181 protein-coding genes, 1 tRNA gene and 1 pseudogene are annotated in these 211,150 nt (G+C 68.3%); 81 read left to right on the top strand and 102 right to left on the bottom strand.

Features of this window, described 5'->3' with window-relative positions; genetic code table 11:
* Positions 1-44: 44 nt before the first annotated feature.
* Positions 45-1,265 carry a tyrosine--tRNA ligase gene (gene tyrS / locus ACW7G2_RS07985; protein ID WP_456974503.1) on the bottom strand — a complete coding sequence of 407 codons (1,221 nt, stop codon included), beginning with the start codon at positions 1,263-1,265 and terminating at the stop codon, positions 45-47.
* A gap of 171 nt (positions 1,266-1,436) precedes the next feature.
* Between tyrS and ACW7G2_RS07980 the strand changes: the two genes are divergently transcribed.
* Positions 1,437-2,906 carry a peptidoglycan DD-metalloendopeptidase family protein gene (locus tag ACW7G2_RS07980; protein ID WP_456974501.1) on the top strand — a complete coding sequence of 490 codons (1,470 nt, stop codon included), beginning with the start codon at positions 1,437-1,439 and terminating at the stop codon, positions 2,904-2,906.
* Between the two features lie 115 nt (positions 2,907-3,021).
* Positions 3,022-4,176 carry an anhydro-N-acetylmuramic acid kinase gene (locus tag ACW7G2_RS07975; protein ID WP_456974523.1) on the top strand — a complete coding sequence of 385 codons (1,155 nt, stop codon included), beginning with the start codon at positions 3,022-3,024 and terminating at the stop codon, positions 4,174-4,176.
* Between the two features lie 48 nt (positions 4,177-4,224).
* Here the strand turns inward: ACW7G2_RS07975 and ACW7G2_RS07970 are convergent, their stop codons facing one another.
* From ACW7G2_RS07970 to ACW7G2_RS07955, 4 genes are all read right to left on the bottom strand, one after another.
* Complete coding sequence (locus tag ACW7G2_RS07970; protein WP_456974499.1) at positions 4,225-4,479, bottom strand: hypothetical protein; 255 nt, start codon at positions 4,477-4,479, stop codon at positions 4,225-4,227.
* A 79-nt stretch (positions 4,480-4,558) separates the two neighbouring features.
* Positions 4,559-5,974: an AmpG family muropeptide MFS transporter gene (locus tag ACW7G2_RS07965; RefSeq protein ID WP_456974497.1), complete on the bottom strand. Its 1,416-nt coding sequence runs from the start codon at positions 5,972-5,974 to the stop codon at positions 4,559-4,561.
* Positions 5,971-6,771 (bottom strand): exodeoxyribonuclease III, encoded by an 801-nt coding sequence (locus tag ACW7G2_RS07960; RefSeq protein WP_456974495.1) that lies wholly within the window; start codon positions 6,769-6,771, stop codon positions 5,971-5,973. The genes ACW7G2_RS07965 and ACW7G2_RS07960 overlap by 4 nt, the downstream gene beginning before the upstream one ends.
* Positions 6,772-6,849: 78 nt before the next feature.
* Positions 6,850-8,055: a cytochrome-c peroxidase gene (locus tag ACW7G2_RS07955; RefSeq protein ID WP_456974493.1), complete on the bottom strand. Its 1,206-nt coding sequence runs from the start codon at positions 8,053-8,055 to the stop codon at positions 6,850-6,852.
* A gap of 181 nt (positions 8,056-8,236) precedes the next feature.
* Here ACW7G2_RS07955 and pyrE point away from each other — a divergent pair, with 181 nt between their 5' ends.
* The 3 genes from pyrE (at position 8,237) to ACW7G2_RS07940 (ending at position 11,464) form a co-directional block, all read left to right on the top strand.
* On the top strand, positions 8,237-8,893 hold the full coding sequence (pyrE, locus tag ACW7G2_RS07950) for an orotate phosphoribosyltransferase (RefSeq protein WP_456974491.1): 657 nt from the start codon (positions 8,237-8,239) through the stop codon (positions 8,891-8,893).
* Positions 8,894-8,925: 32 nt separating this feature from the next.
* Entirely contained in the window at positions 8,926-9,594 is a 669-nt protein-coding gene (locus ACW7G2_RS07945; RefSeq protein WP_456974489.1) for a hypothetical protein, read from the top strand.
* A gap of 244 nt (positions 9,595-9,838) precedes the next feature.
* A complete protein-coding gene (locus ACW7G2_RS07940; protein WP_456974487.1) occupies positions 9,839-11,464 on the top strand; it encodes a mechanosensitive ion channel in 1,626 nt (541 codons plus the stop codon).
* A 323-nt stretch (positions 11,465-11,787) separates the two neighbouring features.
* On the opposite strand, the gene ACW7G2_RS07935 is transcribed toward ACW7G2_RS07940, so the two are convergent.
* The 5 genes and pseudogenes from ACW7G2_RS07935 to coaBC all read right to left on the bottom strand — a co-directional run bounded on the left by ACW7G2_RS07935 (position 11,788) and on the right by coaBC (position 17,199).
* On the bottom strand, positions 11,788-12,138 hold the full coding sequence (locus ACW7G2_RS07935; RefSeq protein WP_456974485.1) for a zinc ribbon domain-containing protein YjdM: 351 nt from the start codon (positions 12,136-12,138) through the stop codon (positions 11,788-11,790).
* A gap of 87 nt (positions 12,139-12,225) precedes the next feature.
* Entirely contained in the window at positions 12,226-13,074 is an 849-nt protein-coding gene (locus ACW7G2_RS07930) for a DNA ligase (RefSeq protein ID WP_456974483.1), read from the bottom strand.
* 103 nt (positions 13,075-13,177) lie between these two features.
* The gene (locus ACW7G2_RS07925) at positions 13,178-15,496 is read right to left on the bottom strand and encodes a phosphomannomutase/phosphoglucomutase (protein WP_456974481.1); all 2,319 of its coding nucleotides are present in this window, start codon (positions 15,494-15,496) and stop codon (positions 13,178-13,180) included.
* Positions 15,497-15,511: 15 nt separating this feature from the next.
* Positions 15,512-15,970 carry a dUTP diphosphatase gene (gene dut / locus ACW7G2_RS07920; RefSeq protein WP_456974479.1) on the bottom strand — a complete coding sequence of 153 codons (459 nt, stop codon included), beginning with the start codon at positions 15,968-15,970 and terminating at the stop codon, positions 15,512-15,514.
* An 18-nt stretch (positions 15,971-15,988) separates the two neighbouring features.
* Positions 15,989-17,199, bottom strand: a pseudogene (coaBC, locus tag ACW7G2_RS07915) (bifunctional phosphopantothenoylcysteine decarboxylase/phosphopantothenate--cysteine ligase CoaBC).
* Between the two features lie 209 nt (positions 17,200-17,408).
* Between coaBC and radC the strand changes: the two are divergent.
* A complete protein-coding gene (gene radC, locus ACW7G2_RS07910) occupies positions 17,409-18,083 on the top strand; it encodes a RadC family protein (protein WP_456974477.1) in 675 nt (224 codons plus the stop codon).
* 9 nt (positions 18,084-18,092) lie between these two features.
* Here radC and ACW7G2_RS07905 read toward each other — a convergent pair whose 3' ends face one another.
* The 4 genes from ACW7G2_RS07905 to ACW7G2_RS07890 are packed head-to-tail and all read right to left on the bottom strand — an operon-like array spanning position 18,093 to position 21,822.
* A complete protein-coding gene (locus tag ACW7G2_RS07905; RefSeq protein ID WP_456974475.1) occupies positions 18,093-18,878 on the bottom strand; it encodes an iron ABC transporter ATP-binding protein in 786 nt (261 codons plus the stop codon).
* Positions 18,875-19,843, bottom strand: a complete 969-nt coding sequence (locus ACW7G2_RS07900; protein WP_456974473.1) for an iron chelate uptake ABC transporter family permease subunit — start codon at positions 19,841-19,843, stop codon at positions 18,875-18,877. Before ACW7G2_RS07900 ends, ACW7G2_RS07905 begins: the two co-directional genes overlap by 4 nt.
* 4 nt (positions 19,844-19,847) lie before the next feature.
* Complete coding sequence (locus tag ACW7G2_RS07895) at positions 19,848-20,879, bottom strand: ABC transporter permease (protein WP_456974471.1); 1,032 nt, start codon at positions 20,877-20,879, stop codon at positions 19,848-19,850.
* Between the two features lies 1 nt (position 20,880).
* Positions 20,881-21,822 carry a siderophore ABC transporter substrate-binding protein gene (locus ACW7G2_RS07890; protein WP_456974469.1) on the bottom strand — a complete coding sequence of 314 codons (942 nt, stop codon included), beginning with the start codon at positions 21,820-21,822 and terminating at the stop codon, positions 20,881-20,883.
* 195 nt (positions 21,823-22,017) lie between these two features.
* Between ACW7G2_RS07890 and argS the strand changes: the two genes are divergently transcribed.
* From argS to ACW7G2_RS07870, 4 genes are read left to right on the top strand one after another with little or no spacing between them, the layout of a single operon-like run.
* Entirely contained in the window at positions 22,018-23,721 is a 1,704-nt protein-coding gene (gene argS / locus ACW7G2_RS07885; protein WP_456974467.1) for an arginine--tRNA ligase, read from the top strand.
* A gap of 5 nt (positions 23,722-23,726) precedes the next feature.
* The gene (locus tag ACW7G2_RS07880) at positions 23,727-24,467 is read left to right on the top strand and encodes an SPOR domain-containing protein (protein ID WP_456974465.1); all 741 of its coding nucleotides are present in this window, start codon (positions 23,727-23,729) and stop codon (positions 24,465-24,467) included.
* 33 nt (positions 24,468-24,500) lie between these two features.
* Positions 24,501-25,130, top strand: a complete 630-nt coding sequence (locus ACW7G2_RS07875; RefSeq protein ID WP_456974463.1) for a hypothetical protein — start codon at positions 24,501-24,503, stop codon at positions 25,128-25,130.
* A gap of 45 nt (positions 25,131-25,175) precedes the next feature.
* The gene (locus ACW7G2_RS07870; protein ID WP_456974461.1) at positions 25,176-25,934 is read left to right on the top strand and encodes an SDR family NAD(P)-dependent oxidoreductase; all 759 of its coding nucleotides are present in this window, start codon (positions 25,176-25,178) and stop codon (positions 25,932-25,934) included.
* A gap of 71 nt (positions 25,935-26,005) precedes the next feature.
* Here the strand turns inward: ACW7G2_RS07870 and ACW7G2_RS07865 are convergent, their stop codons facing one another.
* Together ACW7G2_RS07865 and speA are read right to left on the bottom strand one after the other, a co-directional pair.
* The gene (locus ACW7G2_RS07865) at positions 26,006-26,410 is read right to left on the bottom strand and encodes a cupin domain-containing protein (protein WP_456974459.1); all 405 of its coding nucleotides are present in this window, start codon (positions 26,408-26,410) and stop codon (positions 26,006-26,008) included.
* A gap of 40 nt (positions 26,411-26,450) precedes the next feature.
* The gene (speA, locus tag ACW7G2_RS07860; protein WP_456974457.1) at positions 26,451-28,343 is read right to left on the bottom strand and encodes an arginine decarboxylase; all 1,893 of its coding nucleotides are present in this window, start codon (positions 28,341-28,343) and stop codon (positions 26,451-26,453) included.
* A 167-nt stretch (positions 28,344-28,510) separates the two neighbouring features.
* Here speA and speE point away from each other — a divergent pair, with 167 nt between their 5' ends.
* Positions 28,511-29,362: a polyamine aminopropyltransferase gene (speE, locus tag ACW7G2_RS07855; protein ID WP_456974455.1), complete on the top strand. Its 852-nt coding sequence runs from the start codon at positions 28,511-28,513 to the stop codon at positions 29,360-29,362.
* A 6-nt stretch (positions 29,363-29,368) separates the two neighbouring features.
* Here the strand turns inward: speE and ACW7G2_RS07850 are convergent, their stop codons facing one another.
* Positions 29,369-29,869 carry a hypothetical protein gene (locus ACW7G2_RS07850; RefSeq protein WP_456974453.1) on the bottom strand — a complete coding sequence of 167 codons (501 nt, stop codon included), beginning with the start codon at positions 29,867-29,869 and terminating at the stop codon, positions 29,369-29,371.
* A 78-nt stretch (positions 29,870-29,947) separates the two neighbouring features.
* Positions 29,948-30,286: a P-II family nitrogen regulator gene (locus tag ACW7G2_RS07845; RefSeq protein ID WP_343257331.1), complete on the bottom strand. Its 339-nt coding sequence runs from the start codon at positions 30,284-30,286 to the stop codon at positions 29,948-29,950.
* 185 nt (positions 30,287-30,471) lie between these two features.
* Between ACW7G2_RS07845 and ubiK the strand changes: the two genes are divergently transcribed.
* The 4 genes from ubiK (at position 30,472) to ACW7G2_RS07825 (ending at position 35,942) form a co-directional block, all read left to right on the top strand.
* Positions 30,472-30,768: a ubiquinone biosynthesis accessory factor UbiK gene (gene ubiK / locus ACW7G2_RS07840; RefSeq protein ID WP_456974451.1), complete on the top strand. Its 297-nt coding sequence runs from the start codon at positions 30,472-30,474 to the stop codon at positions 30,766-30,768.
* A 9-nt stretch (positions 30,769-30,777) separates the two neighbouring features.
* Positions 30,778-32,292: a YifB family Mg chelatase-like AAA ATPase gene (locus ACW7G2_RS07835; protein ID WP_456974449.1), complete on the top strand. Its 1,515-nt coding sequence runs from the start codon at positions 30,778-30,780 to the stop codon at positions 32,290-32,292.
* A gap of 102 nt (positions 32,293-32,394) precedes the next feature.
* Entirely contained in the window at positions 32,395-34,473 is a 2,079-nt protein-coding gene (locus ACW7G2_RS07830) for an alpha/beta fold hydrolase (protein WP_456974447.1), read from the top strand.
* A gap of 131 nt (positions 34,474-34,604) precedes the next feature.
* Positions 34,605-35,942, top strand: coding sequence for an MATE family efflux transporter (locus tag ACW7G2_RS07825; protein WP_456974445.1), 1,338 nt, complete (start codon positions 34,605-34,607; stop codon positions 35,940-35,942).
* Positions 35,943-36,159: 217 nt separating this feature from the next.
* Here ACW7G2_RS07825 and aceA read toward each other — a convergent pair whose 3' ends face one another.
* Both aceA and aceB read right to left on the bottom strand, forming a co-directional pair.
* On the bottom strand, positions 36,160-37,497 hold the full coding sequence (gene aceA / locus ACW7G2_RS07820) for an isocitrate lyase (RefSeq protein WP_456974443.1): 1,338 nt from the start codon (positions 37,495-37,497) through the stop codon (positions 36,160-36,162).
* An 82-nt stretch (positions 37,498-37,579) separates the two neighbouring features.
* Positions 37,580-39,199, bottom strand: a complete 1,620-nt coding sequence (aceB, locus tag ACW7G2_RS07815; RefSeq protein ID WP_456974521.1) for a malate synthase A — start codon at positions 39,197-39,199, stop codon at positions 37,580-37,582.
* A 157-nt stretch (positions 39,200-39,356) separates the two neighbouring features.
* Here aceB and ACW7G2_RS07810 point away from each other — a divergent pair, with 157 nt between their 5' ends.
* On the top strand, positions 39,357-40,325 hold the full coding sequence (locus ACW7G2_RS07810; protein ID WP_456974441.1) for a LysR family transcriptional regulator: 969 nt from the start codon (positions 39,357-39,359) through the stop codon (positions 40,323-40,325).
* A gap of 27 nt (positions 40,326-40,352) precedes the next feature.
* Here the strand turns inward: ACW7G2_RS07810 and ACW7G2_RS07805 are convergent, their stop codons facing one another.
* The 4 genes from ACW7G2_RS07805 to ACW7G2_RS07790 form a co-directional block, all read right to left on the bottom strand.
* Positions 40,353-41,405 (bottom strand): hypothetical protein, encoded by a 1,053-nt coding sequence (locus ACW7G2_RS07805; RefSeq protein WP_456974439.1) that lies wholly within the window; start codon positions 41,403-41,405, stop codon positions 40,353-40,355.
* A 26-nt stretch (positions 41,406-41,431) separates the two neighbouring features.
* Complete coding sequence (locus ACW7G2_RS07800; protein ID WP_456974519.1) at positions 41,432-42,022, bottom strand: lysophospholipid acyltransferase family protein; 591 nt, start codon at positions 42,020-42,022, stop codon at positions 41,432-41,434.
* 21 nt (positions 42,023-42,043) lie between these two features.
* Positions 42,044-42,451: an alternative ribosome rescue aminoacyl-tRNA hydrolase ArfB gene (arfB, locus tag ACW7G2_RS07795; protein ID WP_456974437.1), complete on the bottom strand. Its 408-nt coding sequence runs from the start codon at positions 42,449-42,451 to the stop codon at positions 42,044-42,046.
* A 217-nt stretch (positions 42,452-42,668) separates the two neighbouring features.
* Complete coding sequence (locus ACW7G2_RS07790; RefSeq protein WP_456974435.1) at positions 42,669-43,439, bottom strand: pseudouridine synthase; 771 nt, start codon at positions 43,437-43,439, stop codon at positions 42,669-42,671.
* Positions 43,440-43,526: 87 nt separating this feature from the next.
* Between ACW7G2_RS07790 and ACW7G2_RS07785 the strand changes: the two genes are divergently transcribed.
* The 3 genes from ACW7G2_RS07785 (at position 43,527) to ACW7G2_RS07775 (ending at position 48,066) form a co-directional block, all read left to right on the top strand.
* Positions 43,527-46,307, top strand: a complete 2,781-nt coding sequence (locus ACW7G2_RS07785) for a M16 family metallopeptidase (protein WP_456974433.1) — start codon at positions 43,527-43,529, stop codon at positions 46,305-46,307.
* A 141-nt stretch (positions 46,308-46,448) separates the two neighbouring features.
* Entirely contained in the window at positions 46,449-47,285 is an 837-nt protein-coding gene (locus tag ACW7G2_RS07780; protein WP_456974431.1) for a formyltransferase family protein, read from the top strand.
* Position 47,286: 1 nt separating this feature from the next.
* Positions 47,287-48,066: a polysaccharide deacetylase family protein gene (locus ACW7G2_RS07775; protein WP_456974429.1), complete on the top strand. Its 780-nt coding sequence runs from the start codon at positions 47,287-47,289 to the stop codon at positions 48,064-48,066.
* Positions 48,067-48,099: 33 nt separating this feature from the next.
* Here the strand turns inward: ACW7G2_RS07775 and ubiB are convergent, their stop codons facing one another.
* The 5 genes from ubiB to oleC all read right to left on the bottom strand — a co-directional run bounded on the left by ubiB (position 48,100) and on the right by oleC (position 53,518).
* The gene (gene ubiB, locus ACW7G2_RS07770) at positions 48,100-49,767 is read right to left on the bottom strand and encodes a ubiquinone biosynthesis regulatory protein kinase UbiB (RefSeq protein ID WP_456974427.1); all 1,668 of its coding nucleotides are present in this window, start codon (positions 49,765-49,767) and stop codon (positions 48,100-48,102) included.
* Entirely contained in the window at positions 49,764-50,414 is a 651-nt protein-coding gene (locus ACW7G2_RS07765) for a ubiquinone biosynthesis accessory factor UbiJ (protein ID WP_456974425.1), read from the bottom strand. Before ACW7G2_RS07765 ends, ubiB begins: the two co-directional genes overlap by 4 nt.
* Before the next feature lie 135 nt (positions 50,415-50,549).
* Positions 50,550-50,714, bottom strand: a complete 165-nt coding sequence (locus ACW7G2_RS07760; RefSeq protein WP_456974423.1) for a DUF1328 domain-containing protein — start codon at positions 50,712-50,714, stop codon at positions 50,550-50,552.
* Between the two features lie 126 nt (positions 50,715-50,840).
* Positions 50,841-51,836 (bottom strand): 2-alkyl-3-oxoalkanoate reductase, encoded by a 996-nt coding sequence (gene oleD / locus ACW7G2_RS07755; protein ID WP_456974421.1) that lies wholly within the window; start codon positions 51,834-51,836, stop codon positions 50,841-50,843.
* Positions 51,833-53,518: an olefin beta-lactone synthetase gene (gene oleC, locus ACW7G2_RS07750; RefSeq protein WP_456974419.1), complete on the bottom strand. Its 1,686-nt coding sequence runs from the start codon at positions 53,516-53,518 to the stop codon at positions 51,833-51,835. Before oleC ends, oleD begins: the two co-directional genes overlap by 4 nt.
* Before the next feature lie 253 nt (positions 53,519-53,771).
* On the opposite strand from oleC, the gene ACW7G2_RS07745 reads away from it, so the two are divergent.
* On the top strand, positions 53,772-54,434 hold the full coding sequence (locus ACW7G2_RS07745; protein ID WP_456974417.1) for a TenA family protein: 663 nt from the start codon (positions 53,772-53,774) through the stop codon (positions 54,432-54,434).
* A gap of 218 nt (positions 54,435-54,652) precedes the next feature.
* On the opposite strand, the gene ACW7G2_RS07740 is transcribed toward ACW7G2_RS07745, so the two are convergent.
* From ACW7G2_RS07740 to ACW7G2_RS07705, 8 genes are all read right to left on the bottom strand, one after another.
* The gene (locus tag ACW7G2_RS07740; protein WP_456974415.1) at positions 54,653-55,060 is read right to left on the bottom strand and encodes an OsmC family protein; all 408 of its coding nucleotides are present in this window, start codon (positions 55,058-55,060) and stop codon (positions 54,653-54,655) included.
* A 44-nt stretch (positions 55,061-55,104) separates the two neighbouring features.
* Positions 55,105-56,028 (bottom strand): alpha/beta fold hydrolase, encoded by a 924-nt coding sequence (locus tag ACW7G2_RS07735; RefSeq protein ID WP_456974413.1) that lies wholly within the window; start codon positions 56,026-56,028, stop codon positions 55,105-55,107.
* Positions 56,029-56,236: 208 nt separating this feature from the next.
* Positions 56,237-56,533, bottom strand: coding sequence for a type II toxin-antitoxin system RelE/ParE family toxin (locus tag ACW7G2_RS07730; protein WP_456974411.1), 297 nt, complete (start codon positions 56,531-56,533; stop codon positions 56,237-56,239).
* Between the two features lies 1 nt (position 56,534).
* Positions 56,535-56,819, bottom strand: a complete 285-nt coding sequence (locus ACW7G2_RS07725; protein WP_456974409.1) for a ribbon-helix-helix protein, CopG family — start codon at positions 56,817-56,819, stop codon at positions 56,535-56,537.
* A gap of 164 nt (positions 56,820-56,983) precedes the next feature.
* The gene (locus ACW7G2_RS07720; RefSeq protein WP_456974407.1) at positions 56,984-57,778 is read right to left on the bottom strand and encodes a TSUP family transporter; all 795 of its coding nucleotides are present in this window, start codon (positions 57,776-57,778) and stop codon (positions 56,984-56,986) included.
* 112 nt (positions 57,779-57,890) lie between these two features.
* Positions 57,891-58,907 carry a 3-oxoacyl-ACP synthase III gene (locus ACW7G2_RS07715; RefSeq protein ID WP_456974405.1) on the bottom strand — a complete coding sequence of 339 codons (1,017 nt, stop codon included), beginning with the start codon at positions 58,905-58,907 and terminating at the stop codon, positions 57,891-57,893.
* A gap of 108 nt (positions 58,908-59,015) precedes the next feature.
* Positions 59,016-59,327 carry a DUF4156 domain-containing protein gene (locus ACW7G2_RS07710; protein WP_456974403.1) on the bottom strand — a complete coding sequence of 104 codons (312 nt, stop codon included), beginning with the start codon at positions 59,325-59,327 and terminating at the stop codon, positions 59,016-59,018.
* 135 nt (positions 59,328-59,462) lie between these two features.
* Positions 59,463-62,333, bottom strand: coding sequence for a M16 family metallopeptidase (locus tag ACW7G2_RS07705; protein WP_456974401.1), 2,871 nt, complete (start codon positions 62,331-62,333; stop codon positions 59,463-59,465).
* Positions 62,334-62,405: 72 nt separating this feature from the next.
* Between ACW7G2_RS07705 and ACW7G2_RS07700 the strand changes: the two genes are divergently transcribed.
* Positions 62,406-63,128 (top strand): SDR family oxidoreductase, encoded by a 723-nt coding sequence (locus ACW7G2_RS07700; RefSeq protein WP_456974399.1) that lies wholly within the window; start codon positions 62,406-62,408, stop codon positions 63,126-63,128.
* 33 nt (positions 63,129-63,161) lie between these two features.
* On the opposite strand, the gene ACW7G2_RS07695 is transcribed toward ACW7G2_RS07700, so the two are convergent.
* Positions 63,162-65,000, bottom strand: a complete 1,839-nt coding sequence (locus tag ACW7G2_RS07695; RefSeq protein ID WP_456974397.1) for a fibronectin type III domain-containing protein — start codon at positions 64,998-65,000, stop codon at positions 63,162-63,164.
* Positions 65,001-65,124: 124 nt separating this feature from the next.
* Here ACW7G2_RS07695 and ACW7G2_RS07690 point away from each other — a divergent pair, with 124 nt between their 5' ends.
* Positions 65,125-65,589 carry a tRNA (cytidine(34)-2'-O)-methyltransferase gene (locus ACW7G2_RS07690; protein ID WP_456974395.1) on the top strand — a complete coding sequence of 155 codons (465 nt, stop codon included), beginning with the start codon at positions 65,125-65,127 and terminating at the stop codon, positions 65,587-65,589.
* Between the two features lie 225 nt (positions 65,590-65,814).
* Positions 65,815-66,372: an OmpO family porin gene (locus ACW7G2_RS07685; protein WP_456974393.1), complete on the top strand. Its 558-nt coding sequence runs from the start codon at positions 65,815-65,817 to the stop codon at positions 66,370-66,372.
* 106 nt (positions 66,373-66,478) lie between these two features.
* On the opposite strand, the gene ACW7G2_RS07680 is transcribed toward ACW7G2_RS07685, so the two are convergent.
* The 5 genes from ACW7G2_RS07680 to ACW7G2_RS07660 all read right to left on the bottom strand — a co-directional run bounded on the left by ACW7G2_RS07680 (position 66,479) and on the right by ACW7G2_RS07660 (position 69,531).
* Positions 66,479-67,504 carry an NAD(P)H-dependent glycerol-3-phosphate dehydrogenase gene (locus ACW7G2_RS07680; RefSeq protein ID WP_456974391.1) on the bottom strand — a complete coding sequence of 342 codons (1,026 nt, stop codon included), beginning with the start codon at positions 67,502-67,504 and terminating at the stop codon, positions 66,479-66,481.
* 4 nt (positions 67,505-67,508) lie between these two features.
* Positions 67,509-68,042, bottom strand: coding sequence for a protein-export chaperone SecB (gene secB, locus ACW7G2_RS07675; protein ID WP_456974389.1), 534 nt, complete (start codon positions 68,040-68,042; stop codon positions 67,509-67,511).
* Between the two features lie 72 nt (positions 68,043-68,114).
* Positions 68,115-68,552 (bottom strand): rhodanese-like domain-containing protein, encoded by a 438-nt coding sequence (locus ACW7G2_RS07670; protein ID WP_456974387.1) that lies wholly within the window; start codon positions 68,550-68,552, stop codon positions 68,115-68,117.
* A 69-nt stretch (positions 68,553-68,621) separates the two neighbouring features.
* A complete protein-coding gene (locus tag ACW7G2_RS07665; RefSeq protein WP_456974385.1) occupies positions 68,622-69,041 on the bottom strand; it encodes a hypothetical protein in 420 nt (139 codons plus the stop codon).
* A 31-nt stretch (positions 69,042-69,072) separates the two neighbouring features.
* Positions 69,073-69,531: a YiiD C-terminal domain-containing protein gene (locus tag ACW7G2_RS07660; protein ID WP_456974383.1), complete on the bottom strand. Its 459-nt coding sequence runs from the start codon at positions 69,529-69,531 to the stop codon at positions 69,073-69,075.
* Between the two features lie 72 nt (positions 69,532-69,603).
* Here ACW7G2_RS07660 and ACW7G2_RS07655 point away from each other — a divergent pair, with 72 nt between their 5' ends.
* Positions 69,604-70,434: a uroporphyrinogen-III synthase gene (locus ACW7G2_RS07655; RefSeq protein ID WP_456974381.1), complete on the top strand. Its 831-nt coding sequence runs from the start codon at positions 69,604-69,606 to the stop codon at positions 70,432-70,434.
* Positions 70,431-71,666 (top strand): heme biosynthesis HemY N-terminal domain-containing protein, encoded by a 1,236-nt coding sequence (locus ACW7G2_RS07650; RefSeq protein WP_456974379.1) that lies wholly within the window; start codon positions 70,431-70,433, stop codon positions 71,664-71,666. Before ACW7G2_RS07655 ends, ACW7G2_RS07650 begins: the two co-directional genes overlap by 4 nt.
* 32 nt (positions 71,667-71,698) lie before the next feature.
* Here the strand turns inward: ACW7G2_RS07650 and ACW7G2_RS07645 are convergent, their stop codons facing one another.
* Positions 71,699-72,976 (bottom strand): acetyl-CoA C-acetyltransferase, encoded by a 1,278-nt coding sequence (locus tag ACW7G2_RS07645; RefSeq protein ID WP_456974377.1) that lies wholly within the window; start codon positions 72,974-72,976, stop codon positions 71,699-71,701.
* Between the two features lie 86 nt (positions 72,977-73,062).
* Between ACW7G2_RS07645 and ACW7G2_RS07640 the strand changes: the two genes are divergently transcribed.
* Positions 73,063-73,944, top strand: a complete 882-nt coding sequence (locus tag ACW7G2_RS07640; protein ID WP_456974375.1) for a hypothetical protein — start codon at positions 73,063-73,065, stop codon at positions 73,942-73,944.
* 36 nt (positions 73,945-73,980) lie between these two features.
* Here the strand turns inward: ACW7G2_RS07640 and ACW7G2_RS07635 are convergent, their stop codons facing one another.
* The 5 genes from ACW7G2_RS07635 to glnA all read right to left on the bottom strand — a co-directional run bounded on the left by ACW7G2_RS07635 (position 73,981) and on the right by glnA (position 78,985).
* Entirely contained in the window at positions 73,981-74,583 is a 603-nt protein-coding gene (locus ACW7G2_RS07635) for a superoxide dismutase family protein (RefSeq protein ID WP_456974373.1), read from the bottom strand.
* A gap of 99 nt (positions 74,584-74,682) precedes the next feature.
* The gene (locus ACW7G2_RS07630; protein ID WP_456974371.1) at positions 74,683-75,228 is read right to left on the bottom strand and encodes a superoxide dismutase family protein; all 546 of its coding nucleotides are present in this window, start codon (positions 75,226-75,228) and stop codon (positions 74,683-74,685) included.
* Between the two features lie 55 nt (positions 75,229-75,283).
* Positions 75,284-76,729 carry an MFS transporter gene (locus tag ACW7G2_RS07625; RefSeq protein ID WP_456974369.1) on the bottom strand — a complete coding sequence of 482 codons (1,446 nt, stop codon included), beginning with the start codon at positions 76,727-76,729 and terminating at the stop codon, positions 75,284-75,286.
* Between the two features lie 11 nt (positions 76,730-76,740).
* On the bottom strand, positions 76,741-77,481 hold the full coding sequence (locus tag ACW7G2_RS07620) for an N-acetylmuramoyl-L-alanine amidase (RefSeq protein ID WP_456974367.1): 741 nt from the start codon (positions 77,479-77,481) through the stop codon (positions 76,741-76,743).
* A gap of 94 nt (positions 77,482-77,575) precedes the next feature.
* The gene (gene glnA, locus ACW7G2_RS07615) at positions 77,576-78,985 is read right to left on the bottom strand and encodes a type I glutamate--ammonia ligase (RefSeq protein ID WP_456974365.1); all 1,410 of its coding nucleotides are present in this window, start codon (positions 78,983-78,985) and stop codon (positions 77,576-77,578) included.
* Positions 78,986-79,074: 89 nt separating this feature from the next.
* Between glnA and ACW7G2_RS07610 the strand changes: the two genes are divergently transcribed.
* Both ACW7G2_RS07610 and ACW7G2_RS07605 read left to right on the top strand, forming a co-directional pair.
* Positions 79,075-79,869 (top strand): undecaprenyl-diphosphate phosphatase, encoded by a 795-nt coding sequence (locus ACW7G2_RS07610; protein WP_456974363.1) that lies wholly within the window; start codon positions 79,075-79,077, stop codon positions 79,867-79,869.
* Positions 79,870-79,943: 74 nt separating this feature from the next.
* Entirely contained in the window at positions 79,944-80,753 is an 810-nt protein-coding gene (locus tag ACW7G2_RS07605) for a DUF4377 domain-containing protein (RefSeq protein ID WP_456974361.1), read from the top strand.
* Positions 80,754-80,820: 67 nt separating this feature from the next.
* On the opposite strand, the gene ACW7G2_RS07600 is transcribed toward ACW7G2_RS07605, so the two are convergent.
* From ACW7G2_RS07600 to ACW7G2_RS07555, 10 genes are all read right to left on the bottom strand, one after another.
* Positions 80,821-81,441, bottom strand: a complete 621-nt coding sequence (locus tag ACW7G2_RS07600; protein ID WP_456974517.1) for a YbhB/YbcL family Raf kinase inhibitor-like protein — start codon at positions 81,439-81,441, stop codon at positions 80,821-80,823.
* 24 nt (positions 81,442-81,465) lie between these two features.
* On the bottom strand, positions 81,466-83,541 hold the full coding sequence (locus ACW7G2_RS07595) for a tetratricopeptide repeat protein (protein ID WP_456974359.1): 2,076 nt from the start codon (positions 83,539-83,541) through the stop codon (positions 81,466-81,468).
* Positions 83,542-83,597: 56 nt separating this feature from the next.
* Positions 83,598-84,602, bottom strand: coding sequence for a YheT family hydrolase (locus ACW7G2_RS07590; protein WP_456974357.1), 1,005 nt, complete (start codon positions 84,600-84,602; stop codon positions 83,598-83,600).
* Position 84,603: 1 nt separating this feature from the next.
* On the bottom strand, positions 84,604-85,422 hold the full coding sequence (locus tag ACW7G2_RS07585; protein ID WP_456974355.1) for a lysophospholipid acyltransferase family protein: 819 nt from the start codon (positions 85,420-85,422) through the stop codon (positions 84,604-84,606).
* Entirely contained in the window at positions 85,419-85,781 is a 363-nt protein-coding gene (locus tag ACW7G2_RS07580; RefSeq protein WP_456974515.1) for a hotdog fold thioesterase, read from the bottom strand. The genes ACW7G2_RS07585 and ACW7G2_RS07580 overlap by 4 nt, the downstream gene beginning before the upstream one ends.
* Positions 85,782-85,989: 208 nt before the next feature.
* Complete coding sequence (locus ACW7G2_RS07575) at positions 85,990-86,169, bottom strand: hypothetical protein (RefSeq protein ID WP_456974353.1); 180 nt, start codon at positions 86,167-86,169, stop codon at positions 85,990-85,992.
* 265 nt (positions 86,170-86,434) lie between these two features.
* Positions 86,435-88,405, bottom strand: a complete 1,971-nt coding sequence (locus ACW7G2_RS07570; RefSeq protein WP_456974351.1) for a phospholipase D family protein — start codon at positions 88,403-88,405, stop codon at positions 86,435-86,437.
* A gap of 13 nt (positions 88,406-88,418) precedes the next feature.
* Positions 88,419-88,997: a YceI family protein gene (locus ACW7G2_RS07565; RefSeq protein WP_456974349.1), complete on the bottom strand. Its 579-nt coding sequence runs from the start codon at positions 88,995-88,997 to the stop codon at positions 88,419-88,421.
* Entirely contained in the window at positions 88,994-89,470 is a 477-nt protein-coding gene (locus tag ACW7G2_RS07560; protein ID WP_456974347.1) for a SixA phosphatase family protein, read from the bottom strand. The genes ACW7G2_RS07565 and ACW7G2_RS07560 overlap by 4 nt, the downstream gene beginning before the upstream one ends.
* 16 nt (positions 89,471-89,486) lie before the next feature.
* Positions 89,487-90,119, bottom strand: coding sequence for a nucleotide-binding protein (locus ACW7G2_RS07555; protein ID WP_456974345.1), 633 nt, complete (start codon positions 90,117-90,119; stop codon positions 89,487-89,489).
* Between the two features lie 111 nt (positions 90,120-90,230).
* Here ACW7G2_RS07555 and ACW7G2_RS07550 point away from each other — a divergent pair, with 111 nt between their 5' ends.
* Together ACW7G2_RS07550 and ACW7G2_RS07545 are read left to right on the top strand one after the other, a co-directional pair.
* Entirely contained in the window at positions 90,231-91,715 is a 1,485-nt protein-coding gene (locus ACW7G2_RS07550) for an AAA family ATPase (RefSeq protein WP_456974343.1), read from the top strand.
* A gap of 187 nt (positions 91,716-91,902) precedes the next feature.
* On the top strand, positions 91,903-92,676 hold the full coding sequence (locus ACW7G2_RS07545) for a hypothetical protein (RefSeq protein WP_456974341.1): 774 nt from the start codon (positions 91,903-91,905) through the stop codon (positions 92,674-92,676).
* Between the two features lie 28 nt (positions 92,677-92,704).
* Here the strand turns inward: ACW7G2_RS07545 and ACW7G2_RS07540 are convergent, their stop codons facing one another.
* Positions 92,705-93,709 (bottom strand): hypothetical protein, encoded by a 1,005-nt coding sequence (locus tag ACW7G2_RS07540; protein ID WP_456974339.1) that lies wholly within the window; start codon positions 93,707-93,709, stop codon positions 92,705-92,707.
* A gap of 79 nt (positions 93,710-93,788) precedes the next feature.
* Entirely contained in the window at positions 93,789-95,492 is a 1,704-nt protein-coding gene (gene ggt / locus ACW7G2_RS07535; protein WP_456974337.1) for a gamma-glutamyltransferase, read from the bottom strand.
* 157 nt (positions 95,493-95,649) lie between these two features.
* Here ggt and ACW7G2_RS07530 point away from each other — a divergent pair, with 157 nt between their 5' ends.
* The 4 genes from ACW7G2_RS07530 (at position 95,650) to ACW7G2_RS07515 (ending at position 100,253) form a co-directional block, all read left to right on the top strand.
* The gene (locus tag ACW7G2_RS07530; protein WP_456974335.1) at positions 95,650-97,563 is read left to right on the top strand and encodes a hypothetical protein; all 1,914 of its coding nucleotides are present in this window, start codon (positions 95,650-95,652) and stop codon (positions 97,561-97,563) included.
* Between the two features lie 164 nt (positions 97,564-97,727).
* Complete coding sequence (locus tag ACW7G2_RS07525; protein WP_456974333.1) at positions 97,728-98,393, top strand: ankyrin repeat domain-containing protein; 666 nt, start codon at positions 97,728-97,730, stop codon at positions 98,391-98,393.
* Positions 98,394-98,484: 91 nt separating this feature from the next.
* A complete protein-coding gene (locus ACW7G2_RS07520) occupies positions 98,485-99,480 on the top strand; it encodes a hypothetical protein (RefSeq protein ID WP_456974331.1) in 996 nt (331 codons plus the stop codon).
* Between the two features lie 53 nt (positions 99,481-99,533).
* Complete coding sequence (locus ACW7G2_RS07515; protein WP_456974329.1) at positions 99,534-100,253, top strand: ankyrin repeat domain-containing protein; 720 nt, start codon at positions 99,534-99,536, stop codon at positions 100,251-100,253.
* Positions 100,254-100,271: 18 nt separating this feature from the next.
* Here the strand turns inward: ACW7G2_RS07515 and ACW7G2_RS07510 are convergent, their stop codons facing one another.
* On the bottom strand, positions 100,272-100,898 hold the full coding sequence (locus ACW7G2_RS07510) for a tetratricopeptide repeat protein (RefSeq protein ID WP_456974327.1): 627 nt from the start codon (positions 100,896-100,898) through the stop codon (positions 100,272-100,274).
* 248 nt (positions 100,899-101,146) lie between these two features.
* Here ACW7G2_RS07510 and ACW7G2_RS07505 point away from each other — a divergent pair, with 248 nt between their 5' ends.
* Entirely contained in the window at positions 101,147-102,244 is a 1,098-nt protein-coding gene (locus tag ACW7G2_RS07505) for a hybrid sensor histidine kinase/response regulator (protein WP_456974325.1), read from the top strand.
* A gap of 13 nt (positions 102,245-102,257) precedes the next feature.
* Here the strand turns inward: ACW7G2_RS07505 and ACW7G2_RS07500 are convergent, their stop codons facing one another.
* Positions 102,258-102,632: a hypothetical protein gene (locus tag ACW7G2_RS07500; RefSeq protein WP_456974323.1), complete on the bottom strand. Its 375-nt coding sequence runs from the start codon at positions 102,630-102,632 to the stop codon at positions 102,258-102,260.
* Between the two features lie 131 nt (positions 102,633-102,763).
* Positions 102,764-105,241 carry an ATP-dependent helicase HrpB gene (gene hrpB / locus ACW7G2_RS07495; protein ID WP_456974513.1) on the bottom strand — a complete coding sequence of 826 codons (2,478 nt, stop codon included), beginning with the start codon at positions 105,239-105,241 and terminating at the stop codon, positions 102,764-102,766.
* 85 nt (positions 105,242-105,326) lie between these two features.
* Here hrpB and ACW7G2_RS07490 point away from each other — a divergent pair, with 85 nt between their 5' ends.
* Positions 105,327-106,121, top strand: coding sequence for a TatD family hydrolase (locus tag ACW7G2_RS07490; RefSeq protein WP_456974321.1), 795 nt, complete (start codon positions 105,327-105,329; stop codon positions 106,119-106,121).
* 16 nt (positions 106,122-106,137) lie between these two features.
* Here the strand turns inward: ACW7G2_RS07490 and ACW7G2_RS07485 are convergent, their stop codons facing one another.
* The 3 genes from ACW7G2_RS07485 to ACW7G2_RS07475 all read right to left on the bottom strand — a co-directional run bounded on the left by ACW7G2_RS07485 (position 106,138) and on the right by ACW7G2_RS07475 (position 108,523).
* Positions 106,138-106,656, bottom strand: a complete 519-nt coding sequence (locus ACW7G2_RS07485; RefSeq protein ID WP_456974319.1) for a hypothetical protein — start codon at positions 106,654-106,656, stop codon at positions 106,138-106,140.
* Between the two features lie 92 nt (positions 106,657-106,748).
* Positions 106,749-107,540, bottom strand: a complete 792-nt coding sequence (locus ACW7G2_RS07480; RefSeq protein WP_456974317.1) for an ABC transporter permease — start codon at positions 107,538-107,540, stop codon at positions 106,749-106,751.
* Positions 107,537-108,523 carry an ATP-binding cassette domain-containing protein gene (locus ACW7G2_RS07475; protein WP_456974315.1) on the bottom strand — a complete coding sequence of 329 codons (987 nt, stop codon included), beginning with the start codon at positions 108,521-108,523 and terminating at the stop codon, positions 107,537-107,539. The genes ACW7G2_RS07480 and ACW7G2_RS07475 overlap by 4 nt, the downstream gene beginning before the upstream one ends.
* 50 nt (positions 108,524-108,573) lie before the next feature.
* Between ACW7G2_RS07475 and ACW7G2_RS07470 the strand changes: the two genes are divergently transcribed.
* The 6 genes from ACW7G2_RS07470 to ACW7G2_RS07445 all read left to right on the top strand — a co-directional run bounded on the left by ACW7G2_RS07470 (position 108,574) and on the right by ACW7G2_RS07445 (position 113,526).
* Positions 108,574-109,377 carry an FAD-binding oxidoreductase gene (locus tag ACW7G2_RS07470; RefSeq protein ID WP_456974511.1) on the top strand — a complete coding sequence of 268 codons (804 nt, stop codon included), beginning with the start codon at positions 108,574-108,576 and terminating at the stop codon, positions 109,375-109,377.
* A 98-nt stretch (positions 109,378-109,475) separates the two neighbouring features.
* Positions 109,476-109,868, top strand: a complete 393-nt coding sequence (locus ACW7G2_RS07465) for a hypothetical protein (RefSeq protein ID WP_456974313.1) — start codon at positions 109,476-109,478, stop codon at positions 109,866-109,868.
* Positions 109,865-110,065, top strand: coding sequence for a helix-turn-helix transcriptional regulator (locus tag ACW7G2_RS07460; RefSeq protein WP_456974311.1), 201 nt, complete (start codon positions 109,865-109,867; stop codon positions 110,063-110,065). The genes ACW7G2_RS07465 and ACW7G2_RS07460 overlap by 4 nt, the downstream gene beginning before the upstream one ends.
* Positions 110,062-111,594 carry an alpha/beta fold hydrolase gene (locus tag ACW7G2_RS07455; protein ID WP_456974309.1) on the top strand — a complete coding sequence of 511 codons (1,533 nt, stop codon included), beginning with the start codon at positions 110,062-110,064 and terminating at the stop codon, positions 111,592-111,594. Before ACW7G2_RS07460 ends, ACW7G2_RS07455 begins: the two co-directional genes overlap by 4 nt.
* A gap of 4 nt (positions 111,595-111,598) precedes the next feature.
* Positions 111,599-112,345, top strand: coding sequence for an ABC transporter ATP-binding protein (locus tag ACW7G2_RS07450; protein WP_456974307.1), 747 nt, complete (start codon positions 111,599-111,601; stop codon positions 112,343-112,345).
* Entirely contained in the window at positions 112,342-113,526 is a 1,185-nt protein-coding gene (locus ACW7G2_RS07445; protein WP_456974305.1) for an ABC transporter permease, read from the top strand. The genes ACW7G2_RS07450 and ACW7G2_RS07445 overlap by 4 nt, the downstream gene beginning before the upstream one ends.
* 67 nt (positions 113,527-113,593) lie before the next feature.
* Here ACW7G2_RS07445 and ACW7G2_RS07440 read toward each other — a convergent pair whose 3' ends face one another.
* The 5 genes from ACW7G2_RS07440 to rpmH all read right to left on the bottom strand — a co-directional run bounded on the left by ACW7G2_RS07440 (position 113,594) and on the right by rpmH (position 118,520).
* Entirely contained in the window at positions 113,594-114,589 is a 996-nt protein-coding gene (locus tag ACW7G2_RS07440) for an energy transducer TonB (protein ID WP_456974303.1), read from the bottom strand.
* Between the two features lie 125 nt (positions 114,590-114,714).
* Positions 114,715-116,052 carry a tRNA uridine-5-carboxymethylaminomethyl(34) synthesis GTPase MnmE gene (gene mnmE, locus ACW7G2_RS07435; RefSeq protein ID WP_456974509.1) on the bottom strand — a complete coding sequence of 446 codons (1,338 nt, stop codon included), beginning with the start codon at positions 116,050-116,052 and terminating at the stop codon, positions 114,715-114,717.
* Positions 116,053-116,117: 65 nt separating this feature from the next.
* Positions 116,118-117,875, bottom strand: coding sequence for a membrane protein insertase YidC (gene yidC, locus ACW7G2_RS07430; protein WP_456974301.1), 1,758 nt, complete (start codon positions 117,873-117,875; stop codon positions 116,118-116,120).
* 13 nt (positions 117,876-117,888) lie between these two features.
* Positions 117,889-118,317, bottom strand: coding sequence for a ribonuclease P protein component (rnpA, locus tag ACW7G2_RS07425; protein ID WP_456974299.1), 429 nt, complete (start codon positions 118,315-118,317; stop codon positions 117,889-117,891).
* Between the two features lie 62 nt (positions 118,318-118,379).
* On the bottom strand, positions 118,380-118,520 hold the full coding sequence (gene rpmH / locus ACW7G2_RS07420; protein ID WP_456974297.1) for a 50S ribosomal protein L34: 141 nt from the start codon (positions 118,518-118,520) through the stop codon (positions 118,380-118,382).
* Positions 118,521-118,746: 226 nt separating this feature from the next.
* Here rpmH and dnaA point away from each other — a divergent pair, with 226 nt between their 5' ends.
* The 10 genes from dnaA to ACW7G2_RS07370 all read left to right on the top strand — a co-directional run bounded on the left by dnaA (position 118,747) and on the right by ACW7G2_RS07370 (position 129,980).
* Complete coding sequence (gene dnaA, locus ACW7G2_RS07415; protein WP_456974295.1) at positions 118,747-120,063, top strand: chromosomal replication initiator protein DnaA; 1,317 nt, start codon at positions 118,747-118,749, stop codon at positions 120,061-120,063.
* Between the two features lie 260 nt (positions 120,064-120,323).
* On the top strand, positions 120,324-121,424 hold the full coding sequence (gene dnaN, locus ACW7G2_RS07410) for a DNA polymerase III subunit beta (protein ID WP_456974293.1): 1,101 nt from the start codon (positions 120,324-120,326) through the stop codon (positions 121,422-121,424).
* Positions 121,425-121,509: 85 nt separating this feature from the next.
* Positions 121,510-122,589 (top strand): DNA replication/repair protein RecF, encoded by a 1,080-nt coding sequence (recF, locus tag ACW7G2_RS07405; protein WP_456974291.1) that lies wholly within the window; start codon positions 121,510-121,512, stop codon positions 122,587-122,589.
* 133 nt (positions 122,590-122,722) lie between these two features.
* Positions 122,723-125,185, top strand: coding sequence for a DNA topoisomerase (ATP-hydrolyzing) subunit B (gene gyrB, locus ACW7G2_RS07400; RefSeq protein WP_456974289.1), 2,463 nt, complete (start codon positions 122,723-122,725; stop codon positions 125,183-125,185).
* A 118-nt stretch (positions 125,186-125,303) separates the two neighbouring features.
* On the top strand, positions 125,304-126,107 hold the full coding sequence (locus ACW7G2_RS07395; protein ID WP_456974287.1) for a M48 family metallopeptidase: 804 nt from the start codon (positions 125,304-125,306) through the stop codon (positions 126,105-126,107).
* A 112-nt stretch (positions 126,108-126,219) separates the two neighbouring features.
* Entirely contained in the window at positions 126,220-127,434 is a 1,215-nt protein-coding gene (locus ACW7G2_RS07390; protein ID WP_456974285.1) for a tetratricopeptide repeat protein, read from the top strand.
* A gap of 159 nt (positions 127,435-127,593) precedes the next feature.
* Complete coding sequence (locus tag ACW7G2_RS07385; RefSeq protein WP_456974283.1) at positions 127,594-128,256, top strand: energy transducer TonB; 663 nt, start codon at positions 127,594-127,596, stop codon at positions 128,254-128,256.
* A gap of 84 nt (positions 128,257-128,340) precedes the next feature.
* Positions 128,341-129,108: a MotA/TolQ/ExbB proton channel family protein gene (locus tag ACW7G2_RS07380; RefSeq protein WP_456974281.1), complete on the top strand. Its 768-nt coding sequence runs from the start codon at positions 128,341-128,343 to the stop codon at positions 129,106-129,108.
* Positions 129,109-129,134: 26 nt separating this feature from the next.
* Positions 129,135-129,551 (top strand): ExbD/TolR family protein, encoded by a 417-nt coding sequence (locus ACW7G2_RS07375; protein WP_456974279.1) that lies wholly within the window; start codon positions 129,135-129,137, stop codon positions 129,549-129,551.
* Positions 129,552-129,566: 15 nt separating this feature from the next.
* Positions 129,567-129,980, top strand: a complete 414-nt coding sequence (locus ACW7G2_RS07370; protein WP_456974277.1) for an ExbD/TolR family protein — start codon at positions 129,567-129,569, stop codon at positions 129,978-129,980.
* 145 nt (positions 129,981-130,125) lie between these two features.
* Here the strand turns inward: ACW7G2_RS07370 and ACW7G2_RS07365 are convergent, their stop codons facing one another.
* From ACW7G2_RS07365 to cls, 3 genes are all read right to left on the bottom strand, one after another.
* The gene (locus ACW7G2_RS07365) at positions 130,126-130,878 is read right to left on the bottom strand and encodes a pyridoxine 5'-phosphate synthase (RefSeq protein ID WP_456974275.1); all 753 of its coding nucleotides are present in this window, start codon (positions 130,876-130,878) and stop codon (positions 130,126-130,128) included.
* A 30-nt stretch (positions 130,879-130,908) separates the two neighbouring features.
* Positions 130,909-131,178, bottom strand: a complete 270-nt coding sequence (locus ACW7G2_RS07360) for a hypothetical protein (protein ID WP_456974273.1) — start codon at positions 131,176-131,178, stop codon at positions 130,909-130,911.
* Between the two features lie 93 nt (positions 131,179-131,271).
* Positions 131,272-132,720, bottom strand: coding sequence for a cardiolipin synthase (gene cls / locus ACW7G2_RS07355; protein ID WP_456974271.1), 1,449 nt, complete (start codon positions 132,718-132,720; stop codon positions 131,272-131,274).
* Positions 132,721-133,042: 322 nt separating this feature from the next.
* Here cls and ACW7G2_RS07350 point away from each other — a divergent pair, with 322 nt between their 5' ends.
* From ACW7G2_RS07350 to ACW7G2_RS07325, 6 genes are all read left to right on the top strand, one after another.
* On the top strand, positions 133,043-133,549 hold the full coding sequence (locus ACW7G2_RS07350; protein ID WP_456974269.1) for a hypothetical protein: 507 nt from the start codon (positions 133,043-133,045) through the stop codon (positions 133,547-133,549).
* 2 nt (positions 133,550-133,551) lie between these two features.
* Positions 133,552-134,199: a hypothetical protein gene (locus ACW7G2_RS07345; protein ID WP_456974267.1), complete on the top strand. Its 648-nt coding sequence runs from the start codon at positions 133,552-133,554 to the stop codon at positions 134,197-134,199.
* Between the two features lie 28 nt (positions 134,200-134,227).
* Positions 134,228-135,793, top strand: coding sequence for an adhesin (locus ACW7G2_RS07340; RefSeq protein ID WP_456974265.1), 1,566 nt, complete (start codon positions 134,228-134,230; stop codon positions 135,791-135,793).
* 133 nt (positions 135,794-135,926) lie between these two features.
* On the top strand, positions 135,927-136,667 hold the full coding sequence (locus tag ACW7G2_RS07335; RefSeq protein ID WP_456974263.1) for a C39 family peptidase: 741 nt from the start codon (positions 135,927-135,929) through the stop codon (positions 136,665-136,667).
* Between the two features lie 12 nt (positions 136,668-136,679).
* A complete protein-coding gene (locus tag ACW7G2_RS07330) occupies positions 136,680-137,447 on the top strand; it encodes a hypothetical protein (protein WP_456974261.1) in 768 nt (255 codons plus the stop codon).
* 107 nt (positions 137,448-137,554) lie between these two features.
* Positions 137,555-138,883, top strand: coding sequence for a hypothetical protein (locus tag ACW7G2_RS07325; protein ID WP_456974259.1), 1,329 nt, complete (start codon positions 137,555-137,557; stop codon positions 138,881-138,883).
* Positions 138,884-138,934: 51 nt separating this feature from the next.
* Here ACW7G2_RS07325 and ACW7G2_RS07320 read toward each other — a convergent pair whose 3' ends face one another.
* The gene (locus ACW7G2_RS07320) at positions 138,935-140,191 is read right to left on the bottom strand and encodes a sigma-54 interaction domain-containing protein (RefSeq protein ID WP_456974257.1); all 1,257 of its coding nucleotides are present in this window, start codon (positions 140,189-140,191) and stop codon (positions 138,935-138,937) included.
* A gap of 524 nt (positions 140,192-140,715) precedes the next feature.
* On the opposite strand from ACW7G2_RS07320, the gene ACW7G2_RS07315 reads away from it, so the two are divergent.
* Together ACW7G2_RS07315 and ACW7G2_RS07310 are read left to right on the top strand one after the other, a co-directional pair.
* Entirely contained in the window at positions 140,716-141,822 is a 1,107-nt protein-coding gene (locus ACW7G2_RS07315; RefSeq protein ID WP_456974255.1) for a PA0069 family radical SAM protein, read from the top strand.
* A gap of 81 nt (positions 141,823-141,903) precedes the next feature.
* The gene (locus tag ACW7G2_RS07310; protein WP_456974253.1) at positions 141,904-142,680 is read left to right on the top strand and encodes a sensor histidine kinase; all 777 of its coding nucleotides are present in this window, start codon (positions 141,904-141,906) and stop codon (positions 142,678-142,680) included.
* An 11-nt stretch (positions 142,681-142,691) separates the two neighbouring features.
* On the opposite strand, the gene ACW7G2_RS07305 is transcribed toward ACW7G2_RS07310, so the two are convergent.
* From ACW7G2_RS07305 to phhA, 4 genes are all read right to left on the bottom strand, one after another.
* Positions 142,692-143,420 carry a 2OG-Fe(II) oxygenase gene (locus ACW7G2_RS07305; RefSeq protein WP_456974251.1) on the bottom strand — a complete coding sequence of 243 codons (729 nt, stop codon included), beginning with the start codon at positions 143,418-143,420 and terminating at the stop codon, positions 142,692-142,694.
* A gap of 22 nt (positions 143,421-143,442) precedes the next feature.
* Positions 143,443-144,645: an amino acid aminotransferase gene (locus tag ACW7G2_RS07300; protein ID WP_456974249.1), complete on the bottom strand. Its 1,203-nt coding sequence runs from the start codon at positions 144,643-144,645 to the stop codon at positions 143,443-143,445.
* Between the two features lie 97 nt (positions 144,646-144,742).
* Complete coding sequence (locus tag ACW7G2_RS07295) at positions 144,743-146,890, bottom strand: TonB-dependent receptor family protein (protein WP_456974247.1); 2,148 nt, start codon at positions 146,888-146,890, stop codon at positions 144,743-144,745.
* A gap of 73 nt (positions 146,891-146,963) precedes the next feature.
* Positions 146,964-147,851: a phenylalanine 4-monooxygenase gene (gene phhA / locus ACW7G2_RS07290; protein WP_456974245.1), complete on the bottom strand. Its 888-nt coding sequence runs from the start codon at positions 147,849-147,851 to the stop codon at positions 146,964-146,966.
* Positions 147,852-147,978: 127 nt separating this feature from the next.
* Here phhA and ACW7G2_RS07285 point away from each other — a divergent pair, with 127 nt between their 5' ends.
* Positions 147,979-148,452 carry an Lrp/AsnC family transcriptional regulator gene (locus tag ACW7G2_RS07285; RefSeq protein ID WP_456974243.1) on the top strand — a complete coding sequence of 158 codons (474 nt, stop codon included), beginning with the start codon at positions 147,979-147,981 and terminating at the stop codon, positions 148,450-148,452.
* Positions 148,453-148,464: 12 nt separating this feature from the next.
* Here the strand turns inward: ACW7G2_RS07285 and ACW7G2_RS07280 are convergent, their stop codons facing one another.
* From ACW7G2_RS07280 to ACW7G2_RS07255, 6 genes are all read right to left on the bottom strand, one after another.
* Positions 148,465-149,520: a patatin-like phospholipase family protein gene (locus ACW7G2_RS07280; protein ID WP_456974241.1), complete on the bottom strand. Its 1,056-nt coding sequence runs from the start codon at positions 149,518-149,520 to the stop codon at positions 148,465-148,467.
* Between the two features lie 73 nt (positions 149,521-149,593).
* Entirely contained in the window at positions 149,594-149,905 is a 312-nt protein-coding gene (locus ACW7G2_RS07275; protein ID WP_456974239.1) for an AzlD domain-containing protein, read from the bottom strand.
* Positions 149,902-150,594 carry an AzlC family ABC transporter permease gene (locus ACW7G2_RS07270; RefSeq protein ID WP_456974237.1) on the bottom strand — a complete coding sequence of 231 codons (693 nt, stop codon included), beginning with the start codon at positions 150,592-150,594 and terminating at the stop codon, positions 149,902-149,904. The genes ACW7G2_RS07275 and ACW7G2_RS07270 overlap by 4 nt, the downstream gene beginning before the upstream one ends.
* Positions 150,595-150,779: 185 nt before the next feature.
* A complete protein-coding gene (locus ACW7G2_RS07265) occupies positions 150,780-152,480 on the bottom strand; it encodes a M28 family metallopeptidase (protein WP_456974235.1) in 1,701 nt (566 codons plus the stop codon).
* 69 nt (positions 152,481-152,549) lie between these two features.
* Complete coding sequence (locus tag ACW7G2_RS07260) at positions 152,550-153,617, bottom strand: serine hydrolase domain-containing protein (protein ID WP_456974233.1); 1,068 nt, start codon at positions 153,615-153,617, stop codon at positions 152,550-152,552.
* A 149-nt stretch (positions 153,618-153,766) separates the two neighbouring features.
* Entirely contained in the window at positions 153,767-154,549 is a 783-nt protein-coding gene (locus tag ACW7G2_RS07255; protein WP_456974231.1) for a rhomboid family intramembrane serine protease, read from the bottom strand.
* A 66-nt stretch (positions 154,550-154,615) separates the two neighbouring features.
* On the opposite strand from ACW7G2_RS07255, the gene ACW7G2_RS07250 reads away from it, so the two are divergent.
* Both ACW7G2_RS07250 and ACW7G2_RS07245 read left to right on the top strand, forming a co-directional pair.
* Entirely contained in the window at positions 154,616-155,788 is a 1,173-nt protein-coding gene (locus ACW7G2_RS07250; protein ID WP_456974229.1) for a class I SAM-dependent rRNA methyltransferase, read from the top strand.
* Positions 155,785-157,932, top strand: a complete 2,148-nt coding sequence (locus ACW7G2_RS07245; RefSeq protein ID WP_456974227.1) for a gluconolaconase — start codon at positions 155,785-155,787, stop codon at positions 157,930-157,932. The genes ACW7G2_RS07250 and ACW7G2_RS07245 overlap by 4 nt, the downstream gene beginning before the upstream one ends.
* 30 nt (positions 157,933-157,962) lie before the next feature.
* Here ACW7G2_RS07245 and ACW7G2_RS07240 read toward each other — a convergent pair whose 3' ends face one another.
* On the bottom strand, positions 157,963-158,331 hold the full coding sequence (locus tag ACW7G2_RS07240) for a DUF488 domain-containing protein (protein WP_456974225.1): 369 nt from the start codon (positions 158,329-158,331) through the stop codon (positions 157,963-157,965).
* Between the two features lie 139 nt (positions 158,332-158,470).
* Here ACW7G2_RS07240 and rmuC point away from each other — a divergent pair, with 139 nt between their 5' ends.
* On the top strand, positions 158,471-159,826 hold the full coding sequence (gene rmuC, locus ACW7G2_RS07235; protein WP_456974507.1) for a DNA recombination protein RmuC: 1,356 nt from the start codon (positions 158,471-158,473) through the stop codon (positions 159,824-159,826).
* A 124-nt stretch (positions 159,827-159,950) separates the two neighbouring features.
* Here rmuC and ACW7G2_RS07230 read toward each other — a convergent pair whose 3' ends face one another.
* From ACW7G2_RS07230 to fabG, 7 genes are all read right to left on the bottom strand, one after another.
* Positions 159,951-161,000 carry an MlaA family lipoprotein gene (locus ACW7G2_RS07230; RefSeq protein ID WP_456974505.1) on the bottom strand — a complete coding sequence of 350 codons (1,050 nt, stop codon included), beginning with the start codon at positions 160,998-161,000 and terminating at the stop codon, positions 159,951-159,953.
* 90 nt (positions 161,001-161,090) lie between these two features.
* Positions 161,091-161,396 carry an STAS domain-containing protein gene (locus ACW7G2_RS07225; RefSeq protein WP_456974224.1) on the bottom strand — a complete coding sequence of 102 codons (306 nt, stop codon included), beginning with the start codon at positions 161,394-161,396 and terminating at the stop codon, positions 161,091-161,093.
* Complete coding sequence (locus ACW7G2_RS07220; RefSeq protein WP_456974222.1) at positions 161,383-162,036, bottom strand: MlaC/ttg2D family ABC transporter substrate-binding protein; 654 nt, start codon at positions 162,034-162,036, stop codon at positions 161,383-161,385. The genes ACW7G2_RS07225 and ACW7G2_RS07220 overlap by 14 nt, the downstream gene beginning before the upstream one ends.
* Entirely contained in the window at positions 162,033-162,584 is a 552-nt protein-coding gene (gene mlaD / locus ACW7G2_RS07215) for an outer membrane lipid asymmetry maintenance protein MlaD (RefSeq protein WP_456974220.1), read from the bottom strand. Before mlaD ends, ACW7G2_RS07220 begins: the two co-directional genes overlap by 4 nt.
* Positions 162,585-162,621: 37 nt before the next feature.
* Entirely contained in the window at positions 162,622-163,368 is a 747-nt protein-coding gene (locus ACW7G2_RS07210) for an MlaE family lipid ABC transporter permease subunit (protein WP_456974218.1), read from the bottom strand.
* Complete coding sequence (locus ACW7G2_RS07205; RefSeq protein ID WP_456974216.1) at positions 163,368-164,156, bottom strand: ABC transporter ATP-binding protein; 789 nt, start codon at positions 164,154-164,156, stop codon at positions 163,368-163,370. The genes ACW7G2_RS07210 and ACW7G2_RS07205 overlap by 1 nt, the downstream gene beginning before the upstream one ends.
* Positions 164,157-164,292: 136 nt before the next feature.
* Positions 164,293-165,048 (bottom strand): 3-oxoacyl-ACP reductase FabG, encoded by a 756-nt coding sequence (gene fabG / locus ACW7G2_RS07200; RefSeq protein ID WP_456974214.1) that lies wholly within the window; start codon positions 165,046-165,048, stop codon positions 164,293-164,295.
* Between the two features lie 236 nt (positions 165,049-165,284).
* On the opposite strand from fabG, the gene recC reads away from it, so the two are divergent.
* The 8 genes from recC (at position 165,285) to ACW7G2_RS07160 (ending at position 189,256) form a co-directional block, all read left to right on the top strand.
* The gene (gene recC / locus ACW7G2_RS07195; RefSeq protein ID WP_456974212.1) at positions 165,285-168,683 is read left to right on the top strand and encodes an exodeoxyribonuclease V subunit gamma; all 3,399 of its coding nucleotides are present in this window, start codon (positions 165,285-165,287) and stop codon (positions 168,681-168,683) included.
* Positions 168,680-172,369: an exodeoxyribonuclease V subunit beta gene (gene recB / locus ACW7G2_RS07190; protein WP_456974210.1), complete on the top strand. Its 3,690-nt coding sequence runs from the start codon at positions 168,680-168,682 to the stop codon at positions 172,367-172,369. Before recC ends, recB begins: the two co-directional genes overlap by 4 nt.
* A complete protein-coding gene (gene recD / locus ACW7G2_RS07185) occupies positions 172,366-174,288 on the top strand; it encodes an exodeoxyribonuclease V subunit alpha (protein WP_456974208.1) in 1,923 nt (640 codons plus the stop codon). The genes recB and recD overlap by 4 nt, the downstream gene beginning before the upstream one ends.
* 237 nt (positions 174,289-174,525) lie before the next feature.
* A complete protein-coding gene (locus ACW7G2_RS07180; protein WP_456974206.1) occupies positions 174,526-174,711 on the top strand; it encodes a hypothetical protein in 186 nt (61 codons plus the stop codon).
* Positions 174,708-175,010, top strand: a complete 303-nt coding sequence (locus ACW7G2_RS07175; protein ID WP_456974204.1) for a type II toxin-antitoxin system RelE/ParE family toxin — start codon at positions 174,708-174,710, stop codon at positions 175,008-175,010. The genes ACW7G2_RS07180 and ACW7G2_RS07175 overlap by 4 nt, the downstream gene beginning before the upstream one ends.
* A 274-nt stretch (positions 175,011-175,284) precedes the next feature.
* Positions 175,285-187,353 carry an amino acid adenylation domain-containing protein gene (locus ACW7G2_RS07170; protein ID WP_456974202.1) on the top strand — a complete coding sequence of 4,023 codons (12,069 nt, stop codon included), beginning with the start codon at positions 175,285-175,287 and terminating at the stop codon, positions 187,351-187,353.
* Positions 187,350-187,853 (top strand): phosphopantetheine-binding protein, encoded by a 504-nt coding sequence (locus tag ACW7G2_RS07165; protein WP_456974200.1) that lies wholly within the window; start codon positions 187,350-187,352, stop codon positions 187,851-187,853. The genes ACW7G2_RS07170 and ACW7G2_RS07165 overlap by 4 nt, the downstream gene beginning before the upstream one ends.
* A 98-nt stretch (positions 187,854-187,951) precedes the next feature.
* The gene (locus tag ACW7G2_RS07160; protein ID WP_456974198.1) at positions 187,952-189,256 is read left to right on the top strand and encodes an NAD(P)/FAD-dependent oxidoreductase; all 1,305 of its coding nucleotides are present in this window, start codon (positions 187,952-187,954) and stop codon (positions 189,254-189,256) included.
* Positions 189,257-189,486: 230 nt separating this feature from the next.
* On the opposite strand, the gene ACW7G2_RS07155 is transcribed toward ACW7G2_RS07160, so the two are convergent.
* Positions 189,487-189,942: a PA2169 family four-helix-bundle protein gene (locus tag ACW7G2_RS07155; RefSeq protein WP_456974196.1), complete on the bottom strand. Its 456-nt coding sequence runs from the start codon at positions 189,940-189,942 to the stop codon at positions 189,487-189,489.
* Between the two features lie 119 nt (positions 189,943-190,061).
* The gene (locus tag ACW7G2_RS07150; protein ID WP_456974194.1) at positions 190,062-190,889 is read right to left on the bottom strand and encodes a type II toxin-antitoxin system RelE/ParE family toxin; all 828 of its coding nucleotides are present in this window, start codon (positions 190,887-190,889) and stop codon (positions 190,062-190,064) included.
* Positions 190,890-191,056: 167 nt separating this feature from the next.
* Here ACW7G2_RS07150 and ACW7G2_RS07145 point away from each other — a divergent pair, with 167 nt between their 5' ends.
* Complete coding sequence (locus tag ACW7G2_RS07145) at positions 191,057-192,340, top strand: hypothetical protein (protein ID WP_456974192.1); 1,284 nt, start codon at positions 191,057-191,059, stop codon at positions 192,338-192,340.
* Positions 192,333-192,974 (top strand): hypothetical protein, encoded by a 642-nt coding sequence (locus ACW7G2_RS07140; RefSeq protein ID WP_456974190.1) that lies wholly within the window; start codon positions 192,333-192,335, stop codon positions 192,972-192,974. The genes ACW7G2_RS07145 and ACW7G2_RS07140 overlap by 8 nt, the downstream gene beginning before the upstream one ends.
* Positions 192,975-193,037: 63 nt before the next feature.
* Here ACW7G2_RS07140 and ACW7G2_RS07135 read toward each other — a convergent pair whose 3' ends face one another.
* Positions 193,038-193,460 carry a DUF3597 domain-containing protein gene (locus ACW7G2_RS07135; protein ID WP_456974188.1) on the bottom strand — a complete coding sequence of 141 codons (423 nt, stop codon included), beginning with the start codon at positions 193,458-193,460 and terminating at the stop codon, positions 193,038-193,040.
* A 49-nt stretch (positions 193,461-193,509) separates the two neighbouring features.
* Complete coding sequence (htpG, locus tag ACW7G2_RS07130) at positions 193,510-195,399, bottom strand: molecular chaperone HtpG (RefSeq protein WP_456974186.1); 1,890 nt, start codon at positions 195,397-195,399, stop codon at positions 193,510-193,512.
* Between the two features lie 157 nt (positions 195,400-195,556).
* Between htpG and ACW7G2_RS07125 the strand changes: the two genes are divergently transcribed.
* The 4 genes from ACW7G2_RS07125 (at position 195,557) to ACW7G2_RS07110 (ending at position 202,693) form a co-directional block, all read left to right on the top strand.
* Complete coding sequence (locus tag ACW7G2_RS07125) at positions 195,557-198,991, top strand: amidohydrolase family protein (protein ID WP_456974184.1); 3,435 nt, start codon at positions 195,557-195,559, stop codon at positions 198,989-198,991.
* 519 nt (positions 198,992-199,510) lie between these two features.
* Positions 199,511-200,368: a phosphate/phosphite/phosphonate ABC transporter substrate-binding protein gene (locus ACW7G2_RS07120; protein ID WP_456974182.1), complete on the top strand. Its 858-nt coding sequence runs from the start codon at positions 199,511-199,513 to the stop codon at positions 200,366-200,368.
* Positions 200,358-201,482: an acyl-CoA dehydrogenase family protein gene (locus ACW7G2_RS07115; protein WP_456974180.1), complete on the top strand. Its 1,125-nt coding sequence runs from the start codon at positions 200,358-200,360 to the stop codon at positions 201,480-201,482. The genes ACW7G2_RS07120 and ACW7G2_RS07115 overlap by 11 nt, the downstream gene beginning before the upstream one ends.
* Positions 201,479-202,693 carry a hypothetical protein gene (locus ACW7G2_RS07110; protein WP_456974178.1) on the top strand — a complete coding sequence of 405 codons (1,215 nt, stop codon included), beginning with the start codon at positions 201,479-201,481 and terminating at the stop codon, positions 202,691-202,693. The genes ACW7G2_RS07115 and ACW7G2_RS07110 overlap by 4 nt, the downstream gene beginning before the upstream one ends.
* Positions 202,694-202,820: 127 nt before the next feature.
* On the opposite strand, the gene selD is transcribed toward ACW7G2_RS07110, so the two are convergent.
* From selD to selA, 4 genes are all read right to left on the bottom strand, one after another.
* A complete protein-coding gene (gene selD / locus ACW7G2_RS07105) occupies positions 202,821-203,879 on the bottom strand; it encodes a selenide, water dikinase SelD (protein WP_456974176.1) in 1,059 nt (352 codons plus the stop codon).
* A gap of 95 nt (positions 203,880-203,974) precedes the next feature.
* Positions 203,975-204,070: transfer RNA gene (locus tag ACW7G2_RS07100), tRNA-Sec, on the bottom strand.
* A 41-nt stretch (positions 204,071-204,111) separates the two neighbouring features.
* Positions 204,112-206,043 (bottom strand): selenocysteine-specific translation elongation factor, encoded by a 1,932-nt coding sequence (gene selB, locus ACW7G2_RS07095; protein ID WP_456974174.1) that lies wholly within the window; start codon positions 206,041-206,043, stop codon positions 204,112-204,114.
* Positions 206,040-207,470, bottom strand: coding sequence for an L-seryl-tRNA(Sec) selenium transferase (gene selA, locus ACW7G2_RS07090; protein ID WP_456974172.1), 1,431 nt, complete (start codon positions 207,468-207,470; stop codon positions 206,040-206,042). The genes selB and selA overlap by 4 nt, the downstream gene beginning before the upstream one ends.
* Before the next feature lie 161 nt (positions 207,471-207,631).
* Here selA and ACW7G2_RS07085 point away from each other — a divergent pair, with 161 nt between their 5' ends.
* The 3 genes from ACW7G2_RS07085 (at position 207,632) to sstT (ending at position 211,032) form a co-directional block, all read left to right on the top strand.
* Positions 207,632-208,408 carry a class I SAM-dependent methyltransferase gene (locus ACW7G2_RS07085; protein WP_456974170.1) on the top strand — a complete coding sequence of 259 codons (777 nt, stop codon included), beginning with the start codon at positions 207,632-207,634 and terminating at the stop codon, positions 208,406-208,408.
* A gap of 70 nt (positions 208,409-208,478) precedes the next feature.
* Positions 208,479-209,792 (top strand): branched-chain amino acid transport system II carrier protein, encoded by a 1,314-nt coding sequence (gene brnQ / locus ACW7G2_RS07080; RefSeq protein ID WP_456974168.1) that lies wholly within the window; start codon positions 208,479-208,481, stop codon positions 209,790-209,792.
* Positions 209,793-209,823: 31 nt separating this feature from the next.
* On the top strand, positions 209,824-211,032 hold the full coding sequence (gene sstT / locus ACW7G2_RS07075; protein WP_456974166.1) for a serine/threonine transporter SstT: 1,209 nt from the start codon (positions 209,824-209,826) through the stop codon (positions 211,030-211,032).
* Positions 211,033-211,150: the final 118 nt, after the last annotated feature.

Here is a 211,150-nt window from a genome sequence, read left to right as displayed (position 1 = left end):
CGCTCCTACCCGCGGACGCTCCTACCTGCGGATTGATGCTCCGCTCAGGCGGCGACGAGCAGGACCCGGGCGAAGTTGCGCTTGCCTACCTGCAACACGCCCTCGAAACCCGGGTTGAACACGCGCGAGGCGTCTTCGACCACCACCCCGTCGATCCGCACCGCACGCTCCTTGAGCTTGCGGTTGGCTTCGGAGTTGCTCGGGGTGATGCCGGCGGCGGTGAGCAGCGCGGCAACGCGCAGGCCCTCGGCCGGCACCGCCACTTCCTGCAGCGGCAGCAGCGAGGTGTCACCCTGTCCGGTCACCGCGGCATGCCAGCCTGCAATGGCCTGCTCGGCCGCGGCGGCATCGTGGAAGCGGGTGGCCAGCTCGCGCGCCAGGCGCAGCTTGACCTCGCGCGGATTGAGCGTGCCGGCGTCCACTTCGGCTCTCAGGCGGGCGACTTCTTCGATACCGATGTCAAAGCTCAGCAGCTCGATCCAGTCCCACATGAGCCCGTCGCCGATCTTCATCGTCTTGTTGACGAAGTCGATCGCCGGATCGGTCACGCCGATGTAATTGCCCAGCGACTTGGACATCTTGTTGACCCCGTCCAGGCCCACCAGCAGCGGCATGGTCAGCACCACCTGCGGCTTCTGGCCATGGTGCTCCTGCAGCGCGCGGCCCATCAGCAGGTTGAACTTCTGGTCGGTGCCGCCCAGCTCCACATCGGCCTGGAGCGCCACCGAATCGTAGCCCTGCACCAGCGGGTAGAGGAATTCGTGGATGGCGATCGGCTGCTGCGCGCCGTAGCGCTTGGCGAAGTCATCGCGCTCGAGCATGCGCGCCACGGTATGGGTCGAGGCGAGGCGGATCATGTCCGCCGCGCCCATCTTGCCGAACCACTCCGAGTTGAAGCGCTCCTCGGTGCGTTCCGGGTCCAGCACCTTGAACACCTGCGCCTTGTAGGTCTCGGCGTTGGCCAGCACCTCTTCGCGGCTGAGCGGCGGGCGGGTCGCGCTCTTGCCTGAGGGGTCGCCGATCATCCCGGTGAAGTCGCCGATCAGGAAAATCACCGTATGACCCAGGTCCTGGAACTGGCGCAGTTTGTTCAACAGCACCGTGTGTCCCAGGTGCAGGTCGGGCGCGGTGGGGTCGAAGCCGGCCTTGATCCGCAGCGGCCGGCCGGCGGCCAGACGGGCTTCCAGTTCGTCGGATTTGAGGATCTCGTCGGCGCCGCGGGCGATCTGTTCAATGGCCGGGCCGGAGGGGGAGGCGTGGGACACAGCGGTTCTCGACTCTGCGGACAGGCTGAATGTGACCACCGTCCGCTGGGTTAATGGATTTCTAACGCTTTAGCGCAAAAAGGAAACTCAATACCATCAATCGTTTGACGCGACCTTCTCACGTCTTTATCGTACCGCGCTGACGCCCTCTTCACTCAGACACGGAACGCTATGACGTCTTCAGATCCTGCGTCGGACTCCGAACGCAACCGTCTCGTCCGTATCGCCAACCTTGATCACGTGGCTGCCGGCGAAGCGCGGTCGGTAGATTCGGCGCAAGGACAGCCGCGCGGTTTCACCGGTCGATGGTCCCGGCGCCAGTGGGGACAGGCCAGTTTGCTGGCCACCGCAGGCGCGCTGATTTTCGCGCTGCTCCCCGCCGGCTTCTCCAGTGCCATGCAGGCGGACAGCGGCGACATGCGCATGTCCACCATGGCCCTGGCCCTGCCGCTGGCTCCCGCCCCGGCAAAAGACGCGGCGCCATCCAGCTACTGGGAAACGGTCACGGTGCAGCCGGGCCAGACACTGGGCGAGATCTTTTCCAACAAGGGCGTGCCGGTCACCCTGCTGCACAGCATCCTGGAGACGGCGTCGGCCGAAAAGGCCCTGGGGCGGATCCGCCCCGGCACCGAGCTGGGGTTCGAGTTCGACCCGGACACCGGCAGCCTGAGCGGTTTCCGCTTCGAGCTCAGCAACACCGAACGCGTGGAGCTGGCCGTGGCCGGCACCGCGATCACCGAGCACGTGATCGAGCGTCCTGTGGAAGTGCACACCGCGGTGATCAGCGGCGAGATCCGCAATTCGCTGTTCGGCTCGGCGCGCCAGGCGGGCCTGTCGCCGGGGGCGATTGCCACCCTGACCGACCGCATCTTCCAGTACGACATCGATTTCGCCCGTCAGGTGCAGCCCGGCGACCGCTATTCGGCGGTGGTCGAGGAGCTGTGGCGCGAGGGCGAGCGCGTGGGTAGCGGGGAGGTGGTGGCTGCCACCTTCACCACCGGTGGCAAGACCTTTACCGGGTTCCGCTTCGAGAACGATGGCAAGGTGGAGTACTACGACGCCAACGGCCGCCCGCTCAAGCGCAGCTTCATCCGCTCGCCGATCGAGTTCGCACGCCTGAGCTCGCGCTTCGGCAGCCGCAGGCACCCGATCCTGGGCACCATGCGCATGCACAACGGCGTCGATTACGCCGCCCGTACCGGCACCCCGATCATGGCCGCCGGCGATGCCCGGGTGCAGTTCCGCGGCCGCCAGCGCGGCTACGGCAACACGGTGATCCTGGATCACGGCCGTGGCCACACCACCCTGTATGCGCACATGTCCCGGTTCGGCAACGCGCGCCAGGGCGAGCGCGTGTCGCAGGGCCAGGTGATCGGCTACGTGGGCGCCACGGGCCTGGCCACCGGCCCGCACCTGCACTACGAATTCCGCGTCAACGGCGCGCACCGCGACCCGCTCAAGGTCACCATGCCACCGCCCGAGCCGCTCAAGGGCGCCACGCTGGCCCGGTTCAAGGCCGAGACCGCCCCCACCCTGGCCCGCATGGAGCAGTACGAAACCCTGCACTACGCGCGCCAGCAGGCCGAAACCGCGCCGGCGCTGGCTTCGACCGGCGACAAGGTTTCCGGCAACCGCGGCTGATCCACGAGCCCTCTTTGTCCCCGCTGCATGCAGCGGGCGCCGGCAACGGCTACATTGCCGACGCCCCTTACTGATGCGCACTCCTGATGCGCGCCGCTGATGCGCCGGCATGGCCATGTCCTTCCCGATCCCGATTGAGCGAAGCCTCTACCTGGGCCTGATGTCCGGCACCAGCGCCGACGGCATCGACGTGGCGCTGGTGGATTTCGCCGCCGATGCACCGCCGCGGCTGCTGTCCGGCCACGCCTGGCCCTGGCCTGCCGACCTGCGCCGGCAGCTGGTGGATCTCGGCCAGTCCAGCGCACCGCTGGGCCTGGATGAATTCGGCGAGCTGCACGTGCGTATCGGAGCCACGTTTGCCGATGCCGTCGAGGCGGCGCTGTCGGATCGCGGCATTGCGGCGGACCGGGTGGCGGCCATCGGATGCCACGGCCAGACCCTGCGCCACCGCCCGCACGGGCGCAACGGCGACAACGCCTTCCCCTTCACCCTGCAGCTGGGCGATCCCGCCATCCTGGTCGAGCGCACCGGCATCGCCGTGGTCGCCGACTTCCGCAGCCGCGACGTGGCGGCCGGCGGCCAGGGCGCCCCGCTGCTGCCGGCCCTGCACGCGGCCCTGCTGCACAGCAATGGCGAAGACCGCGCCGTGTTGAACCTGGGCGGGATCGCCAACCTGACGCTGCTGCCAAGCGGCGCGGGCTCCGATGACCGGGCAGTGCGGGGCTTTGATACCGGCCCGGCCAACGGCCTGATGGATGCCTGGTGCCAGCGCCATACCGGCCAGGCCTTCGACCGCGACGGCGCGTTTGCCGCCAGCGGCCAGGTGGATGATGCGCTGCTGGCGCGGCTGCTGGCTGAGCCGTGGTTTTCCCGGCCGGCGCCCAAATCGACCGGCCGCGACCAGTTCCACCTGGACTGGGTACAGGCGCAGCTGCGCGGAAACGAATCCCCCGCCGACGTGCAGGCCACCCTGCTGGCCTTGACCGCCCACACCGTGGTTGACGCCCTGCGCGCAACGCAGCCGCAGACCAGGCGCCTCATCGCCTGTGGCGGCGGCGTGCACAACCCGATCCTGATGGCGGCGCTCGCCGCCCGGCTGCCGGACTGCAGAGTGGAATCCAGCGCCGTCCACGGTCTGGACCCGGATTACGTGGAAGCCATGGGATTCGCCTGGCTCGCCCGTCAGACCGCGCTTGGACTGGCCGGCAACCTGCCGTCGGTGACCGGTGCCGCCGGGCCCAGGATCCTCGGCGCCATTTATCCGGCCTGATCCAGCCGGTATGATCCGGCCGCCCCGGGGAGCTTTCGCCCTACCGGATCAGTGGCTCCGCGCGACCCTGCCGATCATGGCAAAGCCCGGATCGTCGGGGATATTGCCCAGAGCCTCCAGCGCAGCCTGCAACGCCTCGGCTTCGCCCCCTTCAAAAGCGCCGTCGCTCCCCTCACAGGCATGCAGGCCACGCTCCAGTACGTAAGTGAGCGCTTTCGACATGTCCCAGCCGCGGCGCCTGGCAATCCGCTCAATGCGGTCCAACAGCGTCTCGTCAGCATTCCTGAATACGACTTCCGTCACTTTGCAGCCTCCCCCATGGACCGGCTGCGAAATTGCCACATTCCACACCGTGCGGGCAATCTGGGGATAACCCGTAGTCTCAACCCGGCTGGGCGTCCGACCGGGCGTCCGGCGGGCTGTCCCGCGCCTGCGTCCGCAGTCGCCGCTCGCGCACAATCAGGTACAGGCACAGCACCACCGCGGGAATACCGATCGCCGCCACATAGATGAAGTAGTTGAACCAGCCAACTGCATCCACCACCTGCCCGCTGAAGCCGCCGATGAACTTGCCCGGCAGGGTCATCAGCGAACTGAACAGCGCGTACTGGGTAGCCGTGTAGCTGGCCGAGGTGAGGCTGGACAGCCAGGCGATGAACACCGCCATTGCCAGCCCGGCAAAGAAGTTGTCGCCGCTGATGGTGACCACCAGCATCCACGGCTCAGCGCCCACCAGCGCCATCAGCGCGAACAGCAGGTTGGTGGCCGCCGACAGCACCGCGCCCGCCAGCAGCACCCGCAGCAGGCCGTAGCGCACGGTAAGCACGCCGCCAACCAGCCCGCCGAGGATGGTCATGACAATGCCGTAGATACCGGAGATGTTGGCGATCTGCTGCTTGGTGAACCCCAGGTCCAGATAGAACGGGTTGGCCATGGCGCCCATGGAGATGTCGCTGATGCGGAAGGTCCCCACCAGCAGCAGCACCACCAGCGAATGCGGCCCGTAGCGCTTGAAGAAATCCACGAACGGATACACCACTGCGCCGATCACCCAGGCAATCGCGGTGCGCAGCGGAGCCGGCAGGTGGGCGTTGCGGCGATAGAACGTTTGCGCCGCAGGCTCCATGAACGCCACGTCGGTGCGCCGCTGCACCTGCGGCTCGCGGCTGAGCAGGGTGGCCAGCACGCCCAGCCCCATCAGCGCGGCCATGGCCAGGTACACCTGGCTCCAGTCCATCCGCGCGGCCATGTGCAGGGCCCCCGCGCCGGCAGCCAGCAGGGCCATGCGATAGCCGAACACGTAGGTGGCCGACATCGCCGCCTGTTCCGCCGGCGGCGCGGCCTCGATCCGCCAGGCATCGATGGCGATGTCCTGGGTGGCCGAACCGAACGCCACCAGCAGGGCGAACAGGGCCAGGCGCACCAGGTCGGCCATCGGATCGGTCAGCGCCATCCCGGCCAGCCCGGCCACGATCACCAGCTGGGCCAGCAGGATCCAGCTGCGGCGCTGGCCCAGCAACCGGCCCAGCAGCGGCAGCGGCACCCGGTCCACCACCGGCGCCCAGAACACCTTGATCGAATAGGTAATGCCGATCCAGGTAAAGAACCCGATCGCGCCGCGGGTGACCCCGGCCTCGGTCAGCCACGCGGTGAGCGTGCTGAAGACCAGCAGGAACGGCAGCCCGGCGGAAAAGCCGAGCGCGAACATGGAGGCCATCCGCGGTTTGCCGTAGGTGGCAAACGCCCGCGACCAGCGCGAGCCGGCGGGCGCCGCCGCCTGCGCCGGCCCTTGGCTCACTCGCGGTAGTCCACGATGTACGGCGCGTGGTCGGAGTAACGCGGCTCGCGCAGGACCGAGCAGGCCACCAGCCGGTCACGCAGCGACGGCGTCACCAGCTGGTAGTCGAGCCGCCAGCCGACGTTGTTGGCCCGCGCCTGGCCACGATTGGACCACCACGTGTATTCGACCTCGTCGGGCTTGAGCGCGCGGAAGGTATCGACCCAGCCATGGTCGGGCTGCGGCGAGCCGTCGCCACAGGCATCGGCGATCTGGCCGTTGAGCCAGGCCCGTTCCGGCGGCAGGCAGCCGGAATTCTTCTGGTTGCTGGACCAGTTCTTGATGTCGTTGCGCGCGCGCACGATGTTCCAGTCCCCGCACAGCACGTAGTCGCGGCCGCTGGCCAGCCACTCGTCCAGGATCGGCCTGAGCCAATCCATCACTTCGAACTTGTAGCCCTGGCGCAGCTCGCCGGACGACCCGGACGGGATGTAGAACGACACCACGCTGAGGTTGCCGAAGCGGGCCTCGATATAACGACCTTCCTCATCAAACGGCGCCCAGCCAAGTTCGGTACGCAGCTCATCCGGCTCGCGGCGGCTGTAGATCGCCACGCCGCTGTAGCCCTTCTTGGTGCTCGCATCGCGAAAAGCCACGTGATAGCCAGGCGGGCGGAACACCTCGGCGGAGAGCTGGTGCTCCTGGGCCTTGGTCTCCTGCACACACAGGATGTCGATGTCCTGGGTGGCGAACCAGTCGAAAAAACCCTTGTTTGCAGCCGAACGGATACCGTTGGCGTTGAAGCTGACGATGCGCATGGAGCTCCGGAAAAAAGACGGCGCGGCAAGGTTACCCTACCGCGCCGTCGGGCTCCCAACCCCGGGCTTCGTGTCGGACTATCGCTCCGGTGATGGGGTGTCCGTCGTGCTCGGCGGCAGGATCGGGTAGACCACCTCCGGCTGAAGCCCGGTGAGCGTGCGCAGGAAGGCCGCGATCTTCTCCGCTTCCTCGTCGCTGATCTCCCGGCCCAGCTGCGAGGTGCCCATGATCGCCACCGCCTGCTCCAGGCTCCACACCTGGCCGGAGTGGAAGTAGGGCGCGGTCAGCTCCACGTTGCGCAGCGGCGAGGCGCGGAATACGTACTCGTCGGTGGCGGTGGCGGTGACTTCGAACCGGCCCTTGTCCTCTTCAGGCAGGATGTCGGCGCCCGGGCGCTCGAGCACGCCGAACGGGAAGTAGCTCTGGCCGCCGAAGTTGACGCCGTTGTGGCACGAGGCGCAGCCGGTCTCGAAGAACAGTTGCAGGCCCTCGACCTGGGTGGCGGTCATGGCGCTGTCGTCGCCTTCGAGCCAGCGATCAAACGGTGCGCCGGGTGTGACCAGGGTGGTCTCGAACGCCTCCAGGGCCACCGTCATGTCCTCAAAGGTGATGCCGCCCGAATCCGGGAACGCTTCGCGGAACAGCTCCACGTACTGCGGGATGCTCGACAGGGTTTCCACCACCAGCTCCGGCGTGCTGTTCATCTCCACGCTCGCCTGCACCGGTCCGCCGGCCTGCTCGGCCAGGTCCGCGGCGCGGCCGTCCCAGAACTGGGCGGCGTTGAACACCGCGTTGAACACCGTGGGCGAGTTGCGCGGGCCGCGCTGCCAGCCGTGGCCGACCGAGGCCGGCACGTTGTCGGCGCCGCCGGTGCCGATGCTGTGGCAGGTGTTGCAGGTGATCACGTGGCTGCGCGAGAGGCGCGGCTCGAAGAACAGCATCCGGCCAAGCTCCACCCGCTCCGTGGTCACCGGGCGGCCGCTGACTTCGGTCGGCGGATCAGGAATGACACCGAACAGCGACGAGGCGGTCTGGCGCAGGGTGTCAACCGCGCCACCGTCCTGCGTGCTCACGTTGCGGGCCGCGCTGTCGTCCTGCGTGCTCGCGTTGTCGGCCGCGATATCGCCCTGCTCGCTTGCAATGTCATCCTGCGCGCCGTCCGCGATCCCGCCCTGCGCCCTTGCGTTGTCGTCCGCGCTATCGCCCTGCGTGCACGCCACGCCGCCGGCCACAATCGCGGCCACCGCGCCCGCCATCAGCGCGATCCTCCATCGTTTGCCCATTGCTTCGCTCCTGCCTCTGATCATTGCCCATTCTGGATGCCGGGGCGGCGCGCTGCATTGCGCGTAATCAATGCCCTCCCCTGCCGCCTCGCCACCATAACCCGCCGGGGTTAAGGCCTTGCGTAGGCGTGGGCGCCGCCAGGTGCCTTAACATGCAGTCCCCGGACCACCGCCGCATGCAATGACCGACCACCGCTCCCGCTTCCTCCGCCTGGCCATCGAGGCCGATGCCCTGCGCTTCGGGGAGTTCGTGCTCAAGAGCGGGCGCACCAGTCCTTATTTCTTCAATGCCGGCCACTTTGATTCGGGTGCGCGGCTGGCGGCACTGGCCAGCTGCTACGCCGACGCGCTGGAGGCGGCGGGTACGGATTTCGACCTGCTGTTCGGGCCGGCCTACAAGGGCATCCCGCTGGCCACCGCACTGGCGTGTGAATTCGCCGGCCGTGGCCGCGACCTGCCGGTCGCCTTTGACCGCAAGGAAGCCAAGGCCCACGGCGAGGGCGGCTCGCTGATCGGCGCGCCCATGGCCGGACGCCGCGTGCTGGTGGTGGATGACGTGATCACCGCCGGCACCGCGGTCCGCCACGCGCTGGGGCTGATCACCGCGGCGGGCGGCATTCCGGCCGGGATCGTAATCGCGCTGGACCGGCAGGAGGTGATCGACACCGACGCCAGCCCGCGCCGCTCGGCCGCCCAAGCGGTTGCCACCGAGCACGCGATCCCGGTGGTGGCGGTGGCCGGACTTGAAGATCTGCTTGCGTTCACCGGTGAAAGCGCGACACTGTCGACTGAGCAGGCGCGCCTGCGCGATTACCGTACGCGCTACGGCGCCGCCTGAAGACGCATTCGACCGACCGGGGGGACGGAACAATGACCAACGCCATGGCCCGCATCGGCTTCATCATCCTGCCAGGACTTTTCATCCTGCTTGTCCTCGTGTCCTCCGCTGCGCTGGCGCAGCGCGGCAGCACCGAGCGGCGCCTGTATTGCTGGGAACAGGCCGGTCGCAAGATCTGCGGTGACGCCCTGCCCGCCTCCGCCGTCGACGCCGCCCGTACCGAGATCAGCGCCAGCACCGGCCGGGTCCGCGGCCAGGTGGGCCGGGCACTGAGCGATGAGGAGCGCACCGCCGTCGAGGCCGAGGCGCGGCTGGCGGCACAACAGGTCGAAGCGGACGCCGCCGAACGCCGGCGCGACATGGCCATGGTCGAGTCCTACAGCACCGAGGCCGAGCTGGAACGCGCCTACGACAACCGCATCATCCTCATCGACGAGTCGGTCAAGACCTCGCAGATGGGCGTGGCCAACCTGCGCATGAGCCTGCTGACCCAGCTGCGCAAGGCGGCGGAGGCCGAGCTGCAGGGCCAGCCGGTAGCCAAACCGATGGCGGACAACATCGTCAGCCAGCACGGCGACCTGATGCGCCAGCAGGCGATCCTGGAGCAGCAGCTGCGGGAACGCGAAGAACTGGATGCCGATCTGCAGGAAGCCCGCGAGCGCTATCGCAGCCTCACCGCCGGGCGTCGCGGCCAGGACTGATCCAGGCCTCCTTGTGCCCGGGCCGGGCTGCGCACCCGCACCGCGGATCCATGGAAACAGCGCTCCCTGTCACATGCTAGGGTGATTGCGCTCCTATCGGGGGAGGTCCCGATCCGGCACGCGGTGTCTTTTGCAAAGCCGTCTGCGGGAAGAATGTGCACCTGGCGACCCCCTTCGACGCCACCTGCAGCCAGGGCGGCGGCACGAATACGCCTGTCACTATCCGCAAGGAAGAGGGGACCTCATGGATCCAAGCACTTTTTCCCGCCAGTTCGAAGCCAGTCTGGGCCAGTACCTGCCCTCGGTGCTGGGCGCCGTGGCCATCCTTGTCGTCGGCCTGCTGGTGGCCCTCCTGGTCCGTAGCCTGATCCGCAACGGCCTCGGCCGCCTGCGCGTCAACGAACGCATCCACAGCCAGGCCCAGGACCCGGCTGCAAGCAGGCTGGATGTGGTCGGCATCGCGGCATCGATCGGCTTCTGGTTCATCATCATCATCACCCTCATCGGCGTGTTCAGCGTGCTGCGTTTTGACGGGCTGTACGCGCCATTCTCGGCACTCGTTGCCGAGGTCATGCTGTACCTGCCGCGCATCGTGCTGGCCGGGATCCTGGCGCTGGTGGCGTGGCTGCTGGCCACGGTGCTGCGCGCCGGAATCAACCGCCTGATGGCCGCCGGACAGTGGGACGAGAAGCTGTCCGAATCCGCAGGGATCAAGCCGCTCTCCTCGGTACTGGGCAACGTGGTGTACTGGCTGGTGATCCTGCTGTTCCTGCCTGCGATCGTAGGCGCATTGCGCATCGACGGACTGATGGGTCCGTTGACCACCATGACCACGCAGTTCACCGCGGCCCTGCCCAACATCTTCGGCGCGGTGGTGATCGGCCTGGTTGGCTGGCTCATTGCCAAGGTACTGCGCGGGCTGGTCACCAACCTGCTTGAAGCCGCGGGGGTCGACCGCTTCAGCAACCGCGAGCACCTGACCGAAGGGGTGAAGCTGTCCAAGCTGGGCGGCACCCTGGCCTTCATCCTGGTGATCGTGCCGACCCTGATTGCGGCGCTGGACGCGCTGGCAATCTCGGCGATCTCCGATCCGGCGCGGAACATGCTGAACATGTTCCTGGTGGCGATCCCCAACATTCTGGCCGCGACGCTGATCCTGCTGCTGGCCTGGTTCCTCGGCCGCTTTGTGGCAGGCCTGGTGACCAAGCTGCTGGCCAACCTCGGCTTTGACCGGCTGCCGGCGCGGCTGGGCATGGGCCATGCGTTTGAGAGCGGTGATCCTGCGCCAGGATCCGCCATCCCGGCCGCGCCGGGTGTGCCGGAGCCGGGTGCCCTGGAGCCGGGTGAAAGGGCCATTCCTGGGGCGCGCGCTGAGCCCGCTGCGGCCGTCGTGCCGGCACGCACCAGCCTGTCGGCCTTCGCCGGCCAGGTGGCGCTGTTCTTCATCATGCTCTTCGCCACGGTGGAAGCCGCGCACCGGCTGGGCTTTACCGGGGTGCGTGATCTGCTGGCCACCTTCATCGCCTTTGGCGCCGACGTACTGCTGGGCGCGGCGATCCTGGTGATCGGCTACTGGCTGGCTGACGTGGCTGCGCGTGCGATCCAGCGCGCCAACCCGGATGGACGTGCCGGGCTGGCGCGGATCGCCCGCGTCGCGATCCTCGGGCTGGTGCTGGCCATGGGCCTGCGGGCGATGGGCATCGCCGATGACATCGTCAATCTGGCGTTCGGGCTGGTGCTGGGTGCGGTGGCGGTGGCGACTGCGCTGGCGTTCGGGCTGGGTGGCCGCGAGGCGGCTGGGCGGATCACCGAGCGCTGGGCACAGGAGTATCTGGATCGGCGCAGGAACAACGACAGACCGGACGCCTGATCGGCCGGAACTGGTCGACAGTTGCAGCGATCAGGAGAAGAACGGCCCGCTCATGCGGGCCGTTCTTCTTTCTGCCTGTATCCAAGTGATGCTCTCTGGGCAGGAGTCCCGGAAAGAGCTCATGCCTTCGCTTCAGCGCGCCGTGACCTGATGGGCCCCGGCTTTTGCTTTTGAACCACCGCGAATCCGGCACGCGGGTGGCGATGCCCTTGTGTGCGAAATCAAGGAGGAGGCGGTGGCCGCAGGCCATCGCCGGGGGACATTCGCATACAAGGGTATCGGCGCCCGGCGCCCCGACGACCCATCAGCCCCTGCTTTCAGCTTCAGGCCTTGCGCACGAACTCCGACTTGAGCTGCATCGGACCAATGCCTTCGATCCGGCAATCGATGTCGTGATCACCATCCACCAGACGGATGCTGCGGACCTTGGTCCCGCCCTTGATCACCTGTGAGGACCCCTTCAACTTCAGGTCCTTGATCACAATCACCGTATCGCCGTCGGCGAGCGGATTGCCGTTGGCATCACGCACCTCAGCCGCCTGTTCCGCCGCAACCGCCTGGGCGGCCTGCTCCTGTGGAGACCACTCATGCCCGCACTCGGGGCAGACCAGAAGGTTGCGGTCTTCGTAGGCATAGCTGGAACTGCATTTCGGGCAGTCGGGAAGGGTACTCATGATGGAGCTCGCACTGACATGAACAGGCACCATTGTCTCATTTGTGTTGAAACCTGGCCCCGGGCCATGCAGCCGCACCATCAGTGATCAGTCCGGATCGGGCGGCGGCATCTCATGGCGGACCCGCAGGTAGCGGGCAAAGCGCGGCACGCCATTGGCGGTGAAACCGTTGTAGCGGTAGGTCACGTGCAGGCCGATGGCGGGCGGGTCGGCGCGCAGGGCATCGCTCAGGCCGCTGCCGATGCGAAAGCGCAGTCCGTCCGGGCGCTCCACCACCAGGGCACCGGCCTGGCCGGTGTATTTGCCGCGGCCGGGGGTGTAGCCCACTACCCGGGCTTCGGCGTCCTGGAAGGGTTTGAGCTTCAGCAGGGCATCACTGCGTCCGGTGCGGTAGCGCGCCTCATGGTGCTGCAGCATCAGACCCTCGCCGCCGGCATCCACCACCTCCTGCATCAAGGCCTGCAACCGGGCCGGCGTTGTGAGGCGGCGCTGCTCCACCGGTCGCAGCCAGGCTACGCCAGTCGCGGACAACAGGGTTCGCATGGCTTCCACGCGTGCGGCAAAGGGGCCTTCGTGCGCGGGCAGGTCGAAGACCATGAACCGCACTTCGTGCCAGCCGGGGTGCTCTCCTCCCTGCGTCCGCACGATGCCGCTGACGTCCTCGAAGCGGCCGCGTCCGGCCCACAGCTCGCCGTCCATGGGCACCGCCGGCCAGCCGGCGATGAACCAGTCGGGCGCCGGGACACGGTGGCCGCCACGCGTCCACAGCGCGCGGCCATCCCAGTGTCCGCGCACGCCGTCGAGCTTCTCGCTGACGAAGTATTCGGCGACATCGACTCCGTCGCGGTAGTCGGTCGCCAGCATGAGCCGCGGCGGAGCGGCAGCTGCCGGCAATCCCAGCAGCAGCGACAACAGCAGGACAAGTGCGATACGCATGGCCCATCCCTGGCAATGGCGTTGGAGACACCATTACCCGGGCCGCGAATCCGCGCCATCAGGAGCTGCGCATCCGCGGGGTAGGAAAACCCCGCACCAGAAGTCAGAACGGAAGTTCCAGCTCCGGATCGATCTTCAGCAGCTGCCCGCGGAACACGTTCTGGATCCGCTCCAGGGTGGTCTGGTCATCGGCGTCGAAGCGCAACACCAGCACCGGGGTGGTGTTGGAGGCGCGCACCAGGCCCCAGCCATCATTCCAGTCCGCGCGCACCCCGTCGATGGTCGACAGGCGCGCACCCTCCAGCTCGGCCGCGGCCTGGAAGCGTTCGACGAACTCATGCGGGTCATCGCCCGGTGCCGGCACCTTGATCTCCGGCGTGGACACGCCGGCGGGCAGGGCGGAAAGGATCTCCGACGGGGTCTCGTCGCGCGCGGCCAGGATTTCCAGCAGCCGGGCGGCGGAATAGATGCCGTCGTCGAAGCCGTACCAGCGCTCGGCGAAGAAGAAGTGGCCGCTCATTTCGCCGGCCAGCTCGGCCTCGACCTCGCGCATCTTCGCCTTGATCAGCGAATGCCCGGTCTTCCACATCAGCGGGCTGCCTCCGTGGCGCAGGATGTGCCCAGGCAACCGGCCGGTGCACTTGACGTCATAGACGATCACCGCGCCCGGATTGCGCTCCAGCACGTCGGCTGCGAACAGCATCAGCAGTCGGTCGGGGAAGATGTTCTCGCCGTCCCTCGTCACAACGCCCAGGCGGTCGCCGTCACCGTCGAAGGCAATGCCCAGGTCGGCATCCAGCCGCTGGACCATGTTGATCAGGTCCTCCAGATTCTCCGGCTCGCTGGGATCGGGGTGATGGTTGGGGAAGGTGCCGTCGATCTCGCAGTACAGCGGCACCACCTCGCAGCCGATCGCCTCCAGCACCCGCGGGCCGATCTCGCCGGCCACGCCGTTGCCGGCGTCCACCACCACCTTGAGCCGGCGCTCGGTCTGCACGTCGCCGGCAATCCGGTCCACGTACTCGTCACTGATATCGCGCTCGCTCAGGCCGCCCGGCGCATTCGCCGTGTACAGCCGGTCATCGGCAATGCGCGAGTACAGGTCGACGACCGCATCGCCGGACAGCGTCTCGCCGCCGACCACGATCTTGAAGCCGTTGTAGTCCGGCGGGTTGTGGCTGCCGGTCACCGACACGCAGCAGCCGGTGCGCAGGTGGAAGGCGCCGAAATACACCACCGGGGTCGGCGCCAGGCCGATATCAATCACGTTGCGGCCCGCCTTGCGCAGGCCCGCGACCAGGCCGGACACCATGTCCGGACCGGACAGCCGGCCGTCGCGGCCGACAACGATGTCGGTCAGGTCCTGTTCGCGCATCAGCGAACCGATGGCATGGCCGATCAGCTCCGCAACGCCCACGTCCAGCGATTGCCCGACCACGCCGCGGATGTCATAGGCGCGGAAGATGCCGCGGTCGATTTTCACCGCCGGCGTCCTGGCCTTGGCCTCGCCTGCACCGGTCTGGGCCGACTTCGCCTCCGGGGCGGGATCGGCCTGCAGCGACTGGCTCAGGGTAGGGGATTCTTCTTCCACTGTTTCCTCCATTTGCAACAGCTTCGGCGCGACGCGCCAGCTCAGATAAGCCATGAACAGCAACACAAGTGCCGTGACGAAAGGCGTAAAGCCGCGCAGCCCGAAAGGGGCCGCCGGCGCCGCCGGCGCCGCCGCGACCACGCGCATGCCGGTGCCGGACACCGGCATCGACATCCGTTCGGCGGCCTCGATGTAATCGGAATTGCCGCGCTCAAGCAGGGTCACACCACCCTGGCGCAGGGCCAGGTACATCTCCGACTCCTGGATCGCGGCCTGCTCGGTGGCCAGGGTGGCGCGCGTCAATGGCAAGCGGACAAACGCCGCGCCCACCAGCGCCCCACCAGCGCGCGCTGGCGCCGCCAGGGCCAGGCGTGGCGAGCCGTCTTCGCTGATCACCCAGGCCACCGGCTGCTCCGCCACCAAGGCGCCTTCCAGCACCGCGGCGCGGCCAAACCCGTTTTCGCCCAGGCCGGTATAAACGCTCTCAAGGTCGGGCCCGTAGACCGCCAGCTCTTCAAGGTTGGGCCAGTCGGCAGCCATCGCCGCCGAAGCCGCTTCCAGGTCTCCGGCAGTCAGGGCCGCCTGCACCGGCGCGGACTCCAGCCGCGACGACAGCCGCTCCAGCTCGCCACCGACGCTGCGCGCGGTGGCGTGGGCTACGCCATCGCGCGCCTGGCCCAGCGCGCCACGGCGGCTCTCGTCCTGCATCTGCTGCCAGCCGCTCCAGGCCAGCCACAGGGCCAGCACCGCCAGCGCCACGGCCAGCAGCGGCATCAGCGGCCGTGCGTGCGCCAGCATCTGACGCGTCTTCCGGGACTGCTCTGCGTTCATGTCCTTTCCCCCTGGTCAGCGCCGCCCGGTGTGCCCGAATCCCCCGGCACCCCGTGCGCTGTCAATGAAAGTATCCACTACTTCAAGAGTCGCCCGCACGATCGGCATTACCACCAACTGGGCAATTCGATCACCCGGTTCGATGGTGTACGCCTGGTCGCCGCGGTTCCATACGCTGATCATGAGCGGCCCCTGGTAGTCGGCATCGATCAGCCCGGTGCCGTTGCCCAGGACGATACCGTGCCTGTGCCCCAGGCCGGAGCGCGGCAGCACCATCGCGCACAGGCCCGGATCGGCGATATGGATCGCCAGGCCCGAAGGCACCAGTTCCGCCGCGCCGGGCGCCAGCACCATCGGCGCGTCCAGGGCCGCACGCAGGTCGAGCCCGGCACTGGCTTCGGTGGCATAGGCGGGCAGTGGCCAGGCATCGCCATATCTGGCATCGAGCAGTTTGACCTGCAGGGTGTGGTGCATGCGGGGTTTCCGTAGTTGTCAGGGAAGGCGTCCGGCGACCAGGTCCAGCAGCTCACCGGCCAGTCGGGTCTTGGGGCCCGGGCCGAGCTGACGCTGCCCGCTAGGCCAGTACACCGACAGCGCGTTGTGATCGCTCTCGAACCCGCTGCCGGCCACGCCCACCAGGTTGGCGGCGATCATGTCCAGGCGTTTGGCTTCAAGTTTGCCGCGTGCATGCTGCTCGAGGTTGCCGGTTTCGGCGGCAAAGCCGACCACCATCTCCGGACGCTGCGGGTGTCGGGCGACCTCGGCCAGGATGTCGGCGGTGGGCACCAGCTCCAGCACCATGGTGTCGCCGGACTTCTTGATCTTCTCCCCCACCGCGGTGCGCGGGGTGTAATCGGCCACCGCTGCAGCACTGAGGTACACGTCCGCCGGCAGCGCGGACAGCACCGCGTCGCGCATCTGTGCAGCGGAACGCACGTCGATGCGGCGCACGTTTCCGGGCGTGACCAGAGATGTCGGCCCGGCCACCAGCACCACGCTGGCTCCGCGACCGACCGCGGCGGCCGCCAAGGCAAAGCCCATCTTGCCGCTGCTGCGGTTGCCGATGAAGCGCACCGGGTCGATGTCTTCATAGGTGGGGCCGGCACTGATCAGCACCCGCTTGCCTGCCAACACTCCGCTCATCGGCCCAGCGCCGCCACGAGCGCTGCCACGATGGCCATCGGCTCTGCCAGCCGGCCCGGGCCTGACTCGCCTTCGGCAAGTGGGCCGTCGTCGGGGCCGATCACCCGGGCGCCGCGGCCGCGCAGCGTGTCCACGTTGGCCTGGGTGGCGGGGTGCTTCCACATGCGGTGGTTCATGGCCGGGGCGATGGTCAGCGGCGCCTCGCTGGCCAGGCACAGGGTGGTGACCAGGTCGTTGGCAAAACCGTGGGCAAGGCGCGCGATGAGGTTGGCCGTGGCCGGAGCCACCACGATCCGATCGGCCCAACCGGCCAGCTCCAGGTGACCCATGGATGCTTCCGCCTGCGCGTCCCAGAGCGAGGTGCGCACGGCCTCGGCCGACAGCGCCTGGAAGCTGGTGGGGCTCACGAATCGCTGCGCGCTGTCGGTCATTGCCACGCGCACGCTGGCGCCCGCATCGCGCAGGCGACGCACCAGTTCGCAGGCCTTGTAGGCGGCAATGCCGCCGCCCACGCAGACCAGGATGCGCTGGTCATGCAGGTTGTTTCCGGGCTGATCCATGGCGTCGGGAAAGTCCTACCGCGGTCCAAGTCCACAGCTTACCCGAACGCACGGCGTGGCCCGGCTGCGGCGATGCGCCGCGTGGCCGCTAATTGGAACCACGGGACGGCGGCCACGTGCCGCCCCGGCCGGCCTCCCCCTGACCGGCGGCATGCCCCAAAGCGTCCGGCCGCCGTCCCGCCCTCTCATCTGCTCTGAAGGAGTGCTCCTTGCGCATCCGAGACTGGCCCAGCGGCGAGCGTCCGCGGGAAAAACTATTTGCCCGCGGCCCGGCGATCCTGTCCGACGCGGAGCTGCTGGCGATATTCCTCGGCTCCGGCGTGCGTGGCCAGGACGCGGTGTCCACCGCACGCAAGCTGCTGGCCGAACACGGGCCGCTGCGCGCCCTGCTGGAGCGCAGTGCTACGGAGCTGTCCAAGCTGCCCGGGATCGGGCCGGCCCGAGCTTCGCGGTTGGCATCGGCGCTCGAGCTGTGCAACCGCTTCCTTGCTGCCGGGCTCGAACGTGGCGACGCCTTGACCGACCCCAAGGCCGCAGGCATGTATTTCGCCCAGCGCCTGCGCAGCCATCCGCATGAGGTATTTGCCGTGCTGTTTCTGGATACCCGCCACCGCGCGCTGGCCTTCGAGGAACTGTTCCGCGGCACCATCGACGGCGCCGAGGTGCATCCGCGCGAGGTGGTGCGCAGGGCCCTGGCACACAATGCGGCGGCGCTGATCGTTGGCCATAACCATCCAAGCGGCTGCCCCGAGCCTTCAGCGGCCGATCGTGCGGTGACCGCGCAGCTCAAGCAGGCGCTGGCCCTGGTGGACGTGCGCCTGCTGGATCACTTCGTGGTGGGCGATGGCGCACCGGTGTCGCTGGCCATGCGCGGATGGGTGTAGCCGGACTGTTCAGGCCTGCGGCCCGGCTTCGGCATCCGGATCGTAGAACAGGCACACCCTTCGCCCGTCCACTTCGGCCACGCTGATGGGAGTGTCGTAGAGATCGGTCAGCAGGTCGCCGCGGATGATCTGTTCCGGCGGGCCTTCGCTGTGCACCAGGCCCTGCTTCATCGCCACGATCTTGTCCGAATACCAGGAGGCGAAGTTGATGTCGTGCAGCACCACCACCACCGTGCGTCCCAGCTCATCGGCGGCGCGGCGCAGCAGGGCCATCATCCGGCTGGCGTGCCTGATGTCCAGATTGTTGAGCGGTTCGTCCAGCAGCAGGTAATCGGTGTCCTGGGCCAGGGCCATCGCCACGAATGCCCGCTGCCGCTGCCCGCCCGAAAGCTCGTCCAGATAGCGCGTGCGCAGGTCCTCCAAGCCCAGGTAGGTGATGGCTCGGTCCACGTACCCCTGGTCTTCGCGGGAAGGGCGGCCGCGATTGTGCGGGTAGCGACCGAATGCCACCAGGTCCTGCACTGTCAGGCGCACGGCCACATGGTTTTCCTGGCGCAGGATCGCCAGTCGCGTCGCCAGCTGCCGGGTGGGCGTGGTGGCCACGTCCAGCCCGTCGACTTCCACGCTGCCCGAGTCCATGTCCAGCAACCGGCTGATCATTGACAGCAGGGTGGATTTACCCGCGCCGTTGGGCCCGATGATCGACGTCACGCCCCCGGCCTGGAGGGTGACGGAGACGTCATTGACGACGATGTTGTCGCCGTAGGACTTGCTGACCGCACGGGTGACGATCATCTCGCCGCCCCCCTCAGGATCAGGAAGATGAAGACCAGTCCGCCGAGGAACTCGATGATGATCGACAGCGCGGTGCCGAACGAGAACACCCGTTCCATCAGCGTCTGCCCGCCCACCAGGCAGATGATCGCGAGCAGCACCGACGCAGGCAGAACGTGCCGATGGCGGCCGTCCCCGGCCAGGGCGTGGGCCAGGCTCACCACCAGCAGTCCGAAGAAGGTCACCGGGCCCACCAGCGCCGTGGAGACCGACACCAGCACGGCCATGATCACCAGCAGCTGCATGACCGTGGCCCGGTAGTCCACGCCCAGGCTGATCGCCGTTGCCCGCCCGAGCGAGACCACGTCCAGGCTGCGGTGGATCCGCCACAGCGCCGCCGACGCCAAGGCCACGATCACCACCGACACCCCCAGCAACGTGCGGTCGACCGAATTGAAGCTGGCGAAGAAACTGTCCTGCAGCACCAGGAATTCGTTGGGGTCCATCATCCGCTGCATCAGGTTGGCCAGGCTGCGGAAGAACACCCCGAACACGATGCCCACCAGCACCAGCAGGTGCAGGCTGCGGCCGCCACTGATGAACAGCCAGCGGAACAGCGCCACGCTGAAGCCGACCATCGCCACCACCTGCAGCAGGAACTGCAGCCGCGGATCCACCGCGGCCAGCGCCCGGGAGGTGAAGAAGAAGATGACGAACGTCTGGATCAGGATGAACAGCGTGTCGAACCCCATGATCGCCGGGGTCAGGATGCGGTTGTTGGTGACGGTCTGGAACAGCACCGTCGACACCGCGATCGAGTAGGCCACCAGCACCAGACCCAGCAGCTTGGTGCTGCGGAAGGGCAGCACGAACTGCCAGTTGCCGCGCGCGCCCAGCAGCATGAAGCAGGCAATCGCGGCCAGCGCCAACACTGCCAGCCCCGCGATCACCAGCCGGGGACGGTCCATGCGTGCGCTTGCAGCCATCAGGCTAGCCAGCTGCGCCACGGCGCCTCCGCAGCAGCAGGTAGAGGAAGATGCCGCTGCCGGCCACGCCGACCACCACGCTGATCGGGATCTCATACGGTGCACGCACCAGGCGCCCGAAGATGTCACAGGCCAGCACGAATCCCGCCCCGCCAATGGCCACCCAGGGCACTGCCCGGCGCATGTTGTCGCCCACCAGCAGGCTGACCACGTTGGGCACCACCAGGCCGAGGAACGGGATGATCCCCACCGACACCAGCACCACGGCGCTGATCACCGCCACGATCACCAGCCCGCCCATCATCACCCGCCGGTAGTTGAGCCCCAGGCTGGTGGTGAGGTCCCGGCCCAGCCCGGCCACCGTGAACCGGTCGGCGGCCAGCCAGGCCACCACCAGGCCGGCAAACCCGATCCAGAGCAGCTCGTAGCGCCCGCTGAGCACGCCGGAAAAATCACCCACCCGCCAGGCCAGCATCGTGCCCATCAGCTCGTGGCGGTAGGCAAAGAAAGTGGTGACGGCGCCAATCACCCCGCCCAGCATCACCCCCACCAGCGGCGGCAGGAATACATCGCGCAGCGGCACGAACCGCAGGATGCGCACGAACAGCGCCGTCCCGGCCAGGGCGAAACAGGCCGATACACCCATCTTGGCCATCATCGACCAGCCCGGCACCAGGATCGTCGCGGTCAGGAAGCCCAGCGCCGCCGAGTCCGCAGTGCCCACCGTGGTCGGCTCCACGAAGCGGTTGCGCACGACCATCTGCATCACCAGCCCGGCGATGGCCATCGATGCGCCCGCCAGCATTGCCGCCAGCGTGCGCGGAATGCGGCTGACCAGCAGCACCTGCAGATCGCGGTCAGCGGCTCCCGACAGCAGCGACGACAGCCGCACCGGGCTGACTCCAACCATCAGGCTGGCAACAGCCAGTGCGGCCAGCACCAGGGCCGCCACGGCCAGCGGCTGCAGTGACAGCCCCTGGCGCAGGGACGTGCTGACATCGACCCCCGCCCGGGCCGCCGGCGCACCGCGGATCACCTCAGGCCTCCGGCGCGACGGCGTCCAGCACCTGGGCAGCCAGGCGGGTGACCGAGGTGTAGCCGTGCATCACCACGTAGGCGGGCACCGGATCCAGGTACACAACCTGGCCCTCCTGCCACGCGGTGGCCTGGCGCACCAGCGCGTTGTCGAGCAGCGCGCGCGCCGCCCCACTGTCACCCCCGGCCACGCCGGCATCGCGATCCACCACGAACAGCCAGTCCGGATCGGCCTCGAGGATGAATTCGAACGACACCGAGTCACCGCCGTGGAAGCGGTCGTCCACGTCCTCCATCACCGGCGAAAAGCCGGCTTCGGTGAAGATCCAGCTCAAGCGCGAGTTCGCGCCATACACGCCCAGGCGGCCGGCATTGGTCACCAGCACCATGGCGGTACCGGCACCGGCGCTGCGCTCACGCAGTTCGGAGAACTTCGCGTCGATGTCCGCGCTGAGCTCGGCGGCGCGCTCCTCGCGGTCGAAGACCCGGCCAAGCGTGGCGATGTTCTGCTTCACCCCTTCCACCAGGCTGGCGTTGTCCACCGTCAGGTCGATGGTGGGCGCAATGCCGGACAGCTCGGGAAGCGCAGTACGCGAGCGGCCGGCCACGATCACCAGATCCGGGCGGGCCGCACTGATGGTTTCGTAATCGGGCTCCTGCAGGGTGCCGGTCTTCAGGTAGGGATCGGATCCGTAATGCCGCAGGTAATCGGGCAGCCCGGCGCCGGGAACGCCGATCACCGCCTCCACGCCGAGCGCGTCCAGGATGTCGAGCACGGCCATATCCTGCACGACCACCCGCTGCGGCTGGCCCGCCAAGGTGATTTCACCCTGCTGGTGTTCGATCCGGATGCCTTCGCCGGTTTCAGCATTGGTATTGGGCGTGGGGCCGCTGCAACCGGCCAAGGCGGCAACCAGCGCCGCCAGAACAATGGTTTTTCTCATACGGCCTTTCTTCAGCAGCCGACGGGAGGCAGCTGACTGTGGGGGGATTGAATGACAATGATAATAGGAATCATTGTCAAAGTGGATCGATCAACCCGGCTCGCCCCCGGAAAGAGTCAGATTCGGACGCGATTCCAAGCCCCGGCGCCGGGCTCGGCTACACTATCGGGCCCTGCGCAATCCCCACGCACACCAGTGAAATCCCAGCTTCGCGCGCTAGTTTCCCAAGCTATCGATGTTCTCCGTGCCGACGGCCGGCTGCCCGCCGATGCCGCCGCGCCCGCTTACGTCATCGAACGCCCCAAGGACCGCAGCCACGGCGACTTTTCCACCAACGCCGCCATGTTGCTGGTCAAACTGGCCAACCAGGCCGGCCAGCGCACCAACCCGCGCGCGCTGGCCGAGTCGCTGATCCAGGCCCTGCCGGACAGCGACCTGGTGACCGGAGTGGACATCGCCGGTCCGGGATTCATCAATTTCCACCTCAGCCCGGCGGCCTGGCACGGCCAGCTGCGCCTGGTGCACGCCCAGGGCGCTGCCTACGGGCGCAACGACAGCGGCAGCGGTCGCGTGGCCGGCGTTGAATATGTCTCGGCCAACCCGACCGGCCCGCTGCACGTGGGTCACGGCCGCGCGGCGGTGATCGGCGACTGCATCGCGCGGGCGCTGGCCGTCAACGGCTGGAGCGTGAAGCGCGAGTTCTACTACAACGATGCCGGCGTGCAGATCGAGAACCTGGCCCATTCGGTGCAGGCACGCGCCCGCGGCCTGAGGCCGGACGACGCCGGCTGGCCGGAAGATGGCTACCGCGGCGATTACATTGCCGACGTGGCCCGCGCCTATCTGGATGGTGCCCGCGTTGAGGTGGAAGGCCAGACGGTGTCGGCCAGCGGCGACATCGAGGATTTCGACGCTATCCGCCGCTTCGCCGTGGCCTGGCTGCGCAACGAACAGAACGATGACCTGGCCGCCTTCGGCGTGTCCTTCGACGTGTACTACCTGGAATCGTCGCTGTACGCCGACGGCAAGGTGGAGGACACCGTGAAGCGGCTGGTTGAACGCGGCCATGCCTACGAGCAGGACGGTGCGCTGTGGCTGCGCACCACCGACTTCGGTGACGACAAGGACCGCGTGATGCGCAAGTCCGACGGCACCTACACCTATTTTGTACCGGACGTTGCCTACCATCTGTCCAAGTGGGAGCGCGGCTACGAGCGCGCCATCACCGAACTGGGCGCCGACCACCACGGCTCGCTGGCGCGGGTGAAGGCCGGCCTGCAGGCGCTGGACGAAGGCATTCCACAGGGCTACCCGGAATACGTGCTGCACCAGATGGTCACGGTGATGCGCGGCGGCGAGGAAGTGAAGCTGTCCAAGCGCGCCGGCAGCTACCTGACCCTGCGCGACCTGATCGACGAGGCCGGTCGTGACGCGACGCGCTGGTTCCTTGTGGCACGCAACCCGAATTCACAGCTGGTGTTTGACATCGACCTGGCGCGCAGCCAGTCACTCGACAATCCCGTTTACTACGTGCAGCTCTCGCACGCGCGCATCTGCGGCCTGCTGCGGCAGCTGGACGAGCGCGGGCTTGGATTCGACCTCGAGGACGGCCTGTCACAGTTGCCGGACGTGGACAATCCGGCAGCGCGCGAGCTGCTGGATGCGATCTCGCGCTGGCCGGAAACGGTGGCCGCCGCCGGGGAACAGCTGGAACCACACCTGATCACCACTTACCTGCTGGAACTGGCACAGTCGTTCCAGACGTATTACAACGACAACCAGTTCCTGGTGGATGACGCCAGCGTGCGCAACGCGCGCCTGGCGCTGGCCCTGGCGACCCGCCAGGTGCTGGCCAACGGAATGGAACTTGTAGGCGTGGCAGCCCCGGAGAGGATGTAGTTCAAATGGCGGTAAGGAAAGGCAAGTCGCAGGCGCGACGCAACAGTGGCAACGGCAACGGGCTTCCCGGCTGGGCGTGGATGCTGATCGGCATCCTTGTCGCGGTGATCGCGATCCTGGTCGCACCCCGGTTCTTCAAGTCCGAAGGCGAGGACGGTTTCTACCGCCCACGCGCGAATCCCGACGCCACTCCGGCCCAGGCCAGCAGCCCGGGCGAGGACGACGCGCCCGCACGGCAGCCCGACCCGCTGCCCGCACCCACCAGCGATCCCGAGTACGACTTCTACACCCTGCTGCCGGGCCAGGAGGTGCCGATGACCGACGCCGAGCTGGCCGCCAGCGCCAAGGCCGAGCAGGCGCGCGAGCGCCAGGCGGCGCAGCGCGATGCGGACGCCGCGCAGCCGGCCGACACCGCCCCTGCCACCGCGGCGTCAGCGCCTGCTGCCACTCCTGCCGCGCCCTCGACGCCGCGGGCCACCTCCGCGGCATCGGCCGCACCTGCTGCTGACACCACCGCCCGCTACCTGCTGCAGGCCGGCTCGTTCAGCGCGTCCGGCGATGCCGAGGCGCTCAAGGCGCGCATCGCCCTGCTTGGGCTGGGTGCACGCGTGGAATCGGCCCAGGTGGAGGGCCGCACCGTCTATCGCGTGCGCATGGGACCTTACGGCACCGCCTCGGAGCTGGCCGAAGCCAAGGGCCGGCTGGAGAACGGCGGCCTGGACGCGATGGCCATCCGGGTGCAGTAATCATCCGAAGCACTACGGCGAAGGAGCGCTGACATGATCCGAACCAGTCCCCATCTGATGCTGTGCCTGGCCCTTGCATGGGCCGGCTCCGCCGCCGCCGCAGGCGTGGATTGCGAGGCCCCCGATTCATGGGCCGGGCGCACGGTGTGCTCCAGTCCCGCGCTGCGTGGCACCGACCAGCAGCTGCAGACCCTGGCGCGCGAGGCGCGGGAGCGGAACCAGGACCCCGCCGCCTTCGATGCCGCCCAGGCCGAATGGGCCGACCAACGGCGCAATGCATGCAACACGATCCGCTGCCTGCAGACCAGCTACTCCAGCCGCATGGACGAGTTGCGCCTGCAGGTGGCTGGTGGCCGTCCGCCGCTGCTCACCCCGGGCACCTATCACCGCCACCCGGCCGCAGAGGATGGATCGGCTCCGGCGCTGTGGATCGAGGTGCTGGAACAGGACCGTTACCGGCTGCGGGTGCTGTCGGCGAGCGATGACATCCGTCCGGTGGAAGGCGAGTTCACCGAGCGCGTCGGCAGCGCGCGCTTCACCGCCCCGGGCTGCACCTTTACCCTGGCCTTCGCGCCGGACGTGATCGTGCTGTCGGGCGCTGCCGGCGAGCTGTGCGGCAGCGCGCTTGAAGGCAGCTACCTGCGTACGTCTTCAGACCAGTAAGCGGCGGGCCACGGGGTGACGCCGCCGGGCGGTTAAACTGGCGAGATGGAAAAAACCATCCTCATCACCGGCGCCACCGCCGGATTCGGTGCCGCCGCGGTGGACCGCTTCATCAACTCCGGCTGGCAGGTGATCGCCACCGGCCGGCGCGCTTCACGCCTGCAGGAACTGGTGGACCGCCATGGCGCGGCACGGCTGCACACCGCCGCCTTCGACATCCGTGACGCCGATGAAATGCAGGCCGCGCTGGATGACATTCCCGAGCCGTTCCGGGCGATCGACGTGCTGGTCAACAACGCCGGTCTGGCGCTCGGCACCGCGCCGGCGCAGCAGGCTGACCTGTCGCAGTGGCGGCAGATGATCGACACCAACGTGACCGCCCTGGCCAGCCTTACCCATGCGCTGCTGCCGACATTGATCGAACGTCGCGGCGCGATCATCAACATCAGTTCGATTGCCGGCAGCTGGCCCTATCCCGGGGGCAACGTATACGGCGGCACCAAGGCCTTCGTCACCCAGTTCTCGCTGGGCCTGCGCTCGGACCTGCACGGCACCGGGGTGCGGGTGACCAGCATCGAGCCGGGCATGGCGGAAACCGAGTTCACCCTGGTCCGCACCGGCGGCGACCAGGCGGCATCCGACACGCTCTACGGCGGTGCAAGCCCGATGACCGCGGCAGACATCGCCGACACCATCTTCTACGTCGCCACCCTGCCGCCGCACCTGAACATCAACCGGCTCGAGATCATGCCGGTGAGCCAGTCCTTCGCCGGTTTCCAGGTGCACCGCGCGTCGGGGGCGTAGCCCCGACCTACGGGACTTTCCCGGTGAGGCAACGTCGCATGTAGGTCGGGGCTACGCCCCCGACGCGCAGGTCACTCCGTCGGCTTGCCGTCGTAGTGATCCGCCTCGTGCTGGGCCTCGGCGATCGCCGCCGTGGTGTGCACGGTGCCATCGCGGTGTTCGGGCGGGCCGTACAGGGTGTAAAGCTTGAGCGGCTCATCGCCCCGGTTGATGACGTTGTGCTCCGCGCCCGCCGGGACAACGGCGATCTCATCGTGCTCCAGGGTGTGGCTGACGCCGTCGATCAGCAGGGTGGCCTTGCCCTGTTCGACCCGGAAGAACTGGTCGATGTCCGGATGCACTTCACTGCCGATTTCTTCGCCCGGTTGCAGGCACATCACCACCAGCTGCATGTGCGCGCCTGTGTAGAGCACACGGCGGAAATCGGTGTTCTCGAGGGTGCGCTCCTCGATATTGTCGGTATAGCCTTTTTTCATGGAACCTCCGTGCAACGGAACTGGTGAGGGGGGCGCCGCATCAACCCAGCGGCGAATCGTCCAGGTAGGTGTATCCGGTCAGGCCCGCCTCCAGCGCCTCGTTCAGGCGGGATGCTTCGGACTTGGACAGGTCCGCGGCGCCGACCTTGGCGCGGTAGATGCGGCGCAGGTCGTCTATACGGTAGCCCACGTAGTCGAGCATCACATCGGTGGTGTCGCCGCGACGCTGCTGGGTGATCGCATAGCCGCCGGCTTCGTCGAGCTTGACCTCGATCGCATCAGTGTCACCGAACAGGTTGTGGATGTCGCCGAGGATCTCCTGATAGGCGCCCACCAGGAAAAATCCCAGCCGATAGCTCTCGCCGCGGCGCAGCGGGTGCAACGGCAGCGAGCTGTCCAGGTCCTCGTTCTCCACGTAGGTGTCGATCTTGCCGTCGGAGTCGCAGGTCAGGTCGGCGATGGTGCCGCGCCGGGTGGGCTCCTCGTCCAGGCGATCGATCGGCACGATCGGGAACACCTGGTCGATCGCCCACACATCGGGCATGGATTCGAACACGCTGAAGTTGACGAAGTACTTGTCCACCAGCCGCTCGCTGAGCTCATCGAGCAGCGGGCGGTGGCTCTTTTCGTGATAGGTCAGCCGCGCCTTCACCGCGTGGGCGATGGCGTAGAACAGGTCGTCGATGCGCGCGCGATGCACCAGGTCCAGCTGGCCCAGCGCATACAGGGCCAGGCCCTCGGCGTGGTGGTGCTGGGCTTCGTGGAACAGCTCCACTGCCGGGCGCTGCTCCATTTCGGCGTGGATCGCGCGCAGGTGCCGCATCACCGGCGGCTCATCGTCATGTTCGTCGGGGAGCCGGCCTTCCGGGGCCGCTTCAACCTCGGAGACGTTGGCCACCAGCATCGCATGATGGGCGGTCATGGCGCGGCCACACTCGGTCACGATCCGCGGCTGCGCCAAGCCGGCTTCGGCGCAGGCTTCAGCCAGCGGCTGGACGATGGTAGAGGCGTACTGGGCGATGCCGTAGTTGACCGAGTTGTAGCTGCGCGAGCGGGTGCCCTCGTAATCGATCCCCAGGCCGCCGCCGACATCGAAGTATTCAATGTTCGCGCCCAGCTTCGACAGCTCCACCAGGTAGCGCGTGGCCTCGCGCATGCCCCGGGCGATGTCGCGCACGTTGGAGATCTGCGAGCCCATGTGGAAATGCAGCAGCCGCAGCGCATCGTCCATGCCGGTATCACGCAGCGACTTCCACAGAACCAGCAGCTGGCGCGGCGAGAGCCCGAACTTGGCTTTGTCACCGCCCGAGTTCTGCCATTTGCCCGCGCCCAGAGTCGCCAGGCGCATGCGCACGCCCAGCGCCGGCTCAACGTCCAGCGCTTTGGATTCCTCCATCACCAGGCGCAGTTCGGAAGGCTTCTCGATGACGATGAACACGTTCATGCCGAGCTTGCGCCCGATCAGCGCCAGGCGGATGTACTCGCGGTCCTTGTAGCCGTTGCAGATCACCAGCCCGCCGGGCCGCGAGAGCGCCAGCACCGCCATCAGCTCGGGCTTGCTGCCTGCTTCAAGGCCAAACCCTTCCCCGGCATGTGAGGCCAGGGTGCCGGCCACGCCGCGATGCTGGTTGACCTTGATCGGATAGACAGCGGTATAGCCGCCGTCATAGTCCGCGTCGGCCTGAGCCTGCGCAAAGGCCTCCTGCAGCGCGCGCAGGCGATCGCTGAGGATGTCCGGGAAGCGCACCAGCACCGGCAGCTTCACCCCCTGCTCCAGCGCGCGGTCAACCACGTCCGGCAGCACGACCGACGGGCCGCCCGGGCCCCGCGGACGCACCAGCATCCGGCCGCCGTCATCCACGTCGAAATAGCCCGACGACCAGTGCGGAATCGAATAGGTCTTGCGGGCGCGGTCAGGGGACCAGGCGGTCATGGGCATGATCCGGAACGGGGGAGCGGTAATTGTAGGCCGGTCTTGCGCCGCCACGCCCCGACCGATTTTTCCACGGGCCATACTCACGGAGCGCCGCTGGCTTGATGGCAGCAACATCGCGGCCACCCTACAATGCGCGGCTTCCGCAACGCCCTGGACACCGCCGCATGAATGCCCCCACCTGGCTGTACGAAAATTTCGAGCCCACCGGCTCGGCGATCGGCTTCCGCGTCACCCGCAAGCTGGACGAGGTGCAGTCACCGTTCCAGAAGATCGAGGTGTATGAATCGACCGACTGGGGCAATGTCATGCTGATCGACGGCGCGATGATGGTCACCAGCCGCGACAACTTCCTCTATCACGAGATGATGTCGCACCCGGCGCTGTTCACCCACCCGGACCCGAAGCAGGTGGCGATCATCGGCGGCGGCGACTGCGGCACCCTGCGCGAGGTGCTGCGCCACCCGGGGGTGCAAAAGGCCGTGCAGTGCGACATCGACGAGCAGGTGACGCGCATGGCGGAGAAGCATTTCCCCGAGCTGTGCGAGTCCAACGACGACCCGCGCGCGCAGATCATGTTCGACGACGGTATCGCGTGGATGGAAAAGTGTGCCCCGGGCAGCCTCGACGTGATCATCGTGGATGCCACCGATCCGGTCGGCCCGGCCGTGGGGCTGTTCAACCAGGCGTTCTTCGAAAGCTGTTTCCGCGCCTTGGGTGAGGACGGGATCCTGGTGCAGCAGTCCGAGTCGCCGCTGGTGCTACTGGACCTGATCCGCGACATCCGCGCCGAGATGGGCAAGGCCGGCTTCGACAGCTTCCAGACCCTGCCCTTCCCCCAGCCCTGCTACCCCAGCGGCTGGTGGAGCTGCACCCTGGCCCGCAAGGGCGGGCGCGGCTTCGATTTCCGCGAGGGCGAGGCTGCTGCAAAGCCGTTTGATACCGGCTATTACAACGCCGATATCCACCGGGCGGCGCATGTGCTGCCGCCCTTCATGCAGGACGCTCTGGCGCCCTGACCGCGATTACCAGCCTTCGGGGCGATTCGTGTCCCCGCAGGCAGTGACGCAACGCGCGTTGCGGGACATGTCGGCCCCGCGCTGCGCCGCCTCGTGTTCGGCACGCCGCTGGGCCACCGTCTTGCACACCCGCTGGGCGCGGTTGCTGCCGGTTGGACGCACCCGCTCGCAAACCATTCGCTCGTCTTCGGCCTGGTTGATGATGGCGGAGATCGACTCCAGCGAATTGAACAACGCCACCTGATCGCGCTCGCCCAGTTCGGTGGAGCGCTCACGGCCCTCCAGAAGCGAAAACACCGTGTCCTGCTTGTCCAGCAGCTCGCGATGGGTGCGCTCATCAAGGTCCTTGTAGCGTCCTTCGCGGGCCACCGCTTCCTGCCTGATTTCCTGCTGCTGCTGCAGGATGGCCTGCGCATCGGTATTGACCACCACGTCCCCGGCGAGAACTCCCGCGGAAACCACCAAAGCTGCAGTTGCAAATCCGAGCGCCAACATGAACGATTTCATTTCAGGTGTTCCAGCTTCTATTGAAATGCCAGCCTAACCCTGCACCGCTCCGGGATTCAACCGGTTTCGCACCCGGGGCTACAGCGCATCGGCGTCCAACTCCCCGGTACGGATCCGCACCACGCGCTCCAGCGGCTGCACGAATATCTTGCCGTCACCGATCTTGCCGGTATTGGCCGAAGCGAGGATCGCCTCCACCACCGGATCCAGCTGGTCCTGGGTAACCGCTACCTCCAGCTTGAGCTTGGGCAGGAAGTCGACCACGTATTCGGCGCCGCGGTAGAGCTCGGTGTGGCCCTTCTGGCGACCGAACCCCTTCACCTCGGTCACGGTGATGCCGGTCACACCGGCCTCGGCCAGTGCTTCTCGCACGTCGTCGAGTTTGAACGGCTTGATGATGGCCACGACCATCTTCATCACGCGGACTCCATCTGGACTGGGCGCAGCATAACCGGCCAAGGCATGCCCTACACGCCGGGTACAATGCGCCGCCGTACGGTCCGGTCAGGCTTTTCCTACTCCCTGACACGGCCGCCGCCGACAGCATTCCTCCGCGCCCTGCGACATGCTGCCCCCAACACTCCCCGGAGGATGGACAACCCATGATCGATCTCGGCCACATTGACGACCTCGCCCGCCGCCTCAGCGGCCTGGTTCCGCCTTCCATGCGCGAAAGCCGCGAAGAATTGCAGGAAAACTTCAAGGCCGTCCTGCAGAGCGGCCTGACCAAGCTCGATCTGGTCAGCCGGGAAGAATTCGAGGTCCAGCGCGCCGTCCTGCTGCGTACCCGCGAAAAACTCGAGGCGCTGGAACAGGCCGTGCAGTGGCTGGAAGCAGAGCTGGAAGGCAAACCTTCCGCGTCCTCGGCCCCGCCCTCTCCGACCCCTCCCTCACACTGAGTCCTCCCCATGACACTCGCACTCGTGCATGGACGCGCGCGTGCGGGGGTATCGGCCCCCGCGGTGGCGGTTGAGGTCCATCTGGCAGGGGGGCTGCCCGGCATGTCCATCGTCGGCCTGCCGGAAGCCGCGGTCCGCGAAGCCAAGGACCGTGTCCGCGCCGCCATCCAGTGCGCGCAGCTCGAATTCCCCCAGCGGCGGATCACCGTCAACCTCGCCCCGGCCGACCTGCCCAAGCATGGCGGGCGATTCGACCTGCCCATCGCACTTGGCATCCTGGCCGCCAGCGGGCAGATTCCCGCCGAAGCGCTGCGCGACGCCGAATTCATTGGTGAGCTTGGCCTGACCGGCGAACTGCGCGCGGTGGACGCCGTGCTGCCTGCCGCGCTGGCCTGCGCGGCCGCAGGCAGACGGCTGATCGTTCCCGCGGCCAATGCCGGCGAAGCCGCCCTGGCTGCAGGTGCGCAGGTCTTTGGCGCCCGCACCCTGCTGGAAGTCTGCGCCCTGCTCAGCGGCCGGAAGTCGCTCCCCGCAGCCAGCCCGGCCCCGCTCCGTCCACGCACGGGGCCGGACATGCGTGATGTCCGTGGCCAGCTGCAGGCCCGGCGCGCGCTGGAGATCGCAGCGGCTGGAGAGCATCACCTGCTGTTTTCCGGGCCTCCCGGCTGTGGAAAAACCCTGCTGGCCTCGCGCCTGCCCGGCCTGCTGCCGCCAATGGACGAATCACAGGCGCTGGAGGCCGCTGCGGTGGCGTCAGCAGCAGGGCGCCAGCTTGACGTCAGCCGCTGGCGCGAGCGCCCGTTCCGCGCCCCGCACCACACTGCCAGCCCTATTGCGCTGGCCGGCGGTGGCGGCGAACCACGTCCGGGAGAAATCTCCCTGGCCCATCACGGCGTCCTGTTCCTGGACGAACTGCCCGAGTGGCAGCGGCGCGCACTGGAAGTGCTGCGCGAGCCGCTCGAGTCAGGCTCGGTTACCGTGTCCCGCGCCGCCCGGCAGTGCACCTTTCCCGCCCGCTTCCAGCTGGTGGCAGCCATGAATCCCTGCCCCTGCGGCTGGGCCGGCGATGTCTCAGGCCGATGCCGCTGTGGAGAGGACGCCATCCACCGCTATCGGGCGCGGGTATCGGGCCCGCTGCTGGACCGGATCGACCTGCACGTGGACGTGCGCCGGCTGCCGGCGCAGCTGCTGCGCCCCGATGCCCCCGATGGAGAAGCCAGTGCGCCTATCCGTGCCCGGGTGGAAGCCGCGCGCGAACGGCAACTGACACGTGCAGGCGTGCCCAACGCACGCCTGGACCATGCCCGCACGCTGGATACCTGCCGCCTGGCATCCCCCGACCAGCTGCTGCTCGAGCGCGCCATCGAATCGCTCCAGCTTTCCGCACGGGCCATGCATCGCATCCTGCGCGTGGCCCGCACCATTGCCGACCTGGCCGACAGCGATTCCATTGCCACCGTGCATCTGACCGAAGCGCTGGGCTATCGCGGCTTCAACAGCCAGCAGGCCCCGCTGGCCGCCTGACCCTGTCGATGGCCATCGGGCGGATTTAACACCCAGGCAACACGCGAAGCCCCGGTTCCGGCTAAATTCCGCCGGTGCTGCACCACTCAACGGGGAATACCAATGCAACATCGTTCACTGCTGCTTGCCAGCTGCATCGCACTGTCCCTCGCCGCCTGCGGTCCGCGCGGCGATAACGGCGATACGGACACTGCCGTCCGCACCGGGCCGTCCTCCATCGACGAAATGGAGCTGATCCCGCGCGAAGCCCTGTTTGGCAACCCCGAGCGCGCCAGCGTGCGCATCAGCCCGGACGGCCAGTACCTGAGCTGGATCGCACCGGTCGGCGGGGTGCTCAACCTCTGGGTTGCCCCCGCCGATGACCTCAACAACGCGCGTCCGGTCACCCGTGACGAGGGCCGCGGCATCCGCGCCTATTTCTGGAGCTACCGTCCCGGCACCCTGCTGTACCTGCGTGACAGCGGCGGCGACGAAGACTTCCACCTCTATGCGCTGGATCTGGAGAGCAGCGAAAGCCGCGACCTGACGCCGTTCGAGAAGACCACGGCCACCGTGGTCGGAGTCAGCCGCAACCACCCGGACAGCATTCTGGTGGGCATGAACGACCGCGACCCGCAGTGGCACGACCTGTACCGGGTGGACCTGGCCAGCGGCGAGCGCACGCTGGTGGAAGAAAACAGCGGCAAGATCGCCGGCTACCTGGCCGACGCCGACTACAACCTGCGCTACGCCATGCGTTCGCGCCAGGACGGCGGCATGGACATCCTGCGCCGCGAGGGCGATGGCTGGAAGGAACACGACGCGATCCCGTTCGAAGACGCGATGAGCACCTCCCCCAGCGGCCTGACCCTGGATGGGCAGACCCTGTACATGCTCGATTCGCGCGATCGCAACACCTCCGCCCTGTACGCGATCGATACCGCCAGCGGAGAGCGGACCCTGATCCATGAAGACGGGCGCGCCGACGTCAGCGGCAGCCTGTCCGACCCGGCCACCGGCGAAATCCAGGCGGTGTCGGTCAACTACCTGCGCGACGAGTGGACGGTGCTGGACGACAGCATCGCTGCGGACCTGGAGAAGCTGGAGCAGATCGGCCCGGGCGAAGTGGGCGTGGGCTCGCGCACCCTCGACGACCGCACCTGGATCGTCACCTATTCCGCCGCCGAGGCCCCGGCCAGCTACTACCGCTACGACCGCGACAGCGGCGAGCTGACCGAGCTGTTCTCGGCCCGGCCTGCGCTGGATGGCATGCCGCTGGTGCCGATGTGGCCAGTCGAGCTGAGCTCACGGGACGGCCTTAACCTGGTCAGCTACCTCACCCTGCCCGCCCACGCCGACCCTGACGGCGACGGCAAGCCCGACACCGCTGTGCCGATGGTCCTGCTGGTGCACGGCGGTCCGTGGGCGCGCGACTATTACGGCTACAGCAGCTACGACCAGTGGCTGGCCAACCGCGGCTACGCGGTGCTGAGCGTGAACTTCCGCGGCTCCACCGGCTTCGGCAAGGAGTTCACCAACGCCGGCGACGGCGAGTGGGGCGCGAAGATGCACGACGATCTCATCGATGCGGTGCAATGGGCGGTCAACAAAGGCATCACCACCGAGGACAAGGTGGCCATCATGGGCGGCAGCTACGGCGGCTATGCGACGCTCGCCGGCCTGACCTTCACCCCGGACACCTTCGCCTGCGGCGTGGACATCGTGGGCCCGTCCAACCTCAACACCCTGCTCGAGACCGTGCCGCCCTACTGGGCCAGCTTCTTCGAACAGCTTGCCCGCCGCATGGGCGACCCGCGCACCGAGGAAGGCCGTACCTGGCTGACCGAGCGCTCACCGCTGTCCCACGTGGACAACATCAGCAAGCCGCTGCTGATCGGCCAGGGCGCCAACGATCCACGGGTCAAGCAGGCCGAGAGCGACCAGATCGTCGACGCGATGACGGAGAAGAAAATCCCGGTGACCTACGTGCTGTTCCCCGACGAGGGCCACGGCTTCGGCCGGCCGGAGAACAACATGGCGTTCAACGCGGTGGCCGAAGGCTTCCTGGGCCAGTGCCTGGGCGGGCGCGCCGAACCGATCGGCGACCTCACCGGCTCCAGCATCCAGGTGCCGACCGGCGCCGACATCGTTCCGGGGTTGGCCGAAGCGCTCGAATCGCACACGCCGGAAAGCCGCAACTAACAGGCGGCCAGAGGTCACGCGGCTTCGCGCGCATGGCGCGCTCCTACAATGGGGTGCCTCCTGTAGGAGCGCCTCGCAGGCGCGAAGCCGCGTGAACCCCGGATTGCCCCGGCGGCGGCATCATGCTGCCCATGACACATTCCAGCTCCACCCCACTGACCCGCCTCGCCGTCGCCCGCCAGGCATGGCCGATCATCCTCGCCAACGCCGCCGTCCCCGCGCTGGGACTGGTCGACACCGCGGTCATCGGCCACTACGGCACCGCCACTGAACTTGGCGGCCTGGCGCTGGGCGCGCTGCTGTTCAACTTCGTCTACTGGAGTTTCGGCTTCCTGCGCATGGGCACCACGGGCTTCGTGGCCCAGGCCGCAGGCGCGGGAGACGAGGCCGAAGTACGCGCCGCGGTGAGCCGCGCGGTGCTGATGGCATTGGGCCTGGGCGCGATCCTGATCGCGGTGCAGTGGCCGGTGGTCAGGCTGTACCTGGGACTGATGGACGGCAGCGAAGCGGTCGAGGCCGCCACCGCCGGGTACTTCCAGACCCGCGTCTGGGGCGCACCTGCGGCGCTCACCCTGTTCGCTTGCAGCGGCCTGCTGATCGGCCTGGGCCGCAGCCGCGAACTGCTGATCGTGCAGCTGCTGCTCAATGGACTCAACGCGGGCCTGGACATCTGGTTTGCTGGTTACCTGGGCATGGGGGTGCGCGGCATCGGCCTGGGCACGGCGATCGCCGAGTGGAGCACCTGCGGGGTCGCACTCGCGATCGTCTGGCGGGTGCTGCGCGCCCGCCATGCAGACAGCGGTGCGTTCCTGTCCTGGGAGCGCATTGCCGATGCCCAGCGCATCCGCCAGTCGATGGCGGCCAATGGCGACATCCTGATCCGCACCCTGTGCCTGCTGTTCGCCTTCGCCTGGTTTGCCAACGCCGGCGCCCGCTTCGGCGACGTGACCCTTGCCGCCAACCACATCCTGCTGCAGCTGGTGTCCTTCAGCGCGTTCTTCCTGGACGGCTTCGCCTTCGTGGCCGAAGCCCGGGTGGGTGCGGCCTGGGGGGCGCGCAGCCGCGACCGCTTTCGCCGCGCGGTACGTCTGACCAGCGAGCTGGCCGTCGGCACCGCCGCAGTCCTGGCCGCGCTGATCCTGCTGCTTGGCCAACCCGCCGTCAGCGCCATCACCACCCTGCCCAACGTGCGCGAGGCCGCCTTCGCCAACCTCCCCTGGGCTGCGCTGTACGTGCTGGTGTCGGTGGCCGCCTTCCAGCTCGACGGCGTCTTCATCGGCGCCACCCGCACCCGCGAGATGCGCAATGCCGGGGTGATCTCGCTGGTCGTGTTCCTGCTCGCGGCCTGGCCGTTCACCGCCGCCTGGGGCAACCACGGCCTGTGGGCGGCGTTCGTGGTCTACGTCATCGCCCGCGCTGGGGCGCTGTGGCCGTACTTCCGGCGGATGGAGACGGGGCTGGCGGCATGATCCCGGCCCCCCCCCCCAGGGCCACCCGGCAGCGTGCCCCGCTTTTGCAGGAGCGCGCCATGCGCGCGATACCGCGTGACGTTTGGCAACGCCTTGGGGCTTCGGTTCCGGCGTCGCTGCCGAGGCGACCCGGGGCGCCCGGATTCACGCGGCTTCGCGCGTAAGACGCGCTCCTACGCGGGGTCAGGCCCGCTGGTGGACCGCGGGTGATGCGGCCCTAGGCCGCCGCCCTGCGCCGCTCCTGGAACTGCGCCTCCTCGGTTGATCCGTCCATGGCGGTGACGCTGGAGGCGCCACCCTGGATGACGGTGGTGACGTCGTCAAAGTAGCCGGCGCCGACCTCCTGCTGGTGGGACACAAAGGTGTAGCCGAGCGCCCGCGCTGCAAACTCCGGCTCCTGCACTTGTTCCACGTAGTGACGCATGCCTTCGCCGCGGGCGTAGTCGTGGGCGAATTTGAAGCTGTTGAACCAGTTGATGTGGATGCCGGCCAGGGTGATGAACTGGAACCGGTAGCCGAGCGCGGCCAGGTCGTCCTGGAAGCTGGCGATCTGGCGGTCGTCTAGGTTCTTCTTCCAGTTGAAGCTGGGCGAGCAGTTGTAGGCCAGCAGCTTGCCGGGAGATTTCGCGTGCACGGCCTGGGCGAATTCGCGGGCGAAGCCGATATCCGGAGTGCCGGTCTCGCACCACACCAGATCGGCGTAGGGTGCGTAGGCGACACCGCGGCTGATCGACTGCTCCAGCCCGTTGCGTACCTTGTAGAAGCCTTCGGCGGTGCGTTCACCGGCGAGGAAGGGAACGTCGTTGGCGTCGTGGTCGGAGGTGATGAGGGTGGCGGCCTCGGCGTCGGTGCGGGCCAGCACGATGGTCGGCACGCCGGCCACGTCGGCGGCCAGGCGCGCGGCGACCAGTTTCTGCACCGCTTCGGCGGTGGGCACCAGCACCTTGCCGCCCATGTGGCCGCACTTCTTCACCGCCGCCAGCTGGTCTTCGAAGTGCACGCCCGCCGCGCCGGCGGCGATCATGTTCTTCATCAGCTCGAAGCCGTTGAGAACGCCGCCGAAGCCGGCTTCGGCGTCGGCCACGATCGGCAGGAAGAAGTCGATCGCGTCTTTCTCCTCCAGCTTGCCGTCGCAGACCGCCTTCCATTGGATCTGGTCGGCGCGCTGGAAGGTGTTGTTGATGCGCCGGACCATGGCCGGTACCGAGTCGTAGGCGTACAGCGACTGGTCGGGGTACATGGTTTCCGACGTGTTGCCATCGGCCGCCACCTGCCAGCCGGACAGGTACACCGCCTCCAGCCCGGCCTTGGCCTGCTGCATGGCCTGACCGCCGCTGATCGCGCCGAAGGCGTTGACGTAGCCTTTCTTCGCCTCGCCATTGACCAGCTGCCACAGTTTCTCCGCGCCGCGCTTTGCCAGGGTGTGTTCGGGCTGCACGCTGCCGCGCAGGCGAACGACATCGGCGGCGGAGTACGGGCGCTCGGTGCCGTTCCAGCGCGGATTGCTGGACCAGTCATGGGTGAGGGATTCGATCTGCTGCTGGCGGGTGGTCATGTCGGACTCCGGAAGTCGTGGTTCGCGAATTGCAAATTGCGGGAATGGCGGGACCAGCGGGAATGGCAACCGTCTGCCGCGCTCACAGGCGCTCGTAGGCGGGGACGGTGAGGAAGTCTTCGAGCGTGTCGCGGCGGGTGAGGTATTCGAGCATGGCCAGCGCCTCGCGCATGCGGCCGGCGCCGGGGAGCGCCGGGTCGGCCAGGCGCGAGGCCACGTTGAGCAGGGCCGCTTCGAACAGCACGGCGTCGATGGCAGTCCCGTCATCCAGATACAGCGGCTCGCGCGCGGCGTTGCCCTCGCCGCCGCGAGCCTCCTGGCCGAACGATCCGGAATGGTGCAGCCACTGCCACAGCTGGGCGCGAGCGATCTCGGCGGTGGCCGCATCTTCCATCAGCCAGTGGATCGGCACGCAGCCGCTGCCGTCGAGCCATGCGGCGAGGTAGCGCACGCACACTTCGATGTTGTTCTCGAAGCCGGTGCGGGTAATGGTGCCCAGCGGCGGAGTGATCAGCTCGCCGCGCCCCACCAGCACGTCGTCGCGAAGCAGGTGCTGCTGGTGGGCGGTGGGCATGCGCTCGTCGAACACCTGCCGGGCAAGCGGAATCAGCGCCGGATGCGCCACCCAGGTGCCGTCGTGGCCCGCGGTGACCTCGCGCAGTTTGTCGGCGCGCACCTTGGCCAGCGCGAGGGCATTGGCCTGCGGATCTCCACTGACCGGGATCTGCGCGGCCATGCCGCCCATGGCATGGGCGCCGCGGCGGTGGCAGGTCTGGATCAGCAGCTCCGCATAGGCCTTCAGGAACGGCTGGGCCATGGTCACCTGGCCGCGCTCGGGCAATACCCGCCCCGGATGCCGGCGGAAGGTCTTGATGTACGAAAAAATGTAGTCCCAGCGCCCGCAGTTCAGCCCGGCGACGCGGCCGCGCAGCGCATGCAGGATCTCGTCCATCTCGAACGCCGCCGGCAGGGTCTCGATCAGCACGGTGACCTTGATCTGGCCGATCGGCAGGCCGAGCGCCTGCTCCATATGCCCCAGGGCGTCGTCCCAAAGCTGCGCTTCTTCCATCGACTCCAGCTTGGGCAGGTACAGATAGGGTCCGCGGTCCTTCGCGGCGAGCACATCCGCATTGTGGAAAACAAACAGTCCGGCATCGAACAGCGAGGCCGACAAGCGCGCGCCGTCGACCAGCGCGTGCTTCTCATCCAGGTGCCAGCCGCGCGGGCGCACCAGCAGCACGGCCTGCTCATCAAACGGGCGCAGGCGGTACTGTTTGCCGCCGCCTTCGAACTCCAGGGTGCCTCGCGCCGCCCCGCGCAGCGCGCGCTGGCCGGCAGTGAGGTTGTCCCAGGTGGGCGCGGTGGAATCCTCGAAATCCGCCATGTAACAGTTCGCGCCCGAGTTGAGCGCGTTGATGACCATCTTCGGGTCCACGGGGCCGGTGATCTCCACCCGCCGGTCGCGCAAGGCTTCAGGCAGCGGCGCCACCCGCCACTCGCGCTCACGGATCGCCCGGGTGTCTTCGCGGAAGTCCGGCACCTGGCCAGCGTCGAAGCGGACCTGGCGGGCCCGGCGCGCAGCAAGCAGGTCAAGGCGGCGGGCGTCGAACTGATAATGCAGGTCGACCAGGAAGGCGCGCGCCGCCGGCGGAAACAGGTCAGCGACCGGGTCTGCGGAGAGGGACAGGTCCAGCGTCCGCATTGGGGAGGAGAGCGTCTGGGGAAATTCCTTGAGCACGGCGGACATGGGGGCATTCCTGGATTGCTGCGAGTGCGAAACACCGTCTCCCGCCACCAACTATTTGACAAAGCATTTTTTTCAATGCTTATCATCAGCAAAACTTATATGGATCTTCGCCGTGAGCGAAAAGCCCGTCACACCGCCGCGATTCGCCTACAAGGGCGACCGCCTCAAGCCGCTGCGGGCGTTTTGCCAGACCGCCAGGCTGGGATCGGTGTCACGGGCGGCGGAGGCGCTGTTCGTGAGCCAGCCGGCGGTCACCCAGCAGCTGCAGGCGCTTGAGCGCGACCTGGGCGTACCGCTGCTGGAGCGGGCGGGACGGCGGATGCTGCCCACCCGCGAAGGCGAAGTGCTGTACGAACTGGCCGCGCCGCTGGTGGAAAGCATCGACGCCTTGCCCGACACCTTCCGGCAGCGGATCCGGGGCATGGATGCGGGCGAACTCAACATCGCCGCCAACAGCACCACCACCCTGTACCTGCTGCCCAGGCTGATCGCCGCCTTTCGCGCCGCCCATCCCGATGTGCGCGTGGTGCTGCACAGCGCCATCACCGCCGACGGCGCCGACCTGGTGCGCGACAACGTGGTCGACCTGACCTTCGGCTCCATGGTCGATGTGCCGGCCGACATCGACTACGCGCCGGCCTACCGCTTCGAGCACATGCTGATCACCCCGCGCGACCATCCGCTGGCGCAGGGCTCCACGCCCGGTCTGGAGGACATCGCCGCCCACGACCTGATCTTGCCGCCGCGCCGCCAGGTCACCCTGCGTCTGGTGGACCAGGTGTTCCAGCGCAGCCGCGTGCCCTACCACGTGGCCCTAGAAGTGGACGGCTGGGAAGTGATCAAGCAGTACGTGGCGATGGGCATGGGGATCAGCATCGTGTCCTCGGTCTGCCTCAACGAGGCGGATGCCCAGACGCTGGCGATCCGCCCACTGGACGGCCTGTTCCCGGCGCGCAGCTACGGGGTGATCATGCGCAAGGGCAAGATATTGCCCCCTCCCGCGCGCGCCTTCGTCGATCTGGTGCAACCCGACCTGTTCACCCGGCGCGACTACTGGGACAGCGGCCACTCCGAGCGCTAAGCCGCGGCGCCCACTTCCCCTCTCCGGTCAGCCTGGCCCGCAGGCTTCGCGTTGCACGTCGCTGAGCCCGCCGTTGGTGAATATCCCCAGCTCGGCCGGGTCCTCCCTGGTGGGCGTCCATGACCGCTCCCAGGCATCCGCGGTGGCGCTGGCCTTGCCCACCGCGGCGGCGCCCTCCTGCATGACCAGGCGCTCGAGCCCGAAGTCCACCGCCATCCTCAACCGGTGGGCCTCCGGCAACCCACGCACGGTCGGGTGTCGCTGCATGGCAAACAACACCGCCAATGCCTGCCCGGCGTCGGGCTGGACCACCTGGGCGAGGAAGGTCCGGCGTCCCGGCCGGGCGGTTTCGGGCACCGTGTCATCCGGTGGCAGGTACGCCATGGCCAATGCGTGGAGCATGGCCAGGTCGCCGCCGATGGCCGCCCGGCGGGCCATCGCTTCCGCTTCGCGGTGATAGGTGGCCAGCTCCGGCACCGCGCCCATCATGTCGTCGAACCGGAACGCGTTGCCGATGGCGTAGTGCCGGATCGCCGCCGGATGGCCACCCAGCGCGGCGGTGCGCCAATAGCGCGCACGCTCACCGGCATCGGGTTCCTGGATGTCGGCACAGTGCGCAGAGTCACTGGCCGCGGTCTCCGCCATCGCTTCGATTTCTTCCAGGCGGCTGGCAAAGGCCTGCCTGTGCTCATCCGGCGCTTCGTCAACCAGCCGCTGCATTTCCCTGCGCGTGGCGCTGAACGCGCCCACCGTAAGACGCAGCTCCCCGCAGCGCTCCAGCTCCGCGGCGACCCGGCATGCCGCTGCCACGTCGCCCGTATCCGCGCGCCGCACCAGGTTATCCATCACCAGCCGCAGCGGCGCGTCCAGCGGGGGCAGGGGGAGATCCGGGGCATCCACGGACCTTGGCGCGCCCCTGTCCGCCGTGCGCGTGTTGATCGGGGGGGCGGGAGCGGCTTCCACCGCTTCGGTCACCCCAGCGCTCTCCCGCACCGGTCCGCCGGAGCGCCAGATGGGCACCACGATCACCAGGATCGCTGCCACCACCATGGCCACCACTGCCCAACGCCTTCCGCTCATGTCATGGCCTCCCTGCCGTGATCATGTCATTCCGTCCCGCGGTTGCGCCCCTGCCAGGGGCGGTACCACGTGCGGATGCGGGCAATATCGGCTTCGGCATCACCGGTGGTGTAGAACGGTTCGCCGAAACCGATGACCTTGTCCGGATAGTGGAAATAGGCGGGAACGATCGGCGTCCGGGTGGCATCGGCAATCTTCCAGAAGCCTGTCTTCCAGTGCTCCACCCGCTTGCGGGTGCCTTCCGGAGCCAGTGCAAACCACAGCTGCTCTGAGCGCACCAGCATCTGCGCGGCCTGGCCAACCGTGCCCTGGGGCGCGGCACGATCCACCGCAATCACCCCGAGCTTGCCAAGCAGCACCGACAGCGGCCACCAGAACAGCTGGTGCTTGCCGAGCACGGTAATGCGGATGCCCAGCGCCAGCTTGGCCGCGAACCCCCACAGCCCGTCCCAGTTGGATGAGTGCGGGGCGGCAATCACCACGGCCTTGGGCAGATCAGGCAGTGGCCCCACCACACGCCAGCCGCCGAGCCGCAGCACGGTGCGCCCGAACCAGCGCCAAAAAACGCTGTAGGGCACCCGGGGCACGCTGGGCGGCACCTCGGGCAGCAGCGGCACTTCAACCCCCTTGTCCACTGGCTACTCCCACTCCCTGGCCGAACGACCACGCTTGATCTGGCCACGCACGCGCTTGTCCTGCAAGCGGCGTTCCTTGGAACCGCGGGTCGGCCGGGTGGCAATCCGAGGCTTGGGCGGCTGCGCCCCCTTGGCGATGAAGTCCTGCAGGCGCGCCCTGGCATCTTCGCGGTTGCGCTCCTGGGTACGGTAGCGCTGGGCGTTGATCACCAGCACTCCTTCTGACGTCACGCGGCGGTCGCGTCTGGAGAGCAGCCGCTCGCGGACGGGCTCAGGCAGCGACGGCGAGGCGGCGATGTCGAAGCGCAGCTCCACCGCGGTCGCCACCTTGTTGACGTTCTGGCCCCCAGGCCCGGACGCGCGGATGAACCGTTCGGTGATCTCGTCTTCTGGGATTTCCGGAACCGCCATCGACACCCTCCTGGCGCTGATTCTATCCCCGCCGCCTATCCCCGCCGCTGCTCACGCCCTTGTTGCACCAGCAGCTTGACGCCGCCGAGCGCGAGCGGATCGATCGCATCGTTGTCCGCGGCAACCCCACCATGGCCCAGGCGCTGTCGTGGAAAAAACTGAAGCCGGTGTATAGATATCTACATGGCCGAGCTGGAGCAGGACCTGGCCGCCGAGTTCAACGGGGAATAAGCACCTCGTCACGGGCGACCTGGAGGTCGCCCGCTTCCAGCTTGAACAGCGCCAGGGCGCGGCCGAATTCCGCCTCCAGCGGCGCTTCGACCCGCAGCCGGCGACCGCCCTGCGGGTGATCGAACGCCAGCGCGCTGGCGTGCAGCAGCATGCGGTGGATGCCCATCATGCGGTACTGCCGGTTGTGGCGGCCGTCGCCGTGGCTGGTATCGCCAATCAGCTGGTGTGACGCATGCTTGAGGTGGCGCCGGATCTGGCGGAAACGCCCGGTCTCCGGCATGGCCCGCAGCAGCGCATAGCGCGAGGTGGGAAAGCCAGCCGAGGGCACGTCCAGCTCTGCCGTGGCCAGCCGCTCGAAGCGGGTGATGGCTGGCTTCTTGAGCGGTTTCCCCGGCCCGCCATCCAGCGGATGGTCAACGGTGAACTCCGCCTCCGGCCAGCCGCGGCAGATTGCCAGATACTCCTTGCCCACGGTGCGCGACATCAGCTGCTCGCCCAGCGCCGCCGCGGTGGCGCGGTCGAACGCCAGCAGCAGGCAGCCGCTGGTGGCCCGGTCCAGGCGATGGGCCGGATACACCGGCCGGCCAAGCTGCGCCCGCAGGCGGTTGACCAGGAAGTCGGTCTCACCGCGGGCCAGGCGGCTGTCATGCACGGTCAGTCCCGGCGGTTTGTTGACCACCGCCAGATGTTTGTCGGCGTGCAGGACCGGAATCCCCCGGTCTTCTGCCCTGTCCCTTCCCCGCGCTTCCAGATCCATCAACTGAACATACCTGCTGTGAGCCCGTTCCGGATCGGCAGCGGGATTTTTGCTATTTTCGCCGCTCACCAAAGGAAGGGGAAATCAATGTCGATTCGGTTGCAGGGGTCGCAGCGCCTGGCAGCGACGCTCATGGCGCTTGTCCTGGCCCTGATACTTACTTCGCCAGTGGCCGCCCGCCAGCAGGTTCCGGCCGAGCCGGTGCTCAGCGCCGAAGGCATCAGCGAATACGCCTTGGACAACGGCATGCGGGTGGTGCTGTTTCCTGATTCGACCAAGCCGGTCACCACCGTCAACGTGACCTACCTGGTCGGCTCGCGCCACGAGAACTACGGCGAAACCGGCATGGCGCATTTGCTTGAACACCTGGTGTTCAAGGGCACGCCCACCAATGAAGACATCCCCGGCGGGATGCGCCAACGCGGCGTCCGCTTCAACGGCACCACCTGGCTGGACCGCACCAACTACTTCGCCAGTTTCGCCACCAACCCGAATACGCTGGAGTGGCTGCTGCAGATGGAAGCCGACCGCATGGTCAACTCACACATCTCGCGCGAAGACCTGGACAGCGAGATGACCGTGGTCCGCAACGAGATGGAGATGGGCGAGAACAGCCCGGTCGGGGTGATGATGCAGCGCCTGTTCTCCACCGCTTATCTCTGGCACAACTACGCCAAGACCACCATCGGCGCGCGCTCGGACGTGGAAAACGTGCCGATCGATCGCCTCCAGGCCTTCTACCGCACCTGGTACCAGCCGGACAATGCGGTGCTGGTGGTGGCTGGGGACTTCGACCCCGCCGCGACGCTGCAGGCCGTGGCCGCGAGCTTCGGCGCGATCCCGCGCCCGGAGCGAGCGCTGCCTGCCACGTACACCACTGAGCCGCCGCAGGACGGCGAGCGCGAGGTCGTCGTGCGCCGGGTCGGCGAGACGCCGTTCCTGGGCCTGGCCTACCACATCCCCGCCGGTCGCCATCCGGACAGCGCCGCGATCGCGGTGCTGGGACAGGTGCTTGCTCACTCTCCGACCGGGCGCATGCATCGCGGGCTGGTCGAACCCGGCAAGGCTGCCGCAGTCCAGAGCCTGGAGTTCTCCATGGACCAGCCCGGCCTGATGATGTTCCTGGCCTCGGCCGTGGAGGGCATTGATCTGGACGGGCTGCAGGCGGACATGCTTGCACTGATCGAAGCGCGTGACGCCGGACCGTTCACCGAAGAAGAGGTGGCCGAAGCCCGGCAGCGCATCCTGACCGGCATGGAAATGGCCATGCGCGACCCCAACGCCATCGGCGTGGCGCTGTCGGAGGCGATCGCCCAGGGTGACTGGCGCCTGCTGCTGCTCAGCCGCGACCTCACCGAGCAGGTCACCGCCGACGACGTGAACCGCGTAGCCCAGGCCTACCTGCAGCGCAACAACCGCACCGCCGCCCGCTTCATCCCGACACAAGCACCGGAACGGGTTGAGATCCCCGCCGCGCCCGATGCCGCCACTCTGCTGGCCGACTACCAGGGACGCGAGGCGATGGCCGCTGGCGAAGCCTTCGATCCCTCGCCCGCCAACATCGACGTGCGCACCGCCGTCGCCACCCTGGACAACCAGGCGGAGCTCGCGGTGCTGGCCAAGTCGACCCGCGGCGAGTCGGTGCAGGTGCGCATCGACATGCGCCTGGGTGATGAAGCCTCGCTCATCGGCCGCGGTTTCAACGCCGAACTGGTACCGGGAATGCTGACACGGGGCACCGAAGGCCTGGACCGCGCGGCTATCTCGCGCCGCCTCACCGGGCTCAAGTCCGCGCTCAACGTTGGCGGCTCTGCGACCAGCGCCTCGCTGGTCGCCACCACCGACCGCGACAACCTTCCGGCACTGCTGGAGCTGGCGGCCTCGATCCTGCGCAACCCGACTTTTCCGGAAAGCGAGTTCGAACAGCTGCGTACGCAGGTGCTGACAAGCATCCGCGATGCCGTGACCGATCCGCAGGCGGTAGCGTCCAGCGCCATGAACCGGTACTTCGACCGCTGGCCCGAGGGACATCCACACGCGTCGATGACGTTCGAGGAGCAGATCCAGGCGCTGCAGGCGGTCGAGCTGGAGGACGTGCGCGCGTTCCACCGTGACTTCTACGGCACCGCGGGCGCAAGCATCGCGATCGTAGGCGACGTGGACGCCGAGGCGGTGCAAGCACAGGTGGACGAGCTGTTCGGGGACTGGAACGCGCGGGTCGCGTTCACCCGCATTCCCACGCCCCACCATGCGATGCCGGCGGTGCGCGAGCAGCTTGAGACCCCCGACAAGGCCAATGCCATGCTGCTGGCCCACCTGCGGATGCCGGTGGGCCAGGACCATGGGGATTACGCCGCCCTGGTGGCGGGCAACCAGATCCTCGGCGGCGGCACCAAGTCGCGGCTCTACGACCGCATCCGCCAGCGCGAGGGCCTGAGCTATGCCGTCGGCTCGGCCTTCGCCGCGGAGCCGCTGGACGAGGCTGGCCACCTCACCCTCTATGCCTTGGCTGCGCCGGAGAACGTGGCGGCGGTCGAAGTGGCGATTGCCGAAGAGCTCGCGCTGCTGCTGGAGGAAGGCATCGGCGAGGAAGAGCTGCGCGAGGCCGTTGACGGGATGCTCGAGTCGCGGCGCACTTCGCGCGCCAGTGACGGCGCGCTGGCGGGCATGCTGTCCAGCAACCTGTACCTGGACCGGACGATGGCCGACGCGGCGAAGTTCGAGGACGACCTGCGCGCGCAGACGCCTGACAGCGTGCACGCCGCGCTGCGCCGCCACCTGCGCCCGGCCGAGATCTCATATTTCGTCGCCGGCGACTTCGAAGCTGCAGAAGGCAAGGCCCCTGCCAGGGTTCCAGCAGCTGACTGAAGCGGCTGACGGCAGACCGGGTCGACCACACACCAACACGCGGGCCGGCACCGGCCCGCGTGTTGGTGACCAGGGGCATGGCATGAATCGGCCCCGTTTTGCGTACACCTTGGTGTATGCCGCTGAATCCCGACAATCGCCGTGCCAACTACCAACCGCCGGGCCGGCGTTTACGGCCGTGGTCGGGCGGCTGAGGTGCGCACGGTCCTGATCTGCCATGCGGGCGCCGAGTTCGACCAGCGCGGACTGGCGCCCTGGCTGGCCTCGTTCTCGACACTGGCGGGCATCGTGGTGCTGGATGAGACGGCGGTGCAGAAGCGCCGCCGCTACCTTCGCGAGTATCGCAGGGTCGGGGCGCTGGGCATGGTCGACGTGGGGGCGATGCGCCTCTACCAGCGCCTGTTCCACCACGCTGCCAATGCTGCCTGGATGCGCGCGACCCTGGCGGAAATGAAACGCCGCTACGGCCCGGCGCCGGAAGTACCGCAACTGCGTGTCGCCAGTGGCAACGACCCTGCGGTCGTCGCCTTGCTGCGTGACCTGCGCCCGGACATCGTCCTGGCGCGTTGCAAGCAGCTGCTGTCAAAGCGGGTGTTCTCGATCGCCCGTGCCGGCACCCTGGTGATGCACCCGGGGATCTGTCCGGAGTACCGCAACGCCCACGGCTGCTTCTGGGCGCTGGCCGAGCGCGACCTCGAGCGCGTGGGGATGACCTTGCTGCGCATCGACGCCGGCATCGATACCGGACCGGTGCTTGGCTATTACCGCTGTCGGTTTGACGAGCGCCGCGAAAGCTACGCCGTGATCCAGCGCAAGGTTGTATCCGACAATCTCGACGCGCTGGCCAGCCGGTTCGCCCAGATCCACGCCGGCACCGCCGAACCGATCGACACCCGCGGACGCCGCAGCGGTGAATGGGGTCAGCCGCGGCTGAGTCGCTACCTGCGCGCACGACGCGCACTGCCCAACGGGGGATGAGATGGCAATCGCGAGTCTGATGTACCACGACATCGTTGCCGACGGCGACTGGGACGCCAGCGGCTTCGCGGGTCCCTCGGCCGCTTCGTACAAGTTCAGCCACGACGCGTTCGAGCACCAGCTGCAGGCGCTGGCGCGGACCGGCCTGCGCTTCCCTCGTATCAGCGACCTGGGCAGCGATGCGCGCGACGCCTGCCTGATCACCTTCGACGACGGCGGCGCGAGCGCGGTGGATGCCGCGCGGCGGCTCGACCGCCATGGCATGGCCGGGCACTTCCTGATCACCGGCGCCCGCGTGGGCACCCCCGGTTTCGTCACCGCAGCGGACCTGCGCGCGCTGGTCGGCGGCGGGCATGTGGTCGGCAGCCATTCGCATACCCATCCGGCGGACATCTCCCGGCTTGCCGCCGACGTACTCGCCGCAGAGTGGCGCGACAGCGTGGCACTGCTGTCGGACCTGACCGGCCAGCCGGTGGAGGTAGCGTCGGTGCCCGGCGGCTTCCACTCCACGCGCGTGGCGCGCGCGGCGGCGGAGGCCGGCATCCGGTACCTGTTCACCTCGGAGCCAACCATCACGGTCGGACGGGTCGCCGACAGTCTGGTCCTGGGCCGCTATGCGCTGCAGCGCGGAGTCGGTCCGGCACAGGTCGCCGACCTCGCCACCGGCCGCAGCGGCGCGCGTGCCCGGCAGTGGCTGATGTGGAACCTCAAAAAGCCGGCCAAGCGCTTCGCCGGACCGGTTTACCGCTCACTGCGCAGGCGCGCTTTCAGCGGCGCCTGACCCGGCCTCGTAGCCAGACGGCTCCGCAGGAGTTCAACCGCGCCGCCAGGCGGCCATCAGCGCGGCCACCCCGCCCAGCCCGGCCGCCCAGGCGGCCACGGAGACGCCGGCTACCGCCGGCCCTCCGGCTTCAAAGCCGTAAAGGACCGCGGCCGTCACCAGCAACCCTGCCCCGGCGATTGCCGACACCGCGCGCCGCTGCAGCGCGCGGATCTCGCCGGTCAGTGCCACCAGATCGTTCGAGCGCATCTGCAGCTCGTGCCGGCCCGTCACCTGCTGCTCCAGCCACGCGTGCACCAGGCGCGGCATCTCCGGGGTCTTCGTCACCAGCTCGGGCAGGCGCCGGCGGAACTCGCGGGCCAGCCGGCGCGGGCTGTATCGCTCGGCCAGGATCCGTTCCAGCACGGGGCGGGCGACGGCCCAGATATCGATCTTCGGATCCAGCAGCCGGCCCAGGCCCTCGATGCTCAGCAGCGTCTTCTGCAGCAGGATCAGCTGCGGCTGCAGGGTCAGCTCGTATTTCTGCGCGGTGCGGAACAGCTTGCCCAGCACCTCGGCCAGCGAGATCTCCGCCAGCGGCCGGGTGAAGTACGGCTCGCACACGCCGCGGACCGCGGCTTCCAGCTCGTCCAGGCGCACGTTGGCCGGCATCCAGCCTGCCTGCAGGTGCAGTTCGGCGATGCGCCGGTAGTCGCGGTTGAAGATGGCCATGAAGTTCTCGGCCAGGTAGTACTGGTCCTCGCTCGAGAGCTGGCCCATGATCCCGAAATCCAGGGCGATGAAGCGCGGATTGTCCTTGCGCGTCTCGTCCACCCAGATGTTGCCGGCGTGGGCATCGGCGTGAAAGAAATTGTCGCGGAACACCTGGGTGTAGAACACCCGCACGCCCTTGGCCGCCAGCGCACGGCGGTCGATGCCGGCCGCATCCAGCGCGGCCACATCGTCACTGGGAATGCCGCGCACCCGCTCCAGCGTCAGCACCCGCTCGGCGGTGTGCGACCACAGCGGCTCGGGCACGTAGAGGTCATCGGAGCCCAGCCAGTTGCGGCGCAACACCGAGGCGTTGGCGCCCTCGCGCTGCAGGTCCAGCTCGGCGGCCAGAGTGTTCTCGATCTCGGCCACGATCTCGCGCGGGCGCAGGCGGTGGGCGCGCGGATGGGTGCGGTCCACCAGCCCGGCGATGCTGTTGAGCAGGGCGATATCGGCGGCCACCTGCTGTTCGATGCCCGGACGCAGCACCTTCACCACCACTTCGCGCGGGGCAGCGCCGTCTTCGACCGGCAGCGTGGCCGCATGCACCTGGGCAATGGAGGCCGACGCCAGCGGCTCGATGTCGAAGCTGGCAAAGGCCTCGTCGATCTTCCGCTCCAGTGCCTGTTCCACCAGCGCGCGCGCGGCGTCGCCGTCGAACGGCGCCACCTGATCCTGCAGCAGGGCCAGCTCTTCGGCGATATCGGGCGGCACCACGTCGCGGCGGGTGGAGAGGATCTGGCCGAACTTCACGAACAGCGGGCCCAGCTCCTGCAGGGCCAGGCGCAGGCGGGCACCGCGCGGCATCGCCTGCACTTCGGCCGAGGCCCGCGGCACGAACGGACGCATCAGTTTCAGCCAGCGCTCGGCCGGGCTGCCTTCCAGCAGCGAATCCAGCCGGTAACGCAGCAGCACGCGGCCGATGCGCGAGGCCCGCAGCAATGCGCTCATGCCTTGGCGCCTGCTGCGCTGCGCAGGCGGCGGATGCGCGCGTCCAGCCGTTCCACGTCGTCGCGCAGCACGTCGACGTCTTCATGGAAAGCTTCCAGTTCGGCGCGGGCCACCACGTCACGGGATTCCTCGGTCACGTACTCGGCGGCGCTGCGGGCGAGTGCCTGGCCGGTCACCTTCGCCTGGCGCAACGCGCCGGCCAAGCCCTGGGCGATCTGCACGCCGATGACATCGCCAAAGACCTCGGCGAACGGCGCCTCCCAGTCCGGGTCGAAGCCGCGGGCCAGCGCCTGCACCCGTCGCGCCAGCTCCGCATCGCCCTCGATCCGCATCCGCCCCACCGGCGCGCCATCGCCCGGGCGCAGGCCAGGCAGCTGCGACAGCAGCCCGGCAAGGGTGCTGCGCACGGCAAGGTCCGGCTCCTGGTCCTCTTCCACCGGGCCCACTTTCAGCGAGCGGTCGTGGACGGTCAGCTGCAGTGCCAGCGGGGGCGAGGCCAGCCGCAGCACCAGACGGCGTCCCTGCAGCGGACCCAGGGCGTCCCGGGTGTCGGGATCCAGCGCCAGGGCGCGCTCGAGCGCACGCTCCAGGGCGCGCCCGGCCAGCGGCTTGAGCGAAGACAGGGGGGAACGGGATTGGTCGACCATGGCGGCATTGTAGCTGCGGCGCGGGCGTGCGTTGCCTTGCTGCAGGCATGAAAAAGCCCGCCGTCTCCGGCGGGCCTTGAGCGGGCTTTCACCCCTCGGCTCTGCTGGGCGGACCCGGGTCCGCCCAGCAGGTGATCAGACTCTGGGACCGCGGCCCCGGATGAGCGAGATCACCGCGATGATCAGGAACACAACGAACAGGATCCAGGCAACATTGCCCAGCGCGCCTGCAATGCCTGTCAGTCCGAGCACCGCAGCGATGATGGCGAGAACAAAAAACAGCACGGCATAGTTAAGCATGGTGTCGACCTTCCCCTTCCGGGCGTGTGGGATACGGTTTCGATCTTGCCGGGGGTGAAGTATTCAGCTGGTGATGAAATCCGCCCTGCTGGGGATAGGTTCAGCGTTGTCTGTGCGCGGTGAAGATCAGCGTTGATGCCACGCCCGGGCCAACCGTTCCAGCCCTTCAGCGATGGAGACGCTCGGCACATAGCCGAAGTCACGCGTGGCCGGCGCCATGTCATACCAGTGGGTGGTGCTGAGCTGTTCGGCCAGGAAACGGGTCAGCGGTGGCTCACCCGGCAGGCGCAGCAGCGGCCAGAGTCCTTCGCTGACCGCACCGATTGCATAGGCGACGCGGAACGGCACGGTCTTATCGACCGGCGGCGCGCCGGCCGCGGCCAGCAGGCCATTGAGGATCTCGCGCACCGGCCTGGGCTCGCCGTTGCTGATGAAGTACGCCTTGCCGGCGCAGGCAGCGCCGGGCGCCAGGTGCTCGAACGCCTTGAAATGCGCGTCTGCGGCGTTGTCGATGTAGGTGGTGTCGATGCGATTTTCGCCGTCGCCGACGAAGCGCAGCCGCCCCGCGTTCGCCCGCTCCACCAGCCGCGGCAGCAGCTGGTTGTCACCCGGCCCCCAGATCAACCGCGGGCGCAGGGCAACGGTGGACAGCTCCGGCCCGTTGGCTGCCAGCACGGCCTTCTCGGCGATGGTCTTGGTGGTGGCATAGGGCGCCTTGAAGCCGCTGCCGTAGGGCACCGTGTCCGCGGTGCCACCTTCCACCGGATGGGTCTTGCGGTGGGTGACGCTGGGGGTGGAGGTGTAGACCAGGCGCCCGATGCCGTGCGCACGGCAGGCATCCAGCACGTTCTGCGTGCCGACCACGTTGGCCTGGTGGTAGCTGTCGTAGCTACCCCACGCCCCGGCCTTGGCCGCGTTGTGGAAGATCGCTTCCATGCCCCGGGCCGCGCCCAGCACCGCCTCGCGGTCGGCGAGGTCGCCGCGCACCTGGCCCACGCCCAGCGCATCCAGCTCCGGGTAGTGGCCACGGTTGAAGCTGGTGACCTCATGCCCCTGTTCGACCAGCCCGCGACACAGCGCCTGGCCGAGGAAGCCGCCGCCGCCGGTGACCAGGATTTTCATCGTTTGGCCTCCTTGCCCTCGCCATCGCCGCGAGGCGCGCGGCGCAGGCGCATTTCAGCCCATCTCGCGAGCTTTTCGCGGCCGATCTTGGCGTTGTGGCGGATATCGACCGGGAAACCGGGATGGAACAGGAAGGTCTGCACGCTTGCGGTGTGCACGAACCCCTTGCCGAGGTGGCGCAGCTCGGACACGACCCGCGCCTGCTCGCCCATGCCCACGCCGGAGTGCAGCTCCACGCACAGCACCGGCCGTTGCGCCTGCCGGTCGCCCACGCCAACCAGGGCAGTGCGACGCACGTGGGGATGGGCGTCAAATACCGGCTCCACCTGCTCGGTGCACAGCGTGCCGCCCCCGGGGGTGATCACCCGGTGCGACTTGCGCCCGCAGAACCACAGTCGGCCCTCGGCGTCGAAATAGCCCAGGTCGCCCATGCGGTGGACGATGCGCCCGGTGCCATCCGCAAGCACCTCACGGACCTTGGCCAGGCGGGTCTGTTCGTCGCGGTTCCAGTAGGTGTCGGTGGCGGTCGGGCCGGCCACGGTGATTTCGCCGATCAGGTCACCTTGGACCACAAGGTCGTCGGACCATTCCGGAATCGCGTCATCGCGTACACGGATGATGCGCACCTCGTTCGGCGGCACCGGCCGGCCCACGCAGGTGCCCGCACCCTGGCGGGTACGCGCACGCAACGCGATCAGTTCCCGGCCTTCGATGACCGACACAGGCAGGCATTCGGTAGCGCCGTAGGGCGTCCAGAAGCCGGCGTCTTCGGGCAGCAGCTCGTGCATGCGCGCGACCACCTCGGCCGGCACCGGCGCGCCGGCCGAGGTCACCCGCCTGAGCGAGGGCAGCGGCTTGCCGTATTCGGCCAGCACCCGCATCAGCGCGGGCGAGCCGAACAGCTGGTCGACGCCGAAACGCTCGATCGTGGCGTGCAGCTTCACCGGGCTGGCCTGGGCCGGGCGCGTTGGATCCATGTCGGGGATGATCGAGGTCAGGCCGAGCGCGGGGTCGAACAGGGCGAACGGCGGGAATGTGGGCATGTCCACGCCACCCGCCTCGATGTCGAAAGCGCCGCCCAGCATGTCGATCTGGGCCATGAAATGCCGGTGGCGGTAGACCACGCCCTTGGGCACTCCGGTCGATCCGCTGGTAAACAGGATACCGGCCATATCGTCGGGCGCCGTATCGGTGAGCTGCGGACCGGCATCGGCGCCTTCCTGCTCCACCTGGGCCAGCGTGGCATCGGCCAGCCAGGCGCGCCGGCCGGTGGTGATACGCACGCGCGTGGTTTTCTTCGCCCAGCCCAGCAGGGTGCGCGCGAACATCGCCAGGGGAATGCCGATGAAGGCATGCGGCTCGGCTTCGTCCAGGCACTGCTTCAGCGCGCGCTTGTCGATGCCCGGATCCACCAGCACCGGCACCGCGCCGGCCTTGAACAGGGCGAACATCAGCAGGAAGAACTCGGGCGTGGGCCGCACCATCACCACCGTGCGGCTGCCGCGGGCAATGCCGCGCTTGGCCAGGCCGGCAGCAATGGCATCGCTGCGGCGGTCGAGTTCGCCGTAGGTCAGGGCGTCGGCGTATCGGCCATCGCGGCCGGGATAGCGCATGGCGATGCGTTCGGGCGCTTCGGCGGCCAGCCGCGGCAAGGCATCGGCAATGTTGCATGTGTCACTCATGCCCCGATTATCGCCGCTCCCGCCCATCACCGCTGCCCTCGCGCCCTTGTGTAGGAGCGCGCCATGCGCGCGAAACCGCGTGAATTCCATCGGTGCCGCAAGACCTCGGCCACGACGCGGTTGCCGAAGGTGCGTTTCAGGCCATGTGTCACGCGGCTTCGCGCGCGTGGCGCGCTCCTACGGGACGGAGGTGGATTGCTTACCATATGGGGTTTGCGTCATTCGTCCTTTTGCCACGGGAGCATCACCCCCCATGTCCCTGTTTGAACGCCTCAAGACCACCGCCGCCGACGACTGGAACGACTACGTTGACCACGCTTTCGTCCGCGGCCTTGGCGATGGCAGCCTGCCGGAAGCGGCGTTCCGCAATTACCTGGTGCAGGACTACCTGTTCCTGATCCAGTTCGCCCGCGCCCATGCGCTGGCCGCATACAAGAGCCGCACGCTTGCCGACATGCAGGCCGCGCGCGGCGGCCTGGGGGCGATCCTGGACGAGATGGGCCTGCACCTGCGCGTGTGCGAGCGCTGGGGCCTGTCGGCCGCCGACGTGGAGGCCACCGAAGAGCAGCAGGCCACCGTGGCCTACACCCGCTTCGTGCTGGATGTGGGCATGTCAGGCGACCTGCTGGACCTGCAGGTAGCGCTGATCCCGTGCACCCTGGGATATGCCGAGATCGGCCGCCGGCTCACGCCGGACGGCATCAACGCCATCCCCGCCGACCATCCGTACCGCGACTGGATCGCCGAGTATTCCGGCGATGCATTCCAACAGGCCGGCGCGGCCGCGCACGAGTGGCTGGACGACCTCGGCCGCCGCTACGCCAGCGACAACCGCTATCCGGAACTGGTGCAGATCTTCCGCAAGGCCTCCCGCCTGGAATCCGCCTTCTGGCAGCAGGGCCTGGACGCCGCCTGAGCCGCGCGGCCCGGGGCCCTGCCAAATGGCCGCGCCCTGTAGGAGCGCGCCATGCGCGCGAAGCCGCGTGACGACTGGGCTGCTGCGCAGGGTCGGCGTCGACGGAATAACCGGCGCGCCGTCAAACTGCGTCATGCGCGAGGCGTCGATGACAGCCTGGTGACCGAAGTCCTGTCAGGCCGATCAGGTTCACGCGGCTTCGCGCGCGTGGCGCGCTCCTACACCAAGGCGGTATCGATACGGATTTCGCCGGCCAGCAGCTTGTGCACCGGGCAGGCGTTGGCAATCTGCAGCAGGCGCTCACGCTGCGCCGCGTCCAGATCGCCCTTTACGGTCAGCCGGCGGCGGATGTCGTTGCCGGCCTTCGGCTTGCCGTCCGGGTTGAGCTCCAGGTCGACCACCACGTCCTCCAGCGGCCACTGCTTGCGCGCCGCGTACATCTTCAGGGTGATCGCGGTGCAGGCGCCCAGCGCAGAGAGCACCAGCTGCATCGGATCCGGCGCGGTATCCCCGCCGCCCAGCGATACCGGCTCGTCGGCTTGCCAGCGGTGGCCGGCTGGATCGGTCAGTTCAACGATGTAGTCGGTTGCGGTTGATTCCGCCCGCACGCGGGTTACGTTGGCCATGGCTGCTCCTCGGGTGTGCCCGACAGCTTACCCAACCCTCGGGATCAGCCCACCAGCGGGTTCGCGTCGAGGAAGCGACGGATCGCCGGCACCAGCACCTCGTGCTTGTCTTCCAGCACGTAGTGCCCGGCATCGTCGAAGGCCATCACCTCGGCCCCCGGCAGGTCGGCCTTGAAGCGGTCCAGGAACAGCTGGTCGAACACGAAGTCCTTCAGCCCCCAGCCGATGAAGGCCGGCAGGCCCGCGTACTCGTGCAGGCGCCTGCCGGATTCCTCCAGCAGCGGCCACGCCTTGTCCTTGGGTGACAGCGGGATGTCCTGCATGAAGCGCACGGTGGAGATGCGGTTCTTCCAGCTGTCGTAGGGCGCCACGTAGGCACGACGCACTTCGGGCGGCATCTTCCGCTCCACGCCCAGGCGGGAGGCGCCGCTGGAAAACGCGTTGAAGCCGCGGATCACCATCTCGCCCACGTTGTAATCCCGCCCGAGCGCCAGCTGCCAAGGTACGGTCTTGGCCTCCGGCATCGGGAACGCGGCCGTATTGAGGATCACCAGCCGCTGCACCTGGGCCTGGTGCGACAGCGCCCAGCCGAAACCGATCATCCCACCCCAGTCGTGCACCGCCAGGGTCACCGGCCCGTCGATGCCCAGGTGCTCCAGCAGCGCGCCCAGGTCATCCACGCGCGACTGCAGGGTGTAGTCGTAGCGCGGCAGCGCCTTGGGCGCATCGTCCGGCTTGTCCGACAGCCCCATACCCACGTGGTCGGGCACGATGCAGCGGTAGCCTTTGCCAGCACCCGGGTCGCTCAGCCCGTTCACCAGGTGCCGCCAGTAGTAGCTCCACGACGGATTGCCGTGGACCATCACCACCACTTCGCCATCGCGCTGGCCTTCGTCGAGATAGGACATCTCGATCCCGGGACGGACCTGGAAACGGTGGCGGACAGCGGGGTAGTCGGGGAAGTTCATGCGGCAGCTGGAACGGACAGGGTGGCCAATTGTAGGCCGCAGGGCCCGATTCAACGGAACAGGTGGCCCTGGTTCCCCACAAACGCCTCGCGGATCTCTTCCACCGGCCCAACATTCGCTTCGCATCGCTGATACCGCCATAGCGGATCCGCAGGAAGTCGCCGACCTTTGTTGTCGTCGGAGAGTGTCGCGATCACCGTACCCCGGCTCATCGCTGAGTGTAGCCTGCTTCGCGCTGCGCCCGGATGGTCAAAATCAGCGCTGTATCAATCAACGATATGTAGCGATACAGCGCCACGTATCCGTGCGCGCCCCGGCCGATCAGAAGTTCGCGCATGTCGTCGCCGACCGGCCGGCCGATGAGCGGGTTGTCGGCCAGTACGTCGAAGGCGCTGATGATCTGGCCGGTTCGATCTTCCGCGCCCTCCGCCTCGTAAAGCTCCAGATGCTCCAGGATCCGGCTGAAATCATCGATCACCCCCGACGCCAACCTGACGCGCGTCACCTCAGGGATCCAGCTTTCCGGCTCGGGGCCGCTTCACCGCCTGACCTGCCACACGACCCTTGAGCCAAGCGCGCGCTTCCCCCCAGGGAATGCTCTTTCCAGACTCGATGAATTCGGCGTAGCGCTGATCGGCCACCGCATGGAATTCCGCCTGGCGGGCGGCGAGATCCGTCTTCTCCGCGATCGCCTCCAGGATGAAATTGTGCGAGGTCGTACCCGCCTGTTTCGCCGCCTCCGCCACGCGGGCCTTCAGCTCTGCGGGCAGGCGGATGGTGGTGGTGCTCATGACTACCTCCGGGGAGTAAGCTCCCGGGAAATGTACCACTTCTGTGCTACATGGCGCGACAGGGGACATTGCGGCCTTCGAAACCACTACAGGCGGAGTGCTGAGCAAAACCGGTAAGCCGCGCGGCTTTATGCGCGGGTTGGCTTTCCATACACGTACCGCCCTCACCCGCCCGGCAGCCAACCCCGAAGCAGCATTCCCAGCGGATTGGCCGGATCCGACAGCAGCTTGGCGGTCAGCGCCAGCGACATCACCACCAGCAGCGGCCGGATCGCGCGGCCGCCCACGCGCAGCGCAAGGCGTGCACCCAGCTGGCCGCCGGCGACGCTGGCCACGGCCATCACCAGCCCCACCTTCCACAGCACGTAGCCGCCCACCATCAGGGTGATCAGGGCGGCAAGGTTGCTGGCCAGGTTGAGCAGCTTGGTGTGGGCGGTCGCCGAGATCAGGCCCATGCCGAACAGCGCCACCAGCGCGGTGGCCATGAAGGAGCCGGTGCCCGGGCCGAAAAAGCCGTCGTAAAAGCCAATCGCGAAGGCGATCGTGACCAGGGCGGTGTTGCCCAGGCGCGCGCGGGTATCGGTTTCACTGGCCTTGGGGCCAAGCAGGAAGTAGGCGGCTGTGGCCACCAGCAGCACCGGCACCAGGCCCATCAGGAACGAGGGATCCACCACCTGCAGCGTGAGCGCCCCGCCCACCGACCCGGCGAACGCCGCCACCGCGGGCCACAGGAAGCGGCGGAAGTCGATCCGCCCCTGGCGCGCGAAGGTCAGCACCGCGCTGCCAGTGCCAAAGCTGGACTGCACCTTGTTGGTGGCGATCGCCTGCACCGGCGGCACCCCGGCGGCCAGCAGGGCCGGGATGGAGATCAGCCCGCCGCCTCCGGCCATTGCATCAATGGTGCCGGCGAAGAAGGCCGCCAGCGCCAGCCATGCCAGTACGTCCGCTCCGAATTCCATGGCTCAGCGGCGGCCCGCCAGCATGGCGACGCATGTCATTTCATGTGTTCCCAGACGCAGCAAGGGCCGGACAAGCCGGCCCCCACGATTCAAACTGCATGCAGCCATCGGTTTACCAGACGACCTCGGCCATCGAGCAGTTCAGGCCCGAGCCGATGCCCAGCAGGGCGATGCGGTTGCCCTTCTTCAGGCGGCCCTCCTCGCGCAGCTTGCTGAGCACGATCGGCACCGAGGCGGGACCGATGTTGCCGTGCTCGCCGAAGATGGTCATGACCTTCTTCGGGTCGATGCCCATGGCCTTGGTGAAGGCCTTGGTGTGCGCCTTGCTGACCTGGTGGATGACGAACTCATCCAGCTCGCTCGCCACCCAGCCCAGCTTCTGGCTGGCCACCTGGAAGGTCTTCTGCGCCAGCTTCACGCCTTCGATCAGCAGCAGGCGGGTGTCGGTGATCATGCCGTCGAGGTTGCCGCGGCACAGCTTGTTCCACTCGGTGGCCGCGCGGGTCACGCCGCCCCGGTAGCGGGGCGCGCCCGGGACCAGTTCGGCACGGGCCAAGACCATCGCAGCGGCGCCGGAACCCAGGGTCAGGGTGGCCATCTCGTTGCGGAAGTCTTGCTGGGTGACGTCGTCGCGGGACATGCGCTCGAGCGTCTTCTCGTAGGCGAGATCCGCAGTTTCTCCATCCACCACCAGGGCGTATTCGATCTCGCCACGCTCGATCATGCGGCCGGCGATGTCCATGCCGTTGATGAATGCCAGGCAGGCGTTGGCGACGTCGAAGTTCTGGCAGGTATCGGGCAGGCCCAGGTTGCCGCTGACGATCGAGGCCGTGGACGGCTCCAGGTAATCGCGGCTGACCGAGGTGTTGATCAGCAGGCCGACCTTGTCGGGATCGATGCCGGCATCGGCCAGCGCCTTGATACCCGCCAGCGTGGCGGCGTCGGAAGCCTGCACGTCGCCGTCCCACAGGCGCCGGGCGTGGATGCCGGCGATGTCGCCGAACACGTCGATCCGGATGCCCAGGCGGTCAAGCGTTGGCTTCAGCCGCGCGTTGATTTCATCGCTCGTGAGCCGGCGCGGCGCGTCGATATGTGCAAGGCCGGCGATGGCGACGTGTTGGAACAGCATGGCGATACCGGATACGGAGACAAAAGAGGGACCATGTTACCGGCTTCCACCCGGCGGCGCATTTTTGGCCAGACCCGGCGTTCAGGATTTGACGAGGGCGGCGGGAGGTCAGCCGCCGCAGCGCCAGGCGGCGAAGCGCTGGGTGCCGTTGAGCGGCTCGGTCAGCGCGTGCATGGTGTTGGCGCCCAGGCCGGGGCCCTCGTTGCGGGCGAGGGTTTCCAGCTCGTCGCGCACGCGCAGCTGGTTGCGCTCGATGAAGGCGATGCTGTGCTTCACCGACACCTCCACCTCGCCCAGCTTCTGGCAGCCGGTGGGCGCCGAGGGCGCAATCCGCACCGCGCTGGCACCGGGCGCCATGTGCACCCAGGTGCAGGCGCCAAGGACGGGGGTGAGGACGAGAAGCAGCAGGAACTGTCGCATTGCAGGAACAACCGGTCTGTGGACCCGGTGATAGTGCTGGCTGGCACCGCGGGTGGCAACCGTTCCGCGCCGCCCGCGGAGCGGCCATCCCTCCCCCCGTTCAGCAGGAAGGGATGGCGCTGCAGCGGACCGCGGTCAGTCGCCGGTGACGGGATTGCCGTCGGCGTCGACCACCGAGACTTCGCCAAGACCCAGTTCGCGGATCGGCTGTTCGATCTGCGACAGGTCGCCTACCACCACCCAGGTCAGGGCGGCTGGATCCAGGCCAGCTGCGGCAGCCGTGACCTGATCGGCGGTCATGGCCTCGATCTCGGCGCGGCGCTGGAGCACGTAGTCGTCCGGGCGGTCGAAGCGCACCATCCCGCCGATCTCGTTGAGCACGGCGCGCGCGGTCTCGTACGAGCCGGGCAGGCGACGGATGTTCTGCGCCTGAACCAGTTCGACTTCATCCGCCGTGGCCGGGGCGGCGCCGCCCGCGTACTCGCTGATTTCGCGCTGCAGCTCCCGCAGTGAATCCACGGTCCGGTCGATCTGCACGGCCGAATAGGCCATCCACGGCCGCGGCCCCACCGCGCCGGCGGTCATGGAGTAGGCCCCATAGGACCAGCCCTTGTCCTCACGCAGGTTCATGTTCAACCGCGAGGAGAAAGCGCCGCCGAGGACCGCATTGGCGATCTCCAGGCGGATTGCCCCGGGGTCGGTACTGGGCGGCACCACCTGGCCGGCGAAGATGTTGGCCTGCACCGCGCCGGGCTGGTCGATCAGGTACACCCGCGCGGCCTGCGGACGCTCCACATTGCCGACCGCCGGTGTCGCCGGGGCGGGACCTTCACCACGCCAGTCGCCGAAGTGCTTCTCCAGCAGCGGTACAACTTCGTCCAGGGTCGTCGCGCCCACCACGATCAGGGTGGCCTGTTCCGGACGCACCCATTCGCGGTGGAAGGCCACCAGGTCATCGCGGGTCAGCGAGGTCACGGACTCCTCGGTGCCGGTGCCGCTGAGCGGGATGGCATAGGGATGGCCCTCGCCGTACAGCAGCGGCGGCAGCACGCGCAGCGCGGCGCCGTTCGGGCTGGCCTGCTCCTGGCGGATGCCGGCGATCCAGCTGGCGCGGACGCGGTCGATCTCGGCCTGGTCAAAGCGCGGCGCACGGATCATGTCGGCATACAGGGCCAGGGAGGCATCCAGGTTTTCACCCAGCGCGGACAGCCACGCATTGCTGCCATCCAGGCCCGCCCCGGCCACCAGCCGGGCGCCCAGGGACTCGGCGCGGTCGGCGAAGGCCAGCGCATCCAGTTCACCGGCACCCTCGTCGAGCATGCCCATGGTGAAGCTGGAGGTGCCGGCTGGACGGCCCTGGTCGGCGCTGTAGCCGCCACCGAATTCATAGCTGAACTGCACCACCGGCACGTCATGGCGCTCGGCCAGGATCACCGTGGTGCCGTTGGACAGCTGCGCCCGCTGCAGTTCGGGGAACTGCAGGTCCGGGAAATCTTCGGTCTGCGGCACACCCACGCTGCGGTCCACCGTGCTCTCAACCGTGGTGTAGCGCGGATCCGGCTTGGGCAGGACGAACGGCGCGGGAGTCACCGCCGGGTCTTCGGGAAGGATGGTGCGGTCGCCCGGCACCACCACCAGCACGTGGTCGCCGGCGGACAGCCATTTGGCCCCTGCTGCCTTGAGGTCATCGGCCGTGGCGGTGGCAATGCGCTGCTGCGAGGTGCGGAAGCATTCCGGATCGCTTTCCAGCACCGCGCAGCGCGCCAGCACGTCGGCCTTGCCGCCAAATCCGCCGATGCGCTCGACGCCGCGCACGAAGCCGCTGCGCAGCACCGTCCTGGCCTGGGCCAGCTCGGTGTCGGTCGGGCCCTCATCGATCAGCCTGCGCAGTTCTTCGTCGATGGCCGTTTCCACCTGCTCCGGCTCCACGCCGCTGCGCACGTTGGCCTGGATGATGAACTGCCCGCCGAGCTGGCTGCCGCTGGCGTACACCGACACGCTGTCCACCAGCCGGTCCTGGTGCAGCAGGCGGCGGTCCAGGCGCGAGGAGCGGCTGCCACCGAGCACCTGGCCCATGAGCCGCAGGTGCTCGATATCGGCGGTGCCGCCCCGGGCCACGTTCCATACCCGGTACACGCGCGCCTGGGGCACGTTGTCTTCGAAGATGCTGCGGGTCGATTCGTTGCGCTGGGCCACGTTGACCTCGGGCTGGGCCATGTCCGGCCCGGCCGGGATGTGGCCGAAGTAGCGCGTCACCTTTTCCTTCGCGGTGTCCACGTCGATATCGCCGGCCAGCACCAGCACCGCGTTGTTGGGGCCGTACCAGGCATGGAACCACTGGTGCACATCCTCCAGCGTGGCCGCGTCCAGATCGTTCATCGAGCCGATCACGCTGTGCTGGTACGGATGTCCGTCCGGGTACATCTGCCGGTCGATCACTTCCCAGGCCTGCCCGTAGGGCTGGTTCTGGCGCTGGCGCTTCTCGTTCTGCACCACGCCGCGCTGCTCATCCAGCGCCGCCTGGTCGACCGCGCCCAGCAGGTGGCCCATGCGGTCCGACTCCATCCACAAGGCCATGTCCAGCGCGGTGGTCGGCACGTTCTGGAAATAGTTGGTGCGATCGGTATTGGTGGTGCCGTTCATGTCGGTGGCGCCGACCTGCTCGAACGGGGTGAAGTATTCACCCGGGTTGTTCTCCGAGCTCTGGAACATCAGGTGCTCGAACAGGTGGGCGAAGCCGGTGCGGCCCTTGGGCTCGTCCTTGCTGCCCACGTGGTACCAGATGTTGACCGCCACGATCGGCGCCTTGCGATCGGTGTGCACGATCACCCGCAGCCCGTTGGGCAGGGTGAAGCCGTCATGGGCGATATCCACCGCTGGGGCCTGCGAAGCATCCTGCGCGAAAACAGGCTGGGTGGGCAGTGCAGCAGCCAGGGCAGCGGCCAGCGGCAGGGCAAACAGCGCGGCGCGGCCGCGGCGCAGGGTGGTCGGGCGTACAGGTGTCATCGCAGATCCTTCGCATTGCACAGGGGTGATAGCGCGCTATCGTAGCCGCATCTTTGCAGATGAGCCGACGCCATGCCGAACCGCCAAGCCCTCGTGACCGGCGCCAACCGCGGCCTGGGACTGGAGTTCACCCGCCAGCTGCTGGCCCGGGGCGACCGGGTGGTGGCCACCTGCCGCCAGCCCGGCAAAGCAACGGCACTGAACCGGCTGGCCGGCGAATACCCGGGCCGCCTGCACGTGCTGCCGCTGGAGATGGCCGAGCCGAAATCCCACGCGGAACTGGTCCGCGAGCTGCCCATGGTGCTGGGTGGGCATGACGATGACAGGCCGGGCCGGCTGGACCTGCTGCTCAACAATGCCGGTGTACTGCATTCGGGCGAGCGCTTCGGCAGCGTCGGGGCGGACCACCTGGACCACAGCTTCCGCACCAACGCCGCCGGCCCGTTCCTGCTGACCCAGGCGCTGGCGCCGCTGCTGGCGGACGGCGCGCGGGTGGTCAACCTGTCATCGCGGCTGGGCTCGATCGCCTCGACGGAACGCTTCGGCACGCCCAGCTACAACATCAGCAAGGCGGGGCTGAACATGGCCACCGCGCTGCTGGCCCTCGCCCTGGCCGATCGCGGCATCGTGGTGGCGGCCTTCAGCCCCGGCTGGGTGCGCACCGAAATGGGCGGCAGCGAGGCCGAGGTGGCACCGGAAGATGCGGTCGCCGGAGTCCTGCGCCAAGTGGACGCTCTGGCCAGCGCCGACAACGGCCGTTTCCTCGGCACAGATGGGGACACCATCCCTTGGTAGCAGCGGCCCGGATTGCACCGGGCCGCCGCAGGGTCACTTCTGGATGGTGAACTCGTCCATCAACGCGCCCGCGACGTCATAGGACCTGTATTCCAGCGTCCCGCCGTCGATGTCGATGACCTGGTAGGTGGCGATATCGGTGAACCGCCTGGCCACGTACGGCGCATCGGTCTGCTTGTACATCTTCGAGCCGGCCACCGACATGATGTAGACCGGGCCTTCGGCCGGCGAGTCGACCACTTCATCGCCCCGCATCGGGAAGGTGCGCAGGTAGGCGTGGTCATCGCCCTGCAGCACCAGGTCCACGCCGTGCTTTTCAAACACCGGCGCCCATGCCGCCTTCTGCTCCGGCTGGCCGCGGTCACCGGGCCGCGGCGAGTACAGCGGGTGGTGGAAGACCGCGAATTTCCAGGTCGCGTCCGAGGCGTCCAGGGTCGCATCCAGCCATTCCACCTGTGATTCCGGCTCCAGGTTCGAGTCGAGCACCACGAACAAGGTGTCGGCGTATTCCAGCGAATACACGCGCTCGGGCTCGATCCCTTCAGGGCCGTTGCGCGGCAGGTCGAACTGATCGACGTACAGCTCCGCCCGGCCCTGGTCGACCTCGTGGTTGCCGATCGCCGGCACCAGCGGGCGGTTGTCGTAGACCCCGCGGGCGTTGTGGAACAGCCAGTCCCAGTCGTCGCGGCGCTCGCCCCAGTTCACCAGGTCGCCGGCCATCACGTAGAACGCGGCCTGCGGGGTCTCGGCGTGCGCCTTGCGTACCAGTTCGCCCCAGCCGTCCAGGCCGGTCTGCGCATCACCCATATAGATGAAGGAAAACGGCTCGCCCTGCGACGGACCGGTGTTGAAGCTGCGCTCCTCGCCCCACTGCTCGCCATCGCCGATCGCATAGCGGTAACGGGTGCCCGGCTGCAGGCCTTCGAGCGCTACGGTGTGACGCATGACCCGGGGATCATTGGCTACGTCCGGGGTGTGCAGTTCCACGCTCTGCGCCTCGACCACCACCGCTTCCGCGCCGGCTTCGTCGGCGACGTAGCGCAGCTGCGATTGGCCGCTGTCCGTGGCGGTACGCCACTGGATCGACTGGGTGGTCGCGGTGTCTCCGGCCCAGGTCAGCACCACGTGGTCGGCGTCGGCGCCGGCCGGGTACGGGGTAGCGCGGAAGTAGCCCAGCAACGCGGATTCGTTCTCGCGCTTTTCCAGGGTCTGCAGCAGCGGCAGGCCGGCGAGCGCCGGATCGATGGCGTTCAGCTCATCGGTGTCATCGGTAAACACGCGGGTGCCGGCAGTGGCCGCGGCCACGCCCATGGTGTCCGGCCACAGGGCGGAAATCTGCGGCTGGGCGTCACCCTCCGCGGCCGGCGCCACCACGACGAAATAGGGCTTTACCGCTGCCTCAATCGAAGGCACGCCAAGGGCCACCTCGCCGGCCGGCACCTGCATGCTCCAGCCGCGGAAGTCGTCGTCCCCGTCCACCAGTGCATCCTGGCCGCTGGGGGCGAAGCCCCGCTCCTCCAGCCAGAAAGGCACCAAGTCGGAGTCCGGCGAGAGCAGCACGTGGATGGTGGCCGGGGCATCGACGCTGAAGCGCAGGAACCCGGTCGACAGCACCTCCCGCTCTTCATCGGTGGCCAGCGCCAGCGCCTGTTCGGCAGGCAGCGCCTCCAGCGCATCAACCGGAACCTGTTCGATGATCCGGGCCCGGATCGCATCCACCGCGATGGCCAGGTCATCGGCCGTAGGAGCCTCCGCGATCGCGCTGGCGCCAGCGCCGAGCGGTGCGGTATCCGGCGCGCCGGAGCACGCTGCCAGCAGGGCCAGGGCGAGAGCGCCCGGAACGAGTGTCCGCAGGCTGGGTCGAGTCGGCATTGGAAAGTTCCTGATCAGGTCAACCTGACATGTTGCTACCGGGCGATGACGGCCAGCCGACGGAAATATTTCAGTTCCGCGTCACACCGCTGTGCCGAGCGGGACGAAGCCTGATAATCACCCGATGTTCGACATCATCCTCCACCAGCCGCAGATCCCGCCCAATACCGGCAACGTGATCCGCCTGTGCGCCAACATCGGTGCGCGCCTGCACCTGGTGGAACCGCTGGGATTCAGCCTTGACGACCGCCAGCTGCGGCGGGCCGGGCTGGACTATCACGAATATGCGCCGGTGAAAGTGCACGCCTCTCTGGATGCCGCCCTGGCGGCCATCGTGCCGACGCGCCTGTTTGCGCTCAGCACCCGTGGCAACGTGCCTTACGACCGGCCCGGCTACGACGAAGGCGACGCCTTCCTGTTTGGCTGCGAGACCAGCGGCCTGGCGGAAGCCGTGCTGGAGGCCATACCCGCCGGCCAGCGCCTGCGGTTGCCCATGCGCCCCGGCAACCGCAGTCTGAACCTGTCCAACGCCGTGGCCGTGGTGGCCTTCGAGGCCTGGCGTCAGCTAGGACATCCTGGAGGGCAATAGCCACCGGCCCCGGCTGCAACAGGGACGCATCTGAACACGGGCGGAAAGTTCCTGTACTTCGCGGTTCAGTATTCAGCCGCCGTTAGCCTACGTCCCTGCACAATCCCTCCTATCGGCCCGGGCGGCCGTGGTGCCTTCAGCACATGAACGCACTCCTCCCCTCCCCCTGCCGCCCGGGCCGACCTTTCAAATAATCAGAAATACGCAGAGAAAGGATCTCCCCCGATGAAACAGTCCCTGCTCGCCCTCGGCCTGGCTGCAACCCTCCCGTTCGCCGCCGCAAACGCTGCCGAAGGCGTGACGTACAACTACGTGGAAGGCGGCTACATGGCCACCAACGCCGACCTGGATGCCGACGGTTTTGGCGTCAACGCGTCGGTTGCCGTGCACCCGAACTTCCACATCTTCGGCGCCTACGCCAACCAGGACATCGACCATACCAACGTCGACTTCGACCAATGGCGCGTGGGCGTGGGCTACAACCACGAGATCTCCCGCAACGCCGATCTGGTGACCCGCCTGGCCTACGAGAAGTTCGATGCAGGCCGCGGCTTCGACTACGACGGCTACAGCGTGGAAGTCGGCATGCGCGCTGCGTTGGCGCCGAACTTCGAAGGCCACGCGATGGTGGGCTACGAGGACTTCGGCAGCGAGTTCGACGACGATTTCTATGGCCGTCTTGGTGCCGTGGTGAAGTTCAACCAGAACTGGGGCCTGTCCGGCGACGTCAAGTTCGTCAGCGGCGACACCCAGTGGTTCGTCGGGCCGCGCTTCACCTGGTAAGCAGCCCGGCTTCAGAGCAATACCTTCAGAGCAACACCGCAAACCGTCTCTCTCTCCCCCCTCGGAATGCGATCGACCCGGCCGGCAACGGCCGGGTCTTTTTTTGTCAGAACAGCTTGGCCGGATACTCCGCCTTGCGGTCGCGCGCCATCAGCCGGGCCAGGCCCTCGGCCGGGGTGATGTCGCCGTGCAGCACGTCGTGGACGGCGCTGGCGATCGGCAGTTCGATGCCGTGGCGCCGGGCAAGGCGCATGACCTCGTTGGCGGTCTGCAATGACTCGACCACCTGGCCGATTTCCCGCACCGCATCGTCGATCGACTGTCCACGGCCCAGGGCCAGGCCCAGGCGGCGGTTGCGCGACAGGTCGCCGGTGCTGGTCAGGACCAGGTCACCCAGGCCGGCCAGTCCGATCAGCGTTTCCGGACGTCCACCCAGGGCCACGTTGAGCCGCAGCATCTCGTTCAGGCCGCGGGTGATCAGGCCCGCCCGGGCATTGAGGCCCAACTCCATGCCGTCGGCCACGCCGGTGGCCACGGCCAGCACGTTCTTCATCGCGCCGCCAAGCTCGGCCCCGCGCATGTCATCGCCGGTGTAGGCGCGGAACGCCGGGCCGTGCAGCACTTCGGCCACCTGTTCGGCGAACGCCGGATGGTCACCATGCACGGTGAGCGCAGTGGGCAGTCCGGCGGCGACCTCCTTGGCGAACGACGGCCCGGTCACCACCGCCAGCGGCACGTCCGGACCGAGCACCTCGGCCGCTACCTCGTGCAGGAAACGGCCGGAGCCCGGCTCGAAGCCCTTGGTGGCCCAGCACACGCCGGCATCGTCACGACGCAGCGGAGCCAGCGCGCGCAGGGTTGCGGCAAACGCGTGCGAGGGCACCGCCACCAGCACCAGCTCGGCATCGGCCAGCGCCGCCGCCATGTCGGTGGTGGCGCTCAGTTCGCGCGGCAGCTCGATGCCGGGCAGGTAGCGGGCGTTCTCATTCCGCCCGTCAATGCCGGCAATGTTCTCCGCGTCCTTCTCCCAGCCCCACAGCACGGTGGGGAACTGGTGGCGCGCAATCAGCGCGGCGAGCGCGGTGCCCCATGAGCCCGCGCCAAGCACCGCGACCCTTGGCCGCTTGGACATGCGATCAGGCGTTGCCAGCGGTCTCGCTGCCGCCTGCGCCTTCGGCCGCCTGGCCTTGCTGTTCAGCCCGCTTGCGCAGGCCTTCGGCGTACAGCGACTCGAAGTTGATCGGCTGCAGCAGGAACGGCGGGAAGCCGCCGGCCTGGATCAGCTCGCCGATCAGCTGGCGGGCGTACGGGTACAGGGCGTTCGGGCAGTGGGTGCCGAGCATGGCGTCCAGCACCTGCGGCTCGAAGCCGGACAGGGTGAACACGCCGGCCTGCTGCACTTCGGCCACGTACACGGTGTTGTTCTCGTCCAGGCTGCAGGTCAGGGTGATGCCCAGCACCACCTCGTAGCCGCTCTCGCCAACCTTGGTCACCCGCTGGTTGAGGTTCATGTTGAGCTGCGGCTGGGCCTGCTCGTTGAACACCTGCGGCGCCTTGGGCGACTCGAACGACACGTCCTTGACGTAGATCTTGTCGACGCTGAACTGCGCGCCGGCCGGCTGGGTGGGGGCGGCTGCGCCGTTGGTGGTTTCAGGCTGCTGGTCGGCCATGGTGTTCTGACTCCGGGTTCCAGAATGGGGTAAAGAGATCGATTATCGCACTTCGGGCACAGGCAGCGCCGTTCAGCGACGTCCGCGCGCCAGCGGCAGGTCCGCCTGCTGCCAGCCGGTGATGCCGCCATCGAGAACGTAGATGCGCTCGAAGCCGGCCTTTTTCAGCCTGGAGGCGGCACCGCCGGCGGTCTGGCCGGTCTTGCACACCAGCACCACGGGGAGCTTTTTGGCCGCGGCCAGCTGTTTGTTCCCGGGATCGAACTGGCTCATCACCACGTTTTTTGAGCCGGCGATGTGGCCCTTGTCGAAATCCGCGATCGGGCGCAGGTCGACCACCAGGGCATTCTCCTGGTTCACCAGCGGCGCCAGCTCGCCTGGACGCAGGACCTTGAAGCCGCGGAACAGCCGCGCAATCTCGGTGTAGATGAGCGCCACAGTCAGGCCCACGAGGGCCAGGACCAGCAGCTGGTTGCGGCCGGCGAATGCCAGCAATTCTTCAGGATTCACGGGTGTTCCGGGGAGGTTCTGCGGTTGGGGATTGTCGCCCAGCGCGGCGCGGGGCGCAAAGCCGCCAGCTCATTCACCAGGCCACAGGTCCGGCAGGCCGCCGCTGATCCACCACTGCCCGGCAGTGTCGTCGTAGCGCCACTGCTCGGTGTAGCGCAGGGTGCGCTCGGCCATGTTGTGACGGTTGGTCACCCCGATCTCGATCTCCCGCGCGGCAGTGCCGTCGGGAAAGCTGCGCGAGGCCAGCTCACGGTAGGTGGAGATGCGGATCTGTTCGAAGCGCTTGAACTCAAGTTCGCTCATGGGATTGGCCTCCCGGTAGTCGGGATCCACCAGGTTCCATGCGCCTTCGAAGTCGCCCCAGCGGATGGCGGCCGAATAGACGTACTGCATCTGCTCCAGCTCGCTCATCTTCTTGCCACCAGCGCAGGCCGACAGCGTCAGCGCGGCCAGCAGCAGGACCAGGCCCGATTTGATCAGCTTTGACATCGGTTCGTCATTCCTCTGCACAGCGCACATCCTAGTCCCTGGCAATGGCCACGTAACGTGCCCGCCCACGGGTGGCGACGCCGCCTTCGGGCAGCGCAATCTCTACCTGCAGGTGGATGCTGGTCCGCCCGCGCTCGCGCAGCCTGTCGCCAAATCGCACCCAGTCCGCCCCCGGCTCCAGCCGGGCTTCCGCCCGCAGGTCCGCGTACAGGGGTGCCACGTAATCCACCTGGGTGCTGGCCACGAACACGTCCGACTCCCTGCCCGCCGCTTCCGCCTGCAGGGTCACCAGGCCCCACCCGGCCAGGGTCATCAGCGAGGTCAGGCTGCCGCCAAACGCGCAGCCCTTGTCATTCACATGACGCGCCAGCGGCGCGGACAGGCGCAGGCTGGCCCCGTCATAGTGGTTTATCTCAATACCCATGGCGGTCACCGGCGCCATGGCGCGGTAATGGGCAAGCAGGCCTTCCAATCCGGCCGCGGACGTCATCAGCAAAACGGTCTCCATGGTGATCAACAACAGGACTTGCGGGCGCCGCGGACGGCGGCCAAGCTGGCATGCATGACTCCCTCAGACCGCCCGGCCTCCGCACTGCGCGGATGCTACGTCATCTCGCTGCGGCCCGTGGGTGAACACGCCGGCATGCGCAGGGCTGCGGCCGTCCACGGCGCCAGCACGCTTGCCCTGTCGCCATGGCGGCTGGTTCCGCGCGGCGAGGAGGCGCTGCCGGCGCTGCGCCAGGCCCTGGGCGCGACGATCGCCATCTTCACCAGTCCGGCGGCCGTACATGCCGCTGCCGGCATGGTCCCCCTGGTGCCGCGATCCGGCCAGCTGCGCGTGGCCGTGGGCGCCACCACCGCCGCCGCGCTGCGCCGGGCAGGCGTGGTGGAACCGCTGTACCCGCAGCGCATGGACAGCGAAGGACTGCTTGGATTGCCCACCCTGACAAACGTGGCCGGCCTGGACATCGGCCTGGTCACCGCGCCGGAAGGGCGAAGCTTCCTGACCGAATCACTGCAGGCGCGGGGCGCGCGGGTGCTGCGCGCGGATGTTTACGATCGGGTCCCGGTGGCTCCGGCGCCGCAGGCACTCACCCGGCTGCGCGCGCTTTCCACGGGCACCCCGTTGGTACTGGCCCTCAGCAGCGGACTGGCGCTGGAGATGCTGGTCGACTCGTTGCCCGCGGACATTATCGAGCGGCTGCGCGGGGCGCTGGTGACAGCAGCCAGCGCGCGACTGGTGGAGCTGGCGCTGGGCCTCGGGTTCGAGAAGGTGGTGCAGGGCGCCGACGCGCGGCCTGCGTCGCTGCTCGCTGCGGCTGCATCCGCTGCACACCAAGGCAACAAGCGTGGCGCTAACGTGGCAGCAATCACACCGGAGACTGCCCGATGACCCTGTTTCGCAACCTGATGCTGTGGCTCGTACTGGCGGTGATTGGCGCGGCCCTGGCCTGGATGATGCTCGGCGGCGACCACGGCCAGGTGCTGGTGCGCTACGGCGGCTACGACTACCGCACCACCCTGGTCAACGCGATCGCCATTGGCCTGGCCGTGGTGCTGGTGCTGTGGCTGGCCTGGTGGCTGTTGAGCCTGCCTTTCCGCACCTGGCATGAGCGCCGCGACCAGCGCGCACGGGCCAGCCTGGGCGATGGCCTGGAAGCGCTGCACCAGGGCCGCTATGTGCAGGCGGACAAACTCCTCGCCCGTGCGCGCGACGAGCCCCATGCCGAAGCGGCGGCCCGGGTGGCCGTGGCCCATGCCGCCCATGAGCGCGGCGACGCGGCGCGGGCCCGCAGCGAGCTGGACGGCTTTGGCGAACGCCACCCGGCGTCGCGCGCCATTGCCGCGGCCGAGCTGGCCCTCGCCGATCGCCGTCCGACCGATGCATTGGTTGCCCTGGATGCTCCGGCAGCGCAGCCGCTGCCGCCACGGGGACTGGCACTGCGGGCCGAGGCGCTGGCCGTGTCCGGCCAGGCCGCGCAGGCTTACGAACTGCTCGGCGCGCTGCGCCAGCAGCAGGCGTTGCCCGACGCTGCGCTGGCCGAATCCGAGGTCCGGTGGGCCGCGGCGTCACTGCGCGAAGCCGGCGACAGCAATGCCCTCGCCGACCGCTGGGAAACCCTGCCCAAGCCGCTGCGTACCACGCCGGAAGTGGCCCTCGCCTACGCCGACCGCGCGGCCGCGCTGGGTTGGGACGAAGCCGCCACCCGGAGCCTGGAACGGGCCCTGGAAGCCGGCTGGGATGAACCCCTCATCGAGCGCTACAGCACCCTGCCCGGGGGAGACCTGGAGCACCGCACCGCCGCCTGCGAGCGTTGGCTTAGCAGGCACCCGGAGAGCGCCGGGCTGCCGTTGGCACTGTCAAGGCTGTGGGCCAAACAAGGGGACTGGGACCGGGCCGAAGACCACGCGCTGCGCGCCATCGAGCGCGATCCGCGCGGCGGTGGTTGGGAGCAGCTTGGCCACATCCGCGCTGCCCGCGGGGACGAGACCGGCGCCTGCCAGGCCTACGCCAACGCCCTGCGCGCCAGCCGCGGTGACACCGTGCTAATACCCGCTGCCCATCCGGCTCCCGAACTGGACCCGATCGACGATCCCCTGCTGCCGCCGCCGCTGCATCCCTGAGGCCGCGGCGAACGGTGGCTCAGCGCTCCAGGTCAGCGCTCCAGGATCGCCACCACGCCCATGCCGCCGGCGGTGCAGATGGAGATCAGCGCGCGGCCACCGCCGCGCTCGGCCAGCTGCTTGGCCGCGGTGGCCACCACCCGCGCGCCGGTGGCGGCGAATGGATGTCCTGCGGCGAGCGATGAGCCCACCGGATTGATCTTTTCCGGATCGATCCGGCCCAGCGGCGCATCCAGGCCCAAGCGGCGGCGGCAGTAATCCTCGCTTTCCCACGCACGCAGGGTGCACAGCACCTGGGCGGCGAAAGCCTCGTGGATTTCGTAGATGTCAAAGTCCTGCAGGGTCAGGCCGTTGCGCGCCAGCATCTCGGCCACGGCCACGGTGGGCGCCATCAGCAGGCCTTCCCCATGGACGAAATCGACCGCCGACACATGCGCGTCGCGCACCCAGCACAGCGGCTCGTGGCCATGCGTGCGCGCCCATTCGTCGCTGGCCAGCAGGCAGGCGGCGGCACCGTCGGTGAGCGGGGTGGAGTTGGCGGCGGTCAGCGTGCCGCGCCCGGAAGCGCGGTCAAACGCCGGCTTGAGCGTGGCCAGCTTGTCGATCGAGGTGTCCGCACGCAGGTTGTTGTCACGCGCCACGCCGCGGAAGCTGACCACCAGGTCATCAAAGAAACCGCGCTCATATCCGGCTGCCAGCTTGCGGTGCGAGGCCACGGCCAGCTCGTCCTGCGAATCGCGCGAGATGTTCCACTGCTTGGCCATGTCCTCGCAGTGCTCGCCCATCGACTTGCCGGTGCGCGGCTCGGCCACGCCGGGAAAGTCCGGCTTCAGCTCGCGCAGGCGGAAGCCCTTGAAGGCAGCCAGTTTGTCTTTGGTGCCCTTGGCCGCCGCTGCGGCCAGCAGGCGCCGGCGCAGCTTCTGCCCGTACACGATCGGCACGTCGGAAGTAGTATCCGAACCACCGCCGATACCGGCTTCGATCTGCCCCATCGCGATCTTGTTGGCCACGGTGATGATGCTGTCCAGCGAGGTGCCACAGGCGCGCTGCAGGGTGATGCCCGGTGTCAGCGGCGACAGGCCCGACGACAGCGCCGCCTCGCGCCCCAGGTTCCAGTCGCTGGAGTGCTTGATCACCGCGCCCATCGCCACCTCGCCCAGCTGCTGGCCGTGCAGGCCGAAGCGTTCAACCAGCGCGCCGAGCGTGCGTACCGACATGCCAAGGTTGCCTACGTCCGCGTAGGCGGTATTGCGGCGGCAGAAAGGGATACGGACGCCGCCCAGCACGGCGACGGGACGGGTTTGCTGCATCGGGGAGCACCTCACGGCAGAGCCCATCGGCCTTGACGGGCATAATGTTGGCCATCTTAACGCCGGGCCGGTTGACGGCAAACGCTATGACCCAATCAGGGCTGAACCCCACCCGCTGCGTACGCGGCGCACTGGCACTGGAACGCGTGGCGGCCGAAGCGCCGGGCGCGCTGTCGCTTGCCCAGGACCAGGCCGGCGCGCTGGCCGCGCTGATCGCCCGTGACCTGGCCACCTTCACCACCGATGTGGGCGACCTGGACCTGTGCATGGTGGCCGCCCACTACGATCCGGCCGAACTGCTGCGCCCGGGCTGGCCGCTGCACGAAGAGTTGGCCCAGCTGTCGGCGCGCGCGCCCGGCGACGCCGGGGGCCGGGTGATCGCTTTTGGCAGCCACGAGGGCAAGCTGCCCGGCACCCTGACTCCGAATCCGGCCATGGCCGAAGGCCCGCTGCGGCTGGTGCCCTTCGTCCTGACCGGTCCGGCAGAGGCTGTCGACACGGTCGGCGAAACGTTCGAAAACCAGCTGCTGGAACGCGGCATGGCCGACGCCGGCAGCGCGTTGCTGGCGCAGGAAGCGTTCGGGCTGCAGGTGGAGCACGCCCGCTACCTGACCCTGCACGACCTGTGCGCGATGACCGCGCTGCAGTACGACCATGCGGGCCTGTCCCGGGTCTGGCCGATCCTTGAAACCGCGCTGCTGGCGCCGCAAAAGGATGCCTGGCTGGATATTCCGCCCGAGCCGCTGCTGCGCTACGTGGACGGCGAAGTACGCATCGCGATGTTCTCGCCCGACCACTGGCGCCGCCACTATGGCGGCGACGAGCAGGACGAGGCGCGGCTGGCCCGCGGCTATCTGCACTTCGAGGCCCGGCAGCGGCAGATCACCGCCCTGCTCCAGGCCCATGCCATCCCGGTCACCTTCACCCACTGCCGCAGCGACGGCGACCCGCGCGAGGAGCTGGCCTGACGGTCGCTCCCCGCGCGCGCCTGGTGGCTCGCGCCGTTACTGCGCTTCGATCACGCCACAGGCCAGCCGGTCGCCGGCGCCGCCGGTGGGCTGGGTGACGTAGTCATCGGCATCGGCGTGCACGATCACGCCCTTACCGACGATGTCGGCGGCACCGCCATCGCCCAGCGTGGCGCCGTGCAGCCAGCGGTCGACCTGGGCCACGCCTTCGCCGTTGGCCATGAGGTTGTCGCTGTCGCCCACGTGGTGCTCGCCCTGGCCGGCACGGCCGTGCTCGCTGTCTTCGGGATTGAAATGACCGCCCGCGCTGGTCGCATCAGGCGCGCTGCAATCGCCGGTTTCGTGCACGTGGAAGCCGTGCTCGCCACCTGCCGACAGGCCGGTCACTTCGCCGGTCACGTGGATGTTGCCGTCGACCACGGCGAACTGCAGCTGGCCGCCGGTGTCGTTGCCTTCGGTCGGCGAGAGCACGGCGATCGCCATGCGTTCGGCGGTATCGACCGGCTCGGCCACTCCGGTCTCCATGCCGGTGGGCGCCGTCGCAGGCGGGGTCGCTTCACCGGCGGGATCGGAAGAAGGTCCGCAGGCGGCAAGCGCCAGGACCGCGGGGGCGAGAAAGAGCAGATGGATCGATCGCATGGGCTGTCTCCAGTGGGATGCCAAGGTGCCGCCAGCATACATACGCAGGAATTCATGCAGCGTGTTGGTTGGCGGCCTGTTGACGGCGTGCCAGCCGCGTCACTGCCCGGCGACGATCTCGCCACAGGCCACCCGCGCGCTGAATGCACCAGGCGTAGCGCCGAGCACCAGCAGCGCCCGGCCATTGATGTCGTTGGCCGAGCCGCCGCCCAGCACCGCACCCGGAATCAACAGGTCAACCTGGGCCACACCGCGGGCGTCGGCAAAGATCCGGCCCGGGGTACCGGTGACCGCACCACGCTGGGCATAGCCTTCCAGCGGATCGAAGAAAGGGCCGGCAGTGCTCGCATCGGCGGCGCTGCAGTCGCCTTTTTCGTGCACCTGCAGCCCGTGCGCCCCGTGCGGGACCAGCCCGCCCACCTCTCCGGTCACCCGCACCGTGCCGGACTCGGCACGCAGCCGGACCTGTCCACTGACCAGGCTGCCCGAAGCGGAAGCGAGGTTGGCGGTTGCCGCGGCGAATGTTCCTGCCTGGGCAAACTCGACCGGCTCGGGCACGGCGACGGGCAGTGGGCGCGGATCAGGAGTGGAAGAACAGGCCGACAACAGTGCGGCCACGGCAGAGACAGTCAGCAGAAAACGCATGGCCGGAACTCGCAGTGGAACGGAGGCAGACGATACCGCTTCCCCGGTCCGCACTTCATGAACGGATCCGCCGCCTAGTCTGCGGCGCGGCAGGAGGAGAGGGCCGCGTCAGTCGCCAGCCTGCCCAGACTCCCAGGGCAGCAAAAGGCAGGCCGCTGGCGAACACCCAGGTGACCGCCGCCTGGGCGCTCACCACGCCCGACGCGGTACCGAAGCCAACCGCATTGGCAGCCACCCCGGCGATCGCCGCGCCGACCGCGCCGCCGGTCTGGCGCACGGCGGTGAAGGCCGACGCGCCGATGGCGCGCTCCTCATCGGCCAGCAATCCGAGCATGCGCCGGTTCATCAGGCTGGACGACAGCCCGAAGCCCACGCCCATCACCGCCGCCGACCCCACCACCACGGTGAGCGACGCGCTGCGCAGGGTCAGCATCATCAGGATCAGGCCCAGCGCGATCAGCAGCGAACCGGAGCGGATGCAGCGCCGCTCACCGGCTTCGCTGGAGACCCCGGCCACGAAGAACGCGGCCAGGGTCCAGGTCATGGCCTGGGCGGCGATCACGTAGCCGGCCCAGAGCGGTGACAGACCACGCAGCGCCTGCAGCAGCGCCGGCCCGTAGACCGTGAAGCCCATGGCCGCTGCCATGAGCGCAAACATTGCCGCGTAGCCGGCGCCGACGGCGGTACGCGGATCACCCGCCAGCCGCGGCAGCAGGCGCACCGGAGCGCGCGCATCCAGCCGCAGCACGCCGACCAGCACGGCCAGGCCCAGGCCCACCGCCAGCGCCGTCAGCCACTGGGCACGCAGGAGGTCCGCCAGCGCCACCAGGCTCACTCCCGCAGCCAGCGCCACCAGTTGCCGCATCGGCACCCGGCCGCCACGGCGCGGCGGCGCAGTGCCCGCCAGCAGCCAGGGCGCCACCAGGCAGAACAGCAGCGCTTGGGCGGTGAACAGCCAGAACACGCCGCGCCAGTGACCCGCCTCGGCGAACAGCCCTCCCAGCAGGGGACCCAGCAGCGTGGCCACGCCCCACACCGCCGCCACCGCGGCAAATATCCGGGCCAGATGGCGCTGCGGAAACAGCAGCGCGATCGCCACCATGGCCATCCCCGAGACCCAGCCGGCACCGACCCCTTGCACCAGCCGGCCAATCAGGAAGGTCGCCATGTCCGGCGCCAGTGCGCCCAGCAGGCAGCCGGCGGCAAAGGTGAGGCCGGCGAGCAGGGTGGCCCGGCGCAGCCCCAGCAGTTCCGACAGGCGACCGGCGCTGGCACCGGCCACGATGGCGCCAAGCAGGAAGCCCGCGGTGGCCCAGCCGTACCAGGCCTGTCCGCCGAGATCGCGGCCGACGCTGGGCATGATCGTGGCGGTCACCAGGGTGTCGGCGGCGTTGAGCCACACTCCCAGGAAGACCACCACCAGCCGCGGCGCCCGACCTTCGGCAAACAGGTCCGCCCAGCCGGTGCGCGGAGCGGAAGCACTGCCGCCCGGCCCCGGCACCGGCGGCTTCCTCAGCGGGTGACTGCTGGCGATTGGGTCAGCGCATGCAGGATGCGCAGGTCCTCGGCGTCCAGCTCCATGCCCTGCAGGCCGCGGAAGCGGTGGCGGAACGCGCGGATGGTGGCTTCCGGGGCATCGACCGGATAGCCGATCAGCTGCAGCGCCTGCATCGGGTCGAAGCCTTCCGGCGGATCGACCATCAGGGCAGGATCGGGCCAGATGCCGAAGCCTGCGTCATGCAGCCGCTTCCACGGAAACAGTGGACCCGGATCGACCTTGCGCGCAGGTGCCAGGTCGGAATGGCCGATCACGTTCTCGCGCGCGATGCCCCAGCGGTCGGTCAGGTCTTCAAGCAGCACCAGCAGGGTGTCGACCAGCGGTTCGGTGAACGGCTCGCTGCCGTTGTTGTCCAGCTCGATGCCGAGCGAGAACGAGTTCACATCGCTCATGCCGCGCCAGCTGCCGGCACCGGCGTGCCAGGCCCGGTGCTCATCGGCCACCAGCTGATACAGGCTGCCGTCCTTGCCCACCAGGTAATGCGAACTCACCCGCCCATGGCTGTTGGCCGTACGCAGGGTGTGCAGGCTCTCTTCCACCGAACCCTGCTGGGTAAAGTGGACAACGATCAGGGTCGGCCGCCGAACGTCGTGATTTTCCGAAGCCACCCACTGCGCCATCGGGTTGCGTGGTGGCGAATGGGTACACGCTGCAAGCGCCAGCGCGCACAGCAGCACTGCAATGATTCGAAGCATGTCGTGCCCTTGTAGACCGGCACGCCATTACACAGCATTTGCCAGGTGCCGGCATCCGTCTCCGGGCCGGCACCCGTGCACGCCTGCTTTGCGCTCAGGCGCCGTAGTACAGCTGGTACTCCAGCGGATGGGTGGCGGCGCGGAACTTCGTGACCTCCTGCATCTTCACCGCGATATAGCTGTCGATGAAGTCGTCGTTCATCACCCCGCCGGCCTTGAGGAACTCGCGGTCGGCATCGAGTGCTTCCAGCGCCTGGTCGAGCGAGTGGCACACGGTGGGAATCAGCTTCTCTTCTTCGGGCGGCAGGTCGTACAGGTCCTTGTCGCTCGGGCCACCCGGGTCGATCTGGTTACGGATGCCGTCCAGGCCCGCCATCATCAGCGCGGTAAAGGTCAGGTAACCGGACTGGATCGGGTCGGGGAAGCGCAGTTCCACGCGCCGCGCCTTCGGGTTGGACACGTACGGGATGCGGCAGCTGGCCGAGCGGTTGCGGGCCGAATAGGCCAGCATCACCGGCGCTTCGAAGCCGGGCACCAGGCGCTTGTAGCTGTTGGTCGATGCGTTGGCGAAGGCGTTGATCGCGCGCGCATGCTTGAACACACCGCCGATGTACCACAGCGCGGTCTGGCTCAGGCCGCCATAGCCGTCACCGGCAAACAGGTTGGCCCCGTCCTTGGTCAGCGACTGGTGCACATGCATGCCGCTGCCGTTGTCGCCCACCAGCGGCTTGGGCATGAAAGTGGCGGTCTTGCCGTGGCGGAAGGCGACGTTGCGGATCACGTACTTCATCGCCAGCAGCTCGTCGGCCTTCTTGACCAGCGAGTTGAAACGGGTGCCGATCTCGCACTGGCCGGCAGTGGCCACCTCATGGTGGTGCACTTCCACCGGGATGCCGATTTGCTCCAGCGTCTTGCACATTTCCGCGCGCAGATCGTGCAGCGAATCCACCGGCGGCAGCGGCATATACCCGCCCTTCACCCCCGGCCGCAGCCCGCTGTTGCCGCCCGGATACTCACGCCCGGAGTTCCAGTGCGCCTCTTCCGAATCCACGTGGAAGAACGCCTGGCCCATCTCCACCGCGAAGCGCACCGAGTCGAACACGAAAAATTCCGGTTCCGGGCCAAAGAACGCCTGGTCGGCAATGCCCGAGGATTTCAGAAACGCTTCGGCGCGCCGGGCAATGCCGCGCGGATCGCGCGGATAGGCCTGCATGGTGGATGGATCCAGCACGTCGCACACCAGCGACAGCGTGGGATGGGCCGGGAACGGATCGACGAAGGCACTCGCCGGATCGGGCAGCAACACCATGTCCGACTCGGCAATGCCCTTCCAGCCGGGGACCGAAGAACCGTCGAACATCACCCCGTCTTCGAACAGCCCGGGCTCGACGATCGAGGCGGGATAGGTGATGTGGTGCTGGGCGCCGCGCATGTCGGTGAATCTGAGGTCGACGAATTCGATGCGGTGGTCCTGGATCAGCTTCTCAACGGTGTCGATGGGCATTGGCGTTCCTGTGGGGACGGGTATGCAAAGGATACCGCCGCCAACCGTCGCGTATCCTTGCCGGCCAACAAAAAAATATACCCGCCGCCGTGTCCGACCTGTTTGCCGCCCTGCTGCTGGGCATCATCGAAGGCCTTACCGAATTCCTGCCGGTCTCCAGTACCGGGCATCTGCTGATCGCCCAGCACTGGCTGGGCCCGCGTTCGGACTTCTTCAACATCGTGATCCAGGCCGGCGCGATCGTGGCCATCACCCTGGTGTTCCGGCAGCGGATCTGGGAGCTGGCCAGCGGCCTGGACCAGCGCGCCAACCGCGACTACACGCTCAAGCTGCTGGCGGCTTTCGCGGTTACCGCGGTGGTCGGCCTGCCGGTACGGCTGGCCGGATGGGAGCTGCCGGAAACGGTGACTCCGATCGCCTGGGCGCTGGTGATCGGCGGGATCTGGATGATCGTGGCCGAGCGGGTGGCCGAGCGTCGCGGCGACCGCACCGACGTGACCTGGACGGTGGTGGTGCTGGTGGGCCTGGCGCAGGTGGTGGCGGGCGTGTTTCCCGGCACGTCGCGTTCGGCGGCAGCGATCTTCATGGCCATGCTGGCCGGGCTGAGCCGGCGCTCTTCGGCAACCGAGTTCGTGTTCCTGGTGGGCATCCCGACCATGTTCGCCGCCAGCGGCTACACCTTCCTGGAGCTGTGGCTGGACGGCGGGCTGGGCGATGAGGCCTGGGACGAGGTGGGGCTGGCATTCGCCGCCGCTACTGTCACCGGCTTCCTGGTGGTGAAGTGGCTGCTTGGCTACATCAGATCGCACCGCTACACCGGGTTTGCCGTCTACCGGATCATCCTCGGTGGGCTGCTGCTGATGTTCATGCCGGCCGGCAGCTGAAGCGCGCGCGTTGCGGGTAACCCCACGCGGCGCCCTGCTACGTTTGCCCCTTGGACCCCTTCAGGAGAACCGCAATGGCCCGACGCCTGTCCCTGTTTCTACTGCCGCTTGCCCTTGCTGCGTGCAGCGCCCAGCAGCCTCCTGCCGAGCCCCGGCAACCGCCGGCGCCGCAGCCGGTCGCTGAAACTTCCGCCGCTCCCGGCGCCGCTGATCTGGGCGCCTGGCACTGGCGACTGACGGACGCGGTGGATGCGACCGGCAATCGCATCGACGCCCTGTTCGCTGATCCCGGGCAGCCACTGCAGCTGGATTTCGACGAAGGACGCGTGGGCATTTCCGGCGGCTGCAATCAGATGGGCGGCTCGTACCAGTACGAAGGCGCCAGCCTGCAGGTCTCGCAGCTGGTCCAGACCCAGATGGCCTGCGCGCAGCCGCTGATGGACCAGGACGCCGCAATCAGCAGTCTGCTGCAGGACGATCTCGTCCTGGCCACGGAAGACTCCGACCCGCCGCGCATGGAACTGACCGCGGCGGACGGCTCACGGCTCTCGTTCCAGGGCGAACCGACCGCCGACACCCGCTATGGCGGTCCGGGCGAGCGCATGTTCCTGGAGGTCGCCGCCCAGCGCCAGCCGTGCAGTCATCCGCTCATCAATGACATGCAATGCCTGCAGGTGCGCGAGCTGTCCTACGACGATGCCGGCCTCAAGAGTGGCGAGCCGGGCGAGTGGCAGCCGCTGTACGAGGAGATCGAGGGGTATCAACACCAGCCCGGGATCCGCAACGTCGTTCGCGTGTACCGCTACAACCGCGACCCGGTTCCCGCCGACGCGTCATCGATCGTGTACGTGCACGACATGACCGTGGAATCGTCGCAGGAATAATGCAAAACCCGCCGTCCTTCCCTGTCGCACTGCGAAGGAAGAGGACGGCGGGTTGGGGTGTTCCGGCTCAACTGGTGCCGTGCAGCTTCGGGTGCAGGCTGTAGGCGCCGTAGATCGCCCCTTCGGCCAGCACATGGCCGTGCATGGCGCGATGCACATCGGCCGCGGTGAACTCCGGCGACAGGTCCAGGCGTTCCGCATCCAGCGCAAACACGCGGAAGAAGTAGCGGTGCATGCGCAGGTCGTTGCCCGGCGGGTAGGGGCCGTCGTAGCCGTGCCACTGGCCACCCATGTCCGGATCACCCTTGAACCAGCCGGTGTAGTCGTTCAGCCCCTGGCGGGAACCTTGCGGCCCAGGCGGGTTGCTTTTGCCGGGTTTGGTGATCCCGTCGCTGGCACTGCCGGCGGCGATTTCGCGCACATCGGCGGGGATATCGGCCATCACCCAGTGCACGAAATCGGTGCGCGGCTGGTCGGCCGGGATCTCCACCCCTTCCTTGCCCACCATTTCGGCCACGGTGGGCACATCCGGATCCACGCACACCAGCACGAACGAACGGGTCCCTTCCGGCACGCCGTCCCAGGCCAGGTGCGGATTGCGGTTGCCGCCGAAGCCGTCCGGCGTGCCCATGGCGAACTCCACGGGCAGCGGCCCGCCGTGTTCGAAACTGTTGCTGTGGATGCGCATAGTCATGTCACCTCCGATGGATCTTCAGGATGCCGGGTAGCCCAGGCGAATCGCGACCGGCGTGAGCACCGCGAAGGGCTCCTCCAACACCTTGGCATATTTGCGCCAGTGGCCGGCATCGAAACGGCGGCCCTGGAACAGGTTCCTGGGCGGTTCCGGCAGCTGCAGGCCCAGCGTCCTGCTCAGCTCGGCACCCAGCGCGGCAGGCTCGTTGGCGATGTCATCCACGCGCAGGATTGCGTGCTGCTGCAGGTTCTGTTCCTGCAGCACGGCCACGTGCTCCAGCGCCCCGGCCAGCCAGCGTGCGGCCGCCATCGGCGTACCCAGCCGCATCGGCACCGGCGCGCCAAACGCCATCCAGTTGAGCAGCATGTCGCGCGGATCGCGCAGGGTAAGCAGGACCCTGGCGTGGGGCACCTCGGGCCGGATCATGTCGAGCAGCGCGTTGTCCCACCACAGCAGCCAATCGATCAGGGCGCCATCGACCGACAGGCCCCGCGCCGGCAGTGCGGAACGCCAGCTGGTGGCTACTTCTGACGGGTCCAGCTTGCCGGCTGCCAGGTCCGGAATCGTGTTGATGTTCTGCAGAAGATCCTGGGGAGGCCGGCCGCTGATGCGATCAGCGCGGAACAGCGGCACCACGCCATCCAGCAGGCGGGCCACGTATTCGATGGCCGTGCCCGGCAGTCCGGACAGGAAGATCGCGGCGGGCGCATCCGCGGCAGCCTCGCCTGCCGGCCTGCGCGGCGCATCAGCCGGCCCGTGGGGCAGCAGCGGCACCAGTCCATCCGCCACGCTGGCATGCAGCTCAGCCCAGATCTTTGCCGCCGCCTCGTGTTCTCCGGCTTTGTCGCTGGCCAGTGCCAGCCAGCCACGCACCACGCGCTTCATCTGCTCCGAGCGCGGAATCTGCTGCAGGCTCTGCGCTCGCTGCAATCCTTCCTGCGGATCGCGCTGCATGAGGATGTCCAGCAGCCTTCCTTCCGCACCCACGTTGCCCGGCTCAAGCTCCAGGATGCGGCGCAGCGTCGCCTCGAAGGCCTCCGCCTCTCCGGCCGCACCGTGCAGCGACAACAGCGCCTCGTGCGCGGCGATCGAAGTGGGGGCTGCTTCCAACCAGCGGTCCACCAGCGCCCTGCGAGTGACGTGGTCCTGCTCAAGCGACAGCCTGGCCAGCCACAGCTGCTCGACCTGCGGTGACGTGGCGAGCGCCGCTTCCAGCGTATTGATGGCGTCTTCAGCTGCGCCAAGGCGGCGCCAGGCCTCCATCATCATGTCCAGGGTCTTGGCGTCTGCCGGCATGCTGGCCAACACGGGGCGTAGCCGTTCCAGAGCCTGCTCGGGCCGCTGCATCACCAGTTCCATCTCGCCGGCGCTGCGCAGCACGCTGCCGGGAGCGCTGGCGCCGTCCGCGAGCAGCGGTTCCAGCTCGGCGAGCGCCTCCTTCGGCCGACCCTGGCGGTACATCACCTCGGCCAGCAGCTGGGGCAGCGAAGCTCCACCCAGGCCGCGCTCTGCGACACGACGGAAGGTCTGCTCGGCGAAAGCAAGATGATTGTTCTCCAGATAGGCAAAGCCCAGCGCATAGAGCAGCTGCGGATCGTCGGGAGTGCGCGCCTGTGCCGCAGTAAGAATAGACAGCGCGCGCTCGGGCTGGCCCCGGCGCAGCGCCACCATGCCCTGGACCGAGGCCAGCGAGGGATGGTCGGGCGCAATGCGCGATGCCACGCGCACCAGGCGCTCGGACTCGTCCAGATCACCCCGGCCTACTGCCAGCTCCGCCTGCACGACGTAAGCGTTGAAGCTGTTTGGATCAAGCTCCAGCGTGCGCGCAAGCGCCTTCTGGGCCTCATCGATATCACGCCCACCCACCAGGAACCCGGCGCGCTGGAAATGCAGCCCCGCGTCGTCCGGGGCCAGCGCAATCGCACGGTCGATGCTCTCCATCGACGCGTCCTCCTCGCCCGTGGCGCGCTGTGCCAGCGCCAGCATGTGATGGGCACGGGGGTCGGTCGGGTTGGCTTCAACTGCGGCCCGAGCCGCGGCAAGTGCTTCAGCATCGGCGCCACGGCGCAGGGCATCGAGAATGTGTTCGTACATGAAAAGTCTGTCCGGTGGTGGCGGGCCGCGGGCGCGGCGGGCCATTGTAGCGAGCGTCAGCCGGCCCCGGTGGCGGCCCGCTCCAGCCGCGTTGCCATCCAGCGTTCTGCGTAGCCGTCCAAGCGCGCGTTTTCGATAAAGCCGCAGTGTCCGCCCCAGGGCACGATATCCAGCTTGCCCAGCGCCGGCAGTCGCAGCGCCCGGAAGCCGTCCACCGGAATGACCGGATCATCCTCGCTGGTCAGCATCCACGCCGGCAGCTGCAGCGCCGACAGGCGTTCGCCGGCAATCGAGTAGCCGTCGAAATAGGCGTCCAGGCTGCCAAATGCGGTGTGCTGCAACACCAGCTGCTCGGTCAGCTGGCGCATCCCCAGCTTCAGGGTGGCATCGTCGTAACCGTGCAGGTCGGGGAACAGCTCGCGCTTGTGCACCAGCGAGCGCCGCCATTTCGCCTCGAAGTGCCGCAGGTACAGCGGCATGCCCTGCTCCATCTGCACCAGGGTCAGGGCCGGATCGAGTACCGGGCACACCGCGGCGACCCCTGCCAGTTGCAGCCCCGCGCCCGGCGCGCGCAACGCCAGCCGCAGGGCGAAATTGCCGCCGAGCGAATAGCCGCCGGCCAGCATCGGCCGGGCCGGAAAGAGGCGGGCCAGGTCCAGCGCGGCATGCACCACTTCATCGATCAGGTTGGAGTGGAACAGGTCGGGATTGAGATGGTGGGAATCGCCGTGATCGCGGAAATTGAGCCGGAACACTTCGAATCCGCGCTGCAGCAGGTCGGCCCCGGTCAGCGACATGTAGCTCGATTCGGCGCTGCCCTCCCAGCCGTGCAGCAGCAGCACCAGGCCGCGCGATCGAGCGCCGGGAATGGCGCTGTGCAGGCCCTGCAGGCGCACCCCGTTGCCGCCATCGAGGATATGGCTGGTGGTCAGCGCGCCGGTGGATGCCAGCTGCAGCGCGCCGCGGCGCCGGCGCCACGCGCTGGTGCCAAGGAAGGACTGGACATGCGCACTGCGCAGCCAGCGTGGAGGTGCGAAGTCCACTCGTTCACCGGGGGCCATGTCAGTCATCCAGACCGGCCATGGCGGCCACGATGCGCTCGCGCGCCATTTCGGCCAGGCGCCGCCGCTCGCCCGTTTCCCCTGCGGCAATCGGCTCCAGGAACATCACATCACCCACCCGCCCAGGCTCGCCCAGCAGACGGAAGAAGTTACCGGCAAAGCTTTCACCCGGGGCGAAAGCCACCACGGGCTGCGCGCTGCCACCCTCGCCGTAGCGCAGGGCCACCGGCTGCACCGGCACCCCGGCTTCCACCGCGGCGGTGAAAATGCGGGCGTGGAACGGCCCGATCTCATGCCCGCCGCGGGTGCGCCCTTCCGGAAACACCGCCACCGGGCGGCCGGCCCTGAGCCGTACCAGCATTTCCTCCAGCACGCCGCCCATCGATTCCTGGCTACCCCGCCGATGGAAGATGGTTTCCCCGCGCGCGGCCAGCCAGCCAACCATCGGCCAGCCGCGGATCTCCTGCTTGGCCACGAAACCCATCATGCGCTGGCTGTGCATGGCCAGGATATCGACCCAGCTGACATGGTTGGCGACGAACATGACCGCACCCTCGAGCGGCGTCCCGACCCGGCGCAGCCGGAACCCGAACACCCGCATCAGTCCGCCCTGCCAGGCGCGGATCCCGCGATGGCCGAGCGGTTCCCCGCCGGGAAGGCGGATGCGCGCGGTCAGCGGACTGAGCAGCAGCAGCAGGATTGGCAGGTGCACCAGCAGGTGCCACACCAGCATCGGCACGCGGTACCCATAGCGCAGCGCACGCAGGGCGCGACTGCCGGCCCCCGGGGCGGCGGCAGTGGAAATTCGTGACTGGCTCATGCGGGCAGCGGCACCACCGCCAGGGTCAGGCGCGACACGCAGACCAGGCGTCCGGCGTCATCTTCGATCCGGATTTCCCAGACCTGGGTGCTGCGGCCCGCGTGCAACGGCCGCGCCGTGGCGGTCACCGTGCCACTGCGCACGCCGCGCAGGTGGTTGGCATTGATCTCGATGCCCACGCATCCCTTGCCCTCGGGCGCCGCCAGCATTCCGGCGGTACTGCCCACCGTTTCCGCCAGCAGCACCGACGCGCCGCCGTGGAGCAGGCCATAGGGCTGATGGGTCCGGGCGTCGACGGGCATCGTCGCGCGCACGTAATCCTCACCAATTTCGGTAAAGACGATTCCGAGCGGCTCCATCGCCGTGTTGCGGGAGCTTGCGTTGAGTGCTTCGAGCGTGGTTTGGCGCCGGAACGGCGACCTGCGCTGCGCGCCTGCAGGCGCGGCTGGGGAGGTAGGGGTATGGGGCTGGTTCATGGACGCCACGATACCCAAGCTTCGGCTCCACCGGCCAGCACGCCGCGCAAAAAACTCCGCGCCCTGCGCCCGACCGGGAGCCGGATGAGAATCAGATCAGGCGAAAGCGCGGAGCGGCCGAACCGCCGGCGTAACGGCGCTTGTGGAAGTAGCCGCTGCTGTTGCCGTAGCCGATACCAAAATCCCGGGTGCGGGGTTCGGGGCGCGCCGGAGGAAGCAGGACCGGGCGGGTAGAGGCGACGAGGCGGCTGGAATGGACGTTGACGTTCATGGTGGCTCTCCTTGGATCTGTTCTGGTGGGTTGGTGCTGCGGTGTATTGGTAGACTACTACACCTAGACGAGGCGCCATGTGCCAGAAGTCATGGATGGCGAAAATATTCTCCCTGGGCAGGATTGGGCTAACAGGTCGCGGGGGCCGGGTACCGGGGGACATTCGCAGCGAAGGCCTGCCGGCCGCGACGGGACCCGTCAGCCCGCTGCGTCATAAAGCGAAGGAGAGGGGCATTTGTCTACCGACCCCGCCTCCTATCGGCCTCTACAGAATCGGCACCAGCCCCGCCCCAAACGCAGTAGTGATCCGCGTCATGATGCTGCGCCACCCCAGGTTGACCTCGGGGAAATCCCCGACAGGCTCGTGGCACTCCCGGAACCCAGGATCCCCCGGCAAAGGCGGCGGCAGCGGACACTCCGCACTTGGCACGAACTGGTAACTGGTCGCATAGCGCCTGGGCCAGAAATCAAACACCGGACTGCTCTCGAACGCCTTGTTGAGCGAATAGCCCAGCCCCGACAGCACCCGCGTCCGGTCACGCGGGGCGATGGCCCAGGAGTTTTCCGGGGAGATATCACGGCGGATGCTGTCAGCCAGCGCCTCGGCAAAATCCGCATCCGCAATGATCACCGCGCTCTCGGTATTGAGGTTGTCGCCACGCGGATCGAAGTTATGCGTGCCCACCACCCCGATCCGCCCATCCACCACCAGCGACTTGGAATGCAGCCCCACCCGTACCCCGGCCCTGCGCAGCGGCACCGGCTGGTTGACGCCGATGCCCGCCCAGCGCAGCGCCGAATACTCCCGCTCCAGCGGCAGCCGCGGTGCAGCCGGCCCGTCCTCGCCCTGCCACTGCGCCTGCCGCTGCGCCGGCTGCGGCCGCACCGTGACATCGGGCCCCGCATCGCGCGTCTGGATCTGCACCGTACCGTCCGGGTTCCAGGCGATGTCCACCGCACCGGTGGCATCCACGTCCACCGGCGCATCGAGCGGGAACGGCTTGTATTCATAGATCCGGAAACCGAATTCGCGCAGGTGCCGGCGTCGGTACTTGTACGACATGGCGTAGGTCAGGAACGCATCGGTGGCCGCCAGGCTGTTGGTGGACACGATGATCTTCGGGGCATCTTCGCGCGCATGCAGGCTGCGGAACAGATCCCGCGCCGGTTCCGACAGCACCAGGTACGGCGTCTGCAACAGCACCTGGTCGCGCGCGCCCTCGATGACCTCGCGCATGCGCATCGTAGCGGGAGCCTCTTCTTCCCAGGCGGTCCGGTGCTTGTCTGGGAGGTCGGCGATGAATTCCACCTCACCCACCGGCAGCACGGCTGACACCAGCCGCGTGGCCAGCAGCTGGGCGTCATCGGCATCGCGCGAGATCGCGGCCACGCGCGCCGGCATGCGGTATTCGGCGGCGGACAGCGCGGGCGCCCCTGCGTCCAGCAGGTGGCGGGCCACGTCCTTGAGCTCGGCCAGCGGCGAGGCCCAGCGCGAGTGCCAGAACGCCTCGAAATTCTCCGCCATCGCCAGCGTCGCCGGCCCGGCGACCAGGATGTCGCGGTCGCGGAAATTGTAGGTGTCGTCCCAGTCGAAATAGGTGTCCTGGTAGTTGCGCCCGCCGGTGATGCCAACCAGGCCATCCACCAGCAGGATCTTGTTGTGCATGCGCCGGTTGAGCTGGCGCCAGCAGCATGCGGCGGCAAGCACGTATTGCGGATAGCTCAGCTGCGCCCGGCCGAGGACCGGGTTGTAGATGCGCATTTCGAAATTGACGTGCAGCGCGGCCAGCGCCGCCAGCGTGTCCACGTAGCGCAGCGCCGACAGTTGATCCACCAGCACCCGCACCCGCACGCCGCGTCGCGCCGCGGCCACCAGCTCGTCCAGGACCAGCCGGCCCGAGTCGTCCTCGTCGAAGATGTAGGTCTGCAGTTCGATGCTGCGCTGTGCGCTGCGGATCAGGTCCAGGCGCGAGAGCAGCGCGTCCTGGCCGTAATCCATCAACAGCACATAGTGGAGTGGATCGGCCGGCGCGCTGCCGGCATGGGCTTCGACCCCCAGCGCGCGCAGCGGCGAAGGACGCGCGCAGGCGGTGTCCGGCTGGTCGCAGTCGACCCTGGCCTCGCGCGCTTCGCCGGCGATCTGCACCGCCTGCGCGCGCTGCAGCTCCGACAGCCCCGCGCATCCGCCCAATGCCGGCACCAGCAGGGCCAGCAACAGCCATCGCCACATCACCATCGCCACATCCGGCTCATGGCGTATCCGGCTCGCGTGCCCACAGGCTGAGGTGGAAACGGACCCGGTCGCCCAGCGCCAGTCCCCAGCGGTCCATGCCGTAGTCGCTGCGGGAAATGTCGCCCTCGACCACCACCGGGCAGTCCAGAAGCGGCTGGTCGCAGGCCGCGGGCAGGATGGTGAACACTTCCTCCCGGCGCAGCCCGCGGATGCCCACGATCCCGCCCAGCTCCCCCCCTTCAAGCAGCAGCTGCGGGGAGAAGGGATCAGACTGCATCTCCACCACCGGCCAGCGCTGGACGTGGAAAAAACCATCCCCGCGGGTCAGCCGGGTATGGCGCGGCTGGTCGATGATCTCGACGCTGGTCGCATCCAGGACCATGCGTACCTGGCGCTCGCCGCCGGGCATGTCGACCACAACGCCGCGATAGGACGGAAACACGCCTTCCAGGTGCTGGCCCCAGCGGGTGCGCAGGACAAAGCCCACCTGCGAGGACTGTTCCTCAATTACCAGATCCGCACCGCCTCCTGCCCCGGCCGGAAACGGCAGGAGCATCGGAAAGCAGGCGATCAGCAGCCAGGCACGTCCGGTCACGGACACCAGAAGGCGGACAGCGCGGCGGCGCCCGGTTCCACCGGGGCGCCATCGGCAAATTCCAGCACCGCAATGCCGGCCGGGGGCATGCCGCGGAACTGGCTCGATTGGCCGCTGTTGAGCAGGGCCACCAGCCGCTCCAGCCCGGGGTTGTGGCCTACCACCAGCAGGCGGTCGACATCGCTGCTGGCTTCCAGCAGCCCCACCAGGGTGCCGGGCGTGGCCTCGTAGATCCGGTCCTCCAGTCGCTGGTCCACGTAGCCCAGCAACGAGAGCACCGTTTCCAGGGTCTCGCGGGTCCGCCGGGCCGGTGAATACAGCACGCAGTCGGGCACCAGCCGGCGCCCGGCCAGCCACTTCGCGGCGGCCTCGGCCTCGGCATGTCCATCCGGCGACAGCGGCCGGTCCAGGTCGGACTGGCCGGGAAGCCCCGGCTCAGCGTGGGCATGACGCAGCAGGATCAGTTCGCGCATGGCTTGCAACTCTCCGTCATCCCGGCAACCAGTCAAGCAGTGGCTGCCAGTCTTGCTGGTGGTCACGCGCCTTGCGCGACTGGTAATCAAACAGGCTCCGGCCCAGGCCGGTCAGCACCACGTAGGCCTGGCTGTCACGCAGTCCGGTCACGGTGGGATAGGGCCATTCGGCAATCGCTTCCATCGCCCGCTGCGAGGCGTTGGTCCACGGGCGCAGGCGGTTGCCCACCAGGCCCACCGGCAGTTCGCCGCTGCGCACCCGCGGGTGTTCGATCAGGCTGTTGAGGAACGGCACCGTGGCGTCGATATCCAGCGTGGACGGGAGCACCGGCACCACCACCGCATCGGCGTTGTCGAGCCACACGGCGAGGTCCGCGCCCATCGCGCCGGCCCCGCCATCCACCACGACCTGGTCGGCATCGCCGGGCAGCGAGTTCCACACCGACTTCTGCCGCCGACTGCCATCCAGCGCCAACACCGCGCTGGCCATGTACGAGCGGCGCTGGGCCCAGCGCATCGACGACCCCTGTGGATCGGCGTCGATGAGCACCGAGTTCAGGCCGGAAAGCGCCGCGTGGGCGGCAAGGTGGGTGGCGATGGTGGTCTTGCCCACCCCGCCCTTGGAACTGGCCACCAGAACCGTTTTCATGCGCGCGAAACCCCGGCCGGACAGATCAACCGAGAGTACACCGGGGCGACAGCGGCGGCGAGGCCGGGGTCTGCTATCTTCACGCGCTTGCCCACCTCCGGCCTGTCGCAAATGAGCCAACTGCAGGACCTTGCCGCGCTGATCCGCGCCGGCACCCCGCTGATCATCATCGAAACCGCGGACGAGCCGCAGGTCGTGGACATGTTCCGCCAGACCCTGACCCGGGTGTGGCGGGCCATGTACCGCTGGACCATCACCGAGGGCCTGCGACGGGTTGATCTGGACGGCGAGGACCCGGCCGAAGTGGCCGCCGACGTCGGCACCACCCTGCGCACCATCCGCGCGGCCGACCAGCGCGGGGTCTACCTGCTGCTGGATTTCCACCCCTATCTGGATTACGCCGGCAGCCAGCGGCAGATGCGCGACATCCTGCAGCGCCGCGACTGCCTGCCGCACACCCTGGTGCTGGTGGGCCACAAGGTTGAACTGCCGGCGGAACTCGAGGCCAAGGCGGTCCGCTACCGCCCGCGCCTGCCCGATGCCGTCGCCCTGCGGCGCATGGTCATGGAGCAGTCCCAGGCCTATTCGGCCGAACATGGCGGACGCCGGGTGGAGAAGGACCCCGCCGCGGTAGAGCGCATCGTGCGCAACCTGCAGGGGCTGGGGCTGGGTGACGCGCGCCGGATCGCCCGCCAGCTGATCTTCGACGACGGCGCCCTGGACGAGCGCGACCTGCCGCAGCTGGCGAAGCTGAAGTTCGAGCTGCTCAACCGCAGCGGCCACCTGCATTACGAATACGACACGGCCCAGTTCAATGATGTGGCCGGCGCCCGGCGCCTGAAACGCTGGATCGAGCAGCGCCGGCGGGTGTTCACCGAAGCGGATCCGCCTGCCGGACTCGACCCGCCCAAGGGCATGCTGCTGCTGGGCGTGCAGGGCTGCGGCAAATCGCTGCTGGCCAAGGCCGTGGCCGGCGGCTTCGGCGTGCCGCTGGTGCGGCTGGATTTCGGCACCCTGTACGCCAAATACCACGGCGAGAGCGAATCCAACCTGCGCACCGCACTGGCTTCCGCCGAACAGCTTGCCCCGTGCGTGCTGTGGATCGACGAGATCGAAAAGGCCATCTCATCCGGCGGCGAAGGCGACGGCGGCGTGTCCCGGCGGGTATTGGGCTACCTGCTGACCTGGATGGCCGAGCGCAAGTCGCCAGTGTTCATCGTCGCCACCGCCAACCAGGTACGCGACCTGCCCCCGGAGCTGCTGCGCAAGGGCCGCTTCGACGAGATTTTCTTCGTCGACCTGCCCACCCCCGATGTGCGTGCCGAGGCGTTCTCGCTGCATCTGGCGCGGCGCGGCTTCGATCCGGCCACGTTCGACCTCCCAGCACTGGCCGATGCCGCGGAGGGCTTTTCCGGGGCGGAGATCGAACAGGCGATCGTCTCGGGCCTGTATGCGGCCCACGCCGCCGACCGGCCGCTTGACGCTGGGCTGGTGCTGGAAGAGATCAATGCCACCCGGCCGCTGTCGGTGGTGATGGGCGAGCAGGTGAGCGCGCTGCGGGAATGGGCCTCCGGCCGCACCGTTCCGGCCGACTGACACGAGTCCTGTCTAAGGCACCTGCTGCACCTGCGCCTGGCCATCAACCACAGAAAAGACGAACACATACGTGAGCCGCAGCGGCACGGGCTCGATGCCGGCCATCATGCCGCACCCCTGATCCGGCCATGATTTCCGGCAATGCAGCCTTGGCATACTTGGGCCACGACAAACGCAGGAAGCGCCCATGATCAGATCCCGCTGCATACCCGGCATCGTCCTGGCTGCAATGGCCTGGACCACGGTTGCCGCCCAGGAGCACCGCGTCGCGCCGGGCCCGGACTGCATCGATGCCCGGGGGCTGGTCGACGTGCACCAGGCCGATGCCCACACCCTGGCGATGCGTGCCACGGACGGCACCCGTGCCTTGGTGGAACTCGGCATCGACTGTCCCGGCATCGTCACCGGGGCCAACGTGACCACGCTCGGGCACGGCGGCTGGCTGTGTGGTGCGCCCGGCGAAGCGGTGCGCTCGGGATCGCGGAGCTGCCCCATCGCCATCGTGCGCGTGGTCGACACCCGCGAATACGCGGAAGTTGTGCGCAGGGCCCGGGAAGAGCACATCAGCACGTTCGACCCGGTGGTGGTCTCCGCACCGCGACAACGCGGCTTCGTGGGCACCACCGACTACTGCCTGCGCGTGGACGCCCTGCGCGGCTGGCAGGAGGACGTTGCCGGACTGCGGGTGGAAGTGTCTCCCCGCCGCGCGGGCGGCAACCGCCATTACCGGATCGAAACCGACGGCGGCTGCGGCAACATGACCAATGCGGAAACCCTGCGCCTGGTGTCAGGAATGGGGTTGGGCATGGTCTGCGGCAATCCGGGAGACCGGGTGGTGTTCGATCGCGCGCAGCCACCCGCCGCCGCGGGCGTGTCCGGGTTTCCCAGGCCGCTGATGCAGGGGAACCTGGCGTCGCTGCATGGCTGCCGGATCAGCCGCCTGTATCCCATCGATCGCTGATAGGCCCTGCACGCTTTGCCGCGAAAGATTACCGGCCTGGCTGCCAGCCAGCCGGCGGCTCAAGCGGCACGCCGGCCTCGGCCAGGATGCGTTCGATCAGGTCGTGCTCGGTGCGTACCTGCGGGTCGGCCAGCAGGCGGACGAACTGGGGAACGCCATCCCGCTCCTGCGAACTGGCGATCCGCCCCCACTCCGACATCTGCCAGTCCATCCGCCGCCGCAGCGCCTGCGCTTCGGCACGCTCCGACGCGTTGCCGGCCATGCGCTCAAGCATGCCGATGCCCAGCATGCGTCCCAGACTGGTATCGGAAAACCCGACCAGTATCCGGGCGATATGTGCGCAGTCGGCAGCACGTGCGGGCACGGACCGCAGCGCAGTGCCATCTCCGCAAGCGTAGGTGAGCGGCTGCAGGGACGGGATTGCCACCGCCGCCCAGAGCCCCATTGCGCTGTCGGCGGCGAGCTCTTCCACCGTGCCGCCCTCCCCCATCAGCACGCTGCGCTCCGCCGCACTGGGCGGATGCCGCAACAGGGCCGACTGGATCCATCGCACCTGGTCATACATGTGCAGGTCGAAGCGGCGCAGGTCGCGGGCCCTGGCCAATGCCATCTCCGCGCCGCCCTCAAGCAGCAGCAACGGCGCGATGTTGTCGGGCTCTGCCTGGGCCCAGCGCCGTGCGGCTTGCTCACGCAGTACACCGCCTGCCTCAGCGCCCATCATCAGCATTGAACTGGCGATCACATCGGTGCCGGCCTTCTGCGCCGCCGCCTGGCGCCAGCCCGCGGTGGTGGCGTCCCCGCCTATCCGGCCCTCGGCATCGATGTTGGCCATGTCCTGCAGGATCGCCGCCAGCGCAAGGTCACGCGGCTGGCCGCTTGCGGCCAGGAGCACGGCGGTGCGCTGCTGGTAGTTGCGCCACACCCGCTCGGCGGCAATCGCCTGCACATCCACCTGGCCGGCAGGTACGGAAGGCTGCTGGGCCTGAAGCGGCAGCGAAACGGCGAACAGGAGAACAAGCAGCGGCCTCAACATGGATCGGATGCTCCGGGCAGGACGGGGATGGGCGTCATGATGACAACGTTCGTGTGAGCGGTCGCGTTGACCTGCTCGATCAGTACCCCGCCGCCTGCCCATCCTTGCGTGACTCACTCGCGCCGATCCAGCCGCCATACGGATTGACCCGGATGGCCTGGTAGCCGCCGTAGGGTCCATCGGCAAAGCGCACCGAGTGCCCCATGCGCATCAGCGCGCGCACGGTCTCGTAAGGGAAGCCGCTTTCCAGCTCGATGCGGCCGCCGTCGGCCATGGGTTCGTTCTGCCCCACCGGCTCGGCCGAGCCGTCGTGGTGGATACGCGGCGCGTCGCCCGCCTCCTGCAGGTTCATGCCGAAATCGATCATGTTGACCAGGATCTGCACGTGGCCCTGCGGCTGCATGGCCCCGCCCATCAGCCCGTACGACAGCCACGGTTGGCCATCTTTCGTGACGAAGGCAGGAATGATGGTGTGGAACGGGCGCTTGCCCGGGGCGTAGCCGTTGGGATGGTCATCGCGCAGCACGAACTGCTCGCCGCGGTTCTGCAGGATGAAGCCCAGCCCCGGCGGCGCCATGCCGCTGCCCATGCCGCGATAGTTGGACTGGATCAACGACACCATCATGCCGTTGGCGTCGGCGGTGGTGAGGTAGATGGTGTCGCCCTCGTCGAGCTGGCGCGGCGTACCCGGCTGCACCTGGCGCGCGGCGCGGTCCATCGAGATCAGCGCACCGCGCTCGGCGGCGTATCCCTTCGAGATCAGCCTTGCCACCGGCGCCGGATGGAAGGCCGGATCGGCGTACCAGCGCGCGCGGTCGGCGAAAGCAATCTTCTTGGCTTCGACAAACAGGTGCACATGCTCCAGGCTGCCGAACCCGTATGAGCCGAGATCGTACGGCTCCAACAGATTGAGGATCTGCAGCGCGGCGATGCCCTGCCCGCTGGGCGGCAGCTCCCACACGTCGTAGCCGCGGTAACTGGTGGATACCGGATCGACCCAGTCGCCGGTGTGCACGGCCAGGTCCTCGTAGCGCAGGAAACCGTCGTGCTCGCGGAAATACGCGTCGATAGTGCGGGCAATTTCGCCCTTGTAGAACGCATCCCGCCCGCCGGCGGCAATCTTCTCCAGCGTGTCGGCAAGGTTGGGATTGCGCCAGGTTTCGCCCCGGCGCGGCGCGCGGCCGTCGATGGTGAACTGCGCGCTGAAGCCCGGCCACTTCGACAGCACCGGTACCGATCGCTCCCAGTAGTGGGCGATTACCTCGTGTACCGGATGGCCTTCGCGCGCATAGCGAATGGTAGGCGCCAGCACCTCGGCCATCGGCAGGGCGCCAAAACGCCCGTGCAGGGCGAACCAGCCATCCACCGCGCCCGGCACGCTCACCGGCAGCGGCCCGCGCGGCGGGATCGCGGTCAATCCGCGGCGCTGGAACTCCACGCTGGTCAGCGCCATCGGCGAGCGCCCGGAACCGTCGTATCCATGCAACCGCTGCGTGCGAGGATCCCAGACGATCGCGAACAGATCACCGCCGATACCGTTGCCGGTCGGCTCCATCAGCCCCAGCGCGGCATTGGCGGCAATCGCCGCGTCCACCGCCGAGCCGCCGGCCTTCATCACGTCCAGGGCGATCTGGGTGGCCAGCGGGTGCGAGGTCGCCGCCATCGCCCGGGGCGCATAGACCTCGCTGCGGGTGGCAAACGGCTCGCCGGTGATGCGGTCGGCGGACAGCGCCGGGGCGGAGGCGGCGACAAACAGCAGCCCTGCCAGACAGGATCGGAACATGGGGCAAGACTCCCGGCGGTGTCGGATATCGGACAAAGATACCCGGCGTTGGCCCCGGATCCCCAGCTGCACCTCGGGTACGCCCCAGTTGTGGTGGGCATGTGCGCCCGCCTAGGGTCATGCACTGGAAGCGTGTACCCATGACATGGAGCCGGCCATGAGCGGCAACAGCATCAACCGCGTCAACATCCCCCTGCCGCCGATCGTGCCGCTGCTGCCGAATCTTGCCAATCCGGCCATGCAGGCCGCCCAGCATCTGCTGCGCCAGGCGGTGCCGTACGCACTGGACACGGTGTATCACCCGATCCAGGCGGCTTTCCAGCCGGCCCCGCAGGGTGGCAGCAACGGTCCCAGCGGCGTGAACGGCCCCTATGCACTGCCCGAAGGCCAGAGCCTTGGCCAGGTCAGCAGCGGCACCCAGGCGCAGCCGTTCGACGTCACCCTCTCGCAGCTGGCCACTGCCGTCTACGGCACCCGTGGCGAGCCGCCGGCGGGCTGGAGCGCGGTCAGCAACGACCTGATCGCCGACCGCCTGACCCCAGAAGGGCAGGCGCCGGCTTCCGAAGAGGCAGTGCAGGCCTGGCGCCAGGAGTTCCTCGGCGACGGCACGGTGACCAGCGCGCAGCAGTTCAAGGCCGAAATCTACACCGATGGCGACGGCAACTTCGTGCTGTCCTACCGCGGCACCGCCGAGGGCATGCCCGATTGGGAGAACAACTTCCGCCAGGGCACCGGCTTTGAAACCCACGATTCCAGCGACAAGTTCACCGATACCGCGGTCAATACGGCGGTGGAATTCGCCGACGTGTTCGGCAACGGCGAGGCCGACAGCCCGGCCGACAATCTGGCCATCACCGGCCACTCACAGGGCGGTGGCCTGGCCTCGGTGGGATCGCTGGCTTCCGGCGTGCCGGCGGTCACCTTCGATGCTTCGGGGATCCACCCCAACACGCTCGAGCGCATGGGCATGAGCCCGGAAGCGGCGCGCGAGATCGCCAACAACGGCGGCATCCGCGCCTACTCGCTGGACAGCGACGCCCTGAGCCAGGCCCAGGAAAGCTGGGTCACCGGCCTGGTGGCCCCGGACGCCCTGGGCACCCGGATCATCGTTGAACCCGGCCCGGTCTCCAAGCACACCGTGGTCGAGCGCGCCAGCGAGCTGGAACTCGACAACCTCTCGCCCGGCCAACGCGCGGCCGCCAACCTGCTGGTGGAAACCCTGCGCCACAGCGGTGTGCCGCTGTTCGACCCCGCCGCCGACCTGGCCTACGCCGCACTGAGCCACAACCCCAACGTGCTCACCGCGGCCATGATGGAAGTCGAGCCCTGGCAGGCGGGTTACCAGAACCCGTCAGATTTCGGCCGCGACCTGCAGAACGCGATCCCCGATGCGGTCAAGGATGATTTCGCGCTCAACACCCATGACCTCATCACCGATGTGATCGAAGTCGCGCAGACCGACTTCGCCAACGGCGATTACGCGCTGGGCGGCATGCGCATCCTTGGTGACCTGGGCGAGGGCTTTTTCAACTCCGTCGGTGACGTGGTGAGCGGTTTCGGCGACCAGTTCGCCGATGGCGTGCGCGACCAGACCACGCAGTGGGCAGATGGCTTCCGCGGCGAAGGCCCCTGGGGTCTGGGCGATGGCATCGCGGTGACGATCGAAGGCATCGGCAGCGCCGGTGCCTGGGTACTGGAGAACGGCAGCGGCGCTCTGGAATGGGCTGCCGACGGCGTGGGCAGCCTGTTCGAGACAGTCGCTGACCTGGGCGGGCACGGCGCGCAGCTGGCGGTGGACGGCTTCGTCGCCACGGTCAATGCCACGGTTGAAGGCGTGGGCTACGTGGTCGATGCGGTAGGCACGGGAGTGGACTACGCCATCCAGACGGCATCCGACGGCTGGAATACGGTCAAGGAAATCGCAGTGGACACCTGGGATGGCACGGTCGAAGCAGTCTCCACCGGCTGGAACAACACCGTTGATGCGGTCTCCACCGGCTGGAACAACACCGTCGACGCCGTATCCAGCGGCGCTTCGTGGCTGAACGACAGGATGCCGTGGAACTGGTGATCACCGGCCCCACTGCTGCCGAGCCGGCTCGTCGTTGCGCCGGTCCACCTGTGGCGTCTTGCGGTACCGTGACGGGCAGGCTGTAATCGACTGATATGCGCCAGCTTGCGGCCATCGTCGTCCTTTTCGTCCTCAGCTGCGCCCCGGGGTGCGCACGCCCGCCCATGACCAGCGAACCGTTTGCCAACACCTCAATTTCGCCGCTGGCCGACGCCGTTGCCTCCGGCGACGCCGCCGAAGTCCGCCGCCAGCTTGAAAGCGGTACCAGCCCCGAAACCCCGGGCAGCGACGGCGCCAGCCTGCTGGTGTGGGCAATCGACCGCGGACTGGTCGACGGCGCCCTGGCGCTGCTGGAAGGCGGCGCGGATCCCAATCATCCGGACGCCGACGGCACTACCCCGGTCCACGCGGCCGCCTTCGCCGACGATGCGGCCCTGCTGCGCGCAGTGCTGGCCCATGGCGGGAATCCCAACGTCCGCAATCCGGTCACCGGCGCCAGCCCACTGGCCGCGTCCATCCTCAACCGCAACCCGGAGCCGATGCGGATCCTGCTTGAGGCCGGCGCGGATCCCGATCTGGCCGACCGCAACCAGGACACCCCGCTGCACGTGGCCGCGCGCACCAACAAGGGCGAAGCAATCCTGCTGCTGCTTGAGCGCGGCGCATCCCCGCTGGCCAGCAACGGCCGCGGTGCAAGCTTCCAGCGCCATTACTTCAATTACCGGCGCGAATTGCTGAACGAGCGCGCACTGGCCGAGCGCCGCCAGATCGTGGCCTGGCTCAAGGAAAACGGCATCCCGCTGGAAGCCAACGTGGACGCCGACTACTGAGTCTGGCCAGACAGACCTCGGGTACGCCCCAGCTGTCAGCGCACCGCCTCCCGGGCTAAGTTCGGTCCAAATACTGGAAGAGAGCGGTGCCATGAGCATCCACCTGCAGTCCCCGATGATCGCCGCGCAGGCCTTGCGCCTGCTGGCAGCCACGCCCACGGTTCAGAACCTGCCCGCATCGGTTCTGCCGCCATCGATCAACCAGATGCCCTACCGCCCGGAGCCGTCATGGAACCCGCAGGTGGCCGGGCTGATCGCCCAGCAGGGACAGGGCCAGGGTGCCAACGGGGTGTCCTTCGACGCCCAGGTGCGCGGGCAGGATGCCCAGGCCATCGACCTGGAGCTGATGCAGATCTCCAGCGCGGTCTACGATCCATCCGTGCAGTCGGTGGGCAACTGGAGCCGGGTCAGCGACGCGGACCTGACCGCTGCAGGCATTGATCCGGCCCTGCTGGACAATCCCGAAACCGGGTTCCGCGCCGGCATCTACGCCGACGGCGACGGCAACCACGTGCTCGCCTTCGCCGGCTCCAACGAGTCCCAGGACTGGACCGGCGCCAACCTGCGCCAGGGGTTGGGTTGGCAGGCCGAACAGTACGACGAAGCGGTACAGCTGGCCCAGCTCGCCGCCGGCGCGTACGGCGACGACCTGGTGATCACCGGCCACTCGCTTGGCGGCGGTCTTGCCGCCACCGCCTCGTTCGCCACCGGCAATGCCGCGGTCACGTTCAACGCATCCGGCGTGCACGACAACACCATTCGCAACCTGGGCCTGGATGTGGACGCCGCCAAGGCGGACGCTGCCGACGGACAGATCCGGCGCTACAACGTTGATGGCGACCCGCTCACCACCGCGCAGCAGGACACCTGGGTGGTGAACCACGGCCTACCGGACGCGCCGGGGCACGAGATCACCCTCGACAACCCGTATCCGCCCCTGGACGGCCCGGAATGGACCTGGAACCCGGTCGAGTACGCCAAGCGCGTGGCCGATCACGGGCAGGCCAAGCTGGATCGGGCCGGTGAGCTGCACGGCCAGCAGGGCGTGCTGGATGCGCTGGAACAACAGCGCCCCTGGGAAAGCTGAGACCGGCATGACGGCCGGCACCAACCGCGCGCGGCCTGTGTGAGAATCGGCCCATGCGCGCCGCAACATTGACGATCCTGCTGATGCTGTCCGGCGCCGCCTGCAGCGGAGATTCCATGGACGCCAGACAAGCCTTCCCCGATGACCCCCGCAGCGCCGAACTTGCGGCCGCTGCTGCCACCGGTGATGCCGAACAGATCCGTCTGCTGGTTCGTGAGGGCGCGGACCCGAGGGCCCGCGGGGAAAAGGGCGTGAACCTGCTGCAGCTGGCCATGCTGGCGCAAAGCAAGACCGGCCTGGAAGCGCTGCTGGAGGCCGGCGCAGACCCCAACGCGCCCGGGCTGGGAGGCAGCACGGCGGTCCACGGCGCGGCGATTGCCGATGATCCCGAGTACCTGCGGATCATCCTCGCCGGTGGCGGTGATCCCGACGCCCGCCACGGTGAAACCGGCGCGACGCCCCTGGCCGGAGCGTCCGGCCCGCGCACCGATACCCAGTTCCATATGCTGCTGGAGGCCGGCGCCGACCCCGACGCGGCCGACCGCACCGGCAATACCCCGCTGCACAAGGCGGCGATGATCAACGCCGGCAGCCACGTGCTGGCGCTGCTGGAAGCCGGGGCCAACCCGCAGGCCACCAATACCCAGGGCGCCACCTTCCAGCGCTATTTCTTCAAGACACCGGCTGACCGCCTGAACGATCAGGCCCGTGCCGACCGTGAGACGGTCAGCGCCTGGCTGCGCGAACGCGATATCCCGCTGGAAAGCCCCTAGCCGGCAGCGCTTGCCGGCTTACGGCCAGGCAGGCGGATCCTCGGCCCAGGCGGCGTGCACTTCGGCCAGTACCGCCCGCTCCGCATCGCTCCATTCGGGCAGCAGCGCGGCCAGGTCCGGATTGCTCCAGCGGTCCGGCCAGGTGCGCACAGCGGCCGCGTACCAGTCACGAGCCTCGTCCCGGCGGTCCAGCCGCCACAGCGCCAGGGCGAACGTGGGCGGCACCCACGCCGGCGATTGCGCCCGGCCGGCAGCGGCGCCAAGCCACTGTTCCAGTGCGGTCTCCACTTCACCCCTGCGGTACAGGTCCCAACCGTAGTTCCACTGCACCGAGTTGCGCAGCCATCCGCGGCCGAGGCTCTCCAGCAGCTGGTCGTACAGCGCCCGGCCGGTGTCCGCACGCCCGCTTGCCATGGCAATGTGCGCCAGCTGGGCCTGGGCGGCATTGGCGTTGCGCTCGCTGCGCTCGATCATCCGCAGCAGCCGCTGCTGCGCAGGCTCATCGCTGCCTTCAACCGCGGTCACCGCACGCGCGGTGCGTTCGTCTTCATCGAAATAGAACTCAGCCGGCCTGGGCAGCTGCTGGGCGTGGACAGAAAATGCCGCGAACAGCAGAACGAGGCCGGACACTACAGAAACACGCATGACTTGATGGCTCCCCCAATCCCGAGCCGATTGTAGCGGCGCCCCGGCGCCCTGTCCTCGCCGCCGCCGATACAGCCCGGATGTCGCGGTCACTTTGCGGCTGAGCGATGGGCCCGACGCGGGAAGCGGCACGCGGCCGCGGACTGAAGCGTTCATCGCCCCAAACTGAAACCACCTCGGTTTTTTGAACAACAAAGCCGCCGACATCTGCTACCTTTGCGCCATCTCGTATTCACACACGTGACGGGATGTTCAAACACGGTTCTTCCCCCGGCCGGATCCTCGTCGTTGACGACCAGCCTGGCAACGTCCGCGTTGTCGGTGCCCTGCTGTCACGCAATGGATTCGAGGTACTGTCCGCCGACAATGGACATGAGGCGCTGCGGCTTGCCGCCGATCAGCTGCCTGACCTGATCCTGCTCGACGTATTGATGCCGGACATGGACGGTTTCCAGGTGCTGGCCGAACTCAAACGCGACGAAGCCCTGCGCCGCCTGCCCGTGGTGTGCCTGACTGCTGCCCGCGATCGCGAGCAGCTGCTGCGCGCATTCGATGCCGGCGCCGTGGACTACGTGACCAAACCGTTCCTTCCGGAAGAGCTTCTGGCCCGGGTGAATGCCCATCTCGGCCTGAAGCTTGCCCGCGACCGCCTGGAGCGGGTGGCGCGGGAGCGTCAGGAGCTGGTGAACCTGGTGGCCCACGATCTGAAGAACCCGCTGAGCAGCGTGCTGTTTGCCATCGACATCCTGCGCGCGGATGGGGTTCCTGCGCACCGTATCCCGCGCTACCTGGAAACCATCCACGACAGCGCCAACGATGCCATTGGCTATATCCGCCTGTACCTGGAAACCCAGCGCGCGCAGCGCGAGACCCTGGCGGTGGAAGAGCCGGCGGTGGTAGCCGAAGTACTGAAAGTATTGTCCAGCCGCTACTCGCTCCAGTTCGAGGCCCGCGGCCGCCAGCTGCGCACGTCGGCCCCGCCCGGCATGCGGGCGGCGATCACGCCGATGGTGCTTCGCCAGGTGGTGGAGAACCTGGTCAGCAACGCGATCAAATATGCCCCGGACAGCGATCTGGAGATCGGTTGCCGCGCCGGAGCGCCCGGCTACCTGCAGCTGCTGGCCGAAGACCGGGGCCCGGGTATTCCCGCGGCGCGCCAGCGCCAACTGTTCCAACCGTTTACCCGGCTGCATGACGAACCCGCTGCGCCAGAGGACGTCTCCAGCGGCCTGGGCTTGAGCCTCGCACGGCAGATCATCACCGACGCGGGTGGCCAGCTCTGGTATGAGGACCGCGAAGGCGGCGGGGCGCGCTTCATCATCGAGCTGCCCGCCGCCAAGGACTGAGTCCGGCCCGCGCCTACCGGTCGGCGCCGGGCTCCTGCCCGACCTGCTCGCTGCTGCTGTGCCCGGCAGCCGACCCATGGGCGGTCCGGCGCGCTTCAACACGTTTTGACTGCCCATCGATCGCACGACCTTCCTGGGCTTTGCGGCGCCGGTACGCATATACCAGCAGGCCCGCTGCGGCGGCCATCGCCGTGGCGGCCGCGGTGGCCGTCATGACCGGGTGGCGGCGCGTGGTGCGGCTCAGCACCTTGCCACCGGTGCGGGCCGCGCCAACGGCAACGCCGGCCTTGAACCACTTCTGTGCGTGGTCAGGCACGTTGCGGATGCCATCGCCCAGCTGTCCTGCCAGCTGCATGGCCTTGTCCTGGATGAAATCTAGCTTGGTCATCGAAGTGTCCTGGATCTGGTTGATGCGGTATATCGCGAGGTGGGAAGTATCGGCCCGTTTCCGTCGCCGGGACGTGAGCGCAGGCACTTCCACCGGGGAATCTATTCATGTTCCCGGCGGACGGCATTTCCTTATCCGCGCGGTTTTGCGCGGTGGGTGGGCGCGGCGCGCAGCGGATCCTCCGGCCACGGATGCCTGGGGTAACGGCCCTTCATTTCCTTGCGCACCTCGGGCCAGGTCCGCTCCCAGAAGCCGGCCAGATCGCGCGTCACCTGCAGTGGCCGGCCGGCGGGCGACAGCAGGTGCAGGGTCAGCGGCACCCTGCCATCGGCGATGCTCGGGGTCCGGGACAGGCCGAACAGCTCCTGCAGCCTGACCGCGAGTACCGGTTCCTGGCCCACTGCATACTGGATCTGGCGCTGCTGGCCCGAAGGCACCTGGATACGCACCGGCGCCAGCGCGTCCAGGCGCTGGCCCTGCGACCAGTCCAGCTGCAACTTCAGCACATCTGCCAGATCGCCGACGGCCAATGCATCCAGCCGACTCTTGCCCGCAAAAGCCGGGCGCAGCCAATCATCAAGGCCAGCCAGCAGGGCCTCGTCGGAAAGATCCGGCAGCTGCAGCTCGGGCATCCACTCGCGCAGGCAGCACACCCGCTCGCGCCACTGCTGCAGCGCCGGGGTCCATGGCAGCGCCTCCAGGCCCCGCGTGCGTACCGCCTCGGTCAGTGCACCCGCGGCCAGTTCCGGGTCAACGCGCCCGCCGGGACGGCTGTCCAGCACGATCGCGTCGAATGTTTGCACCCTCTCGGCCACCAGCGCGCCACGGGCCTCGTCCCAGCGGACCTGATCGCGCTCGTCAAACAGCCCGGCAAAGGACTGTCGCAGCCGCTCCTCATCCACCGGCGCGGCGCGCAGCACCAGCGCCAGGCGCGGATCGAAGCGCAGCTCGCTGGCCACCAGCCACGGCTCGCCGAACAGGCTGCTGTCATCGGCCAGACGCGCCATGCGCCCGTTGGCCAGCTGGTAGCGCAGCGGGTCGGATGGATGCTGGTGGGCGATGCGGTCGGGGAAGGCATGGGCCAGCAGGTCGCCAAGGGCATGGGCCGGCAGCTGCGCTGGTGGAGGCGAAGACACCCGCAGGCGCCGACGCCACTGCCTGGACGCGGCATCAATGGCGGCCAGGGCACCGCGCGCCGCCCCGCCCTGGCCACGTCCGGAGCGGAACGCCGCCAGAGCCCGCCAGCGCAGTGCCAGCCCGTCGCCCTGCCCGGGCAACGGATCGCGCGCTTCAATCAGGGCCACCAGGTCGCAGGCCAGCGCCCGCCCGGCATCCTCATCGGCCGCCAGCAGCATCGCCGCCATCCGCGGGTCGGTGCCCAGCCCCAGCATGCGCCGGCCCAGCGGGGTCATCGCATTGCCGGAGTCGAGCGCGCCCAGCCGGCGCAGCAGGTCACGCGCCGAGGCCAGCGCACCCGCGGGCGGCGGATCGACGAAGCGCAGCGCATCACTACCCCACCCGGCCAGCTCCAGTGCCAGTCCGGCCAACCCGGTCTGGGTGATTTCAGGTCGCCGCTGCGGTTCCAGCCGCTGCGATTGCGGCCATAGCCGGTAGGCCCAGCCTTCGGCCACCCGTCCCGCACGGCCCGCACGCTGGTCGGCCGATGCCTGGGAAATGGACACCACCTCCAGGCGCGAAAACCCGCTGCCCGGATCAAACCGCGGCTCCCGCGCCAGGCCGCTGTCGATGACCGTACGCACGCCGGGCAGGGTGACGCTGGATTCGGCCACGTTGGTAGCCAGCACCACGCGGCGCAGGCCGTCATCACCACGTCGGAGCACCTGCGCCTGGCGTTCCACCGGCAGGTCGCCGTGCAGGGCCAGGACCAGGGCGTCGTTGCCAGTGGCCTCCAGTGCCGCCTGCACCCGCGCGATCTCCCGCCGTCCGGGCAGGAACGCCAACACGTCGCCCGGGTGCTGGGCGAGGGCATTCGCGATGGCACGCACCATCTGCCGTTCCGGGGATTCATCGCGACGGACGGGAAAGTGGGAAACCTCCACCGGGAACGCGCGCCCGGCACTGGTCAGCCGCGGCGCGTCCAGCACGCCAGCCAGCCCCTCGCCGTCCAGGGTGGCCGACATCACCACGATCCGCAGCTCTTCGCGCAATCCGGACTGCACGTCCAACGCAAGCGCCAGGCCCAGGTCGGCGGCCAGATGGCGCTCGTGGAATTCGTCGAACAGCAGCGCGCCGATGCCTTCCAGCAGCGGATCGTCCTGGATCATGCGGGTGAGGATGCCTTCGGTGACCACCTCGATCCGGGTGCGGCTGGAGGTGCGGTTTTCAAACCGGATGCGGTAGCCGACCGTTCCACCGACATCTTCGCCCAGCTGTGCGGCCATATAAGTGGCCGCAGCCCGCGCGGCCACCCGGCGCGGTTCCAGCATCACGATCCGGCGGCACTCCAGCCACGGTGCATCCAGCAGCGCCAGCGGCACGCGGGTGGTTTTGCCCGCCCCCGGGGGCGCTTCCAGCACCAGCCGCGGGTGGCGGGCGAGGGAAGCGCGGATCTCATCCAGCAGCTCGTCGATGGGCAGGCGTGCGGTCATCGGGCTAGGATACGGCCGGTCCAGCCTGGGGGCCGGTACGGACACGTTGCGTATCCTGTACCGCCGGTTCCATTGCAGCGAGTCCATGCAGCTCATCGATATCGGCGTCAACCTGACCCACGAAAGTTTCGACCACGACCGCGAGGCGGTCATGCAGCGCGCGCGTGATGCGGGCGTTGCCCGGATGATCGTCACCGGCGCCAGCCGCGCGGAGTCGCCGCGGGCGCTGGAACTGGTCCAGGCCTGGCCGGGCGAACTGTTCGCCACCGCCGGCGTGCATCCGCACCACGCCAGCGAGTACACCGCCGAATGCGACGCCGAGATGCGCGCCCTGCACGCCCACCCGGAAGTGGTGGCGGTGGGCGAGACCGGGCTGGATTACTTCCGCGATTTCTCACCGCGCACGGCGCAGCGGCGGGCGTTCGAGCGCCAGCTGGAGATCGCCGTCGATACCGGCAAGCCGCTGTTCCTGCACCAGCGCGATGCGCACGATGACTTCATCGCGGTGATGAAGGAGTTCCAGGGACGGCTGGGCCCGGTGGTAGTGCACTGTTTCACCGGCACCCGCGAGGAGTTGTTCGACTACCTCGACCAGGACTGGCACATCGGCATTACCGGCTGGCTGTGCGACGAACGTCGCGGCCAGCACCTGCGCGAGATCGTGGGCAACATCCCGGGCAACCGGCTGATGGTGGAAACCGATTCGCCCTACCTGCTGCCGCGCACGCTCACGCCCAGGCCGAAGGACCGGCGCAACGAGCCCATGCACCTGCCACACATCCTGGCCGAGCTGGCCCGTGACCGCGGGGAAACCATCGAAGTGACCGCCGCGGCAACCACCGCCACCGCGCAGGCCTTCTTCCGCCTGCCCGCGGGCTGACCGCACCGCAGGCGGGTCAGGAAGAAGGCAGCGACATATTGTTCATTGCCTCGCCCAGGCGCCTGGCTTCCTCTTCCATCTCGATCAGCCTGGCGCACCCGCTTTCCAGTTCGGCGGCGGGCTGCTCGGCGATCTTCAGCTCGGCGTGGCGCGCGGCCCAGTCCCACACGGCGTCAACGCGCGCAGCTTCCACGCCCGCGGCTACCATCTGTTCGCGCTGATCGTCCCGGGCCTGCCGCAGCGTCGCCTCGTCGTGGTGATCGCAGGACGCAGACAGCGCCTGCATGGTGGCGCCGATCTGCACCGCCACCGCCCACGACGCGGTCCGGCCATCGGGTTCCAGCCCTTCGACCGGCATCTTCTCCGACAGCTCCGGGGCCGGTTCCGGCTGCGCGGGTGCTGACTGGAGCGGCGCCGGATCGGACAACGACGCCCCCCCCTCTTCCGGTCCCTCCCCGCTGCAGGCGGCCAGCGCCAGAGCCAGGACCGTCACACCGGGCAGCAACTGCAGCGGCGATATACGCGAACGTGACATCGGGACTCCCCTCCCTGTACGAACGCCGCCGAGCATACCGCGGCCGACAACCTGCCCGGGCACCGGCATCCGGAAGTGCGACGCCGGTCCGCTCAGCTGCGCAGGCCGACGCCCCGCTTCAGCAGCCACAGACCCAGCGACCCCAGTGCCACCACGAAGCCCAGCATCAGCGCGTAGGCCACCCACAGCGGCACGTCGCCGCGGCCCAGCAGGCCGTAGCGGAAGGCGTTGACCATGTAGAAGATGGGGTTGGCGTAGGTGAGCTTCTCGGCCCAGCCTGGCAGCAGCGAGACCGAATAGAACACGCCGCCCAGGTAGGTCAGCGGGGTGAGGATGAAGATCGGCACGATCGCCACGTCGTCGAATTTCTTGGCGAACACCGCGTTGACGAAGCCGGCCAGCGAAAAAATGGTCGCGCCCAGCAGCACCGTAGTCAGGGTCACCCATGGATGCGGGATGCGCACCGTGGTGAACAGCATCGCGATGCACAGCACGATCACGCCCACCATCAGCCCGCGGGCCACCGCCCCGGCCACGTAGCCGCCCAGGATCACCCACGGCGGCATCGGGCTGACCAGCAGCTCTTCCACATGACGGCCGAACTTGGCGCCGAAGAAGCTTGAGGAGATGTTGCCGTAGCTGTTCTGGATCACGCTCATCATCACCAGGCCGGGGACGATGAAGTCCATGTAGCTGATCCCGTCCATGGTCCCGATGCGGCTGCCGATCAGGCCGCCGAAAATCAGGAAGTACAGGGTCATGGTGATGGCCGGTGGCACCAGGGTCTGGCTCCAGATCCTGAGGATGCGCATGATCTCGCGCCGGCTGACCGTGCCCAGGGCGACCATGTTGTTGCGCAGGTTGCTGCTCTCGCGTGCACTCATGCCGCTCGCTCCGGGGTCTGCGGAGCGGTTGCGCCGGGACCCGGCGCGCCCTCGCCGGTCATGCGCACGAACAGTTCTTCGAGCCGGTTGGCCTTGGGCCGCATGGACCGGACCCGCAGGCCGGCTTCATCCAGCGCGGCAAAGATCCGGTTGAGGTCCATGGAGCGCGGCATCTCCACGTCCAGGGTATGCCCGTCATGGGCCGAGACCTGGACACCCTCGACCTGCGGCAGCGCTGCCGGCAGCTCGCCCTCCACGTCGAGCAGGAATCCTTCCACGTCGAGCTTGGAGAGCAGGCTGCGCATCGGCCCCTGCTCCACGATCCGGCCGTGGTCGATGATGGCCAGGTTGCGGCACAGGTTCTCGGCTTCTTCCAGGTAATGCGTGGTCAGGATGATGGTGGTTCCGGCGGCGTTGATCTCGCGCAGGGTGCGCCACATGCCGCGGCGGATCTCGATGTCCACGCCCGCAGTGGGCTCGTCCAGGATCAGCAGCTGCGGCCGGGTCATCATCGCCCGGGCGATCATCAGCCGGCGCTTCATGCCGCCCGACAGGGTGCGGCTCATCACCTCGGCCTTGTCCCACAGCTGCGCCGCGCGCAGTTCAGCCTCGGCGCGCACGACCGCTTCGGCACGGGGGATGCCGTAGAAGCCGGCATAGTTGACCAGGATGTCGAGCGGCTTCTCGAACATGTTGAAGTTGATTTCCTGCGGCACCAGGCCGATCAGGCGCATGGCGGCGTCGCGATCACGCGCCAGGTCCACGCCGAACACCGACACGTCTCCGGACGTCTTGTTCACCAGCGAGGAGATGATGCCGATCAGGGTGCTCTTGCCCGCCCCGTTGGGGCCAAGCAGCGCATAGAAGTCACCCGGGGTGACATCAAGCGAAATGCCCTTGAGCGCCTCGACCCCGCCCGGATAGGTCTTGCGCAGGTCGCGCACGGACAGGGCGGGCGCGTCGCCATGTGGAATCTGGGTCATCTGGATACCTTTCCGCCCGGTTTTTCAGGCAATCCCGTTAGTATAGGCGGCTGCGCACGGGTGCCCGTGCGACATTGCGTTGCATCACATTGGCCAAAAAGAACTTTCCCCTCCGACTCGTCTCGCGCCGCATGATTGCTCCGGCGGTCGCGCACCTGGATCTGGTACGCGACGACGGCGAACCGCTGGATTTCATCCCCGGCCAGTTCGTCCAGGTGCACTTTGAATACGCCGACGGCACCGCCACGAAGCGCAGCTATTCGCTGGCCTCGGTTCGCGACCCGGCCGCCGCGGCCGATGCAGCCGTGCAGATCGCAGTCAGTTACGTGACCGGCGGCGCGGCCACGGCGCTGTTTGAAAGCCTGCACGTAGGCGGGGTGGTCAATGCCAGCGGGCCATTCGGCCGCTTCTGCCTGATGCCCAACGATGCCAACCGGCGTTACCTGCTGATCGGCACCGGCACCGGGGTCACGCCCTACCGGGCGATGCTGCCGCTGCTGGAACAGCAGATGGCCGAGCGCGGCATCGAGGTGGTGCTGCTGTTCGGTGCGCGCAGTCCGGCCGAGCTGCTGTACGGCGACGAATTCCGCGCGTTCGCCGCACAGCATCCGCGCTTCCGCTTCGTGCCCTGCTTCTCGCGTGAGCTGCCCGGACCGGGGTCCGCCCAGGACCACCCTGACGTGCGCCACGGCTACGTGCAGCAGTTCCTGGACGAATTCGCCCCCAGCGGCGACACCGACCTAGCCTACCTGTGCGGCAACCCGGACATGGTGGATGCCTGCTTCGCGGCCCTCAAGGACCACGGCCTGGCGGTTCCGCAGATCCGGCGTGAAAAGTACGTCAGCAGCAAATAGCCCGGGTCGGGGTTGCACACGCCAACTGTCAAGCTTGCTTGACACCCGGAAACGGCAAGCGCAACATCCATGTCAAGCCTCCTTGACAGGTTATCCCGATGCGCTCTGTCCACCGCCGTTACATGCGTGAATTCATCCCCGCCATGACCGCCTACGTGGTGGTACTGATGCTGTCGATGTGGGCCCTGCACCACGTGGAATCCACATTGGCGCGGGCGCTGCTGGCACTGGCGCCGGCGCTGCCGGTCGTGGCCGCCGCCCGCGCGGTCCTGCGCTTCGTCCGCGACAGCGATGAGCTGGATCAGAGGATCCTGCTGGAAGCGTTCTCGCTTGCTGCCCTGGTGCTGACCCTGGGCAGCTTCAGCCTGGGCCTGCTGGTGATGGCCGGGGTGGTGCCCATGCGCGCGGATCTGGCGCTGATCTGGATCCTGCCCACCTTTTGCGGGCTCTACGGCCTGTTCGCCTGCCTGGCACGGCGTCGCTACGCGTGAACAACCGGGTGCGCGAACTGCGCGATGCCCGCGGCTGGTCGCAGGCGCGTCTGGGCGAGCAGCTGGATGTGTCACGCCAAACCATCAATGCCATCGAAACCGGCAAGTACGACCCCAGCCTGCCGCTGGCCTTCCGGATCGCCCGCGAGTTCGGCGCATCGATCGAATCCATCTTCCTGTTCGAGGACACCCCATGAACCCAAGGCTTCGACACCGCCTGCCCCCGGCCGTCACCGCCCTGCTGGCGCTGGCCCTGGCCGGCTGCGCACCCATGACCACCAGCCAGACCGATGCCGCGGAAGACACCGGCCACCAGTTTGGCGACATCCATTTCCAGCCCTGCACGCTCGACAGCGGCACGGCCCAGACCACCATCGAAGCCCGCTGCGGCACGCTTGAAGTCGCCGAGGATCCGGCCGCGGCGGACGGGCGCACCATCAGCCTCAACATTGCCTGGCTACCCGCCACCGGCGCCTCCGGCAGCACCGAGGATCCGGTGTTCTTCTTTGCCGGCGGTCCCGGCCAGGCCGCCACCGCCCTGGCCTGGCAGATCAACCAGTCGCTGCGCCAGGTGCGCCGCCAGCGCGACCTGGTGCTCATCGACCAGCGCGGCACCGGCGGCTCCAATCCGCTCAGCTGCCTGGACGCGGATGGAGACCCGATGCCGCTGGATCCGGAATCCATGGCGTCGCAAGAGGCGATGCTGCCCTATGTCCAGGCCTGCCTGGCATCCATGGAAGGCCGCGCCGATCCGCGCATGTATACAACCGGCCATGCCATTGCCGACTTCGACGCGGTGCGGCAGGCGCTGGGGGTGGAACGGATCAACCTGGTGGGCGGTTCCTACGGCACCCGGGTGGCGCAGCAGTACGCGGCTGCCTATCCGCAGCACGTGCGCACCATGGTGATCGACGGCGTGGCCCCCAACGACCTGGTGGTGGGCGGCGAGTTCGACCGCACGTTCGATCGCGCCCTTCAGATCCAGTCGGGGTATTGCGAAGCGGACCCGCAGTGCCGCGAACGCTTTGGCGGCGATCTGCGCACCAGCCTGCGCACGCTGCTGGAGACGCTGCGCAGCGCACCGGTGGAGGTCGACTTCCACCATCCGCGCACCCATGAGCCGCAGCGCGACACCGTCACCGCCGATACGGTGACCGGGCTGGCGTTCTTCTTCTCCTATGCCCCGCAGACCGTTTCCATGCTGCCGCTGCTGCTGGACGAGGCGGCCAACGGACGCTACGGCCCGCTGATGGCGCTCAGCGCGCTGGCCACCGACCAGATGCAGGACATGCTCAACCGCGGCATGCAGTGGTCGGTGGTGTGCGCCGAAGATGCCCCGCGCCACGTGCCCCATCCGGACGCGGACACCATCCTCGGTCCGGAAGCGGCCGACATGCTGTTCAACGCCTGCCAGGTCTGGCCGGCCGGCGCGCCGCGCGCGGGATACACCGATCCGCTGGAGTCGGAAGTACCGGCCCTGCTGCTGTCCGGCGAGCTCGATCCGGTGACCCCGCCCGAGTACGCCGAACAGGTGCTGCCCGGCCTGCCCAATGGCCGCCACCTGGTGCTGGAAGGCCAGAGCCACGGCACCCTGGCGGTCGGCTGCATGCCCAGGCTGCTGGGCCAGTTCATCGAATCGGCCAACGCCCACGATCTGGACACCAGCTGTCTGGACGCCGTGCGCCCGGTGCCACCCTTCACCTCATTCAACGGCTGGGAGCCCTGATCCCATGATCGAAGCACAGCAGCTGCACAAGGCATTCAAGACCCGGACCGGCACGGTGAAGGCGGTGGACGGGGTTGATTTCCGCGCCCGCGACGGGCGCATCACCGGTCTACTTGGACCCAACGGCGCCGGCAAGACCACCACCCTGCGCATGCTCTACACCCTGATGAAGCCCGACAGCGGACAGGTGCGGGTGGACGGCATCGACGCCTCCGCCGATCCGGCCGCGGTACGGCGGGTGCTGGGCGTGCTGCCCGATGCCCGCGGCATCTACAAGCGCCTGACCGCGCGCGAGAACATCGCCTACTTCGGCCAGCTGCACGGCCTGCCGCGGGACGTGATCGCCGAGCGCACCCGTGCCCTGTCGGCACAGCTGGACATGGACGACTTCCTCGACCGGCGCACCGAAGGCTTCAGCCAGGGCCAGCGCACCAAGACCGCGATTGCCCGCGCCCTGGTGCACGACCCGCGCAACGTGATCCTGGACGAGCCCACCAACGGCCTGGACGTGATGAGCACCCGGGCGATGCGCGAATTCCTGCTGGAGCTCAGGTCGCAGGGGCGCTGCGTGATCTTTTCCAGCCACATCATGCAGGAGGTCGCCGCCCTGTGCGACGAGATCGTGATCATCGCAAAGGGCCGGGTGGTGGCCGCCGGCAGTGCCGACGAGCTGCGCGCACGGTTCAGTGAAAACAACCTGGAAGACGCCTTCGTCAAGGCGATCGGCTCCGAGGAGGGTCTGCTGGCATGAGCGCTGGATTCTTCAAATCAATGCTGGCGGTGATGCGCAAGGAGCTGCTGGATATCACCCGCGACCGCCGCACCCTGGCCATGGCCGTGCTGTTCACCCCGCTGATGTTCCCGCTAATGATGCTGGGGGTCAGCTCGCTGGGCGAGATGCGGATGAAGACCCAGCTCGAGGCGGAGCTGGAGCTGCCGGTGATCGGCGCCGAACGGGCCCCCAATCTGGTCGATTTCCTGGCCTCGCAGCGGATCCGGGCGGTCGAGCCGCCGGAGGACATCGTTGCGGCGATTGCCAGCCAGCAGGTCGACGTGGCGCTGGAGATCGGCGAATCATTCGACGCCGACTGGCGCGCGGGACGGCCGGCCCCGGTCGACATCATCCACGACGCCACCCGGCGCAACGCCGAGATCCCCGTGGCCAGGGTACGCAGCGCGCTGAGCGCCTACGGCGAACAGGTCGGTGCGCTGCGGCTGGTGGCACGCGGCATCGACCCCTCGATCACCCGGCCGCTCGGCATCGGTCATCGCGACCTGGCCAGCGAGGAGGCCAGCCGCGGAATGGTGTTGTCGCTGCTGCTGCCCTACCTGTTGATCCTCAGCAGTTTCCTGGGAGGTGCGTACCTGATCCTTGACGCCACCGCAGGCGAGCGCGAACGGCAGTCGCTCGAGCCGCTGCTGGCCACCCCTGCCGCACGCGGGGCCATCGTCAGCGGCAAGATGGTGGCCGCGTGCTCGCTGGGACTGCTGTCACTGCTGCTGACCCTGCTCGCCCTCAAGGCCAGCGCCCAGCTGGGCGAATCGGCGAGCATGCTCGATGTCAGCTTTGGCGCCATGCTGCGCATGCTGCTGGTGCTGGTACCCATGCTGTTCATCGGTACCGCGCTGCTGAGCCTGCTGGCGGCCTCGGCCAAGAGCATGAAGGAGGCGCAAAGCCACATGACCTGGCTGATGCTGCTGCCGATGGTTCCGGCCTTCGTGCTGATGGTCAATCCGGTGAAAAGCGAGATGTGGCAGTACGCGGTGCCATTTTTGGCCCAGAACCAGCTGCTGCTGAAGATCATCCGCGCCGAAGCGATCGATCCGCTCACCTGGACGGTCTATCTGGCGGCGGGCTTCGGCCTGGCCACCGTACTGTGGCTGGGTGCGGTGGCGCGCTACCGGCAGGAAAAGCTGGCGGTCTCGGCCTGATCCTGCGGGAAAACATGACGCCCGGCGATTGCCGGGCGTCCTCCATCAGGTCATTGAGCAACCGCAGTCAGTTGCCCGGATTGAATCCGATCGTACGCCGGGTGGTGACGGGCTCGGCCACCGGCTCGAAGCGCCAGCGGCGCACCGCCGCCACCGCTTCGCGGTCGAACACCCGGGCCGGGTCGGCGCGCACCACGCGCGCGTTCGCCACGGTGCCGTCCTGGTTGACGGTGAATTCCACCATCACCTCGCCGGACTGTCCGGCACGCAGCGCCTCGGGCGGATAGCGCGGTGCCGGCGTGCTGATCGGACGCACATCGGACACCGCGGGCGTCGCCGGCCGGGCGGCGGCCTGCGCTTGCGCCTCGCGCTGCTGCGCGGCCTGCTGCTCGGCCACCCGGGCGGCCTCGCGCTCACGTTCTTCCCGCTGCGCGGCTTCCAGCTCTTGCGCTTCTTCACGCTCGGCCTGTTCCTGTGCCAGGCGAGCCGCTTCTTCCTGCTGCTCCTGCTGCTGGCGCTGCCGTTCGGCCTGCAGCTGGCTCTGGCGCTCGGCCTCCTGTTCGGCGGTCAGCTGGCGCTGGGCAATCTGCTGCTGGCTGCGCTCCTCGGCCTCGTCAATGGAGACGCCCAGCCGGGCAAGCGCGGGATGCCCCGGGCTGGCCCGCTCGATCAGCGCACGCAGGCGGCGGGCCTCTTCGTAATCTTCACGGTCACGACTCTGCTCGGTGGCGATCACGGTCATCGGCAGCAGGTCGGTCAGGGCACTGGACACGGCGGCGTCCCCGGGCAGCCGTTCGCGCAGGGCCAGGTAATACTCCAGCGCGTTGTCGCCCGGGGGCGCGTACAAGCGGCTCTCGGCATAGGCCTTGCCTGCCGCCGCCCGCAGCTCGTCCACACTCATCTCCTGATGGGCATCCCCGCTGTCCTGCGGCGGAGCCGCTGCCGGTGCAGGGCTTTCCGATGCAGCATCGTCCCCGGTCGACGCCGCCTGTTCCGGTGCGGCCGGATCACCGCCGCATGCGGCCATCGTCGCCGCCAACGCGGCGGCCAGTGCAAATTTCAACCAACGCGGGCGCAATGGCCCGGATTCATTCCCCAACATCAGTGACTCCCCCTGCAGATGCGTTCATACGCGCGTGTAGGACGCGACAGCGGCGCCGGTTTGTCAACTCCGCGCCACCCCCCAGACTACTTGCCAATACAGAAAGTGGCGAAAATGTGACCCAGTAGATCATCCGGTGCCATTTTTCCGGTGATTTCCCCCAGCTCATCGTGCGCTTCGCGCAGCGCCTCGGCGGCCAGCTCCAAAACCTCCGCCTGCAGGTGCCCACGAGCGTTCTGCAGCGCCGCGGCAGCCGCGGTCAGTGACTGCACGTGGCGCGCGCGCGCAGTGAATTCGCCGCCGCCCTGTTCGCCGCCCACTCCGGCCAGGGCCTGCAGGCGTGCTTGCACCCGATCAAGGCCGGCGCCGCTGCGCACCGAAATCCACAGCGTGTCGGCATCGTCCTGGTCATATTCGGGCAGCAGGTCGGACTTGTTGCAAAGCCACAGCACGGCCGGTACGCCTGCAATGGCATCGGCGACCGCGGCGCGGCCGGTATCGGGGTCCCGCCCGTCCACGACCACGATCGCCAGATCGGCACGGCCCAGCTCGGTCCGCGCCCGGCGCATGCCCTCGCGCTCGATCGCATCCCCGCCCTCGCGCAGCCCGGCAGTATCGACCAGGGTCAGCTCCACGCCGGCCACGCGCACCGTCTCGGCGAGCAGGTCACGGGTGGTGCCGGCGATGTCGGTCACGATGGCCCGCTCACTGCCGGCCAGGGCATTGAGCAGAGAGCTCTTGCCGGCGTTGGGCGGGCCCACGATCACCGCGTGCAGGCCATCGCGCAGCCGCCGCCCGCGTTCGGCGGCGGCCAGGAGCTGGTCCAGCAGGACGGCGAGTTCGTCCAGATGGGCGGCCACTTCGTCGCCACCCAGGGTCTCCAGCGGCTCGTCGGAGAAATCGATCATCGCCTCCACGTGCACCCGCAGGGCCAGCATGCGCTCGGCGATCGATTCCACCCGCGTGGAGAACTCCCCATCCAGGGCGCGGCGGGCGGCGCGGGCGGCGCGCAGGTCGGCGGCGGCGATCAGGTCGGCAACCGCTTCGGCCTGGGCCAGGTCCAGACGGCCGTTGAGGAACGCGCGCTCGCTGAATTCACCCGGCCGGGCGCGGCGGGCGCCACGGGACAGGCACAGCTCCACCAGCCTGTGCAGCACGGCCGGGCTGCCATGGGCCTGCAGCTCGACCACATCCTCGCCGGTGTAGCTGGCGGGCGCGGCGAACAACACGGCGATACCGTCATCCAGCACGGCGCCGTCATCTTCGTGCAGACGCACGTGGTGGGCGTAGCGCGGGCGCAGCGGCCGGGCGCAGAGTGCTTCGCCAATGGCACGGGCGCCGGGACCGGACAGCCGCACCACCCCGATCCCGCCGGCACCGGCAGCAGTGGCGATGGCGACGATGGTGTCCTGCGTGGCGGTCACGGCGTGGCTGTGCATGGCGCTGCGGCGCAAGCGGGTGCCGGCCGCGTGGGCCGGCACCGCCGGGGTCAGGCCTTGGCCGGCTTGGGCGGCTGCGGCTTGGAAGACTGGTCCGGCTTGCCGGGATCACCGCTGAAGCGGCGCAGGAACCACCACTGCTGGGCCAGGCCCAGCGCACCGTTGGTGACCCAGTACAGCACCAGGCCGGCCGGGAAGAAGATCATGATCGCGCCGAAGATCACCGGCATCAGCTGCATGATCTTCTGCTGGGTCGGATCCATGCCGGTCATCGGGCTGAGCTTCTGCGTGGCCCACATCACCGAGATGTTGATCACCGGCAGGATGAACCAGGGATCGGGCGCGGTCAGGTCCTGGATCCAGCCCATCCACGGCGCGTGGCGCAGCTCCACCGATTCCAGCAGCACCCAGTACAGGGCAAAGAAGATCGGCATCTGCAGCAGGATCGGCAGGCAGCCACCGACCGGATTGATCTTCTCCTTCTTGTACAGCTCCATCATCGCCATCTGGAACTTCTGCTTGTCGTCCCCGTAGCGTTCCTTGAGCTGGGCCATGCGCGGCTGGAAGCGGCGCATCTTGGCCATCGATTTGTACTGCGCCGCCGACAGCGGATACAGCGCAATCCTGATCAGTACCACCAGGCCCACGATCGCCCAGCCCCAGTTTTTGATCAGGCCGTGGACCTTGTCGAGCAGCCAGAACAACCACTCACCGAGGAAGGCGAATGCGGAAAAGCGCGAATAGTCGACCGCACGGTCAAAGCCGCGCACGCCCTGGGCCTTGATCTGCTCGACCAGCTTGGGGCCAACCCACAGGCGCGCGGCAACGCTGGCTTCCTGCCCCGCCGCCACCGACAGGCCCGGACCCAGCTGGCGCACCAGGTGCCGCGGACCGTCCTCGTGCACCGAGATGACCGTGCGGTCCTCGGCGCGCGGGATCCAGGCAGTGAAGAAATGGTGCTGCAGGATCGCGGTCCAGCTCTCGGTCGCCTGCAGGTTGATCGCGCCGTCATTGAGGAACTTGGCAAACGGACGCCGGGTGTAGCCTTCCTCGTCGCTGTACCAGGTGGCACCGTTGAAGCTGAAGGACTCCGGGTTGGTCATGCCGCGGCTGATGTTCGGCGGAACCCGCGACAGCTGGCGGTAGACGTAGCCCTGCCACGGCGCATCGCCGGCATTGATGACGGTGTCACGCACATCGATCGCATAGGAGCCGCGGCGCACGGTGATGGTGCGCCGGATGGTCACACCGTCCGGACCCTGCCAGACGAACGGGACCACGACCTCGTCCCCGGCCTCGTCCAGCCGGTACTCGCGCTGGCCGCTTTCGGCCACGAAGCCTGCCTCGTGGGTCGGCGCGGCCTGGGCCTGGCTGACCCAGCCGCTCTGGGCGGCGTACCAGCGCGACGGGTTGGTATCAAACAGCTTGACCGGCGGGCTGTCCTCATCGCGGGTCTGCGGGTAGGCCAGCAGCGCTGCATCGACCACGTTGCCCTGGTCCAGGGTCAGGCGCAGCACGTCGGTGACCACGGTCACCGTGTTGCTGGCCGCCGGCGCCGGGGAAGCACTCGCTTCAGCCGTGGGCACCGCGCCGTCGGCGGCGGGCGGGGCAAGGGGCACGTTCGACGCGTCCGGCACCGCTGCGCCGGGGGAGGGCACCGATGAAGGCACCGCGTTGCCGCCGGCCATCTCGGCCGCGACCGGCAGTTGCGGAGCGGCCTGGACGTTGTCTTCCTTGCGCCATTCCATCCACAGCAGGATGGCCACCATCAGCCAGGCGAAGATCAGGAGGGTGCGGGTCTGGTTCATCGGACAGCCAAGCTTATTCGCCGGAACGAGCCGGCGCGGGTGATCGGGGGGATACGGATGCAGCAGAATCGCCGGGCATTGTGACGCCCATGGACGGGGCGGGCAACGCGCCGGCACGCTGCAGCACGGCCCGCAGGCCCTCGCGCAGCTCGGCACCAGTGGCGGTGGCGGCGGCCCGACGGGCTACGACAACGTAGCTGCCGGCGCGCAACAGGGGGCGCAGCAGGCGGAACTGTTCACGCAGCTGGCGCTTGATACGGTTGCGACCCACCGCGTTCGGATCAACCTTGCGCGACACGGCCAGGCCCAGCCGCGGCGCTTCGCCGTCACTGTGCCAGTGCAGGGCCATCAGGGGCGACGCGGTGCGTCGGCTGTCGGCGAACACGCGGTCAAAATGCGCTCGCGCACGGACGCGCGCCTGCCTCGGAAAGGCAGCGCTCATTGCAGACACGGTCTGGATCGGCGCGGGGACCGCTGGATGGCGGCCGCCCGCAACGCGCGGCCTCAGGCCGACAGGCGCCGACGGCCCTTGGCGCGGCGACGGGCCAAGATCTTGCGGCCGTCCGCAGTCTTCATGCGGGCACGGAAGCCGTGGTCGCGCTTGCGCTTGATGTTGCTGGGCTGGAAAGTGCGCTTGGTAGCCATTTCTAAGGTTTCTCGTGCGGGGGCGCGGCGTTACGCTGCGCTAAACGAACCAGCGATGATAGCGCCGGCCCAGGCAGGCAGTCAACTCGGGGGCGGGGACTGGATGCGCGACCCCGGGGGCGGTGGTAGGCTGCGGCTTCCGCGCCCATCCGGTTGCCCCTGGTCACCGACCCGGGGCAGTGCCGTGGACGGCGCCTGCCCAGCAAGACGCATCATACATTCACACATGGAAGCTTGGCCCCGCTGCCTTGAACGTCTGGAAGCCGAACTGCCGGCCGAAGACATCCACACCTGGCTCAGACCCCTGCAGGCGACGCGCCGTGACAACACCATGGTGTTGTACGCGCCCAACGCATTCGTGCGCGACGAGGTCCGCTCGCGCTACCTGGAACGCATCCGCGAATTGCTCGGCCATTTCGGCGGCAACGACGATGTGTCGCTGGAAATCGGCTCGATGCCGCGGCCCAGCGTCCCGGTGCAGCAGACGCTGGCCGTTTCTGCGCCGACGGGCCCGGTGTTTCACGGCAACCTGGACAGCCACTACTCGTTCGACAACTTCGTCGAGGGCCGCAGCAACCAGCTGGGCCGTGCCGCGGCCTGGCACGCGGCTGAAAACCCGGGCGACCGCGCCCACAACCCGCTGCTGCTCTATGGAAGCACCGGACTGGGCAAGACCCACCTTATGTTCGCCGCGGGCAACCGGATGCGCGAGATCAATCCTTCCGTCCGCGTGCTGTACCTGCGCTCGGACCAGTTTTTCAACGCCATGATGCGGGCCCTGCAGGAAAGGGCGATGGATGCATTCAAGCGGCAGTTCCATGAAGTGGACGCGCTGCTGATCGACGACATCCAGTTTTTCGCCGGCAAGGAACGCACCCAGGAAGAATTCTTCCACACCTTCAATGCGCTGTTCGAGGGCCGCCAGCAGATCATCATGACCTGCGACCGGTTCCCGCGGGAGGTGGAGGGCCTTGAGCCACGGCTGAAGTCGCGCCTGGCCTCCGGGCTGTCGGTGGCGATTGATCCGCCGGACTTCGAGACCCGGGCCCAGATCGTGCTGTCCAAGGCGCAGGAGCGCGGAGCCCAGATCCCCGAGGACGTGGCCTTCCTTATTGCCAAGCGCATGCGCTCCAACGTGCGCGACCTGGAAGGGGCACTCAACACCCTGGCGGCAAGGGCAAACTTCACCGGCCGCGCCATCACCGCCGAGTTCGCCCAGGAAACCCTGCGCGATCTGCTGCGCTCGCAGATGCAGAGCGTCAGCATCGGCAACATCCAGAAGACCGTGGCGGACTACTACGGCCTGCAGATGAAGGATCTGCTGTCCAAGCGGCGCACCCGGATGCTGGCCCGCCCCCGCCAGGTGGCGATGGCCCTGTCCAAGGAGCTGACCGAGCACAGCCTGCCCGAGATCGGCGATGCCTTTGCCGGTCGCGACCACACCACCGTGCTGCACGCCTGCCGCCAGATCCGCAAGCTGATGGAAACCGACGGCAAGCTGCGCGAGGATTGGGATAAATTGATCCGGAAACTGAGTGAATAAGTGCCTTTTTAGCGCCCCGGAACACGTGGATGACAAAGTCGGGGGCAAGCTGTGGACAAGTCTGGGATAATTTACCGGCGCCAAAGTTGTCCACAGGTTGCACTCACCATCCAGGGCAAGTTGTACACCTGGTTGTTACTGCAAAATTCACGTTACAAATCAACAACTTGAAGTAGTTATCAAGCGTTTTCGGCGACACCACCACCACCAGCTTTTGATTCTTATACTAAAACTGGTAGAGCCTAGGGGAACCCACCGGCATGCGTTTCAGCCTCCAGCGCGAAGTCTTTCTCAAGCCACTGACCCAGGTGGTCAACGTCGTCGAGCGTCGGCAGACCCTGCCGGTGCTGGCCAACCTCCTGGCCCAGGTCCAGGACGGGCAGCTGTCCTTGACCGGGACCGACCTGGAAGTGGAAATGGTTGCCCGCACCCTGGTCGACGATGCCGAGGACGGGGAAGTCACGATTCCGGCGCGCAAGCTGTTCGAAATCGTTCGAGCCCTGCCCGACGGCAGCAAGGTCACGGTCAGCCAGGCCGGCGACAAGATCACCGTGCAGGCGGGCCGCAGCCGGTTCAGCCTGGCCAGCCTGTCCGCCAATGATTTCCCGGCGATTGACGAAGTCGAGACCACCGAGCGGATCCGGGTGCCCGAAGCGGCGCTGAAGGAGCTGATCGAACGGACCTCGTTCGCCATGGCCCAGCAGGACGTGCGCTACTATCTCAACGGGCTGCTGTTCGATCTTGGCGAAGACCGGCTGCGCTGCGTGGCGACCGACGGTCACCGCCTGGCCCTGTGTGAGGCGCCACTGGAGTCCAACGTTTCCAGCAAGCGCCAGATCATCCTGCCGCGCAAGGGCGTGACCGAGCTGCAACGGCTGCTGGAGGGCGGCGACCGCGAGCTGGAGCTGGAGCTGGACCGCAGCCACCTGCGGGTCAAACGCGACGATGTGACCTTCACCAGCAAGCTGATCGACGGCCGCTTCCCCGATTACGCGGCGGTGATTCCGATTGGTGCCGACCGCGAAGTGCGCGTGAACCGCGAAGTCCTGCGCGCCGCGCTGCAGCGTGCCGCCATCCTGTCGAACGAGAAGTACCGCGGCGTACGGGTGGAAGTGTCCCCGGGGCAGCTCAAGATCAGCGCGCACAACCCCGAGCAGGAAGAGGCCCAGGAAGAGATCGAGGCCGAAACCACGGTCGACGATCTGGCAGTGGGTTTCAACGTGAACTACCTGCTGGACGCGCTGGGCGCCTTGCGTGACGAGGAGGTGGTGCTGCAGCTTCGCGACGCAAACTCATCCGCACTGGTGCGGGAGGCGAGCAGTGAGAAATGCCGGCATGTGGTGATGCCGCTGCGTTTGTGACAGGCGCCATGTTCCACGTGAAACAAAAACGCCCGGCCCAGTCCGGGCGTTTTTCTCCCTGGACATTGCCCAGCCGGGGGATCCGATGCGGGTGAGCCGGCTGCGGATCAGCGATCTGCGACGCCTGGAGCAGGTGGAGCTCGAACCGGCCCCCGGGCTCAATTTGTTGCTGGGGGACAACGGCGCTGGCAAGACCAGCGTGCTGGAAGCGCTGCACCTGATGGCGTACGGCCGCAGCTTCCGCGGGCGAGTGCGTGATGGGTTGATCCGGACTGGCGCAGAGGCTCTGGAAATCTACGTCGAATGGTCACAGGACAGCGCGCAGCGCGACCGTCGGGCAGGGTTGCGCCATTCCGGTAGCAGCTGGGAGGGCCGTCTGGACGGGCAGGGGGTTGTCCAGCTTGGGGAACTCTGTGCCGCGCTGCAGGTGGTGACCTTCGAGCCCGGCAGCCATGCCCTGGTCGGCGGCAGCGGAGATCCGCGGCGCCGGTTCATGGATTGGGGATTGTTCCACGTGGAACCCGGGTTCCTTCCGCTGTGGCGGCGCTATGCCCGGGCCTTGAGGCAGCGCAATGCGCTGCTGAAGCAAGGGGCGCCGTCTGACCAGCTGGACGTCTGGGATCTGGAGCTGGTGACGGCCGGAGAGGGGCTGACGGACTTTCGCGAGGCCTACCTGCAGAGCCTGCAGGACGTGCTGGCGGCCACCTCTGCGCAGATTGCACCGATGCTCGGGCACGCCGGGCTGCAATTTCTCCCCGGATGGAAGAGGGAAAGCATGTCCCTGGCCGACGCGCTGCTGCTGGCCCGGGACAGGGATCGGATGTTGGGACATACCAGCACCGGACCTCATCGTGCGGATTGGCGGGTGGCTTTCGCGTCGATGCAGCATGACGAGGCCCTGTCGCGCGGTCAGGCCAAGCTCGCCGCGCTGTCTTGTCTTTTGTCCCAGGCCCGGCATCTGGCGGATCAGCTGGGCGAGTGGCCGGTAGTGGCGCTGGACGACATGGCGTCCGAACTTGATGCGGGTCACCGCGCCCGGGTGCTGGCAACTCTGGCGGAAAGCGGCGCGCAGGTCTTCGTGACGGGGACTGACGCGCCCGAAGCGCCTGTCGGGCAGCCGGTGCGTGTGTTCCACGTGGAACACGGCAGGATCAGCGGGGCCTGATCGCTGCACCGACCCGCTCAGGGGGCAGGGCGGGGCAAATGCTATAATTCATCGGTTGAGCCCCTTGTTAGCGCTGGGCGGGCTCTCGTGCGTTGCAAACGCGCTGGAGCTTCCAGCCAACCCGGATACATGAATGACTGACACCACTCCCGATACGCCGGAAGTCGATAACGCTTCCTACGATTCCAGCCGGATCACCGTGCTGCGCGGCCTTGAAGCCGTGCGCAAGCGGCCCGGCATGTATATCGGCGACGTGCATGACGGCACCGGCCTGCACCACATGGTGTTCGAGGTGGTCGACAACGCTGTCGACGAGGCGCTGGCCGGGCATGCTGACGAAATCGTGGCCACGATCCACCAGGACGGCTCGGTTTCGGTGTCGGACAACGGCCGCGGCATTCCCGTTGACGTGCACAAGGAAGAAGGGGTTTCCGCCGCCGAGGTCATCATGACCGTGCTGCACGCGGGCGGTAAGTTCGACGACAACAGCTACAAAGTGTCTGGCGGCCTGCACGGCGTCGGCGTTTCGGTGGTCAATGCGCTGTCCGAGCATCTGTCGCTCGACATCTGGCGCGATGGTGAGCATTACCGCCAGGAATACCGGCACGGCGAACCCCAGTATCCGCTCAAGGCGGTAGGGCCGGCCGATGGCCGACGCGGCACGGTGCTGCGCTTCAAGCCGTCCACCGACATGTTCACCAACACCGAGTTCCAGTACGAAATCCTCGCCCGGCGCCTGCGCGAGCTGTCATTCCTGAACTCGGGCGTGCGCATCACCCTGGTGGACGAGCGCGGAGATGATGACGGCAACGAGCGCAGGGATACGTTCGAATACGAAGGCGGCATCCGCTCCTTTGTCGAACACCTGGCCCAGCTCAAGACCCCGCTGCATCCGAACGTGATCGCGGTGTCCGGCGAGCAGAACGGGATCGTGGTGGAAGTGGCCCTGCAGTGGACCGATTCCTATCAGGAAACGATGTACTGCTTCACCAACAACATCCCGCAGAAGGACGGCGGTACCCACCTGCAGGGTTTCCGTGCCGCGCTGACGCGCACCCTGACCAACTACATCGAGCAGAACGGCGTCGCCCGCCAAGCCAAGGTGCAGCTGTCGGGCGACGACATGCGCGAGGGCATGATCGCGGTGCTGTCGGTTAAGGTCCCCGACCCCAGCTTCTCGTCGCAGACCAAGGAAAAGCTGGTCTCATCGGACGTGAGACCGGCGGTGGAGCAGACCTTTGGCGCCCGCCTCGAAGAATTCCTCCAGGAAAACCCCAACGAAGCCAAGGCCATCACCGAGAAGGCGGTGGACGCTGCCCGCGCCCGCGAGGCCGCACGCAAGGCCCGTGATCTGACCCGACGCAAGGGCGCGCTGGATATCGCCGGCCTGCCGGGCAAGCTGGCCGACTGCCAGGAGAAGGATCCGGCCCTGTCCGAATTGTTCATCGTCGAGGGTGACTCCGCTGGCGGTTCGGCCAAGCAGGGCCGCAACCGCAAGAACCAGGCGGTGCTGCCGCTGCGCGGCAAGATCCTCAACGTCGAGCGCGCCCGCTTCGACCGCATGCTGTCTTCCGACCAGGTTGGCACGCTGATCACGGCGCTGGGCACCGGCATCGGCAAGGACGACTACGATCCGGACAAGCTGCGCTACCACAAGATCATCATCATGACCGACGCGGACGTGGACGGCGCCCACATCCGCACCCTGCTGCTGACCTTCTTCTACCGGCAGATGCCGGAGCTGATCGAGCGCGGCCACGTCTACATCGGCCTGCCGCCGCTGTACAAGGTCAAGCAGGGCAAGAACGAGCTCTACATGAAGGACGACGCGGCGCTCAACGCCTATCTGGCGTCCAATGCGGTCGAGGGCGCTTCGCTGGTGCCGGCCGAGGGCGAGCCGCCGATCGAAGGCCAGGCGCTGGAAAACCTGCTACTGGTCTACGCCCGGGCCCAGGAAGCGATCGCCCGCAACGCGCACCGCCACGATCCGGCACTGATCGAGGCGCTGATCGACTTCACCCCGTTGGATCCGGAAATCGTCATCGAGAACATCGACGAGCGCCATGAGCTCGATGCCCTTGCTGCACGCCTGAACCAGAGCGGTGCGGGCAGGCCGGTGTATACGCTGGACCTGCAGACCGATGCCGACGGTCGGCCCGTGGCCCTGGTGGGCACGCGCCGCCACATGGGCATGGAGCAGCGCCATGTGTTGCCGCTGGCAGTGCTGGAAAGCGGTGAACTGAAGCCGGTGCGTGACGCGGCCGAGTTGCTGCACGGGTTGATCCGCGAAGGGGCCATGATCCTGCGCGGCAATCGGACCCAATCAGTGACCAACTTCGCCCAGGCCCATGCCTGGCTGATGGACGAGGCCAAGCGCGGTCGGCAGATCCAGCGCTTCAAGGGCCTGGGTGAGATGAATCCCGAGCAGCTGTGGGACACCACGGTCAACCCCGACACCCGCCGCCTGCTGCAGGTGCGGATCGAGGACGCAGTGGGCGCCGACCAGATCTTCAGCATCCTGATGGGCGATGTGGTGGAGCCGCGCCGCGAATTCATCGAAGACAACGCGCTGAAGGTTTCGAACCTGGACGTCTGACCGGACTTTGCCCGGCCGGCCTTCCCTGGCCGGTCGCGGGCACTGTTTACATATTCTTCAGCCCGAGCCGACTACAACGGCTTCAAAGCACTCCGGTACAAGGACAGGGAACACACCCATGAAGAAGCTTCTCCTGGCGCTGGCCGTCGCCCTGGTGGCCGTCGCTTGCGCCACCACCACCTCGCCTACCGGCCGCACCCAGTACGTGGGCGCGGTGTCGCAGGATCAGCTCAACCAGCTTGGCGCCCAGGCTTTCACCCAGATGAAGAACGAACAGCGCGTGGCCGGCGGCCAGCAGAGCAGCTATCTCACCTGCGTGGTCAACGCGCTGGTGCGGGAACTGCCGGCCGACCAGCGCCAGATTGCCTGGGAGGCTGCGGTGTTCGTCGATGACAGCCCCAATGCCTTCGCCCTGCCCGGTGGCAAGGTCGGCGTGAACACGGGTCTGTTCACCGTGGCCCGTGACCAGCACCAGCTGGCGGCGGTGGTTGCCCATGAGATCGGCCACGTCACTGCCCGCCATCACGACGAGCGCATCACCCGCCAGTACGGCGCCGCCGGTGCGCTGCAGGTGGTCGGCGGGCTGCTGGGTGCACGCTATGGCGAGGGCATTGGCAATGCCGCGATGCAGGGCGGCAGTATTGCGGCCCAGGCAGGCTTCCTGCTGCCTGGTTCGCGTGCGCAGGAAACCGAGGCCGACGTGGTTGGACAGGACCTGATGGCCCGCGCCGGCTTTGATCCGCGCAAGGCCGTCGACCTGTGGCAGAACATGATTTCCGCCGGTGGCAGCCGGCCGCCCGAGTGGCTGTCCACCCATCCCAACCCCGAGGCGCGCATCGGCGAACTGCAGGCCCGTGCCTCCGGTCTCGTGCCCGTCTATGAGCAGGCCCGCAGTTCCGGACGCAGGCCCGCCTGCGGCTGATCAGCGCTCTTTTCCCCGTGTCGGCTGCTGTTCCTGAGCCGGTCATGTGCCAGAATCCCGTTTTCCGATGTGTCCGGGCACCCGGATGTCGTCCAGAGATAAAGGTAACTTCATGAAATCCATCACCCATGCTCCCGCCCTGATTGCACTGGCCGTTGCCGCGGCGCTCGCCGGCGGGACCGCCGCACACGCGAAGGCAGCCACTTCGCCCGTCATGACCGAAGCTGCCGCCGATGAGTGCCAACGCAGCAGGCGTGGATCCAGCGCCAAGCAGGAAATCGAAGAGCGTTACCCGAATGCTACGCGCGAGGCGCCCGGCGAAACCGCCTCCACCCGGATGTCGCAGCGGCTGAACCGCCTCAACTCCGCGATGCAGGATGATGACTACGCCAAGGTCATCGAGCATGCCGAGGACATCCTTGGCCAGGAGCGGGCAAATGATTACGACAGGGCGTTCGCCGCCCAGATGGCAGGCCATGCGGCGTACAACACCGATGACATCGAGGCTGCCAAGCGCTATATCGCCCAGGCCATCGAGCTCGACGCGCTCGACAACAACAACCATTTCCAGACCATGTTGATGCTGGCCCAGCTGCACGCCCAGGATGAGGAGACCGAGCAGAGCCTGGCCTTGCTGGACCGCTACTTCGCCGAGTCGGGCAGCACCGACACGAATGATCTTGTCCTGCGTGGGCAGCTGCTCTACCAGGCGGAGCGTTTCGACGAAGCCATTCCCGTGCTGCGCCAGGCCATCGACACCGCCGAAGCCCCACAGGCGAGCTGGACCCAGCTCCTGATGGCGGCCTATGCAGAAACGGGCCGCGACGCCGAGGCGACTGCCCTGGCCGAGCAGATTGCTGCCGACGCACCCGATGACAAGCGTTCGCAGATCAACCTGGCCGGCATGTACATGCAGGCCGACGAGAATGAGAAGGCGATCGAGGTGATGGAGCGGCTGCGTGCCAGCGGCCAGCTCACCGAAGATCGCGAGTACCGCAATCTGATGGCCCTGCACCTGAACTCCGACGGCGGCGAAGCGGCAGCTATTGCGGTGATCAACGACGGCCTTGAGAAGGGCGTGCTGGAAAGCAACCACCAGACTTACCTTGCGCTGGCGCAGGCGCACTACTTTTCCGATCAGGTGGAACCGGCGATCGAGGCCTACCGCAAGGCTGCTCCGCTGGACAGCAGCGGGGAGACCTACCTCAACCTGGCACGCGTGCTGTACGGAGAGGGCCGCGAAGCCGAGGCGGTTGATGCCGCCAGGCAGGCGCTGGAGAAAGGCGTGAGGCGTCCGGAAGATGCGCAGCGCATCATCGGAAACTGATCTGTTCGTGCTTTCGCATGTGCCAATCGTTGCCCCATTTCGGTTGGTAACGCGTAACAGGATTGGTATAGACTTGGAATTTCCCGTTGGCAAAACGCAACGGGATTTCCGAACCACCAGAACCGGGCCGCACGTCCGGATAGACTCGAGTTTTTCCGCATGACGCAACGCTTGCCGAGCAACGAGACGGGCCAGGACCCAGGCCTGGATTGGGCGCGCATCGCCGGCTTCACCATGGTGATCACCTTCCACGTGGCAGCCGTGCTGCTGCTCCTGGCTCCCGTCAATCCTCCCGCCGCCGAGGCGGAACGGGATGACGTGACCCAGGTCGTGATCATCGAACCGCCGCCGCCGCCACCCCCGCCACCGCCGCCGCCGCCGGAAGAGGAACGGCCGCCGGAGATCAAGGAACTGTCGCCGCCGCAGCCTTCGCCGCTGCCGCCGCCGCCGGATGATCCGCCGGTGGTCTTCGACACCCCTTCGCCGATGGACACGCCCGCGCCGCCGCCGACCCCGCCTGCGCCGCCCGCGCCGCCGACGGCCATCGAGGCCAGCGTTGACGTGTCGTCGCGAGCCATGAATCCGCCGCGCTACCCGCCGGCAGCGCTGCGTTCGGGCATTACCGGTACGGTAATCCTGATTATCAGCGTCGATGCTCAGGGCAACGTCACCGATGTCGAGGTCGAACGCTCCAGCCGTAACCGTGACCTTGACCGTGCGGCCATCCAGGCGGCACGCAAGTGGCGCTTCAACGCGGCCCAGGTCGATGGTGTTGCAGCTGCCGGGCGCGTGCGCGTTCCGGTTGACTTCAACCTCGACTGATCGCGTGCTCCACTGCTTCCACAAGATTCATCAGTTCCAATCCCGATTCACCAACTCCACCTTCAACATTCAAAGGTAAGCGTCATGCTGCAGGAAACCACCAACGCCCCTACCGGAGCCGCCGACAGCGCCGCAGCGCTGCAGCAGATGGGCTTCGCCGACATGATCCAGCACTTGGACATCGTCGGCTGGTCGGCTCTGATCACCCTTCTCGTCATGTCCGCGCTTTCGATCTACTGGATCATCTTCAACCTGATCAAGAACCAGCGCCTCAAAGGCAGTTCCGACCGCGTGGTCCGCACGTTCTGGGAAACCCCGAACGCGCAGGACGCAATCCGCTACATGGAAGAACAGCGTCCGAGCGAGCCGTTCTCCAAGGTCGCCCTTGATGCTGCCCAGGCGGCTGCACACCACCAGCGCCACGAAGGCTCGCGCCTGGTCGAGTCGCTGACCCGCTCCGAGTACGTGGACCGCGCGCTGCGTCAGGCCGTTGTGCGTGAATCGCTGCGTCTCGAGTCCGGTCTGACCCTGCTGGCCACCGTGGGTTCGATCGCTCCGTTCGTTGGTCTGCTCGGTACGGTGTGGGGCATCTATCGCGCCCTGATCCGCATCGGCGCCAGCGGCCAGGCGGACATCGGCGCGGTGGCCGGTCCGGTGGGTGAGGCGCTGATCATGACCGCGATCGGTCTGGGCGTGGCAATTCCGGCGGTGCTTGGCTACAACTTCTTCAACCGCGGCAACCGGATGCTCAACAACAAGCTCGATACCTTCGCCCATGACCTGCACGACTTCTTTGCGATCGGTTCGCGCGTGGGTGATGTTTCCGCCCCGGCACCTGCAAAGAAGGCTTGATCCGGACAGACTGAGGGAGGCCGCATATGTCCTACAGTGCCAACCAAGGTGGCGGCGAGCCGATGGCGGCGATGAACGTCGTGCCGCTGGTCGACGTGATGCTGGTGCTGCTCATCATCTTCATGGTGACAGCACCCCTGATGGCACATCGGGTTGAAGTCGAGTTGCCCCGTGCCGATCTGGAAGACCGCCCCGACCAGGCACCGCCTGCGCCGCCGATCACCATCGCAGTGAAGGAAAACGGCGATATCTTCCTCAATGACCAGCCGGTCACACGCGAGTTGCTGGAAAGCGCGCTTTCGGTGGAGGCGCAGAAGACGCCGCAGCCACCGGTCAACGTGCGCGGCGACCGCACCACCCCGTATCGCACGATCAACGAGGTGGTGACCATTGCGCAGGCCCAGGGCATGCGCAAGGTCGGCTTTGTCGCCACACGCGAGTAACAACGGAGATCCACGATGGCGTTCAGTTCCAACTCCAGCGACGGCCCAATGGCTGAAATCAACATCATTCCGCTTGCGGACGTGATGCTGGTTCTGCTGATCATCTTCATGGTGACCGCGCCGCAGCTGTCTTACCCCATCGATATCGACCTGCCGCAGCGCTCCGAGACGCCACCGGAGCAGCGGCTTGACCCGCCGGAGCCAATCCGGCTGCGGATCGATGGTGCGGGTCAGGTGTTCTGGAATGACAGTCCAACGCCGGTGACCGCCCTGCGCAACATGATGGAAGCCGAGGTCCAGCGCGATCCGGGCAATCAGCCGACGTTGGAGATCGACGCCGCAGAGGATTCGGAATATGGAATCCTGGCCAAGGTCCTGGCTGAAGCCAAGAACGCGCAGATGCTGAAGATCGGCTTCGTCAAGAAGTAAGGCCAAGAAACAGGGCCAAGAAACAGAGGTGTTCCCGGTACGCCGTTGCCTGCAGCGCGGCGTACCGGACAACAGCCGCAAAGTTGAACGCCGCCCAATGGGCGGCGTTTTTTTGTCGTGCCTTCAATGTCTGTACCGTCAGTCCTCAGACCGCGACTATTTTCCGATAGTTTGACACCGTGGTGGCCAAGCCCTGGTAGAGGGCTTCGCTGATCAGCGCATGACCGATCGAGACCTCAAGCACGCCGGGTACCGCGGCCAGGAATTCACCCAGGTTGTCCTGGCTCAGGTCATGGCCGGCGTTGACGCCCAGCCCGGCGTCCTGCGCACGACTGGCTGCAGCAATGAACATCGGCAGCGCCGTGGAGGCCTCCCCGCGTGCGTGGGCTTCGGCAAAGGGACCGGTGTAGAGCTCGATCCGGTCGGCGCCGATTGCCGCCGCGCGGGTCAGGCTCAAGCCGGTGTCGGCATCTGCAAACAGGCTGACCCGGCAGCCCATGTCCCTGAGGGCCGTAATCGGCTGGCGAAGCCGTTCGGCATCGGCGGCCAGATCGAAACCATGATCGGAGGTGAGCTGCTCATCTCCATCCGGAACCAGGGTCGCCTGATGGGGTTGGGCCCGTTCGCACAGCGGCAGGAAACCCGGATAGCCCGCCCGCGCAGGGGCGAAGGGATTGCCTTCCAGGTTGAACTCCACGCCGCGTTCCCGGCACAGACGGGCCAGCTTCAGCACATCGTCGGTGCGGGCGTGGCGCGCATCGGGGCGGGCATGCAGGGTCAGGCCGTGGGCGCCGGCATCCAGACAGGTCACCGCCGCGCGCAGGATGTCGGGTTCGCCGCCGCCGCGCGAGTTGCGTAGCAGGGCAACCTTGTTGAGGTTCACGCTGAGTCTGGTCATGAAAAGCGGCTTCCCGGCCAAGGTGTTCGGTCAGCGGTCAGCGGCCGATGTGCGATCGGCCACGGACCCAGACGCACGGCGGGCCTCGGCCTGTTCGCGCAGTCGGCGCAGCTCCTGCGGGTCGATCATCATCGTCTCGTCCCTTGAGCGCGTACCGACCCTTTGTGCAACCAGGCCCATCACCCAGATCACCATCAGCACCAGCGCCACCAGGATGCAAATGACGGCGAGCGCCATCGAGGTAGTGGTCATTGCAATTGCAAATGCGGCGATTGCCAGCAGCAGGAACAGCCAGGGCATGGGGTGTTTTCCTCCTTGAACGGGAACAGTCTAACGCCTTGGCCGCGCCCGGGAAGCCGCCCGGTCCATGGAACCAGCCGTCCGTCCCGGATCCTAGAGCAGCGGTGACAGCAGTCTGGCCAGTGCCTCGGGCAGGAGTTCACGAAACAGCGGTCGTCCTTCGGCACGCTGGACCACGGGCGCATTTTCGAATTCGCCTTGCAGGTGCCGCTGAAGCTTGGCGGCCAGGTTGGTGTCATCAAGCAGTGCCGAGACCTCGAAGTTGAGGCGGAAGCTGCGGTGATCGAAGTTGGCGCTGCCAAGCACTACCAGGTGGTCATCCACCAGCAGGGCCTTGGTATGCAGCATGCGCGGGCCGTACTCGTGCACCTTCACCCCGGCCTTGATCAGGGTGTCGAAATACGAGCGCGCGGCCAGGGTGACCAGGCGGCTGTCGGAGCGCTTGGGAACCAGCAGTCGCACGTCCAGTCCGGCCAGGGCGGCGGAGGTCAGCGCCATCATTGCCGCCTCGCCTGGCACGAAGTAGGGGGTGGCCAGCCATACCCGCCGCTGCGCGCCGTGGATCGCGCCCACGTGCAGGCGGTGAATGGCTTCCCAGGAAGAATCAGGTCCTGAGGTGAGGATCTGGGTGCGGATGGTCCCGAGCTCATCTGGGCGGGGAGTCTGCCGATGGATTTCATCAACACAGGCATCTTCGCCGGTGGCGTAGATCCAGTCCTCCACGAACACACGCTGCAGGCGCAGCACCGCTTCGCCCTCCAGCCGCAGGTGCAGGTCGCGGAACGCGTCATCATTATGGCGCTCATCATGATCGTCGCTGATGTTGACGCTGCCGGTGTAGCCGATCCGACCGTCGATGACCACGATCTTGCGGTGCGAGCGCATGTTCAGCCACGGGCGCTGCCAGACGCGGCCGAACTTGGGCGGATGGAACCACGCCAGCTCGCCCCCGGCTTCGACAAAATCGGTGAAGAAGCGCCGCGACCGGCTGCCGCCGACCGCGTCGATCAGCAGCCGCACCTTGACCCCGGCGCGCACCCGCTCGGTGAGCGCATCACGCAGCGCCGTGCCCGCATGGTCCGGGTGGTAGATGTAGTACTCAAGATGGATGTGGGTGGTGGCCGCGCGCACGTCGTCCAGCAGCGCGTCGTAGGTGGCACAGCCATCCACCAGCAAGCGCACGCTGTGGGCAAGGCTGCGGGGCAGCCCGGTGCTGGCTTCGGCCAGGCGGGTCAGCTCCGCGGCATCGCTGGATTCTCCGGTGTAATCGGCATCTCCGGTCATCCGTGCCCGGCTGGTTTCCCGCCGCAGCTGATGGCGGCGGATCCGCTGCGGGCCGAACACGTGGTAGATCAGGAACCCGAGATAGGGCAGCAGGGCCAGGCCCAGCAGCCAGCTCAGCGTCGCTACCGGCTCGCGCTTCTGCAGGATGATCCACCCGCCCAGCAGCAGCAGATAGGCCAGCCAGCCGAATACCAGCACCAGGACCAGGCCACTGCCGGAGGCGAGCAGCTCCCAGCCACGCTGCAGCAGTTCGGACATGTCCCACATCCTTCGACAGGCGCCGAGCCGGCGCTTTTACAGGCTAACCCGAGCGCGGCGGTTGCCGAACCCACGGGTGTCCACGGCACTGTAACGCCCGAGGTCGCGGGTGTAACACCGGTGTTACACCCCGCTGGAGGGTGAAATCCGCGCCGTTGCGGGAGATTGCACCGGCAACGCGCCCGCAGCTGCCAAGTAGCTGTTACACCCTGGCAGGCAAAGCTGATTGGCCATGAATGCAAGTCATTGAATTGATTGGGTAAAAACAGTTGGCACGGGGCCTGCGTAGTCACTGTCCGCTACCACTGCGAGCGTGTGCCCCATGACCAGACAATCTTCTTTCCTCCTGCTCACAGCACTGACCGCGCTGATGCTGGCGCCTGTCACTGCGCAGGCGGCCGGGTCACGTACAGGCGTCCATCCCCAACACGGGGAAATGGTGCTGCTGCGGAACGTCAATGCGCGCCCTGCGTACCGTCCGGCCCCGCCCAGCGTGGCCCTGATCGTTGATCCCAGGCCCAGCCGTGAGCTGCACGCCGGCCTGGGCACCGGGGAAATGAGCGATGCGGATTTCGCGGCGATTTCCTCCGGCCACAGCCTCGGCCCGGCGCGTCCGGCGTCGGGCATCGACGGCACGGTGAACAATGCAATCAGCGTCGGCCTGGGCACCGGTCAGGTGCAGCACTCCGGCGCCGTGGGCGGAAGTGTCGGCGGTGCGCTTTCGGGCCCGCTGGGGACAGTAGGCACGACCACCCGGGGCATTGGCAGCCACGTGACCGGGGCCATGTCGCAGTTCCCGCTCGGCAAAAGCGGCCCGGGCGGACCATGACCATGGGCCGTCTCGTGGGGATCGCAGTGCTTGTGATCGGCTTGCCGCTGCTCGCGGCGACACCCGCGCATGCACAGCAAGCGGACGACTACGCGGACATGCTCCAGTACCTGGCGCAGACCCGCCTTGAAGACAACGCCTTGGCGGGCGCCAGCGGCGCGATCGCGGTCAACATCGCCGCCGGCGATCTCAACCAGCAGGCGAACCTGCGCAGCATCGCGATTGGCGAGCTTGCCCAGGCGTCTGCCACTGCGCTCCAGCGCAGCCAGGGCGACGGGGGCACCGCCCCCAACCATGCCATCGCCGTCATTACCGGCAACGTCCTCCAGGGCGCCGGCGGCCTGGCATCAATCAATCAGGCCAGCGGCACCGGCAATGCGGAACTTAACGCAGTGACGGTGGCGCTGGCACAACGAGGCATACGTGAAACCCCCGACGCGATGTTGGCGTCGGCGGACTTCGCGTCGGCAGGAGTGCAAGCCATCCCCGAACCAGGGGCCGCAAGAACGCATACCCGTGAGGTGGGCGTCGAGGGGTCCGCCTTGCAGGGGTTCGATGGGGTTCTGCAGCTCAACCAGGCCGCGGGTGTCGCCAATTTCACGGAGAACAGGCTTCTGATCTCCGTACAAGGCGCCGGCCCCGGCATTTGATCCAGAGAGAGTTCAACAGGAGACAACCATGAAAGGCAATCTGAAGATGACTGCACTTGCAGTCGCCGTCGCGACCTTCGCGATGGGCACCGCTGCGGCGCAGGTCGCGCCGCCAGAGGTCATTACCACGGTGGACACCGACATCGCCATCTTCGGCGACATTGAAGCCGTGGGTGAAGTGGCCGTTGGCGGTGAATTGCTCGTCGGTGGCGACGTCACCCTCGACTACGATTACGACTACAACGACAACCTCAACCGCAATGTCGTCGTCAACGACACCACCAACTCGACCGTCAACGAGACCGTCACCTCCGACGTCAGCGAGTTCTTCACTTCCGACGTCAGCGAATTCGTCAGCAGCGACATCAGCGAGACCGTCATCTCAAACGTGGAGACCAACGAGGTCACCTCCAACATCGTGCGCAACGAGTTCGGCCGTACCGACATCCGCGGCGAGCGCGACGAGCACGGCGTGAGCGTCAACATCGACAAGTCGATCTCGCTCAACTCGGACATCTCCTTCACCGGCGAGCCGACCATCACCGGCGAGATCGACCTGGATTCGGCCGCCATCGCGTTGGTCGACAATCGCCAATCCAACACCGAAAACGTTGGCCTGAACGACATGCTGACCAACGACGCATCGATCGGTGACGATGTAGGTACCGCGGCTTCGGGCAACCTGCAGTTCAACGTCGCCGCCGGCGACAACAACGTGCAGGACAACGCCGCCGCGCTGGCCGCCGCCGACGCGGGCTTCTCGTTCGGCCTGGCCGACGCCGAAATCTTCGTCAACCAGTACGGCGCCGGCAACGCCACCGTCAACATGGGCGTGACCAACAGCGCCAGCCTGGGCAACAACGCCTTCAGCGACGCGTCGGGCAACATCGGCGCCAACATCGCGTCGGGCAACAACAACATGCAGAAGAACGCGATGGCATCCTCGGTTGCCACCGCCGCCTATGCGCAGGCTTCGGTCAGCTCCAACCAGATCTCCACCGGCAACGTCGTATCCAACACCGGCGTGATGGAAGAGCTGACCGACACGATTGACATCACCCTGAGCGGCACGGTGAGCGGCGAGACCAGCGGTTCGGTCACCGGCACCTACGAGGGTTCCGCATTGGGCGGCTACGCAGGCACCGGAAATTCCTACCAGAGCAGCAACTTCTACGCTGACATGTGGGAAGGCGAGGAGCATCCGGCAGGCGACGCGATCGGCCATGCCGACTTCGACTCCGAAAGCCAGGGTGCAGTGGCCAATCCGTTCCGGGACGGTGTCGGCGGCCTGGGCTTCGACAACGTCGAGGAAGGCGAGTACGCAGGCACCGAGTCCGGCACGCTGTCGTTCGATGAGCTGTCCTTCAGCGACCTGCAGGCCAGCCTGGCCGGCACCGTGACGACGACCCAGTGGATCGTGCGCGATGCGACCAACACGGCGACGCTGTCCGACAACGCGTTTGCCAACGCCTCGGGCAACATCGGCGTCAACCTGGCTGCCGGCAGCGGCAACATGCAGGCCAACAGCCTGTCCATGGCCGTTGCCCAGCCGGGTGCCAACGGTGGCAATGGTGGCAATGGTGGCCCCGAGTAAACAACGCCTGACGGCGTAAAGAGGTTTCCCGGTCCTTCCCCTGTGACCGGGATGCAACGGAAGCCCCGCTCCGCCTCCCCCGCGGAGCGGGGCCTCCATCTCGGACATCCAACGTAGAGACGGGAAGACCAGGATGACGAATACCTTGCCGCACTGGACCAGGACCTGGCGCCAGACGGCGCGACGGGCCGCGGCGATCTTGGCCCTGGTCGGATTGGCAGCCCTCCCGGGCGTGCATGCGGCGGACATCCAGTTCGCCGGCGTATTGCCCAACGGGGCGCTGTTTACCAAGCCGGTCGAAAGCATGACCGAGGGCCGGTTCCGGCACGTGGTGCGCCAGTACACCGACTACAGCTGCGGAGCCGCGGCGCTAGCCACCATCCTGCGCTACGCCTACCGGCTCGATGCCGACGAGGCGACAGTGATCGAAGGCATGATGATGGTCTCCGATCCCGAAATCGTCCGCGAGCGTGGTTTTTCGCTGCTGGACATCAAACAGTACGTCGAATCCCTGGGCATGCGCGGACGCGGCTACCGGGTGGATGAGGAGCGGCTGCGCAGCCTGCGGGTGCCTGCGATCGTGCTGATGGACGTGGCCGGGTTCCGGCATTTCGTGGTTCTCAAGCAGGTCCAGAGCGAGACCGTGGAGATCGGCGACCCGATGCTGGGCAACCGCAGCGTCCCGCTCGATGAATTCATGGCCGGGTGGCCGTCGCGGGCCGTGTTTGTCGTGATAGGCAGTGACTTTGACCGCAATACCGTGCTGCTGGACCCACCTTCGCGCGCTAGCGCCAAGGCCCTGTATGCACGTCAGGGACCGTTGACCGATGCCGAATTGCTTGATTTCGGCTTCACCCATGCGGACCTGTTCTGACGGAGCTGTGAAATGAACACAATCCATTCGCTGGGCCGTGCGCTGCTGCTGGGAGCGATGCTGTGCAGCGCGCCGGCGCTGGCCGAGCAGGCCCCGGCCCCCACGGCCCGGGGACTGACCGAGATTCCCGACCCGGAACTTGACCTGATGCGCGGCCGCTTCATCGCCGGCGACAACAAGGTGCTGTGGTTCGGGGTGTCGATGATTTCCAGCTGGCAGACGGGTTCCGGGCAGATGCTGCAGGGACGGCTCGACATCGGCTTTGATTTCAGCGACGGCCAGCCGGTGGTGAGCTTCAGCCCCAACGTGGTGCTGACCGACGAACACGCGCCGATGCCTGTGCCGTCCGGCCAGCGCAGCGTGGACAGCGCCGGTCTGGCCAACGTCTCCGGCCTGGTCCAGGGCGTGCAGGTGGCCGGTGACGGCAACGCCGCCAGCAACCTGACCTCGCTGACGCTGCGTGACGGCGAGGGTCCGGTGGCCAATGCCGGGGGCGCGCCCGCGGGCGGGATCAGCCAGAGTGCCGGAGCGGCCTCGGCAAGCGTCCAGTTCGACGGCAACACTGCCGGCGTGCTGCTCGCAGTCGAGGGTCACGGCGCGGTCGAACAATGGATCCGCGCGGGCAGCATGGGCCAGAGCATCCGCCTGACCAGCGACGGCCAGTCGGTCAGCAATCGGCTGCATCTGGATATGGTGCGCGAATCGCTGCCGGCGACCGCGATGCTCAACCAGAACGTCGCCCAGGCGCTGGTGACCACGCGCGGAATCGGCGGTCTCTGATGCGACTCGGGGGAGAGCATCAGGGACAGGGACGTCGGGTTGTGCGCAGGGGCAGCGACCCGCGTCCAACGCCGTTGGCATGGGCGCTGGCCGCCGCACTGGCGTGCGTGGCAACGCCCGTTGTCGCCCAGGTGGAGCCGCCGCCGGGCCAGGCGCAACCGACGGGGATGGCCCTGAGTGCAGAAGAACGGGAAGAAGTGGCGCGCATGATGCAGGAACTGGCGGCGCTCAAGGCCGCCTATTCCCAGGAAGTACGGCGATTGCGCGAGCTGGACATGCAGATGCAGGCGCTGCAGGCGCGCATCACCGGGCGCGCACCGGCCACCCAGGCGGCCCCGCCAGCGCAGGCGGAGGCGGCGGTCGCCCCACCCCCACCCCCGCCACCGGCCACCGCGCAGGCGCCGGCCGCGGCAGCGCCGCCGGATTCCGGCTATGCGAGTACTGCCGAGGACGCCGCGCGCGCGCGCGAAGAAGAGGCCCGCAGCGTGTCCGACGTGCGCCAGCAGCAGCAGGCGCTGTTCAACCAGCGACTGGTGATCGACAGTGGCATCAGCTACAACCGCTACGACCGCAAGCAGCTCACCCTCAACGGCTTCCTGGCCCTGGACGCCATCTTCCTGGGCAATATCGCGATCGAGAACGTCGAATCCGACACCGCCACCTACAACCTGGGTGCGCGCTGGGGTGTGTCGCCGCGACTGACGTTGAACCTGGACGTGCCGTGGATCTGGCGGCGCACCGTCTACCAGAAGGGCGGTGCAGGCGGCGCTGCGGCGGTCATCGCGCAGGCGCACACCAGCGGATCGGGCCTGGGTGACATCACCGCCAGCGCCAACTACAAGCTGTTCTCCGAACGCGGGCTGGTGCCCGAGACCGTGCTCACCATGGGGGTCACCGCCCCCACCGGGCGCGAGCCGTACGGGATTCCGTGGCGGGTGCTGGAGCGTGACGAGGACGACTTCATCCGTTTCGCGGTCCCCGAGGAGCAGCCGACCGGCAACGGCGTGTGGCAGGCGTCGGCCAATCTGTCCGCGGTCAAGGCCACCGAGCCGGCGATCCTGTTCGGCAGCATTGGCTACACGCACGCGTTCGCCGCCAGCTTCGACGACCTCGACAACAATCCGGCCACGGTCAATCCGGGCGACGTCAGGCTCGGCCACGCGTTCACCCTGGGTGCCGGCGTGGCGTTCGCCTTCAACGAGCGCACCAGCCTGAGCATTGCCTACAACAACCGGTTCAACGCCCGTGCGCGCACCCGCTATGAGGGCGGTGAATGGGTGAAGCTGATCGGCTCCGATGGCAACGCCGCCACCCTGAGCCTGGGCGTGACCCACGCGCTCAGCCCGCAGGCCACGTTCGTGGGCATGCTCGGCATCGGCCTGACTCCCGACGCGCCTGACTTCAGTCTCAACTTCAAGATCCCCTACACCCTGTAGATCGCCGTTGCGTTGCGGCGCGCCCGGCGTCGGCTGCCCAGCGCCGGCCTCTCAGCGCAGCTCGGCCAGCGACAGCTGGTGCTTCTTGCACAGCCGGTAGACCGTGACCCGGGAGACCCGCAGGCGGCGGGCGCAGGCGCTGACGTTGAAGCCGGTCTCGCGCAGGGTCGACAGCACCGCCTCGCGTTCGGCGCTGTGGCGGGCGCTGTCCAGGCAGTCTTCCCCGTTGCGGGCTGCGTCGTGCTCCAGCTGCAGGTCGGCCACGCTGATCAGCGGCCGCCGGGTGATCACCGCGGCACGGCGCACGCGGTTGAGCAGCTCGCGCACGTTGCCCGGCCACGGATGGGCAAGCAGGGCGCGCCGGGCCGAGGGGTCGAACCCGCGCGCGCTGACCGGGTGCAGGCTGCGGAACTCTTCCAAAAAACACCGGGCGAGGATCTCGATGTCGCCGGCGCGCTCACGCAGCGGCGGCATCTGCAGATGCAGTACGTCCAGGCGGAAGTAGAGGTCGCGGCGGAACCGGCCGCGTTCCACGGCTTCGGTCAGGTCCACGTGGGTGGCCGCCAGCACGCGCACGTCCACTTTGGTGGAATGGCTGTTGCCGACCCGCTCCAGGGTGCCTTCCTGCAGCACGCGCAGCAGGTTGGCCTGCGCGTCCATGGGCAGGTCGCCGATCTCGTCCAGGAAGATGGTGCCGGTGTTGGCCGATTCGAACAGGCCGATACGCCGGCTGGCGGCGCCGGTGAAGGCCCCGCGCTCATGGCCGAACAGCTCGGCCTGGATCAGCCCGGGCGGCAGCGCGCCGCAGTTGACCGCGATGAACGGGCTGCGGCGGCGATCGGAAAGATCGTGCAGGGCGCGCGCCGCGAGCTCCTTGCCGGTGCCGGTTTCCCCGGTCACCAGCACCGGCAGGTCCACGCGCGCGTAGCGGTGCAGCGTGGCGCGCACCTCCAGCATCGGCGCGCTCTGGCCGATCATGCCGCCGATGTCGCCGCTGCCCGGCGAGCGTTCGTCGAAGTTCGCCAAAGCCTGGGACAGCTGCTGGGTGTTGAACGGGCAGACGATGCGTTCGCCGCAGGCCCGCAGGATCGGTTGCAGCGCCGGATCATCAGCCCCATCGTCGGGAATCATCGCGATCAATGGAAGATCGGCGTGATCGACCACGGTGCGCTTGAGCGCTTCAATCACCTGTGGGGCGCCATTGCGCAGGTCCACCAGCGCTACCACCTGGTCACCGCCGCGCATGCCCACGTGGCCGTCGGCGCACGGATCAACCACGCGCAGGTTCCAGCCCGCCGCGGCCAACATCTTCCGTTCGTGCGCGGAGGGTTTTCCGAACCAGATCACGCAGCGTCGATGAGGAGAAGGACTGTCCATGGATCGTCAGGTCTGAAAGAAGGGAGTCACGGGGGCGAGTGGGAACCGCCAGGAGCGTCCGGGGCGGGGTTACGCGGAATTCGCGGAATGGGCGCCGACGGCAGGTTGACCGGCCCCAGCCACGACCTGTCCCCGCCGCATGGGCGGAAAGCCGGGACCAGGTCTCCGGCTGCACATGACAGGCGGGCATTGACGAGTGGAATTCCATTCAGCGTCGCGCAATGGCGGCGCGTGCCAGGGAGACTGCCTGGCATGCAGGAACTGCAGGAATTGATGATGGAATGGACGGACTGCCAGCATGATGTTTCCCCCGGTAAATGTGCGCTGGTCCTCGTATTTCGTCAGTGCATGAGTAATTAACGAAAGGACCGCGGGCGACCGGACACCCACGTATTCAGCTGACTCCTTCAGCTTCCGTCTCGGGCCCTGCGACGGCGGCGTGCCAGCATGGTGCCATGCGAACCCGCGCCAGACCCCACGGCCCCGCCACCGAACCCGTCCGCGGTCGCGGCGCTGCGTCCTTTGTCGACGGGCGCTTCCAGCGGCAGGCCGTGCGTCTGGAAGACGACGGCTGGGACAGCCTCCAGGTGCTTGCCGAAGAGGCGGGGCAGTCGCGCCTGGAAACCGTGGTGACGGAAGAAAAGGCGCGGCGGGTCATCAGCCGAAACCAGTCGCCGGACGTGGGTTTCACCCAGTCGGTCAATCCCTACCGGGGCTGCGAGCACGGGTGTGTGTACTGCTTCGCCCGGCCCTCGCACGCCTATCTGGACCTGTCGCCGGGTCTGGATTTCGAAACCCGGCTGTACGCCAAGACCAACGCCGCGGATCGTCTGCGCGAGGAACTGGCCAAACCCTCCTACCGCTGCTCACCGATCGCGCTGGGCATCAACACCGACGGCTACCAGCCGATCGAGCGCAAGTGGGGCGTCACCCGGCAGCTGCTGGAAGTGCTGGCCGAGTGCCGCCACCCGTGCAGCATCGTGACCAAGGGCGCGCTGGTTGCCCGTGATCTTGACCTGCTGGCACCGATGGCCCGCCAGGGCCTGGTCACCGTGTACCTGTCCATCACCACGCTGGACAATCGCCTGTCGGCAAAAATGGAGCCGCGGGCGGCCGCGCCCCATGCGCGCCTGGCCACGGTCAGGCGCCTGTCCGATGCCGGGATTCCCGTGGGCGTGCTGGTCGCCCCGGTAGTGCCGGCGATCACCGACATGGAGCTGGAAGCGATCCTCGAGGCGGCGCGCGAGCACGGTGCCGGTGCCGCCAGCTACGTGCTGCTGCGCCTGCCGCATGAGCTCAAGGAGATCTGGCGCGAGTGGCTGGCCCTGCACTATCCCGATCGCGCTGCGCACGTGATGAGCCTGATCCAGCAGATGCGCGGCGGCCAGGATTACGACAGCAGCTTCGGCCGGCGCATGCGCGGCGATGGGCCGTTCGCCGACCTGATCGCCGCCCGCTTCGCCCGCGTCCAGCGGCGCCTGGGCTATGGCCGGCTGCCTGCGCTGGATTGCGGCCTGTTCGTTCAGCCGCGGGCCCCGTCACCGCAGGGCGAACTGTTCTGAGGGCGCGCGCAGCCCGGAAATTCAACGTGACCATCATCGCCACGCCGGTACACTGCGATCGTTTCACAGGGGCTTTGCGCGATGCTTTCCGATCCAGATTCCGCGCCGACGTCGCTCACCCCCGTCGAGCGGCTGGTAAAAACTGAACAGGCGTTGCAGGCGCTGCGCACGCAACAGGAGGTGCTGGCAGCCGGCATTTCACACGATCTGCGCGCCCCGCTGCGCGCCATCAGCAGCTACGCCGGCTTGATTGACCAGCATCATTCCGCCGCGCTGGGGGAGGAGGGCCGCGGTTACGTGCAGCGCATCCGCGAAGCGGCCGCGCGCATGGATGGCCTGATCGACGGGCTGTTGCAGCTTTCCCACGTGGCCCGCGCGTCGCTGCGCATGCAGCGCGTGGATGTGGGCCTGCTGGTGGAATGGAGCCTGGCCGAACTGCAGGACGCCGAGCCCGGTCGGATCCTGGAAGCCACCGTACAACCCGACTTGTTCGTCCGCGGCGACGAGCGCCAGCTCAAGCAGCTGTTCGAGCGCCTGCTACACAACGCCTGGAAGTTTTCCAGCCAGCAGGAGACGGTCCGGATCCGGGTCAGTGGCAAGGTCGTTGATGGGCGCATGCAGATCAAGGTGGGTGATGAAGGGCGCGGCTTTGACATGCGTTATGCCGGGCGTCTGTTCGAGCCGTTCCAGCGCCTGCACCCCACCGAACAGGGCGGTGGCGACGGCCTGGGCCTGGCGATTGCCCACGCCATCGTCGAGCGTCACGGCGGCCGCCTGTGGGCAGACTCGGAGCCGGGCCACGGCAGCACATTCCATGTGCAACTGCCCCTGGATACCGGCCCGGAAGCCCGGGAATAAGCAAAAGGGGATCAGCTTCCGTCGGCGGTGGCGCTGTACAGCTGTTCAGCACGCTGGAACAGGATCCAGCTGGTGGCAATGAACTTGTCGCCACCCTCGGGCCGGTTGCCGCGATGGGTGTGGGTAAACGCGGTGGGCGCGATCAGCAGGTCGCCGGTGCGTGGTGCCACCTTGCGCTGCTGGAACAGGAATTCGGTTTCGCCGGCGCTGAACCCGTCATTGAGATAGATCGTCCACAGCAGGTGGCGGTGCAGGGTCTCGCCCTGGGCATCGCGCGGGTACAGCTCGCAGTGCCAGTACGGATAGCCGCCTTCGCCGGCGGCATACCACTGCAGGTTCACCTGGCCCGGGCGCAGGCAGGTGCGGGCCAGCTGGCCGAGGGCAGCGTTGTCCATCGCCGCCAGGTCGGCCGCTTCCAGCCGGCGCAGCTGGCCGTCGGGGCCGGGCTGCTGCAGCATCAGCGGGGCGATCAGCGCCTGCGGCCAGCGGCGCAGGTAATCGAGCAGGCCGGCGTAGACCGCCACGTTCAGCGCCTGCTCCACGTCGGCCCATTCCCGGTTGTCCGCCAGTGACAGGTCGCGGCTGCGCTTGAGCTCGGGATACACCCCGCCGCCCACCTGGCCCGGCTGCAGCTGGCTGCTGGCCCGCATCCGCTCGACGATGAGCGCGCAGGTATCTGCATCCAGGGCGCCCGGCACCACGTGGATGAAATCGTCCATTGCGCCGGCGTCTGCGTCCATGAGCGTCCCCTGCCGGTGTCGGTCAGCCGCGGCTGACCCTGGAGACCGCCTCGGCCACGTAGTCGATGTTGTCCATGTTCAGCCCGGCCACGCAGATGCGCCCGGTGCCGACCGCGTAGATGCCGAACTCCTCGCGCAGGCGGTCCACCTGGGCCCGGCTGAGACCGGAGTACGAGAACATGCCTGCTTGGTGGCGGATGAACTCGAAATCCGCCGCGCCGTGCGCCGCCAGCCGTTCCACCAGGCCGTCACGCAGGGCGTGGATGCGGGTGCGCATCTGGCCCAGCTCTTCTTCCCACTGGGTGCGCAGTGCCGGGTCGTTGAGCACGCCCGCTACCAGCGCGGCGCCGTGGTTGGACGGGCTGGAATAGTTGGTGCGCACCAGCCGCTTGACCTGCGACTGCACGCGCTCGCATTCCTCGGTGCTGTCGCTGACCACGGTCAGCGCGCCGATGCGCTCGCCGTAGAGCGAGAACGACTTGGAGAAGGAGCTCGCCACCAGGAAGTTGCGGATCGGCGACTCGGCCAGCAGGCGGATGGCATGCGCGTCTTCGGCGATTCCCTGGTCAAAGCCCTGGTAGGCCATGTCCAGGAACGGCACCAGCTTGCGTTCGTGCAGCAGGTCGATCACCTGGGCCCACTGTTCGCGGGTCAGGTCGGCGCCGGTCGGGTTGTGGCAGCAGGCGTGCAGCAGCACCACGGTGCCGGCTTCCAGCTTGCCCAGGTCGGCCAGCATGCCGTCGAAATCCAGGCCGTGGCTGGCGTCGTCGAAATAGGTGTAATCCACCACCTCGAAGCCGGCCGCCGGAAACAGGGCGCGGTGGTTTTCCCAGCTTGGCGTGCTGATCGCCACGCGGGCGAATGGCAGCGCGTGCCTGAGCAGGTCGGCGCCGACCCGCAGCGCGCCGCTGCCGCCAATGGTCTGGGTGGTGCTGGCGCGGCCTTCGCGGATCAGCGGCGAATCGGCGCCAAACAGCAGTTCACGGGTGGCAGTGCGGTAATCGGGCATGCCGTCGATCGGCAGGTAGCCGCGCGGCGGGCTGCGTTCGGCCAGCTCGCGCTCCACCTGCTGCACCGCGCCCATGACCGGGATCCGGCCTTCCTCGTCGTAGTAGATCCCGACCCCAAGGTTGACCTTGGTGGGACGTGGATCAGCGCGAAAGGCATCGGTCAGGCCGAGGATCGGATCCCCGGGCACGAGTTCCAGGTTCGAAAAAATGGACACGGCATCACTTTGTCAGCGGAAGGAAAGGGCCGGGAAAACCGCGGCCGATATCCCGTCAAACATAACATTTCCGGCGCTGGCCTACCGGCGTCGCGGCTCAGGGACGGCCGGTCCAGTGCAGGCCTACCAGCCAGCTGCGGTCGCGGCCCGGCTCGTAGAAGCGGCCGTTGCCTTCGTTCACGATCACCGAGCCGATGTGGTCGCGATCGAGCAGGTTGTCGATGCGCGCGAACGCCCGCCAGGTGCCGCCCGGCCCGCGCCAGCTGCGCGAGGCCTCCAGGTTCAGCAGGCCATAACCTGCTGCCGATTCCGTGCCCAGGTCGTTCACCGGAACGGAAGACACCGCTTCACCTTCCAGGGCCGCTGTCCACGGCCCCTCGCGCCATTCCAGCCGGGCCGACAGCTGCTGTTCCGGCACGCCGGGGATCCGGGTCCCGGCCGGCACCAGGGTCGATGGCACGGTGCAGCCAGCGCCCTGGCAGATCAGGTAGTCGCTGCGGAACGTGGCATCCAGCTGGGTCGCGGCCACGGCGAGGTCGAACGCTTCGCCCAGCGGCATGCCCCAGGCCAGCTCCAGGCCCTGGCGGCGCGCGCTGCCCACGTTGCGGAAGCTGCTGCGGCCGCCGGCATTGCGGGCCACGGCCAGCTCATCGGCGGTATCGGCGCGGAACAGGGCGGCCTCCAGCCGCATCCCGGCGTCGCCGCGCCACTTCATGCCCAGCTCGTAGTTGTCGCTCACCGCCGGCTGCAGGTCGAATGCCAGCCCGGCGCCGCCATCGGCGCGATAGGAAATTTCGTTGAAGGTCGGGGTCTCGAAGCCCCGGCCTGCCGAGGCATATACCCGCAGGTTCCGGTCCGGCGCGTAGCTGATGCCGGCCACCGGGGCGGTATGGCGGTGGCGCACCTGGCCGCTGTCGTCAGGATTGACCCCGGTCACGAAGCTGTCGCTGGAATCGAACTCCACCTCGCTGTGGCGCGCGCCCAGCAGCAGCGACCAGCGATCCGCCAGCCGCCACCAGGCCTGGGCATAGACATCGGCGTTTTCCAGCCGGTTGCGCTCGTCGCGGCGCAGCCCGCCGCGCACGCCGAGCTGATCGCCGACGAAGTTCTCCCAGCCACGCCGATCCTGGCGCTGGCGGTCCACGTTGGTACCCACGGTGACTTCCAGCGGGCGCCCGGCCAGCTCCGACTGCAGCGACCAGCGCGCATCGAAGCCGTGGTAGCGGTTGTCCAGGTCGATCACCCCGCCGGCATGCAGCGGGCCGCCCTGCGGCGCGGGCGGGATCGGCAGATACTGCAGCACCTCGCGCTCGCCGCCGTAGGCCATTACCCGGATCACCTGATTGGCGCCGATGTCGTGCTCGTACACCGCGCCGGTCTGGCTCTGGCGCACGCTCTTGCGGGTGTTGTAGATGTGGGCATTGGCCACGGCCTGGCGTGGATCCTCGCGCACCTGGTCTGCAGTCAGGCCCAGCGGATCCTGCGCCTCGGGGATATCGACGTGGTTGGCCACCAGCTGCAGGCGTCCAGCGGTGCCGATATCAAAGCCGAGCTTGAGGTTGGCCACGTCACGCCGCGCGGCGCTGTGGTCGCGCCAGCCGTCGGTGTCCAGGCGCGAGAGCGCCAGGTTGTAGCCCATGCGCTCGGTCCCGCCCAACAGCTGCGCCGCCGCGGTCCAGGTACTGTCGGCGCCCCAGGTGGCGCGGGCCTGCCAGGGATCACCCGGCTCGCCATCCGCGCTCCAGATCTGCACCACGCCGCCCGAAGAGTTGCCATGCAGGGCGGAAAACGGCCCGCGCAGGACTTCCATGCGGTCCGCGCCGATCAGGCTGAAGTGCGACAGCTGGCCCTGTCCGTCCGGCATCGAGGCGGGGATGCCGTCGGCGTACAGGCGCAGCCCACGCACGCCGAAGGTGGCGCGCGAGCCGAAGCCACGGATCGAAAGCTGGGTGTCCTGGGCCAGGTTGTGGCGGTTGCGCGCCAGCAGGCCGGGGATCCCGCGCAGGGATTCGGACACGTCGGCGTCCGCGCCGCTGGTCTCCCCACGCATGGGGATGACGCTGGCTGAAGCCGGCATGTCGAACGCGTCCACGCCGCGCAGGCGCGAAGCCTGCACCACGATGCGGTCCAGGGTGACTGCGTCGCTGGGGGCGCCGGCAGTGTCAACGGCAGGAGCAGCAGCAAGGAGTGGGGCAGCGGCCATCAGGCCGGCCACGGTCAGGGACAATCGGGGGAAGGAATGCATGCCCGCAATGATCTCCGATCTTCCGTGTGCAAAAGATCACGGCGGCGGAACAGAGCGGAGTGCCGATGCTCTCTCAGATGTCGCCGTCGGCGTCCCAACCTTCCCCGGTGCCGCGCTGGAACACCTTGTCGCCTGCAAGCAATTCACCCGCCGCGACCGACTCCTGCGCCTCGACCCGCGCATAGATCGGAGTGAAGTCCGGCTCGGTTCCCCGCATCAGCTGCTCGAAGCTGTCGATCACGAAGTAGGTCTTCTGGTAGGTGTCGATGCGGTAGCGGGTACGCATGATCCGCTCCACGTCAAAGCCCACCCGGTTCGGCGCCGCGCTCTCCAGGCTGTAGATCGATTCGCCCTTGGACGAGACGATCCCTGCGCCATAGATGCGCAGGCCTTCCGGGGTGTTGATCAGCCCGAACTCCACCGTGTACCAGTACAGCCGGGTCAGCGCCTGCAGCGCGTCCGGGCCGATGCCATGGGCCTTCAGCCCGCCCTCGCCATAGGCCTGCATGTAGTTGGAGAACAGGGGGTTCATCAGCAGCGGCACGTGCCCGAACAGGTCGTGGAACAGGTCGGGCTCTTCGATGTAGTCGATCTGGTCCGGGCGTCGGATCCACCAGGTCACCGGGAAACGACGGTTGGCCAGGTGGTCGAAGAAATCCAGCTCCGGCAGCAGCCCTTCCACGCCAATCAGCTCCCATCCGGTGGCCTTGCGCAGCTCCACGTTGAGCTCGGAAAACTTCGGAATGCGCTCGGCGGTCATGCCCATGGCGTCCTGGGCATCGAGGAATTCGTTGCAGGCAAGGCCCGGCAGGATCTCCCGCTGGCGCGCGTACAGCGTGGCCCAGGTGTCGTGGTCGTCGGCGCTGTAGTCGTCCCAGGGCTGCTCCACCACGCCGGTGGCATACACAGGCACCTTGCCCTTGTCGGTGTGCAGGTTTTCAACGCGGCGTGGCTGGCTCATGGCAGGTTCCTGGCAGGACTGTCATTCCAGCGTAGCCCGCAGGCGGCGCAACGGGTTTGCGTTGTTGCGTAGGATCCAGTTAATTGCACATTATTGTTGTGCCATAAGCCTATTGGGCGACAGATCAATGCAACCAATCCAGATGGACCGCACGGACCTTCAGCTGCTGGCCGAGCTGCAGCGCCACGGCCGCCAGACCAATACGGAACTTGCCGAGCGCGTGCACCTGTCGCCGTCGGCCTGCCTGCGCCGGGTGCAGCGGCTCGAGCGCAGCGGGGTGATCGCCGGCTACCGGGTGGAGCTGGATGCCGAGCGCCTGGGGCTCGGCCTGCAGGCGTTCGTGCGCGTGCAGCTGGAAAAGCACGATGCCAGCTACGTGCAGCGCTTCAGCACCGCGGTCCAGGGCTGGAATGAAGTTGTCGCCTGCCACGCCCTGAGCGGCGATATGGACTATCTGCTGCAGGTGGTGGTGCAGGACCTGGACCATTTTTCGCGCTTCCTGCTCGACCGCCTGCTCAATGCCACCGGCGTGGCCGATGTGAATTCCAACTTCGTGCTGCGCACGGTCAAGGAATTCCGCGGGCTGCCACTGCCGGGCTGAGCGGCAGGAGGATCAGCGCAGCCCGGAAGCCCCCGCCGCCGTCTGGCAGCTTTCCGGACCGCGGAACGGGTTGAGCGCCTGTACCCAGCCGCGGCTGCACTCGGCCGGTTCCGGCTCGGGCAGCGTGCGCGGAACCAGCGCCATCGCGCGCTGTTCCTGGACCCGGGCGATGGCCTGGAGGACCTGCGGCATCGCCGCGAGGGCCGCGCGTTCGCCATCGGCGATCGCCCGCGCGCGCTGGCTGAAATCGGCCGGGCCGATGTCGTTCACCGGCGGGCGGATCACCACATCGGCGCGGCGGCGCTCCTCGGCGCCCAGGCGCTGGCCCATGATCGCGATCGACTGGTTGACGATGCCCAGCAAGTGGTCGGGCGTCGTGCCGCTGGCCTGGGTGGAAATGTCCACCGCGATCACCACGTCGGCGCCGAGCTGGCGCGCCGCGTCCACCGGCACCGGGCTGCTGACCCCGCCGTCCACGTAGCTGTACTCGCCGATCTTCGCCGGTTCGAACACGCCGGGCACCGCGCTGGAGGCACGCACGGCCTGGCCGGTGTTGCCGCGGGTGAACACCGTGCGCGCGCCGTTGTCGAGCCGGGTCGAGACCGCGGCGAACGGTTTGCCCAGCCGCTCGATCGGGCGCCCGTCTACCTGGGCATTCACATAGTCCTGCAGCTTCTGTCCCTGCAGCAATCCGCCACTGAACAGTCTCACGTCGCGGATCGCGGCCTCGTCCAGCGCCACCGCGCGCTCCTGCAGTGCGAATGCGTCCATGCCGCCCGCATACATCGCGCCCACCACGCTGCCGGCGCTGGTGCCGGCCACCACGTCAATGCTGATGCCGTTCGCCTCCAGCATCTTGATCACGCCGATGTGGGCGAAGCCCTTGGCCGCGCCGCCGCCCAGCGCCAGGCCCACCCGCACGGGAGGCGGCTCCGGCAGCGGTGCCGGGGTCGGGTCGATGGTCACCGGGGCCACCGGCCGCACTTCGTTGTGCCCACAGGCGGCCAGCAGCACCAGCGTGCACAGCAGGGCCAGCGGAAAGCGGAAGAAGGAAGGTCGGGCGGTCATCATCGGCGGGTTCCGGAACATCCGCATGAGCATATCGGTCCGAGCCCTGTCGGCAGCTGAAGGCCGCCGTGGTTCAGGGCAGGCCGGCCAGCCGCAGCAGGGCGGCGGCCAGCGCCCCCACCGCCACCACGCCCAGGAACGGCACCCGCAGGGCCAGCGCCGCCGCGGCCGCCAGCAGTGCGCCGGCACGGGCATCCAGCATCAGTGCGCCACCGCCGGCGAAGGCGTTCATCACCGTCAACGACGCCAGCAGGCCGATGGTCAGCGCCGCGGTCACCCGGGTCATACGCGCGCCGGCCAGCCACGTTTCCGGCACCAGATGACCGGCCAGCTTGGTCGCAAACGCCAGCAGCGATGCCAGCAGGATCCAGGCCCAAATGGTCATCGCTTGCCCTCCCGCCATGCACGCGGCAATACCGGACCGCGCCAACCCAGCGCGCCTGCCACCAGCGCCGCGATCAGGATCGGCACGCCCGGCGGCGTCAGCGGCAGCGCCACAGCGGTGACCAGCGCGCACACCAGCGCGATCGCCACCGGCTCGCGTCCGCGCAGACGCGGCCACAGCAGGCCGAGGAACGCCGCCACCGCAGCGCCGTCCAGTCCCCACTGGCGTGGATCGCCCAGCGCATCGCCCAGTGCCGCGCCGAGCGCACTGAACAGGTTCCACAGCACATAGACGCCCAGACCCGCGGCCCAGAACCCGCGCCTCTGCTCGGCCGGATCGCTCTGTGAAGCCGCAGTGGCGGTGGATTCGTCAATCGTCACCTGTGCCGCCAGCAGGCGCTTCCATCCGCGCGGCCGCAGCCACTGGTTGATCTGCATGCCGTACACCGCATTGCGCACCCCCAGCAGGCTGGCCGCACCAAGTGCCGCTGCACCCGTCCCGCCGCCGCCGAGCACGCCGATGAAGGCGAACTGCGAGCCGCCGGTGAACATCAGCGCGCTCAGCGCCACCGTCTGCCAGAACGACAGCCCGGCGGCCACCGACAGCGCGCCAAACGAAATGCCGTACAGACCCGTGGCCACGGCAATGGACAGGCCGATTTTCTCGGCCGGAGTAGGGGAGCGAAGCATCACGCCAGTGTGCCGGGCAAGCGTTGCACACGGGCTGACCGGTGCATCATCCCTCCCGTAGGAGCGCGCCATGCGCGCGAAACCGCGTGAATCATGGTGATGCGATGTGGCTTCGGATCCTGCGTCGCAGCCGAAGCCGCGGTGTGCTGATCGCCGTCACGCGGCTTCGCGCGCATGGCGCGCTCCTACAGACGGGGGGCGAAGCGCTCGCCGAAGAAGTCGCCGGGGTTCCACTCGGGGCGCGCGCTGTCGTTGCCGATGCGGGTGGCCAGCGCCGCGCTGAGGCGGGCCAGGCGGGCGGCATCGTCGTACTGGATGGGCTGGGTCGCGTCGTCGCAGGGCTGGTGATAGCAGTTGCGCAGGAAGTAGGTGAGCGCCAGGCGCGGATCGCGTTCGCCATCGGCCGACTCCACCCCGCCGTCCAGGTACACCGCGGGAATCCTGCCGTGCACGAATGCGTACTGGTCGCTGCGCACGAAGGCGACTTCTTCGGGGAAAGGATCGGGTGACAGCTTCACTCCCACCTCTTCAGCCGCCGCCTCCACCGCCGCCTGCAGGGTGGAGTGTTCCGCGCCGATCACTACTGCGTCGGTGCTCGGGGCCAGCAGCACCGGCATATCGATGTTGATGTTGGCCACCAGACCCTCGCGCGGCACCGTCGGCCTGGCTACGAAGTGCTGGGCGCCGAGCAGACCCTGCTCCTCGCCGGTCAGCGCGGCAAACAGCTGCGAGCGACGCGGCGCCGTTTCGGCAGTGGCCATCATGTTGGCGGTCTCGAGCATGATCGCCACGCCCAGGGCGTTGTCGATGGCGCCGTGGTGGACCGCATCGCCATCGCGCAGCTGGATGATGCCCACGTGGTCCAGGTGGGCGGTGTGCACCACGTGCTCGTCCACCAGCGACGGATCGCTCCCTGGCAGGCGGCCGATCACGTTGTGCGAATCCAGCGCCTCGATGCGGGTGCCACCTTCAATCACCACCGTGGCGTCCAGCGCGAACGCGCGTCCCTTCCCGGTGCGGGCGGTCTCGAATACCTGCGCCGCGGTGCGGCCGGGCGCCATCAGCAGCTTGTCCGCCTTGGCCACGCTCACCGCCGCCACCGCCTGCAGCTGCGGGAACCCATCCACCGCGAAGCCTTCGGCATCGCGCAGGCGCATGGCCGGCTTGTCCCACGCCGCCTGCATTCGCGCCCACGGCAGGCGCGCTTCGAACTGCGGCGAGGACACGATCACCGCGCCCACCGCGCCGCGATCCACCAGCGCCTGCATCTTTTCCCGGGTGGCCGAATGCAACGCGCGCGCGTAGTGGTCGAAGCTGTCCGGCGCGCCCGGCAGGATCACCGCGATCCGGCCGCGCAGGTCCACGCCGGCAAAGTCATCGTGGTCCAGCTCCGGTGCCTGGATCGCGTGGCCGACGAACACCGCCGGCGCGCGCACAGAATGGCGTGCCACGTTGAAGTTCGACCACGGCAGGAAGTCGTCGCTGAAGCGCAGCTCTTCCACCTCGCCACCGCGCTCCACTGCCAGCCGCGCGCCCTCGCGCAGCGGTACGCCGGTCAGCAGCGGTACGCGCTGGAACCAGGTGCCGCCGTCGCCGGCCGGCTGCAGACCGGCTTCGGCCATGCGCGCAGCCGCAAAGGCCGCTGCACGCTCGAAGCCCGGGGTGCCGGTCTCGCGTCCTTCCAGGCTGGCGTCGGCCAGTCTCCGCAGGTCGGCCTCGATCCGCTGCGCGGCCGGATCGCTGGACTGGGGCACGGCGTCGGCCATTGGTGCCGCCGGCGGTTCCGGTGCGGCGGGTTCAGGCGGAGCCTGTGTGCAGCGCCAGCCAAGCACGGCCAATGCCGCGAGCACGATCAATACCAGGGCAATCCGCAGCGTTCGGGACATGGCAGTTCGGGAAGTCGGTCGGTCGTGGGAGATCGCCAGGCCCGGACGGGCGCGGCGAGGGCGCAGGGATCAGCGGCTGAATTCTTCCATGATCCGCCGCGCCAGCGGATACGGACGCGGGGCGTTGCGGTTGGTCAGCACCAGCACGGTCAGGCGCTGCTCCGGGTCGCGGATGATCACGTTGCGAAAGCCCATGGTTTCGCCCGAGTGCCACATGCGCTCGCCGTCCAGGCGCCAGCCGTAGCCGTAGGCGCCCACGTTGTCCTCGCCCACCGGTACGCCGGTCTGGTCTGAGAACGCCAGCGCGCGGGTGGCGTCGGACAGCAGGCGGTTGTCGGACAGCGCCGCGTCCCATTTCGCCATGTCTTCCAGCGAGCTGTAGATGCCGCCGTCGCCCAGCACCGCGCTGGTCGGGCTCTGGTCGGTCCGGGTCCACGATCCGTCGACCAGGCTGTGGCCGAAGGCGCGGTTGGCCACGGTGGAAATGCCGTCCTCGAACGCCACGCTGTTGTCCATGTCGAGCGGGTTGAAGATGCGCGCGCGCAGCACGTCCGCATAGCGTTCCCCGGTGGCCCGCTCCACGATCTGGGTCAGCAGGGCATAGGCGCTGTTGCTGTAGCGGTACTGCGTGCCGGGTTCGAAATACAGCCGGTCCTGTCCTGCCAGGATGGTGAGCACGTCGGCATCGCGCACCTGGCGGTCCAGGCCCTCGGGCATCACGTCTTCGTAGTCGATCAGGCCGGAGGTGTGGGCGAGCAGGTGGTGGATGGTGACCCCGTCGGTTGCCTCCGGTAAAGATGGCAGCCACTTGCGCACCGGGTCGTCCAGCTGCAACCGGCCGTCTTCGGCCAGCAGCAGCACCGTGGCCGCGGTGAACGCCTTGCTGACCGAAGCCAGGCGGAAATTGGTCTCCGAAGTGACCGGGGTGCCGGCCTCCACATCGGCCAGGCCGTAGCCGCGGCGGACCACCGCCTCGCCATCGCGAAGCACGAGCACCGCCGCGCCGGGCACGTTGCCGTTGTAGTCGGACATGATCTCGTCGATCGGATCGGCCTCGGTGGCGGCGGGTTCGGCGGAGCTGCCGTCGGCGCAGCCGGACAGGGCCGCGAACAGCGTTGCAAGCAGGAGTGTGCGCATGACCGGAGTCTAGCGACCCGGGTAGGAGCGCGCCACGCGCGCGAAGCCGCGTGACATTGATCCTCGCGGCGAGGCTCCGGATGGGATCACCGTGACCGAAGCTCCCCCACGAAACGGAATTCACGCGGCTTCGCGCGCGTGGCGCGCTCCTACAGGGGAGGGTCGTCTGCGCTTTTAGGGAGGGGGCGGAACTGGAGCACCTGGCCGTGGCGCGGTTCGTCGCGCTGCCACAGCACCGGCACGTCGTCGGGGGCCGCGGGTTCGAACTGGTCGCGCTCGCGCGCTGCATCCTGTTCGGCCTCTTCTTCCTCAAGCTCCCAGCTGTATTGCTTGCGCGGCGGGCGCGGATCGCTGGCCCGGAACAGCCAGGCGGCCACCACGCCGCCCACTGCCCCGCCCAGGTGCGACTGCCAGGACACGCCCGGCTCCTGCGGCAGCACCGTGAGCAGCATGCCGCCGTAGAAGAAGAACGCGATCATCCCGGCCGCGACCGAGGGCCGGTCGCGGCGCAGGATGCCGAGCACGAACAGCAGGAACATCAGCCCGTGGGTCACGCCGCTGGCGCCCAGGTGGCGCGATCCGGGATCGCCCAGCCACCACGCGCACAGCCCCGCGCCCAGCCACATCAGCGGCAGGGCCCGCGGCGTGGCCCGCGGATACAGGGTGAAGGCCAGCGTGCCCAGCATCAGCAGGGCGGTGGCATTGGCGAACAGGTGCTCGGGCGAGCCGTGCAGCAGCGGCGCGGTCAGCACACCCAGCAGCCCCGCCGCTTCCCGTGGAGACACCGCGAACGGGCGCCAGTCGATCATGTGCTGCACGCCGAACATCACCGCAAGCAGGGCAACGAAACCGACGGCCAGCCTCAGCGCCTTGCCAAGCCGACGGCGGTCGGCCGCGTGCTGGGCTTTGGGGTCGGCTGGCGGTTCAGGCATCTCCAGGTGCATGCCCAACACAATGGCGCCGGAATTCCGCGATGCAACCTGCCTTAGAATCGCGGCATGGATTCCCCACTGCCCACGGTCAGGCTCAAGAACGCCTGGCGCTCGTCCCATCCCTGGATCTTCCAGCGGCTGGTCGAAAAACCCGCCCAGCGGATCAGCCCCGGCACCATCGTCGACGCAGTCGGCGTGGACGGGGCCTGGATCGGCCGCGGTTTCTACAACGGCCGCTCGCGCATCGCGCTGCGGATCCTGGAAACCGACCCGGACGTAGCGGTCGATGCCGCCTGGTTCCAGCGCCGGATCGGCGAGGCCATTCGCCTGCGCCGCGAGGTGCTGCGGCTGGATGAGGTGAGCGACGCCTGGCGCGCGGTGCACAGCGAGGGCGATGGGCTCTCCGGCCTGGTGGTGGATCGTTACGCCGACCTGCTGGTCATCGAGTTCTTCTCGGCCGGCATGTTCCGCCACCGCGAATGGATCTACGAGGCGCTGCGGGAACACTTCCCCGGATGCCGCATCCACGCCTCCGCCGACGAGCACGTGCAGAAGCAGGAGAGCTTCGATTTCCGTGGCAGCGTGCCGGCCGATCCGGCGGTGATCACCGAGAACGGGGTGAAGTTCCGCGCCGATCCCGCCGGCGCGCACAAGACCGGTTTTTTCGCCGACCAGCGCGAGAACCGCGAATGGCTCTCGCGCCAGTGCGAGGGCAAGCGGGTGCTGGACCTGTGCTGCAACACCGGCGGTTTCGGCATCTACGCTGCCGCGCGCGGCGCGCTGGACGTGACCGGCGTAGACATCGACGGCGCGGTGCTGGAGATCGCCGCCGCCAATGCGCGGCTCAACGATGTGCGCGTGCGCTTCGTGCAGGCCGACATCTTCCCGTGGCTGCGTGACGTGGCCTCGCGCGATGCCGATGGCTGGGACGTGGTGGTGCTGGATCCGGCCAAGATGACCCGCGACCGCGAACAGGTGATCCCGGCGCTGAAGAAGTACCTGGACATGAACAAGCTGGCGCTGGGCGCGGTGAAGCCGGGCGGCCTGTTCGCCACCTTCTCCTGTACCGGGCTGGTGAGTGAGGAACAGTTCCTCGACATGCTGCGCCGTGCGGCGTTCTACGCCGGCCGTACCGTGCAGGTGCTGAAGGTGGCCGGCGCGGGCGCCGACCATCCCTTCCTGGCCCACGTGCCCGAGTCGCGCTACCTGAAGGCGGCCTTCTGCCGCGTACTGGATTGAACCGGCGGCACCGGGCGCCGCGGCCCGGAACGCGCCGCGCGCTGCTGGGCGTGGTGCTGCTGGTGTTGGCTGGACTGGCCGCCACCCTGCTGTGGCCGTCGCGGGATGACGACACTCCGGCCGCCCCGCCGGAGACCTCGTTCGATTGGCAGGCGCGGATCGCCCTGCTGGCCGGTGACGGCCATCGCGGCGTGCGCGACGGCGCGCTGGTACGGGCACGCTTTGATGAACCCTGGGGTCTGGTACGCGGCCCGGATGGCAGCCTGTTCGTGGCCGATGGCGGCGAAGCCAATCGCATCCGCCGGATCACGCCGGATGGCCATGTGCACACCTTTGCCGGTGGCGAAGAAGGCTTTGCCGATGGGGTGGGCGCGCAGGCCCGCTTCCACACCCCTTCCGCGCTGGCGGTGGATGCCCACGGCAATCTCTATGTAGCCGACACCGGCAACCACGCGGTGCGCCGGATCACCCCCGACGGCACCGTGACCACCCTGGCCGGGGACGGCAGCCCCGGCTTCCGCGACGGCCCCGGCGCGCAGGCGCGCTTCCACGGGCCGATGGGCGTGGCGGTGGACGACCTTGGCCGTGTGTTCGTGGCCGATACCTGGAACGACCGGATCCGGGTGATCGAAACCGACGGCCGCGTGCGCACGCTGGCCGGTGGTGATCGGCCCGGGTTCCGCAATGCCATGGGTCTTGAGGCCCGGTTCGATACGCCCACCGCACTGACCCTGGATGACGACGGCCGGCTATGGGTGGCCGATACCGGCAACCGGGCGCTGCGGCGGATCGATCCGGATGGGCTGGTGGATACCTGGCGTCCTTCGCCGTGGGAAGACTTTGATACCGGCCTGGGCCGGCCGCTGGCGGTGGCCGCCAGCCATGATGGGCATCTGTACGTGGCCGAATTGTCGCCGGGCCGGGTGCTGCAGCTGTCGCCGGATGGCCGGATCCGGGTGCTGACCGGTGAGCACGCGCGACAGTGGTTCGCGCGTCCCTCGGCGCTGTGGATCGAGCCGGACGGCAGCCTGCTGCTGGCCGATGCCGCGGGCCATCGACTGCACCGCCTGGCGCCGCGCACCGACGGCAGCGCCGACAGCGCGACCGGCCCCAATCCCGAACGCCTGCTGCCCGCCACCGCCGGTCGCTGGCCTCTCGCGCCGCAGGACGGCTGGCATGAAGTCGTCGGCACGCTCGGCGAAGTGCGCGGAAATTTCCGCGGGGAAAGCCGCAGCCACCTGCACAACGGCCTGGACATCCGCGGCGACGTGGGCACGCAGGTGCGGTCGATCGCCGACGCCAAGATCAGCTCGCCGTTGGCCGCGTGGAGCTTTGGCGGCCAGGCGGAAGGCATCGCTACCGATGAGTTGACCTACCTGCACCTGCGGGTCGGCCGCACGCCGCAGGGCCGCAACCTGGATCCGTCCCGGTTCCAGATCCTGCAGGACGAGGACGGGCGCCCGGAGCGGGTGCGGATTGCGCGCGGCACCCGCTTTGCCGCCGGTGATCCGCTGGGCACCATCAACGCTCAGGCCCACGTGCACCTGATCGTCGGCCCCTTCGGGCACCAGCTCAACGCGATCCGCCTGGGTCTGGTGAACTATGTCGACACCGTGGCCCCGCGCATCGACGGGGTGCTGCTGCTGGATGAGTACGACGAGCCACTTGAGCACCGAGCGGAAGGGCGGCTGCTGGTGCCGCAGGACAGGGGCGGAATGCAGGTGGTGGTGGATGCCTGGGACCAGGTGGATGGCAACCTTGCCCGTCGCCGACTGGGCCTGCATCGGGTGGGCTGGCAGATCCTTGCCGCTGACGGAACCATGCTTCCGGGCCATACCCGGCCGGCGATGAACATCGACTTCTCGCGCATGCCAGCACACACCGGCGCGGTGAAGGTCGCCTACGCTGCCAACAGCGGCATCACCGTGCATGGCGCCGCCCGCACCCGCTTCCTCTACGTGGCCAGCAACCGCGTGCGCGCCAGTGAAATGGCCGTCAGCCACTGGCAGCCGTCGCAGCTGCCGTCCGGCGACTACATCATCCGCGCCTTCGCCGAGGACGCCAGCGGCAACCAGGCCAGCGGCGCCCGCGACCTGCCCATCACCATCGTCCCCACGCTCTCCGCCCCGCCGGCCTGCCCGTAATTCACGCGGCTTCGCGCGCATGGCGCGCTCCTACGAGGTGAGGTATTCCACCAGTGCTACGGCGTTGTTGTGTTCTGTGTCGGCCGCACCGAACAGCAGCGTGACCCGCTTCGCCCCGCGCATCTCCTTGCGCAGCGCCTCAAGCCCGTCCGGGTTGTCGTCCAGCTCCTTGAAGTAGCGCTCGCGGAATCCATCCCAGCGCGCCGGATCGTGGTCGAACCACTTGCGCAGCCCGTCGCTGGGCGCGATGGCTTTGACCCACGCATCCGCGGCCAGGTTCTCCTTTGACACCCCGCGTGGCCACAGCCGGTCCACCAGGATCCGGCGGCCATCGCTTTCAGCGGCCGGTTCGCGCGCGCTCCGGGTGCGAAGCTCCCTCTTGTGGCTGGCCTGCGTCATGCCGCCAATATCGCGCGTCGTCCCGAAGGGCCGTGTGTACGGCCAAGGCCTGGGACCGAACTTGTCGCCGCCACACCAACCGCATCCGCCGCGCAGGCGCAGCTGCTGAGACTGCGCTGGCTACACTGGGCGGATGGATATCCAGTCGCTGTCGTTGATCCTCATCCTGGTCCTGCTGGCGGCGGTGGTTGCGCTGCTGCTGGCGCTGTTGGCACGACGCCCCGGCGATGCGGCGGAACAGTTGGGGAGCACGCTGGAAGCCGCGCTGCGGGACGAGCAACGCGCCGGGCGCAGCGAGCTGCGCGAGCAGCTGGACAGCTTTTCGGCCAGCCAGGCCCAGCGGATGGACGGATTTGCGGAGCGCCTGACCGGATTCAGTGTCCGCATCGACCAGCGCCTGGACACCCTGCGCGAGTCGCTCACCGAGGATGCACGCAAGGCGCGCAGCGAGCTCACCGCCCAGCAGCAGCGCTTTGAACAGGCTTTCGGCCAGCGCCTGAGTGAGCTGACCCAACGCAACGAGCAGCGCATCGGCGAGATGCGCGACACCCTGGAAAAGCAGCTGCAGGCGCTGCAGGCGGACAATGCGCAGAAGCTGGAGAAAATGCGTGAGACGGTGGACGAGAAACTGCAGTCCACCCTCAACACCCGCCTGGATTCTTCCTTCAAGCTGGTGTCCGAACGCCTGGAGCAGGTGCAGCGCGGGCTGGGCGAAATGCAGCAGCTGGCCACCGGTGTGGGCGACCTGAAGCGGGTGCTGAGCAACGTCAAGAATCGTGGCGGCTGGGGCGAGGTGCAGCTGGAGAACATCCTCGAACAGGTGCTGATCGCCGAGCAGTACGAGCGCGAGGTGCGGGTGCGACCGGGGTCCACTGAAGCGGTTGATTTCGCCATCCGTCTGCCCGGCCGCCGCGACGACGACACGCCGGTGTGGCTGCCGGTGGACTGCAAGTTCCCGAGCGAGGATTACGAGCGCCTGCTCGACGCCCAGGAGCAGGGTGACGTGGAGGCTGTGCGCACCAGCGGCAACCAGCTTGAGCGTGCGATCCGGGTGCAGGCGAAGTCGATCAGCGAAAAATACGTGGTGCCTCCGCACACCACCGACTTCGCGGTGATGTTCCTGCCCACCGAGGGGCTGTACGCGGAAACGATCCGGCGTCCGGGCCTGGTTGACCTCCTGCAGCGTGAGTTCCGCATCGTGGTAGCGGGGCCGACCACCTTCACCGCCTTGCTCAACAGCCTGCAGATGGGCTTTCGCACCCTGGCCATCGAACAGCGCTCAAGCGAGGTGTGGAAGCTGCTGGGCGCGGTCAAGAGCGAGTTCGGCAAGTTCGCCGGCGTGCTGGAAAAGACCCATGGCCAGCTTAATACCGTGCAGAACAGCATCAAGCAGGCCGGCGTGCGCACCCGCGCCATCGAACGCCAGCTCAAGGACGTGGAGTCACTGCCCGGGGTGGAAGCCCCGCAGCTGCTGGCCGAGGACGAAGAAGAGTAGGAGCGCGCCACGCGCGCGAAGCCGCGTGAATCGTGGCATTGGGGCGAGGCTTCGGCCACGGCGAGGCATCCGTAGCCCCACCGGAATACCTATCGTCACGCGGCATCGCGCGTATGACGCGCTCCTACAGGTCGGGGATCTGGACCGGGATGGCGTCGGCGGGGACGGTGGGGTTGGCCTCGTCGTCCAGCAGATAATCCGGCAGCAGGTAATCCTCGTCCGCACTCCGGCGGTCGCCGTGGATCTGGTAGTTGCGCCGCTGCAGCCAGGCATCGCGCACCAGCGCGTATTCGTCCGCTGCGCCTTCGCGCATCCGGTCCACCGCCATCAGCTGGGTACGGATATCCACCAGCTGCAGACCCTGCAGGCCTATGCGCACCGCGTCGTCGTCGATCTGCCGGGTCGGGGAAAGCGGCGCATCGCCGGCCAGTCCGAACACGTCACGCACCGTGCGCGGCCCGAACAGCGGCAGCTCCAGATAGCGCGAGCTCTCCCAGCCCCACAAGCCCAGCGTCTGGCCGAAATCTTCGCTGCGGTTGGGGATGCTGGCGTCGGTGGCCGGATCGAAGATGCCGCCGATACCCAGCGTGGTGTTGATCACGAACCGGCCCAGCGACTGTCCGGCCTGCTTCGGCTTGCCCTGCAGCAGCGCGTTGACTGCGCTCACCGGCTGGCCGAGGTTGGAGAAGAAGTTGCTCACGCCCAGCCGCACCGGCCGCGGCACCGCACGTACGTATGCACGAGCCAGCGGCAGCGCCACCGTGCGGTCCACGGCCTTGTTGAAGCGGTGCATGCGCCGGTTGAATGGTTCCCACGGGTCGTAGCTGACCGGCATCTGCGCCGAAGGGGGCAGGGTGGAGTCGGCGATCGGGTCGTAGACCTCTTCGCCGTAGATCGCGGCGAAGTCCAGCTCTTCCTGGGTCGGTGCGAGGGTGGCATCTTCCGCAACGGCCGGGGCAGTGGCCTCGACCGGCTCTGCGGTATCCACCGTCGCTACAGCAGCGGCGGCCTCGGCAGCGATGGCGTCGGTCGCGATAGCCGTTTCCACAGCTGTCGGATGACTGGTTTCCAGCATCGGATCGGTGATGACAGCCGTCGCTTCGGCCGGCGCGGCCGGCGGCGCATCGCTGCGCACCTGGCTGCCGCCCGCGCACGCGGACAGCGCCAGCGCCATGGCCAGCGTCGCTGTGGGGGCCAGCGTGCGATACAGGGGGGAGGGTTGGGTGGTCACAAAGCGGTGCCGTTGGGGGAAGTGGGGGCCGATCTATTGCGGCAGCTGGCCGCCGCCGAATTCCAGCGAAGGCGACAGCCGGTAGGCGGCGCGCAGTTCATCCAGCCCCGCTGGGCTGCCGCTCAGGGCCAGTCCGCCGCCGCGTGCGGACAGGGCCGACAGCAGGGCCAGGCCGGCGCTGTCGATGCGCGGCACCGCGGCCAGATCCAGGCTGCGGGCGCCTTCCAGCGCGGCCACGGCCTGGGGCCACAGGCCGCCGATACGGTCGCGTACCAGGGCGCCGGTGAACACCACCGCGTCGTCCTGGCGACGGACCGAAACGGACTCAGAGCCCGGCATCAACCTGGACCCGGCCGCCGCGCAGCTCATCGGCCACCTGGCGGATCGACTTGTTCTGCAGCTGGTTGTCGAACTGGCGGCGGAAGGTGCTGACGAAGCTCACGCCCTCCACCTGCACGTCGAACACCTTCCACGTGCCGCCGCCCTGGCGCATCAGGAAGGTGACCGGGATCGGCTCGCCGCCCTGGCGCAGCAGCTCGCTGGCCACGCGCACGCCCAGCCCGCGCGGCAGCGCCGTTTCGGAGACGATCCGCGCCTGCAAGCGGGTGTTGAAGTCCAGCAGCGAGGCACCGTAGCGGCGCAGCAGGCTGTCGGCCAGCGCATCGGCGAAATAGGCGATCTCGGCGTCATCGGCGCCGCGGCCGTGGCGGCCCAGCACCTGGCGGGCGGCGTAGTCGCGGTCAAACATGGTCTCGAACTCGGACCGCACGAAGGCTTCCAGCGCGCTCGGGTCGCGCTGGAACTCGGCGCGGCGGCTTTCAAGCGTCGTCAGCACGCGCTGGGTGTTGTCCAGCACCAGCTGGCTGGGCGTGCCCTGGGTCTGGGCAGCGTCGGCCTGGTTGGCCTGGGCCAACACCAGCGAAGGGGCCGCGGCCAGCAGGGCCGAGCCCAGGATCAGGGGAAGAATGCGTGTTTTCATTGGTTCTGCTCCTCGGGGGAGGGAAGCGGTTCGGGGGCAAAGATGTCGTTGCTGTCGGGCGCAGTTTGCCCGCTGTCACCTTCGGGGCCGCTGAACATGTAGCGGCCGACCATCTGGATCAGGTCCACCGCCGGCGTGGTGTAGGCGATTTCCTCGCCCGGCTGCAGCGATTCCAGGTCGCCGCCCGGCTGCAGGTCCACGTAGCTTTCGCCCAGCAGGCCGCCGGTGAGGATGGTGGCCGAGGTGTCGATTGGCAGCTCGTCGTAGCGGCTGTCGATGTCCAGGGTGACGATGGAATCGAACCGCACCGGATCCAGGGCAATGCTGCCGACCCGGCCGATGGTTACCCCGCCCACCTTCACCGGCGCCTGCGGCCGCAGCTGGCCCAGGTCGGTGAAGCGTGCGTTGATTTCATAGGTATCGGCGCCAAAGCCCAGGCTGAAGCGGTTGTTGGTGGACGCGATCGCCAGCACCAGCAGCGTGGCCAGGGCCAGCAGCAGGAAGGCGCCGACGGCGAATTCGAGGCGGGGGCCACGGGAGCGGCTCATGCGGTTGTCTCCATATGGGACATAAGAATTTGGGACATCAGAACAGGAAGGCGGACAGGGCGAAGTTGAACATCAGCACCAGCAGCGAGGCGTTCACCACCGCGCGGGTGGTGGCCACCGAGGTGCCCTCGATGGTCGGCTCGGCGTGGTAGCCCACGTACGAGGCCACCAGCGCCGCGGTGCCGCCGAACACGGCGGACTTGATGAAGGCGTTGACGAAATCGTTGCGGAAATCCACCGCGTCCTGCATCTGCTGCCAGAACATGCCCGAGTCGATGCCCAGCACCTGCACGCCCTGGAACCAGCTGGTGGCAATCGCGAAGCTGCAGAAGAACCCGGTCAGCAGCGGCACCGTGATCACCGCCGCCCAGAACCGCGGGGCCACGGTCTTGGCCACGGGGTCGATCGCCATCAGCCCCAGCGCGGTGATCTGGTCGGTGGCCCGCATCAGCCCCAGCTCGGCGGCGATGGACGAGCCCGCCCGGCCCACGAACAGCAGCGCGGTCAGCACCGGCGCCAGCTCGCGGTACAGGCCCAGGCCAATCAGGATGCTGACCTGGTTGGTGGCGCCGAAGGTCTCCAGCCCGCGGAAGGCGAGCAGGGTCAGCGACAGGCCGACGAAGGCGCCGCCCACGGCGATGATCGGCAGCGAGCGGCCGCCGATCTTGTAGATCTCGCGCACCAGCTCGGCGAAGAAATCCGCGGTCGGCTTCGACGCGCGAAGTACCGACAGCGAGAACAGGCCCGCGCGGCCGACGGAACGTGTGGCTTCTGCGAACGGCATCAGGCGACCCTTTCCCGCGGTGCGGTGTCAAAGGCGATGGGACCATCCGGCCGGCCGTCCAGGAACTGGCGCACCAGCGGGTCGGCAGTTTCGTGCAGCTCGGCCGGCGTACCGTTGAACACGATCCCGCCGTTGGCCAGCACCACCGCCCGGTCGGCGATCGACAGGCTTTCGCGCACGTGGTGGGTGACCACGATGCTGGTCAGGCCCAGGGTGCTGTTCAAGCGCGCGATCAGTCCGATGATCACCCCGATCGCGATCGGGTCCAGCCCGGTCAGCGGCTCGTCGTACAGCATCAGCGGCGGATCCAGCGCCAGCGCCCTGGCCAGGGCAACGCGCCGGGCCATGCCGCCGGACAGCTCACGCGGATACAGGTGCCCCGCCGTGCGCAGGCCCACCGCGTGCAGCTTCATTTCCACCAGCCGTTCCAGCACCGGGCCGGCCAGCTTCGTGTGGGTCTGCAGGGGCAGGGCGATGTTCTCGGCCGCGGTCAGGTCGGTCAGCAGGCCATTGTTCTGCAGCAGCATGCCAATGCCTTTGCGCAGCTCCAGCAGCGGGCGCTGCTTGCGCGGCACCTGCTGGCCCAGCACCTCGATGCTGCCCGCGGAAATCGGCAGTTCACCGGTCATCGCCGCCAGCAGGGTCGACTTGCCGCAGCCTGACGGCCCCAGCACCGCGGTGATGCTGCCGCGCGGCACGGCCAAGTCGATATCGGACAGGATCGTGCGCGGCCCGCGGTCAAGGCGGACACCGGAGAGGCGCACGGCGATGTCGGAGTTCTCGGGCATTTGGCAGGCCGGTGTGTGCAGCGCGGTTGACCGCGCAGGATTGCAGATGGTTACTGAACGCAGGGCCCGTATTGTACCGGCCAGTACAGCAACCTCCGTCCCGCCGGGCGGGACGGAGCGTCGCGCCGCGACTGCGCTACAGCAACGCTTCGGGCGATTCCGGCAGGATCTGCCCGCCGTCGACGATGATCGTCTGGCCGGTGATGAACGCCGCCTCGCGCGATGCCAGGAACGCCACCGCGTGGCCGATGTCCTCCGGCGTGCCCAGCGTATGGGTGGGGATGATCGCGCGCTGCTGGTCCAGGTAGGCCTCGCCCTGCGCCTTCAGTCCCGCGGTGAGGATGTTGCCGGGCTGCACCGCGTTCACCGTGATGCCGCGGTTGGCGTATTCCAGCGCCGCGCTACGCATGAAGCCCAGCTGCGCCGCCTTGCTCGCGCCGTAGTGGCTCCAGCCGGGGAAGCCTGTGATCGGCCCGGTGATCGACGAGGTGATCACCACCCGCCCGTAGCCGCGCGGCGCCATCGCCTTCAGCGCCGCCTGCACCACGAAGAACATGCTTTTGACGTTGACCGCCTGCATGTGGTCCCAGTCGGCCTCGGTCATGTCCTCGAGCGTGGCCTGGGGGAAGATGCCGGCGTTGGAGGCGAGGATGTCGAGCTGGCCGAACTCCTCCACAATCTCCGCCACCACCGCCTGCACCCGCGCCTGGTCGGTCACGTCCAGCGGCTTGAACACGCCGCCGATGTCATTCGCCGTAGCCGCGCCGGCGTCCGCGTCGATGTCGGCCACCACCACCTTCGCCCCGGCCTTGGCCAGTACCGTGGCAATGCCCTGGCCGATGCCAGCCGCGCCGCCGGTGACCAGCGCCACCTGTCCTGAAAGATCGAACATGCTTCTGCTCCTGTTGCGCCAAGTACGTCCGGGACCATCCTAACCCTCGCGTAGGAGCGCGCCATGCGCGCGAAACCGCGCGACACCTGGCCATGCCGCGGGGGCGTCGGTCATGGCGAACCGCCCGACTCCTCCCCGCGAAACATGATTCACGCGGCTTCGCGCGCATGGCGCGCTCCTACATAAAACCGCTGTCTCCGGAATTGCGATTGGCGTCCGGCACAATGGCCGCATCCATGACCACGCCTCCTGCGCCCGACTTCCGCCTGTACCACTCCAATTCGCTGGAGGTGCTGGCGGGGGTCCTGGCCGACATCCTGCGCACGCCCGCGCCCGGCGCGTCGCCGCTGGCGCCGGATATCGTGCTGATCCCGCAGGTGGCCATGCGCCGCTGGCTGCAGGCCACCCTGGCCGCGCGCCACGGCGTGGCGGCCAACATCGAGTTCCTCACCCCGGGCGAGTTCCTTGGCAATGCGCTGAAGGCCAACCTCGGCCCCAGTGAGGACGAGCTGGATCCCGAAACCCTGCATTGGCCGCTGTACGCCGCACTGACCGATCCCGCGCTGCTGGCCAAGCCGGCCATGGCGGCGATCGCCGCCCACGTGCAGGGCAATGATCCGCTGCGTGCCTGGTCGCTGGCCGGCGAGCTGGCGCAGGTGTTCGGCAAGTACCAGGCCTGGCGCCGCGACTGGCTGCTGCGCTGGGAAGGCGGCGCCGATCCGGATGATCCGCAGGCCATCCTGTGGCGCCGGATCGCGCGCGGGCACAATCATCGCGCGCGCCGCATCCAGCAGTACCTCGATCGCTTCGAAGGCGCGGAGCGGCCGCTGCCCAACGGCCTGCCCTCGCGGCTGCTGGCCTTCGCCACCCTCAACGTCTCGCCCGACGTGCTGCGGGTGATCGCCACCCAGGCTCGCGCCGGCACCCTGCACTGCTTCGTGCCTTCGCCGGTGCAGGACTACTGGGGCGACCTGCAGCGGGTGCGCGCGCTGCCGGAAGCGGCCTGGCTGGAAGACGGCAGCGGACTGCTGGCCGAAGATGAAACCCCTCTGCTGCGCGCCTGGGGCGCGGCGGGCGTCGACTTCATGCGCCTGGTCGGCAACTACGAGGTGATCCACGCATCGGCGGAAATCCACGCCCATGCCGACCCGGGCCAGGGCGGCGGCGCGCTGCACGGCAGCCTGCTGCGGCGGCTGCAGTCGGACCTGTATCACCGTCGCGGCGCGCCCGGCTGGCCGCTGCGCGAGGCGGTGGACCGCACCGACCCCAGCCTGCAGCTGCACGCCTGCCACACCCGCCTGCGCGAACTGCAGGTGCTGCGCGACCAGCTGCGCTCGCTGTTCGATGATGAGCGCTTCGACCCGCCCCTGCAGCCGCGCGAGGTCGCGGTGCTGGCGCCGGACATCGATCCCTACCTTCCGTACCTGGAAGCGGTGTTCGGTGGTCGTGGGGAAGCTGCTTCTGGACAAGCCATCCCCTATGCACTGGCCGACGCCAGCCCGCTGGCCAACGAACCGCTGGCCGAAGTGTTCGTGCGCCTGCTGGCGCTGCCGGTGTCGCGCTTTGGCCTGCACGAAACGCTGGACCTGCTGGCCAGCCCCGCGCTGGCCGAGGCCAACAACCTGGATGCGCCCGCGATCGAGCGCCTGCAGGCCTGGCTGGAGGCCGCCGGCGCGCGCTGGGGCCTGGATGGCGCCCACCGCGCCCGCTTCGACGCGCCCGAGGATGACGCCTACACCTGGGCCTTCGCCCTCGATCGCCTGCTGCTCGGCCACGCCAGCGGCAGCGATGCGCTGATTCGCGCGAACGACGGCCGCCTCGTGGCCCCGCTGCCGGACCTTGAAGGCAGCGCGCTGGACGCGCTCGATACCCTGGTCCGCCTGCTGCGCGTGCTGGCCCGCTACGCCAGGGTGCTGGGCGAGGCGATGCCGCCGGCGCAGTGGCGCGAACGCCTGCTGGAACTGCTCGAAGCGCTGCTGCCCAAGCCGCCCGCCAGCCCGGCCAGCCAGCGCGCGCTGGACCGGCTGCGCACCCTGGTGGACGAGTTTGCCAAGACAGCGGAGCGCGCCGACTTCGATGCGCCGGTGCCTGCCGAAGCCGTGCGCGCCCACTTCGGCGCCGTGCTGGCCGAGGCCGACGTGCGCGCGCCGCTGCTCACCGGCGGCGTCAGCATTGCGCGCATGGTGCCGATGCGGCTGCTGCCGTTCCGGGTGATCTGCGTGCTGGGCATGAACGACGCCGAATTCCCGCGCCGTGATGCCGCGCCCGGCCTCAACCGCCTCACCGCGGAGCTCGGCACCGACAAGCGCCGGGCCGGCGACCGCTCCACCCGCGATGACGACCGCTTTCTGTTCCTGCAGCTGTTCACCGCCGCCCAGGACGTGTTCTACGTCAGCTGGCAGGGCGCCGACCCGCGCGATGGCAGCCGGCGCGAGCCGTCGGTGCTGGTGTCGGAGCTGATCGATGCCGCCGTCGGCCAGCACGCATCGGATACGGAAGAAAAGGTGGCCGATGCGCTGGTGGTGCAGCATCCGCTGCAGCCGTTCTCGCCGGAAGCCTTTGGCTCGACCAACGAGCCGCGCCGCTTCTCGTATCACGCCCGCTGGCAGCAGGCCGCAGCGGGCGCGGCCGACCGGCGGGTGTCGCTGCCGCCGTGGTTCGTGGGCGATCCGTTCGCGCCGGGCGAGGCCGAGCCGGAGCTGTCGATCAGTGCGCTGCGGCGCTTCCTGCTGCACCCGGCCGAAGAGCTGCTCGCCCGCATGGGCATGCGGCTGATCGAAATCGAAGAGCACGGCGACGACCTTGAGCCGCTGGCCGCGCCCGGCGGCGGGCTGGAGCGCAGCGTGCTGCAGCGCGAACTGTTCGACGAACTGCTGCGCGGTCACGACGATGCCGCCATCCACGCCTCGCTGCGGGCCCGAGGCCTGCTGCCGTCGGGAGCGTCCGGGCGCCGGGTGCTGGCCGACCAGCGCGAACTGCTGGCGCCGTGGCTGGACGCGTTCTCGCAGTGGCGTGGGGATTCGGAGCCCGGATCGGTGCTGGCTGAAGTGGAGATCGACGGCGTGCGTGTGCACGGGCGCATCCAGGATGCATACCCGCACGGCATCGCGCGCATGCGCTTCGGCAAGCTCAACGGACCGAGCGTGATCCGCAGCGGGCTGGACTGGCTGCTGGCGCGCGCAGCCGGTATCAATCTGCCGCTGGTGGAATTCTTCGACGGCGGTCGTGCGGGTCCTGGCCCGTTCGAGCGTCCGGAGCTGTCGACGGTCGACGCACGTAATGCCCTGCGCGAGCTTCTTGCGCTGCGTGCACAGGGCCTGCGCGAACCGCTGCCATACGCGCCTTACAGTGGCTGGGCGCTCTACAGCGGCGCCGAGAGCCTGGAACGCGGGGTAAAGGCCGCGCGCAGCCAATGGCACGGCAGCGGCGGAGGTTTCGCTGAAGGTCATGGCGATGCACTGCGCCAGGCCTTGCGCGGCTGCGACCCCTTTGCCGATCAGGACACCCTGCAGCGCTTCGTCGATGCCGCCCTGCTGGTGTTCCTGGCCCTGCGCGATGGCAAGGTCCATGGCGGCCTCGACCCCGACGCGCTCCACGGCCTGGCCGAACGTTTTGAACCGGAGGACAGCGAGTGAGCGCGTCGCAGGATCCGTACCTGACCCAGCCGCTTGAAGGCGTCTACGCTATTGAGGCCTCGGCCGGCACCGGCAAGACCTTCACCCTGGCGACCCTGCTGGCGCGGCTGGTGCTGGAGCGCAGCTTGGGCGTCGGCCAGATCCTCGCGGTGACCTTTACCGAAGCCGCCACCCAGGAGCTGCGCGCGCGGGTGCGCCAGCGCCTGGTGCTGGCCGCCGAAGTGGCCGCTGGCCTGCCCATGGACGCCTCGCCCGAGGCCGGCCTGATGCGCACGCTGATCAACGCGTACATCGAGCGCAGCGGTGAATCGGCCACCGCCGTCCGTCGCCGCCTGCGTACGGCTGCGAACGACATCGACATGGCCGCCATCTTCACCATCCACGGCTTCTGCGCCCGGGTGCTGCGCGAGCACGCGCTGGAAAGCGGACAGGGCTTCGATCCGCCCGAGCTGCTGGCCAGCGATGCAGAACTGCGCGCCGGCATTGCCGCCGACCTGTGGCGCTCGCACGCGGTGGATGCCGCCAGCGTCGACGACCTGTACGCACTGTGGCCGCAGGGCCCCGATGCGCTGGCCAAGGATCTTTCCCCATTGGTGCGCGAAGCAGTACTGCTGCCCCCGCCGCCGGCCTCGCTGCCCGATCCGGGCCCGATGCTGCAGGCCGCCGCGCAGGTCTTCGCCGAAGCCGCGCGCAGCCATGGCGACGGTTTCCGCGATGAACTGCTGCGCGCGGTGGAAGGCAAGGTGCTGCATGGCGGCAGCTACAAGGCCGAATGGATCCAGGAGCTGTTCGCCCAGCTGGCTCGCTGGTGCGAGCGCGACGAACCCGGCTCCCGCTTCCACCACGACAAGCTGGAGCAGCTGCACCGCGACACCCTGCTCAAGCGCACCAGCAAGGCCGGCGCAGGGCGCACCCCGGATTCGCCGCTGTGTGATGCGGTGGCGGAGTACGCCACCGCGCTGGCCGAGGTCGATCGCCTGCGCGAAGCGCGCCAGGTGGCCCTGCTGCATCGCCTGCGCGATGACGCCCGCCGCCGCATGCTTCGCCACAAGCAGCAGGTGCGGGTGCTGACCTATGACGACCTGATTGATCGCGTAGCCGAAGCGCTTGAAGGCGAACATGCCGACGCGCTGGCTGCACGCCTGCGAGAGCAGTACCGCATCGCCCTGGTGGACGAGTTCCAGGACACCGACCCGCGTCAGTGGCAGATCTTCAGCCGCGTGTTTGGCGCGGGCAGCCCGGACTCGGCGCTATTTTTGATCGGCGATCCCAAGCAGGCCATCTACGGCTTCCGCGGTGGTGACGTGGAGACCTACCTGGCCGCGCGCGAAACCGCGGAGATGGCGCCGCCGCTGTCGCACAACTTCCGCTCGCGTCCCGCCGTGCTCGGCAGCATCGAAGCGCTCTACAGCCAGGCGCAGACCGCACACGAAGCCGACCGGGACAACATCGCCCCGCCTTTCATCGATCCGCGCATCCAGTTCCACCCGGTGCAGCCCGGCGGGGCGCGCGATGACGCCGAATACCAGCGCAATGGCGCGCCCGCGCCGGCGCTCACCCTGTGGCGGGCGCCGCAGCCAACGGAGACAGACCGCAGCGGCAACCTGAAACCCCACAGCTCTCCGCAATCGCGCGAACTCGCCACCCAGGCCTGCGTGGCCGCGATCCACGGCGTGCTCACCGATGCCCGCGAAGGGCGCGCCACCATCAACGCCGAGCCGGTGCGGCCCGGCGACATCGCCGTGCTGGTGCGCAAGCACGGCGAAGCCATCCAGATCCGCGACGCCCTGGCCGCGGTGGGCATCCCGGCGGTGGCCGCAGGCAAGCAGAGCCTGTTCGCCACCCCGGAAGCGCGCGAGCTGCACACCCTGCTGCAGGCGCTGGTGCACGGTGCCGACGACCGCCGCCTGCGCGCCGCGCTGGCCACCGTGTTGGTGGGCGAGGACGCGCACGCCATCGCTGTGCTCGATGCCGAAGGCGCCACCCTGCAGCAAAAGCAGCTGGAAGCCCTGGCCTGGCGCGAGCGCCTGCAGCGCGGCGGCCCGCTGGCGTTGATAGGCGAGCTGTGCGCCAACAACGCCCCGCGCCTGCTCGGCCTGATGGACGGCGAGCGCCGTCTCACCAACTACCTGCAGCTGGCCGAGCAATTGCAGGAAGCCCAGCGCAACGCCCTGGGCCTGCACGGCCTGCTCGACTGGCTGGCCCGCGCCATCGCCGAGGCCAGCGCGGATGATGAAGCCCAGCAGCTGCGGCTGGAATCCGACGCCCGCCGCGTGCAGGTGGTCACCCTGCACAAGAGCAAGGGCCTGGAATACCCGCTGGTGTTCCTGCCCTACGTCGGCATCGGCGGCATGGCCCGCAGCCCCGGCCGCAAGGTGACCGTGCACGGCGATGACGGTCGTGTGCTGCACTGGAAGCTGCAGGAAGAGCACAGCGGCTGGAAGGAAGCCGCTGAAGCCTGGAAGCGCAGCGAACGCGCCGAAGACGCGCGCCTGCTCTACGTCGGCCTGACCCGCACCCGTGACGCGCTGTGGCTGGCGACGGGCATGTTCTATTGCCACCAGCAGTCGCCGCTGTGGACCATGGTGTCCGACCCGGAAGCGCTGGCCGCGCGTGCGCCGGATGCCATTGCCATCGACGCCGCGACGCCACCCGCGCAGCTGCCCTGGCTTGGCCCCGAAACCGTTGAAGAAGTGCCCGCCGCCCGCACCGCGCAGCGCACGCTCGCCAGCGACTGGTGGGTCTACAGCTTCACCCAGCTGGCCAACGCCGACGCCGGCCACGACCTCTCCACTGCCGCCACCCAGCCGGCCGCCGGTGGCCGCGACGAGCCGGAAGAAACCGCGGAAGCAGCGGCCGATGCCGCCGAGATCGACCCGCGCTTTGGCGGCGCCCGCTTCGGCGTGGTGCTGCACGAGGTGTTCGAAAACGCCGACTTCGCCGCCTGGCACGCCTGGCGCCCCGGCGACGAGGCCCCGGAGGGCGAGCGCAAGAAGATCACCGATGCCCTGGGCAAGGGCGGCTATGCCGAAGCCGACATGGACGACGGCGTGGCCGCGATCGTGCCCATGATCGGCCACACCTTCACAGTTCCCCTGCCGGAAGGAATCACGCTCGCGGCCGTGCCCGAGGAGAACCGCCGCCCGGAGATCGAGTTCCAGTTCGCCCTCGCGCCCACCCGCGTCGATGCGCTGCTCTCCCTGCTGCATCGCCACGGCCTGCTCACCGCGCGGCAGGGCTTTGGCATGCGCCGCAGGCTGGAAGGCCTGATGACCGGCCTCATCGATCTCACCTACGTGCATGAGGGCCGCTGGTACGTGCTCGACTACAAATCCAACCGCCTGCCCGGCTACGCCCCCGCGCAGCTGGAGGAGGCGATGGCGCACAGCGAATACCACCTGCAAGCGCTGATTTACACCCTCGCCCTGCACCGCTGGCTGCGCTTCCGTTTGGGCGACGGGTACGAGTACGGGCGCGATTTTGGGGGGGCGCGCTATGTGTTTTGTCGCGGGGTGGAGGGGTCTCGCGAAGAAGCGAAGGGCGCGAAGGGTGGGCAGGAAGGGGGAGGGCAGTCCGTGCAGGGCGCGCAGGCAGCGAAGGGCATCCAGGCTTGGCGCTTCGATCCCGACCTCGTCCACGCGCTCGATGCCCTGTTCGCCGGCGAAACCAGCGAGGCGGTGGCATGAGCCTGTTGAACGCACTCGTGAAATCCGGCGCGCTGCGCCCATTGGACCAGGCGCTGGCGCACAGCCTGCGCCGGCTGGATCCGGACACGCCGGATGCCGTGCTGGCCGCCGCTGCCCTGGCCTCGCTGGCCGTCGCCGCCGGCCATGCCGGCTTCGACCCGGCCGACCCGCAGCGCCTGGTGGAAGAGCCCATCGACTGGCCCACACCCGACGCCTGGCGCCAAGCGCTGGAATCCTCGCGCTGGGTCGCCTGCCCCGAGGCCGGCGATACCGAATCCGCCGCCGACGCCCCGCTCGTGTTCGAGCACGGCCTGGTCTACCTGCGCCGCTACCGCGAGTACGAGCGCCGCCTGGCCGAAGGCCTGCGCCGGATCGGCAGCGCCGTGCCGCATTTTGGCGCGGCGACTGACGACTGGGAGCAGACCCAGGCTCCAGCCCAGCCCCAGGTGCAGCCCGAGCCCCAGGCCCAAACTGCGGAAGCCGAGGTCCCGGCGAACCTCGCGCCCCTTTTTGCCCAGCTCTTCCCCGACGCCGCCACCGGCGAAGACCTGCAATCCCGCGCCGCCGCTGCCGCCCTCCACCACAGCCTGCTGCTGGTCACCGGCGGCCCCGGCACCGGCAAGACCACGACCATCACCCGCATGCTGGTGCTGCTGGTGGCGCAGGCACTGCAAGCCGGCACCGCCCCGCCGCGCATCGCCCTGACCGCGCCCACCGGTCGCGCCGCCGAACGCATGGCCGAGAGCGTGCGCAACGCCGTGCAGGCGCTGACCGCCTTGGGCGTCGACACGGCGTTATGCGCCCACCTGCCCACCACCGGCACCACCCTGCACCGCCTGCTCGGCACCATTCCCGACAGCCCCACCTTCCGGCACCACGCCGACAACCCCCTGCTGCTCGACGTGGTGGTGGTGGACGAAGCCTCCATGATCGACCTGCCGCTGATGGCCAAGCTGGTCGAAGCCGTGCCCGACGGCGCCCGCCTGGTCCTGCTCGGCGACCCCGACCAGCTCCCCTCCGTCGAAGCCGGCGACGTCCTAACCGGCATCCTCGCCGCCGCCGGTGCCGCCGTTGTAGGAGCGGCCCGTGGCCGCGAAGCCCCCGCCCCATCCGCCGCCAGCGCCACCTTCCCCGCCCACCACATCCACCTCACCCGCGGTTACCGCCAGAGCTCCACCCTCGACCTCGCCCCCCTGGCCACCGCCGTCCGCGAAGGCGACAGCGACACCGCCCTCTCACTCCTCCGCAGCGGCACCCTCTCCGGCGTCCACTTCCACGAAGGCAACGCCGACCCGCTGCAAACCCACCGCGACCACCTCCTCGCCCACTGGACCTCGCTCGCCGAAGCCACCACCCCCGCCGAAGCCCTCGCCAACGCCAACCGCCTGCGCATCCTCACCGCCGTACGCGAAGGCCCGCACGGAGCACGCGGCCTCAACGCCCGTATCGAAGAAATTCTCGCTGGTACCAGGCGCGGTGCCGGCCCGGCATCAACCGGCAGCCGTTACTTCCACGGCCGCCTGCTGCTGATCACCGAAAACAGCTACCGCCACCGCCTGTTCAACGGCGACATCGGCATCTGCCTGCGCGATGACAGCGGGACGTTGATGGCCTGGTTCCCGGGCGACGACCCGAGCAACCCGCGACCGTTCCACCCCGCAGCGCTGCCGGCGCATGACAGCGCGTTCGCGATGACAGTGCACAAGGCGCAGGGCAGTGAGTTTGATGAGGTGTGGCTGGTGCTACCGGAGCGCTTCAACCGCGTGTTGTCGCGGGAGCTGGTGTACACCGGCCTCACCCGCGCGCGAAGCGAACTGCGTGTTTCCGGTAGCGAACCCGTGATCCGCGAAGCGTTGGCGCACCATGCAGGCCGCTGGTCGGGATTGGGATTGCGGCTGGCGCGCCGGCTGTTGCCATAACCGTCTCTTCCGCAGACACACTGATCTGGTAGGTAATACGCCGGAAGCTGCAGCACCCCGCCCGCGTCGAGGATGGCGGGAATGCCGTCCATCTCCTTCGTATCCGTCCGATGTCCGACTGGCGGTGGGTGGACGAGGGCGGCTGCGGCGGGCTGAACCCCTGCCTGGGGACGAACAGGACAGCCTGGACGGTCGGGGGCTAAGATGTTCGGGACCTCCCTTGCAAGAGACATTCCCATGGCTGCCGTGTTCAAACAGCAGGCCCACCAGTTGGTAGACGACCTGCCCGACGATGCCAGTTGGGAGGACCTGATCTATCAGGCCGCCTTGCACCGGGCGATCGAGAAGGGCATCGACCAGGCCGATGCAGGGCAGCTCATTGCCGCCGAGGACGTGCTTCGGCAGCTTGAATTGGCCGCGTGAGGGTTTACTGGACGCCGGGCGCGCAAGCCCGGCTGCTGGAGATCCAGACCTACCTGAAAGAACACGCGCCAGACGTGGCGTCGTCGGTGGCGCTCCAGCTGGCGCGTCGCGCGCTGGAACTGGGCGAGTTGCCGGCGATGGGCAAGCGGTTGGAGCGCTATCGGCCCGTCGAAGTGCGGGAGTTACTTGAACGCCCCTATCGCTTGATCTACCGCGTGACGCATACACAGGTGGAAATCCTGACGGTGCTGCACTACCGGCAGCTGATGCCGACCGATCTGGCCGACGTGCATGAGTGATCGCGGCATGGCTTCCTAGCCATGCGTCAGCACCCGCCGGCAGCAGCCCCGTGCGCCACGGCACCAGCAGGCCGCTGGGCTGCAGGAGAAAGCCGGAGCGGACCGGGCCGGGCGTGGGGACCCGTGCGGACGCGGACACGTCGCATCCCTGCCTCCTGACGGCATCAAGGAACTGCCCGACGCGGGGCGCTGAGTCGCGGGCGCCACTGGCCGCTCTTTCCCTCCGAATCCGTTCAATTGGCTTGTACGGATGTGTTCCGGGGGGAGCAGTTGGATGGTTACGGGTGACGCGAAAGGCTACTGGGAGTCGGCATTGTCCGGAGCGACCCAGTCGATCGGCCTGGCGGTGGGCGATATGCGCGCCGCCGGAGCGGACGGGTGCGGGTCCGCGGGCCGGCTGCTGGAGCCGCCGCTTGTCATGCGGGTGCGTGCCTTCGCAGCGGCGCATGGCGTCGATCCGGGCCAGGTGCTGCTGGCGTCGTTCCTGGTGTTGCTGCACCGGCTCTCGTCGCAGGCGGACCTCGTCATCCAGCATCGCAATGGCGACGGGCCGGCGCTGCCGCTGCGCTTCGGGCTGACCGAAGGCACCGACGTGGCCGCGTGCCTGAGCCTGGTGGCGACGCGCGTGGACGAAGCCGCGCGGCATGCCCCGGCGTTCGCGGCCTCGGATGCGGCCGCGATCCGGTGGCAGGCGCTGTTTTCCGAAGGGGCGATCGATGCTCCGTGCGAGGACGGCACGCTGCTGGCCATGCGGCTCGGCGAGGCCGACGCTTCCGGCCGCCTGCCGGTTCGGCTGGAGTTCGCCGATTCGTTGCTCGATGCGCGCCAGGCCGAACACTGGCTTGGCTGCTGGGAAACCCTGCTGTGCTCGATGCTCGACGATGCCCGTGGCCTCGTCGCCGACCTGCCGATGTTCGACGAGGCGCAGCGCAGCGCCGCCGTCGAGCGCTGGAACGGCACCACTGTCGCGTTCCCGGAGGTTGCCGGCGTACACCGCCTGTTCGAGGCCCAGGTGGCCCGCACGCCGGACGCGATCGCGCTGGTGCACGGCGATGAGCGGCTGACCTACGCTGAACTGAACGCGCGTGCCAACCGCCTGGCGCGTCATTTGCGCAGCTGCGGCGTGGGCCGCGACGGGCGCGTGGCGATCCATGTTGAGCGCGGCGTGGGGGTGGTGCTGGGCCTGTTGGCCACGCTCAAGGCCGGGGGCGCGTATGTGCCGCTGGACCCCACCTATCCGGCCGACCGGCTGGCCTACACGCTCTCCGACTCACAGCCGCGCGTGCTGCTGACGATGTCCGGCATGGAGCCCGTTGCAGACGGCGCACCGGGCGGGAAGCCGGGCGGGCTGGTCGTGATCGACCTGCTGGCCACGGACGCACCCTGGGCGGAACAGCCCGCGCACGATCTCAGCCCGGGCGAATGCGACGTGCGCGCGGACGACCTGGCCTACGTGCTCTACACCTCGGGCTCGACCGGCCAGCCCAAGGGCGTGGCGATGCCCCATGGGCCGCTGGCCAACCTGATCCAGTGGCAGGTGCGCGAGCCGGGCCACGATGCGCCGCTGCGCACGCTGCAGTACGCGGCGCTGGGCTTTGACGTGGCCTTCCAGGAAACCTTCGCCACGCTTGCCACCGGCGGCGAGCTGCACCTGATCGACCAGGATGCGCGGCTGGCTGCGGGCAGGCTGTTCGACTTCATCGTCGAACACCGCATCGAACGCATGTTCCTTCCGTACTTTGCGCTGCAGATGCTGGCCGAGGGACTCGAAGGCCATATCGCCTCGCTGCCGGCCGGCGAGCCGGTGCGCTGCGACCTGCGCGAGGTGATTACCGCCGGCGAACAGCTGCGCATCGAGCCGAAGATCGTGCGCTTCTTCGAGCGCCTGCCCGGCTGCCGCCTGCACAACCACTACGGCCCGACCGAGACGCACGTGGTTACCGCGCTGACCCTGCCCGCGGATCCCGCGACGTGGCCGCGGCTGCCGAGCATCGGCCGCCCGATCGCCAACGCGCGGGTGTACGTGCTGGACGAGCGCGGGCGACCGCTTCCTGAGGGGGCGGCCGGCGAGCTGTACCTGGCCGGGCCGGTTGTGGCGCGCGGTTACCTCGGGCGCGACGCGCTGAGCTCGGAGCGTTTTCTGCCCGATCCTTTCGTCGGTGGCGGGGCGCGCATGTACCGCACTGGGGACCTGGGCCGCTGGCTGCCCGACGGAAACCTTGAATGCCTCGGCCGCCAGGACTTCCAGGTGAAGATCCGCGGGTTCCGAGTGGAGCCGGGCGAAATCGAGGCGCAGCTGATGGCGTTCCCCGGCGTGCGCCAGGCCGGCGTGCTCGCACGCGAGGACGTGCCGGGCATGACGCGGCTGGTGGCCTACGTGTCTGCGCAGGACGCGGCGGCGCCGGTCGATCTGGAGCAGCTGCGCCGCCACCTGGTGGCGCAGCTGCCGGACTACATGGTGCCGGTGGCCTTCGTGCAGATGGACGCGCTGCCGCTCTCGCCCAACGGCAAGCTGGATCGCGCGCAGCTGCCCAGGCCCGGTCGCGAACGCCCGGAGTGGGCCGGGCCGTATGCTGCCCCGCGCACGCCGGTGGAAGCCGCGCTGTGCCGGATCTTCGCCGAGGTGCTCGACCTGGAGGGGCTGGGTCGCGACGACAGCTTCTTCGACCTCGGGGGCAGCTCGCTGCTGGTGATCCGGGTGCTGGAGGCAGCGCACCGCGAAGGCATCGGCGACGTGCCGGCGACGGCGCTGTTCAATTCGCCCACGCCGGCGACGCTGGCGGCGGAAATCACGTCCGGTGACGTTCCGCGCGCCATCGATGCCGTGCGCATGTCGCGCGGCCGCGGCGGCAGCGACGGTGAGGCGATCGCGATCATCGCCATGGCCGGGCGCTTCCCGGGCGCGGCCTCGGTCGAGGCACTGTGGGAAGGCCTGTGCGCCGGCCGCGATGGCGTGGCCCGCTTTTCCGCGGACGAGCTGGACGCCGCCATCCCCGAAGCGCTGCGCGCTGACCCGGCCTATGTGCCCGCGCGTGGCGTGTTCGACGACTTTGACGGCTTCGACGCGGCGTTCTTCGGCATTTCGCACAAGGAAGCCGAGCTGATGGACCCCCAGCAGCGCGTGTTCCTGGAGCTGTGCTGGGAGTGCATCGAGCGCGCCGGCCGCGTGCCGGACGCAACCGGCGCGCCGGTGGGCGTGTTTGCCGGCATGTACAACGCCAGCTACTACCAGAACCATGTTCTGGCGCACCCGGACCTGATTGAGAACCTCGGTGCCTTCCAGGTCATGCTGGGCAACGAGAAGGACTACATCGCCACCCGCATCGCGCACAAGCTGGACCTCACCGGCCCGGCTGTGAGCGTGCATACCGCGTGCTCCACCTCGCTGGTGGCGATCGTGCAGGCCGTCGACAGCCTGCGAGCGGGGCGCTGCACCATGGCCCTGGCTGGCGGCGTGGCGGTGACCTGCCCGGTGCGCAGCGGCCATCTGTACCAGGAAGGCGGCATGCTCTCCGCGGACGGGGCCACGCGCAGCTTCGACGCCGGGGCGACCGGGACGGTGTTCAGCGACGGGGCCGCGGTGGTGCTGCTCAAGCGCCTGTCCGAGGCCATCGCCGACGGCGATCCCATCCACGCGGTGATCCGCGGGGCTGCGATCAACAACGATGGTGGCGGCAAGGCGAGCTTCACCGCGCCGAGCAGCGATGGGCAGGCGGCGGTGATCGCGATGGCGCATGCCGATGCCGGGGTCGAGCCACGCAGCATCGGTTACGTCGAGGCGCACGGCACCGCCACGCCCATGGGAGACCCGATCGAGATCGAGGGCCTGACCCGGGCCTTCCGGCAGGGCACCCGGGACACGGGCTTCTGCGTGGTCGGTTCGGTCAAGAGCAACATCGGGCACACGCTGATGGCCGCGGGCGCGGCCGGTGTCATCAAGACCGCACTGGCGCTGGAAAACGGCTGCATTCCGCCCACGGCGCATTTCCGCGAAGGAAATCCATCCATCGATTTCGGGTCCACGCCCTTCCGTGCGAGCGGCGAGCTGCTGCCCTGGCCGGCTTCACCGGACGGCCCGCGCCGCGCCGGCGTGAGTTCGTTCGGCGTGGGCGGCACCAATGCGCACGTGGTCATGGAGCAGGCCCCGCCGGTTGTGCCTTCCGACGTCGCCCAAGGCCCCCAGCTGCTGGTGCTGTCGGCGCGGACGCCGGTCGCGCTGCAGGCATCCATTACCCGCCTCGCCGACCACCTGGAGGCCAACCCTGCGCAGAACTTCGCCGACATCGCGTGGACGCTGGCGGTCGGGCGCAAGGCCATGGGGCACCGGGTCGCCGTTGCCGCCGTGGACAGCGCCGCGACGGTCACCCGGCTGCGCGATGCCAGCCTCGCTGCCGCGGCCGCGAAGACCGTGGCGGCGAAGGACGGCGGGGTGGTCTTCCTGTTCCCTGGACAGGGCTGCCAGTACGCGGGCATGGGGCGGGAGCTGTACGAACGCGAGCCTGCGTTCCGCGAGGCCTTCGATGCCTGCGCTGCGGTGCTCGATGTGGAGCTGGGCCAGGGCCTGCGCGCCCTGGTGTTCGGCGACAACGCCGAAGCGCTGCTGCCGACAGCGGTCATGCAGCCGGCGATCTTCAGCATCGAATATTCCCTGGCGCGCTGGTGGATGGCGCAGGGGCTCACGCCGGCGGCGATGGTGGGCCACAGCATCGGCGAGTTCGTTGCCGCGACCCTGGCCGGCGTGTTCGAGCTGGCTGATGCACTGCGCCTGGTCGCGCGCCGCGGCCGCCTGATGCAGGCCCAGCCCACGGGCGCGATGCTGTCGGTGCGGCAGCCGGGCGCGGCGCTGCTGGCGCGGCTTCCGGACGGCCTGTCGCTGGCCGCCGAGAACGCGCCGGGAGCCAGCGTGGTTTCGGGTCCGCACGAGCTTGTTTCCAGCTTCCAGCAGCAGCTGGAGGCCGAGGGCGTGGCCTGCCGTGCGCTCAGGACCTCGCACGCATTCCATTCCTCGATGATGGAGCCTGCGGTGGCGCCGTTCCGCGCCGAAGTCGAGGCACTGCCGCGGCAGGCGCCGTCGATCCCGATCTTCTCGACCGCCACCGGCGACCTGCTGGACGCTGAGCAGGCGGTGTCGGCCGACTACTGGGCACGCCATCTGCGCGACACGGTGCGCTTCTCTGGGGCGCTCGCCAGCGCACTGGAGGTGGTGCAGCCGCGCGCGCTGCTGGAGATCGGCCCGCGCAACACGCTTACCGCGCTCTCGCGCCAGCAGCCGCTGCTGCGGGAGCAGGGCGTTGCCGCGATCGCTTCGCTGGGCGACAACCCGGCCGGGGAAGCGACAGCGCTGCTGGACGCGTTCGGACAGGCCTGGAGCCGGGGTCTGGCCCTGCGCCCGGAACTCCTGGACCGGCGCGCGCGCCGACGCCGCGTCCTCCTTCCGGCGTATCCCTTTGAACGAAAACGCTGCTGGCTGGATGCCCATTCCGTGGCCCCGGCGGTCGCTGAGGCCGTGGCGCAGGACGTCGCCGATGCGGCGGTTCCAGGCGCTGCGGCGGTGACCGGCCCGGTCCCGGCTGGACTGGCAGAGGTCTTCGACGAACAGCTCCGGCTCATGTCCGGGCACCTGGACGCGCTGGAGCACAGCGGGGTCGCCGACAGGGAGTGGCTGCTCTCGGTCGTGCGCGACCAGCAGGCGCTGATGGCCCGGCAGATGGTGCTGGCGCAGGCACTGCAGCCCCACCAGGAGCCCGATCAGCAGCCCGGTCGCGTGGACCCGGCTGCACCGCCCACGACCGTGCCGGTTGCGCCTGCACCCGATGCCGCAGAGAGCACCGTGGCCGCGCCCGCGGACGACGCCCCCGTGCCGACGACGGAGCCGCAGCGGGAAATTTGGCTCGCGGCGCGGATCGATCCGTCGGTGGCCCTGGCCTTCAACCAGTCGATCTCGCTCTCCCTGCAGGGCAGGCTCGACGTCGCTGCGCTCCTTGCCGCACTGCGCGCAACGGTCGACCGCCACGACGCGCTGCGTTCGACGATCTCCGCCGACGGTGAATGGCTGCACGTCCAGCCGACGATGACGTTGGACATGCCGGTCACCGACCTCGGCGCGCTGGCCGCGGACGGGCAGCCCGAGGCCCTGGCGGGGCGCAAGCGTGCCGGTGTGGAAACGCCGTTCGACCTGGAGCGCGGCCCGCTGCTGCGGGCGGAATTGGTCCGCCTCTCCAACGAAGGCCACGTGCTGCTGCTGCACGCCCACCACATGGTCTGTGACGGCTGGTCGTGGAACGTGATCGTGCACGAGCTGGGCGCGCTTTACTCCCGCGAGTGCGGCGGCCAGGGCCCGGGCCTGCCCGCAGCGCGCTCGTTCCGCGAGTACGCCCGCCTACTGGCGCTGCAGCCGGAGCTGTCGGTGTCGCCCGACGACGAAGCCTGGTGGTTGGCACGGCTTGCCGACGGCGGACCGGTGCTTGACCTGCCCGTGGACCGGCCCCGGTCGCCGGAGCGGGATCCGGCCGCGGGGTTCGCGGTGCGCACGCTCGACGCGGAACTGATGGAGGCGGTGCGGCGCACGGGGTCGGCACACGGCACGAGCTTCTATGTGAGCCTGCTGTCAGCCTTTGGCCTCCTGCTATCGCGGCTCAGCGCCCAGGATGACCTGGTGGTGGGAATTCCGGTCGCCGGCCAGGCGGACGAAGGCTCGGGCGGACCGCTGGTCGGGCACTGCGTCAACCTGCTGCCGCTGCGGCTGGCGATCGACCATGCGCAGTCGTTCGCGGCGCTGCTCGAGGCGACCCGGACAACCGTGCTCGATGCGATGGAGCACCAGCGCTGCACCTTCGGCTCCCTGCTGAAGAAGCTGCGGATCGAACGCGACGCCAGCCGGCCGCCGCTGGTGTCCGCCGTGTTCAACGTCGACCAGGTCGCCGACCGGGAGCGCGATGCGTTCGCCGGCCTGGTGCTGGATCTGTCCGTCACCCCGATGGTCTGCGACAACTTCGATTTCTCGATCAACGCGGTGCCGTCGCAGGACGGCCTGCGCCTGGAATGCCTGTATAGCAGCGCGCTGTTCGATGCCGCCACTGTCGATGCGTGGCTGGAAGCGTATGAGAGCGTGCTTCGCGGGCTGGTGCGGGATTCCGCGCAGCGGCTGTCAGGTCTTCCGCTGGTCGAGGGCGAGGCGAGGGAACGGTTGCGCGATCTGCAGCCGGCTCCGGTGGCGTTCGACGCGGAGTGCCGGATGCACGAGCACTTCGAACGCCAGTGTGACGTCGACGGCGGGCGCATCGCGCTCTGGCAGGACGGCGACACGACGAGCTACGCGGCGCTGGAGGCGCAGGGCAACCGCATCGCACACCTCCTGCGCTCCAGGGGCATTGCGCGCGGCGCCCTGGTTGGGATCATGCTCGAGCGCACGCCACGGATGCCGGCGGCGGTCCTGGGGACGTTGAAGGCCGGCGCGGGCTATGTGCCGCTGGATCCGGAGCAGCCACCGGCGCGCCTGGCCGCGATCGCCAGGGACGCGCGGTTGTCCGTCATCCTCACCGAGACCGTCCACGCCCGGCGGCTTGCCGTCGAGGGCGTGACGCTGCTCGCGCTGGACGTTCCCGGCGACCTTGCGCCGGACCTGCCCACGACGCGTATCGGGCGCGATGCGGATGCGGCGATGCCGGATTCGGTGGCCTATGTGGCCTACACGTCGGGCTCGACCGGCACCCCCAAGGGCGTCCGCGTGCCGCATCGTGCGGTCGCGAATCTCATCGCCTGCATGCAGCGCTGGCTGCGGCTCGGCGCGGAAGACGCGGTTGCCGCGGTCACGCCGCTGTCCTTCGATCCCTCGGTCGTGGACCTGTGCCTGCCGCTGTCAGTGGGCGCACGGGTGGTGCTCGTCGACCGGGACACGGCCGTGCACGGCGCGGCGTTCCGGCAGATGATGGAGCGCAGCGGGGCGACCTACCTCGATGCCACGCCTTCGGGCTGGCGCGTGCTGCTCGACGCCGGATGGCGCGGGTCGCCTGGATTCAAGGCCATCTGCGGCGGTGAAGCGATGCCGCCCGATGTCGCGACGGCGCTGCTGGAGCGCGGTGCCGAACTCTGGAACATGTACGGCCCCACCGAGACCACGGTCACCGCCACCGGCGCGCGGATCGCGACGTCGGCGGACGGGCTGCCCGACATCCACATCGGCAGGCCGGTGGACAATTCGAGCGTCTGGATCCTCGACCGCTTCGGCCATCTGTGCCCGCGCGGCACTGCGGGCGAGATCTGTATCGGCGGCGAGGGCCTGAGCCTCGGCTACCTGGACCGGCCCGAGCTGATGGCGAAGCAGTTCGTACCCGACGTGTTCTCCGCAGCCATGGAGACTGGGTCGGGATCGCCGCGGCTGTACCGGACCGGGGATCGCGGCCGCTGGCGCGCCGACGGCAACCTCGTGCACCTGGGGCGGCAGGACCGCCAGGTGAAGCTGCGCGGCTACCGGATCGAACCGGGCGACATCGAAGCCGCGCTGCGCGCCGACGCGTCGGTGGCCGAGGCTGCCGTGGTGGTGCGCGAAGACGGGCAGGGTGCAGCGGGACTGGTCGCCTATGTGGTGGCGCGCAGTGGCGCCTCCGTCGACGAGACGGCGCTGGCCGAAGGGCTCCGGGACCAGCTGCCGCCATACATGCTGCCGGAACGCGTGGTGGTGCTCGACGCCATGCCGGTCTCGACGACGGGAAAGCTCGCCCCGTCGAAACTGCCCGTGGTACCGCATGACGAAGTGGCCGAGGCTGCGGTGCGTCGGGACGACGGCACGGCGGCGTCGCGGATTGCCGCGAAGATGGCCGAGCTGCTGGACCTGCCGGATTTCGACCCGGAGCAGGACTTCTTCGCCGCAGGCGGCCATTCGCTGCTTGCGGCACGGCTGGCGAGCTGGCTGGAACAGGCCTTCGGGACCCGGGTCAAGCTGCGCCTGCTGTTCGACACGCCCACGCCCGCCGCGCTGGCGGAAGTCCTGCTCGCGCGTCCCGAAGCGGAGACGACCGGATCAGACGTGCTCGACATCCCGCGCCAGCCGGACCAGTCCATCGGTCCGCTGTCGCTGATGCAGCAGCGGCTGTGGGTGCAGGAACAGATCCAGCCGGATTCGACCAACTACATGATCCCGTCGGCCCTCCGCCTGCGCGGGCCGCTGGACTTGCGGGCGCTGGATCGTGCGCTCGCCGATGTGGTCCGCCGGCAGCCCGCCCTGCGCACCGTCCTGGAAGCGTATGAGGGCGGTGCGGTGCAGAGGGTGCTGGACGACCTGCCGGTGACGCTGCTGCCGGAGGAGGACCTCACGGCTTTCCCGGCCGGGGAGCGCCATGCCGAGTTCCTGCGTCGGGTCGACCCTCTGATCCGCGCCCCGATCCGGACCGACGACGCGCCCCTGTTCCGGGTCCGCCTGTTCCGGCTGTCCAACGAGGACCACATCCTCTACCTGCAGGTCCATCACGCCGTCTGGGATGGCACTTCGTTCCGCCTGTTCTGCAAGGAAATGGCGACGCTCTACGCGTGCCACACATCGGGCGTGAGTCCGATGCTGCGCCCGCTCGAGCGCAGCTACATCGACTTCGCGGCCTGGCATTCGGTCGCGGCGGACAGCGAGGACGTGCGCGCGCAGATCGCCCATTGGCGCGAGCGGCTGTCCGGAGGCGTCGAGCCGCTGCGCCTGCCCGCGGATTTCCCGCGTCCGGCCATGCCCAGCGGGCGCGGTGGAAGCGAATTCGTCCGCGTCGAGGCGGCCCTGGCGCAGCGGCTGCGCGAACTCGGCCAGGCCCACCACGCCACCCTGTTCATGACCCTTCTCGCCGCCTATTTCGCGTTCCTGCACCGGACCAGCGGACAGCGCGACCTGGTGGTCGGGCTGCCGGTCCGCAGCCATCTCACCGAACAACTGCAGGAGGTGATGGGCTTTTTTTCCAACGTGCTGCCGATGCGCCTCGAACTGGATCCGGAATGGACCTTTGCCGAGCTGCTGGGGCACGTGCGCGATGAAATGATGGCCTGCTTCGCGCACCCGGACGTGCCGGTCGAGCGCCTCTTGCAGGAGTTGGAGATCCCTCGCGACATGAGCCGGTCGCCGCTGTATCAGGCCCTGTTCTCCATGGACGACTCGCGCGGGCAGGCCCGCCAATGGGGCGAGCTGCGCTGCGACGATCTCACCCTGCCGAACTACAGCGCGTTGACCGACCTCTCGCTGTGGGTGGACGAGGATGACGAGCGGCTGTTGATCGACTTCAACTACAACGCCGACGTCATCGCCGCACCCTCGGCCAAGTTCATGGCGCACCGGTTCGTCGGCCTGCTGGCGCGATTGGTTGCCGAGGCCGATGTCGCGATCGGCAACATCGAGACCCGCGGCGACGAAGACTGCGAGGCGCTGGCGACCTGGAACGACACATCCACCAACCTGCCGCAGGCCACGAGCCTGCCCGGGCTGCTTGCGCCGCAGGTGGAGCGCGCGCCGGAGCGGATCGCCCTGCGCTTCGGCGCACGCACGCTGACATACCGTGAGCTCGACGCACGCAGCAGCCGGCTTGCAGACGCCCTGGCGGCGCGCGGAGTGGGAGCGGGCGACCTGGTGGGTGTCTGCCTCGAGCGCGACCCGGACCTGGTTGCGACCCTGCTGGCGGTCCTGAAGCTGGGCGCCGCGTATGTGCCACTCGACCCGGCGTATCCCGCCGACCGGCTGCGCTTCATGGTCGCCGATGCCGGGCTGGCGCTGCTGGTGTCCGTGGGTGAGCTCGCAGACGGCTTCGCGCTGCAGCCCTCGCAGCAGCTGCTCCTGGATCGGGATGCCGGCGAGATCGAGTCGGCCCCGGTGCTGGCGCGCGAAGTCGACCCGGCCGGCCGGGACGCGCCGGCCTATGTGATCTACACCTCGGGTTCGACCGGAACGCCGAAGGGCGTGGCCGTGCCGAACGGAGCGGTTATCAACTTCCTGCAGGCCATGCGCGAGACGCCCGGGCTGGGCCCGGAAGACATCCTGCTCGGCGTCACCACGACCTCGTTCGACATCTCGGTGCTGGAGATCTTCCTGCCGCTCTGGGTCGGGGCCACCCTGGTGCTGGCGACGCGCGAGCAGGCTGGGGATGGCGCGAAGCTCGTCGCGCTGCTCGAGGACGAGCGCGCCACCGTGCTGCAGGCGACGCCCATCACTTGGCACCTGCTGCTCGAGGCCGGATGGAAGCCGCAGCGCGGATTCCGGGCCCTGTGCGGAGGCGAGCCGCTGTCGGCGGAGCTGGCGGGACTGCTCATCGACCGCGGGGTGGAACTCTGGAACATGTACGGGCCGACCGAGACCACGGTGTGGTCGACCTGCGCCAGGATCGAACGCACGGGCGACGCAGGTACGCTCGACATCCACGTCGGTCGCCCGATCGGCAACACCACGGTCTGGGTGATGGACCCGCATGGCCAGGTGTGCCCGGTCGGCGTGCCGGGCGAGATCTGCATCGGCGGCGCGGGTGTCGCCCTGGGCTACCTGGGTCGCGAAGCACTGACGGCAGAGCGGTTCGTTGCCGATCGGGTCGCGCCCCGGGACCATGGCACCGGCCTGGCGCCCAGGCTGTACCGCACCGGAGACCGCGGCCGCTGGCGGCACGACGGCATGATCGAACACCAGGGACGTCTGGATTTCCAGCTGAAGCTGCGCGGCCACCGCATCGAGCCGGGTGAGATCGAGGCCTCGCTCGACGCCGACCCCGGCATCGTTCGCTCGGTGGTGACCGTCCGCGGGGACGCGCCCGGCGACCAGCGGCTGGTGGCCTACGTGATCGTCGCCGACAGGGACCGGTTCGACGACAGAGCGCAGCTCGTGCGGCTGCGCGGAATCCTCCCAGCCTACATGGTGCCGCAGCACATTCTGGTGCTCGATGCGCTGCCGCTCCTGCCCAACGGCAAGGTCGACCGTGCCTCGCTGCCACGGCCGCAGCCGCGCAAGCCCGCGGAGGCCGTCGCCGGAGGGCCCGGCGCGGCGCGGGAGGAGCCGCCACGCCATGGCACCGCCGGCGCTGTCTCGTATGTGACCGCGCTCTGCTCCGATCTGGTGGGCGCCCCGGTCGCCGCCGACTACAACTTCTTCGATGCCGGTGGCCACTCGCTCCTTGCGGTGCGCTTCATCAACCGGATCCACAGGGAGACCGGCGTCCGTCTCAACGTGCTCGCCCTGGCGACATCCACGTTGGAACAGTTGGGGGAGCAGATCGCCGGGTCGGAGCGCTTCGCTCCCATGAAGGCCAAGGCGGCACTGCGCGGCGGCCCCATCAGCCAGTTCAGGAAATGGCTGTTCCCCACCCGTCGCCGCGTGCCTTCGGAGCTGCAGGAATGACGCATACGGATCGGCAGGCAATGGAGCCCGGTGGCCGCCACGCGCGCCTCTCGGCACGGGTCAGGGAGCTGTTCGCGGACGTCACTGGCTTCGACATCTCCATGGAGGATGGCGATACCCCCTTCGTGGAGCTGGGGATGGACAGCCTCACGCTGACCCAGGTCTCGGTGCAGCTGGGGAAGGTGTTCCCCGTGGGCATTACCTTCCGCCAGCTGATGGAGGACTGCGCCAGCGTGGACCGTCTGGTGTTGGAGCTGGACGCCCGGCTGCCGCCCGATCCACCGCTCAAAGAGGCTGAGCCGTTGCCATTGCCCGATACAGGGAGCGCTGCCATTCCTGCGGCCCCGTCCGTCGATGCGGACGCCGTGCGCCACCTGGTCGCGCGGCAGATGCAGCTGATGACACGGCAGCTGGCCCTGTTGTCGCGATGCACCGGTGGGGCGGCGCCTGCGGCCACGACGTCGAGCCTGACCAGCCCCGCCTCCGCCCATTTGCAATAGTGCGCTGCCTGCCGTGGAACCGTTGTTTCTTTGCGGGCATGCTGGCGTGGACGGATGCCCGACATCCGTACCTGGACATGCCGACGAGGACGCACCTGATGGCAACACCCGAAACCCATCCGCGGATCGTGATCGTTGGCGGCGGAGTGGCCGGCCTTGAAGTGGCCAGTACGCTCGGCCGTCGCTGGCGCGGGCGGGCCGGGACGCCATCGATCACCCTGGTTGACCGCGAGTCGGCGCACGTGTGGAAGCCGATGCTGCACACCATCGCCGCCGGCACGCGGGATATCTCCCAGCAGCAGACCGCTTACCTTGCCCAGGCGCGCGATGCGGGGTTTGCCTATCGGCCGGGTGAGCTGTGTGGCCTGGACCGCAACGCCCGCGAAATCGAGCTGGCGGCGCAGCACGCGCCGGATGGGCGCCTGCTGGTGCCGGCAAGCCGGCTGGGATACGAGGTGCTGGTGCTGGCCACCGGCAGCCAGGCCAACGACTTCGGCACGCCCGGGGTGGCGGAGCATTGCTGGAACATTGATTCGCGGCGCGAGGCCGATGCGTTCAATCGGGAAATGCGCATCCGGCTGCTGCAGTGCCTGACCCAGGATATACCGCTGCATGTCGCCATCGTTGGCGGTGGCGCCACCGGCGTGGAGCTGGCGGCGGAGCTGGTGCAGCTGGTGGAGGCGGCGACCGCCTACGGCGCGCCGGGGCTTGCCGCGCGCATCACCATCACCCTGGTCGAGGCCGGGCCGCGCCTGCTGGCGGCCTTCCCGGAGGATATTTCCAGCGCCACGCGCACGCGGCTGGAGGCGATCGGCATCCGCGTGCTGACGGGTACCCAGGTGAGTGCGGCCACCGCCGATGCCTTCGTGCTCGCCGACGGCAGTACGCTGCCTGCCGCGCTCAAGGTGTGGGCCGCCGGGGTCAAGGGCCCCGACTTTCTCGCCGACCTGGATGGGCTGGAGGCGAACCGCAACAACCAGCTGGTGGTGCGCCCGACCCTGCAGAGCACGCGCGACCCCGCCATCTACGTGCTGGGCGATTGCGCAGCGCTGACGCTGCCCGGTGCCGAGCGTGCCCTGCCGCCCACGGCGCAGGTAGCGCACCAGCAGGCGAAATACCTGGTCCGGTCGCTGCCGCGCGTCCTGCAGGGCCGGCAGGTGCCCGATTTCCGCTACCGCGATATGGGCGCCCTGGTGTCACTGGCCGACTACGACGCGTTCGGTTCGCTCGGCCAGTTCGGCCTGTTCAACGGGCTCACCATCCGCGGCAAGCTGGCGCAGCTCAGCCACGTGATGCTCTATCGCAGCCACCAGGCCCGCATCCACGGGTTCTGGCGGGGCGGGCTGCTGTGGCTGGTCGACCGGCTGAACTCCCGCGTGCGCGCCTCGATCCGGCTGGATTGAGCGCGCCGCCGGCAGGGCGGCAGCCGTGAGTGACGTTGAATGCCGGTAGGAGCGCGCCATGCGCGCGAAGCCGCGTGAATTCAATCAGCGTGACAAGGCGTCGGCGCATCGTCGTGGCCGACGCCACGCGGCATGTCAGCAGTCACGCGGTTTCGCGCGCATGGCGCGCGGCACAAAAAAGCCCCGGCTGAAAGCCGGGGCCGGTCCTTTGCAGCTTCTTGTCGCTGCGATCAGCGCGTGTCCTTCAGCGCCATCTTCCGGTTGCGCATGATGTCGTGGCACTGGACCACCTGTGGCATGTACTTCTGTGCGGCGGCCTTGGCGGCGGGCGGGGTGCCGGTGTCGTTGACGGTGTCCTTGAACGCCTCGAGCAGCTTGTCTTCCACTTCCTCAAGCTCGGCCACATAGGCGTAGTCCTTGTTGCCGAGGGCAGCGCGGACGTTGGCGTACATCTGGCGCATCGAGCCGGCCATGGTGCCCTTCTCGGCCGGTTCGCGACCGATGGCGGCCACGTCGGCGGTCAGGCCGCTGACGATCTCGCGCTTGTGGCCGGCCATCTGCGTGAACAGGGTGGAGAGTTCCGGGTTGTCCACCTTGGACGCGGCCTCGGTGTAGAACTCGCTGCCGTCGCGGGCGATTTCGATCAGGTCGTTGAGGGAGTGCTGGATCTTCTTCTGGTTGTCCATTCGCGGTTCCATTCTGGGGAGAGAGTGGAATCCACTTTGGGCCAGCGGGGATGAAAGCGATGTGGACCGGCCGGGTGCTGCGTTCAGGTGGCAGGGGCTCGCCCGGCAGAACAAAACGCTCAGCGATAGGCACGCGGTCCGCGCCACACCAGTTCGCCGCGGCGGTAGACGCGATGCATGTTGATGACTTCGCGCGCGTCGCCGATGTCGGCCATTTCCGGGTCATCCGGATCCAGCAGGCGGCAGGCGCCGGATTCGCGCCTGAGCGCCACTTCCAGTGGGCACACCATGTAATCGCGCGTGCCGGGCAGCGGAATGAAGAGCTCGGTGATGCCGGCATCGCGCCAGTCGCGCAGGCGCTGCTCGCTGCGCACGTCGTAGAGGACCTGGTAGCCGCCCACTTCCATGCTCGGTTCGGAAGAGGAGCTGCTGTGGCGGCGGCCCTGGCTCACGGCGGGGCTGGGCGCGCGGCCGGCGTTCACAGGGGCGTGGTCCTCGGGCAGCATCCCGGGCGGCTGACCCCAGACGTGGGCGCGGCGGTTGGTGCTGGGCGTGGGCGGCGGGCTGGCAGCGGCCGGTCGGGCCGGGCGACGCTGCATGGCTTCATCGGCCTGCACCACGGGTGTGGGCTGCACCCGCGGAGGAGCAGGAGTGGGTTCGGCGGGGTCTGGGTGAGGCGGTTGCGGGGTCTGCACCGCCGGTGCGCTGACCGGCGGAACCTCGGTGGGCGGGGCGGTTTCCGGGGTTTCCCCGATCATCACCACTTCCACCCGGCTGCCGCCGGCGGTGGAGCCCTGCGGCGTCGGCATTTCCATCGGTTCAACCAGCAATGCCAGCAGCAGGATGGCCAGATGCAGCGATCCGCTCAGCAGTCCTGCGGTCCACGACGTCAGGCGCTCATCCCCGGGCCTGGCGCCGGCATCCGCCTGGTGCAACGGCTGGTTCATGCTGCCGGCGGTGTCCGGGTGGTGCTGACCTTCATGGAGGAATATGGGGTGCGCGGGGTAGGTTCGGCATCGTAACGCGAGCCGGTGCACCTAGGGTCAGCCCCGGCTGGCGCATGCATGGGTGCGTGGCAGGATCGGTGGATCCAGCAGGAAGCCCGGAGCGATCCATGAACACGCTGCAATCCACCCAAAGCCTCCCGATGCATCTCGATCCGCGGCTTGAAGCCAGGGCAGAGCTGGAGCAGACCGCCAGCCAATCGTCCGCCAGCGCAGCTGGGGAAGGTGAACAGCCCGCCGCCGAGCCGGGACTGTTCGATGCACCGGAATACGCCGCGCTGTCCGCCGATGCGCAGGCGCTGGTGGCCGATGCGGCGCGTGAGGGAGAGGCCGATCCTGCGGTGCTGGTGGATCTGCACACGCTGATCCGCGACCTGTCCTTCCAGCTGCTGCCGTCACCGCAACAGCTGTCTTCGCTGTCCGCCGTCGCCCTGCAGCAGTCGCCGGAATTCCAGGATCTGACGCCCGCCGACCAGCGCCTGATCACCGATGCGCTGGCGGCACGCCAGCCTGAAGACACCGCGCTGCCGGGCGCCATCCGCTCGCTGATTTCCAGCCCGCAGTTCCAGGACGGCACCGATGTCAGCGCCGCTGAACGCACTGCCGTGCTGAGCCAGGTGCGCAACTATCCCGACACCCGAGCGGTTGAAAACCTGGAAGCGATGCTGGGCAAGGACTGGGTGCGTGATTTCGACCTGGGTGATACCCAGCGGGCGGCGAAGACGGTGGCGTTCCTGTCCCAGTACGATGCCGGCGACCAGGAAATCATCGCCAACACCCTGGCCCTGTTCCTGGGCGAATCAGCGCCCTACCGGTTCGAGTTCAGCGAGCACGGGGCCTACGGATCGGTGCCTTTCAGCCCCGAGGATCTGTTCCGGATCAATCCCTATTACATCGGCGCTGACAACAATCCCGTCGATACCTCGGCCCGTTCGTGGGAATCCGGCGAGCTCCGGGTGATCGGCCACACGTTCGTGCATGAGGTCAACCACATGCAGAACTGGGACCGCAGCCTGTCGCTCAATTCCTCCTACGGGTTCCATGAGGAATACCGGGCGTACTGGGTGGGGGTGAAGGCGCAGCATGGCGAAGATCCCAGCGTGGCGGACGTGATCGACCGGGTGGCGGTGTTCGTCAATCCGGGTCCGGGCTATTCGCACCTGGCCGAGCTGCTGGCTGCGGGCGGGAAGGATGCCGAGGATATCGCCGGCTACCTCAACACCATGCTGGGCCGCGAAGACATCACCATCGACAACGCCGTGGATGAAGTGAATGCGCTGGTGCAGGCGAAGAAGGACGCTGAAGACAGCGGCGCGCCGCTGCCGCCCGAACTGTCACGCCCGGCCGCAGTTACCATCGGCCCACCGGGTACCAACAACGTGACCAATGGCTAAGCTGTTTTCCACGATCGGCTGCTGCCTGCTGCTTGCAGCCCCTGTCGCCGGCTGCCAGCAGCGGCCCGTGGCCACCAGCGGAGTAACCGAAAGCGTGAGTACGCAGATGCACGATGAGTTCAACCGGCAGGTGGGCATGGCCGCGGCCCAGGCCTGGGGCTGGAATCCTGATGACGTGATGATCGAGTCCCTGGCCGGCACCGAAGCGCTGGACTGCCGCCTGCTGGGCCTGACCTCGCCCAATGCCCTGCCCAATCTGCGGCGGACGGTGGCGGTGGTGGATGGCGAAGCGGTGTTGCCCGGATCGGACGGCGCCCTGGACCGGGTGATCACGGCCTGCGGTGCGGACGCTTCCGCCGAGGCCTGGGCCGAGGCGGTGGCCGCATTCGGCGTGCCGCGGCCGGGCTACGTGGTGCGGCGGGAGCAGGAGGTATCGAGCCTTGCCCATCGTCGCGCGATGGACAACGGCGGCTACGCGCTCCACGCCCCGCGCTTCAGCCGGGACGAGCCCGGCGCGCGCGCTGTGGAATTCTTCATGACCGATATGGAAGGCGCCGAGCTGTTCCGGGTCACTGCCACCCGCGAGGGCAACGGCCCGGTGCAGGTCTCCGCCGGGCCAGCCGGCGGATCCTGAAAGCCGGGACGCCGCGGGGCGGCGTCCGGTTCCGTTCCATCAGTTTGTCCGTCAGTCTGCCCGTCAATCCTTGAGGTCGGCCGGCACCTTGCCGCCGTTTTCCTCAAGCTTGCGCATCACTGCCTTGTGCAGGGCGATGTTCTGCTCGGCACTGCCGTGCGCGCCGGCGTTGACGTTGAGCTCGGCCGCCAGCTCTTTGCGCGCGCTGAGGCTGGAATCCAGGTCGAGGAGCTTGAGCAGGTCGACGATGGAGTTGCGCCAGTCGCTCGGGCCACCCTTTTCCCCGGCCATCGCGGTCAGCACGGCTTCCACGTCCACCGGCTCGGCGGCAGCGGCTTCCGGCAGGCGCGCCGGTGGTGACACATCGGGATCGTCCTTGCTGCCGTCGAAAATGACCGGCGCCGGCTTGGCGGGTGCTGGTGCTGGTTCGGACGCCTTGGCCTTGCGGCCAAAAATGCTGTCTTTGATCTTGGAAAACAGGCTCATTGCGAAAGCTCCGGAAAGTGGAGGGCCCATTCTGCGCCCTCCACTGTGATCATCCGAGCAACAGCCGGTTGATCCGCTGCACGAACGCTGCCGGATCGGGCAGCGGCGCGCCGGCGGCGATCTCGGCCTGCTCCAGCAGCAGCGTGGCAAGATCCGCAGCCCGGGCCTCGTCGGCTTCGCCGTCGATCTTCTGCACCAGAGCGTGGCCCGGGTTGATCTCCAGCGTCGGCTTGCTGTCCGGCACGTCCTGGCCGGCCTCGCGCAGCAGGCGCGCAAGGTGCGGGGCCATTTCGTGATCGGCCAGGGCAAGGCAGGAGGGGGAATCGGTCAGCCGCGCCGAGACGCGCACGTCGGCAACCCGGTCGCCCAGCAGCTTCTTCACCTTCTCCACCAGCGGGGCGGCGGCCTCGGCGGCCTGCTCCTGCTTCGCCTTGTCGGCCTCGTCCAGCGGCAGCTCGCCCTTGGCCACGTTCTTCAGCGGCTTGCCGGCGTACTCGTTGAACTGCCCGAGCATCCACTCGTCGATGCGGTCGAACATCAGCAGCACTTCGATGCCCTTGGCCCGGAACGCCTCCAGCTGCGGGCTGCCCGCAGCGGCCTTGTAGCCGTCGGCGGTGATGTACCAGATCGCGTCCTGGTCGCCGGCCATGCGGCCGATGTAGTCATCCAGCGACACGGTCTGGGCCTCGCCCTCGCCCTTGGTGGAGGCAAAGCGCAGCAGCTTGGCGATCCGCTCGCGGTTGGCGTGGTCTTCGACGATGCCTTCCTTGAGGGTGTTGCCGAACGCCTTGAGGAAGGCGGCGAACTTCTCCGGTTCGTCGCGCGAGAGCTTTTCGATCAGGTCCAGCACGCGCTTCACGCACGCGCCCTTGATGCGGTCGAGCTGGCGGTTCTGCTGCAGGATCTCGCGGCTGACGTTCAGCGGCAGGTCGTCCGAATCCACCACCCCGCGCACGAAGCGCAGGTAGTTGGGCAGCAGCTCCTCGGCCGCGTCCATCACGAACACGCGCTTGATGTACAGCTTCAGCCCCTTGCGCTCATCGCGCCCGCCCATCATCAGGTCGAACGGCGGCTGCGACGGCAGATACAGCAGGGTGGTGAAGCTCTGGTTGCCTTCGACCCGGTTGTGGCTCCAGGCGGCGGCGTCGTTGAAGTCGTGGCCAAGCGACTTGTAGAAGTTCTGGTAGTCCTCGTCGCTGATCTCCGACCTGGGCTTGGTCCACAGGGCCGAGGCGTCGTTGACGGTTTCCCATTCCGGCGCGGCGTCAGGCTTGGTTTCCTCGCCTTCGGCCGGCTCCATCGCGGCCTTGGGCATGCGAATCGGGAAGGCCACGTGGTCGGAATACTTGCGCACCAGCGAGCGCAGCTTCCAGTCTTCCAGGAACTCGTCCTCGCTTTCCTTCAGGTGCAGCACCACGGCGGTGCCGCGCTCGGGCAGGGTGGCGGCTTCCAGCGAGTACTCGCCGCGGCCATCGCTTTCCCACTTCACCCCTTCCTCGGCGGCGGTGCCGGCGCGGCGGGTCAGCACGGTGACCTTGTCGGCGACCACGAAGCCGGAATAGAAGCCCACGCCGAACTGGCCGATCAGGCGCGCGTCGGCCTTCTTCTCGCCGTCCAGGGCTTCCAGGAAGCGGCGGGTGCCGGAACTGGCGATACTGCCGATATTCGCCACCACCTCATCGCGGGTCATGCCGATGCCGTTGTCGCGGATGGTGATGGTGCGTGCGTCCTTGTCCCAGTCCACGTCGATCCTGAGCTCGCCTTCACCGGCCAGCAGGTCGGGTTCGGCGATCGCTTCGAAGCGCAGCTTGTCGCAGGCGTCCGAGGCGTTGGAGATCAGCTCGCGCAGGAAGATTTCCTTGTGCGAGTACAGGGAGTGGGTGACCAGGTGCAGGACCTGGGCGACTTCAGCTTCGAACTTGCGAGTTTCTGTGGTCATGGATACGGGCCAGTGTTGTTGCTCCAACCGCCCGATATGCGCCCCCGCGCCCCGTTTTCAAGGTGGGGCTGCGCCACGCGCGCAGGTGACTTTCGTCCGGTGCGGCGCGTGGCGGCGGCCGGTATGTTGGCGGGAATCACCTTTCCGGAAGTCCTGCATGACCCGCAACGTCCTTGCCCTCGCACTCGCCGGCGCGCTTTTCGCCCTCCCCGCCTACGCCCAGGACGCACCGCCGCCGCCGGAGGAGCAGCAGGAACAGCAGGAACAGCAGGAAGACCGCAGCGACAACATCGAGCTGGAACAGGACGCGCTGGACGCGGCCGGCATGGATCCGGCCGAGGCGCCGCTGGAAAGCGCCCGCGGGCTGCGTGAAGACCCCGACGCCGCCGAGGACAACGGCAAGTGGAGCGTCGAATCCACCCAGGGCCAGGCCAAGACCGTCCGCTTCGAGACCAGCGAAGGCACCTGGATGGACGTGGACGTCTCGCCCGACGGCCGCAGCATCGTGTTCACGCTGCTGGGTGACCTGTACCGCATGCCGATCGGCGGCGGCGCCGCCACCCGCATCACCACCGGCCGGGCCTGGGACATCCAGCCGCGCTGGTCGCCCGATGGCAGCCGCATCGCCTTCACCTCCGACCGCAGCGGCGGCAACAACATCTGGACCATTGCCGCCGACGGCAGCGATGCGCGCCAGGTCACCGATGAGAGCTTCCGCCTGCTCAACAACCCCACCTGGACCCCGGACGGCGAGTACATCGTGGCCCGCAAGCACTTCACCTCGCGCCGCTCGCTGGGCGCGGGCGAGCTGTGGCTGTATCACGCCGGCGGCACCAGCGCCGGCATCCAGCTGGTGGAAAAGCCCAACGATCAGCAGGACATCGGCGAGCCCAGCGTGTCGCCGGATGGCCGCTACGTGTACTACTCGCAGGACGTGAGCTCCGGCGGCGCGTTTGACTACAACCGCGATCCGCACGGCGTGATCTACGCGATCAAGCGCTTCGACCGCCACACCGGCAAGAACGAGAACGTGGTCTACAGCCCGGGTGGCGCGGTGCGCCCGCAGGTGTCTCCGGACGGCCGCTCGCTGGCCTTCGTCAAACGCGTACGTGACAAGAGCGTGCTGCATCACCTGGACCTGGCCAGCGGCGAGGTGCGTCCGGTGTGGGATGGCCTCAGCCATGACCAGCAGGAAGCGTGGGCGATCTTCGGGCCGTACACCGGTTTCAACTGGATGCCGGATTCGAACGCGGTGGTGCTGTGGGCCCAGGGCGGTCTGTGGCGGGTGGACATGGGCAACGGCCAGGCCACCCAGGTGCCGTTCACCGCACAGGTCGAGCAGGTGGTGTCAGAGGCGCTGCACTTCGCCCAGCAGCTGCCGGAAGACAGCTTCAACCCGCGCATGATCCGTGACGTGGCTACTTCCGCTGACGGCGGCACCCTCGTGTTCCACGCGCTCGGCCAGCTGTGGCGCAAGTCCTTGCCCAACGGTACGCCGCAGCGCCTGACCAGCAGCCGGGGCGTGTATGAGTACCAGCCCGGCTTCAGCGCCGATGGCCGGCAGATGGTCTACACCACCTGGACCGATGAGGGGCTGGGTGCAATCCACGTGCGCGGTGCCGGCGGCACCGGCGTGGGCCGCAAGATCACCAGCGAGCCCGGCTTCTACTACCAGCCCGGCTTCTCGCCCGATGGCCGCCACGTGGTCTACAGCCGCACCGGCGGCGGCGGGCTGACCGGCAGCCTGTGGTCGGGTGACCGCGGCATCTACGTGATCCCCGCTGCGGGCGGCGATCCGGTGCGGGTGGCCGAATCCGGCCAGTCGCCGCAGTTCAACCATGACGGCAGCCGGGTGCTGTACCTGGCCGGCGGCGGCATGGAGAAGAAGCTGATGTCGGTGGGCCTGCACGGCGAGGACCCGCGCGAGGTGTTCGACCTCAAGTACGTGGACTCGGTGCAGATCAGTCCGGACGGCAAGTGGGTCGCCTTCACCGAGCTGTTCCACGCCTACGTGGCGCCGATGCCCGAGGCCGGTCGCGTGATCACCCTCAACCGCGAGACCCGCGCGCTGCCGGTGCGCCAGGTCAGCGCCGACGTGGGCAGCTACCTGCACTGGGCGGCGGACTCCAATTCCGTGCACTGGATGGTGGGCGACCGTTACCACTCCCAGCGCCTGGATCAGACCTTTGCCTTCCTGCCGGGCGCGCCGGAGGAGATCGCCGAGCCCGCGCCGGGCGGCGGCATTCCGGTCGGCCTGCAGGCGCCGGTGTACCAGCCGGATGAGGTGGTGGCGTTCACCAACGCGCGCATCGTGACCATGCGCGATGCCGAGAACGGCCAGGAAGTGATCGAGAACGGCACCATCGTGCTCAACGGCAACACCATCGCCGCGGTGGGCGCGGCCGGTGAGGTGCAGGTGCCGACGGGCGCAAACGTGATCGACGCGGCCGGCAAGACCATCGTGCCGGGCATGATCGACGTGCACGCGCACGCCTCCAACTTCGGTCAGGGCGTGGTGCCGCAGCAGAACTGGGCGTACTACGCCAACCTCGCCTTCGGCATCACCACCCTGCACGATCCTTCGGCGACGACCGAGTTCGTGTTCTCGCAGTCCGAGCTGCTGCAGGCCGGGCGCATGGTGGGTCCGCGCATGTTCTCCACCGGCACCATCCTTTACGGCGCCGACGGCGGCTTCAAGGCGGAGATCGACTCGCTCGACGACGCCCGCAGCCACCTGCGCCGGATGCAGGCCAACGGCGCGTTCTCGGTGAAGAGTTACAACCAGCCGCGCCGCGACCAGCGCCAGCAGGTGAACCAGGCCGCGCGCGAGCTGGGCATGCTGGTGGTGGAAGAGGGCGGTTCCACCTTCCACCACAACATGACCATGATCCTGGACGGGGCGACCGGCATCGAGCACAACCTGCCGATCGCGCCGCTTTACGACGACGTGGTGAACCTGTGGAAGGAAACCGACGTGCGCAACACGCCCACCCTGGTGGTGAGCTACGGCGGCCTGTCCGGTGAGTACTGGTGGTACGCCCGCGACAACGTGTGGGAAGACGCCAAGCTCAACCGCTTCTTCCCGCGCGAGACCCTGGATGCGCGCTCGATCCGCCGCGAGATCGCGCCGGACTGGGACTACAACCACATCCGCGTGGCCGAGGCGCTGAAGAAGGTGCGGGACGAGGGAGTGAAGGTGCAGGTGGGCGGGCATGGCCAGCTGCAGGGCCTGGCCACGCACTGGGAGATCTGGATGCTGACCCAGGGCGGCTTCAGCAACTTCGAAGCGCTGCGCGCGGCGACGATTGATGGGGCGGATTACATCGGCTTCGGTGCGCAGCTGGGATCGCTGGAAGTCGGCAAGCGCGCCGACCTGGTGGTGCTGGACGGCAACCCGCTGGACAACATCCGCCACACCGCCGACACCCGCTACGTGATGGTTGATGGGCGCCTGTTCGACGTCGAAGCCGACATGGCCGAGATCGGCAACCAGGCCGTGCCGGCACCGACGTTTTACTGGCAGCATCACCGCCAGGGGCAGACATTTGGCGAGACTTTCGGCCCGACCTCGATGTGCTTCGGCGTGCACTGAGGTCTCGCTGCCGCGGCGCACGTTGAGGCTCACCGCCTCACGTGCGCTGGCCCTTGTAGGAGCGCGCCATGCGCGCGAAGCCGCGTCACATTGATCATTGCGGCGAGGCGTCGGTGGTCACGTCGTGGCCGACGCCCCGGGGCAGGGCCGCAGTTCACGCGGCTTCGCGCGCATGGCGCGCTCCTACGGGGATTCCGGACCGCCGGGCCATCTGGGGCCACCGGAATGCCGCGTTCCATAAATGGCGGCGGGCCGCGGCCTGACTGTCACCCGACCCGCTTATCTGTCGGCTAGACTGAGGGTCTGCCGACGTGACAGGTGCTGTCCGTTTCCCGGCCGCGCGAGTGCCCGATGCACCGTGCCGCCGGCCTCCCCGCCAGCCATTGCCTCGCATGGCGCCGGGAAACCCGGCCGCCCGCGCCTTCTTCGCGTGGCGTGATCCGTCCCCTGGTCTTTCCGCGTGCCGTCGCCGGCGGTTGCTGCTGCGTGCGCGCCTCACAACGTCATTGGCAGGAGCTTATGTCCGAAATCATCCGCATGGGGGCCGTGTCCTACGCCCCGAAGGTCGTCACCATCTGGGAAGGCTTCAAGGTTCACCTGAAGGAGCGCGGCTTCAACTTCGACTACGTGCTGTACTCAAACTACGAGTCGCTGGTGGAAGCGCTGATGCGCGGCGACCTGCAGTTCGCCTGGAACTCGCCGCTGGCCTTCGTGCGCGCCCAGCGCATGGCCCGCGCCCGCGGCCAGGATGTGCAGGCGATCGTGATGCGCGATACCGACATGGACCTGCAGTCGGTGCTGGTAGTGCCCACCGGCAGCAAGGTCCAGAGCGTCGAGGACCTGCGCGGGGCAAAGGTGGGCTTTGGCGCGATCGACTCGCCGCAGGCCACCCTGATCCCGCTCGATCACATGCGCCAGCACGGCCTGGTGCAGGGCACGGATTACACCGCGCAGCTGTTCGACGTGCTCGGCGGCAAGCACGGCGACCACATCGGCGGCGAGCGAGACGCGGCCGAAGCGATGATCAAGGGCGAAATCGACGCTGCCTGGATGATCGCCGGCAACTACCAGGCCTTCGCCCAGGAGGGCACCCTGGCTGCGGGCACCACCCGCATCGTCGCCACCACCGGCGCCTTCGACCACTGCAACATGACCACCGCGCCCGACCTGGATCCCGCGCTGGCCAAGCGATTCGCCGACCTGCTGCTGGCGATGTCGTGGGACGACCCGGAAGTGCGGCCCCTGCTCGAGCTGGAAGGCCTGAAGGTCTGGCACCCCGGCCGTACCAGCGGCTACGCACTGCTTGAGCGCGCGGTGGATGATGAAAAGTTCTACGACGCCGAAGGCCGCATCACGGAGCAGAACTATGACTACTGAGTCCTGGCGGGATGTGCTGGAGCCGATCGTCACCGACGTGATCCTGCCGCGTGCGGCTGAGATCGATCGTGAGGCGCGCTTCCCGCGCGAAGCAATCACCGCGTTGGGCCAGTCCGGCCTGCTGGGCCTGATCAGCGCGAAGGACGTCGGCGGCATGGGCCTGGGCCTGGACGAGGCCACCCAGGTAGTCGAACGCATTGCCCGCGACTGCCCGGCCACCGCCATGGTGGTGACCATGCACTACGCCGGCACCACCCTGGTTGAAAAGCACGGCGCCGAAGACGTTCGCCGCGAGATCGCAGCCGGCCACCACCTGACCACCCTGGCCTGGTCCGAGTCCGGTTCGCGCAGCCACTTCTGGGCCCCGGTCAGCACCGCCACGGCAGATGGCGACCACGTACTGCTCAACGCCAGCAAGAGCATGGTGACCTCGGCCGGCGAGGCCGATTCCTATGTCTGGTCATCAAAGCCGGTTGACGGCGATGCCGCCAGCACCATCTGGCTGGTTGAGACCAAGCTTGACGGCCTGCAGTCGCCCAATCCCTTCGATGGCCTGGGCCTGCGCGCCAACGCGTCGGCGCCGGTGAAGGCGGCGGACGTGCGCGTGCCGATCTCCAACCGCCTGGGCGAGGACGGCCAGGGCCAGGAGCTGATGTTCAGCGACGAGCTGCCGACCTTCGTCAACCTGATCGCCTCGGTGTCCATCGGCCTCATGGAAGGCGCGCTGCAGCGGGCGGTGGCGCATGTGACCCAGACCGGCTTTGCTGCCGGCGGCAAGCTGGCCGACCTGCCTACCCTGCGTGCGCAGCTGGCCCAGGCGCGCAACGGCATCGACCAGGCGCGCGGCGTGCGCGCGCTGGCGCTGGCGTCCATTGCCAACGGCGACGAAGACATGTTCATGCGCGTACTGCAGTCCAAGGCCGTGGCTGCCGAGGCGGCCCTGTCGGTGACCGACACCGCCATGCGCGTATGCGGGGGGGCTGCCTTCCGCAAGGACGTCGGCATCGAGCGTCTGTTCCGCGACTCGCGCGCGGCGGCGGTCATGGCGCCGACCACCGACGTGATCAACGATCTGGTAGCCAGGATGATGTGCGGCATGCCGCTGATGGAATGAATACTTCAATCGATACCGACAACGTGGTGGACCTGGGTGCGCTCGGCTTCGACAGCGGCGCGCACCTGCTGGTCAAGCACGCGCTGAACACCGTGGCGGTGGGCGAAAGCGTCACCGTGCACGGCACCGCCCCCGGCTGGCAGGCGCAGCTTGCCGCCTGGTGTCGCGCCCAGGGGCATGTGATGGAAGCCGGGCCCGGGCCGGACGATGCGGTGCGCGTGCGCCGTGGTTCCGCCCAGGCCGGACGCTGGCGCGATGCCCTGCCCACCGGCCACAGCGACCCGATTGCAGACGGCGCCATCGCCGCCAGCGCCGATCCCCGCTGGGGCCTGGCCGCACGCGGCGCGTTGGTGGAGGCGGGCGCCCCGGAGATCCACTTCCGCCTGTCCGAGCGCGACGAGCTGTGGAACGAGTCCGCCGGCAATCTGTATCGGCAAGCGGTCGCGGCGCAGTGGAGCCCGGAAGAGATCGATTGGGACAACGCCCCGGTGCTGCCCGACGAGATCGAGGACGCCGTGGTGCAGGTGATGACCTTCATGGTCGAGAACGAGAACGCCGCGCTGGTGATCCCGGCGCGGTTTCTTGGCCAGCTGCACCCGCACTACCGCGAGCTGCAGGCCGCGCTGGCGATCCAGATCGCCGACGAGGCCCGCCACATCGACGTGTTCACCCGGCGCATCCGCCGCCATGGCCGCGAGCCTGCTCTGTCCACTGCGGGCGGGCAGGAATCGCTCAAGAGTCTGCTGGACGAACCCGATTATTCGGTCGCCAGTTTCCTGCTTTCAGTGCTGGGCGAAGGCACCTTCGTTTCACTGCTGAAATTCATCCAGGCCGAGGCGCCGGATCCGCTCACCCGCCAGATCGCCCGTTACGCCGCGATCGACGAGGCCCGTCACGTGGCCCTGGGCATGTCGCACCTGCTGTACCGGCTGCAGCGCGAGCCCGACTTCCGCAACCGCCTGGCGCGTGCGGTGGAAGACCGCCACGAGGCGCTGCGCCATACCGGCGGGCTGAACGAGGAAGTGTTCGATTCGCTGGTGGTGATGGCGGCCGGCGCGATCACCCCGGAGGCCATCGCGCTCGGCTCGCGCAAGGTACAGGTGCTGATCAAGGACATGGCCGACAGCCGCTACGCCAAGCTGGTGCGGCTGGGCTTTGAGCCGGATCGGGCGCGTCATCTGTCCAGTCTGCACACCCGCAACTTCATGTAGCCGGCGTCGGTGCAACCGTGATTCATGGCGGCCGGCCCGAAGTGCGGCGCTCCTACAAGGGACGAGCGGAATCGCGAGGCGTCGGGGGCGTAGCCCGGACCTGCATGCGGGCGAGGGTTGCGCCTGGTTACATCACTTCGACGCGCGGGTCGCCGGCGCGGATCTCGCCGATGATGGCGGCCTCGGCGAAGCCTTCGTTCTGGAAGATCTCCAGCACCTCGCCCAGCGCCTGCGGTGCGCAGGACACCAGCAGGCCGCCGGAGGTCTGCGGATCGGTGAGCAGGTCGCGGGCGGTCTGGTCGATGCCGGCGCCGAGTTCCACGCCCTCGCCATAGGCCGCCCAGTTGCGGCCGGAAGCGCCGGTAACCACGCCGTCGGCCGCCAGCTGCTGCACACCGGGAAGCCACGGCAGGTCGTCGTAGCGCAGGCGCACGGTGAGGCCGGCGCCGCGGGCCAGCTCCAGCGCGTGACCGAGCAGGCCGAAGCCGGTCACGTCGGTCATCGCGTGCACGCCGGGCAGCGCGGCCAGGGCCACGCCGGGACGGTTGAGGCGGGTGGTGGCGTCGATCATGGCCTGGTAGCCGGCGTCGCCCAGCACGCCGCGCTTGAACGCGGCCGACATCACGCCCACGCCCAGCGGCTTGCCCAGCACCAGCAGATCGCCCGGGCGGGCATCGGAGTTGCGGCGGATGCGGTCGGGGTGGGCAATGCCCATCGCGGCCAGGCCGTAGATCGGCTCAACCGAATCGATGCTGTGGCCGCCGGCCACGGGAATCCCGGCCTCGGCGCAGACGTCTTCGCCGCCGCGCAGGATGGCGGCAATGTCTTCGTGCGGCAGCACGTTGATCGGCATGCCGACGATGGCCAGCGCCATGATCGGGCTGCCGCCCATGGCGTACACATCAGACAGCGCATTGGTGGCGGCGATGCGGCCGAAATCGTAGGGGTCATCCACGATCGGCATGAAGAAATCGGTGGTCGCGATCAGCGCCTGTTCGTCGTTGAGGCGGTACACGGCGGCGTCATCGGCGGTGTCGTTGCCGATCATCAGCTGCGGCCATACCGGCGCGGGCGCGGCGCGCTTGAGCAGGTCGGCCAGCACGCCCGGCGCAATCTTGCAGCCGCAGCCGCCGCCATGCGACAGCGAGGTGAGACGGGGAATGGCGGTATCGGGGGAATCAGTCATGTCGGGGGAGCAATACAGGTGTGCCCCCAGTATCGCCCGCCCTGTAGGAGCGCGCCACGCGCGCGAAGCCGCGTGAATCATGGGGCCGGCATGGATGGCGGAAGGCAACAGGAGTCGAACCTGCCTGGGAGCGGCTGACGCCCCCAACCGGGTTTGAAGCCCGGCCGCGCCACCGGGCGCGCTTGCCTTCCATCTAGCGGCTGAAGTTATCACAGGCCCGGCGCGGGCCATCTCAGCGGGGTGCGCGCAGGTCCTGCAGCCAGGCGCTGTCGGGGCGCAGGAAGTGGGTGTCGCGGACGCGGCGGGTCAGACCGGTGCGGTCGAAGAATTCCAGGATCTGGATCGCGCGCTTGCGACCCAGGCCGGTGGCGTCGCGGTAGCGGGCAGCCTCCACGCCTTCGTCGCCGGCGCCAAGCTCGACCACCAGTTCGGCCAGTTCCCGCGTGCGCTCGCGGTGATAGAACAGGTCGCGCACCACCTGGAACGCATCGCCACGCAGTGCGAGCGTGCGCAGCAGGCGGCGGATGCGTTCTTCCGGCTCGGCTTCGATCCGCGCCAGGTCGCGCACCCATGGCGGGTTGTATCCCCCCGCGTGCAGATGCTCGAGCAAGCGCCCTGCCAATGCGGCCTCGTCTTCGTCCAGGGTGACGCTGTGGCCCGGCAGGTGCAGCCAGGGACCGTTGCGGCGCAGGCGACCGGCTTCGGCCAGTTCGTCCAGCAGCGCGTGCCACAGAGCCGCCGGGGCGGTGGGCAGGGCGATGCGGCGCAGGCGCGTGGCTTCCGGGCCGGGCTCGTCCGGCGTGTCGCGGTGGTAATCCGCCAGGGCCTGTTCGATGAGCGCGTGCAGGGCCTGGCGGTTGGCATCGGTGATGGCGATGGGTGCGCCGGTGCGCGGGGTCAGCCAGCGGACACCTTCCGACAGCTGCAGTCGTTCCGGCGGCAGTCCGGTGATCCGCGCCAGCGCGGTCTCATCCACGCCATAGGGGGCATGGGCGAGCAGCGGCTCCAGTCCATCGCCGTCGAGCATGGCGGTGATGCCGTCCAGCCAGGCCATGCGCTCCGGCGAGCGGCGCCGCCGCTTGGGTCCCTGCGGGTCCAGCACCCGGCCGCCACCAATGGTGCGGCTGGCCTGGGCGTCGCGGACGATGAACCGATCGCCCGGCGCAGCGCACAGCGGTTCGTCAAACACCAGCTGCACCCGACCGCGGGTGCCGGGGGCAATGCTGCTATCCGATAGCGGCACCGCGTGCGCCAGGCGCCTCGCGGTGCCCAGGTGCACGTGCAGCGGCGCCCAGTTGCCCACCGCGGTGTCGGCACCTTCCAGCAGCTCCAGCTCCACGTCGATATTGCGGCTGGCCACGAAGGCGCGGGCATCGGCGATCCAGTCGCCGCGGCTGATGGCGTCCTTGGCAATGCCGCCCAGGTTGAGCGCGCAGCGCTGGCCGGCCCGGCCGTCGGCGCTGGGCTGGTTCTGGGCGTGCACGGTGCGCACGCGCACCGGCTTGCCGGCTGGAGCCAGCACCAGACGCGCGCTGTCGTCACCGGCCACCACCCTGCCGCCGACCACGGTGCCGGTGACCACGGTGCCATGGCCGGCCAGGGTGAACACGCGGTCGATGGCGAGGCGGAACAGTCCGCCGTCATCCCGTGCGTTCCAGCCGGCGGCGGCTTCATGCAGGTGGGCGCGCAGCGCGGCCACGCCCGGGTCTCCTGGGTTGGTGGCGCTGACCGCGAACACCGGTGCGCCTTCAAGGGCGCCGCCCTGCAGCAGGGCTTCAATGTCGGCGCGCACCTGGTCCAGGCGCTCGGCATCCACGCGATCGGCCTTGCTCAGCGCCACCGCGCCGCGCTCCACGCCCAGCAGGCCGAGGATGGCCAGGTGCTCGCGGGTCTGCGGCATCAACCCGTCGTCGGCGGCCACCACCAGCAGGCCGAAATCGATGCCGCTGGCCCCCGCGGCCATGGTGTGGATCAGCTTCTCGTGGCCGGGTACGTCAACAAAGCCGAGCACCTCGCCGGTGGGCATCGGCGCGTACGCGTAGCCCAGCTCGATCGAGATGCCGCGCGCCTGTTCTTCCTTCAGCCGGTCGGTCTGCACGCCGGTGAGCGCACCTACCAGCGTGGTCTTGCCGTGATCGATGTGCCCGGCGGTGCCGACGATCATGCGCGCAGTCCTTCAAGCTGCTGCAGGAAGGCGGCTTCGTCGCGTTCCTCCAGGCAGCGCAGGTCCAGCCACAGCGCATCGTCGTTGACACGGCCGATGACGGGGCGCGGCAGGTCGCGCAGGGTCTTCGCCAGGCGGCTGAGCGCGCGACCGCTGCTGCCCTTGCCCTGGTGGCGCAGCGCCAGGCCGAAGCTCGGCAGGGCTTCGACCGGCATGGCGCCGCTGCCGATCTGGCTGTCCATGGGTTCGGCGCGGATGGCCCAGCCTTCGCCCAGCGCGTGCTGAAGTGCCGGCCGCAGGCGCCCGGCCTGCTCGCGCAGGGCGGCCGGGCGGCGCAGCATCAGGCGCAGCGTGGTCAGCCGTTCGGGCAGCAGCTCCGGCGAGCGGTACAGGGCCAGCACCGGCTCCAGCGCGGCCAGGGTCAGCTTGCCGACGCGCAGCGCGCGCTTGAGCTGGTTGCGGCGGATTTTGTTGATCAGGTCGGCGCGGCCCACGATCAGCCCCGCCTGCGGCCCGCCCAGCAGCTTGTCGCCGCTGAAGGTGACCACGTCGGCGCCGGATTCAAGGGTCGCGCGCACCGTGGGCTCGGCGGGCAGGCCCCACTGCGCCGGGTCGATCAGCGAGCCGCTGCCCAGGTCCACGCCCAGCGGCAGCCCATGTTCGCGCGCGATTGCGGCCAGCTCTGGGGTGCCGACGCTGGCGGTGAAGCCTTTGATCGCATAGTTGCTGCAGTGCACCTTCATCAGCATGGCGGTGCGTTCGCCGATGTTGCCGCTGTAATCGGCCGGGTGGGTGCGGTTGGTGGTGCCCACTTCCACCAGCTTCGAACCGGCGCGCTTCATGATGTCGGGGATGCGGAAGGCGCCGCCGATCTCCACCAGCTCGCCGCGCGAGACGATCACCTCGCGCCGGTTGGCCAGCGAGTTCAGCATCAGCAGCACCGCGGCGGCGTTGTTGTTGACCACGGTGGCGGCCTCGGCGCCGGTGAGTTCGCACAGCAGGCCTTCCACCAGGTCGTCGCGGTCGCCGCGGGCGCCGCGCCCCAGGTCGAATTCCAGCGCCATCGGCGCGGTCATCGCCTCCACTACCGACTGCACCGATTCGTCGGGCAGCACCGCGCGGCCGAGGTTGGTGTGCAGCACGGTGCCGGTCAGGTTCCACACCGTGCGCAGGCGCGGGCGGGACTGTTCTTCCAATGCCTGCTGCGCCGCGACGGCGATGGTTTCAGGCGCCAGGGCGGCGGGATGCAGGCTGCCGGCCAGGGCGGCCTGGCGCAGTTCGCCCAGCTGGTCGCGCAGGGTGGCTGCCACCCGGGTATGGCCGTGCGCCGCCAGCAGCGGGTCCAGCGCAGGATCACGCAGCAGCCGATCCAGCGAAGGGATGGCGTTGGCGGCCACGGGGGCGTCTGGGGCCGGTGTGCGCGGCACGGCTTCTCCGGGGGAAGTGGGGTCTTCGCAGCGTACTGCACGGCAGCGAAACAGGTTAGGCCAAAGCCTGGCGTTGCAGCCAGCAATGCAACAAAGGCCGTCCAAAATTGCCGAATGGTAGAATGGATGGCCTATTCATCCGTATGGTCAGGTGCAGCAAGTTGCATTTCCGCGAACTGTCTTTCGAAGAGCAGCTCGAAGAGCTCAACGTCCATCTCGATGTGCCGTACGTGCCATCGGAAGAGCGGGTGGTGAAGGCCATCCTCGAACTGGGCGGGGTGGATGCCGATGACGTGCTGTACGACCTGGGCTCGGGGGATGGCCGCATCGTGGTCGCCGCCGCACACCTTCGCGGTGCCCGCGCAGTAGGCGTCGAGATCGACCAGGCGCGGGTGCGCGAGGCCGAGGAATACGCGGCCCAGATGGGCGTCGAGCACATGGTCAGCTTCATTGAGTACGACCTGTTCCACGCCGATTTCAGCCCGGCCACCGTGGTCACCATGTACTTGCTGCACAGCGTGAACGTGGACCTGCGCCCCCGCCTGCTGGACGAGCTGCGGCCCGGCACCCGGGTGGTATCGCATGCCTTCGACATGGGCGACTGGAAGCCCGACCGCCGCGTGTCCTCGGGCGGGGTGAGCCTGTTCCTGTGGATCATCCCGGCCAAGGTGGCCGGCACCTGGGACTGGCTGGCCGGTGAGCGCCACTTCCGGGTCAACCTGCGCCAGACCTACCAGCGGGTCACGGGCGAGGCCTGGGTGGATGGACGCCCGGCCACGCTGGAAAAGGCGGTGCTGTGGGGCGACTGGCTGGAGCTGGTGATCCGCCCGGCGGGCCAGGAAGAAGCCGAAACCCTGTTCATGCGCTGCGGCCGCAACCGCTGGACCGGTCATGGTGGAGAGCATCAGGGCGTGATTGCCGCCCGCCTGGATGCATGACCCCCGACCCGGGCACGTAGGCTCTGCGTGGGCCTAGAATGACCCGCTTGTGGATCGGGGACCCAGCTGCATGCAGACCTTGAAGAAACAGGACGTCGTCGCCCTTGGCTTCATGACCTTCGCGCTGTTCCTGGGCGCGGGCAACATCATTTTCCCGCCCATGGTGGGGCTCGAATCAGGCCCGCACCTGTGGTGGGCGGTGCTCGGCTTCCTGCTGACCGGCGTGGGCCTGCCGCTGCTGACCATCGTGGCCCTGGCCCGCGTGGGCGGCGGCATGATCGCGCTGACGTCGCCGATCGGGAAGGTGGCCGGCACCATCCTCGGTGTTGCGGTGTACCTGGCCATCGGCCCGCTGTTTGCCACGCCGCGCACCGCCACGGTTTCGTTCGAGATAGGCATCGCGCCGTTCATCGGTGATGGCTCGGCCACGCTGTTCGGCTATTCGGTGGTGTATTTCGGGCTGGCGATCCTGATCGCGCTGTTCCCGGGCCGGCTGATCGACAACGTGGGCAAGGTGCTGACCCCGGCGCTGCTGGCAGCGCTGGCAGTCCTTGGCGCAGCGGCCTTCTTCAACCCGGCCGGCGGCGCTGGCGTGCTGACCGCGGCGTATGAATCCGCGCCGCTCTCGCAGGGCTTCGTCCAGGGCTACCTGACCATGGACGCGCTGGGCGCGCTGGTGTTCGGCGTTGTGATCGTCTCCGCTATCCGTGACCGCGGGGTGGACAACGATTCGCTGGTGACCCGCTACGCGATCATCGCCGCGCTGATCGCGGCCGTGTGCCTGAGCCTGGTGTACATCGCGCTGGCCTACCTCGGGTCGGGCAGTGGCAGCGTAGCGCCCGCGGCCGAAACCGGCGTGCCGCTGCTGACCGGCTTTGCCCGCCACGCCTTCGGTGCGCCGGGCGGCGTGTTGCTGGCTGCGGTGATCATCCTGGCCTGCATGACCACCGCCGTGGGCCTGATCAGCGCCTGCGGCGTGTATTTCAGCCGCCTGCTGCCGGTGTCGTACCGCACGGTAGTGATCGTGGTGGGCCTGCTCTCGATGGTCCTGGCCAACCAGGGGCTGGCGCAGATCATCGCGGTCTCGGTGCCGGTGCTGGTGGGCATCTATCCGATCGCGATCACCCTGGTGGCTCTCAGCCTGGCCATGCCGCTGTGGCGTTCGCCGCCGCGGGTGTTCGTGCCGGCGATGGCGGTGGCCACGGTGTTCGGTGTGATTGATGCCCTGATCGCCGCCGGCTTTGACGGCTGGGTTCCGGAGTGGCTGTATCTGCTGCCGGGCTCGTCGATCGGGTTGGGCTGGTCGGTGCCGGTCGTTGTGATGGTCGTACTGGCCGTCGTGGCAGACCGTGCGCGGGCGGCGCCCGCTCCGCAGCCCGGCTGAGCCGGCGCCAATTCAACCCCGGGGATCACCCATGTCCGCACTGCCCGCTTTCCTGCGTCGCCCGAGCCTGGTCACCCAGATTGTCATTGCCCTGATCCTCGGCACCCTGGTCGGGGTGGTCTGGCCGAGCGTTGGCGCCGCCACCGAGCTGCTGGGCACCGCTTTCGTCAGCGCGCTCAAGGCCGTGGCGCCGGTGTTGGTGCTGGTGCTGGTGGCCGCCGCGATTGCCGGCCACAGCGGCGGAGGGGGCACCCACATGCGCCCGATTCTGGCGCTGTACCTCATTGGTACCGTGGGCGCGGCGCTCATCGGCGTGAGCGCCTCGTTCCTGTTTCCCACCAGCCTGGTGCTGAAAGTGGATCCCAACATGGCCATGTCGCCGCCGGGCGGGATCGGTGAAGTGCTGCGCAGCGTCGCGCTGCAGATCTTTGAAAACCCGGCCAAGGCCATGGCCGAGGCCAACTACATCGGCCTGCTGGCCTGGGGCATCGCCCTGGGGCTCGCCCTGCGCAAAGCTGGTGAAGGTATCCGCACCGGCCTGGCGGACCTGGCCGAGGCGGTGGCCACGGTGGTGCGCTGGGTGATCCGGCTGGCGCCGCTGGGCGTGTTCGGCATCGTGGCTTCCACGTTGGCCGATTCGGGCCTGGGCGTGCTGGTCGACTACGCGCACCTGCTGGCGGTGCTGCTGGGCGCGATGCTGACCGTGGCATTGGTGCTCAATCCGCTGATCGTGTTCGCAGTGACCCGGCGCAATCCGTATCCGCTGGTGCTCACGTGCCTGCGTGAGAGCGGGATCACCGCATTCTTCATCCGCTCTTCGGCGGCCAACATCCCGGTGAACCTGGCCTTGGCCAAGCGCCTGGGGTTGCATGAGGCGACCGCATCGGTGGCCATCCCGCTGGGCGCGGCGATCAACATGGCCGGCGCGGCGGTGACCATTTCCGTGCTGACCCTGGCCGCGGTGCATACGCTGGGGATTCCTGTGGACCTGCCCACTGCGCTGCTGCTGAGCGTGGTGGCGGCGATCGGCGCCTGCGGAGCTTCCGGCGTACCGGGCGGCTCGCTGCTGCTGATCCCGCTGGCCTGCGGGCTGTTCGGCATTGATGCCGACATCGCCATGCAGGTGGTGGCGATCGGCTTCGTGGTCGGCGTGGTGCAGGACTCGGCCGAGACGGCGCTGAACTCCTCCACCGACGTGGTGTTCACCGCCGCGGTGTGCCAGGCGCGCGAATCGTCCTGAACCGGTGTTCCGCGTCGGCCGACCTGCGAAAAGCGCCCGATCCCCTTAGGTCGGGGCTACGCCCCCGACACCCCGTAATTCGTCCGGCACGGCGCCGTTGATTCCCCCTGTAGGAGCG

The organism is Luteimonas sp. A277 (assembly GCF_054052045.1).
Note: the sequence above shows the minus strand (reverse complement) of the source record. Positions and strands in the feature narration are given on the sequence as shown.

Excerpts from the sequence above, each read along its gene's own strand:
- ACW7G2_RS07980 (WP_456974501.1), top strand. The coding sequence starts at position 1,437 with ATGACGTCTTCAGATCCTGCGTCGGACTCCGAACGCAACCGTCTCGTC.
- ACW7G2_RS07975 (WP_456974523.1), top strand. The coding sequence starts at position 3,022 with ATGTCCTTCCCGATCCCGATTGAGCGAAGCCTCTACCTGGGCCTGATG.
- ACW7G2_RS07960 (WP_456974495.1), bottom strand. The coding sequence starts at position 6,771 with ATGCGCATCGTCAGCTTCAACGCCAACGGTATCCGTTCGGCTGCAAAC.
- ACW7G2_RS07955 (WP_456974493.1), bottom strand. The coding sequence starts at position 8,055 with ATGGGCAAACGATGGAGGATCGCGCTGATGGCGGGCGCGGTGGCCGCG.
- pyrE (WP_456974491.1), top strand. The coding sequence starts at position 8,237 with ATGACCGACCACCGCTCCCGCTTCCTCCGCCTGGCCATCGAGGCCGAT.
- ACW7G2_RS07945 (WP_456974489.1), top strand. The coding sequence starts at position 8,926 with ATGACCAACGCCATGGCCCGCATCGGCTTCATCATCCTGCCAGGACTT.
- ACW7G2_RS07940 (WP_456974487.1), top strand. The coding sequence starts at position 9,839 with ATGGATCCAAGCACTTTTTCCCGCCAGTTCGAAGCCAGTCTGGGCCAG.
- ACW7G2_RS07935 (WP_456974485.1), bottom strand. The coding sequence starts at position 12,138 with ATGAGTACCCTTCCCGACTGCCCGAAATGCAGTTCCAGCTATGCCTAC.
- ACW7G2_RS07930 (WP_456974483.1), bottom strand. The coding sequence starts at position 13,074 with ATGCGTATCGCACTTGTCCTGCTGTTGTCGCTGCTGCTGGGATTGCCG.
- ACW7G2_RS07925 (WP_456974481.1), bottom strand. The coding sequence starts at position 15,496 with ATGAACGCAGAGCAGTCCCGGAAGACGCGTCAGATGCTGGCGCACGCA.
- dut (WP_456974479.1), bottom strand. The coding sequence starts at position 15,970 with ATGCACCACACCCTGCAGGTCAAACTGCTCGATGCCAGATATGGCGAT.
- ACW7G2_RS07905 (WP_456974475.1), bottom strand. The coding sequence starts at position 18,878 with ATGATCGTCACCCGTGCGGTCAGCAAGTCCTACGGCGACAACATCGTC.
- ACW7G2_RS07900 (WP_456974473.1), bottom strand. The coding sequence starts at position 19,843 with ATGGCTGCAAGCGCACGCATGGACCGTCCCCGGCTGGTGATCGCGGGG.
- ACW7G2_RS07890 (WP_456974469.1), bottom strand. The coding sequence starts at position 21,822 with ATGAGAAAAACCATTGTTCTGGCGGCGCTGGTTGCCGCCTTGGCCGGT.
- ACW7G2_RS07880 (WP_456974465.1), top strand. The coding sequence starts at position 23,727 with ATGGCGGTAAGGAAAGGCAAGTCGCAGGCGCGACGCAACAGTGGCAAC.
- ACW7G2_RS07875 (WP_456974463.1), top strand. The coding sequence starts at position 24,501 with ATGATCCGAACCAGTCCCCATCTGATGCTGTGCCTGGCCCTTGCATGG.
- ACW7G2_RS07870 (WP_456974461.1), top strand. The coding sequence starts at position 25,176 with ATGGAAAAAACCATCCTCATCACCGGCGCCACCGCCGGATTCGGTGCC.
- ACW7G2_RS07865 (WP_456974459.1), bottom strand. The coding sequence starts at position 26,410 with ATGAAAAAAGGCTATACCGACAATATCGAGGAGCGCACCCTCGAGAAC.
- speA (WP_456974457.1), bottom strand. The coding sequence starts at position 28,343 with ATGACCGCCTGGTCCCCTGACCGCGCCCGCAAGACCTATTCGATTCCG.
- speE (WP_456974455.1), top strand. The coding sequence starts at position 28,511 with ATGAATGCCCCCACCTGGCTGTACGAAAATTTCGAGCCCACCGGCTCG.
- ACW7G2_RS07850 (WP_456974453.1), bottom strand. The coding sequence starts at position 29,869 with ATGAAATCGTTCATGTTGGCGCTCGGATTTGCAACTGCAGCTTTGGTG.
- ACW7G2_RS07845 (WP_343257331.1), bottom strand. The coding sequence starts at position 30,286 with ATGAAGATGGTCGTGGCCATCATCAAGCCGTTCAAACTCGACGACGTG.
- ubiK (WP_456974451.1), top strand. The coding sequence starts at position 30,472 with ATGATCGATCTCGGCCACATTGACGACCTCGCCCGCCGCCTCAGCGGC.
- ACW7G2_RS07835 (WP_456974449.1), top strand. The coding sequence starts at position 30,778 with ATGACACTCGCACTCGTGCATGGACGCGCGCGTGCGGGGGTATCGGCC.
- ACW7G2_RS07830 (WP_456974447.1), top strand. The coding sequence starts at position 32,395 with ATGCAACATCGTTCACTGCTGCTTGCCAGCTGCATCGCACTGTCCCTC.
- ACW7G2_RS07825 (WP_456974445.1), top strand. The coding sequence starts at position 34,605 with ATGACACATTCCAGCTCCACCCCACTGACCCGCCTCGCCGTCGCCCGC.
- aceA (WP_456974443.1), bottom strand. The coding sequence starts at position 37,497 with ATGACCACCCGCCAGCAGCAGATCGAATCCCTCACCCATGACTGGTCC.
- aceB (WP_456974521.1), bottom strand. The coding sequence starts at position 39,199 with ATGCGGACGCTGGACCTGTCCCTCTCCGCAGACCCGGTCGCTGACCTG.
- ACW7G2_RS07805 (WP_456974439.1), bottom strand. The coding sequence starts at position 41,405 with ATGAGCGGAAGGCGTTGGGCAGTGGTGGCCATGGTGGTGGCAGCGATC.
- arfB (WP_456974437.1), bottom strand. The coding sequence starts at position 42,451 with ATGGCGGTTCCGGAAATCCCAGAAGACGAGATCACCGAACGGTTCATC.
- ACW7G2_RS07790 (WP_456974435.1), bottom strand. The coding sequence starts at position 43,439 with ATGGATCTGGAAGCGCGGGGAAGGGACAGGGCAGAAGACCGGGGGATT.
- ACW7G2_RS07785 (WP_456974433.1), top strand. The coding sequence starts at position 43,527 with ATGTCGATTCGGTTGCAGGGGTCGCAGCGCCTGGCAGCGACGCTCATG.
- ACW7G2_RS07775 (WP_456974429.1), top strand. The coding sequence starts at position 47,287 with ATGGCAATCGCGAGTCTGATGTACCACGACATCGTTGCCGACGGCGAC.
- ubiB (WP_456974427.1), bottom strand. The coding sequence starts at position 49,767 with ATGAGCGCATTGCTGCGGGCCTCGCGCATCGGCCGCGTGCTGCTGCGT.
- ACW7G2_RS07765 (WP_456974425.1), bottom strand. The coding sequence starts at position 50,414 with ATGGTCGACCAATCCCGTTCCCCCCTGTCTTCGCTCAAGCCGCTGGCC.
- ACW7G2_RS07760 (WP_456974423.1), bottom strand. The coding sequence starts at position 50,714 with ATGCTTAACTATGCCGTGCTGTTTTTTGTTCTCGCCATCATCGCTGCG.
- oleD (WP_456974421.1), bottom strand. The coding sequence starts at position 51,836 with ATGAAAATCCTGGTCACCGGCGGCGGCGGCTTCCTCGGCCAGGCGCTG.
- oleC (WP_456974419.1), bottom strand. The coding sequence starts at position 53,518 with ATGAGTGACACATGCAACATTGCCGATGCCTTGCCGCGGCTGGCCGCC.
- ACW7G2_RS07745 (WP_456974417.1), top strand. The coding sequence starts at position 53,772 with ATGTCCCTGTTTGAACGCCTCAAGACCACCGCCGCCGACGACTGGAAC.
- ACW7G2_RS07740 (WP_456974415.1), bottom strand. The coding sequence starts at position 55,060 with ATGGCCAACGTAACCCGCGTGCGGGCGGAATCAACCGCAACCGACTAC.
- ACW7G2_RS07735 (WP_456974413.1), bottom strand. The coding sequence starts at position 56,028 with ATGAACTTCCCCGACTACCCCGCTGTCCGCCACCGTTTCCAGGTCCGT.
- ACW7G2_RS07725 (WP_456974409.1), bottom strand. The coding sequence starts at position 56,819 with ATGAGCACCACCACCATCCGCCTGCCCGCAGAGCTGAAGGCCCGCGTG.
- ACW7G2_RS07720 (WP_456974407.1), bottom strand. The coding sequence starts at position 57,778 with ATGGAATTCGGAGCGGACGTACTGGCATGGCTGGCGCTGGCGGCCTTC.
- ACW7G2_RS07715 (WP_456974405.1), bottom strand. The coding sequence starts at position 58,907 with ATGCTGTTCCAACACGTCGCCATCGCCGGCCTTGCACATATCGACGCG.
- ACW7G2_RS07710 (WP_456974403.1), bottom strand. The coding sequence starts at position 59,327 with ATGCGACAGTTCCTGCTGCTTCTCGTCCTCACCCCCGTCCTTGGCGCC.
- ACW7G2_RS07705 (WP_456974401.1), bottom strand. The coding sequence starts at position 62,333 with ATGACACCTGTACGCCCGACCACCCTGCGCCGCGGCCGCGCCGCGCTG.
- ACW7G2_RS07700 (WP_456974399.1), top strand. The coding sequence starts at position 62,406 with ATGCCGAACCGCCAAGCCCTCGTGACCGGCGCCAACCGCGGCCTGGGA.
- ACW7G2_RS07695 (WP_456974397.1), bottom strand. The coding sequence starts at position 65,000 with ATGCCGACTCGACCCAGCCTGCGGACACTCGTTCCGGGCGCTCTCGCC.
- ACW7G2_RS07690 (WP_456974395.1), top strand. The coding sequence starts at position 65,125 with ATGTTCGACATCATCCTCCACCAGCCGCAGATCCCGCCCAATACCGGC.
- ACW7G2_RS07685 (WP_456974393.1), top strand. The coding sequence starts at position 65,815 with ATGAAACAGTCCCTGCTCGCCCTCGGCCTGGCTGCAACCCTCCCGTTC.
- ACW7G2_RS07680 (WP_456974391.1), bottom strand. The coding sequence starts at position 67,504 with ATGTCCAAGCGGCCAAGGGTCGCGGTGCTTGGCGCGGGCTCATGGGGC.
- secB (WP_456974389.1), bottom strand. The coding sequence starts at position 68,042 with ATGGCCGACCAGCAGCCTGAAACCACCAACGGCGCAGCCGCCCCCACC.
- ACW7G2_RS07665 (WP_456974385.1), bottom strand. The coding sequence starts at position 69,041 with ATGTCAAAGCTGATCAAATCGGGCCTGGTCCTGCTGCTGGCCGCGCTG.
- ACW7G2_RS07660 (WP_456974383.1), bottom strand. The coding sequence starts at position 69,531 with ATGACGTCCGCGGCCGGATTGGAAGGCCTGCTTGCCCATTACCGCGCC.
- ACW7G2_RS07655 (WP_456974381.1), top strand. The coding sequence starts at position 69,604 with ATGACTCCCTCAGACCGCCCGGCCTCCGCACTGCGCGGATGCTACGTC.
- ACW7G2_RS07650 (WP_456974379.1), top strand. The coding sequence starts at position 70,431 with ATGACCCTGTTTCGCAACCTGATGCTGTGGCTCGTACTGGCGGTGATT.
- ACW7G2_RS07645 (WP_456974377.1), bottom strand. The coding sequence starts at position 72,976 with ATGCAGCAAACCCGTCCCGTCGCCGTGCTGGGCGGCGTCCGTATCCCT.
- ACW7G2_RS07640 (WP_456974375.1), top strand. The coding sequence starts at position 73,063 with ATGACCCAATCAGGGCTGAACCCCACCCGCTGCGTACGCGGCGCACTG.
- ACW7G2_RS07635 (WP_456974373.1), bottom strand. The coding sequence starts at position 74,583 with ATGCGATCGATCCATCTGCTCTTTCTCGCCCCCGCGGTCCTGGCGCTT.
- ACW7G2_RS07630 (WP_456974371.1), bottom strand. The coding sequence starts at position 75,228 with ATGCGTTTTCTGCTGACTGTCTCTGCCGTGGCCGCACTGTTGTCGGCC.
- ACW7G2_RS07620 (WP_456974367.1), bottom strand. The coding sequence starts at position 77,481 with ATGCTTCGAATCATTGCAGTGCTGCTGTGCGCGCTGGCGCTTGCAGCG.
- glnA (WP_456974365.1), bottom strand. The coding sequence starts at position 78,985 with ATGCCCATCGACACCGTTGAGAAGCTGATCCAGGACCACCGCATCGAA.
- ACW7G2_RS07605 (WP_456974361.1), top strand. The coding sequence starts at position 79,944 with ATGGCCCGACGCCTGTCCCTGTTTCTACTGCCGCTTGCCCTTGCTGCG.
- ACW7G2_RS07600 (WP_456974517.1), bottom strand. The coding sequence starts at position 81,441 with ATGCGCATCCACAGCAACAGTTTCGAACACGGCGGGCCGCTGCCCGTG.
- ACW7G2_RS07595 (WP_456974359.1), bottom strand. The coding sequence starts at position 83,541 with ATGTACGAACACATTCTCGATGCCCTGCGCCGTGGCGCCGATGCTGAA.
- ACW7G2_RS07590 (WP_456974357.1), bottom strand. The coding sequence starts at position 84,602 with ATGGCCCCCGGTGAACGAGTGGACTTCGCACCTCCACGCTGGCTGCGC.
- ACW7G2_RS07585 (WP_456974355.1), bottom strand. The coding sequence starts at position 85,422 with ATGAGCCAGTCACGAATTTCCACTGCCGCCGCCCCGGGGGCCGGCAGT.
- ACW7G2_RS07580 (WP_456974515.1), bottom strand. The coding sequence starts at position 85,781 with ATGGAGCCGCTCGGAATCGTCTTTACCGAAATTGGTGAGGATTACGTG.
- ACW7G2_RS07575 (WP_456974353.1), bottom strand. The coding sequence starts at position 86,169 with ATGAACGTCAACGTCCATTCCAGCCGCCTCGTCGCCTCTACCCGCCCG.
- ACW7G2_RS07570 (WP_456974351.1), bottom strand. The coding sequence starts at position 88,405 with ATGGTGATGTGGCGATGGCTGTTGCTGGCCCTGCTGGTGCCGGCATTG.
- ACW7G2_RS07560 (WP_456974347.1), bottom strand. The coding sequence starts at position 89,470 with ATGCGCGAACTGATCCTGCTGCGTCATGCCCACGCTGAGCCGGGGCTT.
- ACW7G2_RS07555 (WP_456974345.1), bottom strand. The coding sequence starts at position 90,119 with ATGAAAACGGTTCTGGTGGCCAGTTCCAAGGGCGGGGTGGGCAAGACC.
- ACW7G2_RS07550 (WP_456974343.1), top strand. The coding sequence starts at position 90,231 with ATGAGCCAACTGCAGGACCTTGCCGCGCTGATCCGCGCCGGCACCCCG.
- ACW7G2_RS07545 (WP_456974341.1), top strand. The coding sequence starts at position 91,903 with ATGATCAGATCCCGCTGCATACCCGGCATCGTCCTGGCTGCAATGGCC.
- ACW7G2_RS07540 (WP_456974339.1), bottom strand. The coding sequence starts at position 93,709 with ATGTTGAGGCCGCTGCTTGTTCTCCTGTTCGCCGTTTCGCTGCCGCTT.
- ggt (WP_456974337.1), bottom strand. The coding sequence starts at position 95,492 with ATGTTCCGATCCTGTCTGGCAGGGCTGCTGTTTGTCGCCGCCTCCGCC.
- ACW7G2_RS07530 (WP_456974335.1), top strand. The coding sequence starts at position 95,650 with ATGAGCGGCAACAGCATCAACCGCGTCAACATCCCCCTGCCGCCGATC.
- ACW7G2_RS07525 (WP_456974333.1), top strand. The coding sequence starts at position 97,728 with ATGACCAGCGAACCGTTTGCCAACACCTCAATTTCGCCGCTGGCCGAC.
- ACW7G2_RS07520 (WP_456974331.1), top strand. The coding sequence starts at position 98,485 with ATGAGCATCCACCTGCAGTCCCCGATGATCGCCGCGCAGGCCTTGCGC.
- ACW7G2_RS07515 (WP_456974329.1), top strand. The coding sequence starts at position 99,534 with ATGCGCGCCGCAACATTGACGATCCTGCTGATGCTGTCCGGCGCCGCC.
- ACW7G2_RS07510 (WP_456974327.1), bottom strand. The coding sequence starts at position 100,898 with ATGCGTGTTTCTGTAGTGTCCGGCCTCGTTCTGCTGTTCGCGGCATTT.
- ACW7G2_RS07505 (WP_456974325.1), top strand. The coding sequence starts at position 101,147 with ATGTTCAAACACGGTTCTTCCCCCGGCCGGATCCTCGTCGTTGACGAC.
- ACW7G2_RS07500 (WP_456974323.1), bottom strand. The coding sequence starts at position 102,632 with ATGACCAAGCTAGATTTCATCCAGGACAAGGCCATGCAGCTGGCAGGA.
- hrpB (WP_456974513.1), bottom strand. The coding sequence starts at position 105,241 with ATGACCGCACGCCTGCCCATCGACGAGCTGCTGGATGAGATCCGCGCT.
- ACW7G2_RS07490 (WP_456974321.1), top strand. The coding sequence starts at position 105,327 with ATGCAGCTCATCGATATCGGCGTCAACCTGACCCACGAAAGTTTCGAC.
- ACW7G2_RS07485 (WP_456974319.1), bottom strand. The coding sequence starts at position 106,656 with ATGTCACGTTCGCGTATATCGCCGCTGCAGTTGCTGCCCGGTGTGACG.
- ACW7G2_RS07480 (WP_456974317.1), bottom strand. The coding sequence starts at position 107,540 with ATGAGTGCACGCGAGAGCAGCAACCTGCGCAACAACATGGTCGCCCTG.
- ACW7G2_RS07475 (WP_456974315.1), bottom strand. The coding sequence starts at position 108,523 with ATGACCCAGATTCCACATGGCGACGCGCCCGCCCTGTCCGTGCGCGAC.
- ACW7G2_RS07465 (WP_456974313.1), top strand. The coding sequence starts at position 109,476 with ATGCGCTCTGTCCACCGCCGTTACATGCGTGAATTCATCCCCGCCATG.
- ACW7G2_RS07455 (WP_456974309.1), top strand. The coding sequence starts at position 110,062 with ATGAACCCAAGGCTTCGACACCGCCTGCCCCCGGCCGTCACCGCCCTG.
- ACW7G2_RS07450 (WP_456974307.1), top strand. The coding sequence starts at position 111,599 with ATGATCGAAGCACAGCAGCTGCACAAGGCATTCAAGACCCGGACCGGC.
- ACW7G2_RS07445 (WP_456974305.1), top strand. The coding sequence starts at position 112,342 with ATGAGCGCTGGATTCTTCAAATCAATGCTGGCGGTGATGCGCAAGGAG.
- yidC (WP_456974301.1), bottom strand. The coding sequence starts at position 117,875 with ATGAACCAGACCCGCACCCTCCTGATCTTCGCCTGGCTGATGGTGGCC.
- rnpA (WP_456974299.1), bottom strand. The coding sequence starts at position 118,317 with ATGAGCGCTGCCTTTCCGAGGCAGGCGCGCGTCCGTGCGCGAGCGCAT.
- rpmH (WP_456974297.1), bottom strand. The coding sequence starts at position 118,520 with ATGGCTACCAAGCGCACTTTCCAGCCCAGCAACATCAAGCGCAAGCGC.
- dnaA (WP_456974295.1), top strand. The coding sequence starts at position 118,747 with ATGGAAGCTTGGCCCCGCTGCCTTGAACGTCTGGAAGCCGAACTGCCG.
- dnaN (WP_456974293.1), top strand. The coding sequence starts at position 120,324 with ATGCGTTTCAGCCTCCAGCGCGAAGTCTTTCTCAAGCCACTGACCCAG.
- recF (WP_456974291.1), top strand. The coding sequence starts at position 121,510 with ATGCGGGTGAGCCGGCTGCGGATCAGCGATCTGCGACGCCTGGAGCAG.
- gyrB (WP_456974289.1), top strand. The coding sequence starts at position 122,723 with ATGACTGACACCACTCCCGATACGCCGGAAGTCGATAACGCTTCCTAC.
- ACW7G2_RS07395 (WP_456974287.1), top strand. The coding sequence starts at position 125,304 with ATGAAGAAGCTTCTCCTGGCGCTGGCCGTCGCCCTGGTGGCCGTCGCT.
- ACW7G2_RS07390 (WP_456974285.1), top strand. The coding sequence starts at position 126,220 with ATGAAATCCATCACCCATGCTCCCGCCCTGATTGCACTGGCCGTTGCC.
- ACW7G2_RS07385 (WP_456974283.1), top strand. The coding sequence starts at position 127,594 with ATGACGCAACGCTTGCCGAGCAACGAGACGGGCCAGGACCCAGGCCTG.
- ACW7G2_RS07380 (WP_456974281.1), top strand. The coding sequence starts at position 128,341 with ATGCTGCAGGAAACCACCAACGCCCCTACCGGAGCCGCCGACAGCGCC.
- ACW7G2_RS07375 (WP_456974279.1), top strand. The coding sequence starts at position 129,135 with ATGTCCTACAGTGCCAACCAAGGTGGCGGCGAGCCGATGGCGGCGATG.
- ACW7G2_RS07370 (WP_456974277.1), top strand. The coding sequence starts at position 129,567 with ATGGCGTTCAGTTCCAACTCCAGCGACGGCCCAATGGCTGAAATCAAC.
- ACW7G2_RS07365 (WP_456974275.1), bottom strand. The coding sequence starts at position 130,878 with ATGACCAGACTCAGCGTGAACCTCAACAAGGTTGCCCTGCTACGCAAC.
- ACW7G2_RS07360 (WP_456974273.1), bottom strand. The coding sequence starts at position 131,178 with ATGCCCTGGCTGTTCCTGCTGCTGGCAATCGCCGCATTTGCAATTGCA.
- cls (WP_456974271.1), bottom strand. The coding sequence starts at position 132,720 with ATGTCCGAACTGCTGCAGCGTGGCTGGGAGCTGCTCGCCTCCGGCAGT.
- ACW7G2_RS07350 (WP_456974269.1), top strand. The coding sequence starts at position 133,043 with ATGACCAGACAATCTTCTTTCCTCCTGCTCACAGCACTGACCGCGCTG.
- ACW7G2_RS07345 (WP_456974267.1), top strand. The coding sequence starts at position 133,552 with ATGGGCCGTCTCGTGGGGATCGCAGTGCTTGTGATCGGCTTGCCGCTG.
- ACW7G2_RS07340 (WP_456974265.1), top strand. The coding sequence starts at position 134,228 with ATGAAAGGCAATCTGAAGATGACTGCACTTGCAGTCGCCGTCGCGACC.
- ACW7G2_RS07335 (WP_456974263.1), top strand. The coding sequence starts at position 135,927 with ATGACGAATACCTTGCCGCACTGGACCAGGACCTGGCGCCAGACGGCG.
- ACW7G2_RS07330 (WP_456974261.1), top strand. The coding sequence starts at position 136,680 with ATGAACACAATCCATTCGCTGGGCCGTGCGCTGCTGCTGGGAGCGATG.
- ACW7G2_RS07320 (WP_456974257.1), bottom strand. The coding sequence starts at position 140,191 with ATGTTGGCCGCGGCGGGCTGGAACCTGCGCGTGGTTGATCCGTGCGCC.
- ACW7G2_RS07315 (WP_456974255.1), top strand. The coding sequence starts at position 140,716 with ATGCGAACCCGCGCCAGACCCCACGGCCCCGCCACCGAACCCGTCCGC.
- ACW7G2_RS07310 (WP_456974253.1), top strand. The coding sequence starts at position 141,904 with ATGCTTTCCGATCCAGATTCCGCGCCGACGTCGCTCACCCCCGTCGAG.
- ACW7G2_RS07305 (WP_456974251.1), bottom strand. The coding sequence starts at position 143,420 with ATGGACGCAGACGCCGGCGCAATGGACGATTTCATCCACGTGGTGCCG.
- ACW7G2_RS07295 (WP_456974247.1), bottom strand. The coding sequence starts at position 146,890 with ATGCATTCCTTCCCCCGATTGTCCCTGACCGTGGCCGGCCTGATGGCC.
- phhA (WP_456974245.1), bottom strand. The coding sequence starts at position 147,851 with ATGAGCCAGCCACGCCGCGTTGAAAACCTGCACACCGACAAGGGCAAG.
- ACW7G2_RS07285 (WP_456974243.1), top strand. The coding sequence starts at position 147,979 with ATGCAACCAATCCAGATGGACCGCACGGACCTTCAGCTGCTGGCCGAG.
- ACW7G2_RS07280 (WP_456974241.1), bottom strand. The coding sequence starts at position 149,520 with ATGACCGCCCGACCTTCCTTCTTCCGCTTTCCGCTGGCCCTGCTGTGC.
- ACW7G2_RS07275 (WP_456974239.1), bottom strand. The coding sequence starts at position 149,905 with ATGACCATTTGGGCCTGGATCCTGCTGGCATCGCTGCTGGCGTTTGCG.
- ACW7G2_RS07270 (WP_456974237.1), bottom strand. The coding sequence starts at position 150,594 with ATGCTTCGCTCCCCTACTCCGGCCGAGAAAATCGGCCTGTCCATTGCC.
- ACW7G2_RS07265 (WP_456974235.1), bottom strand. The coding sequence starts at position 152,480 with ATGTCCCGAACGCTGCGGATTGCCCTGGTATTGATCGTGCTCGCGGCA.
- ACW7G2_RS07260 (WP_456974233.1), bottom strand. The coding sequence starts at position 153,617 with ATGCGCACACTCCTGCTTGCAACGCTGTTCGCGGCCCTGTCCGGCTGC.
- ACW7G2_RS07255 (WP_456974231.1), bottom strand. The coding sequence starts at position 154,549 with ATGCCTGAACCGCCAGCCGACCCCAAAGCCCAGCACGCGGCCGACCGC.
- ACW7G2_RS07250 (WP_456974229.1), top strand. The coding sequence starts at position 154,616 with ATGGATTCCCCACTGCCCACGGTCAGGCTCAAGAACGCCTGGCGCTCG.
- ACW7G2_RS07240 (WP_456974225.1), bottom strand. The coding sequence starts at position 158,331 with ATGACGCAGGCCAGCCACAAGAGGGAGCTTCGCACCCGGAGCGCGCGC.
- ACW7G2_RS07230 (WP_456974505.1), bottom strand. The coding sequence starts at position 161,000 with ATGGCGCTGGCGCTGTCCGCGTGCGCGGGCGGCAGCCAGGTGCGCAGC.
- ACW7G2_RS07225 (WP_456974224.1), bottom strand. The coding sequence starts at position 161,396 with ATGCCGGGCTCTGAGTCCGTTTCGGTCCGTCGCCAGGACGACGCGGTG.
- ACW7G2_RS07220 (WP_456974222.1), bottom strand. The coding sequence starts at position 162,036 with ATGAAAACACGCATTCTTCCCCTGATCCTGGGCTCGGCCCTGCTGGCC.
- mlaD (WP_456974220.1), bottom strand. The coding sequence starts at position 162,584 with ATGAGCCGCTCCCGTGGCCCCCGCCTCGAATTCGCCGTCGGCGCCTTC.
- ACW7G2_RS07210 (WP_456974218.1), bottom strand. The coding sequence starts at position 163,368 with ATGCCGTTCGCAGAAGCCACACGTTCCGTCGGCCGCGCGGGCCTGTTC.
- ACW7G2_RS07205 (WP_456974216.1), bottom strand. The coding sequence starts at position 164,156 with ATGCCCGAGAACTCCGACATCGCCGTGCGCCTCTCCGGTGTCCGCCTT.
- fabG (WP_456974214.1), bottom strand. The coding sequence starts at position 165,048 with ATGTTCGATCTTTCAGGACAGGTGGCGCTGGTCACCGGCGGCGCGGCT.
- recC (WP_456974212.1), top strand. The coding sequence starts at position 165,285 with ATGACCACGCCTCCTGCGCCCGACTTCCGCCTGTACCACTCCAATTCG.
- recD (WP_456974208.1), top strand. The coding sequence starts at position 172,366 with ATGAGCCTGTTGAACGCACTCGTGAAATCCGGCGCGCTGCGCCCATTG.
- ACW7G2_RS07180 (WP_456974206.1), top strand. The coding sequence starts at position 174,526 with ATGGCTGCCGTGTTCAAACAGCAGGCCCACCAGTTGGTAGACGACCTG.
- ACW7G2_RS07170 (WP_456974202.1), top strand. The coding sequence starts at position 175,285 with ATGGTTACGGGTGACGCGAAAGGCTACTGGGAGTCGGCATTGTCCGGA.
- ACW7G2_RS07165 (WP_456974200.1), top strand. The coding sequence starts at position 187,350 with ATGACGCATACGGATCGGCAGGCAATGGAGCCCGGTGGCCGCCACGCG.
- ACW7G2_RS07160 (WP_456974198.1), top strand. The coding sequence starts at position 187,952 with ATGGCAACACCCGAAACCCATCCGCGGATCGTGATCGTTGGCGGCGGA.
- ACW7G2_RS07155 (WP_456974196.1), bottom strand. The coding sequence starts at position 189,942 with ATGGACAACCAGAAGAAGATCCAGCACTCCCTCAACGACCTGATCGAA.
- ACW7G2_RS07150 (WP_456974194.1), bottom strand. The coding sequence starts at position 190,889 with ATGAACCAGCCGTTGCACCAGGCGGATGCCGGCGCCAGGCCCGGGGAT.
- ACW7G2_RS07145 (WP_456974192.1), top strand. The coding sequence starts at position 191,057 with ATGAACACGCTGCAATCCACCCAAAGCCTCCCGATGCATCTCGATCCG.
- ACW7G2_RS07140 (WP_456974190.1), top strand. The coding sequence starts at position 192,333 with ATGGCTAAGCTGTTTTCCACGATCGGCTGCTGCCTGCTGCTTGCAGCC.
- ACW7G2_RS07135 (WP_456974188.1), bottom strand. The coding sequence starts at position 193,460 with ATGAGCCTGTTTTCCAAGATCAAAGACAGCATTTTTGGCCGCAAGGCC.
- htpG (WP_456974186.1), bottom strand. The coding sequence starts at position 195,399 with ATGACCACAGAAACTCGCAAGTTCGAAGCTGAAGTCGCCCAGGTCCTG.
- ACW7G2_RS07125 (WP_456974184.1), top strand. The coding sequence starts at position 195,557 with ATGACCCGCAACGTCCTTGCCCTCGCACTCGCCGGCGCGCTTTTCGCC.
- ACW7G2_RS07120 (WP_456974182.1), top strand. The coding sequence starts at position 199,511 with ATGTCCGAAATCATCCGCATGGGGGCCGTGTCCTACGCCCCGAAGGTC.
- ACW7G2_RS07115 (WP_456974180.1), top strand. The coding sequence starts at position 200,358 with ATGACTACTGAGTCCTGGCGGGATGTGCTGGAGCCGATCGTCACCGAC.
- ACW7G2_RS07110 (WP_456974178.1), top strand. The coding sequence starts at position 201,479 with ATGAATACTTCAATCGATACCGACAACGTGGTGGACCTGGGTGCGCTC.
- selD (WP_456974176.1), bottom strand. The coding sequence starts at position 203,879 with ATGACTGATTCCCCCGATACCGCCATTCCCCGTCTCACCTCGCTGTCG.
- selB (WP_456974174.1), bottom strand. The coding sequence starts at position 206,043 with ATGATCGTCGGCACCGCCGGGCACATCGATCACGGCAAGACCACGCTG.
- brnQ (WP_456974168.1), top strand. The coding sequence starts at position 208,479 with ATGCAGACCTTGAAGAAACAGGACGTCGTCGCCCTTGGCTTCATGACC.
- sstT (WP_456974166.1), top strand. The coding sequence starts at position 209,824 with ATGTCCGCACTGCCCGCTTTCCTGCGTCGCCCGAGCCTGGTCACCCAG.